General features: G+C 45.1%; 188 protein-coding genes, 3 tRNA genes and 3 pseudogenes (1 of these 194 cut by a window edge). 74 read left to right on the top strand and 120 right to left on the bottom strand.

The window, feature by feature from the left end; genetic code table 11:
* Both IE070_RS07735 and IE070_RS07730 read right to left on the bottom strand, forming a co-directional pair.
* Positions 1–144, bottom strand: the beginning of a protein-coding gene (locus tag IE070_RS07735) for a hypothetical protein (RefSeq protein WP_189482137.1). The gene continues 390 nt to the left of window position 1, outside the view; the window shows 144 of its 534 coding nt (coding positions 1–144); its start codon is at positions 142–144; its stop codon lies beyond the left edge, outside the window.
* 47 nt (positions 145–191) lie between these two features.
* Positions 192–812: a LysE family translocator gene (locus IE070_RS07730; RefSeq protein WP_189482135.1), complete on the bottom strand. Its 621-nt coding sequence runs from the start codon at positions 810–812 to the stop codon at positions 192–194.
* 142 nt (positions 813–954) lie between these two features.
* On the opposite strand from IE070_RS07730, the gene IE070_RS07725 reads away from it, so the two are divergent.
* Positions 955–1149: a DUF3185 family protein gene (locus tag IE070_RS07725; RefSeq protein ID WP_189482133.1), complete on the top strand. Its 195-nt coding sequence runs from the start codon at positions 955–957 to the stop codon at positions 1147–1149.
* 120 nt (positions 1150–1269) lie between these two features.
* On the opposite strand, the gene glnS is transcribed toward IE070_RS07725, so the two are convergent.
* Complete coding sequence (glnS, locus tag IE070_RS07720; RefSeq protein ID WP_189482131.1) at positions 1270–2934, bottom strand: glutamine--tRNA ligase; 1665 nt, start codon at positions 2932–2934, stop codon at positions 1270–1272.
* A gap of 375 nt (positions 2935–3309) precedes the next feature.
* On the opposite strand from glnS, the gene IE070_RS07715 reads away from it, so the two are divergent.
* Complete coding sequence (locus IE070_RS07715) at positions 3310–6294, top strand: TonB-dependent receptor domain-containing protein (RefSeq protein ID WP_189482129.1); 2985 nt, start codon at positions 3310–3312, stop codon at positions 6292–6294.
* 117 nt (positions 6295–6411) lie between these two features.
* The gene (locus IE070_RS07710; protein WP_189482127.1) at positions 6412–7200 is read left to right on the top strand and encodes a hypothetical protein; all 789 of its coding nucleotides are present in this window, start codon (positions 6412–6414) and stop codon (positions 7198–7200) included.
* 237 nt (positions 7201–7437) lie between these two features.
* On the opposite strand, the gene sucD is transcribed toward IE070_RS07710, so the two are convergent.
* From sucD to sdhC, 8 genes and pseudogenes are all read right to left on the bottom strand, one after another.
* Positions 7438–8310, bottom strand: a complete 873-nt coding sequence (gene sucD / locus IE070_RS07705) for a succinate--CoA ligase subunit alpha (RefSeq protein ID WP_189482125.1) — start codon at positions 8308–8310, stop codon at positions 7438–7440.
* A gap of 10 nt (positions 8311–8320) precedes the next feature.
* Complete coding sequence (gene sucC, locus IE070_RS07700) at positions 8321–9487, bottom strand: ADP-forming succinate--CoA ligase subunit beta (RefSeq protein ID WP_189482124.1); 1167 nt, start codon at positions 9485–9487, stop codon at positions 8321–8323.
* 182 nt (positions 9488–9669) lie between these two features.
* A pseudogene (gene odhB / locus IE070_RS07695) lies at positions 9670–10857 on the bottom strand (2-oxoglutarate dehydrogenase complex dihydrolipoyllysine-residue succinyltransferase); the annotation flags it as partial.
* 62 nt (positions 10858–10919) lie between these two features.
* Entirely contained in the window at positions 10920–13730 is a 2811-nt protein-coding gene (locus IE070_RS07690) for a 2-oxoglutarate dehydrogenase E1 component (protein ID WP_189482121.1), read from the bottom strand.
* Between the two features lie 100 nt (positions 13731–13830).
* The gene (locus tag IE070_RS07685; protein WP_189482119.1) at positions 13831–14547 is read right to left on the bottom strand and encodes a succinate dehydrogenase iron-sulfur subunit; all 717 of its coding nucleotides are present in this window, start codon (positions 14545–14547) and stop codon (positions 13831–13833) included.
* A gap of 12 nt (positions 14548–14559) precedes the next feature.
* Complete coding sequence (gene sdhA, locus IE070_RS07680; RefSeq protein ID WP_189482116.1) at positions 14560–16332, bottom strand: succinate dehydrogenase flavoprotein subunit; 1773 nt, start codon at positions 16330–16332, stop codon at positions 14560–14562.
* Entirely contained in the window at positions 16333–16680 is a 348-nt protein-coding gene (gene sdhD, locus IE070_RS07675) for a succinate dehydrogenase, hydrophobic membrane anchor protein (RefSeq protein WP_189482114.1), read from the bottom strand.
* Complete coding sequence (gene sdhC, locus IE070_RS07670) at positions 16671–17048, bottom strand: succinate dehydrogenase, cytochrome b556 subunit (protein WP_189482231.1); 378 nt, start codon at positions 17046–17048, stop codon at positions 16671–16673. The genes sdhD and sdhC overlap by 10 nt, the downstream gene beginning before the upstream one ends.
* 476 nt (positions 17049–17524) lie before the next feature.
* Between sdhC and gltA the strand changes: the two genes are divergently transcribed.
* The 3 genes from gltA (at position 17525) to IE070_RS07655 (ending at position 20645) form a co-directional block, all read left to right on the top strand.
* Positions 17525–18802, top strand: coding sequence for a citrate synthase (gene gltA / locus IE070_RS07665; RefSeq protein ID WP_189482112.1), 1278 nt, complete (start codon positions 17525–17527; stop codon positions 18800–18802).
* A 167-nt stretch (positions 18803–18969) separates the two neighbouring features.
* Positions 18970–20199 carry an aminotransferase class V-fold PLP-dependent enzyme gene (locus IE070_RS07660; RefSeq protein ID WP_189482110.1) on the top strand — a complete coding sequence of 410 codons (1230 nt, stop codon included), beginning with the start codon at positions 18970–18972 and terminating at the stop codon, positions 20197–20199.
* Complete coding sequence (locus IE070_RS07655; protein WP_229796977.1) at positions 20154–20645, top strand: SufE family protein; 492 nt, start codon at positions 20154–20156, stop codon at positions 20643–20645. The genes IE070_RS07660 and IE070_RS07655 overlap by 46 nt, the downstream gene beginning before the upstream one ends.
* 93 nt (positions 20646–20738) lie before the next feature.
* Here the strand turns inward: IE070_RS07655 and tcdA are convergent, their stop codons facing one another.
* From tcdA to IE070_RS07620, 7 genes are all read right to left on the bottom strand, one after another.
* Complete coding sequence (gene tcdA, locus IE070_RS07650) at positions 20739–21560, bottom strand: tRNA cyclic N6-threonylcarbamoyladenosine(37) synthase TcdA (protein ID WP_189482108.1); 822 nt, start codon at positions 21558–21560, stop codon at positions 20739–20741.
* Positions 21561–21590: 30 nt separating this feature from the next.
* Entirely contained in the window at positions 21591–22310 is a 720-nt protein-coding gene (locus IE070_RS07645) for a TIGR01621 family pseudouridine synthase (RefSeq protein WP_189482106.1), read from the bottom strand.
* Positions 22303–23055, bottom strand: a complete 753-nt coding sequence (gene kdsB, locus IE070_RS07640) for a 3-deoxy-manno-octulosonate cytidylyltransferase (protein ID WP_189482104.1) — start codon at positions 23053–23055, stop codon at positions 22303–22305. The genes IE070_RS07645 and kdsB overlap by 8 nt, the downstream gene beginning before the upstream one ends.
* Positions 23043–23240: a Trm112 family protein gene (locus IE070_RS07635; RefSeq protein WP_189482102.1), complete on the bottom strand. Its 198-nt coding sequence runs from the start codon at positions 23238–23240 to the stop codon at positions 23043–23045. Before IE070_RS07635 ends, kdsB begins: the two co-directional genes overlap by 13 nt.
* Positions 23230–24210 (bottom strand): tetraacyldisaccharide 4'-kinase, encoded by a 981-nt coding sequence (gene lpxK, locus IE070_RS07630; protein WP_229796976.1) that lies wholly within the window; start codon positions 24208–24210, stop codon positions 23230–23232. The genes IE070_RS07635 and lpxK overlap by 11 nt, the downstream gene beginning before the upstream one ends.
* Positions 24210–25961 carry a lipid A export permease/ATP-binding protein MsbA gene (gene msbA, locus IE070_RS07625; protein WP_189482100.1) on the bottom strand — a complete coding sequence of 584 codons (1752 nt, stop codon included), beginning with the start codon at positions 25959–25961 and terminating at the stop codon, positions 24210–24212. The genes lpxK and msbA overlap by 1 nt, the downstream gene beginning before the upstream one ends.
* A gap of 61 nt (positions 25962–26022) precedes the next feature.
* Positions 26023–28218: a ComEC/Rec2 family competence protein gene (locus IE070_RS07620; RefSeq protein ID WP_189482098.1), complete on the bottom strand. Its 2196-nt coding sequence runs from the start codon at positions 28216–28218 to the stop codon at positions 26023–26025.
* Positions 28219–28243: 25 nt separating this feature from the next.
* Between IE070_RS07620 and IE070_RS07615 the strand changes: the two genes are divergently transcribed.
* The gene (locus tag IE070_RS07615) at positions 28244–28786 is read left to right on the top strand and encodes a DUF2062 domain-containing protein (protein WP_189482096.1); all 543 of its coding nucleotides are present in this window, start codon (positions 28244–28246) and stop codon (positions 28784–28786) included.
* A 94-nt stretch (positions 28787–28880) separates the two neighbouring features.
* Here IE070_RS07615 and IE070_RS07610 read toward each other — a convergent pair whose 3' ends face one another.
* The 3 genes from IE070_RS07610 to IE070_RS07600 are packed head-to-tail and all read right to left on the bottom strand — an operon-like array spanning position 28881 to position 31988.
* Complete coding sequence (locus IE070_RS07610; RefSeq protein WP_189482094.1) at positions 28881–30119, bottom strand: lipoprotein-releasing ABC transporter permease subunit; 1239 nt, start codon at positions 30117–30119, stop codon at positions 28881–28883.
* The gene (gene lolD, locus IE070_RS07605; RefSeq protein ID WP_189482225.1) at positions 30116–30796 is read right to left on the bottom strand and encodes a lipoprotein-releasing ABC transporter ATP-binding protein LolD; all 681 of its coding nucleotides are present in this window, start codon (positions 30794–30796) and stop codon (positions 30116–30118) included. Before lolD ends, IE070_RS07610 begins: the two co-directional genes overlap by 4 nt.
* Positions 30789–31988: a lipoprotein-releasing ABC transporter permease subunit gene (locus IE070_RS07600; protein ID WP_189482092.1), complete on the bottom strand. Its 1200-nt coding sequence runs from the start codon at positions 31986–31988 to the stop codon at positions 30789–30791. The genes lolD and IE070_RS07600 overlap by 8 nt, the downstream gene beginning before the upstream one ends.
* A gap of 106 nt (positions 31989–32094) precedes the next feature.
* Between IE070_RS07600 and IE070_RS07595 the strand changes: the two genes are divergently transcribed.
* The 9 genes from IE070_RS07595 (at position 32095) to IE070_RS07555 (ending at position 42511) form a co-directional block, all read left to right on the top strand.
* Positions 32095–32673 carry a PilZ domain-containing protein gene (locus IE070_RS07595; RefSeq protein WP_189482090.1) on the top strand — a complete coding sequence of 193 codons (579 nt, stop codon included), beginning with the start codon at positions 32095–32097 and terminating at the stop codon, positions 32671–32673.
* Between the two features lie 56 nt (positions 32674–32729).
* The gene (gene mfd, locus IE070_RS07590) at positions 32730–36221 is read left to right on the top strand and encodes a transcription-repair coupling factor (protein WP_189482089.1); all 3492 of its coding nucleotides are present in this window, start codon (positions 32730–32732) and stop codon (positions 36219–36221) included.
* A complete protein-coding gene (locus tag IE070_RS07585) occupies positions 36218–37270 on the top strand; it encodes a CsiV family protein (protein ID WP_189482086.1) in 1053 nt (350 codons plus the stop codon). The genes mfd and IE070_RS07585 overlap by 4 nt, the downstream gene beginning before the upstream one ends.
* A 34-nt stretch (positions 37271–37304) precedes the next feature.
* Positions 37305–37811: a DUF3087 family protein gene (locus IE070_RS07580; protein ID WP_189482085.1), complete on the top strand. Its 507-nt coding sequence runs from the start codon at positions 37305–37307 to the stop codon at positions 37809–37811.
* Positions 37812–37833: 22 nt separating this feature from the next.
* Complete coding sequence (ylqF, locus tag IE070_RS07575; protein ID WP_189482083.1) at positions 37834–38769, top strand: ribosome biogenesis GTPase YlqF; 936 nt, start codon at positions 37834–37836, stop codon at positions 38767–38769.
* Positions 38770–38802: 33 nt separating this feature from the next.
* On the top strand, positions 38803–39315 hold the full coding sequence (locus IE070_RS07570; RefSeq protein ID WP_189482081.1) for a DUF1993 domain-containing protein: 513 nt from the start codon (positions 38803–38805) through the stop codon (positions 39313–39315).
* Positions 39316–39487: 172 nt separating this feature from the next.
* Positions 39488–39904, top strand: coding sequence for a BLUF domain-containing protein (locus tag IE070_RS07565; RefSeq protein ID WP_189482079.1), 417 nt, complete (start codon positions 39488–39490; stop codon positions 39902–39904).
* Positions 39905–40030: 126 nt separating this feature from the next.
* A complete protein-coding gene (rimO, locus tag IE070_RS07560; RefSeq protein ID WP_189482077.1) occupies positions 40031–41431 on the top strand; it encodes a 30S ribosomal protein S12 methylthiotransferase RimO in 1401 nt (466 codons plus the stop codon).
* A 258-nt stretch (positions 41432–41689) separates the two neighbouring features.
* Positions 41690–42511, top strand: coding sequence for an alpha/beta fold hydrolase (locus tag IE070_RS07555; RefSeq protein ID WP_189482075.1), 822 nt, complete (start codon positions 41690–41692; stop codon positions 42509–42511).
* 91 nt (positions 42512–42602) lie between these two features.
* On the opposite strand, the gene murI is transcribed toward IE070_RS07555, so the two are convergent.
* Positions 42603–43406: a glutamate racemase gene (murI, locus tag IE070_RS07550; RefSeq protein WP_189482073.1), complete on the bottom strand. Its 804-nt coding sequence runs from the start codon at positions 43404–43406 to the stop codon at positions 42603–42605.
* Positions 43407–43591: 185 nt separating this feature from the next.
* Here murI and fusA point away from each other — a divergent pair, with 185 nt between their 5' ends.
* The 5 genes from fusA to IE070_RS07525 all read left to right on the top strand — a co-directional run bounded on the left by fusA (position 43592) and on the right by IE070_RS07525 (position 51548).
* Positions 43592–45691, top strand: a complete 2100-nt coding sequence (fusA, locus tag IE070_RS07545; protein WP_189482071.1) for an elongation factor G — start codon at positions 43592–43594, stop codon at positions 45689–45691.
* Between the two features lie 141 nt (positions 45692–45832).
* Complete coding sequence (locus IE070_RS07540; protein WP_189482069.1) at positions 45833–47293, top strand: circularly permuted type 2 ATP-grasp protein; 1461 nt, start codon at positions 45833–45835, stop codon at positions 47291–47293.
* A 3-nt stretch (positions 47294–47296) separates the two neighbouring features.
* Positions 47297–48268, top strand: coding sequence for an alpha-E domain-containing protein (locus IE070_RS07535; protein WP_189482067.1), 972 nt, complete (start codon positions 47297–47299; stop codon positions 48266–48268).
* 23 nt (positions 48269–48291) lie between these two features.
* Positions 48292–50676 carry a circularly permuted type 2 ATP-grasp protein gene (locus IE070_RS07530; RefSeq protein WP_189482065.1) on the top strand — a complete coding sequence of 795 codons (2385 nt, stop codon included), beginning with the start codon at positions 48292–48294 and terminating at the stop codon, positions 50674–50676.
* Positions 50673–51548, top strand: coding sequence for a transglutaminase family protein (locus tag IE070_RS07525; protein WP_189482062.1), 876 nt, complete (start codon positions 50673–50675; stop codon positions 51546–51548). The genes IE070_RS07530 and IE070_RS07525 overlap by 4 nt, the downstream gene beginning before the upstream one ends.
* Before the next feature lie 154 nt (positions 51549–51702).
* On the opposite strand, the gene IE070_RS07520 is transcribed toward IE070_RS07525, so the two are convergent.
* The 3 genes from IE070_RS07520 to IE070_RS07510 all read right to left on the bottom strand — a co-directional run bounded on the left by IE070_RS07520 (position 51703) and on the right by IE070_RS07510 (position 55976).
* A complete protein-coding gene (locus IE070_RS07520; protein WP_189482060.1) occupies positions 51703–52491 on the bottom strand; it encodes a putative porin in 789 nt (262 codons plus the stop codon).
* 113 nt (positions 52492–52604) lie between these two features.
* Positions 52605–54614 carry an excinuclease ABC subunit UvrB gene (gene uvrB / locus IE070_RS07515; protein WP_189482058.1) on the bottom strand — a complete coding sequence of 670 codons (2010 nt, stop codon included), beginning with the start codon at positions 54612–54614 and terminating at the stop codon, positions 52605–52607.
* 12 nt (positions 54615–54626) lie between these two features.
* Positions 54627–55976 carry an MATE family efflux transporter gene (locus IE070_RS07510; RefSeq protein ID WP_229796975.1) on the bottom strand — a complete coding sequence of 450 codons (1350 nt, stop codon included), beginning with the start codon at positions 55974–55976 and terminating at the stop codon, positions 54627–54629.
* A 502-nt stretch (positions 55977–56478) separates the two neighbouring features.
* On the opposite strand from IE070_RS07510, the gene IE070_RS07505 reads away from it, so the two are divergent.
* The 12 genes from IE070_RS07505 to gloA all read left to right on the top strand — a co-directional run bounded on the left by IE070_RS07505 (position 56479) and on the right by gloA (position 65741).
* A tRNA-Asn gene (locus tag IE070_RS07505) sits at positions 56479–56555 on the top strand.
* 37 nt (positions 56556–56592) lie between these two features.
* A tRNA-Asn gene (locus tag IE070_RS07500) sits at positions 56593–56669 on the top strand.
* A gap of 22 nt (positions 56670–56691) precedes the next feature.
* Positions 56692–56768: transfer RNA gene (locus tag IE070_RS07495), tRNA-Asn, on the top strand.
* Between the two features lie 149 nt (positions 56769–56917).
* Entirely contained in the window at positions 56918–58843 is a 1926-nt protein-coding gene (locus IE070_RS07490) for an EAL domain-containing protein (protein ID WP_189482056.1), read from the top strand.
* A gap of 165 nt (positions 58844–59008) precedes the next feature.
* A complete protein-coding gene (rsxA, locus tag IE070_RS07485; protein ID WP_189482054.1) occupies positions 59009–59593 on the top strand; it encodes an electron transport complex subunit RsxA in 585 nt (194 codons plus the stop codon).
* The gene (gene rsxB / locus IE070_RS07480; RefSeq protein ID WP_189482052.1) at positions 59590–60141 is read left to right on the top strand and encodes an electron transport complex subunit RsxB; all 552 of its coding nucleotides are present in this window, start codon (positions 59590–59592) and stop codon (positions 60139–60141) included. Before rsxA ends, rsxB begins: the two co-directional genes overlap by 4 nt.
* A 3-nt stretch (positions 60142–60144) precedes the next feature.
* A complete protein-coding gene (rsxC, locus tag IE070_RS07475; protein WP_189482050.1) occupies positions 60145–62271 on the top strand; it encodes an electron transport complex subunit RsxC in 2127 nt (708 codons plus the stop codon).
* Positions 62268–63335, top strand: coding sequence for an electron transport complex subunit RsxD (gene rsxD / locus IE070_RS07470; protein ID WP_189482048.1), 1068 nt, complete (start codon positions 62268–62270; stop codon positions 63333–63335). The genes rsxC and rsxD overlap by 4 nt, the downstream gene beginning before the upstream one ends.
* Positions 63332–63961, top strand: a complete 630-nt coding sequence (rsxG, locus tag IE070_RS07465; RefSeq protein WP_189482046.1) for an electron transport complex subunit RsxG — start codon at positions 63332–63334, stop codon at positions 63959–63961. Before rsxD ends, rsxG begins: the two co-directional genes overlap by 4 nt.
* Positions 63958–64653 carry an electron transport complex subunit E gene (locus tag IE070_RS07460; RefSeq protein WP_189482044.1) on the top strand — a complete coding sequence of 232 codons (696 nt, stop codon included), beginning with the start codon at positions 63958–63960 and terminating at the stop codon, positions 64651–64653. The genes rsxG and IE070_RS07460 overlap by 4 nt, the downstream gene beginning before the upstream one ends.
* Before the next feature lie 13 nt (positions 64654–64666).
* Positions 64667–65338: an endonuclease III gene (gene nth, locus IE070_RS07455; protein WP_189482221.1), complete on the top strand. Its 672-nt coding sequence runs from the start codon at positions 64667–64669 to the stop codon at positions 65336–65338.
* 1 nt (position 65339) lies between these two features.
* On the top strand, positions 65340–65741 hold the full coding sequence (gene gloA, locus IE070_RS07450) for a lactoylglutathione lyase (RefSeq protein ID WP_189482042.1): 402 nt from the start codon (positions 65340–65342) through the stop codon (positions 65739–65741).
* A 106-nt stretch (positions 65742–65847) separates the two neighbouring features.
* Here gloA and IE070_RS07445 read toward each other — a convergent pair whose 3' ends face one another.
* From IE070_RS07445 to IE070_RS07420, 6 genes are all read right to left on the bottom strand, one after another.
* Positions 65848–66567 carry a substrate-binding periplasmic protein gene (locus tag IE070_RS07445; protein WP_229796974.1) on the bottom strand — a complete coding sequence of 240 codons (720 nt, stop codon included), beginning with the start codon at positions 66565–66567 and terminating at the stop codon, positions 65848–65850.
* A 251-nt stretch (positions 66568–66818) separates the two neighbouring features.
* Positions 66819–67709 (bottom strand): aspartoacylase, encoded by an 891-nt coding sequence (locus IE070_RS07440; protein WP_189482040.1) that lies wholly within the window; start codon positions 67707–67709, stop codon positions 66819–66821.
* A gap of 285 nt (positions 67710–67994) precedes the next feature.
* Complete coding sequence (locus tag IE070_RS07435; protein ID WP_189482038.1) at positions 67995–68201, bottom strand: bacterioferritin-associated ferredoxin; 207 nt, start codon at positions 68199–68201, stop codon at positions 67995–67997.
* Positions 68202–68274: 73 nt separating this feature from the next.
* On the bottom strand, positions 68275–69477 hold the full coding sequence (locus tag IE070_RS07430; protein WP_189482036.1) for an ABC transporter permease: 1203 nt from the start codon (positions 69475–69477) through the stop codon (positions 68275–68277).
* A complete protein-coding gene (locus tag IE070_RS07425) occupies positions 69477–70277 on the bottom strand; it encodes an ABC transporter ATP-binding protein (RefSeq protein ID WP_189482034.1) in 801 nt (266 codons plus the stop codon). Before IE070_RS07425 ends, IE070_RS07430 begins: the two co-directional genes overlap by 1 nt.
* A 41-nt stretch (positions 70278–70318) precedes the next feature.
* Complete coding sequence (locus IE070_RS07420; RefSeq protein WP_189482032.1) at positions 70319–71137, bottom strand: DUF3025 domain-containing protein; 819 nt, start codon at positions 71135–71137, stop codon at positions 70319–70321.
* A gap of 170 nt (positions 71138–71307) precedes the next feature.
* Here IE070_RS07420 and asnB point away from each other — a divergent pair, with 170 nt between their 5' ends.
* Positions 71308–72972, top strand: coding sequence for an asparagine synthase B (asnB, locus tag IE070_RS07415; RefSeq protein ID WP_189482030.1), 1665 nt, complete (start codon positions 71308–71310; stop codon positions 72970–72972).
* Between the two features lie 92 nt (positions 72973–73064).
* Here the strand turns inward: asnB and secF are convergent, their stop codons facing one another.
* From secF to IE070_RS07400, 3 genes are all read right to left on the bottom strand, one after another.
* Positions 73065–74003, bottom strand: coding sequence for a protein translocase subunit SecF (gene secF / locus IE070_RS07410; RefSeq protein WP_189482028.1), 939 nt, complete (start codon positions 74001–74003; stop codon positions 73065–73067).
* A 10-nt stretch (positions 74004–74013) separates the two neighbouring features.
* Positions 74014–75870 (bottom strand): protein translocase subunit SecD, encoded by a 1857-nt coding sequence (secD, locus tag IE070_RS07405; RefSeq protein WP_189482026.1) that lies wholly within the window; start codon positions 75868–75870, stop codon positions 74014–74016.
* 131 nt (positions 75871–76001) lie between these two features.
* Positions 76002–76319, bottom strand: a complete 318-nt coding sequence (locus IE070_RS07400) for a hypothetical protein (RefSeq protein WP_189482024.1) — start codon at positions 76317–76319, stop codon at positions 76002–76004.
* Between the two features lie 278 nt (positions 76320–76597).
* Between IE070_RS07400 and atcJ the strand changes: the two genes are divergently transcribed.
* The 5 genes from atcJ to IE070_RS07375 all read left to right on the top strand — a co-directional run bounded on the left by atcJ (position 76598) and on the right by IE070_RS07375 (position 80111).
* Positions 76598–76882: a cold adaptation protein ActJcold adaptation protein ActJ gene (gene atcJ / locus IE070_RS07395; protein WP_189482022.1), complete on the top strand. Its 285-nt coding sequence runs from the start codon at positions 76598–76600 to the stop codon at positions 76880–76882.
* A gap of 7 nt (positions 76883–76889) precedes the next feature.
* Positions 76890–77468, top strand: a complete 579-nt coding sequence (gene atcA, locus IE070_RS07390; RefSeq protein ID WP_189482020.1) for a cold adaptation protein AtcA — start codon at positions 76890–76892, stop codon at positions 77466–77468.
* 2 nt (positions 77469–77470) lie between these two features.
* Positions 77471–78235 (top strand): cold adaptation protein AtcB, encoded by a 765-nt coding sequence (gene atcB, locus IE070_RS07385; RefSeq protein WP_189482018.1) that lies wholly within the window; start codon positions 77471–77473, stop codon positions 78233–78235.
* A gap of 12 nt (positions 78236–78247) precedes the next feature.
* The gene (atcC, locus tag IE070_RS07380) at positions 78248–79144 is read left to right on the top strand and encodes a cold adaptation protein AtcC (protein ID WP_189482016.1); all 897 of its coding nucleotides are present in this window, start codon (positions 78248–78250) and stop codon (positions 79142–79144) included.
* A gap of 109 nt (positions 79145–79253) precedes the next feature.
* Complete coding sequence (locus tag IE070_RS07375; RefSeq protein WP_189482015.1) at positions 79254–80111, top strand: PA4780 family RIO1-like protein kinase; 858 nt, start codon at positions 79254–79256, stop codon at positions 80109–80111.
* A gap of 91 nt (positions 80112–80202) precedes the next feature.
* On the opposite strand, the gene IE070_RS07370 is transcribed toward IE070_RS07375, so the two are convergent.
* The 3 genes from IE070_RS07370 to IE070_RS07360 form a co-directional block, all read right to left on the bottom strand.
* Positions 80203–80517 (bottom strand): hypothetical protein, encoded by a 315-nt coding sequence (locus IE070_RS07370; RefSeq protein WP_229796973.1) that lies wholly within the window; start codon positions 80515–80517, stop codon positions 80203–80205.
* A gap of 73 nt (positions 80518–80590) precedes the next feature.
* Positions 80591–81760: a vWA domain-containing protein gene (locus tag IE070_RS07365; protein WP_189482012.1), complete on the bottom strand. Its 1170-nt coding sequence runs from the start codon at positions 81758–81760 to the stop codon at positions 80591–80593.
* Entirely contained in the window at positions 81761–82606 is an 846-nt protein-coding gene (locus tag IE070_RS07360) for an AAA family ATPase (protein WP_189482010.1), read from the bottom strand. It abuts the gene before it with no gap.
* Between the two features lie 113 nt (positions 82607–82719).
* Here IE070_RS07360 and cysK point away from each other — a divergent pair, with 113 nt between their 5' ends.
* Both cysK and IE070_RS07350 read left to right on the top strand, forming a co-directional pair.
* Positions 82720–83691: a cysteine synthase A gene (gene cysK / locus IE070_RS07355; protein ID WP_189482008.1), complete on the top strand. Its 972-nt coding sequence runs from the start codon at positions 82720–82722 to the stop codon at positions 83689–83691.
* A gap of 106 nt (positions 83692–83797) precedes the next feature.
* A complete protein-coding gene (locus IE070_RS07350; RefSeq protein WP_189482006.1) occupies positions 83798–84244 on the top strand; it encodes a hypothetical protein in 447 nt (148 codons plus the stop codon).
* 169 nt (positions 84245–84413) lie between these two features.
* On the opposite strand, the gene IE070_RS07345 is transcribed toward IE070_RS07350, so the two are convergent.
* Together IE070_RS07345 and ggt are read right to left on the bottom strand one after the other, a co-directional pair.
* On the bottom strand, positions 84414–85157 hold the full coding sequence (locus IE070_RS07345; RefSeq protein ID WP_189482004.1) for an enoyl-CoA hydratase-related protein: 744 nt from the start codon (positions 85155–85157) through the stop codon (positions 84414–84416).
* Positions 85158–85175: 18 nt separating this feature from the next.
* The gene (ggt, locus tag IE070_RS07340; protein WP_189482003.1) at positions 85176–86960 is read right to left on the bottom strand and encodes a gamma-glutamyltransferase; all 1785 of its coding nucleotides are present in this window, start codon (positions 86958–86960) and stop codon (positions 85176–85178) included.
* A gap of 69 nt (positions 86961–87029) precedes the next feature.
* On the opposite strand from ggt, the gene rrtA reads away from it, so the two are divergent.
* Positions 87030–87647, top strand: coding sequence for a rhombosortase (gene rrtA / locus IE070_RS07335; protein WP_189482000.1), 618 nt, complete (start codon positions 87030–87032; stop codon positions 87645–87647).
* Here the strand turns inward: rrtA and IE070_RS07330 are convergent.
* Genes IE070_RS07330 through IE070_RS07310 form a run of 5 tightly spaced genes read right to left on the bottom strand, consistent with a single transcriptional unit; the run spans position 87574 to position 92324 of the window.
* Entirely contained in the window at positions 87574–88341 is a 768-nt protein-coding gene (locus IE070_RS07330) for a YdcF family protein (protein WP_189481998.1), read from the bottom strand. The two genes, rrtA and IE070_RS07330, sit on opposite strands and share 74 nt — an antisense overlap.
* Positions 88325–89647 carry an O-antigen ligase family protein gene (locus IE070_RS07325; RefSeq protein ID WP_189481996.1) on the bottom strand — a complete coding sequence of 441 codons (1323 nt, stop codon included), beginning with the start codon at positions 89645–89647 and terminating at the stop codon, positions 88325–88327. The genes IE070_RS07330 and IE070_RS07325 overlap by 17 nt, the downstream gene beginning before the upstream one ends.
* Positions 89647–90540 carry a glycosyltransferase gene (locus IE070_RS07320; RefSeq protein ID WP_189481994.1) on the bottom strand — a complete coding sequence of 298 codons (894 nt, stop codon included), beginning with the start codon at positions 90538–90540 and terminating at the stop codon, positions 89647–89649. Before IE070_RS07320 ends, IE070_RS07325 begins: the two co-directional genes overlap by 1 nt.
* A gap of 10 nt (positions 90541–90550) precedes the next feature.
* The gene (locus tag IE070_RS07315) at positions 90551–91297 is read right to left on the bottom strand and encodes a WecB/TagA/CpsF family glycosyltransferase (RefSeq protein WP_189481992.1); all 747 of its coding nucleotides are present in this window, start codon (positions 91295–91297) and stop codon (positions 90551–90553) included.
* Entirely contained in the window at positions 91290–92324 is a 1035-nt protein-coding gene (locus IE070_RS07310; RefSeq protein WP_229796981.1) for a glycosyltransferase family 4 protein, read from the bottom strand. The genes IE070_RS07315 and IE070_RS07310 overlap by 8 nt, the downstream gene beginning before the upstream one ends.
* A gap of 206 nt (positions 92325–92530) precedes the next feature.
* Between IE070_RS07310 and wecA the strand changes: the two genes are divergently transcribed.
* From wecA to IE070_RS07295, 3 genes are read left to right on the top strand one after another with little or no spacing between them, the layout of a single operon-like run.
* Positions 92531–93592 (top strand): UDP-N-acetylglucosamine--undecaprenyl-phosphate N-acetylglucosaminephosphotransferase, encoded by a 1062-nt coding sequence (gene wecA, locus IE070_RS07305; RefSeq protein ID WP_189481990.1) that lies wholly within the window; start codon positions 92531–92533, stop codon positions 93590–93592.
* Positions 93589–94923: a flippase gene (locus IE070_RS07300; protein WP_189481988.1), complete on the top strand. Its 1335-nt coding sequence runs from the start codon at positions 93589–93591 to the stop codon at positions 94921–94923. Before wecA ends, IE070_RS07300 begins: the two co-directional genes overlap by 4 nt.
* A complete protein-coding gene (locus tag IE070_RS07295; RefSeq protein ID WP_189481986.1) occupies positions 94923–96086 on the top strand; it encodes a polysaccharide pyruvyl transferase family protein in 1164 nt (387 codons plus the stop codon). Before IE070_RS07300 ends, IE070_RS07295 begins: the two co-directional genes overlap by 1 nt.
* A gap of 92 nt (positions 96087–96178) precedes the next feature.
* Here IE070_RS07295 and IE070_RS07290 read toward each other — a convergent pair whose 3' ends face one another.
* The 9 genes from IE070_RS07290 to IE070_RS07250 all read right to left on the bottom strand — a co-directional run bounded on the left by IE070_RS07290 (position 96179) and on the right by IE070_RS07250 (position 105773).
* Positions 96179–96478, bottom strand: a complete 300-nt coding sequence (locus IE070_RS07290; RefSeq protein WP_189481985.1) for a DUF6482 family protein — start codon at positions 96476–96478, stop codon at positions 96179–96181.
* Positions 96479–96608: 130 nt separating this feature from the next.
* On the bottom strand, positions 96609–97052 hold the full coding sequence (locus IE070_RS07285; protein ID WP_229796972.1) for a nuclear transport factor 2 family protein: 444 nt from the start codon (positions 97050–97052) through the stop codon (positions 96609–96611).
* A gap of 181 nt (positions 97053–97233) precedes the next feature.
* Positions 97234–98289, bottom strand: a complete 1056-nt coding sequence (locus IE070_RS07280) for an RNA-guided endonuclease InsQ/TnpB family protein (protein WP_189481983.1) — start codon at positions 98287–98289, stop codon at positions 97234–97236.
* 173 nt (positions 98290–98462) lie between these two features.
* The gene (locus tag IE070_RS07275; protein ID WP_189482211.1) at positions 98463–99221 is read right to left on the bottom strand and encodes an SDR family oxidoreductase; all 759 of its coding nucleotides are present in this window, start codon (positions 99219–99221) and stop codon (positions 98463–98465) included.
* 208 nt (positions 99222–99429) lie between these two features.
* A complete protein-coding gene (gene mmsB / locus IE070_RS07270; protein WP_189481981.1) occupies positions 99430–100323 on the bottom strand; it encodes a 3-hydroxyisobutyrate dehydrogenase in 894 nt (297 codons plus the stop codon).
* 5 nt (positions 100324–100328) lie between these two features.
* Positions 100329–101477 (bottom strand): enoyl-CoA hydratase/isomerase family protein, encoded by a 1149-nt coding sequence (locus IE070_RS07265; protein ID WP_189481979.1) that lies wholly within the window; start codon positions 101475–101477, stop codon positions 100329–100331.
* A gap of 87 nt (positions 101478–101564) precedes the next feature.
* Positions 101565–102722, bottom strand: coding sequence for an acyl-CoA dehydrogenase family protein (locus IE070_RS07260; RefSeq protein ID WP_189481976.1), 1158 nt, complete (start codon positions 102720–102722; stop codon positions 101565–101567).
* 137 nt (positions 102723–102859) lie between these two features.
* On the bottom strand, positions 102860–104356 hold the full coding sequence (locus tag IE070_RS07255; RefSeq protein ID WP_189481974.1) for a CoA-acylating methylmalonate-semialdehyde dehydrogenase: 1497 nt from the start codon (positions 104354–104356) through the stop codon (positions 102860–102862).
* A gap of 232 nt (positions 104357–104588) precedes the next feature.
* Positions 104589–105773: an acetyl-CoA C-acyltransferase gene (locus IE070_RS07250; protein WP_189481971.1), complete on the bottom strand. Its 1185-nt coding sequence runs from the start codon at positions 105771–105773 to the stop codon at positions 104589–104591.
* 262 nt (positions 105774–106035) lie between these two features.
* Between IE070_RS07250 and IE070_RS07245 the strand changes: the two genes are divergently transcribed.
* From IE070_RS07245 to IE070_RS07205, 9 genes are all read left to right on the top strand, one after another.
* Positions 106036–106461 (top strand): MerR family transcriptional regulator, encoded by a 426-nt coding sequence (locus tag IE070_RS07245; RefSeq protein ID WP_189481969.1) that lies wholly within the window; start codon positions 106036–106038, stop codon positions 106459–106461.
* Positions 106462–106504: 43 nt separating this feature from the next.
* A complete protein-coding gene (locus IE070_RS07240) occupies positions 106505–107674 on the top strand; it encodes an isovaleryl-CoA dehydrogenase (RefSeq protein WP_189481967.1) in 1170 nt (389 codons plus the stop codon).
* 1 nt (position 107675) lies between these two features.
* Positions 107676–109283, top strand: coding sequence for a carboxyl transferase domain-containing protein (locus IE070_RS07235; protein WP_189481965.1), 1608 nt, complete (start codon positions 107676–107678; stop codon positions 109281–109283).
* Between the two features lie 1165 nt (positions 109284–110448).
* Positions 110449–111234: an enoyl-CoA hydratase/isomerase family protein gene (locus tag IE070_RS07230; protein WP_189481963.1), complete on the top strand. Its 786-nt coding sequence runs from the start codon at positions 110449–110451 to the stop codon at positions 111232–111234.
* Between the two features lie 147 nt (positions 111235–111381).
* Entirely contained in the window at positions 111382–113367 is a 1986-nt protein-coding gene (locus IE070_RS07225) for an acetyl/propionyl/methylcrotonyl-CoA carboxylase subunit alpha (RefSeq protein WP_189481960.1), read from the top strand.
* Complete coding sequence (locus IE070_RS07220) at positions 113364–114272, top strand: hydroxymethylglutaryl-CoA lyase (protein WP_189481957.1); 909 nt, start codon at positions 113364–113366, stop codon at positions 114270–114272. Before IE070_RS07225 ends, IE070_RS07220 begins: the two co-directional genes overlap by 4 nt.
* A 1241-nt stretch (positions 114273–115513) precedes the next feature.
* On the top strand, positions 115514–116215 hold the full coding sequence (locus IE070_RS07215) for a CoA transferase subunit A (protein WP_189481954.1): 702 nt from the start codon (positions 115514–115516) through the stop codon (positions 116213–116215).
* 10 nt (positions 116216–116225) lie between these two features.
* Entirely contained in the window at positions 116226–116885 is a 660-nt protein-coding gene (locus IE070_RS07210) for a CoA transferase subunit B (RefSeq protein WP_189481952.1), read from the top strand.
* A 173-nt stretch (positions 116886–117058) separates the two neighbouring features.
* Entirely contained in the window at positions 117059–118564 is a 1506-nt protein-coding gene (locus IE070_RS07205) for a leucyl aminopeptidase (protein ID WP_189481950.1), read from the top strand.
* A 56-nt stretch (positions 118565–118620) separates the two neighbouring features.
* Here IE070_RS07205 and IE070_RS07200 read toward each other — a convergent pair whose 3' ends face one another.
* Complete coding sequence (locus IE070_RS07200) at positions 118621–120144, bottom strand: alpha/beta fold hydrolase (RefSeq protein WP_189481948.1); 1524 nt, start codon at positions 120142–120144, stop codon at positions 118621–118623.
* Positions 120145–120211: 67 nt separating this feature from the next.
* Positions 120212–121090, bottom strand: coding sequence for an NAD(P)-dependent oxidoreductase (locus IE070_RS07195; protein ID WP_189481946.1), 879 nt, complete (start codon positions 121088–121090; stop codon positions 120212–120214).
* 83 nt (positions 121091–121173) lie between these two features.
* On the opposite strand from IE070_RS07195, the gene IE070_RS07190 reads away from it, so the two are divergent.
* Positions 121174–121653, top strand: a complete 480-nt coding sequence (locus IE070_RS07190; protein ID WP_189481944.1) for a glutathione peroxidase — start codon at positions 121174–121176, stop codon at positions 121651–121653.
* Between the two features lie 70 nt (positions 121654–121723).
* Complete coding sequence (locus IE070_RS07185) at positions 121724–122704, top strand: 2-hydroxyacid dehydrogenase (protein WP_189481942.1); 981 nt, start codon at positions 121724–121726, stop codon at positions 122702–122704.
* Between the two features lie 154 nt (positions 122705–122858).
* Here the strand turns inward: IE070_RS07185 and IE070_RS07180 are convergent, their stop codons facing one another.
* Positions 122859–123251, bottom strand: coding sequence for a DUF2750 domain-containing protein (locus IE070_RS07180; protein ID WP_189481941.1), 393 nt, complete (start codon positions 123249–123251; stop codon positions 122859–122861).
* A gap of 81 nt (positions 123252–123332) precedes the next feature.
* Positions 123333–123755: a YqaA family protein gene (locus IE070_RS07175; protein ID WP_189481939.1), complete on the bottom strand. Its 423-nt coding sequence runs from the start codon at positions 123753–123755 to the stop codon at positions 123333–123335.
* Between the two features lie 154 nt (positions 123756–123909).
* On the opposite strand from IE070_RS07175, the gene IE070_RS07170 reads away from it, so the two are divergent.
* Positions 123910–125454: a methyl-accepting chemotaxis protein gene (locus IE070_RS07170; protein ID WP_189481937.1), complete on the top strand. Its 1545-nt coding sequence runs from the start codon at positions 123910–123912 to the stop codon at positions 125452–125454.
* Position 125455: 1 nt separating this feature from the next.
* On the opposite strand, the gene rlmC is transcribed toward IE070_RS07170, so the two are convergent.
* From rlmC to IE070_RS07135, 7 genes are all read right to left on the bottom strand, one after another.
* Positions 125456–126625: a 23S rRNA (uracil(747)-C(5))-methyltransferase RlmC gene (rlmC, locus tag IE070_RS07165; RefSeq protein ID WP_189481935.1), complete on the bottom strand. Its 1170-nt coding sequence runs from the start codon at positions 126623–126625 to the stop codon at positions 125456–125458.
* A 6-nt stretch (positions 126626–126631) separates the two neighbouring features.
* Complete coding sequence (locus tag IE070_RS07160) at positions 126632–127894, bottom strand: alkaline phosphatase family protein (protein ID WP_189481933.1); 1263 nt, start codon at positions 127892–127894, stop codon at positions 126632–126634.
* Positions 127895–127996: 102 nt separating this feature from the next.
* A complete protein-coding gene (gene pbpC / locus IE070_RS07155; RefSeq protein ID WP_189481931.1) occupies positions 127997–130492 on the bottom strand; it encodes a penicillin-binding protein 1C in 2496 nt (831 codons plus the stop codon).
* 15 nt (positions 130493–130507) lie between these two features.
* Complete coding sequence (locus IE070_RS07150) at positions 130508–136366, bottom strand: alpha-2-macroglobulin family protein (RefSeq protein WP_189481929.1); 5859 nt, start codon at positions 136364–136366, stop codon at positions 130508–130510.
* 191 nt (positions 136367–136557) lie between these two features.
* On the bottom strand, positions 136558–138810 hold the full coding sequence (locus IE070_RS07145) for a YgiQ family radical SAM protein (RefSeq protein WP_189482209.1): 2253 nt from the start codon (positions 138808–138810) through the stop codon (positions 136558–136560).
* A gap of 128 nt (positions 138811–138938) precedes the next feature.
* Entirely contained in the window at positions 138939–139676 is a 738-nt protein-coding gene (locus tag IE070_RS07140) for an esterase/lipase family protein (protein WP_189481927.1), read from the bottom strand.
* A gap of 31 nt (positions 139677–139707) precedes the next feature.
* Entirely contained in the window at positions 139708–140625 is a 918-nt protein-coding gene (locus IE070_RS07135) for a matrixin family metalloprotease (protein WP_189481925.1), read from the bottom strand.
* A gap of 209 nt (positions 140626–140834) precedes the next feature.
* Here IE070_RS07135 and IE070_RS07130 point away from each other — a divergent pair, with 209 nt between their 5' ends.
* The 3 genes from IE070_RS07130 to IE070_RS07120 all read left to right on the top strand — a co-directional run bounded on the left by IE070_RS07130 (position 140835) and on the right by IE070_RS07120 (position 143733).
* The gene (locus IE070_RS07130) at positions 140835–141173 is read left to right on the top strand and encodes a YajD family HNH nuclease (RefSeq protein WP_189481923.1); all 339 of its coding nucleotides are present in this window, start codon (positions 140835–140837) and stop codon (positions 141171–141173) included.
* Positions 141174–141575: 402 nt separating this feature from the next.
* On the top strand, positions 141576–142640 hold the full coding sequence (locus IE070_RS07125) for a hypothetical protein (protein WP_189481921.1): 1065 nt from the start codon (positions 141576–141578) through the stop codon (positions 142638–142640).
* 37 nt (positions 142641–142677) lie between these two features.
* A complete protein-coding gene (locus IE070_RS07120; protein ID WP_189481919.1) occupies positions 142678–143733 on the top strand; it encodes a hypothetical protein in 1056 nt (351 codons plus the stop codon).
* 74 nt (positions 143734–143807) lie between these two features.
* Here the strand turns inward: IE070_RS07120 and IE070_RS07115 are convergent, their stop codons facing one another.
* Entirely contained in the window at positions 143808–144284 is a 477-nt protein-coding gene (locus tag IE070_RS07115; protein WP_189481917.1) for an NYN domain-containing protein, read from the bottom strand.
* Between the two features lie 165 nt (positions 144285–144449).
* On the opposite strand from IE070_RS07115, the gene IE070_RS07110 reads away from it, so the two are divergent.
* Both IE070_RS07110 and IE070_RS07105 read left to right on the top strand, forming a co-directional pair.
* Entirely contained in the window at positions 144450–145355 is a 906-nt protein-coding gene (locus IE070_RS07110; RefSeq protein ID WP_189481915.1) for a cation diffusion facilitator family transporter, read from the top strand.
* Positions 145356–145440: 85 nt separating this feature from the next.
* Positions 145441–146301, top strand: a complete 861-nt coding sequence (locus IE070_RS07105) for a bile acid:sodium symporter family protein (RefSeq protein ID WP_189481914.1) — start codon at positions 145441–145443, stop codon at positions 146299–146301.
* Here the strand turns inward: IE070_RS07105 and IE070_RS07100 are convergent.
* Together IE070_RS07100 and IE070_RS07095 are read right to left on the bottom strand one after the other, a co-directional pair.
* The gene (locus IE070_RS07100; protein WP_189481911.1) at positions 146281–146823 is read right to left on the bottom strand and encodes a hypothetical protein; all 543 of its coding nucleotides are present in this window, start codon (positions 146821–146823) and stop codon (positions 146281–146283) included. The genes IE070_RS07105 and IE070_RS07100 overlap by 21 nt on opposite strands.
* A 74-nt stretch (positions 146824–146897) precedes the next feature.
* On the bottom strand, positions 146898–147641 hold the full coding sequence (locus tag IE070_RS07095) for a helix-turn-helix domain-containing protein (protein ID WP_189481909.1): 744 nt from the start codon (positions 147639–147641) through the stop codon (positions 146898–146900).
* 188 nt (positions 147642–147829) lie between these two features.
* On the opposite strand from IE070_RS07095, the gene rhlP reads away from it, so the two are divergent.
* Positions 147830–148696, top strand: a complete 867-nt coding sequence (gene rhlP, locus IE070_RS07090) for a rhombotarget lipoprotein (protein WP_189481907.1) — start codon at positions 147830–147832, stop codon at positions 148694–148696.
* A gap of 6 nt (positions 148697–148702) precedes the next feature.
* On the opposite strand, the gene IE070_RS07085 is transcribed toward rhlP, so the two are convergent.
* The 6 genes from IE070_RS07085 to IE070_RS07060 form a co-directional block, all read right to left on the bottom strand.
* Entirely contained in the window at positions 148703–150190 is a 1488-nt protein-coding gene (locus tag IE070_RS07085) for a sensor histidine kinase (RefSeq protein WP_189481905.1), read from the bottom strand.
* Positions 150187–151002 carry an alpha/beta fold hydrolase gene (locus tag IE070_RS07080; RefSeq protein WP_189481903.1) on the bottom strand — a complete coding sequence of 272 codons (816 nt, stop codon included), beginning with the start codon at positions 151000–151002 and terminating at the stop codon, positions 150187–150189. Before IE070_RS07080 ends, IE070_RS07085 begins: the two co-directional genes overlap by 4 nt.
* 82 nt (positions 151003–151084) lie before the next feature.
* Positions 151085–151642, bottom strand: coding sequence for a TMEM165/GDT1 family protein (locus tag IE070_RS07075; RefSeq protein WP_189481901.1), 558 nt, complete (start codon positions 151640–151642; stop codon positions 151085–151087).
* Positions 151643–151963: 321 nt separating this feature from the next.
* Positions 151964–155047: an efflux RND transporter permease subunit gene (locus IE070_RS07070; RefSeq protein WP_189481899.1), complete on the bottom strand. Its 3084-nt coding sequence runs from the start codon at positions 155045–155047 to the stop codon at positions 151964–151966.
* Entirely contained in the window at positions 155047–158295 is a 3249-nt protein-coding gene (locus tag IE070_RS07065) for an efflux RND transporter permease subunit (protein WP_189481897.1), read from the bottom strand. Before IE070_RS07065 ends, IE070_RS07070 begins: the two co-directional genes overlap by 1 nt.
* 14 nt (positions 158296–158309) lie before the next feature.
* The gene (locus IE070_RS07060; protein ID WP_189481895.1) at positions 158310–159368 is read right to left on the bottom strand and encodes an efflux RND transporter periplasmic adaptor subunit; all 1059 of its coding nucleotides are present in this window, start codon (positions 159366–159368) and stop codon (positions 158310–158312) included.
* A gap of 329 nt (positions 159369–159697) precedes the next feature.
* Here IE070_RS07060 and IE070_RS07055 point away from each other — a divergent pair, with 329 nt between their 5' ends.
* The 3 genes from IE070_RS07055 to IE070_RS07045 all read left to right on the top strand — a co-directional run bounded on the left by IE070_RS07055 (position 159698) and on the right by IE070_RS07045 (position 162791).
* Complete coding sequence (locus tag IE070_RS07055; RefSeq protein WP_189481893.1) at positions 159698–161155, top strand: OmpP1/FadL family transporter; 1458 nt, start codon at positions 159698–159700, stop codon at positions 161153–161155.
* A 188-nt stretch (positions 161156–161343) separates the two neighbouring features.
* Positions 161344–162000 (top strand): DUF4136 domain-containing protein, encoded by a 657-nt coding sequence (locus tag IE070_RS07050; protein WP_229796971.1) that lies wholly within the window; start codon positions 161344–161346, stop codon positions 161998–162000.
* Between the two features lie 59 nt (positions 162001–162059).
* Entirely contained in the window at positions 162060–162791 is a 732-nt protein-coding gene (locus tag IE070_RS07045; protein WP_189481888.1) for a pseudouridine synthase, read from the top strand.
* Here the strand turns inward: IE070_RS07045 and IE070_RS07040 are convergent.
* Complete coding sequence (locus IE070_RS07040; RefSeq protein WP_189481887.1) at positions 162759–163934, bottom strand: MFS transporter; 1176 nt, start codon at positions 163932–163934, stop codon at positions 162759–162761. The genes IE070_RS07045 and IE070_RS07040 overlap by 33 nt on opposite strands.
* A gap of 371 nt (positions 163935–164305) precedes the next feature.
* On the opposite strand from IE070_RS07040, the gene IE070_RS07035 reads away from it, so the two are divergent.
* From IE070_RS07035 to IE070_RS07025, 3 genes are all read left to right on the top strand, one after another.
* Positions 164306–165382 carry an alkene reductase gene (locus IE070_RS07035; RefSeq protein WP_189481885.1) on the top strand — a complete coding sequence of 359 codons (1077 nt, stop codon included), beginning with the start codon at positions 164306–164308 and terminating at the stop codon, positions 165380–165382.
* A 36-nt stretch (positions 165383–165418) separates the two neighbouring features.
* Complete coding sequence (locus tag IE070_RS07030) at positions 165419–166855, top strand: MFS transporter (protein WP_229796970.1); 1437 nt, start codon at positions 165419–165421, stop codon at positions 166853–166855.
* Positions 166856–167105: 250 nt separating this feature from the next.
* The gene (locus tag IE070_RS07025; RefSeq protein WP_189481880.1) at positions 167106–167696 is read left to right on the top strand and encodes a DUF5610 domain-containing protein; all 591 of its coding nucleotides are present in this window, start codon (positions 167106–167108) and stop codon (positions 167694–167696) included.
* A 111-nt stretch (positions 167697–167807) separates the two neighbouring features.
* Here IE070_RS07025 and paeA read toward each other — a convergent pair whose 3' ends face one another.
* Positions 167808–169106: a polyamine export protein PaeA gene (gene paeA, locus IE070_RS07020; protein WP_189481878.1), complete on the bottom strand. Its 1299-nt coding sequence runs from the start codon at positions 169104–169106 to the stop codon at positions 167808–167810.
* Between the two features lie 160 nt (positions 169107–169266).
* Here paeA and IE070_RS07015 point away from each other — a divergent pair, with 160 nt between their 5' ends.
* Positions 169267–171339: a tetratricopeptide repeat-containing diguanylate cyclase gene (locus IE070_RS07015; protein WP_189481876.1), complete on the top strand. Its 2073-nt coding sequence runs from the start codon at positions 169267–169269 to the stop codon at positions 171337–171339.
* Positions 171340–171410: 71 nt separating this feature from the next.
* On the opposite strand, the gene IE070_RS07010 is transcribed toward IE070_RS07015, so the two are convergent.
* Positions 171411–173270 carry a sensor domain-containing phosphodiesterase gene (locus IE070_RS07010; protein ID WP_189481868.1) on the bottom strand — a complete coding sequence of 620 codons (1860 nt, stop codon included), beginning with the start codon at positions 173268–173270 and terminating at the stop codon, positions 171411–171413.
* A 184-nt stretch (positions 173271–173454) separates the two neighbouring features.
* On the opposite strand from IE070_RS07010, the gene IE070_RS07005 reads away from it, so the two are divergent.
* Positions 173455–175338, top strand: a complete 1884-nt coding sequence (locus IE070_RS07005; RefSeq protein WP_189481865.1) for a propionyl-CoA synthetase — start codon at positions 173455–173457, stop codon at positions 175336–175338.
* Positions 175339–175572: 234 nt separating this feature from the next.
* On the opposite strand, the gene IE070_RS07000 is transcribed toward IE070_RS07005, so the two are convergent.
* The 33 genes and pseudogenes from IE070_RS07000 to IE070_RS06845 form a co-directional block, all read right to left on the bottom strand.
* Positions 175573–175878 (bottom strand): DUF6170 family protein, encoded by a 306-nt coding sequence (locus IE070_RS07000; RefSeq protein WP_189481864.1) that lies wholly within the window; start codon positions 175876–175878, stop codon positions 175573–175575.
* A gap of 199 nt (positions 175879–176077) precedes the next feature.
* Positions 176078–178180, bottom strand: a complete 2103-nt coding sequence (locus tag IE070_RS06995) for a YjbH domain-containing protein (protein WP_189481862.1) — start codon at positions 178178–178180, stop codon at positions 176078–176080.
* Positions 178180–178953: a capsule biosynthesis GfcC family protein gene (locus IE070_RS06990; protein ID WP_189481860.1), complete on the bottom strand. Its 774-nt coding sequence runs from the start codon at positions 178951–178953 to the stop codon at positions 178180–178182. The genes IE070_RS06995 and IE070_RS06990 overlap by 1 nt, the downstream gene beginning before the upstream one ends.
* Entirely contained in the window at positions 178950–179654 is a 705-nt protein-coding gene (locus IE070_RS06985) for a YjbF family lipoprotein (RefSeq protein WP_189481858.1), read from the bottom strand. The genes IE070_RS06990 and IE070_RS06985 overlap by 4 nt, the downstream gene beginning before the upstream one ends.
* Positions 179655–179747: 93 nt before the next feature.
* Positions 179748–180161: a hypothetical protein gene (locus IE070_RS06980; protein ID WP_189481857.1), complete on the bottom strand. Its 414-nt coding sequence runs from the start codon at positions 180159–180161 to the stop codon at positions 179748–179750.
* Between the two features lie 122 nt (positions 180162–180283).
* Positions 180284–182269 (bottom strand): polysaccharide biosynthesis protein, encoded by a 1986-nt coding sequence (locus tag IE070_RS06975; protein WP_189482207.1) that lies wholly within the window; start codon positions 182267–182269, stop codon positions 180284–180286.
* A gap of 241 nt (positions 182270–182510) precedes the next feature.
* The gene (locus IE070_RS06970; protein WP_189481855.1) at positions 182511–183686 is read right to left on the bottom strand and encodes a nucleotide sugar dehydrogenase; all 1176 of its coding nucleotides are present in this window, start codon (positions 183684–183686) and stop codon (positions 182511–182513) included.
* 46 nt (positions 183687–183732) lie between these two features.
* Complete coding sequence (locus IE070_RS06965) at positions 183733–185172, bottom strand: MBL fold metallo-hydrolase (protein ID WP_189482205.1); 1440 nt, start codon at positions 185170–185172, stop codon at positions 183733–183735.
* Between the two features lie 16 nt (positions 185173–185188).
* A complete protein-coding gene (locus IE070_RS06960; RefSeq protein ID WP_189481852.1) occupies positions 185189–185743 on the bottom strand; it encodes a sugar transferase in 555 nt (184 codons plus the stop codon).
* Entirely contained in the window at positions 185737–186684 is a 948-nt protein-coding gene (locus IE070_RS06955; protein ID WP_189481850.1) for a UDP-glucose 4-epimerase family protein, read from the bottom strand. The genes IE070_RS06960 and IE070_RS06955 overlap by 7 nt, the downstream gene beginning before the upstream one ends.
* Complete coding sequence (locus IE070_RS06950) at positions 186674–187849, bottom strand: glycosyltransferase family 4 protein (RefSeq protein ID WP_229796969.1); 1176 nt, start codon at positions 187847–187849, stop codon at positions 186674–186676. Before IE070_RS06950 ends, IE070_RS06955 begins: the two co-directional genes overlap by 11 nt.
* Before the next feature lie 7 nt (positions 187850–187856).
* Positions 187857–189497, bottom strand: coding sequence for a heparinase II/III family protein (locus tag IE070_RS06945; protein ID WP_189481848.1), 1641 nt, complete (start codon positions 189495–189497; stop codon positions 187857–187859).
* 2 nt (positions 189498–189499) lie between these two features.
* Complete coding sequence (locus IE070_RS06940) at positions 189500–191632, bottom strand: bi-domain-containing oxidoreductase (protein WP_189481847.1); 2133 nt, start codon at positions 191630–191632, stop codon at positions 189500–189502.
* Between the two features lie 42 nt (positions 191633–191674).
* Positions 191675–192439: an AglZ/HisF2 family acetamidino modification protein gene (locus tag IE070_RS06935; protein WP_189481845.1), complete on the bottom strand. Its 765-nt coding sequence runs from the start codon at positions 192437–192439 to the stop codon at positions 191675–191677.
* 2 nt (positions 192440–192441) lie between these two features.
* The gene (hisH, locus tag IE070_RS06930; protein WP_189481843.1) at positions 192442–193056 is read right to left on the bottom strand and encodes an imidazole glycerol phosphate synthase subunit HisH; all 615 of its coding nucleotides are present in this window, start codon (positions 193054–193056) and stop codon (positions 192442–192444) included.
* Entirely contained in the window at positions 193053–194186 is a 1134-nt protein-coding gene (locus tag IE070_RS06925; protein ID WP_189481841.1) for an N-acetyl sugar amidotransferase, read from the bottom strand. Before IE070_RS06925 ends, hisH begins: the two co-directional genes overlap by 4 nt.
* A 13-nt stretch (positions 194187–194199) precedes the next feature.
* Positions 194200–195027, bottom strand: a complete 828-nt coding sequence (locus IE070_RS06920) for a glycosyltransferase family 2 protein (protein WP_189481839.1) — start codon at positions 195025–195027, stop codon at positions 194200–194202.
* A 107-nt stretch (positions 195028–195134) separates the two neighbouring features.
* Positions 195135–196391 carry an O-antigen ligase family protein gene (locus IE070_RS06915; RefSeq protein WP_189481837.1) on the bottom strand — a complete coding sequence of 419 codons (1257 nt, stop codon included), beginning with the start codon at positions 196389–196391 and terminating at the stop codon, positions 195135–195137.
* Between the two features lie 13 nt (positions 196392–196404).
* Positions 196405–197328 (bottom strand): WavQ, encoded by a 924-nt coding sequence (locus tag IE070_RS06910; protein WP_189481835.1) that lies wholly within the window; start codon positions 197326–197328, stop codon positions 196405–196407.
* Positions 197328–198842, bottom strand: a complete 1515-nt coding sequence (locus IE070_RS06905; protein WP_189481833.1) for a lipopolysaccharide biosynthesis protein — start codon at positions 198840–198842, stop codon at positions 197328–197330. Before IE070_RS06905 ends, IE070_RS06910 begins: the two co-directional genes overlap by 1 nt.
* A gap of 4 nt (positions 198843–198846) precedes the next feature.
* Positions 198847–199977, bottom strand: coding sequence for a dTDP-4-amino-4,6-dideoxygalactose transaminase (gene rffA / locus IE070_RS06900; RefSeq protein WP_189481831.1), 1131 nt, complete (start codon positions 199975–199977; stop codon positions 198847–198849).
* Positions 199974–200537 carry an acyltransferase gene (locus IE070_RS06895; protein ID WP_189481828.1) on the bottom strand — a complete coding sequence of 188 codons (564 nt, stop codon included), beginning with the start codon at positions 200535–200537 and terminating at the stop codon, positions 199974–199976. Before IE070_RS06895 ends, rffA begins: the two co-directional genes overlap by 4 nt.
* A 60-nt stretch (positions 200538–200597) precedes the next feature.
* Positions 200598–200780: a dTDP-4-dehydrorhamnose 3,5-epimerase family protein gene (locus IE070_RS16775; RefSeq protein WP_373296935.1), complete on the bottom strand. Its 183-nt coding sequence runs from the start codon at positions 200778–200780 to the stop codon at positions 200598–200600.
* A 32-nt stretch (positions 200781–200812) separates the two neighbouring features.
* Positions 200813–200938 (bottom strand): dTDP-4-dehydrorhamnose 3,5-epimerase family protein, encoded by a 126-nt coding sequence (locus IE070_RS16770; protein WP_373296934.1) that lies wholly within the window; start codon positions 200936–200938, stop codon positions 200813–200815.
* A 162-nt stretch (positions 200939–201100) separates the two neighbouring features.
* On the bottom strand, positions 201101–201466 hold the full coding sequence (locus IE070_RS06885; RefSeq protein ID WP_189481826.1) for a sugar nucleotide-binding protein: 366 nt from the start codon (positions 201464–201466) through the stop codon (positions 201101–201103).
* A gap of 101 nt (positions 201467–201567) precedes the next feature.
* Positions 201568–201831 (bottom strand): annotated as a pseudogene (locus IE070_RS06880) (GDP-mannose 4,6-dehydratase); the annotation flags it as partial.
* Positions 201828–203084, bottom strand: coding sequence for a UDP-N-acetyl-D-mannosamine dehydrogenase (gene wecC / locus IE070_RS06875; protein ID WP_189481824.1), 1257 nt, complete (start codon positions 203082–203084; stop codon positions 201828–201830). The pseudogene IE070_RS06880 and the gene wecC, both read right to left, overlap by 4 nt.
* 6 nt (positions 203085–203090) lie before the next feature.
* Positions 203091–204209: pseudogene (gene wecB / locus IE070_RS06870) on the bottom strand (non-hydrolyzing UDP-N-acetylglucosamine 2-epimerase).
* A 3-nt stretch (positions 204210–204212) separates the two neighbouring features.
* Positions 204213–205136 (bottom strand): Wzz/FepE/Etk N-terminal domain-containing protein, encoded by a 924-nt coding sequence (locus tag IE070_RS06865; protein WP_189481823.1) that lies wholly within the window; start codon positions 205134–205136, stop codon positions 204213–204215.
* A 49-nt stretch (positions 205137–205185) separates the two neighbouring features.
* Positions 205186–207948: an SLBB domain-containing protein gene (locus tag IE070_RS06860; protein ID WP_189481821.1), complete on the bottom strand. Its 2763-nt coding sequence runs from the start codon at positions 207946–207948 to the stop codon at positions 205186–205188.
* Between the two features lie 187 nt (positions 207949–208135).
* Positions 208136–208630, bottom strand: a complete 495-nt coding sequence (gene rfaH, locus IE070_RS06855; protein ID WP_189481819.1) for a transcription/translation regulatory transformer protein RfaH — start codon at positions 208628–208630, stop codon at positions 208136–208138.
* 99 nt (positions 208631–208729) lie between these two features.
* Positions 208730–210043: a capsule assembly Wzi family protein gene (locus IE070_RS06850; protein WP_189481816.1), complete on the bottom strand. Its 1314-nt coding sequence runs from the start codon at positions 210041–210043 to the stop codon at positions 208730–208732.
* A gap of 199 nt (positions 210044–210242) precedes the next feature.
* Positions 210243–212252 carry a capsule polysaccharide biogenesis protein gene (locus IE070_RS06845; protein ID WP_189481814.1) on the bottom strand — a complete coding sequence of 670 codons (2010 nt, stop codon included), beginning with the start codon at positions 212250–212252 and terminating at the stop codon, positions 210243–210245.
* Positions 212253–212364: 112 nt separating this feature from the next.
* On the opposite strand from IE070_RS06845, the gene IE070_RS06840 reads away from it, so the two are divergent.
* The 3 genes from IE070_RS06840 to IE070_RS06830 are packed head-to-tail and all read left to right on the top strand — an operon-like array spanning position 212365 to position 216511.
* Positions 212365–213399 (top strand): glycosyltransferase family protein, encoded by a 1035-nt coding sequence (locus IE070_RS06840; RefSeq protein ID WP_189481812.1) that lies wholly within the window; start codon positions 212365–212367, stop codon positions 213397–213399.
* Complete coding sequence (locus IE070_RS06835) at positions 213396–214337, top strand: glycosyltransferase family 29 protein (RefSeq protein WP_189481810.1); 942 nt, start codon at positions 213396–213398, stop codon at positions 214335–214337. The genes IE070_RS06840 and IE070_RS06835 overlap by 4 nt, the downstream gene beginning before the upstream one ends.
* On the top strand, positions 214334–216511 hold the full coding sequence (locus IE070_RS06830; protein WP_189481809.1) for a glycosyltransferase family 2 protein: 2178 nt from the start codon (positions 214334–214336) through the stop codon (positions 216509–216511). Before IE070_RS06835 ends, IE070_RS06830 begins: the two co-directional genes overlap by 4 nt.
* A 102-nt stretch (positions 216512–216613) precedes the next feature.
* Here IE070_RS06830 and IE070_RS06825 read toward each other — a convergent pair whose 3' ends face one another.
* The 11 genes from IE070_RS06825 to IE070_RS06775 all read right to left on the bottom strand — a co-directional run bounded on the left by IE070_RS06825 (position 216614) and on the right by IE070_RS06775 (position 230484).
* Positions 216614–217462 carry an SGNH/GDSL hydrolase family protein gene (locus tag IE070_RS06825; RefSeq protein WP_189481808.1) on the bottom strand — a complete coding sequence of 283 codons (849 nt, stop codon included), beginning with the start codon at positions 217460–217462 and terminating at the stop codon, positions 216614–216616.
* 80 nt (positions 217463–217542) lie between these two features.
* Positions 217543–218772 carry an alginate O-acetyltransferase AlgX-related protein gene (locus IE070_RS06820; protein ID WP_189481806.1) on the bottom strand — a complete coding sequence of 410 codons (1230 nt, stop codon included), beginning with the start codon at positions 218770–218772 and terminating at the stop codon, positions 217543–217545.
* Between the two features lie 15 nt (positions 218773–218787).
* Positions 218788–220218 (bottom strand): phosphomannomutase, encoded by a 1431-nt coding sequence (locus IE070_RS06815; protein WP_189481804.1) that lies wholly within the window; start codon positions 220216–220218, stop codon positions 218788–218790.
* Positions 220219–220305: 87 nt separating this feature from the next.
* Positions 220306–221709 carry a mannose-1-phosphate guanylyltransferase/mannose-6-phosphate isomerase gene (locus tag IE070_RS06810; protein WP_189481801.1) on the bottom strand — a complete coding sequence of 468 codons (1404 nt, stop codon included), beginning with the start codon at positions 221707–221709 and terminating at the stop codon, positions 220306–220308.
* Entirely contained in the window at positions 221706–222698 is a 993-nt protein-coding gene (locus IE070_RS06805) for a DHH family phosphoesterase (protein ID WP_189481799.1), read from the bottom strand. Before IE070_RS06805 ends, IE070_RS06810 begins: the two co-directional genes overlap by 4 nt.
* A gap of 29 nt (positions 222699–222727) precedes the next feature.
* Complete coding sequence (cysC, locus tag IE070_RS06800) at positions 222728–223336, bottom strand: adenylyl-sulfate kinase (RefSeq protein WP_189482201.1); 609 nt, start codon at positions 223334–223336, stop codon at positions 222728–222730.
* 16 nt (positions 223337–223352) lie between these two features.
* Entirely contained in the window at positions 223353–225080 is a 1728-nt protein-coding gene (locus IE070_RS06795) for an SLC13 family permease (protein ID WP_189481797.1), read from the bottom strand.
* A 3-nt stretch (positions 225081–225083) separates the two neighbouring features.
* Positions 225084–226493, bottom strand: a complete 1410-nt coding sequence (gene cysN, locus IE070_RS06790) for a sulfate adenylyltransferase subunit CysN (protein WP_189481795.1) — start codon at positions 226491–226493, stop codon at positions 225084–225086.
* On the bottom strand, positions 226493–227395 hold the full coding sequence (gene cysD / locus IE070_RS06785) for a sulfate adenylyltransferase subunit CysD (protein ID WP_189481792.1): 903 nt from the start codon (positions 227393–227395) through the stop codon (positions 226493–226495). Before cysD ends, cysN begins: the two co-directional genes overlap by 1 nt.
* Positions 227396–227720: 325 nt before the next feature.
* Positions 227721–229400 carry a hypothetical protein gene (locus tag IE070_RS16610; protein ID WP_229796967.1) on the bottom strand — a complete coding sequence of 560 codons (1680 nt, stop codon included), beginning with the start codon at positions 229398–229400 and terminating at the stop codon, positions 227721–227723.
* 334 nt (positions 229401–229734) lie between these two features.
* Positions 229735–230484, bottom strand: coding sequence for a hypothetical protein (locus IE070_RS06775; protein WP_189481788.1), 750 nt, complete (start codon positions 230482–230484; stop codon positions 229735–229737).
* Positions 230485–230686: the final 202 nt, after the last annotated feature.

The raw sequence follows: 230686 nt of genomic DNA, 5'->3' as shown, positions 1-230686 counted from the left end.
ATCAAAATAACAAGACACATCAGGGCGCGCAGGGGAATTGTGCCAAATATGGCGCATTTGAATATGATATCGTTGTTCATAGAGCCGCATAAAAATTCGCGCAGCTTCATGTTCAAGGAAAATCTTCTCATCATGCCCGTTCATCTTTGTACTCACCTAACCCTTGGTTTGCCCTCGGCCAAGAGGCGCGTTTACACCGCACTAAAATAATAGCGCCATAATTCGCGCACGACCGGCAGCACTGATAACAGAAGCAACAGCCCCATGGCGCCATTAAATATTCGCTGTGCCAATGGTCGGTTTAATATTTTCTTCAACATCGCGCCAAAAAGTAGCCACAATCCTACACAAGGAAATGCCACAACTAAAAAGGCCAACGTAATAGCAGATACTTCTAGCCAATAGATACCCGCAACCGTGGTAAACGCCGCCATAGCGCCAGAGGCCATCACCCACGCTTTTCCATTAACCCATTGGAACAATACCGCCTGCCAAAACGTGAGCGCTTTGCTTTTACCGGTAGCGATATGTTCAGGTTTAGCACTGGCAATTTTATAGGCTAAATAAATAAGGTATAACGTGCCTACCACCTTAATTAATTGATGAAGGTGGGGATAACGTTCAAAAACAACCCCAAAACCTAAGCCCACCACTAACACCATAAACGGGAAGCCTAAACAAATGCCTAACCAATGCGGTACGCTGGCTTTAATGCCATAATTTACACCAGAAGACATCATCATGATGTTATTTGGTCCTGGGGTAATGGTGGTCGAAAACGCAAAAAATATAACAGCCCAAAAAATGTCCATGTGCATTACCTTAAGTAACCCCTTTATTCAACGCAGATTCAGTTCTATGCGCTAATCTATGCTATACGTTAGACGCTGCATTTAACCTATCTGCAGCCATAGCGATTGCATGCTACAGCGTTTCAGCTTACAGGAGAATAATATGAATAAAATAATTGGATTAGCATTATTAGTCGCAGGCGCTATCTTGTTGTATTTTGGCTATAACGAATATCACTCAACCGCGTCGCAAGTCACAGAAATCGTCACTGGCAGCCCCACTAATAACGCCATATGGTTCTTAGTTGGCGGTGCTATTGCAGCCATTATCGGTATTGGTATGGTAGTGAAGAAATAAAAGGGTGTAATAAAATGAAAAACCGGGATCACTCCCGGTTTTTTGTGACGACATGTTGTATAGACTATCTCAAGCACGAAGCAGCACGTTGGCCATTAGCAACAACGTAATTCATGTAGCCTACTCGTCTTCTTTGCCCCACACATCGCGTAATCCTACGGTACGATTGAACACTAAGTTAGTCGCTGTAGAATCTTTATTATCCGCACAATAGTACCCTTCACGCTCAAATTGATAAGCCTGTTCAGCCACCGCGCGTTGTAATGAGGGTTCAGCAAAACCGTGCTTTACAATTAAAGAGTGTGGATTGATCGTCGCCATAAAATCCTCTTCAGCCGCAGGATTCGCTACGCTAAATAGACGATCATACACGCGAAACTCTGCCGGTAGCGCCTGTGTTTGCTCAACCCAATGAATAACACCGCGCACTTTACGACCATCAGCTGGGTTTTCACCTAACGTTTCGGGTAAATACGAGCATTTTAATTCAATAACCTGCCCCTGTTCATCTTTGATCACTTCATCGGCATGTATCACGTAGGCATTACGTAATCGAACATCGCCACCTAGCACTAAACGTTTATATTTTTTGTTGGCTTCTTCGCGGAAGTCAGCCCGATCAATATAAACAACACGACCAAAGGGTAACTGACGCTCGCCCATATCTTCTTTGGGATGATTTGGCGCAGATATCCATTCAATCGTTTCAGCAGGGTAATTGGTGATGGTCACTTTGATGGGATCTAATACCGCCATAGCGCGCGGTGCCGCAGAATCAAGATCTTCACGAATACAGGATTCGAGCGAACTCATTTCAATCATATTGTCTTGCTTCGTCACACCTATGCGCTTTGCAAACTCGCGAATCGCGGCTGGCGTGTAGCCTCTGCGACGTAAACCGGCAATAGTCGGCATACGTGGATCGTCCCAACCGCTGACCACCTTTTGCTCGACTAACGTTTGTAATTTGCGCTTACTCATTACCGCATATTCTAAATTCAAACGCGAAAATTCGATCTGCTGTGGATGGCAATCGATCGTAATATTGTCCAAGATCCAATCATACAAACGACGGTTATCTTGGAACTCTAAGGTACATAACGAGTGGGTAATGCCTTCTAAGGCATCAGAGATACAATGGGTAAAATCGTACATAGGATAAATGCACCACGCATCACCCGTTTGATGATGATGGGCAAATTTCACGCGGTAGATCACCGGATCGCGCATGCAGATAAAGCTTGATGACATGTCGATTTTGGCGCGCAGTGAACACTCGCCCTCTTTAAAGCCCCCTGCCCGCATTTTTTCAAATAACGCTAAGTTTTCTGCCGGTGTAGTATCACGGAAAGGACTGTGTTTACCCGGCTGCGTTAACGTACCGCGGTACTCGCGCATTTGCTCGGCATTTAAAAAACACACATAAGCTAACCCTTTATTGATTAGCTCTACAGCATAAGCATACAACTGCTCAAAATAATCTGACGAATAACGTACCGCGCCAGACCATTGGAAGCCTAACCAATTGACATCACGTTGAATCGATTCAACAAACTCAACATTTTCTTTTTCAGGATTTGTATCATCAAACCGCAGATTACATTGGCCTTGGTAATCATTAGCAATGCCAAAATTCAGACATATAGATTTAGCATGGCCAATATGCAAATACCCATTAGGCTCAGGAGGGAAACGTGTTTGCACACCAGTATGTTTACCACTGGCTAAATCGGCATCGATAATTTGCCGGATGAAATTTGTTGGGCGTGGCGTAACGTCCGACATAGTAATAAGTATCCTTTTAATAAATCAAAACGAGCAATATGCGGCATTATAACAGCAGAAGTTACGCTGACTATAGGCTGGCAGCAATGAATCCTAAGTTTTTGTTGCACACATAAAAACGTATTTTGGCTTATCTTCACTTCACTGTATGTCTAAACCTACACTCCATGATCGCTATCAAAAATACCCATTAAGTGCATAAAATGTTAAAAATTAATCATTATGATGAAATAGCTCAGCATTATATTCAAAAATAGGGGTAAAACGGGAATTAATGATTGAACTCCCTGAGAATTGGTTGTTATATGTACCTAAAGTGACAAAAAGATGTTTTTTCACTTTATAAAATACTAAAAAACACTCCAGGGGAACATTATGAAACACTCAACACGCTCACCACTTGCATTAGCAATTGGCGGCTTATTGGCTGGTTCTGTCTTTACCGTTATCGGCCAAGATACTAGCCAACAATCCGAGCAAACTGCAGAAAAAGCGCCAGAACGCATCTCTGTGCTTGGTTCACGTATTCGTACCGATGGTTTAGATCGCGCCTCACCGGTTGAAGTGCTTAGTGCCGATACGGCAATTAGTCAGGGCCTGAGTACACTTGGTGATTTACTCAGAAGCTCAACTGTTGCCGCGGGTTCAAATCAAATTACATCAGCAACATCCTCTGCTATTTCTGAAGGCGGTATAGGTGTTGAAACAGTTTCATTACGTGGTTTGGGAGCAAATCGTACACTCATACTTTTAAACGGACGCCGCATTGGCCCAGCCGGTACACGAGGTGCCGTATCTGCCTTCGATCTAAATATTATGCCGTTGGCAGCAGTAGATCGCGTTGAAATTCTGAAAGACGGTGCCTCATCACTTTACGGTTCAGACGCAGTCGCCGGTGTAGTGAACATTATCACCAAAAAAGGTGATGAAAGCGTCGTTAACGTCAATATTAGCCAGCCAACTAAAGAAGGTGGCGAAACGGTGCGATTAAGCGCCAGCTTCGGTCGTACTTTTGATCGCGGCTCGGTACGCGTTGTTGCCGACTATCGTAAAGACAGTGAATTAGCACGCGGTGATCGTAGATTTTTTGATTGTGCCGAAGCTTACTATTTTGATACCGCTAACGGTGCGCGTAAAGACGTCATTGATCCTCGCACTGGTTCATTCCATTGTAACGATTTACCCGCTGGGCATGTGTGGGTATACGATTATGCATATGCTGCTGAAGATGGTAGCACCAACGTGCCCAATGGCGGCGGTGCTTCGACGTTAATGCAATACGATTATGATGGCAGTTTATCACGTTTTTTACCGCCCTTTACGGCTGATGCGAATAACCCAGCCCATTTAAGAGTGCCTCAAGGCTGGTATCCCGTGAGCTATAGCAGAGAAAGCGCGGGATTAACTAATGCCAGTCACCCGTTCCAATCGCTGACAACATTAGTCCCCGAGCGTGATACTAAAACCGTTTTCGCTCAAGGTGATTACGCCTTAAATGATGCAGCAAGTTTATACGCCGAAGCCTTATTTAACCGTCGCGAGACGATCAGTAATGGCTACCGCCAATTCTGGAACTTATTTCATTACACTAACGACGGCGCAGGTGTCCTACCCAATAGTACATTAAGCCCAGGTTGGACTGGGGCACAGGGGCTAAGTTCTACCCCAATCACCGACCATGACCAAGATATAATCACCGTTGATTATCGTCGATTTGTCATTGGTGCTGAGGGATCTCTGGGGCAATGGAACTGGGATCTAAACTTCCAAAGTAGTCGCAGCGATGGCGATTACTTTAGTAAAGTGATTTTTAATGATTCTATTGCGTCACAACAATTTATTACAGAATCTTGCGTAGGATCGACAACAGCTGTTCGTAACGTGCCTTGTATTGATTTACCATGGTTAGATCCTAATTTCCTTAATGGCCAATTCTCACCTGAACAACGTGCGTTTTTATTTGGTGATGAAACGGGTAATACTATTTACAAGCAACAAACACTTGAAGCCGTGATCAGTGGTAACGTTTTTGAACTTCCCGCTGGAACCGTTGGTGCCGCATTCGGTGCGCAGCATCAACGAGACGAAATTTTGGACACCCCAGGCTCAGTAACCTTAGCACGTAATGCATGGGGAAGCTCATCGGCAGGTGTTACGGCAGGTAAATCGACTACTAAAGCCATTTTCAGTGAAATTCAACTCCCCATACTTCGCGATCTCACCCTAGTAGATCGTTTAGACTTAGAGTTATCTGCACGCTATACCGATGTTTCAACCTCTGGCAGTGATTCTACCTATAAAGTGGGCATTAACTGGGATCTGGGTGGTGGTTTACGAATTCGTGGATCGCAAGGAACGTCATTCCGTTCACCTGCACTTTACGAACTTTATCTTAATGATCAAGAATCATTTCCTCGGATTGCAGATCCTTGTGCGAACTGGGCGACAGCATTACAGAATGGCAGAATCACACAGTTAGTCGCGGATAACTGTGCAGCCGAAGGTATTGCACCAGACTTCAGACCGCCAGCAACCAGTAATAATGCTTTTGCCGGTGGCGGCTTAGGTGAATTAGTTGCCGAAACATCAACCGCAAGAACCGTTGGTTTTGTATATACACCTGAATGGACAAAATTCAGTATGAGTGCCGACTATTTTGATATTGAAATAGATGGTGAGGTAACGCAATTAACGGCAGGTCAAGTCGTTTCAGGTTGTTATAACTCCACTGAATTTAGCACTGAACCACTCTGTAATCTGTTCAATCGCGATAATTTAGGCCGAGTAGAAAATATCCGCTTAAACTTCCTGAATATTGCCACACAATATAATCGTGGTTTCGACTTAATTTTTAATTACGACATTGATACAAACTTTGGTACTTTCTTCGCCAACTACAATCACACTATTCAGATCGAAGCTGCACAGCAATTACTTGCTAGTAGCCCACGTGAAAATCGTGCAGGGTGGTTAGGTCGCCCCCGCCATGTTGGCAACTTAAATCTAGGGTGGACTCAAGGTGATTTAAGTATTAATTGGAGTACACGCTATGTGGGTGAATCCTCTTTACAAGATCGGTACCGCCAACTGAACGGTAAAGATACGATCACATACTGGGAAGAAGAAGTGGATATTCAACTGTCGACACCGAGTACGTTCTATCACTCACTATCTGGCACCTACGACTTCAAAAAATACGGCGTAACAGTCACAGCAGGTGTGTCTAATTTGTTTGATAAAGAACCACCGAAGTTAAGCAATGTGCCCAACTACACCAGTCGGATCGGGACATCGGCGTTTTATAGTCAGTACGATTTTATTGGCCGGAGAATGTTCCTTGATGTGACTTACTCATTTTAACGCCGTAATTTAACGCGTTATTTATGCTAAAATGCCGACAATGTTCGGCATTTTTTTTAGAATACCTGTCAGTGGCAATCTGTATAGGCCGCTTGAATCATTCAATTGAGGAACCGTATGGCACGGATTATTGCTAAGCCCGATACTTTGGATGCGCTTAACGCTAATTTTGAACAAAAACCGTTAAAACATAATGTATTTCTAAATTCCGTACCAAAATGCGGTACTCACTTAATCCGCAATATCTTTCGGATGTTTGTTCCCGTTTCACAGCATTACACCAAAAGTTTTATTCAACTACCTGAGCTGGAACAGCATCAACAAGCATTTAACCCACGGAATCCAGAACTTAGCTGGGGGCATCTAATCTTTAGTGATGTGTCAGCTATGGTATTGCATGAAACGCGTAAAATTATATTAGTCAGAGATCCTTACGACTGGGTTATTGCCCGCGCCCGCTTTTTTATGTCTGATAATTTTATTGGCAGCACAGATGTAATTCGTAGCGGCAGGATCACCGTTGAAGAATTGTTAAATCTGATGATATTCGGAATTTATGGCCTTGCCCCTACCCTCAAAGAAATTTACACGCACAACGCGGTTGCTTGGCTGGGTACAAACTGTAAATTAGTGCGCTTTGAAGAGCTGTTATTGCATGTAAAACAGCTTGATTCACCTGCAGCAGAGGTGTATTTCAACGATTTATTAGGCATTTTGGGGCATGAACCCTTACCAAATGATTGGCGTGAACGTGTGCGTATTGGTGCAGATCCGGCGCAATCAGGGACTTTTCGCGACAACTTATCTGGTATAGCCATGGACTTTCCCAAAGCACTACCCGAAAAACAAAAACAGATCGTAGATTATGCGGTACCCGGCTTACGAAAAATTCTGGGATATGAATAACATCATCTGATGTTCGCTTGATGTTCGCTTGATGTTCGCTTGATGTTCGCTTGATGTTCGCTTGATGTTCGCTTGATGTTCGCAGAGCAATTAAACAGCATTAGAGTAACATTAGCAGAGTCTCGGAATAGTGTTCCAGTAGCGTATAGATAATCTAGAGACAGTATTCTCATAAAATACGTAATGACGGCCATAAAAAAACCCGCTAACTAAGCGGGTTTTTTCATTTCTTAGATATTACCAACCGGTAATTTCTTTCAGGGCTTTACCGATATCGGCTAAGCTCTTCACAGTTTTAACGCCAGCATCTTCTAAAGCAGCGAATTTCTCATCAGCAGTACCTTTACCACCAGAGATAATCGCGCCAGCGTGACCCATACGCTTACCAGCAGGTGCAGTTACACCAGCGATGTAAGATACGACAGGCTTAGTCACGTGTTGCTTGATATAAGCAGCCGCTTCTTCTTCTGCAGAACCACCGATTTCACCGATCATCACGATGGCTTCAGTTTGTGGATCTTCCTGGAATAATTTCAGGATGTCGATGAAGTTAGAACCTGGGATTGGATCGCCACCAATACCCACACAAGTAGACTGGCCGAAACCGTAGTCAGTTGTTTGCTTAACGGCTTCATACGTCAGGGTGCCTGAACGTGACACGATACCCACTTTACCTGGTAAATGGATATGGCCTGGCATAATACCAATTTTACACTCGCCTGGCGTGATCACACCTGGGCAGTTAGGACCAATTAAGCGTACGCCTAATTCGTCACATTTAACTTTGGCATCTAGCATATCTAAGGTTGGGATACCTTCAGTGATACACACGATCAGTTTAATACCACCGTTAGCTGCTTCTAAGATAGAATCTTTACAGAACGCGGCTGGTACGTAGATAACTGATGCATCAGCACCCGTTGCAGCAACGGCTTCAGCTACCGTGTTAAACACTGGCAGACCTAAATGCGTTTGACCGCCTTTACCTGGCGTTACACCGCCAACCATCTTAGTACCGTAAGCAATAGCTTGCTCAGAGTGGAAAGTACCCTGGGCACCAGTGAAACCCTGACAAATTACTTTAGTGTCTTTGTTAATTAAAACGCTCATTGCTTACCCCTTATGCCTTGGCCGCTGCTGCAACGACTTGCTTGGCTGCGCCAGTCAGATCGGTATCAGCAATAATGTTCAGGCCGCTTTCTTGCAATACTTTTGCGCCCAGTTCAGCGTTGTTACCTTGTAAACGAACAACGACAGGTACTTTAACGCCAACTTCTTTCACTGCACCAATTACGCCTTCAGCAATCATATCGCAACGCACGATACCGCCGAAGATATTGATGAATACGGCTTTAACCGCAGTGTCAGACAGGATAATTTTGAAAGCTTCAACTACGCGCTCTTTCGTCGCGCCGCCGCCAACGTCTAGGAAGTTAGCAGGTTGACCACCGTGTAATTTCACGATGTCCATAGTACCCATCGCTAAACCGGCACCGTTAACCATACAACCGATGTCGCCACCTAAAGCAACATAGTTCAGTTCCCATGCAGCGGCATGCGCTTCACGTGGATCTTCTTGTGATGGATCTTGCATCGCTTTTAAATCTGGGTGACGGTATAAGGCATTACCATCGATCACTAACTTGGCATCCAAACAGTGCAGATCGCCAGCTGGTGTGATAACCAGTGGGTTAACTTCCAATAAGGCTAAATCTTTTTCCTGGAACAATTTTGCCAGGCCCATAAAGATTTTCACGAATTGGTTAACTTGCTTGCCTTCTAAGCCCAGCTTGAACGCTAATTCACGGCCTTGGAATGGCTGTGCGCCAACCAATGGATCGATAGCGGCTTTTAAAATTTTCTCTGGTGTTTCGTGGGCTACAGTTTCAATTTCCACGCCACCTTCAGTAGAGGCCATAAACACGATACGACGTGAAGAACGGTCTACAACGGCACCTAAATACAGCTCTTTAGCGATATCAGTGCAAGGCTCAACCAAAATACGGCTTACTGGCTGACCTTTTTCGTCTGTTTGATAAGTTACCAGGTTTTTACCCAGCCATTTTTCTGCGAAAGCGCGAATGTCTTCTTTGCTCTTAACCAGCTTCACACCGCCCGCTTTACCGCGGCCACCAGCGTGAACCTGCGCCTTAACAACAAACATGTCGCCGCCGATCTTATCAGCTGCTTCAACTGCTTCTTCCACAGTGGCTGCAGCGATGCCTTTAGATACAGGCAAACCATATTGGGCAAACAGTTGTTTACCCTGATACTCGTGCAAATTCATGGCTATTTTCCGTTCATTTGAAATTAAAGGCTGCAACAGAGTACAGCCATAGTTTTGATTGCTACGGGTATATCCTTTCAGATTGAAGCCCAGTAAAACTGTTCTTAAACTGACTTAGATATAACGTTACCAACCAGTGATATTTAGAAACGCCATAAATGGCGTTTCTAGTTTGCTAATGCTTAGATGTCTAACAGAATACGTGTTGGATCTTCCAGTAACTCTTTAATGGTTACTAGGAAACCAACAGACTCTTTACCGTCGATGATACGGTGATCATATGACAGTGCTAAGTACATCATTGGCAGAATTTCCATCTTGCCATCCACGACCATCACGCGATCTTGGATTTTGTGCATACCCAAAATGGCTGATTGTGGAGGATTGATAATAGGCGTAGACATCAGTGAACCAAAGACGCCACCGTTAGTGATCGTAAAGTTACCGCCGGTTAAATCATCCATAGACAATTTACCATCACGGCCTTTAATCGCCAGGTCTTTGATCGCTTTTTCAATTTCAGCCAAGTTCATCTTGTCACAATCACGCAGTACTGGTGTTACCAAGCCACGTGGTGTAGACACGGCGATACTGACATCAAAATAGTTGTGATAAACAATATCATCGCCATCAATAGCGGCGTTTACTTCTGGGAAGCGCTTCAAGGCTTCAGTTACCGCTTTCACGTAGAACGACATAAAGCCTAAACGGATGCCATGACGCTTCTCAAACACGTCTTGATACTGCTTGCGCAGATCCATAATTGGCTTCATGTTCACTTCGTTAAACGTAGTTAACATGGCAGTAGAGTTTTTCGCTTCCAACAAACGATTGGCGATAGTTTTACGTAAACGTGTCATAGGCACACGTTTCTGACTACGATCACCGGCTGCCACTACAGGTGCTGCAGCTGCAGGCGCAGCGGCTTTAGCGGGGGCACCAGCTAAGAATTTCTCGACATCTTCTTTGGTAACACGGCCATTTTTACCGCTACCTTTGATTTTGCTGGCATCTAAGCCTTTTTCAGCGATTAAACGACGCACTGATGGGCTTAACGCATCATCGCCTTCATCAGCTGCAGCAGCGGCCGGAGCGGCTTCTGCTTTTGGCGCCTCTGCTTTTGCAGCAGGTGCGCCACCAGCTTCCATCTTACCGATAACTTCTTCAGCGGTAACAGTCGCACCAGTGTCATGGATGATCTCGCCCATTACACCGTCAGCTTGTGCTACAACTTCAAGCACCACTTTATCCGTTTCAATATCTACTAATACCTGATCACGGCTAACAGCTTCACCGGTTTTAACGTGCCAGGTGGCAATGGTTGCATCTGCAACAGATTCTGGAAGTACGGGTACTTTAATTTCCACTTTTTCACCTATAACGGTTGGTCTATATCAGTTAACACCGCCTGCATAGGCAGGCGGGCAAAGAGTTATTTGATGCTTAACGCATCATTTACTAAAGCTTGCTGCTGTTTATTGTGCACAGATAAATAACCCACCGCAGGTGACGACGACGCATCACGACCGGCATAAGTTAATTTGGCACCATTTGGAATCGCAGCCCAGAAATGATGCTGGCTACAATACCAGGCACCCTGATTTTGTGGCTCTTCTTGACACCAAACAAAATCGGTAACATGTTGATAGTTTGCCAAAGCAGCAGCCATTTCATCATGTGGGAACGGATACAGCTGCTCTACCCGTACGATAGCCACATCTTTTTGTTCACGTTTACGACGCTCTTCCAGCAATTCGTAATACACTTTACCACTACAAAACACCACGCGTTTCACGTCGGCTGGATTGAGATCATCAATCTCACCGATGACGTTGTGATAAACGCCCGATGCCAGCTCTTCCAATGACGATGTGGCCAAAGGATGACGCAGCAATGATTTTGGTGACATTACAATTAATGGCCGGCGCATTGGGCGCACCATCTGCCGACGCAGCATATTAAATACCTGCGCAGGTGTCGTAGGCACACAAATTTGCATATTGTGATCAGCACATAATTGCAAGAACCGCTCTAGTCGTGCTGACGAGTGCTCAGGTCCCTGGCCTTCATAGCCATGAGGCAATAACAAGGTTAAGCCGCATAACCGACCCCACTTTTGCTCGCCAGAACTTAAGAACTGATCGATAACCACTTGGGCACCGTTGGCAAAGTCACCAAATTGGCCTTCCCAAATTACCATGGCACGAGGTTCAGCAGTGGCATAACCATATTCAAAGGCAAGTACGGCTTCTTCTGATAGCGCAGAATCGTATACTTGGAATGGGCCCTGATCTTCGCTGATATGCTCAAGCGGAATATAAGTACTGGCATCGGTTTGATTGTGCAATACCGCGTGACGATGGAAGAAAGTCCCGCGGCCAGAATCCTGACCAACGATACGAATGCGTGAACCTTCGCCAGCAATAGAGGCATAAGCTAAAATTTCAGCAAAACCCCAGTCGATTTTCTTCTCGCCTTTCAGCATTAAAGCGCGATCTTCGTAGACTTTGCCTACCTGACGTTGCAATACATGGCTTACTGGGATCTGAGTCGCTTTTTCACCTAATGCCACCAATTTATCAAGTGGCAAACTGGCATCATAAGCTGCATCCCAATCTTTACCGATATAAGGCGTCCAGTCGACAGAACTTGGCGCCATAGGCCGCCATTCTTCTACCACACAATCGCCTTGGTCTAGCGCATCACGATAGCCATCAACGAAGGCTTTAACTTCGTCAGCACTAACGACACCTTCTAAAATCAACTTTTCAGCATAGATTTCACGCGGTGTTGGATGCTTTTTAATTTTCTGGTACATCAACGGCTGAGTTGCATTCGGCTCATCCGCTTCGTTATGGCCATTACGACGGTAACAAACCAGATCGATAACCACATCGCGTTTAAAGGTATTACGGTAATCTACAGCCAGCTGCGCCACAAAAACTACGGCTTCAGGATCATCACCATTAACGTGGAAAATCGGTGCCTGCACCATCTTGGCAATATCAGTACAGTATGGTGTTGAACGGGTATCTTCTGGATTCGAGGTGGTAAAACCAACTTGGTTGTTAATCACGATCCGAACGGTACCGCCAACTTTAAATGCACGAGTTTGTGAAATATTAAAGGTTTCCGCTACTACGCCCTGGCCAGCAAACGCCGAGTCACCGTGAATAGTGATAGGCAATGCTAAAGATCCGTCGGTACAACCACGACGATCTAAGCGAGCACGGACTGAACCTAATACCACAGGATTAACAATTTCTAGGTGTGAAGGGTTAAAGGCTAATGCTAAGTGAACATTACCACCTTTCGTTTCAAAATCAGATGAGAAACCCATATGGTATTTCACATCACCGGCACCTACGACTTCGTATTTACCCGCAAATTCATCAAATAGCTTCGAGGGATTCTTACCCAAGACGTTAATTAAGGTATTTAAGCGGCCACGGTGTGCCATACCAATAACAGAATCTTTCGCACCCTGCTCACCGGCACGATGAATCATGGCTTTGAGCATCGGAACCATGGCATCGCCACCTTCCAAACCAAAGCGTTTAGCGCCAGGGAATTTTGAACTTAAATATTTTTCCAGGCCATCAGCAGCTACAAGGCCTTTGAGGATCTGCAGTTTGGTTGCTTTGTCATAACGTGGCTGAGACTGAACGCTTTCTAAACGCTGTTGAATCCAACGTTTTTCATCCGTTGACACGATATGCATATACTCAGCGCCGATAGAACCACAATACGTCCGCTCAAGCGCCTTATGCAATTCACCAAGTTTCATGGTTTCTTGACCACATGCCAGTGATCCAACATTGAACTCAGTATCGTAATCAGCTTCAGACAGATCGTGATATGACAACTCAAGATCCCTAACCCGTGGTTGTTTCCACAAGTTTAATGGATCTAAATTGGCGTGCTGGTGACCACGGAAGCGATAGGAGTTTATCAGTTGCAATACTTTAACCTGGCGGTTATCAGTACCCGAACCGGAGTTTACAACGACCACTTCGCGATGTTTGTTACGAGCCAGCTCAGCGAACTGTTGGCGCACATCACTGTGGCGGGTTTCAAGATCGACCCCATCGATTTTTGGTAACTTGGCGAAAAATTCACGCCATTCGTCACCAACACTGGTGGGCTCTGCTAAGTAGGATTCATAGAGTTCATCCACATAGGCCATGTTGCCACCGCCAAGATGTGAAGACTCCAACCACGCCTTCATTACACCTTCGTGCATTTAGTTTCCCTTATTTTTGAGCACCTGGAAAAATTAGCAAAAAAACTGCCATACCACCAAGGTATGGACAGTTTTCAATTAAATACTAAAAAAGGGCGCATTACAGCGCCCGGTTTAACAGCATTGATTTTATCTGACCAATTGCTTTCGTTGGGTTTAACCCCTTTGGACAAACATTCACGCAGTTCATAATGCCATGACAACGGAAAACACTAAAAGCATCATCTAAGTCGTTTAAACGTTGCTCAGTCGCGGTATCACGGCTGTCAGCCAGAAAACGGTAAGCATGCAATAAACCCGCTGGCCCAATAAACTTATCAGGATTCCACCAAAATGATGGGCAAGAGGTCGAACAACATGCACACAAGATACACTCGTACAGACCATCAAGCTTAGCGCGGTCTTCTGGAGACTGCAAATGCTCACCCGCAGGTGGCAAATCATCATTGATTAAATACGGCTTAACTTTTTCATATTGGGTGTAGAACTGGCTCATATCAATAACCAGATCGCGAATAACCGGCAATCCAGGTAACGGACGAATAACGAGCTTACCGCCTTTTAAACCTGCTGCGGATAATGGCGTAATACAGCCTAAGCCGTTTTTGCCATTGATGTTAAAGCCATCTGAACCACAGACCCCTTCCCGGCAACTGCGACGGAAAGACAACGAAGGATCTTGCTCTTTCAGCTTCAACAGCACGTCTAAGACCATCATGTCACGGCCTTCAGGATTATCTAACGTATAATCTTGCATCCGAGGCGTTTGATCAACATCTGGATTATAACGATAGACGGAGACAACTATTTTCTTCATCGCTAAGACCTCTTAGTAAGTACGCGCTTTAGGCGGGAAAGCATCACGGAAAGTCGGTTCCATATTCACTTTACGCTTAAATAACGATTCATCTTCTGGCGCATAGACGCTGTGACATAACCAGTTTTCATCATCGCGATCAGGGAAATCTGAGCGCGAATGTGCACCACGGCTTTCCATACGGAAATTTGCTGAGGCGGCTGTTGAATACGCAGTTTCCATAAGGTTATCCAGTTCTAAACACTCAATTCGCATAGTGTTAAAGTCTGAACTCTTATCGTCTAAACGAGCATACTTGATACGTTCACGAATTTCTTTTAACTGATCTAAGCCCTCTGCCATTGCTGCACCTTCACGGAATACCGAGAAGTTAAGCTGCATACACTGCTGCAGATCTTTCTTGATTTGTACCGGATCTTCACCTTGGCCCGCTTTAGAATTTTCCCAACGTAATGTGCGAGCTAACGCTGCATCTAAATCAGATTGTGATGCTGGACGTGCTTCACTGGTTGCAGCTAAGGCTTCGCCTAAATGCAAACCGGTTGCGCGACCAAAAACCACTAAGTCTAACAACGAGTTACCACCTAAACGGTTAGCACCGTGCACCGAAACACACGCAATCTCACCGCAGGCGAATAAACCGGCAACGACCGATTCTGAACCATCGGCTTTCGGATTAATGACTTGGCCGTGTACGTTGGTGGGAATACCACCCATCATGTAGTGACAGGTTGGGATAACCGGAATAGGTTCTTTTACAGGATCAACGTGCGCAAATGTCTTTGATAATTCGCATACACCTGGTAGGCGGCTTTCAAGAACTTCTGCACCTAAATGATCTAATTTTAACTTAATGTGTGGACCCCATGGACCATCACAACCACGACCTTCGCGAATTTCAGTCATCATGGCACGAGCAACAACGTCACGACCCGCTAAATCTTTGGCATTTGGCGCATAACGTTCCATGAAACGCTCGCCATTTTTATTCAATAAGTAACCGCCTTCACCACGGCAACCTTCAGTAACTAATGAACCTGCGCCTGCGATACCCGTAGGGTGGAATTGCCACATTTCCATATCTTGTAACGGCACACCGGCACGAAGCGCCATACCAACCCCATCGCCCGTATTAATATGCGCATTGGTGGTTGAAGCATAAATACGACCGGCGCCGCCTGTAGCAAGTACAGTGGCTTTTGACTTGAAGTAAACGATTTCACCGCTTTCAATATCAATAGCTGTACAACCTACTACCGCACCATCTTGGTTTTTAACTAAGTCTAAGGCGTACCACTCAGAAAACACCTGTGTACGATTCTTTACGTTTTGCTGATATAACAAATGCAATAAAGCGTGACCGGTACGGTCTGCTGCAGCTGCTGTGCGCGCCGCTTGCTCACCGCCAAAATTCTTAGATTGACCACCGAAAGGACGCTGATAAACCCGGCCATTTTCAAAACGTGAAAACGGCAAGCCCATGTTCTCTAACTCGGTAATCGCTTCAGGACCTGTTTTACACATATATTCAATAGCGTCTTGGTCACCGATATAGTCAGAACCTTTAACCGTATCAAACATGTGCCATTCCCAGTTATCTGGGTGGCTGTTGCCTAGTGCAACAGTAATACCGCCTTGCGCTGATACCGTGTGTGAGCGCGTCGGAAATACTTTTGATAATAAGGCACAGGTTAAACCTGATTGCGTGATCTGCAACGCAGCACGCATACCTGCACCACCAGCACCAATTACAATGGCGTCGAATTCTCTAACTGGAATATTCACTTAAGCACCCCACAACACAAATAAACCAACTGCCACATAACTGAAGGCAATTACGTACAGCACAAACTGTAAAACGCCACGTAATGTTGCGTTCTTGACGTAGTCAGTTAGCACCTGCCATAAACCAATACGCGTGTGGATGGCGATGGAGATCAGCGCTAACAAGGTAAACACCTTCATGAAAATATTGGCAAATAAACCTTGCCATACTTCAAAGGTGATTTCAGGGGTAAAAAGAAAGAAGCCTAAAATAAATAAACTGTAAAGTGCTAACACGATAGCGGAAGCACGCAGCGATACGTAATCCTGAACGCCATCGCGTTTCAGGCTTGCCTGATTTAAAACCATACCCAAACTCCTGCTAAAACGGCTAATACAATCCACAATCCAATCGTGATTTTGGCGCTAAGGTTACCCGAGCCAAGCTCTTCCCAATGCCCCATATCCATAATTAGATGGCGAACACCGCCAATCAGGTGATAAATAAGTACCGTGATAGTGCCCCAAGCGATAAATTTGGCTAAATGTGAATTTAGCAAGGACTTCACGTAGTCAAAACCTTCTGCGCTTTGCAATGACGTCGCCCATGCCCAGATCACAAATAGGAGAGCGAAAAACATTGCTACACCTGTAACCCGGTGCAGGATAGAGGCTTTGCCAGCCGCAGGTAGAGAGATTGTCGTTAGATCTAGATTTATTGGTCTTTGCTTTTTCACAGTGTCTTGCCTATCGATGCCCGTGTAGAGCGTAGTTGTCATTATTGTAGCTGGAAAAACAGCCACAACACGAAGCAGATATCTTCTGGCTATAGGTTTTGCCTGCGTGTTAGCAAGTTTAGCTGACAAAATAAAACGTATTTTGTTTGGAACTTTATTGCTAGCACACTGCGCATACGAATAGCTTGATTATATACTCTTTTCTACTAAAGCTGGTTCAGCAAAAAAGCTGCTGTTTGGTGAACTGTTTTTACGCCGCCAATAGTATATATTTCATGAAACGCTATTACAATTTTTGTTTGGTTTTAAACGGAAAATTCCGCAGATGGAAATTTACAGTATTTATTGCTGACAGCAATACGACTAGAGTCGAATACTTATTAATCCATTAGTCTTTAGAATTGACTTTCAGGTGTGGTTTGCGAGTAGAATAGCCCAAACCCCATATCCGATACTACAACAATAGGAGAAATCCAATGGCAGATAAAAAGGCCGTCGTGCAGATTGATGGTAAGACATTTGAATTACCCATCTATTCAGGCTCGGCAGGCACTGACGTAATCGATGTTCGTACTCTCGGTCAACAGGGCTACTTCACCTTCGACCCAGGTTTTATGTCAACGGGCTCCTGCGAATCTAAAATTACCTATATCGATGGTGACAATGGTGTTTTGCTGCATCGTGGCTATCCAATTGAGCAACTTGCTGAAAAATCTAATTATTTAGAAACTTGTTACTTACTTTTAGAAGGCGAATTACCGACTAAAGCACAGTACAATGAGTTTGTTAAAACCATTACGCGCCACACCATGGTGCATGAGAAGATTGCAGCATTTTTTCAAGGTTTCCGCGTTGATGCGCACCCAATGGCAATGCTGTGTGGTGTCGTAGGTGCAATGTCATCTTTTTACCATTCAGACTTAGACATCAATGATCCACAACAACGTACGCGTAGTGCGCATCGCTTAATTGCTAAGCTGCCAACCATCGCAGCCATGGCGTATAAGTACACAGTTGGTCAACCTTTCGTTTATCCTCGCAACGAATTAAGTTATTCAGAAAACTTTTTACATATGATGTTTTCTGTCCCAGCTGAAGATTATCAGGTCAGCCCAGTGTTGGCTAAAGCGATGGATCGGATTTTTATGTTACACGCCGATCATGAACAAAATGCCTCTACCTCAACCGTACGGTTGGCAGGCTCTTCTGGTGCGAATCCTTATGCATGTATTGCAGCAGGTATTGCATCATTGTGGGGCCCTGCGCACGGTGGCGCTAATGAAGCCTGTTTGAAAATGTTACAGCAAATTGGCTCAGTAGAACGCATTCCTGAGTTTGTTGCGCGTGCTAAAGATAAAAATGACACGTTCCGCTTAATGGGATTTGGTCATCGCGTGTACAAAAACTTTGACCCGCGCGCCAAAGTAATGCGTGAAACCTGTCATGAAGTGTTAAAAGAACTGAACATTAAAGATCCATTGTTAGACGTAGCTATGGAATTAGAGCGCATAGCGTTGTCTGATCCGTACTTTATTGAGAAGAAACTGTATCCAAACGTCGATTTCTACTCAGGTATTATTTTAAAAGCCATCGGCATTCCAACCAGCATGTTTACCGTCATTTTCGCGCTATCGCGGACAGTAGGTTGGATTTCGCACTGGGATGAAATGCTATCTGACAAAGGCCACAAAATTGGCCGTCCTCGCCAGTTGTATACTGGTTACACCGAGCGTGATTACGTAAGTAAAGATTAAACCTCGTGTTTTATTAAAAAGCGGCTCAAGCCGCTTTTTTTATGCTTAAGTGTTACATGAAATGGCATTTCATCTACGCTAACAGTCGAATTCCCTTTACCTTATCTCGCTTAATCCACTGAATCACGGCATAATACACGCCTTATTTTTCGCCGAATTGAGTTGTTATGTCAGATTTTAATGCCGCCGCTTTTCGTCAGCATTTCCCTTTTTTTACGGAGCAACCTGAGTGGATCTATCTGGATAATGCGGCCACGACACATAAGCCTGCGGCCGTATTAGACGCGGTAGGTCTTTTTTATCGTCAGCAAAACAGTAATGTCCATCGCGGCACTCATTTACTCAGCGAAACGGCAACTAATCTTTACGAAGATGCACGCACTTGTGTACAAAAATATCTAAATGCGGCCGAAAGCGCTGAGATCATTTTTACCAGTGGTACCACTGCAGCGCTGAATCAAATTGCTTACGGCTTAATGCACAGTGTATTAAAGGCCGGAGACCGCGTTGTAATTTCAGCGTTAGAGCATCATGCTAATATTGTGTCTTGGCAATTACATTGCCAACGTTTTGGCGTGATATTGGATGTGATCCCGCTGCAGGGAGATGCCGCATCCGGCTATCAACTGGATCTTAATGCTTATAACAAATTACTCTCACTCAATCCTAAAGTGGTGAGTTTAACGCAGGTTTCAAACGCGCTTGGTTGTATTTTACCATTAGAAAACATGCTGTTAGCAGCAAAAGCCTGTGGTGCAATAACCGTGGTGGATGGCGCTCAGGGTATTGCATGGCAAGTCCCTGATATGCAAACACTTGCTGCCGATTTTTACTGCTTCTCTGCACATAAGCTTTACGGTCCTACGGGGCTTGGCGTATTGTATGGTAAACGCGAGTGGCTAGAAAAACTAACCCCTCTGCTCGGGGGCGGTGAAATGATCGAACATGTGAGTTTTGCGCGCAGTCGTTTTAATCAACTACCCGCTAGATTAGAAGCCGGCACCCCCTCTATTGCAGCCGCGCTGGGCTTAGCTGCGGCTATCCGTTTTATTAGTACATTTGACGCTGAACAAATAAAGAGTTATAAAAGGCTGTTATTAAAGACTTTTCACGATGGAATACAGCACATACCGGGCATTAATTTGCTGTCAGCACAGCAAAATAACGCTGGTATTGTCACGTTAAACGTACAAGGTGAGCATCCTGCTGATTTAGCCTTATTGCTTAACGAACAACGTATTGCCGTGCGGGCTGGGCAACATTGTGCAATGCCTTTATTTGAGCTACTGGCGGTACCGGGTGCCGTAAGGTTTGCTTTTGCGCCTTATAATCAGTTAACTGAAGTAGAGCAATGCTTAAACGCATTGACTCAGGCAGTGGAGATCCTGGCATTATGACCATGGAACAACTCTTAACGGACACAGCAACAGCCTTAACGGCTATTCGGCAACAGGATTTGCCCGTTTTACAACAACCTTTGGATTGGCAATCAAAGTACCGCTTATTAATGCAGTTAGGCAAAAAACTGCCCAGCATTCCTGAAAAAATGCGTCAAAATGAATGGCTAGTCAAAGGGTGTGAAAGTCGAGCTTGGCTTCTGCATTATCATGACAGTGCTAATAATAAACACTATTTTTTACTGGATAGTGAAGCCCGCATCGTCAAAGGGTTATTAGCTATTATGCTGTCTTTTATTAATGGGTTAAGCCAACAGGAATTAAAACAGCTCGATTTACAACGGGCTTTTGATGCCTTAAATTTGAAACCATATTTAAGCCAATCGCGTAGCAATGGTTTAAACGCCATGATCATGCGAATTAAAGCCAATATAACGGGAAGCTAACGCCCCCCGTTATCTAGTTTGCCAGAATGTCTAACGTCTGTTTAAGTCGCACAGAGCCTCTTCTATATGTCGATTAGTGGTAACCGAACGCGATTAACTGTCGATCGGTTTGATAACAGTACGCTGTGCTTTAGCCTGTAGCTTAAACAAAATACGCGACACGGCAGCAAAACCAAAACTGGCGGTGACCACTGTAGTAGCACCAAAGCCGCCACTGCAATCTAAGCGCATTGCCGTTGCCTGATCGGCTAATACCGCTGGTTTTTGTTGGCACACACTGCCATCGGCTTGTGGATAACGCAATTGTTCGGTTGAAAACACGCAATCGACACCAAAGCGGCGCTTTGGATTACGGCTAAACTGATGATTACGTCGCAACATATTGCGCACCTTGGCAAGCAGTGGATCATTGAAAGCGAGCGTTAAATCAGCGAGTTGAATTTGGGTCGGATCAAGTTGTCCGCCCGCCCCCCCCGTAGTAATAAGCGGAACTTTATGCCGCTTGCACCACGCAATAAGTGCGACTTTAGCCTTCACAGAATCAATGGCATCCAACACATAATCAACATTATTTGCCAATAACGTGGACATATTATCGGCCGCGATAAAATCGGCAACCTGATTAACTTTACAATCAGGGTTAATCTGTAAAATACGTGCGGCCATCACCGCCACCTTGTCCTGCCCCACTGTATCGGTTAGGGCATGCAATTGCCGATTGATATTGCTTACGCACACATCATCGAGATCAATCAGCGTGATTTCGCCTATACCCGAACGTGCTAAGGCTTCAGCGGCCCAACTGCCTACACCACCAATACCAATGACAACAACATGCGACTGCTGAAAAGCAGCTAACGCGCCGGCCCCATACAAACGGCTGATCCCGGCAAAACGCGTATGAAAATCTGACATAAAATTCCTGCTTATTGTATTTAAGCTTATTTACTCATCACGAAGCGTGGTTAGGGATTCGGATAGCTTTGGAGCTGCGGGCCACGACACATCCCAAGGTGTGTACCATGTTTCAGGTAATTTCGCCGTCATTAAAGCAGCAAATTGCGCACCACTATCTGGTAACAAGGTAAATTGATAGGATTCTCCCTGATAGATAAAGGCTAAAGCAAAGGCATGTAAATACATACGATCTGCAGTCGAACCACCATAAAGCGTATCACCCAAAATGGCAGCAGCTTGGCTTTTTAACGCAACACGTAATTGATGCGTTTTCCCCGTATAGGGCCGCAATAAAAACGCGCGAAAAGGCCATTCCTGATACCCATGACTAACAAAATACGTCACCGCAGGGTGAGACTGCGTTGTAGTCAAACGCCACGCTCCCCGACGAGCGGGTTGCATATCTCCTTTGATCCATCCTTGTTTTTTCAGAGGTTTTTGCGTACTTAATGCAAGATAATATTTACTGATCTGGCGTGTGGTAAATAACTCCGTTAGGGCAGCCGCCGCTTTAGATGAGCGCGCGAGAATCAACAGCCCTGAGGTTAATTTGTCCAAGCGATGAATAGGATACAACTTTGTGGCTAATTGTTGCTCTGCTAACACCACCAGACCCGGCCCCGTTTCAGAATGAAAACTCAGCCCTGCAGGTTTATTTACCACCACAAAATCCGTGGTTTGGCTAATGATTTCTAGCGGTTTAAGCATGCTGCTGAGCAACTCGAATCGCACGTTCTAAATCGTCTGCGGTGTCCACGCCAACGGCGGGAGTTTCCAAGGCGGTCGCTACATGAATCGCCTCCCCTTGCCATAGCACACGCAGTTGTTCTAAGGCTTCAATCTGTTCGAGTGTAGAGCTTGGCCATTGCACATAATCTAAAATAAAACCGGCACGATAAGCGTATAACCCAATATGTCGACGATAATGCTGAGCAAACTCGCTGGTAAAGGCGCGATCCCGATCAAATGGAATTGTCGCTCGGCTAAAATACAAGGCATATCCCTGTTTATCGGTCACCACTTTCACCACGTTTGGATTATTAATATCAGCAAGCTCACCTAAGGGTACCGCTAAGGTCGCCATTCTTGCCTTTTGCTGAGAGGCTAAATTCGCGGCAACTTGCTGAATAATGGCTGGCGGAATAAAGGGCTCATCGCCTTGCACATTAACCACGATGGTATCAGGTGGTAGTTGTAATGTCGTGACGACTTCAGCTAAACGCTCTGTTCCGGAGTTATGCTGCGTGGAGGTTAACAATACCTCCCCACCAAAACGCCGCACCTCTGCCACAATACGCTCATCATCGGTAGCGACCACGATCCGCGCTGCGCCACTTTGTTCTGCTTGCCGATATACACGCTCAATCATGGTCAAGCCCGCGATATCGGCTAATGGCTTGCCCGGTAAACGACTGCTAGCAAAACGCGCCGGAATAACGACTATGAACGCCATTTTTCGCACTCGTCGCTGGTTAAGGCTGTCGCTTCATCGGCTAATAAGACCGGAATATTTTGGCTAATGCGATAGGCCAGTCTATCAGCGGTACAAATCAGTCTGTTCTGTTCTTTATCATACTTTAACTTACCCTTACATAAAGGGCAGGCCAATATATCCGTGAGTGCCGTATTAATGGCCATAATGACTCCGTAATAAGTTAAGTTTTGTCGTCAGTTTATCAATGATCTGCTGATCAGGCGCGGCTTCTACTGCCAAAAAATACCAACCTGGTTGCGCAAATGCGCGGCATTTTACCGCATCTTTTTCTGTCATTAATATTGGCGTGGTGATTCCAGCAAAATCGGCAGCACAAAAAGGATGATGATCGGCGAAAAAACGCTGTGCCGCGATCTGATAGCCTGCGGCTAAGACCGAACGCTCAAAGCGTTGTGGATTACCAATCCCAGCAATTAATGTTACCGCCTCCTGTGGCGTCAGCGCAGGTTGATCGGCTAACAACGCCATTGCGCCTGAGGCATGTATCTGCATACTACCATCAGCTAACGGATGAAATCCGCTGTTGGCGATAACCAAATCAACCTGTTGTAAACGAGAAGGCAACTCGCGTAACGGCCCAGCAGGTAACAAGCACCCATTACCTAAACCACGCTGGCCATCAATTAACACAATTTCCATATCACGCTGCAATGCGTAGTGCTGTAAGCCATCATCGGAAATAATGATATCCACTTTCGGATGTTTGGCAAGTAAGTGTTGGCCAGCCGCAATACGATTAGGGCTCACCACCACTGGGCACCCGCTGCGCTCTGCTAGTAACAAAGGCTCATCACCCACTTGCGCGGCACTATGCTGCGCCAAGACCAATTTTGGCTCGGCAAGCCTTACACCATAACCACGACTAATAATGCCTGGGGTAAATCCATGCTGTCGCAATTGCTGGCATAACCACAGTGTAAACGGCGTTTTACCCGTACCGCCAACTGAAATATTCCCGACCACAATCACCGGCACAGGTAAACGCGTTGATGCCTTTACCCCAATCTTAAATAACCAACGCCTAACGCGGGTAATACACCAAAACAGCGCACTTAATGGTAACAGTAAATAGCACCAGCCAGATTTGTTATACCAACCACGCTCTAATGGCATTATTTATCACTGCCAAATTGTAATTTATGCAGCGACGCATAAGCGCCACCTAATGCCAGCAACTCAGCATGGGTGCCTTGTTCTAATATACGTCCTTGATCCATCACTATAATGCTGTCGGCATTTTCGATAGTGGATAACCGATGCGCAATAACAATACTGGTGCGGCCTTTAAGCAGCACATCTAATGCCGCCTGAATTTTTCGCTCAGACTCGGTGTCGAGCGCCGACGTCGCTTCATCTAAAATCAGTACGGGTGCCTGTCGTAGTAACGCCCGCGCAATCGCAATTCGCTGACGTTGACCTCCAGATAAACTCACGCCATTTTCGCCAATTTGCGTATCTAAGCCCTCAGGCATCTTATTCGCAAATTCCATAACATGGGCTTTTTCTGCTACATCCAGTAACTGTTCGCGACTTACCGGCGTTGCCATGCCGTAACAAATGTTATTAGCAATGGTATCGTTAAATAACATCACATGCTGAGATACCACTGCAATTTGCTCTCGTAACGATGCCCGCGTATACGCTTGGATATTCTCACCATCGAGCAAAATTTGGCCTTGCTCTACCTCATAAAACCGCGGTAATAAACTCGAAATGGTGGTTTTGCCGCTACCAGAACGTCCCACTAACGCTACCGTTTTCCCCGCGGGAACTGCAAACGTAATCTCATTTAACACCCGTTGCTGATGACCCGGATAATGAAAACTGACATTGTTAAACGCAATATCGCCTTTCGCATGTTGTAACGCTTTGCTACCGGTTTCACGTTCAGCCGCTTCATCTAATACCTTAAAAATACTGGCTGCCGCCGCTAAGCCGCGCTGAAATTCACTGTTCACCGTAGTGAGTTGCTTTAATGGCTTAAGTAACATGACCATTGAGGTCACGATAGCGGAAAAAATACCTGCGGTTAGCGTGTCAAGCATTTCGGGTTGACTGGCCATATACACCACAAACGCCAGAGCAAAAGACGCGATTAATTGTATTACGCCAGAACTAATGGCCGACGTAGAATCCATTTTAACGCCTTGTAAGCGCGTTTGATTATTCACCTCGGCAAAGCGTGCGTCCTCGATTTGCTGACCACCAAAAGAGAGAATCACTTTATGACCGTTGAGCATCTGCTCTGACGCCGTAGTAACACCGCCCATGGCATGCTGGATTTTATGGCTTAATTGACGAAAGCGTTTAGACACAAAACTCACAATAACGGCAATAACGGGCGCAATCAGAAAAAATATCAGCGATAACTGCCAGCTGTACCAAAACATCACCACAATTAAGCCAATAACTAAGGCTCCGTCTCTTACCAATACAATTAACGCCTTGGTTAACGATTGTTTAATTTGCTCGGCATCGTAAGTAATTTTTGAAATCAATTCGCCCGTGGAATGTTTGTCATGAAAACTCACCGGCAAACGCATCATATGACCAAACAATTGCTGGCGCATATCTTTGACAATTTGATTTCCAACCCAACTAATACAGTAAGTTGCTGTAAAGTGAAAAATGCCTCGCAACACAAACATAATGATCACGATAAGGGGCGCCAACTTTAAAAAGTCAGTATCTTTTTCTTGAATACCACGATCTATAAAGGGCTGTACTGACGCAATAAAGGCCGCATCAATTGCAGAATACCCTACCATGCCTAAGATAGCTGCTACGAAACCAAGACGATAAGGCTTTAAATAAGAAAGCAAGCGGCGGTATACCGCAACCGAAGTTGAATGTTCTGTCTGCAAAGTAAAAACCTTTTTTATACATTATCTTGGCTATTCTAGCGTGTTGTTGCCAAGGTTTCAGCTATTCTGCAGGCTTTTCTAACCAGCGTAGATCAGATTGAGAACGTTCTGCTAGAATTTTAAACGATTTTTCGGTAAAGGTAAGTGTTATGGCCCCCTGCTGACCGGTATGATAAAGCGGCAAATTCAATAAATCGATACGTTGCTGCACAGCACGAAGCGGATACTGATGTGCTCCCTGCTGATTTGCGCTGAGCAACAGTGTCACGGGGGCTAAATGCGCTAACCAAGGCAATGAATTGGCACTGGCACGTCCATAATCCGCCAATAAATAAAAATCAGCCTGAAGATACGGATAAGACGCTAACAATTGCTGTTCACTCGTGCGTGTCAAACGACCTGGTAACAACACCTGCCATCCTGCAAAATCTGTACTTAGTACACAAGGATCGGCAGTAGCAAGCGGCCAATGTGTAAACGGTAATAGCGGGAAATCAGCTACAATTTGCTGACATGCATAACTGTTTTCCGTAATTGGGGTGGTGGTATAAAAACGTATGTCTGGATAGCGCCCAGATAATAGCGTTAAAGCCGGGAGCATATCGGGATCGACTTTAGGAATAATAACGGGGCCTAATGCGTGAATTCGCTGAACGCGTAATTGGGGTAAAAGATGATACCGCACAAGCTGTTCCAGTTGTGCAGGATTGGCATCCAGATACAGCCACGTATGGCCGGCCTGTTGCGCCAGCAAAACCGTACTTTGACCACTGTCTAATAAGATAATGCGCGATTGCACCTGTCGGGGAATATAAAACGCGATAATTAACGTTGCAAAGAGCATAAACGCAGGGGGCCCCGTTTGCCGCAGCGCGATATAGATTAAAACAGCCAGTGCCAACAATAAGACAACAGCATGATTCAATTCAGGCACTGTCCACCACACAGGTTGCTCAGCACTCCAAACCAACCAACGATACAGCGGGCGAAATAACATATCCGCTAATTGCCAGCCAAAATGCGCCAGCGGCAGTCCCACGAGACTCCAACACAAGGTAATCAACAATACCGGTATCGCAACTAAACTGCACCAAGTGACAAAGAGCAAATTAGACAACCAAGCCAGCATGCTGATACCACCAAAAAATGCAGCACCAATCAAAGACATTAATGACGTTAATACCAGATGAAAAAGACAAAAATAACGTAACTTTGCCCAGATCCCATTGGGCATTGCAGGTAACCACCACGCCAAAAAAATAATGATCCCCACGGCAAGTACCGAGAGCCAAAAGCTATAACTTAACGCCCAAAAAGGGTTTATTAGCAACAATACGGCCACCAATAGCTGCCATGCGTATCGTCCTTGTAAAGGCCGAAGTAACACTCTGCTCCCTAATACAAGCAATAATGCTGCGGCGGCTCTTAACGTTGGGATGGCAAAACCGGCCAACCACGCGTACAACAATGCCAGCACTAAGGCAGAACATAATTGCCATACCTCGCGCTGCGGCAATGCAGTTCGTGACAGTAAGATTTTACTTATTGCATAACCCCAACCAAACACTAAGCCAATATGTAATCCAGAAATCGTTAGAATGTGCCCAAGCCCACTGTGTTGTATCCCAAGCCATAAATCTGGACTAAACGCACGCTCACCTACCGTCAAAGCCATTAGCAAAGGCGCACTACTTAGGCCGTGTGTCCATCCTGCTAATTGGGAGATGATGCGCTGCCTCATTGGGGCAGCATGATGCAGTAATATCGAAGGCATATTTGGATCAACATAACCTTCTGCCAGCACCCCCTGCAGCAATGCCTGTGTTTCTCGTGATCGTTGGTGTGGATTACGGTGACCGGACACCGGGCGTAAGCGCAGAGCTAAGCGCCAATGCTGTCCTACTGCAGTAGCCGGTGCATCTCGCCAATGCACATGCAATTGATACCCCTGTGCTTCACCTTGCCGTATAATTAAATGCAGCAAAACAGCCTGTTCATCCAAGCGTCGTTGCGCTACAATTCGCACATCATAATATTGCTGTGTGCTAGCAAAAAGTGCAGTTTGAGCATGCTGGTAATGTTGTAGTTGTCCAAGCCAAATAAGTATAAAGACACTGACTCCGGCAATAAAATACTGTTTACAGAGAAAACTCAGTGCCACTGCACCCGCCGCGATCAGTAAAAAGAACGGTGGCAGCGCAGGTAACAACAACGACAACAGGCATCCCGCAATAACACCTGTACAAAATGTTTGCATATTATTATTTCGTTAATAGGTTGTAATGCCAAAGAAGACTATTAAGAAATATTTACCATCTCCACAAAAAATCAAGCAGATGCGTATATTAAATCTGTTTGGTACCTTGTTGCATGATGGTAATTTATGGCATTTAAATCGTCGTTCCGCGCGCGGTGCTTTTGCTGTAGGTCTGTTTTGGGCGTGGATGCCTCTGCCTTTTCAGATGGTTTTTTCGGCGTTAATGGCCGTTCCTTTTCGTGTCAATCTCCCGTTATCGGTAGCCCTAGTCTGGATCTCAAACCCGCTCACCATGCCGGTTATGTTTTATTTATGTTACTTAATCGGTACCGTTGTGCTAAAAGCGCCTCCCGAGCCATTTTTGTTTGAAGCAAGTTTTGAATGGTTATTTCACAGTATGAAAACCATTGGTAAACCGTTAATCACTGGGTGTTTGTTGATGGGTATAACGGCAAGTATCGTTGGGTATTTCGCCATAGATTGGTTATGGCGCTTGTCTATTCGCAAAGAAAAATTAGCGCGCTATATAAAATACAAGCAACGGCGCGCGCAATCTCCCCCTAAATGAATCTACCCCTTAACTAAGGGGAGAGTTAAAACAGTATCCGTAAAATCCGTAATAAAGGGTGATGTGCGATACAAATAATAGGTGTCAAACACCTTTAACGCTGGCCTAGTACTCGTGCAGGGTCCACCCGACTGGCTCTAAAGGCCGGATACAATGTTGATAACAAGCTCAAACCAAGCGCTAAGCCTACCGTGATAAACACATCTTGCCAGACTAAGCTAGAAGGCACAAAATCAATGAAATAGATGCTTGGATCCAATAAAGAACGGCCAAGTATCTGGGTAATAAACGCAAATATAGGTTCGATATAACGGGCTAATAGCACGCCGACAACCGCCCCGCCAAGTGTTCCTACTACACCATTTAACCAGCCTAGCAACATAAAGGTTTTAATCAACGCCGCCGGAGGCATGCCCATCGTCAACAAAATGGCAATATCGGATTCCTTTTCTCGAACGGCCATGACTAACGTTGCCACAATATTAAAACACGCTACGGCAATCACCAGCGCTAACACCAGATACAAAATAGCCCTGACCATTTGAATATCCTGATAAACGTGGCCTTGGGTGCGAAACCAATCGAGCATATAGACATAGTCTTCAGATTGTTGGCCTAACACTCTCGCCATGACCGGCGCGGCAAAAATGTCTTGGATCCGAAAGGCCAAGCCTTGCACTGAACCCGCAGGCATTTCCAAAAAACGCGCCAAAGCATCAATATCCAGCCACACTTGGCTGTAATCCATTTGACCACCCACGGCAATAATCGCAGAAACGGTTAAAACCCGCGTAGAATAACTGGCCAAGCTGCCATCATCAGTAAATCGCGGCAGCATAAGCTGAATTGTATCGCCGACCACAACATTAAGCGTCTCTGCAACGCCCGAGCCTAGCACCAACTGCTCCGAAGTGAGTTGTGCCACACTGCCACTTGTAACGAAGTTCGTAAAATCACTAAGTTGCCGCTCATAATCGAGGGCAATGCCCCTGATCTGAACGGCTTTTACCTCACTGCCTCGGCGTAACATGCCATTTGCTTTGATATAAGGGGCGGCGGCCGTTACCCCTTCAACCTTACCCAAGGTGTCCACTTTTGCTGGCCACCCCTGCAAGCGATGCTCCACCGCCTCAAGTTCAACATGGGGGATCACCGCTAATAAACGTTGTTTTAACGCCAGCTCAAAACCATTCATTACCGACAACGCTAAAATTAAAATCGCAACACCAAGCCCAATTCCCAGCGTTGACGATGCCGAGATAAAGCGGATAAATCCACTCGTATGCCGTGTAGAACGATAACGTCGTGCTAATTGCCAAACCAGTTTATTCATACCAAGGGCCCCAAATGCCCCTCTACCATGGCATATTGCTGATCTAAGCGCGCGGCCAGCACCCGATCATGCGTAACCACAACAAAACTGGTGGCCAATTCGCGATTAAGTTCACGCAACAATTGATAAATGGATTCCGCGGTATGAAGATCCAAGTTCCCTGTAGGTTCATCGGCTAACACGAGAGCGGGTTTTGTAACAAGCGCCCGCGCAATCGCCACACGTTGTCGCTCGCCACCACTTAATTCAGAGGGTTTATGGGTAAGCCTGTGCCCAAGCCCTACCCGCGTCAGCAATTCGGCGGCCTGTTGCTGCGCGTATTTGCCAGCAATGCCTCTAATCATCAAAGGCATAGCAACATTCTCAACGGCAGTAAAATCCATCAACAAATGATGAAACTGATAAATAAACCCTAATTTTTCATTTCGCAGCCGCGCCTTTGCAGCGTTTGATAAGCGGGATACCGCGTGTCCGGCAAGCGTCACATCGCCCTGATCAGGCGCATCCAAAGTCCCTAAAATATGTAATAAGGTGCTTTTGCCCGAACCTGAACTGCCAACAATAGCAATCATCTTGCCAGCCGCTACTGTCAAATTAACGTTTTTTAAAACCTCTGTGACATGTTGTCCATCACGATAGCTTTTACAGATTTGACGAGCTTCTAATACATTATTCATCACGCAATACTTCCGCAGGATTAATTTTCACCGCACGCCAGGCGGGATAAAGCACCGCAAGTAACGTGAGACTGATGGCAGAAACAAAAATACTGATAATTTGTGACACATCCATAACCACAGGCAATTGAATTCCCCCAGCCACCTGTAAGCCAAACAATGCAATAATATTATTGAGTTGCCAACTCGCCACGACACCAACAGCGACACCCAAAATGGCCCCAAAAACGCCATTCACTAACCCTTGAAAGGCAAAAACGCGAAACAAAGCGCCATCGGTCATACCTTGCGTTTTTAAAATGGCCACTTCAGCTTGTTTTTCTGTCACCATCATGACTAAAGCAGACACAATATTAAACGCGGCCACCGCGACAATTAATAATAACATTAGCCACATCATGGCTTTTTCCATCGCCACTGCTGCAAACAATTTTCCATGGCTTTGTCGCCAATCTTGAACCTGTGTAACGCTGGGATCAGCCGCCAATTCAGCCGCTAAAATTGGCGCTTGAAAAGGCTCGGCTAAACTCACACGCCAAGCCACTGTTCGTTCCTTTGCGGGCAGTAATCGGGCCAGATCCTGTTGTGCGGTAACCATAATTACCTGATCAATTTCAGAGCCCGTGTCAATAATCCCAGCAACGGTGAACAAACGCTGTCTGGGCATCCACCCCAATGGGCTGTAGCTGCCGCCTTGCGCCAGTAAAATACGGACTTGTTGTCCTACATGCACCTCAAGCTCTTCCGCTAACCCTCGTCCTAACATCACGGTAAAACGTTGCTCGCTTAGCGATTGCCAACGGCCTAAAATTAAGGATTGCTGTAAAAACTCAGGTAATGCCGCGGGATCTAAGCCTTGTAACATCACCGCAGTTAACTGACGTGACGACTGCACTAAAGCTTCGGTTTGCAGAAAAGGGGTAATATCTTGCACAACGCTATGTTGCCGTAATTTAGCCTGCCAAGGTTGATCGGCAGCGCTGCTTTGAACCACAAGATGCGGGACCACGCCTAAAATACGTTTTTTTAAGTCCGCTTCAAAGCCATTCATCACCGAGCTAACAATAGTCAGCGCCATCACGCCTAACAAAATGCCAGCCATAGAAAAAAGGGTGATAAATGAGATAAAGGCATTACCTTTACGGCTTTGGCTATAACGTAAGCCAATGAATAAACTGACTGGTAGCTGCATGTTAATTTTCAGGACTTTACCCAAGTTAGATGATAAATTAGCGCTAAAGTGGTGCCGATAATAGTGATTATTCAGCACAATAACAAGCGTCAGCCGGGGGTGAGCAATGCATTCTGAACTGGACGAGTTAGCCGCAGACTTTCAGCAGTATTTCAAAGTTGAGCACGCTATTGTCACAAACGTAGTCGCGAAAGACGGTAGCTTACCGACAGCTGCCGAATTTCTGGCCAGTATACCGGAACCCTTTTTGCTTGCCGGCAATGTAGGGCAATTAAATTTAAACGCCTTGCGTTCGTTACAACGCGTGGGAGATTTAGCCGAAGAGCTTGCTAATTACTTACAACATCAAGCCAAAAAACTCGATCTATTGCTACATTACGTGTTGCGTCAGCAAGATGCAGCTGAAAACCGCTTTGTAACCCTTAGCTATGGGGGAGCCGGCATGACCTTTCTTGCCAGTATCCCCTTTACTCCGCTGCAAGTTGTTGAGGTAAAATTATTTTTAGCTGACAATGCCGGCGCCGTATTTTGTTTTGGCCAAGTGTTAAGCTCGGAACCACATACTACGGGTTATTTAGTTAAGGTCGTATTTCGACAAATGAGAGAAGAAGATCGTGAATTACTGGTGCGTAGTAGTCTGCAACAACAAGCTCGACAACTGAAATTAAAAGCAGAGCAACGCTAAACCAGATCACGTCTTTCGCTGTAACAGGCTTTTTTGCATACGGATTTAAAATTTTGATGAGTGTTTTTCCAGTAATACCGCGTTTACAGGCATCTGACAATGGTCTTTACGATCAACAAGCTTGGGGACAATTAACAGGCGCTGCCTTACCGTTAGCGATTGCCAGTTATCTGGCTCAACAGCAAGGTGTCTCGGTGTTAATTGTGCAAGATACTCCCGCCGCCATGCGACTTGAACAAGAGCTGGCCGTGTTTATCGATCCACAGCAATGTCCTGTGCTAACGCTACCCGATTGGGAAACCTTACCTTATGATAGCTTTTCGCCACATCAAGACATTATTTCGCAGCGCCTAACCACCTTATATCAATTACCTCGGCTAAAAAAAGCCTTGGTGATTGTGCCGGTTAGCACACTGTTACTGAAAATCGCGGGCCGCGAACATTTGGAGCAACACAGTTTTATTGTGGCCGCTAAACAACAAACCGATCTTACCGCATTAAAGCAGCAACTTGCTGCTGTGGGCTATCGGCATGTAGACCAAGTGATGGAACACGGCGAGTTCTCCGTACGAGGCTCGTTACTCGACTTATATCCGATGGGCGCCACAGTGCCCTATCGTATTGATTTTTTTGATGACGAAGTCGATGCCATACGCACATTCGATCCTGATACGCAGCGTAGTCTTAACACCGTTCCGGAGATTGCGCTATTACCGGCACATGAGTTTCCTACAGACAAAGAGGCCATCGAACGCTTTCGGCTGCGATATCGTGAACGTTTTGCGGCGCGTAACGAAAAAGAATCCCTTTATCAGCAAGTCTCGCAAGGCATTTTACCCGCAGGCATAGAGTATTATTTACCCTTATTTGCGCTTAGTACCGCCACATTTTTTGATTACTTACCTGCGCATTGCCACATCATGATTTGCGGTGATATCGAACACAGTGCCGATCAATTCTGGAATGAACTGCGGCGCCGTTATCAGGATCGCGCTATTGATTTACTGCGACCAATTCTGCCACCGCAAGAATTATACTTGGCTACCGATGAACTCTTTGCCAAGCTAAAAAGCTATCCGAAACTAAAGTTAAGCCGCGCCAGTTTACCGGCAAAATCAGGCCAGCAGAATGCGCCAGTCGGTGAATTACCGAATATCAGCATCAACCATCAACTGAAAAACCCACTAGAATCGTTATTACAGTTTTTAACCACGCTAAAAACCCAGCAAGGCCGCGCATTATTCTTTGTGGAAAGCGAAGGTCGGCGTGAAAGTCTATTGCAACTATTGCATAAATCGGCCGTTCATTTACCACAAACCAGCAGTTTGTCGCACTTTCTACAGCAAGATGAAGACATTGCCGTGATGGTGGGTGCTCTAGATCAGGGCACCTTAATAACCACAACGCCCCCCTTGGCATTGATCAGTGAAAATGAGCTGTTTGGTCAAAAAATCAGTCAGCGCCGACGACGCAAACAAAGCCAGCAAGTATCCTCTGAAACGATTATTCGTAATCTTGCAGAGCTCAGTATCGGCCAGCCCATCGTGCATTTACAACATGGTATCGGCCGTTATCAAGGCCTTCAAGTGTTGGACGCTGCCGGCATTACCGCTGAATTTGTGACCATTGAATATGCCGGTAGCAGTAAACTTTATGTCCCTGTTTCGTCCTTACACTTATTAAGTCGTTATTCTGGCAGTGATGCCGATCACGCGCCGTTGCATAAACTCGGCAACGATACATGGGAAAAAGCACGACGCAAAGCCGCTGAAAAAGTACGGGATGTGGCCGCCGAGTTGCTAGATGTGTATGCGCAGCGTGCCGCGCATCAAGGCTATGCCTTTAAAATTGATGATGAACATTACGCAGCCTTTGCTGACAGCTTTCCTTTTGAAGAAACCCCCGATCAATTGGATGCAATCAACGCAGTATTACAGGATATGCAGCAACCGCAACCCATGGATCGCTTAGTGTGTGGCGATGTAGGTTTTGGAAAAACAGAAGTGGCAATGCGTGCCGCCTTTATCGCCGTTAACGATGGTAAACAAGTCGCTTTATTAGTTCCCACTACACTGCTTGCTCAGCAGCATTATGAAAACTTTAAAGATCGCTTTGCAAACTGGCCTGTTCGTGTTGAGGTGCTGTCACGATTTGTTAGTCCCAAAGCGCAAAAAGCGATATTAGAAGATGTCACAAACGGCAAAGTGGACATTTTGATTGGCACCCATAAGTTATTACAAGATGATATAAAACTTCACGATTTGGGGCTGCTTATCGTTGATGAAGAACACCGTTTTGGGGTGCGACAAAAAGAAAAAATCAAGGCGCTGCGCGCCAATATCGATATTTTAACGCTTACGGCTACGCCTATTCCACGGACACTCAATATGTCTATGTCAGGCATGCGTGATTTATCTATCATCGCTACCCCTCCTGCACGGCGATTAGCGGTAAAAACCTTTGTACGAGAATATGAACAAGGCTTATTACGTGAAGCCATCATGCGAGAGATATTACGTGGTGGCCAAGTGTATTTTTTACATAATGATGTGGCTACGATTGAAAAAATGGCCGCCGATTTACTAGAGCTGATCCCTGAAGCCAACATTGCCATCGCGCATGGCCAGCTACGTGAACGTGAGCTCGAACAGATCATGGCGGAATTTTATCATCAGCGCTATAACCTCTTACTCTGTTCCACCATTATTGAAACTGGCATTGATGTGCCCACGGCAAACACCATTATTATTAATCGCGCAGATAATTTTGGTTTAGCCCAGCTACATCAATTGCGAGGCCGAGTGGGCCGTTCGCATCACCAAGCGTATGCCTATTTACTAACCCCGCCGCCGAAACGATTAACCAAAGATGCGGCTAAACGGCTCGAGGCTATCGCCAGTTTAGAAGATCTGGGCGCGGGTTTTGCGTTAGCGACGCACGATTTAGAAATTCGTGGCGCAGGCGAACTGCTAGGGGATGAACAAAGCGGTCAAATAGAATCTGTTGGTTTTAGTTTATATATGGAAATGTTGGAAGAAGCCGTCCAAGCGTTAAAAGCAGGACGCGAACCCAGTTTAGACGCTATGCTGAGTCAACAAACAGAAATGGATTTAAAACTGCCGGCGTTATTCCCAGATGATTACATACCAGATGTGAACTTACGTTTATCGTTTTATAAAAAGCTGGCCAGTGCTAAAAATGAACTAGAACTAGACGAAGTTCAGGTCGAGTTAATTGATCGTTTTGGACTATTACCCGATGCCGCAAAAAATTTAGTGGCCATAGCGCAACTAAAACTGCATGCACAGCAACTTGGCATTAAACGGATTGAAGCCAACACTAAGGGCGGTGTGGTAGAATTCGCAGAGAAAACTCAGGTTAACCCAAGTTACATTATTTCGTTGATTCAAAAACAAGCGAAAATATTTAAACTTGAAGGTGGCCAGAAGCTGCGTTTTAACATCACGACAGGCGATCATAAAGAACGACTAGGCCTGATCACGCAGATGCTGGCCGACTTTGCTAAACATAAGGTAGGACATTCATGAAAGCTCGGCTTTTGCTCACCGGCTGTTTGTTATTTAATGCATTACAATTACAGGCTAATGAGCGTTGGTTTGAAATTGAAATGATCATTTTTGAACGCACACCCGATAGTCAATTGCAGGAGTATTTTCCTGAACAGGTCACGCCAATTCGTTTGGGGCGAAACATTGATTTGGTGAGTGCCCATCATAATCCGCCAATTTCTGCCTTGGTGCAAGGGCTGGAAACGTGTTCGCCTTCAGCGGTGACAACCGCAAGTAGCGGACTGTTTCCACGCAGCTGGAGCCTGCCGACCTCGATTATGTGCTTGCAAGAAACGCAGCCGTTAGCCTGGCAAAAGCCGAGTCTGTTTCCAGAGTATGTCCTTAACAAACAGGCGCCTTGGCCGGCAAGAATATTACCCAAACTCGCGGGTGATGGCAGCAATGCAATAGGCAACAACGCCTATTTAGCTGAAGAGACTGCGTTTACTTTAAATGAGGTAGCGGATCGATTGCGCCGGCAACGTCAAAACCAGGTGTTATTACATACTGTTTGGCGGCAAGCACCGGTAACGGAGCGTAGAGCGATCCCCAGTCGTTGGTTTGCCGGTGAAAACTTTACCGCACGTTTTGATTATTGGGGTCAAGTAAAACAACGCGACACGGCGCTATTGAATACAGCACCGCAAAATACCCCTAGCGAAGCCCCTATCGGATTGCTTGAACAAATTGAAAGCCGCCGCCAACAGTTAGCTGCGGGGGTTACCCTTGATCAACCCGCTACGGCCGCATCTGACGTGAGCGACAATAAAAACCTCGCCAATTTACCGAGTGAAGTTTGGCAATTAGATGGCCTATTTAAACTCCATTTAGATCATTATCTATTTGTTAATACTGATTTTAACTTACGTCGAGTTGAAGGTGGTACGCTGCAGAGTGTCAATATTAAGCAAAGCCGACGGGTAATAAGTGGCGAAATTCATTATTTAGATCACCCTAAACTGGGTATCGTATTACAAATCCGTCGCGTAAGTCCTAGCACCCAGCCCGCTGCAGACGTTGCTGAGTAACGCATGAACCTAAAACGAAAAACGGATTAGCAAGATGCAATTAATGTCTATTGATAAGGTGCAATATCGGCAACGGCTTAATCGCATTACGATCTGCAGTATTGCCGCCTTAATCGTGATCAGTTTAAGCAGCTCCAGCCTCCTTATTGCGCTATTATCTGATGGCCAAGGCTCACATTTTTGGCTTAATTTTTTTGGTGTGGTGATAGGTTGCATTGTCGTTGGCACTAGTCTTAAACGTTTGAAGACGCATGTTTTTTTTAAAGAAGTCGCTTACACTTGGGACTTAAAACACGAATTAAATTTAATTCAGCGCAAGCTCAGAGCTATTGAAGCCGCCGCGGCAAAAAACGATCCGGATGCCATACTCATTTTACTTTTTAGCTATCAAGCGTCACGACTGGTTTGGCAATTAGACGATAATACGTTAGTGATGTCTGAATTAAGCTTGGCACAAAACAAGCTGCAGCAACAAATAACTGCCTCAGGTCTCGATGTTAATGTTGCGAACTACCGACGTGAGTTACTCTCACGCTTTTAACTTATTGTTCCAAGGAAAATAGATGTCTATTAATTGGTTTCCGGGCCACATGCATAAAGCCCGTAAAGAAATCGCTGAGGTCATGCCACAAGTCGATATCATTATTGAAATGTTGGACGCGCGGATCCCCTTTTCCAGTGAAAACCCTCTGGTACCGCAACTGCGTAAAGATACGCCTTGTATTAAAGTGTTAAATAAAGCGGATTTAGCTGATCCGGCATTGACCGCGCGCTGGGTTGCTCACTTTGAGCAACAAGCAGGTGTAAAAGCCATTCCTATTAGCCAGCAACACCCCGAACAAATTCGGGCGTTGTTGCAGTTATGCAATGATATGTTACCTGAACGCAATCTCGAGATTCGGGCAGCACGCGCCATGATTATGGGCATCCCTAATGTGGGAAAATCGACCTTAATTAATACATTAGCGGGCCGAACAATTGCTAAAACCGGTAACGAAGCCGGTGTCACCAAAACCCAGCAACGGATCAAATTAGACAATAATGTAATTTTAACGGATACCCCTGGGTTTTTATGGCCAAAATTAAGCCCAACATCGTGCGCCTATCGCTTAGCGGTAACTGGCGCCATCAAAGATACCGTATTCGAATATGCTGATATCGCCTTATTTGCCGCCGATTATTTGCTCCAAGCTTATCCTGACGCGGTGATGCAACGTTTTAATTTAACCGAGCAACCAGAAAACGATATTGCCCTACTTGATGCCATTGGCGTTCGACGAGGCTGTATGCGTAAAGGTGGCGTCGTCGATTTAGAAAAAGCGGGCACCATCTTAATCACTGAGCTGCGTGCTGGGAATTTAGGACCAATCACCCTAGAAACACCCGAAATGGTTAGCCAAGAATTAATTGATGCTAAAGCAGAAGAAGCCGCAAAGTCTGCTGATAAAGCAGAACGCGAAGCAGAACGTAAGCGCAAAGCCCAACGAAAGTACCGCTAAATACCCGACACTCCAACCCAAGAGGTTTTTACCATGTTTTATGAATTAAGCGTTGTTCAAGCAACGAAAATGCTGCATAACCTGACGGCTATCTTAGCAAAAGGTGCACTGTTCGCGGAAAGTAAAAAAATTGAGATGAGCGTGTTGTTAAACGCACGGCTGGCACCCGATCAGTTTCCGCTATTACGGCAGGTGCAAATAGCCTGCGATACAGCAAAATTAGGGGCGGCACGCTTAACAGGCAAAGTAGATAGCGCACCAAAGCATGCGGATGATGAGCACACGTTAGCCGAGATACAACACCGTATCGCAGAGACAATCACCTACCTTGCTAGCTTTTCGGCTAGTGATTTTAACGACGCGGCAACTCAACGTATCTCTCAACCACGCTGGGAAGGTAAGTACTTAACAGGCGACGAATTTTTAATGCAACATGTGCTGCCTAATTTGTACTTTCACATCACTACCGCCTATGCCATTTTGCGTCACAATGGTGTTGACGTGGGTAAAAAAGATTATTTAGGTGCTATGCCTTACAAAGTATAAATTAAGCGATATGATAGGACACGCCTTTGTATTAACCACGTTAAAGCAGGGGTGTTCGCGCGGTCATTATCCGCCCTATATTTGAATGCACATGCTGTTTACTGCGCAGTAATCAGCATGATTCCTTCAATCTTGAGCACTGTAAGCACTGCGCAGCTAATCGAGAAACGTCATGAATAACAATAATTTACTACAGCTAACCTATATTAGCCGGATTGGCGAACATGTCACAGCAGCGCAAATTGAACAGATCCACCACCAAGCAGAAAAGAACAATGCCCGTTTACATATTACTGGTGTATTAGTGCTAACCGAAGATTACTTTATGCAATTACTAGAAGGTGAAATAACCGCCGTACAAACCCAATTTGCAAAAATTGCCAAGGATCCTAGGCATACGGATGTCCGCATTGTAAGTGAAAAGTCTGTTCTTACGCGCCAATTTCCTCATTGGCACATGGGCCTAACCCGCACGCTAGACCATCATGAGCATGCTGATCTTGCTGCTGTGATCAATTTATACGGTAAACAGCCGCATTTTTCACCACAACATGCCGATGCCATCAGCCTGTTATTTCGCTCACTTTAACTCCTCTTCCATAGCGTTTACCCCTAAATTCCCCCGCTTTTTGCGCTCACTACGCTGTATCTTTACCCGACTTCAGGTATAATCCGCGCCCTGTTTTTCCTGTTTACCTTATTACTGCAGGTCACTATGAGCGTTCAGACTTTCGATCCAAGCCAAACCACGACCTTGGATACCGCAGCCAAAACCCTTGCCGAGCGTGTCAGCACCGGCAGTAAAGGCAACACCATTGGCTTTGTGTCATTAGGGTGTCCTAAGAACCTGGTCGACTCAGAACGTATTCTTACTCAACTCAAAGCTGAAGGGTACAATATTGTGCCCACTTACGATGATGCTGAATTAGTCATCGTGAATACCTGCGGCTTTATTGACTCTGCCGTACAGGAATCACTTGAAACGATTGGCGAAGCCTTAGCCGAAAACGGCAAAGTTATCGTGACCGGGTGCTTAGGTGCGCGTGAAGATGAAATTCGCGAAGTGCATCCGAATGTTTTAGGGATCACTGGGCCACATAGCTATGAAAACGTACTAAAGCAAGTGCATGAGTTTGTACCTAAGCCAAAATATGATCCCTTTACGATGTTAGTCCCCGATCACGGCGTTAAATTAACACCAAAACATTATGCCTATTTAAAAATTTCTGAAGGGTGTAATCACCGCTGTACGTTTTGCATCATCCCATCAATGCGTGGTGATTTAGTGAGCCGTCCGGTTGGCGAGGTATTAGATGAAGCACAACGTTTAAAAAATGCAGGTGTCAAAGAGCTTTTAATTATTTCACAAGACACTAGTGCGTATGGTGTGGATGTAAAACACCGTACAGGCTTTTGGAATGGCCAACCTGTAAAAACCTCGATGCAATCGCTATGTGAAGCCTTGGGGGACATGGGTATTTGGGTACGTTTGCACTATGTTTACCCTTATCCACATGTTGATGACATTATTCCCCTTATGGCGCAAGGTAAAGTCCTTCCCTATTTAGATATTCCTTTTCAACATGCCAGCCCGCGCATTTTAAAACTGATGAAACGCCCCGGCCAAGCTGATCGTGTCTTAGAGCGCATTAAAAAATGGCGCGAAATCTGCCCCGAATTAACCATCCGCTCTACCTTTATTGTGGGCTTTCCGGGGGAAACCGAAGATGACTTCCAGATGTTACTGGACTGGCTGCAAGAAGCTCAATTAGATCGTGTAGGGTGTTTTAAATACAGCCCCGTTGATGGTGCCAAAGCCAATGAATTGGCAGATCCGGTGCCAGCGGATGTTATGGAAGATCGTTATCATCGTTTTATGCAAACGCAACAAGCGATAAGTTCGGCGCGTCTGCAGGCAAAAATTGGCAAAACCATTAAAGTGCTCATTGATGAAGTAGACGAAGAAGGCGCCATAGGCCGCAGCTTCGCGGATGCGCCAGAAATTGATGGCGCAGTTTACCTCAATGGTTTAACCAGCGTAAAACCGGGCGATCTTATTGACGCCGTGGTGGAAGAAGCCGATGAGTATGACTTATGGGCATCACACACCGAATAAACCCATCATCCTTGACGTGACAGCGGTGCTGGCTGCGCTCACTTGCCGCTTACCTGCACCTTCAATGATCTTGGGTATGTACCCGTCAAATTTCCCGTTTACGACACAGGCAGCTAGGGCTGCCTGTGTCGTTTAAGTCTCCGGCTTCGCCTCTGTGTGCCAGCGCACAGTCTTACCTTATAATGCTCGTTACTATCCTTGTTATCTGCCATTGCTAGCGATGCTAATTTGCTCACGCCAGCCACAAGGAATAAGACTATGCACTTTATCACCACCAACGATAATACCAAACTTTATGTAAAAGACTGGGGCCAAGGGCAACCTGTTATTTTAGTGCATGGCTGGCCACTGTCAGCCGACTCTTGGGATGAACACGCTATGGCCATTGCCGAAGCGGGTTTTCGGGCGATCAGCTACGACAGACGGGGTTTTGGTCGCTCGTCACAACCTTGGCAGGGTTATGACTATGACACGTTAAGTGACGATCTGGCAGCAGTTATCGAGTATGCCAATACAGAAAATGCCATCATTATTGGCTTTTCAATGGGCGGTGGCGAGGTTGCCCGTTATATGTCCCGCCATGCAGGAAAATCAGTCGTTAAAGCTGCGCTAATTGCTTCAGTGGTACCCTTTCGGTTAAAAACTGCAGATAACCCAAGTGGAACAGAGCAAGACGCTTTCGACAATACTGCTCGTGCTTTGAATAAAGATCGCGCCGCTTTTTTTACCGATTTCTTTAATACCTTTTTCGGTGTAGGCACCGCAGCTAAACCGGTAAGTAAGCAGCTATTAAAAAGCATGGCGGCGATAGCCATGCAGGGTAGCATCAAAGCTACGTTGGAATGCCTTAAGTCCTTTTCAACCACCGACTTTCGTGATGACTTGCCATATTTTAACGTGCCAACACTGATTATTCATGGCACCGAAGATAAAACCGTCCCCATCGATGCATCAGCTAGGTTAGCAGCAGAAGGCATCAACCACGCTACGCTAATCGAATACGCTGACGCCCCACATGGTCTGTTCGTTACTGATAAAGCTAAGCTGACCAAGGATATCCTGGCGTTTATTCACCAGTAATTACGCTGCTGGTGTGCCATCAACCTAGTGAAAATCAGTACTTGGAAAAAGGCTGCTGCAAATTAAAAACGTCATCAGTCTATTTTTGGCATTAAAGTGACAAAACAGGCTGCGCCGCTGGCCACAATTGCTGCAACTGCCGAGAAAACAACTCCACAGCACCGCTGGTATAAAACGTGTCTATTGTTGAATTGTTGGCTTTTGCAAGCAGATGCGAATGCATCAAGCGCCGCTGTAATTCGATTGCCACTGCATTTTCAGTGCGAATAATGGTGACATTGGGTCCGGCAATCTCACTGATCAGCGCGGCAACAAAGTTATAGTGAGTACAGCCTAAAACCAATGTGTCAGCACCTTGTTCAATTAACGGCGTGATGTAACGTGTCAGCGCATCGTGCATCTCAGGGCTTTGCAACGCCATCGCCTCAATTAACGGCACTAACTCTGGACATGGCTGTAATAGAACAGTCGCGTGCGAGGTAAATCGTTGCTGTAATGCTGAAAAAGCAGGATTTAATAAGGTTCTTGCGGTAGCCAAAACGCCCACAATGCCCGATCGCGAGGCGAGAACGGCCGGTTTTAAGCCAGGTTCAACACCAATAATAGGCACATTGAATTCTGATCTTAAGCGCGAAATCCCGGCCGTTGTTGCAGTATTACAGGCTACTACCACGGCTTTTACACCACACTTGAGCAAATGTGTTGTGATCGTTTGCATACGCCGGTAAATAGCGTCATCTTGCTTTGCACCATAGGGCGCAAACGCCGTGTCAGCCACGTAAATCAGCGATTCTTGCGGTAACTGCTGACGAATAGCTAACGCCACTGAAACGCCACCGATCCCTGAATCGAATATGCCTACTGGCGCATTTGCCGATAATACGTCTTGTGTCATGCCCTGCAGCCCACTTAAAACCGTTGCTTTGTAAAACGCTCTGACAGCTATAATAAAACATTGTCAGCCTGCTTTGACAGTGCACATAAAAAATTCGCCGCTTACTGATTTTTTTTTCGGGCAAATCAATTTAAAATCCTGTATATTGTCGCACTATTTTCAAACCCTAGCTTATAGAGACTACTATGTCAGCAGATTTATCCTTATACAGAAATATTGGTATCTTCGCGCACGTTGATGCCGGCAAAACCACCACTACCGAGCGTATCCTGAAACTGACCGGTAAAATCCATAGGTTAGGTGAAGTTCACGAAGGTGAATCAACCACTGACTTCATGGAACAAGAAGCTGAGCGTGGTATTACTATCCAGTCAGCAGCCGTAAGCTGTTTCTGGAAAGGTCACCGTTTCAACGTTATCGATACCCCGGGACACGTTGACTTCACGGTTGAAGTATACCGTTCATTAAAAGTATTAGACGGTGGTATCGGTGTTTTCTGTGGTTCTGGTGGTGTAGAGCCGCAATCAGAAACTAACTGGCGTTATGCTAACGATGCGAAAGTTTCGCGCTTAATCTTCGTTAACAAACTAGACCGTATTGGCGCTGATTTTATCCGTGTAACTGAACAGGTTAAGAAAGTTCTGGGCGCTCAGCCACTGATCATGGTTTTACCAATCGGTCGTGAAGATACTTTTGTTGGTGTAGTGGACCTGTTAACGCAAAAAGCTTATGTGTGGGATGAGACTGGCCAACCAGAAAACTACACAGTCACTGATATTCCTGCAGATATGGCTGATGATGTAGAAATGTATCGTCAACAAATGATCGAAACTGCGGTAGAGCAAGATGATGAATTATTGATGGCTTACATGGAAGGTGTAGAGCCTTCGATTGAAGATATCAAACGTTGTATCCGTAAAGGTACTCGTGATCTGGTGTTCTTCCCAACGTTCTGTGGTTCTGCCTTTAAAAACAAAGGTATGCAGTTAGTTCTGGATGCCGTAGTTGATTACTTACCGTCTCCAACTGAAGTTAATCCACAACCTTTAACCGATGAAGAAGGTAACGAAACCGGTCAGTTTGCTATCGTTTCTGCAGACGAGCCTTTCCGTGCCCTAGCGTTCAAAATCATGGATGACCGTTTCGGCGCCCTGACATTCGTGCGTATTTACTCTGGTGTATTGAACAAGGGTGACACCATCCTGAACTCATTCACCGGTAAAACTGAGCGTATCGGCCGTATGGTTGAGATGCATGCGAATGACCGTACAGACCTGACTACAGCTCAGGCAGGTGACATCATCGCTTTAGTCGGCATGAAGAACAACACGCAAACGGGCCACACCCTGTGTGATCCTAAGCATGTATGTACCTTAGAACCAATGGTATTCCCAGAGCCAGTAATCTCTATCTCTGTTACACCAAAAGATAAAGGTTCTGTTGAGAAAATGGGTATCGCTATCGGTAAAATGGTTGCAGAAGATCCAACGTTCCGTGTTGAAACTGACGTTGACTCAGGTGAAACCATCCTTAAGGGTATGGGTGAATTACACTTAGATATCAAAGTAGATATCTTAAAGCGTACTTACGGCGTTGAGTTAGTTGTTGGTCAACCACAGGTTGCTTACCGCGAAACGATTACCCGTGAAATCGAAGACAGCTACACCCACAAGAAACAATCTGGTGGTTCTGGTCAATACGGTAAAATCGATTACCGCATTCGTCCGGGCGAGCAAAACTCTGGCTTCAAGTTCGTTTCTACAGTTGTTGGTGGTAGCGTTCCAAAAGAGTTTATGCCTGCTATCGAAAAAGGTTTCGCGTCAATGATGTCAACCGGTACTTTGGCTGGCTTCCCAGTGTTAGACGTTGAAGTTGAAGTATTCGACGGTGGTTTCCACGCTGTTGACTCGTCAGCCATCGCGTTCGAAATCGCTGCGAAAGGTGCTTTCCGTCAATCTATTCCAAAGGCTGGCGCACAATTACTTGAGCCGATCATGAAAGTTGACGTGTTCACCCCAGAAGATCACGTAGGTGATGTTATCGGTGACTTAAACCGTCGTCGCGGCATGATCTCTGGTCAAGAAGCGGGCGTAACGGGCGTTCGTATCAAAGCTGACGTGCCACTATCAGAAATGTTCGGTTACATCTCTACTCTACGTACTATGACGTCAGGCCGTGGTCAGTTCTCTATGGAGTTCTCGCATTACTCACCGTGTCCGTCTAACGTATCTGAAGCAGTAATTCAGAAAGAAAAAGAAAAGAAAGCTGCTGCTGCTAAAAACTAAGCTGTAGTTGCTGTTAAAAAGCCCTGCCCGAGCAATCTGGCAGGGCTTTTTTATGCGCTTTTGGCATAACCTTTGCTCTGTCTCTACTTGTATTGCTTTAATAGCCTAATGCTATGTATTGGCTTACGCATGGAGTTGCCTATGAGCTTAGAGAATTTTACCGGTGGCCGCTATCCGCTTACGCCACATTGCTTCGATGAACTTGTTACAAATGCAGGTACGGTCAGACCCCCTGCCGGTGCAATAGCCCGTTTTATTGATAAACATGGCGCGCCAGAGCTTTTTAAACGCCAACAGCAATTAAATCAAACCATTAGCGATATGGGCGTGTGTTTTACCTTGTACTCTGAAGGGGCAAATATTGATCGTGCTTGGCCCTTAGATGTGATCCCTCGCACCATCCCCAGTTCAGAATGGCAACGCACTAGCGCAGGACTTAAACAACGACTCACCGCGCTGAATTTATTTATTGATGATCTCTATAATCAGCAAAAAATTCTTAAAGATGGCATCGTACCTGCCGACTTGGTCCTGCACTCTAAAAACTTTCTTGCACCATGTCAGGGCGTTTCGCCCCGTTATGGTGTCTGGGCCAATATTTGTGGTACCGATTTAGTGCGTGATGAGCATGGCACCTTTTTGGTGCTAGAGGACAATTTACGCGTCCCATCTGGCGTATCCTATATGCTAGAAAACCGCACGGTAATGAAACGCGTTTTTCCAGAATTATTTGCTGACTCTACCATAGTCCCTGTTGATGACTACCCTGCTCAGCTTTGGCAAATGCTGGCATCCTTATCGCCGCGCGGCGATGGTACACCACCTTGTATTGTCGTCCTCACTCCCGGCATTTATAACTCAGCCTATTTTGAGCATAGCTTTTTGGCGCAGCAAATGGGGGTTGAACTGGCCGAAAATCACGATTTTTTTGTAGAAGATGATCTCGTTTGGTTAAAAACACTGCGCGGCAAACGGCAAGTTGATGTGATTTATCGGCGTGTGGATGATATCTTTATCGATCCGCTGGCATTTCGAGCCGATTCGGTTTTGGGGATCCCGGGGTTAATCAACGTCTGGCGTAAAGGCAAGGTAGCGATTGCCAACGCACCGGGTTCTGGCGTCGCCGATGATAAAGTGATTTATGCCTTTGTGCCCAAAATCATTGAGTATTATCTTAGTGAACAACCACTCATACAGAATGTTGAAACCTATTTGTGCCAAGATCCGCTAGAGCAAAGCTATGTGCTGGCAAATTTAGATAAATTGGTGGTCAAACCCGCTAATGAATCAGGCGGCTACGGTATTATGATTGGCCCGCGTGCGACGCCGCTTGAGCGCGAACAGATGGCGGCGGCGATTAAAGCCAATCCCCGTAATTTTATTGCCCAGCCAACATTAAATTTATCAACTGCCCCCACACTTTGCGATACCGGTTTAGAGCCGCGGCACTTAGATTTAAGGCCCTTTATCTTACAAGGCGCGGAATTGTATTGTTCTACCGGAGGCTTAAGCCGTGTTGCATTGACACGTGGCTCTTTGGTCGTTAATTCCTCACAAGGGGGCGGTAGTAAAGATACCTGGATAATAAATGATGAGGGTTAAGCCATGCTAGCAAGATCAGGAGAAAATATATTCTGGTTAGGCCGCTATTTGGAGCGTTTAGATGATACCGCGAGGTTGGTAAATGCCACTAGCCATTTATTAATCGATAGCCATAAAGACACCGAATTCGGCTGGCCAGTGTTGTTAGATGTTATGGGATTGGACAGCAGCCACATCTTAATGGAGTACGGCCTAGATCCTAAAGATGCGTCGCAGTTAGCGCATATTGAACAGGCGGTAATGCAGCATTTGATCAGCAATGTAGAGAGTCCAATCTCCATTCGCACTGCTTGTAGCCAATTAAAATTTAATGCGCGCACAATCAGACAATTACTGCCGCGTGATATGTGGGAAGAATTAAATAAATTGGACAGTTTTGTACAACAGCAATGTCAGGCACTTAATGGCCGGCAGCAACGTTATCAATTAATGACTGAAATTAGTCGCCGCTGTCAAATGGTACTAGGCAGTGTTGACAGTGTGATGCTACGAGGCGACGCCTTTGATCTTTTTACGGTGGGCCGACATTTAGAGCGCGCTGATATGGTCACTCGGATCATGGATGTGATGGTATTACAAACCCTGCAGCCGAGTTTGTTAAAGCGCCCGCGTTTTCGCTGGATCTCCATTTTAAACGCCTTAGGCGGTGTAGAGTCTTATCATTATTACCTCGCGAATAATGCCACTGGTGCAGAAGCGGATGCCATCGATTATTTGTTAAGTTATGCAGACTTTCCGCGCTCAGTCAGTTATTGTTTAAACCGCGTAGCAGCATCGGCGAAAGGATTACCGGACAGCGCGGCCACGTTGCAGCATGTGCAACAATTACAGGCACTGATCAACCAACAGCCACTCACGGATTTAAGCACGGCACAGCTGCATGAACTGATCGATCAGATCCAAGCGGGGATAATCCACTTGCATCAGGTACTGGTAGGCGTAAGCCTGAGCGAACAGCAAGCTTTAACCGCCTAAAGATGTAATGGGCAGGAGACGACATGTTCACAGCAAACGGCACCCCCTTACCGTTATCGGTAACCGATTCGCCGTTGTTAACGCAATGGTTTGCTCGACAAGCCCCTTCACTGTTGGCGCATTGGTCAACTGAACTGCAACATCAATTGCGCGAAAATGGGGCGAGTGTTGAACGCTGGCATACGCCAACACGGCAACTCGATATTTTTCCATGGATCATTGATGAAGCGCAATGGCAGTGGCTGAGCAGTGGTATAAAGCAACGTCATCGTCTACTTGCGAAAATACTTGCCGACTTATATGGGCCACAACAGCTGCTTGCCCAAGGCATTATTCCTGTCGAATTGTTGTTCAATTGCCCTGATTTCTTACCTGAATGTCATGGCTTGCTGACAACACCCGAGCAATGGCTGCCCTTGTTGGCTACCGACATTGCCCCCTTAGCCGACGGTGGGTTTTGTGCCTTTGCGGATACCTGTAAAACCCCAGCAGGACTGGGGTTTGCGTTAGAACATCGACTTGCGTTAAAGCAGCACATACCTGAATTATCACAATGGCTACCTAAGCAACAATTAGCCGGCTTTTTTCGGCTGCTACAACACACTGTGCAAGGCAACGACAATAGCCTTACCGCAATATTGACGCATGGTACACGCGATGCGGCCTATTTTGAACACGCCTATTTAGCAAATTACTTAGACGTCGCCTTAGTCCAAGGTGCCGATCTTATGTACAGTGAACAGCGTATTTGGCTTAAAACACTCAGTGGCTTGAAACCGGTTGGAGCTCTGCTGCGTTATCTCGATGATCAACACACCGATCCGCTCGAACTCGAGCATGCTGCGGCAGGTATTGCCGGTTTACTGCAAAGTATTCGGCAGCAGCAAATTATGTGCGCTAATCCGCCGGGCGCAGCGTTACTTGATTCTGGGATCCTATTGCCATTTATGGAGGCAGCAGCCGAATTTTTACTAGATGCACCCTTAATATTACCCAGTGTTCCCGCATTTTGGGCACAGCAATCGGCAGTATTACCGCAAGTATTGGCCGCGCCAGATACGTTTTTTATGCATGATTTGAAAAGTGGTCAACAAGGCCGCGCCCAATGCGCATTGCTAGAGCAGTCCCCAGCAGATTATATTGTTCGTAAACAGCTCCCTTTATTACATCGACCTTGTTATAACCTGTATACCGGCTCGGTTATGTTAACTGGCACACTCCGGACGTTTAGTCTCTATCCTAGAAATGGAGAGCCGGTATTATTACCAGGCGCTTTTAGCCGTTTAGGCGAAGCCGATCACATACAATTACCGTTAATTGCGCAACTTAACCATACAGAACTCAGTAAAGATGTTTGGGTTCTCGGCAAAGATGCCATGCCTGCCGAATCATTATTACAAAGTCATTATGCTGCGCTTACCCTATCACGCGAGGCAGGCTTATTGCCTAGTCGGGTGGCAAATCATTTATTTTGGCTGGGCCGCTATAACGAGCGGCTTAATCTGTTAACCCGTGCACTGCGCGTAGCTTTGCCGCTGCTAAGCCATACCTTACCTGAACAGTACGAAACGCCATTACATTGTTTTATCGATTTTTGCCTTACCGCAAATGGTGGCGAGCCAGTGAGTCAGCAGCAGTCTGTTAGCGCAGCGTTAATACAATTATTTTCGCCAAGCCATCCGTTAAGTGTGATCGCACTGCTGAAAAATTTGGTTTATAACGCACAATCGGTGAGAGAATACTTTAGTGATGATGCTTGGTATTTGCTTGATAAATTGCAAGCCACCGTCTATCAATGGCCCGCAGAACCTGATCTGCAACAGCCCATGGCAATCATTCGTTTATTGGATGATGTGGTTATGCTGCAAACGGCGTTTTACGGCATGAACAACGAGACCATGAGTCGAACCCAAGCCTTACGCTTTATGGATATCGGCCAGCATTTAGAGCGCGCATGGCAAACTAGCTCGCTGTTAGAACGGGTATTTGTGCATACTCAACCTGATGCCAGTTTAATGGAAGCATTACTGCGAATGGCAGATACCTTAATGACCTATCGTCGGCGTTATCGCACTGCGCTTAATCCAGTAGCCATTATCGATTTATTGCTGCTCGACACCACCACACCGCGCTCAGTGGGGTATCAAATCGCTCGGCTACGCCGTCAAACAGCAGAATTACCTGATTTAACCACCGCGGATCGACAGCGTTTACCGGCATTAACTGAAAAATTAGCCAACTTAATCACGGAACTGAATGCACAGCAACTTATTACCTATCAACAACCTTCTGCTGAATTAGGTGCACATTTACAGCATATTCAACACTTATTACGGCAATTATCTGACGAGCTGTCATTGTGTTATTTTACTCATGCACACCTCAGTCGTCCTTGGTCCACCTCATGAAATATCAAATACGTCATCTAACCGAATATGTGTACCAGCAACCTGTGGCTAACAGTTATAATTTAGCCTGTTTAACACCACGATCGTTACCCTATCAAGACGTTACGTATACAGAATTGCAAATTTATCCGGCCACGGCACAGCGCAGCCACTACACAGATTATTTTGGCAATATCCGCCATTTTATTCACCTACAACCCCCGCATGAACAACTCAGTGTCATAAGCCATGCGAAGGTAACAGTAATGCCACGTGGCAATGCCGCCCGCTTAAGTAGTGGCTACACTATGCAGCAACTGGCTGATTACTTACAGCAAAGCAAAACAACAGAAGCTGTATATGCGCGCATGCTGTGCCAGCCCAGCCGGATGGTTCCCTGTACCGCAGAGACGGCAGCGCTATTACCCCCGCTGCAACGTCAAGGCCAAACAGTACTGCAATTAGCTGAGCAACTGACGCAGTATATCTATGAACATTTTATCTATACACCGGGTTTCAGTACTATTGTTACCCCACTCTCAGCCGTGTTAGCTCATCGACGGGGTGTTTGCCAAGACTTTGCACAATTGGCCATCAGTTGCCTTAGAGCGCATGGCATTCCAACACGCTACGTCAGTGGTTATTTAGAAACACAGCCAGCCCCCGGACAACCCCGTTTACAAGGCGCTGACGCCTCACATGCTTGGTTTTCGGTATTTGATCCGGCGTTGGGTTGGATTGATTTTGATCCGACAAATAACGTTCTACCTTGCCAACAGCATCTTACCATCGCGTTTGGCCGCGACTACGCGGATGTGGTGCCCTTAAAAGGCTTGGTGCAAGGTAATGGCGGGCATCAGCTACGCGTGGCTGTTGATGTGATCCCTGAGTAACCAAGTGCTATTACGTAAGCAGGGTAATAAGCATCGTAGTTGGGAACGGAAAGAGGATAACTTGCGGCAATAAAAAAGGGCCGCAAGGCGGCCCAACTTGGCAAAACAGCTTGGGAACAATCAACACCGGGAGTAAACCCGATAAAAAATGGGATTAAAAGCGGAAAGTTGCACCGACGTGATATAAATCATCACCGGTATCCACGCTATCAAAGGTTACACCAGCCTTTAAGGCTAAATTTGGCAATACATACCAGTTACCGCGCACCGTAAACGCATCCGCTTCAGGATCAAACAGACCTTTAGTGGTCCAATCGTACGCTAAACCCAGCGATACGTTCTGACCAAAATAATAATCTGCTGCCACACCAAAACGGCCTAACGAGGTTTCAGCAAGATCCATATAACTGGCTTCGACACTCATAAAGTCGCCATTGCCTAACGTCATCAGTTTTTTCGTGCTTACGCCGTATTGCGTAACGCTGCCTTCGCTATCAGGGCGTAAATGTTCAATATCTAAGGTCACTAACCACGTCGGATCGACGTAATACCCTAAACTGGTGGCTATGGCACGATCACGCGTGTTGTTAAATTCTGTCCACAGTAAGCTGGCATAAAAATTATGATTCACATCACGGTATTCACCGCCAACAGACCACGCACTTAAGCTCGATTCACCTAGTCCACCAAAATCAAACTGAGCATAATCGTATCCCACTAAAATACTGCTGCTACGGCTTAAAAAACCGGCTTCGGCTAACGGCATATTGTTCGCTGTGCTTACCGGGCTTAAATAAAACTGATGCGTTAACCCATAGTTTTTTAGTTCCGCATTAAGAATATCACCCCAACGGTAATCGAGATTGGTTTCATTCTGAAAACTGTTTGCCATCAACCCCGCAGAGCAGAGCGTTAATGCAGTAGCAAGTAAAGTACGTTTCATCTTGACCTCACAATAGTTAGTCGTTAGTGACTTAATTGAGCGCCATCTTAACGTCAGCAACTTAATGAAAACTGAACAGATCTATTCTGCAAGGTCAAAAATTAAGCAAACGATTAACTCAGTTCTAACAATAATTTCTTCAAACTTTGTACCTGGTCGCGCAGGGCCGCGGCTTGTTCAAATTCCAAATCACGCGCATGCTGCAACATTTTTTGCTCTAAGTGTTTTAGTTCTGCTTGCATTTGATAAGGCGTTCGCCCCTTCACTAAGCGTTGTTGCTCCGCTACTTGGCGGGCAATAGCCGGATTTTGTTGTGGCGTTTGCCCTAAATCCATCACATCAGCCACTTTCTTGCGGATCGCCTTGGGAGCAATGCCATGTAGTTGGTTAAAGGCCTGTTGCTTAGCGCGGCGACGATCAGTTTCATCGATAGCACGGCGCATGGAGTCGGTAATGCGATCAGCATACAAAATAGCGCGCCCCTCTAAGTTTCGCGCAGCCCGGCCTATGGTTTGGATCAATGAGCGTTCAGACCGTAAAAACCCCTCTTTATCGGCATCGAGTATGGCCACTAACGACACTTCCGGAATATCGAGACCTTCTCGCAGTAAATTAATCCCCACCAAAACATCAAACACACCAAGACGCAGATCCCGAATAATTTCCATACGTTCAACCGTATCAATATCGGAGTGTAAATAACGGACGCGGATTTGATGTTCGTGCAAGTATTCCGTTAAATCTTCTGCCATTTTTTTCGTTAACGTCGTTACCAGTACACGCTCCCCCTTTGCGGCGCGTAATATCGCTTCTGACATTAAATCGTCTACCTGACTGGTCACGGGCCGAATTTCAATTTCAGGATCGACCAACCCCGTCGGCCTGACCACTTGTTCTATTACTTCACCGGCTGAATGCGTTAATTCGTAAGCGGCGGGGGTAGCTGAAACATAGACACGTTGCGGCGCAATAATTTCAAACTCTTCAAACTTGAGTGGACGATTATCCAGCGCGGAAGGCAAACGAAAGCCATAATTAACCAAATTCTCTTTGCGAGAACGATCACCTTTGTACATGGCGCCAATTTGCGAAATAGTCACGTGTGATTCGTCAATAAACATCAAACCATCATCTGGGAAATACTCTAGCAACGTTGGCGGTGGTCCACCGGGATCTCGACCTGACAAATACCGAGAATAGTTTTCGATACCCGAGCAATACCCGAGCTCAATCATCATCTCAATATCAAATTGAGTACGCTGGGCTAAACGTTGCTCTTCTACTAATTTATTGGCAGCGAGCAGCTCACTGCGCCGTGCGGCCAGGTCTACCTTTATTTGCTCCACGGCAGATAAAATGGTTTCACGTGGGGTCACATAGTGCGTTTTAGGGTATACGGTGTAACGCGTCACGATTTTTTCAACGGCCCCTGTCAAGGGATCAAATAAGCTGATGCGTTCAATCTCTTCATCAAACAGCTCAATGCGCACCGCAATATCGTCAGATTCTGCCGGAAAAATATCAATCACTTCGCCACGAACACGATAGGTCGCACGTTCAAATGCCAAGTCATTGCGCGTATATTGCAATTCAGCTAAGCGGCGTAAAATAAAACGCTGATCAACAATATCGCCTTGCTTAAGGTGTAACAACATTTGCATGTACGATTGCGGATCGCCTAATCCATAAATGGCAGACACCGAGGCAATAATCACCACATCGCGCCTTTCCATTAACGCCTTGGTGGCCGATAACCGCATCTGTTCAATATGCTCATTTATAGAGGCATCTTTCTCAATAAAGGTATCCGTAGAAGGCACATAGGCTTCCGGTTGATAGTAATCGTAATAAGAGACAAAATATTCCACCGCGTTGTGTGGGAAAAAGGCCTTCATCTCACCGTATAACTGTGCTGCCAGCGTTTTATTGTGCGCCATAATTAATGTAGGCCGTCCTACGTTAGCAATCACATTTGCCATCGTGAAGGTTTTGCCCGAGCCCGTTACCCCAAGTAATGTTTGATGCGCTAACCCATTCGTTAGCCCTTCTACTATTTTTTTAATGGCTTCCGGTTGATCTCCGGCAGGTTGGTACTCTGAGACTAATTCAAACGCGCGTGACATAAAAACCTCAAGTTAAGCAAAACGCAAAAGCACCCGCTGATACCAAAAATACGCGGTGGCTGCGGTAAGAACATTCGCAATAATACAGCCAATAAACACACCAACAACGCCCAGTAATACGCCGCCAAGCCATGCTAAGGGCACATAACAAATAAATAAACGAAATACGCTCAGCACAACCGCTTTTGCTGGCAAATGTAGCGCATTAAAAGATGAGTTAGTTAAAATAATGATACCTTGCAATCCGTAAGCCAATGGCATGATCCAAATAAACCAGCGCAAATACGTGGCAACTTGCGGATTATCAGTAAACACCGCGGCAATTGGATAAGCTAATAGCGCCAATATGCCATAAAGCACAGCTTGCCAAATTAACACAAACCGACAGCACAGCTGATACGCATCGCGTACGCGAGCGAATTGGCCTGCACCGAAATTTTGGCTAATGACCGGAGGTAAGGTCATCGATAACGCTAAGATGACTAAACACGCCAAACTTTCAAGTCTTGCCCCAACGCCAAACGCGGCGACGGCTTCAGGCCCATATGTTGCCATTATTGCGGTTAATACAGCCATGGCAAGTGGTGTTAGCATATTAGCACCCGCTGCGGGTAAACCAATGTGTAAAATTTTACGGCTCACGGAGATAAAAAGGGTCCATGGCATTAGCCAGTGTGATATTAAGCCCCTCTTCACCTTTAACCAATACAGGATGAAAATAAACCCAGCTAACCAAGACACCACTGTAGCAATGGCCGCGCCAGTCATCCCCATTGCAGGTATGGGTCCTATTCCAAAAATTAAAATGGGATCTAATACGGCATTGACTACGCCACTACTGGCCATGACTAAACTGGGAATTTTAGTCTCACCCGCCGCCCGTAAAATGGCATTACCAATCATAGGCGTAACCAGCAGCATTGAACCTGCTAACCAGATCACCATATATTCACGGATATAACCCAAAATATCAGGCGTCGCGCCCAACAGTAAGAATATCGGATCTAATAGCCAATAACAGAGTAATGCTAAAAGCGAGACTAAGAGTACAGATAACCAGAGCGCCCCTAAACTATCATTGCGGGCATTGTCGGTTTGGCCAGAACCTAATGCCTTAGCAGTAACGGCAGAGGTACCAATACTCAGCCCTATTGCCAAACTAATTAGGGTAAAGGTAACGGGAAAAGTAAAACTGATGGCCGCTAATTGTTGCGTCCCCAACAGACTGATAAAAAACGTGTCCACTAAATTGAAACTCATTAACGTTAACATCCCTGCCATTACGGGCCAGGTTAGTCGTTTTAATAAGGGAGGCATGGCAGCCGTTAAGAGGGGATTGTCGGATATCGGTGCTGTACTCATAATGGCAACTGTTCTTAAAAGACAGCTTATTGTAGAGAAAAGCCAGACGCAGCACCATGCCTAGCCTTAAATAAGCTTTTACTGCATTTGGGCATTATCCCTTTAAAACAGTACACAAGCTCGCTTTCCAAGCGCTGGACGTGTTTTTTTTAATACAAAAAAGCTGCGCTGAACAACAAAAATCTTAAGTGTTTGATTTTAAAAGGTAAAATATTTTAATCAAAACCTATTGACCGAGAGCAAATGAAGCAGTGGCAAGGGTTAGCTGCATTCAGTAACCAGAAATCCACAGAGTTATCCACAGCTTCTGTGGGTAACTTTTTAAGGCAATAGCGGCACTTGTTGCTGGACAAATCCTGACGATTTATTCCACCGCAACTGGTTTAAAAATCCGCATTATGCTGAAACAATATGCAAGTAAGCTGTTAACGTAAAAATCCGTATGGCAAAGTGTTGACAGGTCGATTGGCTGGCATTAGTATTGCGCCCCGTTGAATGCTGTTCCCTAGTAGCTCAGTTGGTTAGAGCGGCGGACTGTTAATCCGTAGGTCACTGGTTCGAGTCCAGTCTGGGGAGCCAACAGCCAATTCGACATATAGTTAAAAAGCACCACCCTTCCCTAGTAGCTCAGTTGGTTAGAGCGGCGGACTGTTAATCCGTAGGTCACTGGTTCGAGTCCAGTCTGGGGAGCCAATTTTTTTCACCATATTTTTGTTCCCTAGTAGCTCAGTTGGTTAGAGCGGCGGACTGTTAATCCGTAGGTCACTGGTTCGAGTCCAGTCTGGGGAGCCACTTCAAATCATTACTTTCTCGTCCTGCCCAAATCAATTATCGTTAATTATTTATTTTTAACGTTTTTTTTGCTTTAATATGCAAAGCTAATCGCAGGACAATAGGCTTGACTATCGTCCAGGGACCGATAACTTTGGTAATCTAAATCCATGAAGAATTTCCGCACTTTACTTACGGCTCAATTGGTAACTGCCCTACTTTTAATTTGCTGTTTAGTGATTGCATTTCTTTTTAGTGGCAAAACGCTGTTAATCCAGCAAGAGCAGCACACCAAAACAATTATTGAACAGATCATTGCCACCCATGTTACGCCCGATGGTAAATCACTTAGTCGCCAACTAGAGCGCAGCTTTACCTTAAAAAGTTTGCAAGTAAGCCGTTTAGATGGCACCGTCTTGTTTGAACAAAACAGCACATCACACACTACGCCGTTTATCCAAACGTTGCTGCAATGGGTAGGATACACTCCACGACGCGTAAAGTTACAAGAACCTGTACAAGAGCTCTTGATAAGTTATGAGCTTGATCAAAGCGCGCTTTTAGCCACCTTACAAAGCCTACTGTTTTACTTGCTATTGCTGCCACTCTTATTCTGTGGCTTGCCCCTCGTGTTTGCTAAAAACAGCCTTCAAAAACAATACCGTGAGATCGCTCAAGCCGTAAATGAAATTATTTATGGCTTTTTAAGCCAAAGCTCTCCGGCAAAACCCAATATTAGCCAATTGCCTACTGAGTTAGCCGAAATTGGTATTGCCTTAAATAAACTGGCGCAACACACGCAGCAACAGCACACCAAAATGACTGCTGAGGCACAAAAAATAGCGGAGGAAGCTTATAAGGATCAGGTTACCGGTTTAGCCAATCGTAATCGTCTAGTTCAACTTTATGAAGAACAGATCCATGCTGCTACCGACACAGAATTCGGTATTTTTGGGATTACTCGTTGCACTGAGCTACAGAGCATAAATCAATCACGTGGATATCACGAAGGCGATCAGTATATTAAAGAAGTATCTGACATACTCAAGCGCGTTTCGGCTACCTATAAAAATAGTCAATTATTCCGGCTTAATGCCTCTGACTTTGGCATTTTATTACCTAAAGTTACCCCTAAAGAAGCAGAAAATTTTGCCTCGCAATTACAAAGCCGCTTTAACGAGTTTCAAAAACTGTCAGAACTGGATTCTGTTGCTTATACCGGTTTAGTGGGTTATGAAAATGGTAAAGCCTTAGGTGAATTATTAGCCACCGCAGATACATCGATTAGCTTAGCCCAAACCAAGCAACCAAATGCTTGGCACGTGCAAAAAGACACAAATGATCTTGAAAATGCGACAAATGGTTTTGGAAATCAGAATTGGCGAAATGTGATTGAAGACGTGCTCACGCACAATCGCTTGAGTCTGTTTTTACAAACCATCCAACCTTCGGGCCGTGCATCAAAAGCTTACTCTGAAATTCTTGTAAGATTTAAAAATCCCGCAGATGAACTTCTGCCTACGGCCTCTTTTTTAGCTATGGCTGAAAAATTAGATAAAATTATCGAAATCGATCGTTTGATCGTTGAAACCACATTAACAACGATTAAAAACCGCAGTATGTACGATCAGTATTTTGGTATTAACTTATCACCGCGCAGTGTGCATGATGATCAGTTTGTGATTTGGTTGGAGCGTCGCTTGTTAAAAGATGCCAATATTGCGAGCAAGCTGGTATTTGAAGTAAGTGAATTTGGCTTGCAACAAAATCTAAAAACCAGCAAACGATTTATTGATATGTTGCATCGTTCCGGCGCCCGAATTACCGTTGAAAAATTCGGCGTTGGGATCACCTCATTCAAGTTCTTCCGCGATCTTAAACCTGATTTTGTAAAAATGGATGGTAGCTACACGCGTCACATTGATGATGACAAAAATAATCAGTATTTTATGCGGTTAATGATTGATCTCGCACACCGTTTAGGCGTGGGTGTTTTTGCAGAGAGTGTTGAAACACAAGAAGAAAAACATATGCTTGAATCATTATTTATTGATGGGACACAAGGCTTTTATATCGGAAAACCGCAAGTGATGTAACAAACCAATCGCTGTCTGCATACGTATATTAGACGTTAAAATGTGCAACTGGCAGCAAATTGATACTTTAGGGCTGTTGCTTTGCAAAAGCCCTTTATTTTGTCCGGTTGTAACCCTGTTGCCAAGGCTGCATAATATAAGCCTCGAATGGCGAAAATTAAGTATATGACTGAATTTCTTCTGTTGCTGATAAGCACGGTTCTCGTGAATAATTTTGTCCTGGTCAAATTTCTTGGCCTGTGCCCTTTTATGGGCGTTTCTGGCAAATTAGAAACCGCTATTGGTATGTCGATGGCGACAACCTTTGTACTCACTTTAGCATCAATTTGTAGCTATTTAGTCGACAGCTATTTGTTGGCACCACTCGATTTACTGTATCTACGCACGCTAAGCTTTATTTTGGTCATTGCCGTGGTTGTTCAGTTTACTGAAATGGTTGTGCACAAAACTAGCCCAAGTCTTTATCGGTTACTCGGTATCTTTTTACCCCTTATTACCACGAATTGCGCTGTGTTAGGGGTCGCTTTACTAAACGTAAATGCACGACATAATTTTATTAATTCCGCGCTATATGGATTTGGCGCTGCAGTAGGCTTTTCTTTAGTGCTGATTTTGTTTGCCGCAACACGGGAGCGCCTGGCTGCGGCCGATGTTCCTACACCATTTAAAGGTGCCGCTATCGCGATGATTACTGCAGGATTGATGTCATTGGCATTTATGGGATTTAGTGGTCTGGTGAGAACGGTATGACATTAATGACTGCATTATTAGCGCTGGGGATCTTGGCGCTGTTGTTTGGTGCTTTACTAGGCTACTCCGCAATCCGCTTTAAGGTTGAGAGCGATCCACTCGTTGAGCAAATTGACGATATTTTGCCACAAACCCAATGTGGTCAATGTGGTTATCCTGGCTGCCGACCCTATGCCGAAGCTATCGCTAATGGCGATGAGATTAACAAATGCCCTCCAGGTGGTGAAGCTACCATCAAAAAGCTGGCTGAGTTAATGGGGGTTGAAGCCAAACCACTAAACGCTGCGCAAGAGCCTTCGATTAAGCGTGTGGCGTTTATCCGTGAAGATGAGTGCATTGGTTGCACTAAATGCATTCAAGCTTGCCCGGTCGACGCTATTTTAGGGGCGTCTAAATTGATGCACACGGTCATTGCCGATGAATGTACTGGGTGTGATCTATGTGTAGAGCCCTGTCCGGTAGATTGTATTGATATGATTCCTGTTCCTGTTACGGCGGAACGCTGGAAATGGGATTTACAAGCAATTCCCGTTAAATTGGTGGAGTAACCCGTGCCCAGTTTATTTCAACAAATTCAAGCAGGCACCCTATGGGATTTTCATGGTGGTATCCATCCACCAGTGCGTAAATCCATTACGAGCCGAAAACCTATAGGGTTAATGCCATTACCCAGCCGATTGTACGTGCCGTTTCGGCAGCACATCGGCGTATCTGGGCAAATTTTGGTAACGCAGGGTCAATATGTGTTAAAGGGCCAAGCACTTACCTCCGCTGATAATGCAATGACCGTACCGGTGCATTCACCTACATCCGGTACAATTTTAGCCATCACCGAACACACTAGCCCTCATCCTTCGGCATTGCCTGAAAAGGTGTTTGTAATTGAACCTGACGGCTTAGAGCAGTGGCGTCCACGGCAGCCCCTAAACATTGCCACGGCTGATCAGCAAATGATCCTAGAACGCATTCAAGACAGCGGTATTGCAGGTATGGGCGGCGCTGGGTTCCCCACGCATATTAAAGCGGGAATGCAACAACCGGTAGATTATTTGATCGTCAATGCTGTTGAATGTGAGCCTTACATTAGTGCTGATGACGCCCTGATGCAAGAAGCCCCTACAACGATTGTCAAAGGTATCGATATCCTGTGTAAGTTGCTTAACCCTAAAGCGGTATTAATCGGCATTGAAGAAGATAAGCCTATTGCTATTGCAGCGTTAAAAGCAGCCTGTAGTCAACGTGAGCATTATTTTGTCCGGCCGGTACCGGTAAAATATCCTTCGGGCGGTGAAAAACAGCTTATTCAATTACTCACTAATAAAGAAGTACCGGCGGGTCGCCGACCTGCCGACATCGGTATTGTGATGCATAATGTGGGCACGTTATTTGCTGTTGCCCAAGCGGTATTGGATGATCATCCTCTGATTTCACGGATTGTTACCGTAACAGGTGAAACCTTACTTAATCCGCAGAATGTCCATGCCTTGTTGGGTACACCGGTAGCTGATTTATTAAGTTTTTGCGGCTTTCAAGCAGAACCACAACAAAAAGTGATTATGGGTGGCCCCATGATGGGATTTACCTTACCGGATCTCAGTGTACCGGTGGTAAAAACGACGAACTGCATTTTAGCACCTTCGGCACAAGAATTACCTGATGCTGGCCCTGAGTTAGATTGTATTCGCTGTGGCGCTTGTGCAGATGCCTGCCCTGCAACGTTATTACCACAACAGTTATTGTGGTATAGCAAAGCAAAAGATCACGACAAGCTTAAAGAATACCACTTATCTGACTGTATCGAATGTGGCGCTTGTGCTTATGTTTGTCCAAGTGAGATCCCTTTAGTGCAATATTACCGTATTGCCAAAGCCGAGATCCGTGAGCAACAACGTGAAACCTTAAAGGCTGAGCAGGCCAAAGCGCGCTTTGAAGCAAGAAACGCCCGTTTAGAGGCAGAAAAACAAGCACGATTGGCGCGAAATCAGCAACTTGCCGCAGAGCGCCAGCAAAACCAACAACAGACAGGTGCCAAAGATGCGGTTGCCGAGGCTCTGGCACGCATTAAGGCAAAACAGGCTGAGTCGATAGCAGAAACGTCTCATGATGCGATTGTGGCAGAACGCGAATTGAAAAAACAACAAGCACGCGAATATCAAGCGCAAAAAGCGCTGAAAGCCGCGACTGAACAGATTGGCGAAGTCGATGCAGCACCCACACCGGTAAGTGAAGATCCACGTCAAGCCGCGGTTGCCGCCGCCATAGCGCGTGCCAAAGCTAAAAAAGCCGCGACTGAACAGGTTGGCGAAGCCGCTACAGCACCCACACCGGTAAGTGAAGATCCACGTCAGGCCGCGGTTGCCGCCGCGATAGCCCGTGCCAAAGCTAAAAAAGCCGCGACTGAACAGGTTGGCGAAGCCGATACAGCACCCACACCGGTAAGTGAAGATCCACGTCAAGCCGCGGTTGCCGCCGCCATAGCCCGTGCCAAAGCTAAAAAAGCTGCGACAGAACATGCCAGCGAACAACTAGCGCAACAAGAGCACGACGTGCCGATAAGTCACTCTGACACAGCACCCGCACCTGCCAACGAAGATCCACGCCAGGCCGCGGTTGCCGCCGCGATAGCCCGAGCCAAAGCCCGTAAAGCAGCAGTTAAGTCAGAAGGTGAAGAGGGATGAGTTTTAAAATTGCCAGTTCACCTCATCATCATAATCGCCGCAGTACGTCATCCATTATGCAATGGGTTGCCCTTGCCTGCCTGCCGGGTATAGCAGTTCAGGCGGTTTTTTTTGGTTATGGGGTGTTAGTCCAGCTACTATTAGCGATTATCACAGCTTGGCTAGCTGAAGCGGTTATCTTAATCATCCGGCGCAAAGCTGTGTTACCGCGATTAACTGATCATAGCGCCTTAGTTACCGCTTTATTGCTCGCTGTGTCTATCCCGCCCTACGCGCCTTGGTGGGTCATTGTGATTGGCACCGCCTTTGCCATTATTTTTGTAAAACAACTTTATGGCGGCTTAGGTAACAATCTGTTTAATCCTGCCATGGCCGCGTATGTGCTGTTGTTAATTTCATTTCCAGTACAAATGACTCAATGGTTGGCACCATTGCCACTGCAAGCGGTGACGCTAAGCCCCTTGGATGCGTTTTGCGCCGTATTTACGCAGTTTAGCTGTGGTGGTTTTAGTATTGCCCAATTGCAACAAGGGATAGACGGGATCACCGTGGCAACGCCGCTTGATATGGTAAGAACAGATTTAGCGCAAGGCTATACCCTTACAGAAAGTTATACTAAACCCGTGTTTCAGGGTATTGCAGGTGTGGGATGGTTTTGGGTTAATCTGGCTTATCTAGCGGGTGGTTTATTGCTTATTCAGCAAAAGATCATTAGTTGGCGCATTCCTGCCGCCTTACTTTTTGGCTTATTTACGCTCAGTGCTTTAGGTTGGTTAGCCGCTTCAGATGCGAATCCGAGTCCTGTATTTCATTTGTTTAGTGGCGCCACCATGTTAGCGGCATTTTTTATCGCTACCGATCCAGTATCGGCATCCACCACCGATCGCGGCCGACTCTATTACGGCGTACTTATTGGTGTCTTGGTGTATGTTATACGTACTTTTGGTGGCTATCCAGATGCCGTTGCCTTTGCAGTGCTACTTGCCAACATGTGTGTACCTCTGATTGATTATTACACACGCCCTCGCACCTATGGCCACAAAGCGAAAGGTAGCCTTAAATGATTCAACATATTAGTAAAAATGCCTTGGCGCTTGCGCTTGTGGCGATTGTCTGTGTCTTAGTCTTGGGCAGTTTAGATTTACTGACTAAACCTAAAATTGCTGAACAGCGCTTATTAAGTCAGTTAGCTATTTTACAAGAGGTATTGCCTGATGCTACCGACTCTCGGGCGCTATTAGCCGATTGTACCCAAGTAGATGCCCCTGAACAGTTGGGCCGTTCTGGACAAAAGGTTTATCGCTGGCGTCAAGATAATGCGCTGTTAGCCTATTTATTAGAGACCACGGCCCCAGATGGATACAGTGGTAACATCGATTTGTTAGTTGCGGTGAGCCCAAACGGCACCGTGTTAGGCAGCCGTGTGGTTAGTCATCAAGAAACGCCAGGCTTAGGTGATAAAATTGAGCGTAGACGAAGTGATTGGATAACGCTGTTTAGCGGTAAATCGGCTACCCCTGCTGATGCTACTCGCTGGGCAGTAAGTAAAGATGGCGGAGAGTTTGATCAATTTACTGGGGCAACGATAACGCCACGCGCTGTCGTCAATGCCATTTATCGGGCGGCGCTGTATGTGCAAACACATCCTGAGCTCGCCTTGTTACCTGCGAACTGTGAGATAACACCATGAGCACAGTAAAAGAATTAAGCTTACAAGGACTTTGGAAAAACAACCCTGGTTTAGTACAGCTTTTAGGATTATGCCCCCTGCTAGGCGTAACCAATACCCTTACTAATGCCATAGGATTAGGCTTGGCGACTTTGTTGGTCTTAGTCGGTTCTAATGTGGTAGTGTCATTGGTACGTACCCAGGTTCCAAATGAAATTCGCATCCCGATCTTTGTGATGATTATTGCCACCTTTGTTACGGTCATCCAATTATTAATGAATGCCTACACCTTTGGCCTTTATCAATCTCTAGGGATATTTTTGCCATTAATTGTTACCAACTGCGCCATTATTGGTCGAGCCGAAGCCTATGCCTCCAAAAACCCTGTGCTACCCTCAGCAATTGACGGTTTTATGATGGGTGTCGGCTTTTTACTCGTATTGTTGGTGTTAGGCGCTATGCGTGAAATTCTCGGCCAAGGTACTTTATTTGATGGCGCAGATTTACTGTTAGGAACTTGGGCCAGTGCGCTGCGTATTGAAGTCTTTCACAGCGATAACCATTTTTTACTGGCGATGCTGCCACCCGGTGCCTTTATCGGGATGGGGTTGTTGATTGCATTAAAGAATAGCATTGATCAACGGCAAGCCCGAAAACTGGCGGTTACGAAAGGGACGATTACTCGAGCCCGAGTGACCGGTACAGCGCAATAAAAAGGCTGGCATGATGAATAAGCAAAAACGCTATGAACTATTAAGCCGCTTAAGAGCGGCAAACCCAAATCCCACTACTGAACTCGAATACAGTTCCCCTTTTGAACTCTTAATTGCAGTCTTGCTATCAGCACAAGCCACAGACGTTGGGGTTAACAAAGCCACGCGTAAATTATTCCCCGTTGCCAGAACCCCTCAAGCCATGCTTGATTTAGGGGTGGATGGCGTTAAAGAGTATGTGAAAACCATAGGGCTGTTTAATACCAAGGCAGAAAACGTGATCAAAACCTGCCGCATTTTAGTGGAGCAACATGGCGGTAATGTACCCGAAAACCGTGAAGCCCTAGAAGCCCTGCCCGGTGTTGGCCGTAAAACAGCTAATGTTGTACTGAATACCGCGTTTAAATGGCCAACAATCGCTGTAGATACGCATATCTTCCGCGTATCTAACCGCACGAAATTGGCTATGGGAAAAAATGTAGATGACGTGGAACAAAAGCTTTTAAAAGTTGTACCCGCTGAATTTAAACTGGATGTTCATCATTGGCTTATTTTACATGGTCGCTATACCTGCGTGGCGCGCACCCCTCGCTGCGGGAGTTGTATTATTGCCGATCTGTGTGAATATTCCCCACCAAAAACGTCCACCAAAAGAAAAGTAAACGCAAAACAGACTAGGAGCTAGCATGCGCATATTACATACAATGTTACGAGTAGGTAATTTAGAAAAATCTATCGCTTTCTATACCGACGTTCTGGGCATGAAATTGCTGCGGCAGTCTGAAAATGCAGAATACAAATATACCCTTGCCTTTGTAGGCTATGGTGATGAACGTGAACATGCCGTATTGGAGCTAACCTATAATTGGGGTACAGAACAGTACGACTTAGGTAATGCTTTTGGTCATATTGCCTTAGAGGTAGACAATGTGTATGAGGCTTGTGACAAAATTCGAGCCAAAGGCGGAGTGATCAGCCGCGAACCGGGTCCGGTTAAAGGAGGAACCACTGAAATCGCGTTTGTTCGGGATCCAGATAACTATGCGATAGAACTGATACAGAAAAAAGCGAATTACGATACGCTATAACAAAAGCTATTGAACTGTTAAGTCAGATGCTACGCCATCACTATATTCTTAAACATAGTAGGAATACGGTATAGCAGTCGCTAAACAATCGATGAATTTGCTGGCGCTAGTCGTCAGCAAATTGTTCGAGTTTGCGAATTTCCTCTTCAGAGAAAACCGTCTGGTAAATATGCCGTAAGGTACCGTCTTGGTACAGTGTCTCTAAGTTGTGTTGCCAATGGGCAATTTCTTCTGAGGTAAAATCTAACGAAAACGCCAAGTATAACGTCACTTCACTAATCGCATGTAACGGCACCAAATTTAGTGCGGCCTCACTATACACCTCACCATGCCGATACAGATTTAACGGTGTCACATCTGCACGGCCACGTTTTAGCATACCGATACAATCGCCAGCGCGCGTCACCAACACTAAATTAGCCCCCTCTTTAAACCCCATAGCCTGCAAAGCGGGAATGTACGATGCTCCTCGGTAACCACAAGCAATCGTAGTATCACTTAAAGTACTTAGATTAACGCCCTGCAGTGATAAAGGCCCATATAAATGCATATTATAGTGTTTGACTGGGCCAACCCATTGGAATAATGCTTCACGCTCCGGTGTGCGCACGGTTTCAAACAGAACGCTTCTCGGTGTTTGCTGCGCGCGCAAGAAGGCTCTAGCCCAAGGGAGAAGATAGTACACAGCTTGCTGATCCATTCGTGCAACAAGCGCTTGCACCAATTGTACAGTTGGCCCTACCGCATTACCCGTTTCATCTAAATAGATCCCGGGTAAGCTGTGCTCGGTTAAAAAAACAATGGGGGACGCGCAATCCGACGTCAAGCATCTGCTTGATACTGACTCAGACGGCGACACTAAAGTGCGCTGTGCTAAGGCGCTCGTTGCTGAGCATAAGCAAAACATGCTTAGGCTCAATAGCACTAGGCTTTGTCGGGAAATAATGTGCCAAGTACGTAACATCGTAAACATCCTGTAATCACATCCTGTCATAGCGTCTTTTGGCTTATGCCTCAACATCAACAACATTGCTAGCATCAGACATCAGCGTGTTAACCTCGTTCACGCAATCTCCCTTAAGGTAACGTGATTAACACTTTTTCGTTAAGCGACATCGCAAGGTTATTATCGTAATACGCGGCTTCATTAATAAAGGTGGGATACACTACCGTATCACCATCATAAGGTATTTCTGAACCATCAAAGAGCGTAAAAATCGGATCGCCAGGGTAGATGGGCTGATAATCGCGATCTTGCACATTTTTATGCACCATACCAATACGCTCGCCTTGTGCATTCATTGGCAACTTAATACTATGCAAATAACGAAAGGCTTCCGTTTCTTTCGGTAATACCGGTAAAGTACCGTTATTATAATGCTCAACGAAATCTAAGATATGCTGCGTCATGCGATGCATTAATTCTAAGACATCTTGGCGTAATACCGATTGCGGTTGCGGGCCAACCTCTACCAGCACGCCATAGCGACCTAGTGTACACATTAAGGCATGATCTTCGGCGGCAAAATGATCTTCATCACGCGAAATGATGGCCTCAGGCATCATCATTTTCACATAAGCAGCCATTTGATTATAAAAAGGGCCGCTTTGGGTAAGAATAAGACAAGCGCCCATATTGCTGGTGGTATTATGTAGATCAATGAGCAAATCGGTGCGGGCATTGCCTTTAGGTCCTAACTGCGCGTTTAACACTTTCGCGCGGCTTTGTTCGTAATTGCTCAAGGCGAGATTGGCTAAATCACAATTTTTAAATTGACGATTCAGATCGCTATGCAAATAGCGCTTATTGGCATAATGCGCTTCCGGATTTGCCCAAACAGATTCTGTCGTGAAACTGGCGCGCTTTACCTGCTCTGGTTGAGCGAGATATTGACGAACTAAATAAATCCCTGAAAACTCATTCCCATGAACGCCGCCAACAATAGCAACCTGCTTGATCTGATCCATATGACTCCCGTAAATTTTATTTAATACTTTAAATGCCCACTGCAGTGCGTCAAAACACGCACGCCACATGTAATAGATTAAGAGAACCTGCCTAGCACGTTTAACTTGCTTATACGTGAATTAGACTATATGCATGCCCACCTTAAATGAAAGCATTATGGCTGGAATTTAACAGAATGAGAATGAAAAAAGCCGGATGGAAAAGATTAACATAAGCAGAAGCATTAAACGTTATGGCTCTACACCCACGAAGACTAACTAGACTGATGTAAACCTACGAACGACTTATGCCGCAGGCTTAGCCAGTTTATCGATAAGCTGATGCTGTTTAACTAATTCGTTATGCAGAATTTGTGACGCCTGACACACACATTTGCCACATTGACTACCCACACCTAAACGGGCTTTTAAATCGCGAATAGAGTCAGCCCCCTCAGCAATGGCTTGTTTAATGGCTTTATCAGATACGGCTTTACAAATACACACGAACATAGCGCGGCCTCTCATAAGAATACCGCGCTATGATAATATTACTGCGAATCGTTATCAATAAGTTTTATAAAAATTATCTGAAAAGTACTTTTTCTTGTTGAAACCAATGCACACAAAAGGCAATCAATGCAGCGGCTAACGCGACAGTTGCACCAAAAATAAGCGCAATCATACTGCCTTCTGCCGTACCTTTAATCAGCTCTTTAATGGCTAACGCCACATTCATTACCGGTATAAGCGCCGTTTTAGTGGTAAGTTCAACGCCCGGCATCATGGCTGCGGCTAATGGCACAAACATCAGAATCGTTAACGGACTCATGTAATTTTGTGCTTCTTTAAAGGTTTTAGCATAAATCGATATCGCCAATAACAATGAGGCAAAAATGGCCGAGGTAGGTACAATCATCAAAAAGATCATTAACAATTCAGGCGCTGATATTGCCCCCATCGCCTCTTGCACCACGGCAAACCCGGCAAAGGAGCCAATCACCGCCCCCCAAATACCAAAACTCGCCACAGTAATTAATGCTCCCGCTAACCCCGTACTTAACACGGTTAAAAACTTACCAAGCACAATGGCAGAACGACTAACAGGACAAATTAGTAAGGTTTCTAAGGTTCCCCGCTCTTTTTCCCCCGCCCCCATGTCAATAGCAGGATAAGAAGCCCCCAATAAACACAAAGGGATCAAGATATAGGCAATTAGGGCGCCAAATTTCTCACCCAGATTTTCGCGTTTCGCCGCCGTATCCACTTTGTCTACCGACACAGGCTTTAAAATTGCCGTTAATTTTAAGGGATCCACACCCAACGCACTTAAGGATTGACGCTGTAATTGCCCCGTATAATTGTCCAACAGCTCATTAAAATATCGCGACATAAAATCTAATTGGCTAGATTGATTATAAATAAGCTGCCATTTGCTTTGTTCAACCCGTTGCTGTGTCGCGGTAAAATCAGCAGGGATCACTACCGCAACAGCAAACTCTCCCGCTCTAATGGCGTTAATCAGATCGTCTGGTGCGGTCAGTGTTGTCTCTACTTTTTTAAAGTTTTTGTGATAAAACAACGCTTCAGCAAATTCGGGGGCTTGTTCACCATTAACAATCACATATTTATGTTCTTCTTGCATGGCTTTTGCTGTCGTAGAAGACAACACCAATCCCATAATGCCGAAAATGACCGGAAAAATGAAAATAGGCAATAAAATGACAAAAATCAGCGTTTTACGATCACGCATTAATTCAGTTAATTCTTTTAAATACACTTGCCACATTATTCGGCTCCTTGCTCAATAGGTTGTTGCTGTAGCACGGCTAAAAACGCCTCGCGTAAATCACCTGTAATCGATAACGCTGAAAATTCAGCTAAACTGCCTGCAAACGCACTGATGCCTTTATCGATCACGACCACTTTGTCGCATAAGCTGGCCACTTCATCCAAATGATGCGTTGAAAAAATAACGGGTGTCCCCACTATTTTTAGGCCTTTTATAAAATCCAGCACGGTTTGTACTGTCATGATATCTAACCCAGTGGTGGGCTCATCCAAAATCACCACCTTGGGCGAATGCACAACGGCGCGCGCAATGGCTGTTTTTTGCTTCATCCCCGTAGACATGTTGTCTGCGCGACGATTGGCAAAATCATGCATGTTAAGCATGGTGAATAATTCGTCTATCCGCTGTTTTAATACAGCCTCTTTCATACCGTGCAAACGCCCGAAATAGGCAATATTTTCGTAAGCCGTTAACTTGCCATACAATCCCGTATCAGCAGATAAGAAACCAATTTGTTTGCGGGCTTTAACCGGCTCTTTTAATACATCAACCCCATTAATAAATACCGAGCCCGCATCAGGCTTTAAGGCAGTAGATAGCATACGTAATGTGGTGGTTTTGCCTGCACCGTTGGGCCCCAGCAAACCGAGTACTTCACCTGGACCACATTCAAAGCTCACATCTCTCACCGACATAAACTGTTTGTTGCTATAACGTATATCTTGCTTCTCAGTATCAGACAACTTGTTGTTTTTGCTTAGCGAAAAGGACTTCTCAAGGTGTTTTATTTCTATCATTTGGCTATCCTGCTCTCTCGACGCGATGATAACAACCTTAACTAAGGCTGTCTTAAGGGGCGAAAATACTCCGTATTACGGTAAAACATTTGCTCGGTGTTGTCGGCATACCAATGGGGAATGCCCAACAACGGCAAAGGTGTTAACTGTCGATTATCAAGCAGTAAGCTGCTGTTAGCAATTTGCTTGGATAACTTTTCATCCAAAAAAGTGTAACTATCTGTTAAAGACCATTGACTAAAACCTGCGGGAACCTCAATAAACCAGCATTTAGCCGTTAATCCTAAAAAAGGCTTAGTGGCCATCTCGTAAATGGCGTGCCCAAATACAAAGGGCCGAATACTGTGCCACCAATCGGCTCGGGCATCCCAAAAACTCTCAGTCCATTGCTGCGCAATTAACAGGCTTTGCTGCGGTTTTGCCGCGGGCTCAATCGCGATGATCACGCCACATTCGTCAAGCAAGGTTAATTTATTACGGATCTTACTGCGCTGCTTCACACCATACTGTGCGATCTCAGCCATGTGTAAGGAATTTAGTAAGGCTTTGGTTTTTGGAAACAAACACCAAATTAATGCGCCAAACATATCATGCCAATTTTCTGAACGTGTTGGGATGCGCTGCGTCTCGAAAATAAACGTCTCATAATAGCGGCCATCTGCACTCAGTTCATCGTTGTCTACAAACTGAAACGGCATGGCTTGGCGCCAGCTATTCAGTAATAAGACAGAAGGCCATTGCGAGCATTCTGCCAAGGGAAAGCGTTGGCATAGATCAGCAAAAATAGGATTATTTACCAAGCATGCTATTGACCAGCTAGCCGGTGGCATAAAGCGATTTGGGGAATTAGATTGTGTCATAAGTGTGTGTTATTTCATCTACTCGGGCGTTTTTATACGAATTAAGGCAAAAAGCCAAAAAAGCGCTTGCAATTTTAGTCAAGCATGGCAAATTCAAACAGTACGTTTAAAACGTATAGACGTACATACTGCCAAAACTTATTCTATTAATTTGATTATCAGAGGTTATCATGTGTTCGATATTTGGGGTGCTTGACATCAAACAAGATGTTAAAGCGTTGCGCCAACAGGCGCTGCAGTTATCTAAGTTATTACGTCATCGTGGTCCAGATTGGTCTGGCATTTGGAATGACGACAATGCCATATTGGTGCACGAGCGCCTAGCCATTGTAGATACTGAAAATGGCGCCCAACCCCTCATTAATGATAATCGAAATCACATTCTGGCAGTGAATGGTGAGATCTACAATCATAAACCACTCGAAAAAAATCTCGCCACACCTTATCCGTTTAAAACTAAATCGGATTGCGAGGTGATATTACCGCTGTATCTAGAGCATGGTGCTGACTTTATCGATCAACTGCATGGCATGTTCGCCTTTATTTTGTACGATGCCGAACAGCAACGCTATTTAATTGCCCGCGATCATATGGGAATTATTCCACTGTATTATGGTTATGATGAACATGGTCAATTGTTTGTAGCCTCAGAGCTAAAAGCCTTAGTCCCTGTTTGTAAACAAATCAAAGAGTTTCCACCAGGCCATTATTTCGACAGTAAAATTGGCGAACTGCGTAAATACTATCAGCGCGATTGGCAAAGCTTTGATGCCGTTAAAGATAACCCCGCGAGTGAAGCAGAGTTAAAAGCCGCGCTAGAGCACAGTGTAAAAACGCACCTGATGTCAGATGTGCCTTATGGCGTACTGTTATCCGGTGGCTTAGATTCGTCACTCATCTCTGCGATTGCCCAACAATTTGCCAAACGCCGCATTGAAGATGATGGCCAAAGCGAAGCTTGGTGGCCGCGGTTACACTCTTTCGCAGTCGGTTTACCCGGCTCACCGGATTTAATTGCGGCACAAAAGGTGGCTGATGCGATTGGCACTGTGCACCATACAGTGCACTTTAGTGTGCAAGAAGCCTTAGATGCCTTGCGTGACGTGGTTTATCACTTAGAAACCTATGATGTCACCACTATCCGTGCTTCTACGCCCATGTATTTAATGGCGCGTAAAATAAAAGCAATGGGCATTAAAATGGTGCTCTCAGGCGAAGGCTCTGATGAAATCTTTGGCGGTTATTTGTATTTCCACAAAGCGCCTAACGCCAAAGAGTTTCATGAAGAAACTTTACGTAAGCTAGATCGCTTACATATGTTTGACTGTAATCGTGCCAACAAAGCCATGTCAGCGTGGGGTATCGAAGCCCGCGTGCCCTTTTTAGATAAAGAATTTATGGATGTGGCGATGCGCTTAAACCCACAAGCAAAAATGTGTGGTGGCGGCAAAATGGAAAAGCACATTTTACGGCATGCTTTTGAAGGCGTATTACCAGATGAAATTTTGTGGCGGCAAAAAGAACAATTCTCTGATGGCGTTGGTTACAACTGGATTGATAGCTTAAAAGCACACGCGGCCAAAGAGATTACTGATCAGCAAATGGCAACAGCCAGCTTCCGCTTCCCGGTGAATACACCCGATAGTAAAGAAGCCTATTATTATCGGGTGATCTTTGAAGAACACTTCCCGCATGCTGGTGCCATTGCTTGCGTACCTGGGGGCAAGTCAGTCGCGTGTTCAACACCAGAGGCGTTGGCGTGGGATGCTAAGATGGCCGAGATGACTGATCCTTCTGGCCGCGCAGTGCGAGATATTCATAGCCAAGGGTATTAATTCGCCTTGCAGACAAGAGTATAGACGGATTTAGATGGTAGAGATAAAGATGCCGGCTGTTGCCGGCATCTTTATTTAAGTGCGTTTTGCTATTATGGCGTAATATCTACACTGTCAGCTTCCACCACTACGGGTAATAAGTCGGCACGATTTAAACCCAGTAATACCGCAATACCGCTAGCAACATACACGGAAGAATAGGTCCCCACGGCGATACCAAACAACAGTGCCGTAGCAAAACCATGAATTAACGCCCCGCCTAAGAAAAATAGCACCACTAACACCAATATCGTGGTTAACGATGTAATCACCGTTCGGTTCAAAGTTGATGTGATCGCCATATTAATCGTCTCATCGACAGAGCTATCGCGTAGTTTTCGAAAACTCTCACGAATGCGATCAAACACGACGATGGTATCGTTAATAGAGTAACCGATTAACGCCAATATTGCGGCCAACACGGTTAAATCAAATTCGATCTGCAATAACGAAAACAGCCCCAAGGTTAAGATCACATCATGTCCCAATGCTAATACGGCACCTACAGATAAGCGCCATTCAAACCGCATGGCAACATAGGCTAAAATACCCAACAAGGCGACTAACAGCGCTAAGCCGCCATCTTGTTTTAATTCCTCGCCTACACTCGGCCCGACAAATTCTACTCGGCGCATTGATACACTCTGTGCGAATTCGGTTTTTAAGGCGTTAACGACCGTATTACCAATCTCCGCTTGTGCCACCCCTTCACGTAATGGGATCCGGATCATGACATCTTGGCTACTGCCAAAAAACTGTACTACCGCATCAGGAAAACCAACCACACTCAACTTGTCACGGACATGATTTAAATTGGCCGCCGCAGTGAAATTCACTTCAATAACGGTGCCACCCGTAAAATCTAATCCCCAATTTAACCCCTTCGTGGCGATTAAACCTAAACATAACACCACCAAAAGCGCAGAGAAAATCACGGCAACATATTTAAACCGCATAAAACTGACCGCTTGCCTAAACGCAAATAATTGCATAACAAACTCCTTACAACGGAAGTGACTGCACACGGCGGCCACCCCAAAGCAAATTAACGACTAAACGCGTGCCAATCACTGCAGTAAAAATCGAGGTTAAAATTCCCAATGCCAACGTTATCGCAAACCCTTTAATGGGCCCTGTCCCCACCCCAAACAAAATCAACGCCACCAACAAAGTCGTGATATTAGAGTCGGCAATCGTGGCAAAAGCCCGATCATAGCCCTGATGGATAGCCTGCTGTATCGAGCGCCCTTCCGCTAGCTCCTCGCGTATTCGCTCAAAAATTAACACATTCGCGTCAACCGCCATGCCAACCGTTAAGACAATACCCGCCATTCCGGGTAAGGTGAGTGTGGCCCCAGGTAACATCGACATTAAACCAATTAACAGCACCACATTAGCCAATAGCGCCACATTCGCAACGACACCAAATCCTTTGTAATACACCGCCATAAACACTAATACGGCCACCATCCCCCATAAAATGGCTTGCATCCCTAACTGGATATTTTCTTGGCCTAAACTTGGGCCAATTGTCCGCTCTTCAATAATTTGGATTGGCGCAATCAACGCACCAGCGCGTAATAAACTGGCCAAATTTTGTGCTTCTGCTGGCGAGCTTAATCCCGTAATTTGAAAACTACGTCCGCCTAACCGGCTTTGAATGGTCGCGTCATTAATCACTTCCTGTTGCTTAATTAAAATAGGGGTACCTGCTGCGTCACGTTCTTGACTAGGCTGATATTCGATAAATACCGATGCCATACGCCGACCTACTGCATCTTTGGTTCCAGCAGATAATAAATTACTGCCTGGGGCATCCAGCATAATGGTCACTTGTGGCATCCCGGTATCGTCATAACCCGCCGTCGCGCCGGTAATATGATCACCGGTCAACATAATGCGCTTTTCTAACAATAATGGCCGACCATCGCGGGTTTGATATAAGGACGCACCGGCAGGCAGTTGTCCAGCAAGTGCCGCAGCTAAATCGCTTTGCGTATCCACCAGCCTAAATTCTAGCGATGCAGTAGCCCCTAAAATTTCTTTCGCTTGTGCGGTATCTTGAACGCCCGGCAATTGCACAATAATGCGGTCTGCCCCTTGACGCTGTACTAAGGGCTCCGCCACACCAATACCATTAATTCGATTGCGTAAAATGGTGATATTTTGCGCAAGTGCATATTCACGGATCTCTTTTTGGCGCTGTTCTGAGAAACGTAATTGCAGAATTTTGCCATCGCGGCTTTGACTAAATTCGAAGCCCGCATCGGTTTTTTTCAATACGGCCTCTACGGCTGCGGCATCACTTGCCTCGCGCAAGGTAATCGTGATCTGTTGCGCCTTAAGATCGGTTTGCACACTGCGATAGCGAATATCAGCTTGCCGCAAATCCACGCGCACCAACGCCGTTAAATCATTCAGATTTTTCTCCAGCGCCGCTTGCATATCTACCGCCAGTAAAAAATGCACCCCGCCACGCAAATCAAGACCCAGTTTCATGGGCGTTGCACCGATTCGCGTCAACCATTCAGGGGTTGCCGGTGCCAAATTTAGTGCAGTGATATAATTACTGCCCAACGCCGCCATCACCTGCTCCCGTGCCTGCAATTGGGCTTCGGTATCCGCAAAGCGAAGTAATAACTCGCCATTTTGTAATGATGATGATTTTATCGCTATCCCTTCCGACGCCAAGGAACTTAACAGCTGACGATGGGTATTCTCTGCGACAAGACCACCACGGGTAGCACTGATATTTAGGGCCGGATCGGCTGGATACAAATTAGGTAATGCATATAATAACGTAAGCAACAGCATGCCGATAACCACGACATAACGCCACCAAGGGTTTTGGTTTAACATAGCATCCTCACAGGCCACAGCCATCTGTGGGCTGTAGCGACTTAATCACGTTTTAATAAGATTGGCGAAACCTGACGTTTTGGTGTAAACCGCACACATCAGAATGCCTTAGGCAATAAGCCCGAACGTATTTAGTAGGTTAGTGAGTATGGGGGGGCGCGTGCTTGCCAAGCACCATAAAAGACAGGTGCTGTAAAATGGGGAATAAAACTTGAAACGGGTAAAATGAAGCCATTGCCCCATCCCCTTTCAACTGCGATTAGCGCTGCTGAGTGTGGATCGTCTTTCTCATTTGGTTGACCAAGCAAATGTTGCTGCAAAGCCGGTTGTACGGCTTGTAATTGATTTTCAGCCTGTGGCGATACCTGAGCAGCGTGCACCACAAAGGGTTGCGGTGTACACAATAAGCTTAGATAAAATAGTATTGCTAACCCGCTAAACCAGCGCATAACACCTCAAGCACACGTCTTAATCGCTTCGCTGAACACGAGCATAGTGAATTTCAACACCGAGTCCATGCGAAGTAATTGCTTCAGAGTGTATTTTAGGACAAGTCAGAGCAATTACTTTTACTATAATGGTGCTTCGTGCTCTTTTTGACAAGGCCTATTTAAATACAGAAGATTTGTTGCGAGCGCTGCCAAGCCTTGTTCAGATCTGCTATTATCAGCGGGTTTTTATAAATGCATTCCGTTATTTTATAACCCGGGTTTACAGGGATCACAGCATGATTAATCATTTTAGGGTTCTTGGTGTAAAATCCAATGCCAGTGATGATGAAATTAAAAAAGCCTATCGGCGCTTAGCCAATAAATATCACCCCGACAAATTACATGGTTTATCTGAAGATGAACGTGATCAGGCGGCAAATCAGCTACAACGCGTTAAAACCGCCTATGACGTACTGAACGATCCGAAGCAGCGCGCGGCTTTTTTAAAAGATTTTAATAACGTTATTGTGACCGATCCCGCCGCCGCGATGCGCGAGCTGTGGGATGAATTTTATGCATGAGGCCAGTATGGCAACAAAATTAAACCTTACACGTATACGTGCCCTTCACACCGATGCACGTGACAATATTGATTCCTACAGCGATCCAGAAAATCCAAAAGCGCTAGAACGGTTTACCAGTAAAATGAAAGCCGTGTTATTAAGTGCACCAGATATGTTGGAGTCTGTACCAGAATATTTACCTATGGCCCTTTTTGGTCAGGTTAAATTTCCACCAGGCAGCGGCGCCAAATGGAATCAATGGCTTAGTACTGGCAAACAGCCCAGCTGGGATGAGTTTAAAGTGGCGGTAGCCTTCAATAATGCCGATTTACCGCTGGTTAAAGCGGTGCGAGCCTATTCTGAAGATAGGCTTATCGAGGCGTGCGCTGCACTTTATTTACTCACCTTAGATAAGGCAATGCCTACACAAAAAACTGGCCATGCCGACAGTGATCACGATATTGACGACGACAACATAGATGACGACAACATAGACAGCGCAGCTGACTATGAAGAGCGCGATCACTATGACGATGAAGACGCTGATGATGAAGAAGGCTACGACGATCAATATGATGAAATTCGCTTTAACCAGGAGAACTAACAGTGAGTACTGATTTAATTGCGATTGCCGCCGCTGAGATTAAAGAGCTGGCCTTAGTCGAACCAAAACAAGCTAGCAAACGCTTTGAAATCATTGCTAATACGATGAGCGATGAGCAATTAGGCGAAGTGATTGAACAAATTGATATCGTCACATTGACGCAAATGAACAGTCAGCACGATTTATCATTTCCCTCAATCATTTCAGAATTAATGACGCCAGAAAAAATTCGTGACATCGTCTGTCAACAGCCGCTGTATTGGGAAGAGAAAATCAAAAACAATGCGGAAGAATTAAAACAGCATACCTTTGATTTTTTAACCTATCTTATTCGCACACAAGAGAGTGAAGAAAAACAAGCAGAAATACTGGAGTGTATTGCCGACGATCCTGCAGGTTTGTTTTATTTATCTATCCCTTTTATTGAAATTTATCGTGGTGAAATTCTTGAGTACGAAAATTACTGGGAAGACAAACTGTACGAAGACGAAGAACATTTAGAAGAGGCCGAAAGCTATACCGAGCGGCAATTAACAGAAGATGCACACAATATTGGATATGACGATCCAAAAAGTTTGTTAGCCCTTATCCGACAGCTTACCCCCGGTGTGGAAACCGCCATAAAAGCCCTGATCCGCAATGAAAAATCGGGCTGGGAAGGCATTATCAGTAAATTTGCGACCGAATTGGTGATGCAAGCAAAAGAGAAAAATCAGGTCGACGATGAGTTTGCTGAAGTTGACGATATGTTTAGTTTTTTAGATTAAGGGACAGCACTAATGCAGTTAATGGTTCGTGATAACCACTCTGGTCCCTTTTTAACAAAAGTGATTTATCAAGCACAAGCTGACGACGCGCTCAGTGCCGACCAATTACACCAAATTAAAAGCAAAGCGGTGCTAATGAGCCTGAAGTTTGCGGATAAGTTTTATAACAAATATAAAATGCATTTACTGGAGCATGCAGCACACGATGTGATTGGCATTGTCAGTTTAGGCTTAATGGCCTTAAGTGATCGCGATCAACATAAAGCGTTACAACTGCTGCTCGCGCCAGAAGGCTTAGTAAAACCCTTTCAAAAAGGCTGGCAAATGTTAGCCAGCGTAAGCCGTAAAACGTCGGGCAAACCGTCCTTGTTTGGGGAAGTTGATGAGCAACTCTTGGCGCAAATATCTAGCCCGCCAGCAGCCGAAGAGTGGCCAGGCTGGCAAGCTTATCAACAAGCCTTGACCGAGCACTATCGTTTACAGGCGATGCAATTATTGCGACAACAGTTTTATCAGCGCCAGGTGTTTGACGAGTTTGAGCATTTTAGCCTTGAAGAAGTGTTGGCTGAAATTGTCCTCTATCGCGCTCTCACCGGAGGTGATAAAGTTAAACAAGATTTAAAAAACCGTTTGCGTAACCTAACGTTAGCTGAACATTGGTTAACGGAGACCTACTTAACATTGCAAACAGAAGCGGTGTTAAGTGAACTGCCAACGGAGAACGCAACCACAATACGGGCAGATTTAGGCCAGCATTTTATTCCGGCGCTATTGCGCACGTTGTTTTTTTGCCGTGAATACCAGCAATTACAACAGACCGACGCATCACCTGAAAAACTCGATGCATTTGAACATAAACACGGTTTGCATAGCCCGCTGCTTGGCTGGCCGCATTACCTCGAACTATAGCAACAGCTCAGTCCTCAGAGGCAACTCCGGTATCCACTCTGGTACCGGTCTGATCAGCTGAACGTATAAAGGTTTACTTTAGGTATTACATGAAAAGTATAGGTGTGGAATGAAAACGCCAAAACGGCTGCAACCCCTTATTGACGAAGGATTAGTGGATGAAGTACTCAGACCATTAATGAGTGGTAAAGAAGCCGCGGTCTATGTGGTACGCTGCGGTGAAGCTATTCGCTGTGCAAAAGTCTATAAAGAAGCCAGTCAGCGTAGTTTTAAAAAGGCCGTGCAATATCAAGAAGGACGGAAAGTGCGGAGTTCTCGCCGCGCCAGAGCCATGGAGAAAGGATCAAGCTTTGGACGCGAACAAGCTGAAGAAAGTTGGCAAAACGCCGAAGTAGACGCCTTGTATAAGCTGTCGGATGCCGGTGTCAGGGTTCCCACTCCGTTCGGTTGCTACGATGGTGTCTTACTCATGGAGCTTATTGTGGACGAAGATGGCGATGTTGCTCCACGCTTAAATGATATTCAACTTACGGCTGAACAAGCGCGCCGCGATCATAAAACGATGATGCAAGATGTGCTTCGTATGTTAGGTGTTGGCTTAGTGCATGGCGATTTATCAGAATTTAATGTACTGCAAGATCAGCATGGCCCGGTGATAATCGATCTGCCACAAGCCGTTGATGCCGCAGCTAACAATAACGCACAATGGATGCTTACCCGTGATGTTGAAAATATCACACAATATTATGCGCAATTTGCACCTGAGCTGGCGAGCAGCCACTATGCAAAGGAAATCTGGGCCTTATTTGAAGCGGGTAATCTTAATCCTGAGACTGAACTAACTGGCACCTTTGTTGAAGAAGAACATGAGGTAGACGTGAACGCAGTGCTGGATGAAATTAATGCAGCCTTTACCGAAATGCAGGATCGTAAAGCGCGCCAGCAAGCCGAAAACGACGAGGACTAAAACCGAGTTTACTTGCAGCGCTTAACACTGTAGCCAAATCGGTGGCAAGCGCTTTTCAGGAGAACCAGTCACCTTACGCCTTAACGCAACCTTACTGACGATAACGCTTTAAATACCAGAACGACAGCGGGATCTCCAATACCAGATAGGTTAACAAGGTAAACCAGAACCAGTTAAAGTGAAAACTCAAAAGCTCAAACGCGTAATCTGAACCCCAAAATTTCACTCCAACAATCAGTAAAGCGATTGCCGTTGTTAACACATCAAAGAGTGCCACCTTCTGCAAGTTAGCACCGGCAACCCGTGGGTAAAACCAGAAGTAAGCCAGCACGAGCAAGGTAGCATTTAGTAAAATCACCGCTAACTCAGGTTCTATCATCGCGTACATCTCTATCCATTCTTTCATTAACCCCTTAGCAAAACATCAGCAATGGATCGGTCTAGTGCTAAAGTTCGATCTGGGCATTGGATCTCCCCTCTTAACTGGTTAGCGTTTTAATAGCGCTACTCAGGCCGTCCAACGTCAGTGGATACATGCGCTTTTGCATAATCTGCTGAATAATACTGATGGAGTGATAATGTGACCACCACTGCTGAGGCTGTGGGTTTAACCAGACGGCTTTGGGGAACTGCGCTAATAAGCGTTCTAGCCACACCCGGCCAGGTTCCTTATTCCAGTGTTCTACACTACCACCGGGGTAATCAATCTCATAAGGCCCCATCGTAGCATCACCCACAAAAATCAGCTTATAGTCACTGCCATAGGTATGCAAAACCTCATTTAGTGCCGTTTGCTCGGTATAGCGGCGTTGATTGTTGCGCCAAACGCCTTCATAAACACAATTATGAAAATAGAAAAATTCCAGATGCTTAAATTCGGTTTTAACCGCTGCAAAAAGTTGTTGGCATAATGCGATATGATCATCCATTGAGCCGCCCACATCAAAAAACATCAACACTTTTATTGCATTATGCCGCTCCGGTACAAAGCGCAAATCCAAGTAGCCTTGCTCAGATGTCGCCTGAATAGTGCCGCTTAAATCCAGCTCCGTGGCGGCACCAGTGCGAGCAAAACGCCTTAATTGCCGAAGTGCCAGCTTGATACTGCGATTATTCAGCTCACTGGTGTTATCTAAATCTTTAAACTCACGCTTATCCCATACTTTGACGGCTTGACGCGCACCGCTACCCTGCTGACCGATTCGCACCCCTTCGGGATTAAATCCATAGGCACCAAAAGGCGAGGTGCCCCCCGTCCCCACCCATTTATTGCCACCCGCATGACGCTTTTGCTGTTCAGCTAAACGTTCGCGTAGTTGTTGCAACAGCGCGTCTAAACTGCCAAGTCCTTTTAGCGCCGCTTTATCTTGCTCAGATAACTTCCGGATAATATCTGGAATAAGCCACTCATCGGGAATGCGGCTGGCCAAATCTATCTCGGCAACACCGGCAAAATAGTCAGCAAAAGCCCGATCAAATTTATCATACTGGCTCTCGTCCTTGACTAAGATCAAACGCGATAAATGATAAAATGCCTCGGTATCAGCAAACACCACGTGTTGCTGTAACGCGTTAATAAGATCCAGTAACTCCGTAATACTGCTTTTTAAGCCGTATTTTCGCAGCGTAAAAAAGAATTCAACCAGCATTTAGCGCCCTTGCCGCTTAGCCAAAAAAGCTAACTTTTCAACGAGCTGCACATCTTGCTCATTTTTTAGCAAGGCGCCAAACATCGGCATCAAACCGCCTTTTTGTTGCTGTTGTTGTAACACCTCACTGGGGATCTGCTCGGCTAACAACAACTTAAGCCAATCTAGTAATTCAGAGGTAGAGGGCTTCTTTTTTAACCCTGGTAAGTCACGCAGTTCAAAGAATACCTCTAATGCCGTACTTAGCAGCTGCTGGCGAATGTGGGGAAAATGCACTTCAACAATCTGTCTTAACACCTCTGCATCTGGAAAACGGATATAGTGAAAGAAGCAGCGGCGTAAAAACGCATCGGGCAATTCCTTTTCATTGTTAGAGGTGATAATAACAATAGGCCGCTCGACCGCAATAATTTGCTCGCCGGTTTCATGAACATAAAAACGCATCTGATCTAGCTCATGCAATAAATCATTCGGAAACTCAATATCCGCTTTATCAATTTCGTCTATCAATAACACAGGGCGGCGTTCTGCCGTAAAAGCTTGCCAGAGTTTGCCAGGCTTGATGTAATTTGCGATATTCTGTACCCGCTCGCTGCCTAATTGACTATCGCGCAAGCGTGAAACGGCATCATACTCATACAACCCCTGTTGCGCTTTAGTTGTCGATTTAATATGCCACTGAATCAGATCGGTATTCAAACTATGCGCTAACTCTTCCGCCAGCCGAGTTTTACCTGTCCCCGGCTCCCCCTTAATCAATAACGGCTTTTGCAAGGTTACCGCGGCATTGACAGCCAAAGCCAGCTCAGCAGACACGATGTAATTGTTGGTACTTTGAAACGCCATGCTAAATCCTTAGACAAACATAAAAAAGCTATAACTTATAGCCAAATACTACTTCATTTTTTTACGCAGGTGCGTATGCTTATAACCAATATTATCTCATTTTGGAGTTTTTTATGGCTAATGTCTATGCAGATAACACCTTATCAATCGGCCGTACCCCTCTGGTAAAATTAAACCGGGTGGTAAAAGGGGCGAACGTTTATGCCAAAATTGAAGCACGCAATCCAAGCTTTAGTGTTAAATGCCGTTTAGGCGCGGCGTTAATCTGGGATGCCGAAAAACGCGGCACTCTGACCGCAGACAAAGAAATTGTTGAGCCAACCTCAGGCAATACCGGTATTGCGTTAGCCTTTGTCGCGGCCAGTCGCGGTTATAAATTAACGCTGACCATGCCCGCGACGATGAGTTTAGAGCGCCGTAAACTGTTAAAAGCACTTGGGGCAAACTTAGTGCTCACCGAAGGCCCTAAGGGCATGAAGGGTGCTATCGAAAAAGCCAAAGAAATTCAGGCATCTAACCCAGAGAAATACCTCATCTTAGGTCAGTTCGATAATCCAGCTAACCCACAAATTCACTTTGAAACGACTGGCCCAGAGATTTGGAATGATTTAGACGGTCAAGTTGATGTGTTTGTGGCAGGCGTTGGTACCGGCGGCACTATCACCGGCGTTAGCCGCTTTATTAAGCATGAAAAACAACATCCGTTAGTCAGCGTTGCGGTTGAACCTAGCGAATCACCTGTGATTTCTCAAGTTAAAGCGGGTCAAGACATTAAGCCTGGTCCACACAAAATTCAAGGTATTGGCGCCGGCTTTATTCCCGGTGTACTCGACGTGGCTTTGGTAGATCGTGTAGAACAAGTTAGCAGCGATGATGCTATTGCTATGGCACACCGTTTGATGAAAGAAGAAGGCATATTAGCAGGTATTTCGTCTGGTGCAGCCGTTGTTGCTGCTGCCAGATTAGCGGAATTACCCGAATTTGCGGGTAAAAATATTGTGGTCATTTTGGCCAGCGCCGCAGAACGTTACCTCACCAGCCCGCTGTTCACTAGCGTGTTTACAGAACAAGAATTAGAAGCCTAAGCCGGTTATTTACCCTAAAAAGGCTGCTTTTAGCAGCCTTTTTCTTTACAGCAGGTCTAAAACCGCCCACAATTATTAGTAATTATTCTACGATCAAGAATTACTAATGCCATTATTAAAACTCATACCGCTTTTTTTGTTGTTTCTAATCAGCGCCTGCGACAATAATTCGCAAGTGAATGCCCAATTCGGCACGCCCGAAAACATTGCGGGTGAGTTCTTTCATGCCATTTATAATGAAAAAGATCTTAGCAAAGCTAAAAGCATGAGCACCCCGGAGTTTGCGAGTTTACTGAGCTCTTATGGTACGGCCCGCCAAGCGGGTCGTATTTTATTTAACATGAATTTTGATAAAGTCACGGTCAACGTTAATCGCAGCGGGCGCAATTTACGCGAACAGTATGATAATGAAGCGAGAATACAATTAATGCTTGATGGCGAGTTTGATAACAAACGGATCCAAGAAACGCGCACAGTAGTGTTGGTAAAACACCGTACTTCATGGCGGGTAAAAGAAGTTGAAGCCGATAAATTTAGCTCTTCCATTCGTTAAACAGGTAAACCGCGGTTTTAAACTGGGTTTACCTGCTACTGATCGCCACCTTATTATTTTATCTAAATTGCGTCATCTACATTGCGTCATCTAGATTACGTGAGCTAAGCGGCTAAACATCGCGCCAAGCCGCTTATCATAACCCTACTGACACACCTAATCCTGGCAGCTAGCGTTTACTAAAAAAGGCCTTAAGCTGCTGCTGGCAGTGATCACTTTGCAGCAACTGCTGAAAATCGACTAATTCATCAGCGATCACCTGTTTTACCTGCTGGCGCTGCGGGGCCTTTAATAAGGCTTTACTGCGCTGGACCGCATCAGAGGGCAAAGCGGCCAGCTGCTGCGCTTTTTTCGCGGCATAAGGCAACAAATTTTCTGCTGAAAGCACCTCATTGACCAAACCAAATTGGTGTGCCTGCTCTGTTGTAAATGGTTCGGCTAATAACAAATATTGTGCTGCGCGTTGATAACCGGCAATGTGTGGCAATAACAAACTTGAACCCGCCTCTGGACATAGACCAAGCAAAGTAAACGGCATTTGAAACCGGCAGGCTGGCGCCGCATACACAAGATCACAATGTAATAATACCGTGGTACCAATACCTATGGCTAATCCTGCCACCGCAGCCACAATGGGTTTTGGAAATGCGGCAATAGTGTATAAAAACCGTACTACCGGATGGGCGGCATTCAACTCCCCCGCCGAGAGAAAATCGGCTAAATCGTTACCACTGGTAAAACAGGCCGTTGAACCCTGTAGTAACACAACGTTAATCTGAGGATCGCTTTGCGCCTGTTCAAGGGCCAAGGTTAATTCACGGTACATGGCTAAATTTAAGGCGTTTTTTTTGTCTGGTCGATGCAAACTAAGGGTTAATACCCCATGCTGAACCGAACGGATAATCTCTTGCATATTGACTGACCTACTCGTTTAAAACCCACTGACTTTGCCTTCACGCCGCGGATCCGCTGCGCCCTCTAACAGGCTCTCTTTTACTTCAATAGCATGTAAACCGCTATTTAGATCTTGTACCCTCACGTCATATCCCATCGCAGATAATGCGGCTTGCAGTTCAATTAAATCGGTGCCAGCCTCTAAGGCTAAATAATCATTACGATGGGTATGCCGTGGTAAATTCAACGCCTGCTGTACATCCATTTGCCAATCCAGTACAGCGACTAAACTTAACGCAACATAGTTAATGATACGACTACCGCCAGGTGAACCTATAACCAGTTTTAGCTGCTTGTCAGCGTCAAATACCATAATCGGTGCCATGGAGCTGCGAGGCCGCTTGCCACCCTCAACACGGTTGGCTACCCATAGATCGCCTTCACGAGGTGTTAAGCTAAAGTCTGTTAATTGATTATTTAATAAAAAACCATTTACCATCAAGCCTGAGCCAAACACATTTTCAATACTGGTTGTCATACTTACGGCATTGCCTGCTGCATCAACTATCGATAAATGACTGGTATTAGGAAACTCAATTGCAGGGGCTGCGGCTAGAGGTTTAGCGCCCTGCGGTAACCCTGCCGAATGAGTTTGATCCTTAACGCTAATCAGTGCGGCACGTTGTTGTAAATAATCCGCATCAAGCAAACCTGCTACCGGCACCGTGCTAAACGCAGGATCAGCTACATAATGATCTCTATCGGCAAAGGCTAAACGTGCCGCTTGGCTGAATAAATGGACTGTTTCTGCACTACGTGGCGTCATTTCAGCTAATGGAAAATGCGCTAGGATCCCCATCATTTGCAATACAGCGATCCCTCCAGAGCTCGGTGGTGCCATTCCACAAATATGATACACCCGATACGGAATACAAATGGCTTCACGCTCGTAGGCCCGATACGTCGCTAAATCGGTGAGCGACAAGGTGCCTGGATTAATCGCCGCCTGTTGCACTGCTTGTACCATCGCTTGGGCATTCGCACCTTCATAAAATGCACTCACACCTTCTGCCGCAATACGCCGCAAGAGCGCGGCATAATCAGGGTTTTTCAGCACCTTACCCGCTGCTAAAGCTTCGCCAGCTGGGTAAAAAAACGCTTTAGCCGGTGATAATTGCGTTAATCCTTGATTCCAGCGCATTGCCAGCTGCTTTGCGGTACGCTCACTCACTGGAAAACCTTGCTCGGCGAGCTGGATGGCTTCGCTAAACAAATCGGCCCAAGGCAGGTTGCCATAACGCTGATGTGCATCTGCCAAAGCGCGTAATACCCCCGGCACGCCTACCGACTTACCGCCAACATATGCCTCGCGCCAACTCATCACCTGGCCGTTATCAGCAAATAAATAGGGGCCCGCCGCGGCAGGCGCGGTTTCTCGACCATCAAAGGTGGTTAACTCTTGCTTATCTGCCTGCCAATGCAGAATAAAGGCTCCGCCACCGATCCCTGAGCTTTGCGGCTCTACCAAACCTAACACCAATTGCGTTGTAATAGCCGCATCAATCGCACTGCCCCCTGCTTGCAAAATACGTTGGCCAGCGTCAGACGCTAACGTATGGGCCGCCGCTACCATAGCCTTGGGATACCGCGTCAATTGTTGCGTTTGTAAGCCTGTTGCCGCTTCAGGCTCGCGAGTTTCTTGTGCAATCGGCGTAACGGGTGTTGCCGCCTGCAACGGACTCACGACGATAAAAGGTAGCGATAAGGTCGCTAGTAAGAGATAACGTGCAGAATAGCCAGAAACGTGAAGATATCTTTTCATTGTGAAGACTTTCCTTATAATAGCGCCTTAACACCCTAACCAGTTACAACCATAAGATCAACCGGCGCTATGCTCAGTGTATCAATAAAACCGTATTTACCTTATCTGTGTTTGGCGGGTTTAGCTGGGCTGCTGTATTTGAGTCCCGCGTTTATCCAAACTACGTTGGAATATGATCGTACTGCCTTAGCGCAAGGACAAATATGGCGCGTCATCAGCGGACATTTAATCCATAGTAATTTTTATCATCTGTTAATGAATCTGATCGGACTGATATTAATTATGCTCATTTATGCTCCGCTTAGCCAACGGCTTGCCTTAGGCTGGCAATGGGTATTACTCAGTCTCAGCACCAGTGCCAGTTTATGGCTATTCTCCGACGATATCAGTGTCTATGTTGGCATGTCAGGTGTATTACATGGCATCCTTTGCTTTGGCGCCATTCTGGATTTACGACAGGGTTTTCGCACGGGTTATCTTATTTTAGCGGGCGTCGCGGTAAAACTTATTGTCGAACAGGTTAACGGCCCAGACTCTGCGCTAGCAGCACAAATTGCGGCGAATGTCGCCATCGATGCACACCTTTATGGCGCACTCGGTGGCATGATATTGGCTATGGTGTGTTTTTATCAGACACCACGCCCGTTAAACGTGCACCGCCAAACCGATAAACCGCATAACTCATAAACTCTGCAGTTAACTTACTGTAAAAATCTAAGTTCGTAAGATTAATCGTAAACAAGCAGTTTAACGTACAATTCACTGGCCGAAACGTTTGGGTGCTTACCGCGCCCACTGTCGCCGTAAAATGATGCTGTGCTAGCAATTTACTCACTCGCCAACTGTGAAAATCACTGGTAATAAAACGATAATAGCGCGTTTTATCTAAGCGTTGCGCCAAGCTGGCAAATTCTTGGTAGGTGTTATCACCGGCATCAAAGCAATCGATCACCGTTTGCTCACTGCGCTGACGCAAATAATCCAGATAAGGTTGGCAATACCGTGTCGTGATCAACACGGCAGCAGGGGCGTTAGGGTGCTTGGATAACTCGCTGACTAATACATTCAGACGGGCCGATGCGCAGGCAGGTAATTGCGCTGCCGAACCACCACACCCCAAAACAACATAGAGGGCAGGCATATCAGTAGAAATCGCGCCCTCTTGTGGCATAGCCAAGATTGACATTGGCTGCTCGCTGAGCTTTTGTGTGTTCTGACTATACCAATGCCGCACCTGATTGGCTAAAAACGTATTTCCTACCAAATAATAAAACAGTAATAAAAACCATAGCCCCTTTTTTTTGTAGCATATACACGCTAACAGCAAACCATAAAACAACAGATTATGCGGATACAAAAAGGGTTCAAGCAGGTCTTTCATCTGTGACGTCCTTTGTTACAAGCTTAACGGGAACCATCACAGATAGCCTGTAAGCATGGTGCGCCACAACGGCGCCATTAATCAGCGCCCATGGCAACCAAAGCATGCCAGACGTTAACACGTGGCCAGCAAATAATGAAACCAGTAACAACAAGGTGTTAAGCAACAATACAGGTGCAGCAACCGGGGTAAAAGCCAAGCGGCTTAGCACGGTTAATAGCAAACGCCAAAAGGTTAATACGTAAAGCAACACGCCGGCTAGACCATAGAACAATAAAAAGTCGAAGAGATCGATTTCAATAAAGTATTTTTTTAATAACCATTGCACGCCACCCTGTCCCACACCAAACAGCTGCAACCACTCTGGATAATACTCGGCTACCGCCGTAAAGTTACGTTGTAAATAATAATCGCGAGACGACAAAATAATGCCAGCAATACCGCGTTGTTGATAAGCAAACTGTAATTTATCGTAAATACCCACCCACTGTAATAAGGCCGTCAGGTTCATTAATACACCAAACACCAAAGCCACGCCACAGCCCAAAAGTAGCATACAGGCACGCCAGTGCCGACGATAAAAATGGCGAGGGGTAAGTAATAGCGGAACCAAGACAATTAATAACAAGGTGCCAAATAATCCGGTTTTTGTCAGCATTAATCCTGCCATCGTCAAGGACGTAAAACTTACCAAGGGATAACACCAACGTTTACACTGCCACGTTAAAGTTAAGAGCCAACAGGTTAATACCAACAACAATGCAGATAGCTCATTCGTTGAGATAAAAAACCCTTTTATGCCCAAAAATCGCTGTGCCACTTCATCCATCGGCTGATAGGCGGTACCGCCAAAACCGGCCAACCCAAAAAGCACATTCACAACAAGAACCATATAACTGGCAAGCACAAACCGATTTACCCAGCGGATATACGCTTCAGGATCTTGCATGGCGCGCGCTGAAAAAAAAGCAAGCGCTAACAAAAAAGCCCCAGCTTTAGCCACCAATTGCACATCCTGCCAAGGCAATGGCAAATCGCTCGTTAGGCTTACATACACCGGGCCAAGCAGCATCAAGGCCATTAGGCCCAGCGGCGCATAAAATGCTCGTCGACAATCTGGCCAACCCAGTATGACAATACCGATCAGTAGTATCCCTTTTACTGCCGCAGCTAGCCCAAAACTGCTACCAAAGGTGTACCATAATACCCCATTTAACCAATCGAGCAGGATCACGCAAAAGGCCAACACCAGAAAGGCTTGCTCTGCCTTGGCACGGTTTACCCATGTTGAAATAGGAATCATCATTATTTTTTAAATAATCCACGCACGCCTTTACTAAACAATCGGATCCGCAGCTGACTTAACCCTGCCAATTTGTGCTTTACGTAATAGCGCCATTTTAACGTGACTAAGCCATACCGACATGCGCTTAAAAAAGCGTTTAAACTCAATGGCTGTTGTTGCATCGTCAGTCGATAAAACATTTGATTTTGTAAATTACGCTCACTCATCAATGGCCGGTGTTTAGCCACAAACTGCTGATGTGCATCCATCCGTTTTGGGGAGTTGGTAATTCGCCCAAGCTCGTGCCCAACATTCACTTTGTAACTGGCCTCAGCAATACGCAGCGCAGGACCAAACGCAGCAACCACCCTAACCCACATATCATAATCCTGAAACGCAGCCAAGTCGGTATCAAAGCCCGCTAATTGCAACATCCGCTCACGTTTTACCAAAGCTTGATTAGACAGGGTATGCAAATCAAGTAATTCCGATAAACTTACGGCCCGCTCTTGCGCAAATAAGGTTTTCTTTACCGAACCATAATCCCAAATATAGGCAGAGCACACACAACTGTACTTGTCATCATAGGCAGCAAAGAGCTGACTTAAACGTTGCGGTAAAAACTCATCATCGTCGTCAATCCCCGTTACAAATTCGCCTTTAGCCACGGTAATGGCACGATTGCGGGCAGCACAAGCACCTTGCCCGGTTTCCTGGCGTAGAATTGTCACGCGATTATCAGCACCATAACGCGCGGTTAAAACGGCTTGGGTATCATCTTTAGACGCATCATCAACTACGATCAACTCAAGATTGGGATAATCTTGAGCAAGTACTGAATCAATAGCACGGCAGGCCATTTGTGCCCGATTATACGTAGGCATGTAAACACTAATTAACGGGTATTGCGACATGCGACGCTCCTTAAATTTTGCCCGTCAGATACCACCACAGGTATCTCACTAGCCGTAACTGCCGACCGATTCGACTGGGCTGTAACACTAAACGGTAGGCCCATTCTAAATTCAACTTACACCATAGTTCAGGTGCCCGTTTTACATTGCCCGTAAACACATCATAAGTACCGCCTACGCCCATGTAAAAGCAATCTGGATGCTGCGCTTGTATGCGTTTAATCAATAACTCTTGCTTGGGTGAGCCCATGGCAACACTGACGAACCGAGCGCCACTGTGTTTAATGGCTGCGATCAGCGCAGCTTCATCTTTAAAGTAGCCATCTGTCGCCCCAACCACGGGCGTACCTTGAGCAACCAATTTAGCCTGAGTTTGCGCTAACACCTCGGGTTTGGCACCCACTAAATAAACGGGCACCTGATACGTTGCAGCACGCAACATCAACGCCTGCCATAATTCACAGCCTGGGATACGCTGAACTTTACGATCAAGCCGCTTGCGCATCACCTTGACCACGCCTATACCATCAGCATAACGAATATCCGCTTGGCGGATCACCTCTAGAATGGCCGGGGTTTCCATCGCAGTGAGTATTTTCTCTGGATTGATGGCAATAGCCGAACCCGCAAATACGCTGCCATCCTCTTTTAAAATAAACGCGAGCAATTGTGTCATATCATCGAAAGCCGACACCTGTACCGGACCAATGGTCACTTCGGGTATCGCTGCTAAAGGAGAATTGGGTAAATTAACCATGAAAAAGATCCTGATAAAGTTGGCGCAACGTAGTGGCCACCTTGGGTAATAACACGGGTTCAGCCTGCCGACGGCAAGCCTGTTGCATTAGCTGATAATCCTCAACAGGTAATGCCAATATCTGCTGAATAGCCTGAGTAAACTGCGCAATTAAAACGGATTCGTCCTGTTGCGATGCGACACGATAGCCCGTAACGTTTGAAAATACTTGAGCACGCGCGCCATCGGTATCTGTTGCTACAACAGGTGTATAACACGCCATGGCTTCAGCCATCACTAACCCAAAAGACTCGTTACGCGATAAATTAATAAAACATCGACTGCGTTGATACCATTCTTGCAAAGCTTGAGTAGATTGCGCGCCCACCAACGTTAAACCAGGGTACTGCTTAGCGGCTTCTTGTAAGGTCGCTAACCAGGGCCCGGTTCCCGCCACGACAATCCGGTACGGTGCTAACGTTGGAAGCATGGTGATTAAACGATCCATCCCTTTATTTTTGTCCAAGGTGCCTACGTACAAAATATCAACATCTTTTTCACTGAAGGCGCGTGGTGTGCAGGTGGCAAACTGTCCCTGAATGCCGGCTGACAGGATCTGCTGCTTAGCGGGTGCGAAAAATAACTGCTGGCGTAAGCTTTCACTGGTAAACACCCACGCCTGTACCTGCTTTGCACACCATTGGTACAATTGACTCGGCGGTTGATAATGGTAAATGTCACTGCCATGGCAGGTGACCACAATTTTAACCTGCCGATGACGCAAGGCGCGGTATAATAACGCCAGCCATATTGTAGGGTAAAAAAAATGCACATGAATAATGTCGTAACGTTGGCGACGCAGCACAAACCGCCAAAAAAAATCCAAGAAAAACACGGGATACTTTAAAAGTCTGTTCAGCAAAGAGTCACCATGCCAACGCATATAATGGTAATCAGCAGCTTGCCCTTGACCCTGTAATTCAGTCACTTGGTTTGCCACAAACTGCCCTTGAAAAGGTGCTGAAGGTTTAGGCCCCATATTGGTCACTATTAGCAAAGCGGGATTTTCCTTGGCCACGTTAACGCGCTACTCCGATAAAAAGGCAATATAATGCCTAAAAAGATAATATTTAGAAACTATTAGCCTTAGCTAGTCGTTTATTTTGTTACTTAGCATTATCATTACAGCAAGTTTCAGCTGACGCTTAGCTGAATAAACGCCACTTGGGCAAAACTGATAAAAATGAATTCGTTATGACATCTCAACTGTTTTTAATTGTCTCTGCATTTGGCTTTTGCTTACTCGCTATTTTAGCGTTTTATCCGTTATCGCAACGGGTGGGATTAGTCGATATCCCAAAAGGCCGTAAACAACATCAAGGCGCCATTCCGTTAATAGGCGGATTATCGGTATTCAGTGGCTTGGCGGTGTCCTTAGCTTTCTTTGCCCCCGATGCCCTTCATCCAACTTATTATCTGTTATTGGCTGGAGCAATTGTCATCCTGGGCGCTTTTGATGATTATCTCGATCTTAGCGTGAAATTACGTTTGGCGATACAGCTAAGTGTGGGCTTAGGTATGGTCTATGCCTTAGATCTGCATCTGGCCAGCTTAGGTAATTTGTTTGGTTTTGGCGAAGTCACTTTAGGGGTATTAGGGATCCCGGTGACCCTAATTGCAGTGATTGCCGCCATTAATGCGTTTAATATGACTGACGGTATTGATGGCTTAGCAGGCATGCTCAGTTTGGTCAGTTTTGTAGCTATTGCTGGATTTATGCTGCTATGGGGGCAACCGGAACAAGCCCTTTTACCGATGACATTGATTTGTGCATTACTGCCTTATCTGGCGTTTAACTTGCATTTGGTCCCGGGTAAAAAGATTTTTATGGGCGACGCCGGCAGTATGTTAATTGGCTTATCGGTGATTTGGTTACTGATCATTGGCACACAAAGTGAAACCTCCAGTTTTCGCCCAGTTACTGCATTATGGTTAATTGCTATCCCCCTAATGGATATGGTTGCCATCATGCTACGAAGGATTTTAAAGGGACAATCCCCTTTTCAAGCAGACCGCGAACATTTGCATCATATTTCGCTTCGCTTAGGCCTAGATCCCCGTGAATCGCTGACATTAATTACCGCACTGGCGTGTATTTTTGCCTGTATTGGCGTTATTGGTGAATACTTGATGATCCCCGATGTGGTGATGTTACTGCTGTTTGTTATGGTATTCGCGGGTTACATTTTTTTACTGCAAAATATTTGGCGCATTTTATCGCAGATACGACGTCGCATGCTGCGGAGTCCAAAATGAATTTTATCAAGAAACTGCTGATGGCCCGCGCCTCGGCCATGCTGGGTGATAAACTCGTTAAGCTCGCTTCAGGGGCAGTACTGACCATCTTTGTAGCACGCATGCTCGGGGCCAGTGAGCTGGGGATCTTTTCGATTGTGATGGCATGGAGCGCGTTTTTAGTGCCTATAACCAGCATGGGCTTAAACAATTTAGTCGTTAAACAAATGACCAAATTGCCCAGTGGCCAAGAGGCCATGACAATGCTCTATACCGCTGTCAGTATTCGCTTAGGATTAGGCTTGCTTGGCGGCGGCGTGATGCTTGGCTTATTTTATCTGCTAAACCCGCAACTGTTTACCGGGCATCTTAGTTATGCCATTCCCTTGTTATTTATATTACAAGCCTTTTTTGGCTTTTTACTGTTTGAGTTTTATTTAAACTATCAAGGTACATTTCGAAGCCCAGCCTACGTTAAATCGATTATTTCCTTACTGAGCTTTGCAATGAAGTTGTGGCTATTGTACCAAGGCTTCGGTATTGCCAGTCTTTTGCTGATCACCGGCATTGAGTTTTTTATTGTCGGTATGGCGCAATATCTACTGTATCGTCGCAAGCATCAACCTTACAAAGACGAAACACAGCTTTGGCCTGCCTATCATCCCCGTTATTTTAACTGGCAACATGCGAAACAATTACTTAAGCGCTCTTCTTGGCTTTGGCTGTCGGGTATTGTTTCTGTTATCTATTTAAAAATTGATATTGTGATGCTGGGTAGCATGGCAGGAACCGAGCAAGCCGGTATTTATGCCGCAGCCAGTCGATTATCTGAGCTTTGGTATGTGTTTCCAGCCACCCTTGCCGTACGCTATTATCCCGATATGTTAAAAGCCTATGAAAAAAGCTGGAACGGTTATCTGCTCAAACTACGCCGCTTTGCCCTGCTGTTTTTTAGTGCTGCCTTGGCTATTGCGGTGATCATGACGCTAACGGCAGAATGGATTGTTTTATTACTGTTTGGGGACGCCTTTAACGATGCCGTTACGGTGCTGCGGATCCATATTTGGGCTGGCTGCTTTATTTTTATCCGTTATTTAATCGGCCAACATTTAGTGATCACCGAACAAGAGCCGCTCTCTCTGCTTAGCCACGGTATGGGCGCGTTAATTAATGTCTTGCTTAATCTCTGGTGGATCCCACAATATGGTATTGTTGGTGCGGCTTGGGCAACCTTAATTTCATACGCTTATGCTTCCTTTTTCTTCTTGTTTTTTGCCAAAACAACGCGCAGCCATTTATGGCAATTGCTTAAGGTAAAAAAATCGGCAACGACACATAACGGAAACCTATAATGACCAAACCTTATTTTGTAGAAATTAAAGGCGTACAATTTCGCAACAAAGGCGCTTATTTAATGTTACTCGCGTGCTTGCAAGGTCTCAAAGCCAAAAGTCAGCCTTTTGAACTGGTTTTATCACCCGGACCAAACCTGCCCTATCCAGAACGCGCACGCCATGGTGCTTGGCAAAAATTGGCTTTTCGTCGCAAAGGGATTGATGCAACAGGGCTATTGGGCAAACTGCCAGCATCGCTTCGCAACCTCTTTAAACGCTATGGGATGGTAACCGAGCGCGATATCGATCTGGTTCTGGAAGCCAGCGGTTTTGCTTATGGCGATCAATGGCCCCTGACTTTTTTGCAAAATACGGCGAAAGAAGTCGTTCGTTTTGGTAAAGCAGGTAAACCCTTTATTTTTATGCCACAAGCTTTTGGGCCTTTTACGTCTAAAGCCAGTCAAGCGGCGATGCGCGATATTATTAACCATGCTCGACTTATTTTTGTCAGAGATCCGGTATCGCTGCGCCATTTACAAAGCTGTGTAGACGTATTACCAGAACATGTGATTTTAACCCCCGACTTTACTGTGGGGCTAAGCCCAGTGGCTAACGCGGAAGTCCCATCACTCGACATGCCTTTTGCTGCTTTGATACCAAATTCTAAAGTCGTATCAAAGTACAATCATGCGAATGCAGAGGCCATGCGGCAACAATATGTTACTGCTTTTGCTGCGGCCGCCGATTACCTGACGGTATTGGGGATCCAACCCGTACTGGTGAATCATGAAGGCAAAGAAGATGCCGAGCTCTGTGCTGAAATTGCCGCGCTTTCACCTTGTGGTCTGGTGCAAATTGAAGATCCGCTTGCCGTAAAAGCCTTTATTGGCAAAGCTGAGTTGGCGGTCAGTTCGCGCTTCCACGGCGCAGTAAATGCTCTGAGTCAGGGAGTCCCTTGTATCGCGACCAGTTGGAGCCATAAGTATCACGCTATGATGAGTGACTTTGGGATGGGTGAGTATTGTGTAGAAGACTTATCGGAAGACACCTTACTGGCCGCGTTGGCAAATTTACTTGAGCAACAAACCGAATTAACGGCTGAAGTAAAAACGCGAGCTACACGTTTAAAACAACAAAACAAACTGATGTGGCAACGGTTGTATCACAGCATAGGCTGGTAATTTATAAAACGGCACGTGCAATTCGAGCACGTGCCATCAAACTCACAAAATTTGTTTATCCTGCCTTAAACACTCGTTGCTGATAACGTCGGCTAGTTAAAACAAATAGGCAATTTCAGGGTGTTATCTGTTTTTTCGGGGCCACCACACATCTCGTCATACGCTGATTGGTGAACTAACCACGCGTTTCTAACTGTGCAATCGCTTAATGATTGCTTCACTTGTTCAACACTGTGGAAATGCTGTGGCTGATTGCTGTCGTTGACGATAAACCCTTTACGGCCATCAAAATCAGCTTCAACGAGATATAATCCCATTTCGTACGAATGCACCGTAAGCTCGTCAATACGAACATCTTGATGATTTAAATGGGCAAGGCGGTGATGTGGCATAGTGCTACTCCAACATTATACAATTAATAAAGCTGGGAAAAGCCCAGTGGCTTACTACGATAATTGTGATGTAATTTGCTACGTTTTATTTTCGTTAAGCGATCTGTTATCTGAGCTGTTTAATTTCATATTACTCTGCCAAACGCGTCGCTTGCCAGTTAACCGCTTGCCATTTACCCTTCCGTTTAATAAAAGTACCGCTGTTTAGAAAACGTAACGTCTCGCTTGCAGATTGGCCTACTAAAGTAAACGCAACAACGGCCGTATCGCCATAGAGCATGATTTGCAGATCGTCACTGTGATAACGCATACTGATTTCTTCTGGCGCTAACTCACCACGCCCATTCACACTTGCCATCAGTTCCGCTTTTCCAAAACGCTTTCCTGCTGAACTGGTGTAAATTAATTCGTCGGCCCAATAGTTGTTGTGAACAACCGGATCATTTCGTGTGGCGCCGTCTAAAAACTCGGCGAGCGCTGCGGTAAGCTCGGCTTTGTCATCTGCAACTACCTGACCAGACCATCCTAAACCGCACACTAATAACAGTAACGTTAACATTTTCCAACGTATCATTTTTATTCTCCGTTTATGCTTTTTTCAGATAGATGCCTTTTTAAAAGCTCACTGTATCGAGGCTAGCGTTTCTATTCTCAGGTTCGTATTCTTGCGCTTATATCCTTGCGTTTTTTACGCGATTTTTTTTAGTACTTAAGTTTTAGGTTTAATAAACCCTAAATTTGACATCCTCCCCGTCCTAAAGGACGGGGATTCCTCCTGCGAGACGCTGATGCCCCAGCGCGAGAATGTTCTTTGCGGCGTTAATGTCGCGGTCATGATGAGTACCGCAGTCATGACAAGTCCATTCTCTTATTCCAAGTCCTGGTCTACCTTTCAGACTGCTGTGGCGTGAGCCACAGCGCGAACAGGATTGGGTAGTATAGGCTTCGTTGATGCTCTGATAGACAATACCTGCGTGAGCGCATTTATATGCCAGCATAGTCCTCAGCAAGCCCCATCCTGCATCTAAAACCGATTTTGCCATCTTGGTTTTAGTGAGTTTAGTGCTTGATACATCACCTATGAATATGGCCGCATTTTCATTCACGAGCTTACGGCTGTATTTATGTAATTTATCTTTGCGGCGGTTTTTTATTTTCGCGTGTATCGCCTTTACACGGCGTTTCTTGCTGGCGCGTTGCGCCAGTCCTAATTTAGCTTCCAACGTGCGGTAGTCACGGCTAGGGACACTTACACCGTTAGAGTCGGTAGCAGTAGCCTTACAGCCTAAGTCGATACCGACACTGGCAGTACCCGTTGATTGCGTTGTGTCAACTTCAACGACAACATTGAAATACCAGCGGCCTCTGGTATCTTCGGAGAAGGCGGCGGATTTAAACGTATAGCCAGAAAGTCCGTAGCTATCCCATACCTTATAATATTGCCTGTTAAAATAGACTTGACCGCTTTTGAAGCAGGCAGCGCCAGATTTAATGGGGATCCAGCCTAGCGAGCGTTTAGTACCATCAGACTTGCGCCAGCGAAGCTTAGCTTTCTTAAATTGCTTTCGGCGTGTCACGTACTCTTTAGAGACTTCCTGAACGGTTTGGCTATGCAAGCCTAAGTCTTTAGCGCAACCGTTAGTATATTTCTGAATGTCGAAGTCGGATAGAAAGCGGCCATGCTCACGAATATTCCGCGCACTTAATTCATTGACATAATTCCATACAAAGTTCACCTGCCGTGCTTGCGCTGACAGGGCTTTAGCGTGCTTATCACGCACACGAACTTGGAGTGTTTTGGTCGCTTTCATACTGTTAATTTATACAGCATTATTGCTGTTGTCAATCTTATGCCGCTTCGCGTCATGCGCTATCCATCCCCGCCCTAAAAGGACGGGGCATTACGCGCAGTTTTGGTAATAAGAAATCCGTACAAAAAAATCAGCACCAAAAACCAGCATCAACAACGTGATGCCGCTAGCACCTAAAACGCAATACCACCATCAATCTCGACCACTCTACCCGTAAAGAAATCGTTTTCAAAAATATACTTTGCAGTATGCGCTATTTCAGCAGCTTCGCCTAAACGACCCACTGGCTTCATTTTCTCCAAGCGCTCGCGTGCTTCCGGTTTCATCGCATCAGTCATAGCGGTACGAATCACCCCTGGAGCAATCGCGCCCACGCGAATGCCATAACGTCCTAACTCACGTGCCCAAGTTACCGTCATCGCGACTACACCCGCCTTCGACGCCGCATAGTTCGTTTGGCCCATGTTACCGGCGCGGGCAACGCTAGACATATTGATAATAACGCCCTTACGTCCCTGTTTAACCATCAGCGCAGCGGCTTCGCGGCCACAGAGGAACACGCCAGTTAAATTCACATCAATCACCGATTGAAATTGCTGCAATGGCATCTTCGCAACCAATTCGCCGTCTTTCACCTTTAATAACAAACCATCACGCAAAATACCGGCATTATTAATTAAGCCATCAATACCGGTAAAATCGCTATCGATCTGCGCAAAAGTGGCTTCAACCTGCGCTTCATCCGCCACATTCGCCACATAGGTATGTACCTTAGTCAGTACCGCTAACTCAGTGGCCGCCGCCGCTAATTGTTCATTATTCATATCAATCAGCGCCAATTGCGCGCCTTCGGCTGCACACATCCGCGCCATTTCCAGACCTAAGCCTTGAGCACCGCCGGTAATAACTATGGTTTTATCTTTTAAGTTCATAATATTTTTCACTTAATCCTAATATCGACAAACACTTAATGCATTCGTAACTGTCGACGAGTAATAATTTAAGCGCACTCGGTGTCAGCGAGGAGGCGTATGTACTTTTTTCTGAGACGGCCATGGATGGCCGTAGTGGAGCCCCAGAGATGGTTCACGGCGTGTCTCAGAAAAAATGTACGGAGCCTCAACGCGATTCGAAGAAAAATTACCCTACACTCTTATCAAAGGCATTAAAAATACTGGAAAAATCCAGCTTTCCATTGCCAGCACGCTGATGTGACACATACATATTCCGCGCTAACGCACCCAAAGGTGTGCTACTCCCGCTCTGCAATGCCGCCTCTAGCGCTAACCCTAAATCTTTCACCATCAAGTCCACCATAAAGCCCCCCTGATAGCCATTTGACGAAGGCACATTGGGCAATACATCTGGACACGGATTATACAATTCTAAAGTCCAGTTACGGCCAGAACTCTTCAGCATAATATCAGACAGCACCTTTGGATCTAGGCCGTTATCGATGCCCATTTGCAACGCTTCCGACGTTCCAACCATAAGGATACTTAACAGCATATTGTTACAAATCTTCGCCACTTGGCCTGCACCCATGGCACCTGCGTGAAACAGGTTCTTACCCATATGCGCCAGCACGGTTTTCGCGCGCTCAAAATCCTGCTCGCTGCCGCCAACAATAAAGGTTAAGGTGCCTGCTTTAGCGCCACCAACGCCACCTGAAACAGGTGCATCAATAAAAGCAATACCCTGCTGCGCGAGAGCGTCGCCCAATTTACGCGCACTTTGCGCATCAATAGTAGAGCAATCAATAACCAGCGCATCTTTGTTGATCTGATTCACAATACCTTGTTCCCCAAGGTATAAGCCCAATACATGCTTTGCCGCAGGCAGCATTGAAAGTATAAACTCGGCACCGTTTACGGCATCGGCAGCAGAACTTGCAACCACTGCGCCTTCCGCTTTCAGCTGTGACAAAGCTGCTACCGATAAATCAAAAACCGTTACATCATGCCCGGCTTTAATTAAATTGATGGCCATAGGGCCACCCATATTTCCTAGTCCAATAAAGGCGACTTTTGCCATGGTATTTATCCTTTTAACTTACCCAGATCACTAAGTGGATGTTGTGCGGCAGACCAAGGTGAATAAAACAGCTCATCGATAATGTGAACAGGCACGGTGTTAACGTCTGGATATAACCATTTAGGGAGCAAATCCTTATCAATAAGTAACGCTCTTACCCCTTCTTGAAATTCCCCCAGCTTCGCACACTGCACACTTAATCCCAGTTCTAAACGAAAGCTATCAGCCAGAATTTTCGTTTGCCCCAATTGCAACAAACGGTAAACAATATGTGCCGTTATCGGGCTACCATAACGTAGCGATTCTTTGGCTTTAAGCAGCCATTTATCCTCGCCAGGTATGGCATATATCGCCTCTATTACAGCAGGCAAATTGGGCTTTAGAGCAATATCAGTGATAGCTTCTTGATGCACTCTAATTTGACTGAGCGGCATTTGGGTGCGACACCCTTGCTCTTGCTGACGTAACACGTCTGATAACTTCTGATGATTTAACGCAACAGTATCGCCCCATTTCACCTGAAGCAGTTTATCGACGACTTGTGCTTTTTGTTCATGACAAATAAAGACATCTGCCAATCCAATAAAACGCGCATCTGCGGCGTTAATTGAGGCACCCGTTAACCCTAAAAACAAACCGCATCCTGCTGGCATACGATTTAAAAACCAACTGGCACCAACATCAGGATATAAACCGATAGCCATTTCCGGCATCGCAATGCGACTGGAAGTCGTAACCACACGGTGAGAAGCGCCGGCCATCAAACCAAGCCCGCCCCCCATCACTATCCCGTTGCCCCACACCAGCACCGGTTTATCAAACGTATGTATCAGATAATCAAGCCGATATTCTTTTGTGAAAAAGGTTTCAACATACGGCTGAAACGTATTGGGCTGATCTTTCATCGCCTGATAAAGATCACGAATATCCCCACCCGCACAAAAAGCGCGATCGCCCGCGCCTAGTAATAACACCATCACGATGGCGTTATCCTGCTTCCAGGCTTGCAATTGCGGTAGCAGCAATTCCACCATGGGCAAACTTAGGGCATTGAGTGACTTTTCGGAGTTTAGCGTGGCAATGGCAATTTTTTTACCATTGGCTGCGGTAAGTTCTTCAAACAGCACCACCGCAGTTGTAGATGTTTCAAGCATAGGGTTTCCTTATAATTTACTGCTAACTCAAGCAGCACTTAGCAGCGGCAAAGACGCTGCTAAGTTTAACCTTGCTTTGTGACAAACTTACAGAATTTCGCCAGCAGCCGCATCCAATAAGCGACGACCAATGATCAAACGCATGATCTCGTTAGTCCCTTCCAAAATCTGATGCACTCGTACATCACGGAAGTGCCGCTCCAGCGGATATTCTTTAATATAACCATAGCCACCGTGCAATTGTAATGCCTGATCACACACAGTAAATCCGACGTCCGTGGCAAAACGTTTTGCCATTGCACAATAAGCCGTCGCTTCAGGATCATCGTTATCTAATTTAAACGCCGCTAATCGCACCAACTGCCTGGCGGCCACTAACTCAGTTGCCATATCGGCGAGTTTAAATTGTAAGGCTTGAAACGCCGCCAGCGGCTTACCAAACTGCTGCCGCTCAAGCATATAGTTACGCGCCGTATTCAATGCTTGCTGCGCAGTACCAATCGAACAAGTAGCAATATTAATGCGACCGCCATCTAAGCCTTTCATGGCAAAACTAAAGCCCTGCCCCTCGTTACCCAGTAACGCACTGGCAGGAATACGCACATCTTCAAAAGTCACTAAACGGGTTGGTTGCGCATTCCAGCCCATTTTTTCTTCTGCTTTACCGTAGATAACGCCAGCAGTATCAGCGGGAACTACAAAGGCAGAGATGCCCTTTGGTCCGGCTTCCCCAGTGCGAGCCATCACCACCAGCACTTCTGTGGCGCCTGCACCTGAAATAAACATTTTGGAGCCGTTTAACACATAATAGTCACCGTCTTTACGCGCACTGGTGCGTAAACTGGCTGCATCCGAGCCTGAGCCTGGTTCAGTTAAGCAATAAGAGGCCAACTGCTCACCGCTTACCAGCGAAGGTAACCAGGTGTTTTTTACTGTCTCGGTGGCGTAACTGGCAATCATCCAGGTAGCCATATTATGAATGGTCAACATGGCCGTTGTCGCCGTGCATCCCATGGCTAAATATTCAAATATGATGGATGAATCTAAACGAGACAAGCCTAAACCACCAGCCTCTTCCGGGGTATATAACGAACAAAAGCCGAGTTCACCCGCCTTTTGTATCACCTCTTTCGGAAAATAATGCTCACGATCCCAGCGGGCAGCATGGGGAGCGAGTTCTTGCTCTGCAAATTGGCGCGCCACATCGACAAAGGCTTGTTGATCTTCAGTGAGATTAAAATTCATGCTCAGATTTCCTATACTACCTTTATGAAAACAACCAGTAGGCAATTTATCACTAGCAAAACGGGCGACGACAAAGCTGCAAATTTTTAGGAGTTTGTCTTTACTTTCGCCGCCGCCACGCCTGCCCCTGTCACCGGTTAACGCAAATTGATTGACATGTTCGGGCCTGAAACCGCGATATCATCATCAAACCAACGTGCTGTAATGGTTTTTGTTTCAGTATAAAAACGCACCGCTTGCTTACCATAAGCATGCTGATCACCGTAGAAAGACCCTTTCCAACCGGTAAATGAGAAGAATGGCAGGGGGACTGGGATAGGTACATTAATCCCGACCTGACCCACTTCCACATTATGCTGGTACTTGCGTGCTGCGGCGCCGCTAGCGGTAAAGATAGCCGTACCATTACCAAAGGGGCTGGCATTAACCAGCTCAATGGCTTCTTGCAATGAGTTAACTGTCATGGTGTTAAGTACAGGACCAAAGATTTCTTGTTTGTAAATTTCCATCTCGGTGGTGACATTGCTAAAGACCGTTGGACCCACCCAGTTACCTTTTGGATAACCTTCGACCTCACAGCTTGAGCCATCTAACAAACAGGTCGCGCCTTCTTTTTTGCCCTGATCGATGAGCGACATTACCCTTGCTTTGGCTTGCGGGCTAATTTGCGGGCCATAAGCTGCATTGGGATTACTGTAATGACCAGGTCCAACTTTACCAATGGCCGCAGCCACTTCTGGGATCCACTCAGCAGCGCTGCCGACAAAGACCGCGACTGAAATGGCCATGCAGCGCTGACCCGCTGCACCCACTGACGCGCCAACTAACGCATTGATAACCTGCTGTTTATTGGCATCAGGCATAATAACCATATGGTTTTTCGCGCCAGCAAACGCTTGAACGCGTTTTAAATTATCGGTACCTGTTTTGTAGATGTATTGACCCACATTGACCGAGCCGACAAACGAAATGGCTTTAATATCGGGGTGATGTAAAATAGCGTCAACTTGTTCTTTCGCGCCATGGACTACTTGCAACACCCCTTTTGGCGCACCTGCTTGCACAAACAGCTCAGCCAATTTGTTCACCGTCATCGGATCTTGCTCAGACGGTTTTAAAATAAAGGTATTACCACAGGCAATCGCCAGCGGGAACATCCACAGTGGGATCATGGCTGGGAAGTTAAACGGTGTAATACCGGCACACACGCCTAGCGGTTGAATATAGCTATAGGTGTCGATACTGCGTGCCACGTTTTCAACGGTCTCACCCATCATCAATGAAGGAATGTTGGCAGCTTGTTCTACCACTTCGATACCACGCCAAACATCGCCTTTAGCGTCTTCGACGGTTTTACCAAGCTCTTCACAAATTATGGCAGCAATATCTGCCTGATGATCTTTGAGTAATTGTGCGTAACGCATCATTAAACGCGCACGCTCAGACACTGGCACTTCCTTCCACGTTTGAAAGGCCGCTTTAGCAGAAGCGATAGCCTGTTGCATCTCGGCAGCCGTCGCGCAAGGTACCTGAGCAATAATTTCTTGCGTCGCTGGATTGGTTACGGGGATAAGTTTGTCACTGTTTGAATGAACAAATTCACCATCGATAAAAAGTTTAACCTGTTGAGTCATGAATGTATCTCGTTAGCTATGTGAGTTTAAACGGTTAGCCGGCCCTTAATAATTATTGTGGTAAGGCCGGCGCCGTTACCTGTCCCTCTTGTCCTGATAACACGGTATGCAGAACTAAAGGTTTGCCCCGTCTTTGCGGGTTCTATCACGCGGCGCTTCTCCCCAACCGCTTAGTGTTTAACGTGGAACGCTAATATGTTTTTTAAAAACGTCTAAATAGCCAACTGGCGTGTTAAATAACTTCTACTGCCAGGGCAACGGCTTCGCCACCCCCAATACACAATGACGCCACACCGGTTTTTAGGCCGCGCTGGCGTAAGGCATGGATAAGTGTCACTAAAATACGCGCTCCAGAGGCACCAATAGGATGGCCTAAAGCACAGGCTCCGCCATTAACATTCACTTTCTGAGCATCTAGCCCAAGTTCATTAATGGCAAGCATGGTCACCATGGCAAAGGCTTCATTGATTTCCCATAAATCAACATCATCTTTTTGCCAGCCTGCTTTAGCCAACACCTTTTGCATAGCACCAACTGGTGCAACTGTGAATAACGCAGGCTCCATCGAATGGGTAGCATGCGCCACGATCCGTACTAAAGGCGTTAACCCTTGCGCTTTAGCATCGGCTTCTCGCATTAACACTAACGCTGCCGCACCGTCAGAAATAGAACTTGAATTGGCCGCAGTGATAGTACCGTCTTTGGCGAACGCTGGACGTAAGCTTGGAATTTTCTCAGGTTTAGCATTACCAGGCTGTTCATCAACACTGAACGTAACGTCACCTTTGCGCGTTTGAAAGGTCACCGGGGCAATTTCAGCAACAAAAGCACCACTGCTAATAGCCTGCTGCGCACGGGTTAATGAGGTCAACGCATAGGCGTCCATTTGCTCACGAGTGATGTTTTTATCGTTAGCAGTATCTTGAGCAAAACAGCCCATCGCCTTACCGTCGTAAGCATTTTCTAAGCCATCAAGCATCATATGATCTTTGATTTGACCATGCCCCATCCGATAACCACTACGGGCTTTATCGAGTAAATACGGGGCATTACTCATAGATTCCATTCCCCCCGCAACAACAACATCGGCACTACCAACTTGCAATAAATCCGTTGCCAGCATGACGGCTTTAAGACCTGAACCACATACTTTATTAATGGTTGTAGCGCCCGCACTAAGGGGTAAACCGGCTTTTAATGTGGCTTGGCGCGCAGGCGCTTGCCCTAAACCAGCGGGTAACACATTACCCATGATCACTTCATTTATGTGTTCTGGCGCGATACCTGCTGCGGCTACAGCCGCACGGATCGCTGTCGCACCCAACACGGTAGCATCAACATCAGCTAAGCCACCTACAAAGCCGCCCATGGCAGTACGTTTTGCTGCAACAATCACAACGGCATTTTGCTGATTCATTTTTTGCTCCCACATCGACATCTGGATTAATGCGAAAGAGACTACACCAAATTTACGTTTACGCCAACGTCAACATGCTACCACTATGGTAGTAGACTCGAAAAAAATTGCGCCCTTTTTACAAATTTAGCCGCTTTACTTGGCATGTTATCTTTACAAAACACACTTGCATCAGGCGGCAACCCTTGAAAACACCAGACCCCTGCTTTACCTTTACGTAAACTTCACTTATAGTTGCCAGCATTCAGTTGGAAGGCATGCCATGAAAGAAAAAGACGATAAAACCTACAGCATTAGCGAACTTTCGCGCGAATTTGATATCACCACGCGCAGCATTCGATTTTATGAAGATCAAGGCTTGCTAACACCACAGCGTAATGGTCAAACACGCATTTACAGTAAGCGTGATCGTGTAAGACTTAAACTTATTTTACGTGGAAAACGCTTAGGATTCAGTCTGGCGGAAACCGGTCAACTGTTCGAACTTTACGATGCAGATAAAAGTAGCGTTACCCAGCTTAGTACCATGCTTAAATTAATCGAGTTGAAAAAAGGTGAACTTCATCAGCAACTTGACGATATCAAAGTGGTATTAATGGAACTGGTAACTGTTGAAAAACGCTGCAGAGAGACGCTAAACGAAGCGCAACAACTCAAGAGCGCTACCTCAGCCTCTTCTTCCACATAATAAAAACACATTTGATTATCAACAACCAAGTAACGGGGTAAGTATGATTAGTACATATAAAGGTCTGAATTTCGACTTAGGTGAAACCGTCGATATGATCCGCGAGCAAGTTAACGCTTTTGCTCGCGAAGAAATTGCCCCGCGGGCCGCGCAAATCGATCATGATAACGCCTTCCCGAATGATTTATGGCGCAAATTTGGCGATCTTGGCCTGCTCGGTATTACCGTTGATGAAAAGTATGGCGGTTCAGGTTTAGGCTATTTAGAACATGTTATCGCGATGGAAGAAATTAGCCGAGCTTCGGCATCAGTCGCCTTATCTTATGGTGCCCACTCTAACTTGTGTGTTAACCAAATTTTCCGCAACGGCACTGAAGCCCAAAAACAAAAGTATTTACCTAAATTATGTTCAGGCGAGCATATTGGTGCCTTGGCGATGAGCGAACCTAATGCCGGTTCAGATGTGGTGAGCATGAAACTGCGCGCCGAAAAACAAGGCGATAAGTACATCCTTAACGGCAATAAAATGTGGATCACCAATGGTCCAGATGCCCATACCTATGTGATTTACGCAAAAACCGATGTTAATGCAGGCTCAAAAGGTATTACTGCTTTTATTGTGGAGCGGGGTTTTAAGGGCTTTTCGCAAGCACAAAAACTCGACAAGCTAGGCATGCGCGGCTCAAATACCTGTGAGTTGGTATTTGAAGACTGTGAAGTGCCAGAAGAAAACGTGCTGGGTCAAGTTGGCCGTGGCGTTCAAGTATTGATGAGCGGTTTAGATTATGAGCGCGTGGTATTAGCCGCTGGCCCACTGGGTATTATGCAAGCCTGTATGGATGTGGTGGTACCTTATATTCACGATCGTAAGCAATTTGGCCAATCTATTGGCGAGTTCCAACTGGTACAAGGCAAAGTAGCCGATATGTATACCCGGATGAACGCGGCACGCTCTTATGTGTATATGGTGGCGAAATCGTGCGATCGTGGGGAAACCACCCGTAAAGATGCCGCTGGCGTAATTTTGTATGCGGCCGAGCTGGCTACCCAAATGGCGCTGGATGCGATTCAATTATTAGGTGGCAATGGCTATATCAACGAATACCCTACCGGTCGTTTATTACGCGATGCCAAGCTGTACGAAATTGGCGCGGGCACTTCAGAAATTCGTCGTATGCTGATTGGCCGCGAGCTGTTTATCGAGTCGAATTAACATGACTAAACTTAACAGCAAGGTGAATCCTCGCAGCGAGGAGTTTCAAAAAAATGCCGCCGCTATGCAGGCGGTGGTGGATGATCTGAACAGCAAAGTACAGCAAATTAAACTGGGCGGCGGCGAAAGCTTGATCGCCCGCCACGTTTCGCGTGGTAAGTTGTTCGCGCGCGATCGGGTGCAAAAACTGCTTGATCCGGGCTCACCCTTTTTAGAAATTGGCCAGTTTGCCGCTTGGCAATGCTATGAAGATTACGTGCCTGCAGCCGGCGTAGTCGCTGGTATTGGCCGTGTTAATGGCGTGGAGTGCATGATCGTCGCTAACGATGCCACGGTAAAAGGCGGTACTTACTATCCGCTTACTGTGAAAAAGCATTTACGCGCCCAAGAAATTGCTGAGCGCTGCCACCTACCCTGTATTTATTTAGTGGATTCTGGCGGCGCGAACCTACAACGGCAAGATGATGTCTTCCCCGATAAGCTGCACTTTGGCCGCATCTTCTTTAATCAGGCCAATATGTCAGCCAAAGGCATTCCACAAATCGCCGCGGTAATGGGCTTGTGTACTGCGGGCGGTGCTTATGTGCCAGCCATGGCCGACGAGAGTATTATCGTCAAAGATCAAGGCACCATTTTCTTAGCCGGCCCACCGTTGGTAAAAGCCGCCACTGGTGAAGAAGTGTCTGCCGAAGAGTTGGGCGGCGCTGATGTGCATTGCAAAATCTCTGGTGTAGCCGATCACTATGCCTTAAACGATGAGCACGCCTTACAACTGGCGCGTAATGCCGTTTCACGCTTAAACCGCCCTGTACCAGCTCAGCTGCATGTTAAGCCAACTGAAGAGCCTTTGTACGACGCCAAAGAGTTATACGGCATTGTCGGCACCGACTTACGTAAACCTTTCGATGTAAAAGAAGTGATCGCGCGTATTGTCGATGGCTCAGATTTTGACGAGTTTAAACAATATTACGGCGCTACCTTGGTCTGTGGTTTTGCGCGCATCTTCGGCTATCCAGTGGGCATTGTCGCCAATAATGGGATCTTATTCTCTGAATCGGCACAAAAAGGCGCGCATTTTATTGAACTCTGTGCTCAGCGCAAAATCCCGTTGTTGTTCTTACAAAATATCACTGGCTTTATGGTCGGCAAAAAGTACGAAGCCGAGGGTATTGCCAAGCACGGTGCCAAGATGGTGATGGCAGTAAGCTGCGCCAAGGTACCGAAGTTTACGGTATTAATTGGCGGCAGCTATGGTGCAGGTAACTACGGCATGTGCGGCCGTGCTTATGATCCCACCATGATGTGGATGTGGCCGAATGCGCGCATTTCCGTGATGGGCGGCGAGCAAGCGGCTGGCGTAATGGCGCAGGTTACGAAAGATGGTTTAGCACGTAAGGGTGAAACTTTGTCGGCAGAGGCTGAAAAGGCGTTAAAGCAGCCGATTATTGAGCAGTATGAGCAGCAGGGGCATCCGTATTACGCCAGTGCGCGGCTGTGGGATGATGGCATTATTGATCCGGCACAAACACGGATGACGGTAGGCTTGGCGCTTGCAGCAGCATTAAACGCGCCGATTGAAGAGAGTCGTTTTGGTGTGTTTAGGATGTAGTTTTTAGCTATCGGATGCGTCAATCTTGAACTTGCTTCATTTGAAGTAAATGCAGATTTGAGATTGATGCAGCGCATTTTAATTGGGTGCAATTTAAAATCGGTAGCTTTTAATAGATCATTGTAACCGAAACGCTAGGCTGCTTGCGCTTCTATGAGTGAGATTGAATCGAAACGCCAGGCTGCTTGCGCTTCTATGAGTGAGATTGAATCGAAACGCCAGGCTGCTTGAAGCCGATATTGCACACAAAGACGCCTTGAACCCTTCCATGGGGGCTCCTGTCCGGCATCCATGCCGGACACGCTTTGTTTAGCAATATCGGCTCGCTGCCTTGCTGCATAAGTGTTATTTACTAACTCGCGGCAAGTTCAATATCAGATAATTGCTGTAGTTTTGTGGCGCACTCTGGGATGCACGACAATCGAACGAGGTGGTAAACGCATAGTACACTTTGACCGAGGGCGTGTTTTTCATGGATGAAAAACAGACAAATTCGTCGGGAACGAATTTGAACAGCGCTTGCGCTGGCCCGAAGGGCAAACTTCAGGAAGAAGTTTGTAACCGCACATGGATGGGTTCACGGCGTCCCTCGGCAAAGTTGTACGGCGCGTTTAGCCGCCGGATGCATATGATCTTAGGCTGACTGGGTTAGCTTGCTTCTATGGGCAAGTTGAAACCGAAACGCTAGGCTGCTTGCAGCCGATAACGCACACCAGGCCGCCGTGAATCCTTCCATGGACGCTTGAACTTTCGCATCCGTGCGAAAGACGCCTGGTTTAGCATTATCGACTCGCTGCCTAGCTGCATAGGTGTTATTTACTAGCTCGTTGTATGCTCTATACCAGAGTCTTACCGCAGGCTAGAGGTGCACTTAGGTATGCACAAGAATCGAACGAGGTGGTAAACGCATAGTAAACTTTGCTCGGGGACCTGTTTGGCATGGATGCCAAACAAGAGCGTACAGGGACGTATCCACAGCGTTCCCCGACAAAGTTGTACGGCGCGTTTAGCCGCCGGATGCAACGATCTGAAATCTGCTTACCCTAAACGAATAGCAGATTTTAGTTCGCTGCAAGGCCCTTGACTGGGCAGTAATTTTCTTAACCGGGTGCACCAGACTTAGAGCAATACAATAGAATTTGGCATAAACGGAGCGACATCAACCATGACTCTACAGTATACCGAAATAACCATAGACCCCCGCGGTGTCGCCAGTTTAGTGTTAAACCGCCCTGAAGTGCACAACGCCTTTGACGATCTAATGATCGCCGAGCTTATCGCCCAGCTTGACAGCCTCGCTGCCGACAACCAAGTCAAAGTGTTAGTACTAAAATCCAACGGCAAAAACTTCTCCGCCGGTGCCGATCTCAACTGGATGCGCTCGATGGCGAAAAAAGACTATCAGCAAAACCTTGAGGATGCCGCCGAACTCGCTAGCCTGATGCACAAACTGGATACCTTCCCCAAACCTACGCTAGTGCTGGTGCAGGGCGCCGCCTTTGGTGGTGCTGTAGGTTTAGTCGCGTGCTGTGATATCGCCCTTGCTGAGGAAAATGCTAGCTTTTGTTTGAGCGAAGTCAAAATAGGCTTAATCCCAGCCGTGATCAGCCCCTATGTCATGCGCGCTTTAGGCGAGCGGCAATCGCGCCGTTATTTTTTAACCGCCGAACGCTTTAACGCCACCACCGCTGCAACCTTAGGCTTAGTGCATCAAGTGGTTAGCAACGATACCCTTGAAAACCAAGCTGAGCCGCTGGTGCAAGCACTACTGCAAAATAGCCCAGCCGCGGTCAGTGCCGCTAAAAACTTATTGCAGCAGATTTACAATAAAAACATCAACAACGAGGTTATTGCGCACACCACGCAAGCCATTGCAGAAATTCGTGTATCAGCAGAAGGCCAGGAAGGGCTTAGCGCCTTTTTAGAAAAACGAAAACCAAACTGGTTATAAACCCAACGCATGGCAATTGTCGCTAAGCTGCAGCCAGGTCAAGCGTGCAGGTTTTACTCAAGCAGATACGCAAACTTATTATAACTCTACCGGCAAACTCGTATGCCAAGTGCAGCGAAACCGGTCAAATCAGCAGGATAAGAAAGTATGTTCCGTAAAATACTTATTGCTAACCGCGGCGAGATCGCTTGTCGGGTAATAGAAACCGCTCATAAGTTAGGCATTCGCTGCGTGGCCGTTTATTCCGAGGCCGATGCCAATGCCCGTCATGTTCGCATGGCAGATGAAGCCTTTTTACTGGGCCCGGCAGCCAGCAAAGATTCTTACCTGCGAGCGGATAAAATTCTGGCCATCGCCAAACAAAGTGGTGCCGAAGCGGTTCACCCAGGATACGGTTTTTTATCTGAAAACGAAGACTTTGCCAGTGCCTGCGCCGAAGCCGGTGTAGTGTTTATCGGTCCACCGGTCGCGGCTATTGCAGCGATGGGTTCTAAAAGCGCGGCCAAGAAAATTATGCACGATGCCGGTGTTCCTTTAGTTCCGGGTTATCATGGTGATGATCAAACCGACGCGGTATTAAAAGCCGAGTCGGCAAAAATTGGCTATCCGCAGTTGTTAAAAGCGGCCTATGGCGGTGGTGGTAAAGGCATGCGCGTAGTTTGGCAAGCTGATGAGTTTGATGCTGCCCTCGCCAGCGCCCGTCGTGAAGCAAAAGCCGGTTTTGGTAATGATAAAATGCTACTAGAGCGTTATCTCACTAAACCCCGCCATATCGAGATTCAGGTTTTTGCTGACAATCATGGTAATGCGGTGTATTTAGCCGAGCGCGATTGTTCCATTCAGCGCCGTCATCAAAAAGTCATTGAAGAAGCCCCTGCGCCGGGCTTTAGCCCAGCACAGCGTCAGGCGATGGGTGAAGCCGCGGTTAAAGCCGCTAAAGCGATTGATTATCGGGGTGCCGGTACCGTTGAGTTTTTATTTGATGAAGACGGCTCTTTCTATTTTATGGAAATGAATACCCGTTTACAGGTAGAGCACCCGGTTACTGAAATGATCACCGGTCAGGATTTAGTGCAATGGCAATTGCTGGTAGCAGCCGGCGAGCCATTACCGCTTACCCAAGAGCACGTAAAACTCACGGGCCATGCTATTGAAGTAAGGGTCTATGCCGAAGATCCAAATAATGACTTTTTACCGGCTACGGGCAAACTGACCTATTTGCGCCAACCCGAAGCCAACCGTCACGTGCGGGTAGATACCGGCGTGGTTGAGCACGATGAAGTAACGCCCTATTACGATCCGATGATTGCTAAATTAATTGTCTGGGATGAAAACCGTGATCGTGCCATTAGCCGCATGTTACATGCCTTAGATGATTACCGCATTGCCGGTGTGACCACTAACCTTGGATTTCTTTCAAGTTTAGTTGGCCATCCAGCATTTGCCGCCGCAGAACTTGATACCAATTTTATCAATAAGCATCAGCAGAGCTTGTTTGCACCGGCACACAGTCAGGAAAATCAGGCACTGATATTAGCGGCACTGTATATTGTTGCCAAGAAGCAAACCCAGCAGCTTGGCGCAATCGCCAGCAGTCCTTGGCAGTCTCAGCAAGGCTGGCGACTGAACGAAACACCAGAGCTTAGTCTGGATTTACAAGTAGCAGAAACCAAGCACACCTTAATTCTTGAACAACAGCAACAGCAGATTAATGTTGTGCTGGCAGACCAACAATTCGATTGTCAAGTTAGCCTCGCAAACGATGCGTTAAGCGCAGTAATAGCCGGACATCGGATAGAGGTGCGGGTCAGCCAGTATCAAGACACCATTAGCATTTTTATTAAACATCAGCGCTATGACATTGTGTATCAAACCGACGTCGCCACCGTGGTTGACGGGGCAGAGAGCGCTGGTAGTCTTACCGCGCCGATGAATGGCACCATCGTCGCCGTGTTTTGCAGCGAAAACCAACACGTAACAGCCGGTGAAACACTGGTTATTATGGAAGCGATGAAAATGGAATACGCCATAAAAGCACCAAAAGACGGTGTGGTAAAAGCGGTATTCTATGCACCGGGCGATTTAGTGAAAGACGGCGCGGAGCTGGTTGATTTAAGCGTGGAGGAAGCATGAGTTTTCCATCTAGCGTGCGCATTGTCGAAGTAGGCCCGCGTGACGGCCTGCAAAACGAGCAAGCGGTAAGCTGCGCTGCCAAAATCGCGCTTATCGATATGCTCACGGCTGCTGGCCATCAATATATTGAAGCCGGTGCCTTTGTATCCCCCAAGTGGGTGCCGCAAATGGCCGATTCTGCCGAGGTTTTTGCCGGCATTCGCCGTGGCAATGCGGTAACGTATGCCGCCCTTACCCCAAATTTAAAAGGCTACGAAGCGGCCAAAGCCGCTGGTGCTAATGAAGTCGCCATTTTTGGTGCTGCCTCGGAAGCTTTTAGCCAAAAAAATATTAATTGCTCCGTAGCAGAGAGCTTGGAACGCTTTGCCCCTGTGATTGCGGCAGCGCAAGCAGATGGCATAAAAGTGCGTGGCTATGTCTCTTGTGTAGTCGGCTGCCCCTATCAAGGCGAGGTTGCCCCTGCTGATGTTGCTAAGGTAGCCAAGGCTCTGTTAGAGATGGGCTGTTATGAGATTTCGCTTGGCGATACTATCGGTGTCGGCACAGCGAAAACGGTTAATTTGATGCTTGATGCGGTGCTAGCAGAAGTCCCTCTAGATAAGCTGGCAGTGCATTTTCATGATACTTATGGTCAGGCGTTAACAAATATTTATGTGGCGCTAAGTCGTGGTATTGCTGTTGTGGACAGTGCCGTCGCAGGTTTGGGCGGCTGTCCTTATGCTGCCGGGGCGTCAGGGAATGTGGCTACTGAGGATGTGGTGTATTTGCTAGACGGGCTTGGCATTGCACACGGCTTAGATTTAACGGCGCTAGCAAAAGCGGGGGCATTTGTCTGTCAGCAGCTTGGGAAGCCGTCTAGTTCTAAAGTAGGATTGGCGATACAGGCGAAGTGCAGTCAAACTTGACCAACTGCAGATTTGAGATCGGCGCAACGCCCTTAACTGGGTAGTAATTTAAAACAGAGGCTTCTAAGGGATTGCCTAAATCGAAACGCCAGGCTGCTTGCAGCCGATATTGCACACAAAGACGCCGTGAACCCTTCCATGGGGGCTCCTGTCCGGCATCCATGCCGGACACGCTTTGTTTAGCAATATCGACTCGCTGCCTGGCTGTATAGAAGTATTTAAGTAAATTGCTAAATAGTTCTGTAAAAAGTGATGTGTTATTTCGTAGCTACTTCTGGATGTAACACGAAAACATAACGAGGTGGTAAACGCATAGTACACTTTGACCGAGGGCGTGTTTTTCATGGATGAAAAACAGGAGCCCCCATGGATGGGTTCACGGCGTCCCTCGGCAAAGTTGTACGGCGCGTTTAGCCGCCGGATGCACCCGACTTTAAGCTGCTGAACTTGAAGTAACTTCAGCGTAAAGATAGGCGCAACCCTCTTAACTGGGTAGTAATTTAAAACAGAGGCTTCTAAGGGATCGCCTAAATCGAAACGCCAGGCTGCTTGCAGCCGATATTGCACACAAAGACGCCGTGAACCCTTCCATGGGGGCTCCTCTTTCGCATCCATGCGAAAGACGCTTTGTTTAGCATTATCGACTCGCTGCCTAGCTGCATAAGTGTTATTTACTGACTCACAGTTAGCTTCTGTGAGTGAGATTGAATCGAAACGCTAGGCTGCTTGCAGTCGATAACGCACACCAGGCCGCCGTGAATCCATCCATGGAGGGTTACAAACTTCATCCATGAAGTTTGCCCTGCGGGCCAGCTAAAGCTGTTCAAATTTGCTCCTGGCAAATTTGTAAACTTTCGCATCCATGCGAAAGACGCCTGGTTTAGCATTATCGACTCGCTGCCTAGCTGAATAAGTTTTATTTACTAGCTCGCGGCAAGTTCAATACCAAAGCTTTGCTGCAGTCTAGTGGTGCATTTTGGGATGTACGGTAATCGAACGAGGTGGTAAACGCATAGTACACTTTGCTCGGGGACCTGTTTGGCATGGATGCCAAACAAGAGCGTACATGGACGTATCCACAGCGTGCCCCGACAAAGTTGTACGGCGCGTTTAGCCACCGGATGCAACGATCTAGAATCTGCGTAACTTTAAATAACCGCAGCGTAAAGATAGGCGCAACGCCCATAGCTGGGTAAGAATTTTCTCGTAAACTAGCGACAAAAAACGACAGAGGACAAAAAATGGCAGGGTTTAATAAAGTCGTACACAGCTACGAAGACGCCATGGCCGGGCTAACAGACGGCATGACCGTTATTGCCGGAGGCTTTGGTTTATGTGGCATCCCCGAGGGGTTAATTGCCCAAATTAAAACAATGGGCACCAAAGATCTTACCGTTGTCTCAAATAACTGCGGTGTTGACGGTTTTGGCTTAGGGATCTTACTTGAAGATCGCCAAATCAAAAAAATGATCGCGTCCTATGTTGGTGAAAATGCCCTGTTCGAAAAGCAACTTCTTAGTGGCGAGCTGGAAGTTGAACTGACCCCACAAGGCACCTTAGCGGAAAAAATGCGTGCTGGCGGTGCCGGTATCCCGGCCTTTTTTACCGCCACAGGCTACGGTACGCCAGTAGCAGAGGGTAAAGAAACGCGCGAAATCAATGGCCGCAACTACGTATTAGAACCCGCCATAACCGGTGATTTTGCTATCGTACGTGCGTGGAAAGCCGATCGTTACGGCAATTTAGTATTCCGGCACACCTCAATGAACTTTAACCCGATGGCCGCCACTGCAGGCAAAATTACCGTGGCTGAAGTTGAAGAAATTGTTGAACCAGGCGAGCTGGAACCCTCACAAATTCATACCCCAGGTATTTATGTGCAACGTGTGATCAAAGGCAATTTTGAAAAACGCATTGAACGCCGTATGGTTCGGCAAGGTTAAGGAGGCAACTATGGCTTTATCACGTGAACAAGTTGCCATGCGTGTGGCACAAGAACTACAAGACGGTTACTACGTTAATCTAGGCATTGGTATTCCTACTCTGGTCGCAAACTATGTGCCTGCTGGCATTGAAGTGATGCTGCAATCTGAGAACGGTTTATTGGGTATGGGTCCCTACCCAACTGAAGCTGAAATTGACGCTGATATGATTAATGCTGGTAAAGAAACCGTTACCGCCATCAAAGGCGCGGCGATTTTTAGCTCAGCCGAAAGCTTTGCCATGATCCGCGGTGGTCATGTTGATTTAACCGTATTGGGTGCTTTTGAAGTAGACCAAAACGGCAATATTGCCAGCTGGATGATCCCTGGCAAGCTGGTTAAAGGGATGGGCGGTGCCATGGATTTAGTGGCCGGTGCACAGAATATTATTGTCACCATGACGCACGCTGATAAATACGGCAGTAGCAAACTACTGGAAAACTGTACTCTGCCATTAACAGGCGTGGGCTGTGTGAAAAAGATCGTTACTGATCTCGCCGTGTTAGAAGTACGAAATGGCGCCTTCCATTTACTTGAACGCGCCCCAGGTATTTCAGTTGAGGAAATACAGCAAAAAACCGCAGGTAAACTCGTTATATCAGGTGATATTCCAGAAATGCAGTTTAACTAAGGCTCAGTGAGTTAATAAGGCGCCGTAATGGCGCCTTATTTATTGCAGCAGCTTAAATAGGAATTATCTGATATTTAACCCAAAATACGCGATAGACAACACGCTCTGTTATTGTATAACACCATAATTTTCGTCAGTATTAGCAAAGAATTTTCTCTTGAGGAGTGTTGTCCATGTTTCGTTTAAGTAGTATCGCCGCTTTACTGCTGGCCAGTTCTGCAGCAGTTGCAGATAACTTTACCATTACGGCAAGTTCTAGCGTAGCGCAGGCCGCAGATACCCTAGTGTTATTAGTGAGCCCAGAGCAACTCAATGCCAACCCACAATTAGACGCCATCAGCAAACAAGAAAACTTTAAAGCGGGTCACGGCAATACACTAACATGGTTGGCTCCAGCTGCACCTTACAGCCAATATCAACGCGTTCTGTTACTAGGTACCGGCGATACAAGCAAACTCACGCCCTACCAAGCCAGCTTACTTGGCGCCACAGCTGCCAGAAGCCTGAAAGGCTCTGCCGCACGCAGCATCCAGTTAGATGCGTCTTTAATTACCACACCCTTTAGTCAAGCCGAATTACTGGCTCAACTGAGTCATGGCGTCGATTTAGCAAGCTATACATTTACACGCTATCACAGCGATAAAAAAACCGAGACCGTACGCAATCTGCATTTACTGGCGAATCAAACGCCTGAAACAGAACAGCGCATAGCACAGCTTACTGCCCTAAGCGAGGGCGTTAAATTGGCGCGCGATCTAACCAACGAACCTGGCAATGCCATTTATCCAGAAACCTTTGCTCAGCAAGCGCTAGAATTACGCAAACTCGGTGCAAAAGTCACCATAATGGATGAAAAAGCCCTAGAAAAAGCCGGATTAGGCGCGCTCTTAGCCGTTGGCCGTGGCAGTGCCAGAGCACCACGCATGGTTATAGTGCAATGGGAAGGCAGCAAACAAGCGCCTTTAGCGATTGTTGGTAAAGGCGTTACCTTTGATACGGGCGGCTACAACTTAAAAACACAAGCTGACTCGATTGTCAGAATGACCAGCGATATGGCGGGTGCTGCAGCTGTTCTGGGTACCATGCACGCGTTAGCCAAACAAAAAGCACCGGTCAATGTTGTTGGCGTTATGCCTCTGGCCGAGAATATGATTTCAGATCGCGCTTATTTACCGGGTGATGTCATTAAGGCCGGGAATGGCAAAACTATCGAGATCATCAATACCGATGCCGAAGGACGCTTACTGCTGGCCGACGCCCTCTGGTATGCCGAACAAAATTTTAAACCTCGCGCGATAGTCGATATTGCGACCTTAACCGGTGCCAAAGTAGGTGCAGTAGGCAGCTATTATGCAGGTTTGTTTGGTAAGAATGATGAATTGTTAGCACAATTGAATAAAGCGGGTGAAAACGTACAAGAAAAACTGTGGCGTTTACCCATGAGCGACGAAATGTTGCCTGAGTTAAAAAGTCGGATCGCTGATTTACGCAACACCGGCAGCAGCACCGGCGCCTCTACCGCTGCATTGTTTTTACAGCAATTTGTTACGGATACGCCCTTTGCACACATCGATATTGCGGGTAATGCATTAAGCAGTGGTAACCGTGGTTTACACACTGAAGGCGGTACTGGCTTTGGAGTACGCTTGCTAACAGAGTGGGCTCTATCAGCTGAGTAATACAGCATTATCCATAATGATTAACGTGCTAAACCGCAACAATGCGGTTTAGCACGTCACTCAAATTCACAGGTTGCCGGCGCCTTGTTCAATAATGGCGCTTTTAAAAACGCCGCAACATCTTCTTTTACACAGGCTAACTGACCATATACGCCATGCGCTAAAGGATACACTCTAAGTTGTGCCTGGCTAAAATAAGGTAATTGCTTCTGCACATCACTTAACGGCGTGACGGTGTCTAAGGCACCTTGTAAGAATAACGTGGGAATAGCCGTGTTGATCTGTGCAATCATCTGGGCATTGGGCTCAACCGCACCCAATGCATGGCAAATAGCAGCTGGCCACGTATAGGTATACAGCGCCCCTTCACGTAAAAACCCTGTTAAACCTGCTTCTATCGCAGCAGTTAGTTTAATATGATCAACAAAAGGCACTTCGTCATAGCACAAATGGCTAATCATAGTGATTCCAGAGTAATTTTGAACTTTTACCATCGCCACATAATTATCGATATAGCGATACAACGTGGACACATCACTCTGCTCTAGCTCAGTGATAATAGCGGGAATGTCTCGATATATGTCGTGGCCATACACCGCATAAAACAGGATACTGGCAAAGGTTTGGCCATTTAACGTCACTGGCAAGGGGCTCCCTAAAAAGCCGCTGGGAAATGACAACGTTATAGGATCAGCATCAAGTTGCGACACAAGCTGCAGTAACCTGGCAGTCACATTCTCAAGCGGATCAGTGCACTTAGGATCAATATCACAATAGTTTTCTAACTGTACAAAGGCACTTAAAAATCGCGCTGCAGGATCATCAAGGTTTTTTAATGCTGGAAACGCTGGGCTATCCAAAATAAGGGTATCCACATGCTCGGCATAAGTGTTGGCAAATAACAACGCATAGACCGCGCCATAAGACACCCCAAATAAGCTCCACGTTGCTACATCAAGTTCTTCTTGTAGTAATTTGAGATCGTGAATCACCGACAAACTTTGGTATGCTGCAACATCAAGTCCTTGTTGTTGCAGCCCCTCAATACAGGCGATATATAATTCGGTTTCTTTCTCAATAAACTGAGTCATCGACTGGGGATCTTTGAGTTGCGCCAACGTATGCCGGGTTGCCGCAGGACAATTCAACCGAGGATAGGCCATCCCCGTACCTCGCGGATCCATCAGAAATAAATCACGCCCTTGGCTAAGCACTGACTGTTCAAAGTCGCGCCAGATATAATCTAACACATACTGGTTATGCAACCACATAGCCGCGCCTGGGCCGCCCGCGCCTAAATGTAGCACAGGCGGCTGCGTTGCTATTTCGGAGGGTGCTGTCTCTGAAAAAGCGTGAAACTGAATCACTGGAAAGGATATGTTCCTCGTACCCCGCTGATGGTTTTCGGGTACCCACATTTTGTAACAACTCACCGCGGGCCAATCGTCCTCAACACTAAACCAACAGGGTTGAGATACTAACCCTTGCCGGTTATCGATGACGTCATTAGAAGAGCTAGCAGGCGATAATGGCCAAAAAACATACCCAACCCAAAGTGCCAGAGCACTAGTCGCCAGCATTAAGAAAACGAATCCTTTTCTAACCATTACCTATCATCCTATTCTAGGGTACACATTTTAAAAAACACTAGCGAGTTAGGCGCTTAATTAAGCTTGAGGTATCCCAACGATTACCGCCCATCTGCTGCACTTCAGCATAAAACTGATCAACCAAGGCCGTTAATGGCAACGCACTACCGTTCTTACGCGCTTCGTTCAAGGCTATCGATAAATCCTTACGCATCCAATCAACCGCAAAGCCAAAATCAAATTTACCATCTAACATGCTTAACGAGCGATTTTGCATCTGCCAAGAGGACGCTGCACCTTGAGAAATAACCTCAACCACGGCTGCACCGTCTAATCCTGCATTTTTAGCAAAATTAAGGGCCTCTGCTAAACCTTGAACTACGCCTGCAATACAAATTTGATTAACCATTTTTGCCAATTGACCCGACCCTGCCGGCCCCAGAAACTTTACACAGCGGGCATAACTTTGGATGGCCGCCTCTGCTTGCGCAAATACCTCAGGCTCCCCCCCTACCATAACGGTTAACACGCCTTTTTCGGCACCCGCTTGCCCGCCCGAGACGGGTGCATCTAAAAAGCCCACACCTTGGCGTGCACACGCTTGCGCAAGCTCACGTGCCAGCTCAGCCGATGCAGTCGTATGATCCACCAAAATACTTCCCGGATGCAATTGTGCCAAAACGCCAGTCTCACCATACACGACCGAGCGCACATCATCATCGTTACCTACACACATAAAAACGATACTGGCATCTTGTACCGCGGCAGCAGGTGTATCCGCCGCAGCGCCACCATACTGGGAGACCCATTGTGCCGCTTTGGCTTTAGTACGGTTATAGACGGTAACGTGAAACCCTTTTTGCTGTAAAAAACCGGCCATAGGGAACCCCATGACGCCCAATCCCAAAAACGCAATCTGTGTAAGTTGATTTGACATAAAAATGACTTAAAAATGTGACATAGTGGTAAGCTAGCTTACAAAGTTATCAAGCCATTGAAAAGCCATTAAAAGGAATAAGCATGACAACACTTTATGATTTCACGGTTGCCGACAATCAGGGACAGCCACTGGCACTCAGTCAATTTCGTGGCAAGGTGGTGTTAATTGTTAATACTGCCAGTAAATGTGGCTTTACGCCTCAATACAAAGAACTTGAAGCGCTACATAAACAGTACCATGACAAAGGCCTGGTGATATTGGCGTTTCCGTGTAACCAATTTGGTGGGCAAGAACCCGGTTCCAATGCAGAAATAAGCCAATTTTGTGAAATAAACTATGGCGTAACCTTCCCGCTGATGGGTAAGTTGAATGTTAATGGCCCAGAAGCCGCACCGGTCTTCGAATACCTAAAAGATAACGCCCGCGGCTTATTGAAAAGCCGTGCGATAAAATGGAACTTTACGAAGTTTTTGGTTAACAAGGAAGGGCTGGTGGTAAAGCGTTACGCGCCTCGCACTAAACCTGCTAGCATCGCTCAAGCGATCGACGAATTGCTATAACTTTGATCTGGCGCTAATGCTGCAGCTATAAAACCCGCTACACTCACCCTATCCAGCTGGGAGAATACCGATGAAAGTTGCCGTTTTTAGCGCCAAAAAATATGATCAAGAGGCTTTTAGCCAATGGGCCGATACCAATTTAAAATTTGTTTACTTTGAATCCCGACTCAACCTTGAAAGCGTGAAGCTGGCACAAGGGTGCCACGCTATTTGTGCCTTTGTGAATGACGATTTATCAGCCCCAGTGTTAACACAATTGTCAGCAATAGGCATTGAAATGATTGCGCTACGCTGTGCAGGTTTTAATAATGTGGATTTAACTGCGGCCAAAGAATTAAGCATTCGAGTGGCTCGCGTCCCTGCTTATTCGCCCGAGGCTGTTGCTGAGCATACGCTTGCGATGATGCTCACACTTAATCGCAAATTGCATAAAGCATATAATCGGGTGCGAGATGATAACTTTTCGCTAGAGGGCTTATTAGGCTTTAATATGCATGGCAAAACCGTTGGCCTTATCGGCACCGGGCGAATTGGCTTAGCCACCGCCCGCATTATCAAGGGTTTTGGCTGCAAACTACTGTGCTACGACGTGCAAGAACAGCCGGAATTGGCAGGCCACTACACCAGCTTATCGCAGCTCTATGAACAAAGCGATATTCTAAGCTTGCACTGCCCACTCACGCCGCAAACGCATCATATGATCAACGCAAACAGCTTAGCGCAAATGAAAGACGGTGTTATGTTGATCAATACCAGTCGTGGTGCCCTAATTGATACCAAAGCCGTTATAAACAGTTTGAAAAGTCGTAAAATTGGTTATCTTGGTTTAGATGTGTATGAGCAGGAAGCTGATATATTCTTTGAAAATTTATCTGAGCAGATGATTGATGATGACGTATTTAAGCGTCTACTTACCTTCCCTAATGTGTTGATCACTGGCCATCAGGCGTTTTTTACCAAAGAAGCCATGCAACAAATCAGTCAAATCACCAGTGATAACTTAGTGAGTTATGCCAGCGGCCAACTAAATGGCAATGAGCTTACCCACTAAAGTTTTTCTGGTTCAAAGGTGCTTTCAAAGCAAGTCTCAAAGAGACTTGCAAAGCCTTGTTTCCATAAAAAACGGCAGTTAATACTGCCGTTTTTTACGTTTATTTTTTACGTATATTTTTTAGGTATACATGCGGTTAAGCGTTTAACGCGTGTTAGGCATCATCACTTAATTCGCCAACCAGCGTTTCCGCGAGTTCGTCAGGTGCCACTACCACACCCGGACCATCAGCATCAGGCAGCACGGCAATACTTAACTCATCACCATTTAAGCCTTCAGTCCATTTGTTTAACCAGGTATCTAAATCGACCGCTTGCGCTTTACAGTTTTCCCACTCACCTTCGATCCATTGCTGCGCCAATTCGGCATGCGGCCATACAGGGATACAACGCTCGTCTTCAGCACTCACCAACACAAAACCTTCGTCGTCGGTTAAAATCCAGATCTCTTGTAAATCAGCCACAGCTTGAACAAAGTATTCGTAACGTTGTTCTGCATCTAACGCCACAATACGTGCTAATTCTTCAGCAGATAATTTGTATTCCATAAGTTAGTCCCATCTTGTCGATATTTTTGACAATGATGACGCATCTGCTGCCATAATGCTATCGCAAATAGTGAAACCCGCTTAAAAAAACGATATCGCCAACAAAATCAAAATCCCATAGCGCAATGCTTTCCCCAGCGCCACGAGTAACAAAAAAATAGGGAAAGGGACTTTTAAAACACCGGCGATCATCGTTAAAGGATCGCCTATAACCGGTAACCATGAGAGTAAAAGACTCCATCGCCCGTAGCGTAAAAATAGACGTTCAGCCCGGACTAACTGCGGTTCAGAGATGGGGAACCAACGTTTGTGTTGAAAACGCCGCAATTGCTTACCCAACCACCAATTAACACAAGATCCCAGCGTATTCCCAGTGGTAGCAACCAGCCAAAGTAAAAACGGTTGATAGCCCTGTTGTAATAAGGCCAATAACAACAATTCTGATGAAGCTGGAAATAGCGTTGCCGCAATAAACCCAGTTATAAATAACGAAAAATAAGCCACAACTACCTTATCCTACACTCTGCTACGCAAAGGATAACATCGGTGAAATTAATCTGCCCTTAATTAACGCAGATTGACCAACAAAATGATAAAAATGCTCTATAATCAAACGCAAATGCGTATTTAAAAATAATAATGACCCGCCGGAGCTGTTATGACTGCCACGTTATCCCGTCATATGCTGTTTTTAACGATACTTCTCTTAGTTCAGTTACTGTGTTTTTGGTTGGTCAGCGCTCTACTCGGTATCACCTTAAGCATCTTGCTCACTGCGGGATATTTATTTCTGCAACGCCCTGCCGCCGATGCCGGTATGTCAGATGCACCCGCGCAATTGACGACCCAAGCAGCGTTTGACACGATAACCCAAGCCACCTCCAAAATGGCCATTGGCGCAGCTGAAGTGTCATTTTTTATTGATGGGTTAATCAAAGATATCCGCCATAGTAGCGAAGGTAGCTTACAAATCGGTAACGCTACCACCGACTTAACCAGCACCAGTAGCCAACTTAACCACAACTTGCAAACGATTAACCAAACCATTCATCAAGCTGCGTCAGCAACCCAGCAGGCCGACACGAATTTGCAATCTGGTGTGAAAAAAATTCAACAACTGGCAAGTGCAGTGAGCCATGCCGCATCTGAATTAGAGGCATTACGTGGCAATGCAGATAAGATCCAGCATATTACTGAAGTCATCAATAATGTCGCCGATCAAACCAATTTATTGGCGCTGAATGCCGCCATTGAAGCCGCTCGCGCAGGTGAACAAGGACGAGGATTCGCTGTTGTTGCCGAAGAAGTGAGAGCCTTAGCAGGAAAAACCGCCGGTGCCACAAAAGATATTGCTGGCATGCTTGGTGATATTCGCAAACAAAGTGAGCATACAGCTGTGTTAATGCAGCAATTAGAACAGGCTAGCCAGCTGGTACAACAAGAGCTACAACAGGTTGCAGCAGGTGTAAATCACATAAGCCAAGAAATTAATCAATCTACCGGTGCGTTAAGCCAAATTGAGCAGCTAAGTGAAGGACTCGAGCATACCAGTGCACAAATCACTAGTTCGATTCAAAGCATCACCCAAGCACTGCATGCAATTGAACATAAGGGACAAAATATTGCCAGCCAAGCGATAGAAGTGTCGGTGGAAACCGAAACGATTTATCGTGAGCTAAGTCAGCAAAAAATTGATGCATTTTATCAACCCATCTTACTTGAAGCCCAACAGGCTGCGCAGGCTATTGGTCAATTATTAAGTGACGCCATCAGTAGCGGTAAACTCAGTCGTGACAAGGTATTCAGCGATAAATATCAGCCCATCGCCAATACCAATCCGCAAAAGTTTAGCACTCCTTACGACAGTTTTACCGATCAGCAGTTTCCAAGTATTCAAGAGCCTATTTTACAACGCCAACCTAAAGTGTTGTATGCCGGCGCCGTTGATCGCAAAGGATACTTCCCTACTCACAATCGCAAGTTTTGCCAGCCCCTAACCGGTAATTATGAAAAAGATTTACTACAAAACCGGACTAAACGCATTTTTAATGATCGCACGGGCAGTCGTTGTGGCAGTAATACCGAAGCGATGTTACTGCAAACCTATAAACGGGATACCGGTGAGATCATGCATGATTTATCGGTACCCATTTTTGTTGATGGTAAACATTGGGGCGGCTTTAGAATTGGCTTTAAACGCTAGGCTATCTGGCTTTACGCTCAAGTAATAACAACACTTCAGCATGGCTGCTGTGTGCAAATAAATCGAACAGCTGGACTTTATGCAGCTGATAGTCTGGTAAATCGACCAAATCACGCGCGAGTGTTTGCGGATTGCAACTGGAGTAAAAGATCCAGCGTGGCGCTAAACGGGTGATATCTTGGCACAACTGAGCGCCTAAACCGCGGCGAGGAGGATTAACCATCAGTAAGTCAGGCGCGTCCTTTGCTGCCATCGCAAAGGTAGCCGAATCGAGCGCCTGAAAACTCACCCGCCGTAAACCTAAGTCTTGTGCTGCCTGCTGCGCACTTGCGATAGCAGCTGGCGCAATTTCGATGCCGATTAACTCGGGTTCTTCACCGGTTTGGCGCTGCAAAGCACTGCTAAGATGAAGTCCAAAACCACCTACCCCACAAAATAAATCCCAAATACGCTGTAACTTCGCACCCTGTGCCTGTAATTGCTCAGCCCACTGCATTGCGGTGGCATACAAACTGGCAGCGATCTCGGGATTGGTTTGAAAAAAACTTTGCGGCGTTAAATACAGCGGCACATGATTAAGCCGTTCACGTAAACGTGTTTCAGGCGTAAGTATCCACTCTTCTGTGCCTTCTAACACTGCCGCATGCTGGGGTTGTAAATTAATACTGACCACGTCAAGCGCAGGTAATTGCGCACGTAACGTGGGCAAATGTTTTTGAATGACAGCTATATGGTTTTTCGAGCGCAGCACAAAGCGCAACATCAAACGGCCGGTGTGCCAACTTTCATTTAATAAAATAAACTTTAATTCCCCTTCACGTTTAGCGACCTGGTAAGGCACTAACGCCGCGAGTTGAATAAAGCGTTTTATAACCGTAAAAGCGTTAGCAAAACTGGCTGGATACAGTGGGCAATCCGCCAGATCAACAGCATCTCCCTGCGGATTAACAATCCCTAAAACGGGATCTTCATAACTCCCCAACACCACCATTTTTGCTTTATAGCGAAACGCTTGCTCACGACTCGCGACAGCCGGTAGCGCCTCAAAAGGTTGATGCGCCGCTAATAAGGTGATGAGTTGCTGTTGTTTTAACGCGAGTTGGCTAGCATAAGGTTTATCTAACCATTGGCAAGATCGGCACCGATCTGCCGCATAATGAGCACAAAACATCTATGCTTAGTCCTGCGCCAACATCAATGGCAGCGCGGCTTTATCACCATCGTTTTGCGCAGCGGTCACCCCGATAACAGCCGCCATCACATTATAAATATCCACCATGCTTAAACGTGCAACACGCGTCTGTTGTTGAAAGGCGGGACCGTAAGCAATCAACATCCCTTGCATATCCTGTTCAGTATTGTCATAACCATGGCTGCCACGCGCCTGTAAAAACGAGGGATCGGCTTTTAAATTGGGCAGTAAACTTTTGCGCACAAAAATCCACGGCTGCTCCGCCAATAGCATAATGGGGGCAATACGTTCGTGCTGCTGATGATGAAAACGCGCCGGAAGATCTGTTTTGCGGTACAAACGCATTTGCTCAGCATTCATGCGTTGCGCGATCTGTTCATACACACGTGCTTCTTCCCCAGTTTTTGGAAAAATGCTGATAATTTCCCGCGAAAAACGCACATTTTGCGCTAAGCTCGCATCGAATAATTCATCTGCAATAATGTACTTGCGTTGATCAACCTCCGCCATACCATGATCAGAGCTCACTAAAATATTCACCTGAGACAGTTGATCACGCGCACGCAATGTCTCAAATAAGAAACGGACTTCTGCATCTACTGCCGCCAATGCCTCACGCACTTGCGTCGACTTGGGTCCGAAATTATGCCCTGCGCTGTCCACATCGCTAAAATACAATGTAATCACGCGCGGCCTTTCTGCCAGTGGCATGGCTAACCAGGCTAATACCTGCTCAGTACGTTGCCGATTTGGCGTTTCATGTACATAAGGAAACCAATAACTTGGCCGTGTCCCTTTGATTTCGGCTTCTGAGCCGGGGAAAAAATACGTGGCGGCTTTTACACCTTGCAATTCTGCCGTCACCCAAATGGGTTCACCTTGCCACCAAAAACCGTCGGCAACTTGATCGCTCATCCGCATTGAGAATTGACGTTTTGTAAGAGGATCATACATCGAGTTATCGACGATGCCGTGCTTTTCTGGGTGCAGCCCCGTCACCAGTGAATAATGATTTGGAAAGGTTTTACTTGGAAACACCGGCTCTAAAGCTTCTACATGCACACCGGCTGCGGCTAACTCTGCCAGCATAGGAGCGTGATGCAAGGTTAAATAATCATGACGCAAGCCATCAATTGAAATGATAATTAAACTTTGTTCGGCCCGTGTAACCGACGCGTTAGGTTGAGGTTTGGAGACACCACTACAAGCAACCAACCAAATACTCAGAAAAATAACAAGGACTTTCATGCGGTTCTTATCTCTATACTGTTATCTGCATGCCGCAGCTAAAAAACTAAGCATAACAGTGTACTGGTTTTTGTTGACCGCTTCATGACATTCTAACCAGTTTTACTGCACGTTGAGCGTAATTTTGCTCACTCCCCCTAAATCATCTTGCACACTCAGTTGGTAACTGCCACGGAGGGCTGGCCAAAAGAGTGTTTCACCTGGGCTTACTGCGCCTAGAAAACGCTGATCGGCAAACCAATACCCTTGCTTAGCCGCACCATCAAAACGCGCTTGTAACGCTAACGGCTGACCAGTAATGGGTAAATACGTTAAATGCGGCTGTGGCGAGACAATTTGCGGGGGTTGCGCTTGTGTTTGACTGCGCACTTCACACTCTTCAGCAAAGGCTGGTGGTTGCCGTAAACGGATACCTGCCTGCTGATATAAGGCAGCAATATCTGATGGCCAAAACTCAAACACGTCTAATGCTGTTTTAGGCGGTTGATGCACGCAGGCACGCAAGCCATTTTCAGTCAAAATCGGCACCGGCCGATGTACATCCGACACCGCAACGGGTGAGATCCCAGGGATCACCCAACCCAATTCGGTTTCAGGACAAAACTGATTCGGCAATTGATAGCTCTGTCGGCACAAAGCAACTTGCTTTAAGTTCAGTTGTTCACTTTTGGTAAATAAGCGTTGGTTTGCGTGCTGTTGTTCCCCTAGCAGGGGTAATAATGAAAAAAATAACGGGGCGGCGGCATTACGACCAATTAAATTAGGGTTACTGCTGCCATCAAAATTCCCAAGCCATACGGCTAGCACATAATCGCCATATAAACCCAGCGTCCAAGCATCGCGATAAGCATAGGACGTGCCTGTTTTCCAAGCTACTTGGGGCGTCGTCGTTAGCGCAGCAAACCGTTCATGCTGTAACGCGGGTTGTGTCGCTAACATCTGCAACGTTAAAAAAGCGGCCTCGGGTAACAGCCCCTGAAAAGCAACAGCACTGAGGCCATCAGCCTGCGGGTTACCCTTTCCGGCGCTTTCAGGCGTTACATTACGTTTGGTTGCTGTAGTTTTGATCTGCAATCTGTCAACTGGCAATGTATTAGTTGGCACTGCATCAGCTCGGTTTGCTAGCCACTGCAAAGGCTGATAAACCCCTTGATTACCTAACATCGCATACAGTGTGACTAACTGCTGCATCGATATCTCCATGCCCCCGAGCGCTAGCGCTAAGCCATAAAAATCTGCGGCTTGCGGTAGCGGTACGTTGTTGGCATTAAGCCATTGGTAAAAATCGGGGTGTTGCAATTGTGCTTGTAACGTCACCGCCGGTACATTCCGGCTTTGCACTAACGCCTCAGTCGCGCTAATGGGTCCACGAAAACGCCGATCAAAATTCTCTGGGCTGAAGAGACCAAAACGCTGCGGTAAATCTTTAAGCAGTGTTTTGGGATGAATAACACCTTGTTGCAACGCCAGCGCAAACACGAAAGGTTTTAATGCTGAACCGGGAGAGCGTGGCGCCGCTGTGCCATCCACTTGGCCGGCAATAGTGCCATTGAAAAAATCAGCTGAGCCCAAGTACGTTTTTATTTGCATGCTGGGCCGATGTACGATCAATACACTGGCATTATTGATCCCCAAGCGTTGTTGCTGCTTTAAGTAAGCCTGCAGTTGTTGGCTCACTTGCTGTTGTAAATGCCAATCTAAACTGCTGTAAATCGGCCCACTGGGTTGCTGCCGTGCCAAGGCTTGCACAAAATGAGGAGCGACAAAGGGTAAATCACGCCGGCCTTGAAAAGTTAATGGCAGAGCAAGCCGCTTAAGTTCATTACGTGTGGTTGGATACATCGCTTGCCACGCCTGCAATAGCCTTAATCTAGCCAGCTGCAACTGTTGTTGTCCGCTGCTGCGTTCGGGATTACGTTGCAACGGGTTTTGCGGGATCACGGCCAGTGCCAAGGCCTCGGCGGTACTTAACTCGGCGGCCGCTTTACCAAAGTAGATCAGGCTGGCTGCGCCTACACTTTCGATATTGGCACCGTAAGGCGCATAATTTAAATAACCTTCTAAAATCTCTGCTTTGCTTAAGTGCCGCTCTAAATACAGCGCCAGCATAATTTGCTGTATCTTGCCAACGAGATGTTGAGTGTTCAACCTATAGTGCATGCGCGCCAATTGCATACTCAAGGTCGACGCACCTTGGCGTCGCCCCCCTTTTATCACGCCTTGCCAAAATGCTCGGCCAAATGCGGCAGGATCAAAGCCAATATGCTGGTAAAAGCGTCGATCTTCATATAATAGCGTCGCCTGTTGCACTGCCGGTGCCATATCACTTAGCGACAATCGCAAGCGATAACGCTCATCAGCTGCTGGACGCAACGCCAATAGCTCACCGCCCTGTGCAAAAACCGCTTGGCTCCCCATATAATCGCGATAAAGATCCGGCTTTGGCGTTACCCAGGGTAAGGCTACAGCGCCAAGGATGATGATCAAAAACAATATTAACAGCGCTAAAAGCAAACCGCGCAGTGTGCGACGTCGCGATATTCCTTTAAGCGATATTCCCTTCAGCGATAATCCCTTGAGCGTTACTCCTTTTAGCATGAGTGCCACTCTAGATTAGGGTTGGCTGGCCGCTGTAGGCGCTTGATATGCGCCAACGCTTAGGGTGCCTGCAGCTGTTTGTGCCCGAATACGACTATCGTACATCGCCTCTGCTGACGCCACCGGCACGGTAAACGCGCCCGCAGCACTAACGCGTACTTGATAGCTTAGCTCCGTCATTTGTGGCGCAAAGCTGCCGTACCACACTATGCGATCTTCACGAATATCTAAATAATCGGCCTGCCAAACGTTGCTTTGTCGAGGAACTGAGCTGCGAACCACTTCAAAGCCGGCTGGCAATAAGTCAGTTACCACCACATTAGGTATTGTTTCTTTGCCCAAACTGCGGATCCTAAGCCGTACGGTCAATACCTGTCCTTGGCGAATCGTGGTCACTTTATTACCTTCGTTATCTAAATAATCCCGTACTAACTCCAATCCATCTGCAACAGACTTAGTGGGTAACGTTGTGGCGTAGCCGTGTTCAGATAGCGCATAAAACAGCGGGTAATCCGCCTTTATGGCCAATTGTTTAATGTCATCGCTACTTTGAGCGCTGGCATACGGCACATTATCCATAAGAGCTAACGCCTGACCATCTGCCAATAACTGCGGTAAGGCTTGCGCCGACGCTGTCGTTACCTTAGCGTAAGCCGATAACGCCAAAATACTGTAGGCTGCAGCTTGTGTATGATAATCGCCAGCAAACAGCGGTGCGAGCTGCGCCAAAATTTGTGCGCTAGTAAGCTGTTTTGCCCGCTCTGGAAAATGCCGTGCTAACAGATACAAATATTGGCTATCTAAATTAAACTGCGATTGGAACTGGCTACTAGCAAACGGCTGCACATTTTGGCTAGCCGGTTGATAATTGCGTTCTAATTGCGATACCTGACCCGGCCGATAGTTTCTGATCAAACTTTCTGCCAATGCCGGTTGTTGCAATAATTGATAGCTGGCCGCCATATAAACCGCTGTACTGTCAGATTGCCAGCGGTTTTCATGTTGTTGCTCTAATCGCTCATGTAAGCTGGTGAGGGCATTACTCACTTGCTCGCCTTTTACACTTAACAAATAAATCGCCTGCGCCCGTAACCTTGCTTGGTATAAATTAGCGCCATTTAACCGACTAAGGCTGCGTAAATAATTTAAGGCGCGATCAAGTAGGTAATGCGGCACCGCAAAGCCTTGTTGCTCTGCTTCAATTAAAAACTGGATCACATACACCGAGGGAAATTCAGCACTGTAAGATTGCCCTGGCCAAAATGCAAAACCGCCATCGCTTTGTTGCCGCTCAGATAACGCCTGCAGCACCTTAGCAAATCTTTCGTTTAACTGCGGCCATTGCGCCTGAAAATGTGGCTGCTGCACCAATGGGATCCATGGGAAAACCTGACTGACCATTTGCTCGGTACAGCCATGTGGATAGGTATCCAAATAATGGCTTAATCTATCAACTAATAATAATGGGCTGCTGCCTGCAGTTAACTGTCGCTCAGCAAGAACCGGTAATAGTGGCGTGGTCGCTAAATTTTGCTGGCCACGCGCACTGTGGCCAAAGGTAAGCTGGCGCAAATAGGGCACCGCTGGGCGAATACTAACACCAAGCTCGCGCGTGGCACTTTCTTGTCCATCAGCTGTCGCCACAGTAAAGCGCACACGGGCTTCACCCAGCGTGGCTGCGTCTTGCAAGGCGCCCGCTTTTAGACGCATTCGCAAGGCCTGTTCGCTACCCTCTGCCACAGTGATCTGCTGGCTTGATGCCGACAGTAACCTTAATCCTTCACTCACGGTGGTTGTCAGGGTTAATGCTAAGGCATCACCAGAGCCTTGCAGCAGATTAGTCACCGACAAACTGATGTCAAATTCATCCTCTGGCGCTACCACCGTCAACACATCTGGCTGCAACACAAAAGGACCTCGTACCCGAATATCTTGACTAGTCGCCCCCAATGCGTGTTCTGATACCGCTACCGCCATTAGTTTTACTGCGCCGGTAAAGGTGTCTGGCAACCGCGCTTGGTGCACGGTGCCTGTGCTATCGGTTTTTACCACCCCCAGCCAGAACACGCCGGGCTGATCGACGCGTCGGGCAAACGGATTGAGGTTAGCATCCATTCTTGAACCTGTAACCATGATACGCTCTCGATCGCCGCCGATCCCCGCCCGTAGCCGCTGTAAAGCACTAAACTCTGGCAAGACTAAATCGAGCATTTGCATACTGCGCACCTGTAGCGCCCGCTTTTGTAAAAAGAAGCCTAAAGGATCCGGTAAGTCATAATCGGCTACCTGCAAGATCCCCACATCTACGCCATACAGCAGCACATCCGCAGGCTGGTTGCTATTTAACGAAATTGAAAATTCTTTACCGGGTCGCACCAGCTCGGGCGCGGTTAAAGTGAGACGTAATTCACGATCGGTGCGGGCAATATTAAACGGCTGCACGGCATAACTCAGCGGGCTGAGTAATAACTCTGGCGCACCGGCAGCACGGACAAAACTGACGTTTAAATAAGCATTCCCCTGCAATCCCGGCGGCACTTGAATGCGCTGCACACTGTGGCTACTGTCAGCTTTAAACCAACTGAAGGCTTCCACTTTATCGGTTTCAATCGTAATTAAACCGCTACCAAGGTAAGGCGCGGTGACACTAAACTCTAGCCACTCGCCTACTTGATAATCGGTTTTACTCAGTGTTAATTGTAATTGGGCATTTTGCTCCAGTTTTGCCGTTACATTAGCGGCACCCACCACGGTATACTCCGTTTGACTAAGCAGCTCGCCAGAATTATTGAACAACTGCAGCTGATATTCGCCCGGCTCAGCCGTATTAAGGGTGTAACTAACACCCTGCTCTGGTATGGCAAACGGCTGTTCACTTAAGACTTTTTGCTGCAGCACAGTTTGATACTGCAAACTGCCATCAGCTTGCTTTACTAAACTGGATAAGGGCGTTTTTTGCACCAATTTAAAAGTAAGTTCCGTTTGAGCTTGCAAGGCCAACTGCTGATCAACTGCCACAAAATGCAATTGCCGAGCTTGGGCTTGCTGTAAAAATCCCAAATCACCATCAGCCTTTACCCCAACCAGAATTGGACTGGCGGCAAGCAAAGTGGCACGGCCATGTTGCACAGCACGACCACCAGCGCCATCAAACCCATCTATGTACAGCTGCAAACGCCATTGTCCACCACTAAAGCGTTGTAATGGCAGGCTAAAATTTACCTGCCCTGCACTGTCCGTTTGTTGCTCTGGTAACGTTTCGCGCTGACGAACCACACTATCATCGTTTTTTAAACCAAAGCGATATTCGGGATACTGCTCAAATTCAAAGGCACTGGGGATCAGCTCATAGCGTGCAGTAACGCGGCGTTGCTGCGCCGCACTGCCAAATAAGTTATCTAATTGCACCTCCAATGCCAACGCCTCTGGCAACAACCAGCCTGTAGCCTGTTGATTAAAGGTACTGCTAATTTTTAAGGTATCCGGTAAAAACTCTTCTACCGAAAAATGCATATCGCCCAAATGCTGCTGAGTACGCCCCTGCGCATCCAATAGCTGTATAGCTGCCCAATATTCACCTGTGTCGCTGTACTGCGCAGTGTTTAAACTAAAGGTTTGTAAGCCACGTGGCGATAAGGTAAATTTTTGTTGTTGTACCGTATTCCCTCGGGGGCCATTTACCGTAAGTTGTAACGACAGGTTTGCCGCGTTAACAGGATCTAAATCGCTGCGGCGAATAATACTGGCCAGATGAACTTGCTCGCCAGGTCGATAAATACCGCGATCACTAAACAGAAAAGCTTTTAGCTGATCAGGCTGCGACGATTGATATTCCCCTTCAATTGCAAAACGGGAAAAGTCTAGCTGACGGCTATAGCGATCATAGGGAATAAAGGTGCTATCTGTTTGGCCATTTTGCTTAGCGCTAACTAAATACACCACTGGTTGCTGTGCGCCTTGCAAGCCTTGCGTCACACCCAGTTGCGCCTGCCCCTGTGCATCCGTTGTGGCGCTTAATACCGGCAAGCCATTGCGTCCTAAAAGCTGCACCTCTGCGCCAGCCACCGGCTCACCGCTCAGTAGCGACATAACAAACACTCGCTGACTGCTGTCATTTTGGTGTTTTACCATTAAGCCCAAATCGGTGACTAACACCAAGCGTTTGTCTAACACATCGCCACGCCATTGCGGATGTTCACGATTATGCTGATAAAGCTCAACAAAGTAGACGCCCATCCCTGCACGCTGTAAATGGGGCTGCAAATCAAAGCTTAAAAATTGATTGCGTTGCGGTTCACGAATATTGGCACTTAGCACGTGCTCCGTTACCTCGGCTACATTTTCAGGCCCAAAGCTATAATTGTAAAAAAAGGGATTACTGACATCGCCGCCACTTTGGCTAATTAAATGGTTTACATGTTGCGGTAACACTTTAGCAAGCCGAACTTTTAGTTGCGGAACCCCACGGCTAATTAATTGCAGTTTTTGTTCGCCCGACAACAACAATACAGCCCCCTCACCGCCAATTTTTGCTTCTCTGGGGTACTCTGGTAGCGTTAACACACTTTGGAAGGGTTTCGTTAATTGGTACTGATCTAAACCAGACAAGCCTGCAGTAACGACTATAGCCACTTGCCGGTTAACCGGTAAATCGAGTGATACAGCAAAATCTTGCGCATGTTCAAATGCCCCAGGTGCCAATTCATAAGTAAGGTTTTCAGCACGCTGTAACAAGGCGGCAGTGAGTTCCGCAGCAGACCAACTTTGTTTATTCGGTTTTGGTGGCAACAAATACACACTAAGGTGCTTAGCTAACTCGGTATAACGTACCCGCTCCGTCAAACTTAATTGTAATACTTGCTCAGGTTCATCTTGCGCATTTCTCACCAGTTGAATTTGCGCAGTAACGACCTGTAACACCGTGGCGCCATCGGGAATACGCAGTGTTTGCTCTTGCATCGTTTGCATTTTACCCGCGCCCACTGCAGCAGTGACCCCACCAGCCAATTGCAAAGTCAAAAACTGCTCTTGCTCGGGTAAGCTTATGGCATCACTTTGCAGATACCATACGCGATCTTGCTCAGCCGCTTGTAAGGTATAAGACAGCATTTGGGGAGTATCGCCAGCCCGCGCGCCACTCTTAGGTAAACGCAGCGTTGTGGCGGCACGAACACTTTGCTCGGTAACAGCATGACTAAACGCCAGCGTCGCTAATACTTTTCGCACCGGCAATTGCTCAGGATCCTGATACAAACGCAGATCTTGCAGTTGTGCTGTTAATTCAGCACTGCTAAATTGCCAGCTGCGCTCAGCCAAAGATAACCCATCAGCAAACCACGCTTTGGGTAAATTTACCTGATAAGTTTGCCCCGCTGGCCAAGCAGTTTCTGGCACGAATTGCAGCGTATTATCATCCAGCCATTGCCAAAATCCAGCAATGGCTGGCTTAAGTGTATCACCTGCAGGCAGCTTTTCTCCCACTAACGCCAACTTAGCAGCGCTTAAGGCGGACGTGGGTTGGGTGGGCAAGTGCGGTCCTGGCAACATGCGTGAGGGATCTTGGCTATCGCCTTCAAACATGTCTTTCTGTGGCTGATAAAAACGCAAGATTAAGGGTGTGGGCTGTTCTTTGCCATCGCGATATTCACCCAAAACCGGTGCCGTAAGGTCCGCATAAACTTTGGGAGCGGCCGGTAAATGCCGATAATACTGCACGGCCCAAAAGCTCGCTGCAACCAGCAGCACTACCGCAACGGCTTTTACCAAAAATGCTACAGGTTTAGCTCGGGCAGAAAGCGCAAGGGCAGCAAGCCAGGCTGGCGCCGACCAGCTAAATTCACCAAAAACACGCGAGAGAAAAGACGGAGCAGACATAACCTTTCCTTGTTTATGCGAAGCAAAATGAGGGCAAACTAGCCTAAGTATAGCGGTAAAACATTAATAACTGATGAACTTCTTCATCTTAACTTATCAACACGACAATAGGTGCTAAAGTCGTGTTGATAAGGCGTGTGGATAACTTTACCAAGTCAATCACTGGGTGAAACGCAATGGAGCAAGTGCCACTATCGTGGCTTGCTTGCACCTCCCTTCGCTCCTGCTTTTTTGCTTGCAGGTTGCGAGTGGCTTCCTTGCGTCGATACGGCTTTGGTCGCTGGTTTTGCTTTGCTATAAGGTTTGGTCGCTTTAGCCGCAGGATTTAATCCAGTATGCCGAGTGAGCGCAGGTTTTCCGCCTCGCTGCGGTTTTTGTTGCAGCTCATCTTTCGTTTCAGGTGGCACCAAACAGTCTTTACCACGACCAATAAGGTGCGACATATTTAACCGAATCAACGCTTCGCGGATCATCGGCCACCCCTTTGGATCGTGATAACGCAAAATCGCTTTGTGTAATCGGCGTTGCCGCTCGCCTTTAGGAACCGCTACCACTTCCGTGTTCGCTTTATTGATATTTTTCAGCGAATTCATTTCAGTATGGTAAATGGTAGTCGCATTCGCCATCGGGCTTGGGTAAAAATTCTGAACTTGATCCAATCTAAAATCCCGCGCTTTTAGCCATAACGCTAAATTCACCATATCGAGATCTGTGGTGCCTGGGTGTGAAGCAATAAAATACGGGATCAAATACTGTTCTTTACCCGCCTCTTTACTAAAGCGGTCAAACATTTCTTTAAATTTGTCGTACGCTCCCATACCAGGCTTCATCATCTTAGATAATGGCCCGTTTTCGGTATGCTCTGGCGCAATTTTTAAATAACCACCCACATGATGCTGCACCAGCTCACGCACGTAATTCGGATCTTCTACTGCCAAGTCGTAACGAACCCCAGAGGCAATCAATACTTTCTTGATCCCCGGTAAATTACGCGCCTCACGATACAGCTCAACCGTAGGGCTTTGATCAGTATCCATATGTTCACAAATGGTTGGATAAACGCAGGATGGCCGCCGACAGGTTTGCTCGGCTTTCGGGTTTTTACAATTTAAGCGATACATGTTGGCCGTTGGGCCACCTAAATCAGAGATAACGCCGGTAAAACCCGGTACTTTGTCGCGAATGTCTTGGATTTCGCGCATAATAGATTCTTTCGAGCGGCTTTGAATAATACGTCCTTCATGCTCGGTAATAGAACAGAACGAACAGCCACCAAAACAACCACGCATAATATTGACCGACGTTTTAATCATCTCATACGCAGGAATTTTTTCTTTGCCATACACCGGATGCGGTACCCGCTGATAGGGTAAACCAAACACTAAATCCATCTCTTCGGTGCTCAGGGGAAATGCCGGGGGATTCACCCAAATATGGCGATCACCATGGCGCTGCATAATGGCGCGAGCACAGCCTGGATTCGTTTCCTGATGTAAAATGCGTGACGCATGGGCATATAAAGGTTTATTGACGCTCACTTGCTCAAAGGCTGGTAGTTTAACGTAGGTTTGTTCCCACGGTTTTTGCCGCGCAGGTTGGACCAATATAGGTTTAGCTTCCACTTCAACCGGTTTGGTTAAATCGATACCGGCTTTGGCAAATTCTGAGTAGCTACTGCAGCCCATATCATCGGCGCCATAAGGATTTGGAATAGGATCAATCTTACCAATTTTATCCAGTGCAGTAGAATCGACGCCACGCCAGCCGGGTAAGGCTTCTTTACGAATGACCGCCGTACCGCGCACATCTTGAATATCACTCACCGGCACACCACTGGCAAGCCGATAGGCCACTTCAATTAATGGTCGCTCGGCGTTACCGTAAATTAGGATGTCGGCCTTGGCATCGAAAATGACTGAACGACGTACCTTTTCAGACCAATAATCATAGTGGGCAATGCGGCGTAAACTGGCTTCGATACCGCCGATAATGACCGGAACATCTTTAAATGCTTCTTTACAACGCTGGGTATATACCGTTACTGCGCGATCAGGCCGTTTGCCACCAATATCACCGGCGGTATAGGCATCATCGTGGCGCAGTTTTTTATCGGCAGTATAGCGGTTAATCATCGAGTCCATATTTCCGGCAGACACGCCAAAAAATAGGTTCGGCTTGCCCAAACGCATAAAGTCGTCTTTGCTATGCCAATCGGGTTGGCAAATAAGACCAACCCGATAACCTTGGGCTTCTAGCATACGGCCCACTACCGCCATACCAAAGCTAGGGTGATCCACATAAGCATCACCTACAACCAAAATCACATCACAACTGTCCCAGCCTAGCTCGTCCATTTCTTTGCGGGACATGGGTAAAAACGGCGCTGTACCAAAACATTCTGCCCAATACTTAGGATAAGAAAATAAATCACGATCAGGCGCCATCCGAGCTACAGGAGCAGATTTGCGAGAAGAAGACGTAGCAGAAATGGACATAATTTAAACACCTAAGTGGAACATGGGCGCGCATTATACAAGGTGTCGTGGGGAAAGGCGAATAACGCGGTTAATAATCACAGCGCGCTTTGCGCCGGGCAATCAAACTGCTTAGCCTCTTCCCCAAAGAAGCGGCCGTTTTGCAAAAAATAAAGCGTTTGTTTAATACCCGCTTGGCGTTTCATCAAATACGGATGCGACACCGCTATTGAGACGTGTGCGCACATCCCATTAACGTAGGTATTTGCCACTGAGACCTTACCATCATCGGGGTTAGGCAGCATGGTAGATAGCATAAGATTGATTGAGCGGGTGCCGGCAATGACGCCCAATTCAAAATCAACCTCAGGCAGTTGTCTGGGGATGTCTGTCTTACTGGTTCCTAATTGCATACCTGCTGGGCCGTTAAAGGCCTCAAAACCTGGGATATCTTTGAGGGTATCAACAACCTCGCTGCCCTGGTTCGGTGGCCCCAACATGACCACTCTCCCTAAGACAGCAATACGATGATCTTTCAAATAATCGCGTAACAAAATACCGCCCATAGAATGGGTAACAAAGTGAATACGCTCACTGTTGTTTGCCTCGCACTTCGCTAAGGCAGGTGGAATTGCCATAGCTGAAAGCGTCTCGACAGGATAGTTGCGCGACGGATAATCAACATTAACCGTATAATAACCTGCATTATCTAGCGCCTGTTGCATAGTTTCCATTGCCGCAGCACTGCGAGCTAAACCGTGTAATAACACCACACAATCAGAACCGAAACTGCTAAAAGATATCAGGAGTAAAACCACTTGCAGTATTATTCTCATAGCGTATCTCAAAAATATCGATAAAAGCGGCTTAAAATCCACACTGCTGCTTAAGCGCGATAATATCTGCATCTGTTAAACCCGTTTGCCGTGGATTAAGTGAATAGTGCATCAACGCAGCGCTGTTATCAGTATGCCCCAACCCCATAGCATGACCAAACTCGTGCGCTATCGTCAGTTGTAAAGCAGCTAGGGTAGTAAAAGCAAAAATAGTCATGCTTCGCTTACCGTTAGTGATCTCCATTAAACCGACCTCAGCCGCGATGGGCGCTGACTGATTTTGTAGTAAGGCATTACGATCGTTCAGGGTGTCATTCAGATAGAGGTATTCCCGCTCTAATTGCATCTGCTGCGCGTTTAATTGCTCAGCTTGTTGTTGCAGCTGCTGTTGACGCTGTGCTAACTGCCGCTGTTTCTGCTCTAATTCAGAAACGTTTTGTAATTTGGCTCTCGACGCTTGTTGTTGAAAATTAGCAATATCAGCAGTAAATTGCTGGCTTTGTTGGTTAAACTCATGTTGTCGCTGCTGCAACAACTCGCTCTGCTGCGCCAGCGCATCAGCTCGGCGTTCAATGTTAGTGTCATAGCGCTGAATATTTCGGAGTAGTAAAGCTTGCTGCAGCACCCTTTGCTGGCGCTCATCATAACGAAAATTTATTGGAAAACCGTTAACGCTGTCATAACGAAACACATCTATGCCAATAGCTTTATTCCACTGAGCAGCGGCATTAGCTGCCGCTTGTTCAGCTTGTTCTGCGGTTAATGCAAAAGCCGAATCCAATTGGCCAATTCGCCAGAGCACAGGCGTTTGACAAAGTTGCTGCTGCATCCTTTGTTCTGCCGATTCTTTTAGTACGTAGGCTACAGGCCGCTTAGCAACAAATGATAACGACAGTAGCTGATAACTTACCAGTAAAAGTGCCGCAATCGAGAGCAGTCTAACAATCATGATTACCCCCATGGCCGATGAAAATGAGTAACACTTTAATGAAAGGCGCCGAGGTGCATACCTTTACACCAAAATTCTCAGAAAAAACCAACAAAAGCATCGTTTAAACTTGATCGTTTCTTGAATATATTCTTATTAAATTGTTAGTATCAGCCAAACCTTCTAAGTGCAATATACCATGTTAAATAACATAGTTAATCAGGACCATCATGAACAAAACTAGCAGCGGTGCCCAAGCCTATCAACAACAGGAACAAGGTTACCGTGATAAAGCATTAAAAATGTATCCATGGGTGTGTGGCCGCTGCGCTAGGGAGTTTGTGCACTCTAATTTACGCGAACTCACTGTACACCACATCGATCATAATCACAGCAACAACCCTGCCGATGGCAGTAATTGGGAATTATTATGCATTTATTGCCACGACAATGAGCATAATAAATTTCATGAATTTGTACTTTATGGCGGTACAACCGAACAAAAAGTTGCACCCGCTACCCATAATCCCTTTGCCGATTTAAAAGCGTTACTCAACAAAACCAAATAACCTTTATCATGCTCTCCCCCGTGGCAATCCCCCTAACTTAGGCCTAACTGAGTTGGAGTAACACGGGAAATTTAGGAAAACGGTAGGCGGATAAAAAATAATAAAAATAGTTCGAGCTAATACTTTAAACAATGTCTTACCACAGCACTTATGCCAGCGTAAACGCGAAAAGCTCATAGACACCCCATTTACCTATTATGTGGTTACAGATTTAAACAACAGCGGGCTAAAACAGCATAATCATATGCTTTTTCCACAGCCTGCATCTGTTGCAAAATTATCAGGTTAGTTTATTTTTTATTTGCCGCAATTACGTGGCGTTGAATGCTATGGGTAGGCCTGTTAATTGTGTAAGGCTTCGCCCTGTACATTAGAAAAATAATAAGTTAACGAGGTTTTGCCATGAAAATTTTACGTCGGCTGTGTGGCGCAGCATTTATATCCGCACTTTTAAGTGTTACTGCACACGCTGCGGTGGGTGGTTACCCCGTGGTGTTAGTGCATGGTTTCCAACCCGATAATCTTGCTAGCCGCCCTAACGCTAGCCAAGTTACCCAAAATGGCGCGGCGTATTGGAGTGAGTTTTGGGGGACCCGCGCAGAGGTCAGAATTGATTGGCCATCACACGAGCGTATTACTGGGCAAATTGCTACCCAATACGTTTGGCCAAAACTGCGTCAAATGTCGATTAATAATACCTGTAATCCTGGCTGTGTATTTGTCACCCACTCTACCGGCGATTTAGTGACTCGCTATATTTTAGACAACCAAGCACTGTGGTTACAAAACGCTGGATTACGCCCATTAAATATTGTAGCAACCTTTGATTTTGCTGGAGCAGGTGGCGGCTCCGAGCTAGCAGATTTAGCGGTAAATGTTGCCACAGGTGGTGGCCTTTTTGACCGGACGTTACAATTAGCCTTATCGTTATGGCTGGGGCAACTACCCAATGCCAACAACGTAGGGGTATTAAATGATTTACGGGTAAACACCGCTCGGCAGCTCGCGGCCTTCCCTGACAGTCGGGTACCGCGGTTACGTTTTGTCGGCGCAGGCTCAGACTTTTTAGGCGCTACGGGTGCATTTTTACCTGGCACTGATGATGGCGTAGTCGCCAGTCACTCAAGTTGCGGTGCGTCTCGAGCAAGCAGCTTTGATAGCTGTGCGACTAATGTGGCCTTTGATGGTAAACTAGTCAGCCAAAGCAGCGGCGTTACATCCTTTATGCCTTTGCATTTTCCCATGCTGATGAGCGAGGCATACAGCCATAATCAGGTTATTGGTCAACAACGCCAAGGTAATATCACCGTCGCCAGAAACAGCGCTCGCTACACTGATCAAAAACTATTAAGTTTTAGCAGTTATGACGAAACGCGTGGTTGGTTATTCTTTGCCTCACGTTATCGTGTTGTCAGCGGTTCCGAACGACAAGCCATGTCTCCGCTGGTTTTTCAAGCAGCAAATTAGGACACCGATCATTAATGAACATTAATGTGCCATACCAATGAAAAAACGCTTGGGCGGCTTAGCCGTGTTAATCATCGTTGTGCTGTTAATACTGTGGCGATTAACGAGTAATACGCCGCCCATCCCAACAGGTAATGCATTGCCTCAGGTTGCGCCGACATCTCAAGCTGCACAACCTGAGGTATCTGGCGCAGCTGCACCGGCACAGTTGAACATTACTGAAAATATCGAAGCGCCTATGGCTGAGCAATTTGCCCAGATCGCCCAAGCTTATGCCGAAGAGCTTCGTTATCCGCCCTATTCTCGACCGTTATCGGCAGCCGACCATCACTTGCTTACCCCCAATGAGTATGCTGTGCAAACTATCCCTTTAGAAGGCGGTGCCAGTGCCGCCATTGTGTTAACCCAATACCGTTTTATTTATCCCGACGAAATACCTACCGCACTTTTGCTGACGGGGATCCAAGCCAGTGAGGTTGTTCTGTCTTTGTTTGCAGAAAATACTGGCGAGCTATTAACTGAAATCCCCATGGAAGCTGACACCGAGGGTTATCAGGTAACAGTGGCTGCCAATACTACTTGGCAGGGTCCCTTAAAACTTGCCATTCGTTTTACTGCAAACGGCCAGCAGCAACAATTACATACTGGCATTGAGTATCAACAACCGACAGCCAAAATTGTTGGGGTAAATGACGGCTTTGCTGAAGGTTCAGATTTAGTGATCCCTGTGCAACTCGACGTTAGTAAAGCCGGGCATTATCGCTTACGTGCTAATTTATTTAGCGAACAAGGCGAGCCTATTGCACACCTTGTGGCCACAACCTACTTAAATACTGGCAACGCAACCCTGCCCTTACGCGCCTTTAAGGCAGTATTAGCCGGTCACGAAGGTCCTTATCGGCTTAACACCTTTGTGTTAGAACGACGCTCAGGATCACCAGGCGAGCTAAGTTTGTTTGGGAGCAGTGAGCAGGCAGAATACCCCGTGGAATTTTATGGCCTAAACCAGTTATCGGATGCGCCCTGGCAACCCGATGAACAAGAATTATTGCGTTTGCAATTTTTGAATGAATTGGCACCCACTAAGCCCTAGCAACCACAACCAGCAACCAGCAACCAGCAACCAGCAACCAGCAACCAAAATTATAATGTCATAGTGTCAACGTGCTATAACAATAATCGCGAATCTATCGGCACAAAACGGCTTGCTGCCTTAACTAAGGCCTGAGCCGTTAACCCCTCTACCCCATAGACTTCCACTTGAGTATGAAACTGCTGTACTAATTTATTGCACAATAAATCGAAATCGCCATCGCCCGACGCCAGCACCAAAATGTCGCTATGCTGACCGTATTCAATGGCATCTAAGGTGATCCCGACATCCCAATCACCTTTCGCTGAGCCATCAGCCCGCTGAATAAAAGGCTTAAGTTTTACCTCAAAACCAATAGCACGCAGAATGTTTTGGAACTGTCGCTGCTTTTCATCACCCCGATCAATGGCATACGCAATGGCTTTTACTACCGTGCGCCCTGCCGTAGCTTGACGCCAAAAGGCGTTATAATCAAAATTGCGTTGAAACGCTTCACGGCTGGTATAGTAAATATTTTGTACATCGACCAAAATGGTCACGTTGTTTGTCATCGTGAAGTACTAGCCTATTCGTAACGAGGGTAATGTACGTTTTACCGTAAATATCGACGGTTTGCGAAACAAATATCCAATGCGTATTGCCCAACTGTTATTATTTCACTCTGTTAACGTTTAAAGCACTACACTTCAGTTATCAAACTCGTTTAGGCTCTCATTATGCGCACCTTGCGTCCCCGAGAATTATTAGTCGTGTCTCTATGTGCCGGTTTGTTCACTATGGCCTTAAAAACCTTAGCGTGGTATTTAACAGGCTCCGTAGGGTTTTTATCAGATGCTATGGAGTCTGCCGTAAATGTGGCTGGTGCAGGCTTTGCATTGTGGATGGTCAGTATTGCTCAGCGCCCCGCAGATCTGTCACATCCTTTTGGCCACAGTAAGGCCGAATATTTTTCCGCAGCCTTTGAGGGCGGGATGATTTTAGTTGCCGCTATAGCCATTTTTATTACCGCATTCGAGCGTTTACTCAATCCACAACCTATTGCGGCCTTAGGTGTCGGCACACTACTCAGCGCTATCGCGAGCTTAATAAATTTATGTGTAGGAATACTACTAGTGCGCGCAGGTAAGCACTATAAATCGCCAGCATTAGCAGGTGATGGACAACATTTGCTAACCGATGTCTGGACCACCGCAGGGGTTATTATTGGGGTAGGTTTAGCGGCAATAAGCGGACTTAACTGGCTAGACGCAGCCGTTGCCATGCTAGTGGCGCTGCATATTTTACGTGAAGCAGGCCACATTTTGGTCAGTGCCATCAATGGACTGATGGACAAAGCCTTACCCAAAGAACAAAACGATCAGCTACAGCAAACATTGGATGCGTTATGCACTCAACATACGCAGACGCTGCCTGACACAATAACGCCCTGTGCTGCACCGCCTATCACTTTTTGTCAATTACGAACGCGAGGTGCAGCAACACAAGCCTTTGCACACGTTAATCTACAGGTACCGGGTACGTGGTCAGTTACCCAAGCACATCAATTAGCTGATATCGCCGAGCAGCAGGCCGCGACATTGGGGATTCAACTTATCGTGCATATCGAACCGGCGTGCATGTAACCGGCAAAACTTTCAGTACTTTGCCGCTTGCCCTGAGTAGAACAACAAGGTAGCGTAAGCTATTCCCCAGAAATATGAATTAGATATGTTTGCAAGCTTAACCCAAATTGGTCTGCCGCTGGCTTTAATACTTATTATGATTGGCGTGGGCATGAGCCTACAAGTGCAGCATTTTAAGCATGTGCTGCGGGCACCGAAAGCCTTTATCATCGGTACACTCGCACAGTTGGTATTACTGCCAATTATCGCGTTGCTCGTTATAAGCCTGTTTGGCATACAAGCAGAATTAGCCGTTGGGCTCTTTATTTTAGCGCTGTGCCCGGGCGGTACAACCTCAAACTTGTATAGCTATTTAAGCAAAGCGGACGTAGGTCTCTCCATATCACTTACCGCCATGTTAGGGTTAATTACCCCGTTCACACTGCCCTTTTTGGCCGCATGGGCCATCCATTTTTATCTTGGGGAGAATAGCCAGCTTGCGTTACCGCTGATACGCACTTGGTTAACCTTAATGATTGTTAGCGTTTTTCCCGTGCTCTTGGGTATGGCGATTCACGCCAAATGGCCCGCATTTGCTAAACGCGCGCAGCCCATGATCAGTCGTTTTTCTGTAATCGTATTAGTATTACTTATTATCAGTATTGCGGCAGATCTAGGGAGTGATTTCTGGCATTACATGGTATTAAGCGGTCCCGCAGCCTTAACACTTAACGTGGTTACCATGTTCGCAGGCTATGCACTAGGACGATACGTGCTGCATAACGAGCAGCAAGCACGCACCATTTGTTTAGAAGTCGGGTTACAAAACGGCACCTTAGCACTGCTGATCACGACAGGTATTTTACAAAACAGTGCCATGTCTATTGCCCCGAGCAGCTACAGTGTTTTAATGTTTTTTACTGCCAGTTTATTTACGTGGTGGGTATTAAAACGCCAAACCAGGTAAACCTGTCGCTAAATTAATAAAACGCTGTTGATACTGTTGCAAAGCGCGTTTATCGGCATCGGTTAAACAGGGACCAATGACGCCGCGCATTTGATTGGTTTGAGCAATCTTCTGCTCAGCCAGTTTGCGCTGTGTCTCTGGTAAAAAAGGCAAACTTTGCTCCGTCATCGCTAATACTGGCTGCATAGACTGTAACACCGGCCACGCACCTTTAGCGGTTAATTCAATAAAAAGCGCAGGGGTAAGTTGATGCTTGGTCAGTACCTGATCAACTTGCGCTAAATAGCCTTTGCCCTGCTCTTTGGCACGTAATTCGCTGGCATGTAACGCCCAATCACAATGCTTGGCCAGGCGCAAATACTTAAGACTACTGGGATCATCTTGCTCAATACGCGCCAGCTCAGGCAATGCAGCTTCATAACGCGTAATATTTTGCTCTGTTATCACCGTAGAAGCATGGGCAATTGAACCAAGTACACCACTAAACCAAAGAATTGCCGCAATACCGAATGAATTACGCATAATAAACCTCATAAATTAATGTCATACATGTTTTATACCCATCAGGCTTAACCACAGCTGAAACATGGACTAGGCTAGGAGGCATCCGCGCGCAAAAAGGTTTTAAATACGCCAAATCGCCAATTACGCATAGCTAAAACAGTTGATACCCCAAAACGATCCGCCAGCGGTAATCCACTGTCGTGCTGAACCAATTCGTTAAACTCTCTGGCTAATCGCCGTAATTTGCCCTGAAATACCTGATTACTGGCACGCGACAACATACCATTTAATACCAGCATACTCTCATCTTGCTCTGTGAACCGATGATTAAAAAACTCAGCGGCTAATTGTTGCTGAAAAAAACGCTGAATCGGCCCATTATCTCGCCAACTAAAATTTGCTGCTATACGCAGCTTAATACGATTATTCGGCTGTAACTCAATCAAATGTAATCGATCCAACTTAATCAATTTTTGTAAACATTCGCTTGGCGTAAAGCGATACCATGTTACCAAATCATTTATCGTCCAATGGTTAAGCACCGATACCGCCACAAGTAAAAGCCCGAGATCTGCGGTAAGCTCCAATTCCTGCTGCTCGGTAAGCTCACTAATTTGTCTTTGAGACTGTTGCAGCAGTTGCAATAAATCCACAAAATCTAAATGCAATAGCTGACAAATGTGCTCTAAGCGCTGCAACGTAAATTGCTGCAGCGAAAACATGCGTTTTACACTGGCTTCACTGATGGCCAAGTGCTCCGCAACCTGTGCATAGGTTATTCCTTGCTGCTTTAACGCCTGCTTTAACGTTAAAACCAGCGCCGCGCTTTGTGACATCTTCGCCTCTTGTCATTTCGAAAGAAAAAGTATCAAAAATTAATACCAACAGCACTCATCAATGCTACTTAGATTATAAAGGTAGCAAAATAAGAAACTTAACGCTAGCTTAATGGCTGAAGTCGTCAATCATGTCAGCGCTATCTGTTGTCATATAACAACATCATCGCCACTACAGGAGCTAAAAAATGCCGCAAATGTTCAAACATCTCATTACCACACTCACCCTTTGCGTGTGTTTAGTGGGTTGCGCCAGCCAACAATCGGGCAGTCGCAGCAGTGTGGTCGAGTACCTATATCCCAATACTGCTGACGTACACATTGTACAAAGCATTCCAGAACTCACCTTACCGATCCGATTGGGTATCGCTTTTGTCCCCTCGGAACGTAGCTATCAAAAGGGACAACATCCTTTTGCACTTAGCGCACAACAGGGTTCGCTATTAGATGAAACTGCTAAACTAGCTATGCTGGAAAACATGGCCCAGCATTTTAAAACGCAGCCTTATATCGGTAATATTCAGATTATTCCTAGCAACTACTTAAGACCACAAGGTAGTTTTACCAATTTAGATCAGCTACAAGCGCTGTTTGGGATTGATGTCGTTGCATTAATCTCATTTGATCAAATGCAATTTAGTCATGAATCTAAAGCGGCATTAAGCTACTGGACATTGATTGGCGCCTATTTCGTATCAGGACAGAAAAACGATACCAGTACCTTAATGGATACCGCTGTTTATGACATCAAAAGCCGTAAGCTGCTGTTTCGTGCTCCTGGGATAAGTCACATTAAAGGGCGTTCTACGCCAATAAATTTAGCAGAAGAGCTGCGTCAAGATAGCCAACAAGGCTTCCATGCAGCCAGCCAGCATATGATCAGCCAATTAACACAAGAATTGGACACCTTTACCACGCGATTAAAAACGCAACCTAACGATATCAAAGTGGTAAAAAGCAGCCAGTACCGTGGCGGAGGAAGCGTTAGCTGGGGAGTGATTGGTTGCCTACTGCTGCTTGGTGTTTATCGTTACAGCCGAAACAAAAAATGCTGAAATTAATTAACCCCGTAAGCAACTAAACCAAAAAATTGCGCCATGAGGCTGTGCTGATTGATAACCAATTTCGCCGCCCATGGCATTAACTAATCCCTTACATATCGCCAGCCCCAAACCTGAACCTTCGTATTCGCGATTACTGGCATTGTTTTCTTGTGTAAATTGCGTAAACAATCGAGATTCAAACTCGGGTTTTACGCCACATCCCTGATCTTCAATTCGTAGCACCACGCAACTCGCATAGGCGGTAGCCTGCACATTCACAGTCGAATTCACAGGCGAAAATTTAATGGCATTAGACAATAAATTTACAAGCACTCGGTGAAACTTATCTGGATCCGTACACACCGAGGGAACATGCTCAGGCATTAACACGTTCAAGGTTATCTGTTTAAGCTTACTCGCCTGCGTCTGTTCATTAACAGCTCTCTCAATTAATTGCTCAAGGGCGCAGCTTTGTAGATTTATCGTAACATTACCACTCGTAATATCGCCTAAATCCAGTAAATCGTTCACCAAACGCTTCAATCGCTGGCTATTAATCACAGACAGATCGACTAATCTTTTGGCTTTTTCCTCTAACACGTTTTCATAGCGATGACTTAACAAGGTTAAACTGGCCAATATCGCAGTTAAAGGGGTACGAAATTCATGGCTAATGGTGGCTACAAAATCGTTTTGTAAACGTTCTAATTGCTTACGTTTTGAAATATCAGTGGCTAACAGCAATATTTGCTTGGGAGATGCATTAGATTCTCCCGGCACTGGACGAAATTGCAATAACACATCGATAATCGCACCAGACTGTTGGGCTAGCGTCGATTCAAATTCAAGTACCGACTCCATCGCGGTGGGCATAGTGTAAATGGCGTTAAGATAGTATTTTATTCGTAATAGCCCAGCATGAGTCTCTTGATGATTACAAAATAACATCTCAATGTTTTGTCCAACCAACTCATTGTACGGATAACCGAGTAATTTCCCCGCGCCAAGATTGGTGAATTGAATAACCCCCATTTGATCTAATGTCATGATGGCAATGTCTTGTGCTGCATCAAGAATATTTTGTAAGCGCTGCTTTAAGACACTAACCTCTTGAGCATACTGTAAACTTTGTTGGCGCGCGTTTAACAGCTCTTGCTCAAAACTGGCACGTTGATACGCGGGTAACAATACCCATCGATAGCAAGATTCACCAGAATATACCCCTGCCGCCACATTCACCAGAATCGGTATTGAAGTACCCAATTTACTTTTAATATTAAGGTAATACTCTCTCACTTGGCCTTCTTTTCGTAACATTGGCCAAAGATGTGTTTGCAAAAAAATTTTTGCCGCAGGCGGGAATAACTGCTCAATTGCAGTAGGAAGCGTTACTTGCTCTGGCAAAAACTCTATCCTAGCCAGAGCATTCATAAAAACTATTTTGCCAAAGGCATCAGTAATAATTAATGAGCAAGGCAACGCCGATAATTCATCGGTGATACTCACAGAATATCCCGTTCCTTTAAATAATCTTGTATTGCAGTGATCACTAATCCTGGGTGACTCATGTGAGCCGCATGTCCAGCAACATCGAGGATCTTAAGCTGGCTATGTTTAAGTTGTTTATGTAAAAATTCGCCCACAGCCACAGATGCCAAAACATCATCTTGGTGTTGTAAAATCAGGCTAGGGACGGTTACTTTTGCAAAATCATCACGGTTATCGGCGAAAAATGTGGCTCTGGCAAAATGCTGCGCAATAACCGGATCTGTTGAACAAAAACTGTTCGATAACTCCCCAGCAATCTCTGGATTATTATCAGGTCCAGCCACAACAGGTGCCAAATATTCTGCCCACCCAACATAATTCTGATTCATTAAGGCAAGCAAACCTTCTAAATCATCTTTGTCAAATCCCCCGCTATAATGAGGTGGATCGTTTAGAAAACAGGGCGAAGCACCCAAGAAAATCATCTCACGAAATAAATTTGGACGCGCTACGGCAGCGAGCGCCCCAATACTGCAACTTACAGAGTGCCCAACAAAGATAACATCGCGTTCAAGCCCTAAGGCATCGCAAATCTCGATTACATCCTGAGCATAACCTTGAAGATTCGCGTAACGTTCAAATTGATAACAACGAAGATCGGATTGTCCACTGCCGACATAATCAAATAAAATTTGATAAGTATTTCCAATAAAAGCAGATGCTACCGAATCCCACATAGATTGATTACAACCAAAACCATGTGCAAAAAGCAGTACTGGATCAGAGGGTTTACCCAAAACTCTAACATTATTTCGCTGCAACACTGACATATAAACACCTTAAGTACGGCAAATACCCCAACACGCTTTGTTTAATAACATTAGCATACTCTTTACCTGATTTTTCACACTACTACATTAAAATTGTGAATATCCCCAAAACCATAAAAACTATACATGCTGTGCGACGCGCCCAATCCAACGAAATTTTTTGTAGTAACCAACTGCCCGCGAATACAACAGGGACATTGGCAGCCAACATACCTAGTGTGGTGCCCCAAATAACCATCCAAATAGCATTGTCAAAGGTTGCCGCTAAAATCACTGTCGCCACTTGGGTTTTATCACCAATCTCCGCCAGAAAAAACAAAACGCAGCTTGCTACAAAAGCGCCGTATTTTAATACCGCGTTGTCCTCGCTATCGTCTTTATCGGGGATCAATAACCACAAACCTACTGCAATAAATGAACCGCCCAATAACCAAGGTCCCCATGTGGTGGGAATAAACTGCGAAATCCATACGCCAAGCCAGGCCGATGCCGCATGATTAAGTAGCGTAGCCACTAAAATACCTGAAATAATCGCTGTTTTGTTACGAAAACGTGCCGCTAAAAAAAGTGACAGTAATTGCGTTTTATCGCCAATTTCAGCAATAGCAACGGCAGTAAATGAAGAGAAAAGCGCGTCCATAAAATCCTATCTGTAGCGGGAGTATAAACAAAAGACACAACACCAACTCCCGCTATGGGCTGGTACTGTGTCTTAAGTCTCATCGCACAAACAAGGTTAACTTTGTTTGCTGCTTACACCATGTGCATGGGGCACAAGTATGTTGATATAAGCGCCTGGCGGCCGATTACTCCCTTAGGACGATAAGATCATACGCATTTACTTTACAAAATACAACATGGCACTTAAGAATGTTCTTAAGCTAAGCGCTAACGCCAACAACCAGTCAGCATTAGCACTCATATCAGCCGTTGAACAAAACAAGATCCCTCATTGATATTATTAACGTCTCACAAGCAATCGTCGCTGCCAACGGCTACTGCGCTGAAACAGCCGACGCGTCGCTTGGCGTAAGGTAACCAAGCCATAATAATTTAGAGGAACAAGCAGTAAACTGGTTAATGTAGAAAAAACTAACCCGCCAATAATCGCAATCGCCATAGGCGCATAACTTGGGCCATTCCCGCCAATAGCGGTGCCTCCCAACGCTAATGGAATTAGTCCAAGCACGGTGGTCGAAACGGTCATTAATATCGGTTTTAAACGTGCAGCCGATGCGCTAATAATCAGATTTTTAAGCGGCATCTCTGGAAATAACATGCGATCTTGATTAATACGATCAACCAACACAATACCGTTATTTACCACAATACCCATTAACACCAACATACCAATCATGCCCATCACACCTAAGCTGGTGCCGGTAAACCAAAAGGTCCAAAACACGCCCACAAACGAGAACAATAAACTGGCAATCACAGCATTAGGCATTAATAAGGATTCAAACAATGCGGCCATCACAATATAAATCATGGCAAGTGCCAGCAGCATGTTCACAATCATCACTTGTTGCTCTTCGTTCTGTCGATTAAAGCCCCCCTGATAAGACCAACGATAGCCCTCAGGCAATTGCACCTGTTGCATTAATTTATCAATCTCAGCACGCGCTTGTTCAATGGTGACATCTTTAGCTAAAGCTAATTGCAGTGCTACGCCCGTCTCACGATTAAAGCGTCGAATAGACTGTAATCGCGGAACGACATTTAAATCGGCCACCTGCGACAAAGGAATATTTACGCCTCTGACAACCGCCACCGGTAAATCGGCCAACTCGACCAAAGATTGACCAATCCGCTCATCGTAAATTAATCGGATCAATAACTCACCCTGCTCAGCGCTACGAAAGGTCCGTAAATTTACCCCACGTAACGCTAATGCCGTGCTTTGGGCAATCTGTTCAGCCGCCAAACCTAGCCGCTCCAACTCAGGCCGTTTTAAATGAATTTGGATCTCTTGCTGACCGCGTGAAAGATCCGAGGTCACTTCCGCTAACGTGGGTAACTGTGATAATGCGGGCTGTAATTCATTAGCTAACTGCATCAATCGCTCGGTAGAGTGGCCAAATAAATTCACGCGCAGCGCATTATTACGATTACCAAAGCCAAAACCTGGCCGAGAGCGCACCAAAGCTGGCCATTCGCTTCGAATACGTTCTTTTAAATCAGCTAAAGGAATGGGTAACTCTTCCTGCAGCATCAACGTAGATTGTGCCTGCCCCGCCCGATAATAACTGTATACCGACTCAATAAAGAAGCGCTCTTGATTGGCATAAAGAAATGCCTCCATCGCTGTTACTTCCGCCCGAACCTCTTCTAAACTGTAGTTACCTTGCACGTTATAATTAATAAAAATGCGGCTGGAATCTTCTTGATCTTCTCCGCCACTACCCACCTTAGAAAAAGGTAACGCCGTACTTAATAACACCACGATTGCTAAAAATGTCGCGGTTTTAGGCCAATACATCACCTTGGTTAACCCACGCCGATAGACACGCTCTAACCAGGTTTCTTGCACTTCAGAGACCGCTTGCACAGTTAGCTTGGTTGTTAATAAAGGGATCAGTGTTAGTGCCAGCAACAGCGAAATCGCCAAGCATAAACAAATCGCAATGGCGACATGCTCTAAAAAGATGGTCAATTGCATTTTTTCACCAATAATATTTGGCAAAAATACAATGGCAGTAGTGGCCGTGCCCGCTAACACCGCTAATCCTACGCGCTTAACGCCACGCTCTGTGGCTGCACGCACATCGCCCCCGGCAGCGCGCTCTCGAAAAATACTTTCAGTAACCACTACCGCATTATCAACCAACATGCCGATGGCTAACATTAAACCCATCATGCTGAGGATATTTAAACTGTACCCCATAAAATACATGGCCCCGAGCGCCACAATAATGGCCGCAGGCACCGAGAGCACCACAATTAACGTGGTCGTAAGATGGCGTAAAAACAGATAGAGCACCACAAAAGAGAGCAAGGCACCAACCGCTCCGGCTTGCAGTAAATCACTTAAAGATTTGGTCACATTATCGGCTAAGTCGTCCATCACATATAAACTGATGCCATTAAACGCCGGATTTTTATCCGCCGCGGTAACCACTTGCATCGCGGCAGAGGCAACCTCCACTAAATTGGCACCCGACTCTTTAAATACATTCATCCCCACGGCATAGGTTTGATCAAGATGCCGACCATCCAGACGCTTCGGTAACTCCAGCTCAATGCTCGCCACATCGCGTAATTGCAATCCTGGCCTTACCGGTAAGGCAGCAATTTCCGCCAGTTCCTGGTATTCCCCAAGCGGTTTTACCAAAATACTTTGCTCGCTGTTGCGAAGCTCACCCGCACTGAGCGCAAAATTGCTACCACGTAATTGTGTTAATAATGCGGCGGGATCAATTTGTAAGGCGCGCATCTTATCTGGATCTAAGCGAACAATGACCTGACGTTTTTCTACCCCGTACAGCTCTACCTTAGAAATACCAGGAATACGTTCTAAAGGGCGCTTAATTTGTTGTTCTAACAAATCATACGCCATGGCTAAATCGCGCTCGGATGAAATGCGTAACTGAAAGATCGGCATATCACTGGTATTAAATTGAAACAACAATACGCGCTCAACATCTGTGGGGAGTAAATGCCGAACACTGTCTAAGCGTTCTCTCACCTCCAAACTTTTGCTGCTAATATTTTCACTCCAGCGAAACTCTAACGAAATATCAGCGCTATTTTCATTAGCGTAACTGTTAAGCTCTTTGATGCCACTGACAGTTGCCAGAGCCTCTTCAAGCGGCCGGGTAATTAAACGCTCGACTTCTGCGGGGCTCGCATTCGGATAAGGCACACTGACATACAACTCTGGAATATCAATACCTGGAAACATTTCAAGGGGTAATAGCCGGCTAGCCAAACCGCCAAACAGAATGAGTGAAATAAACAGCATGCAAATTGTCACCGGCCGACTTAGCGCCAGCCGCGTTAACCACAGGGGTTTAGTAGAATCTGAGGGGGGTTGTTGTGACATTATGCCTCCTCCACCTTAGATACCGTCCGTTCAGATTGCAAACTGTACAATACCGGAATAAAAACCAAGGTTAACAAGGTCGCAATGCCCAAGCCAAAGATCACCGTTATTGCCATGGGGGCACGAATTTCACTCCCCTCGCCAGTTCCCAGCGCCAACGGCAATAAGCCTAAAACCGTGGTTAACGTGGTCATTAGGACCGGACGCAATCGACTTTGGCCAGCGAGAATAATCGCCTCGACCATCAAGACACCCTCTGCCCGCAGCTGATTAATACGATCAATTAATACAATGGCGTTATTCACCACAATCCCCGCCAGCATAATCAAGCCAATAAAAACAATAACGGATAGTCTCGTATCCGTGAGCCATAAGCCTAAAATGGCGCCAGCACCGGCCAACGGTACCGTAAACAGAATTAATAAGGGTTGCAGTAAATTTTCAAACTGTGATGCCATCACCAGATACACCAAGAAAATCGCTAACAACAACGCAAAAATTAATGAGCTATAGGCTTTTTCCATTTCTTCACTCTGGCCCATAACCGCGGCTTGCTGACCAGGCGCCATCACCACTTGCTGCAATACGCTTTCAGCCGCAAGGGTGGCTTGCTCTAAGTCACCATAGGCTAAATTAGCACTGACAATTGCAACCCGTTGTTGGCCAACACGCGTTATTTCACTGGGCCCCATTTCGCGACGAATATCCGCCACCGCACTTAAGGGCAACGGCTCGCTAGCACCTGGATTAATGATCAGTTCGGCTAACTGTAATTCGTATTGACGATATTGCTCATCCAAGCGCACGCGAATATCAATTTTACGATCATTTAACGAATACTGTCCGGCCACCTCGCCACCAATGTAGGTCGCAACCCGACGCGCCACCTGTTGCGCCGTCATGCCTAATTGCGCTAAACGGGCGTGATCAAAATACAAGGTAATTTCAGGCTGGCCAGGTCGCAAACTCGACTTTATATCGGTAAAACGTCCCTCTTGTGTTAACAAACCGATAATGCGCTCTGACGTATCAGCCAATTGCACTAAATCGTAGCCACTGATCTCAATTTCTAAGGGATTACTAAAACTGAATAACTGAGGCCGATCAAAACGGCTAGTCACACCTGGCATTGCCACAAACTGCTGACGTAATTGCTCTTGCACTAAGGCTTCATCTTCAACCAGCGCATCGTCTTTCATCACCACATGTAAACGCCCCCAGTGGCTCCCCCCAATGGCCGGATCCACCGTCATTTGTGCACCGGTTCCTGCTAAACCATAGCTACGTGCCACTGCAGGATAGGTTTTAACCTGCTCTGCAAGCTGCTTCAAAACGATATCGGTTTGTTCTATCGCCGAACCTACCGGTAATTGAATATCCACATAAAACTCGCCTTGGCTCAATTGTGGGATCACATCGGCGCCTAAGCGCGGCAATAAACTAAAACACGCTGCAGCCAAACTTAAGGTGATCACAAAGGTTAAGGTTTTTGCTGCCAACGCCAGACGCAGTAAACGTAAATAAGCATGCTCAGCCATCCTTAATGTGGCTTGTACAGCAAGTACCGCAGGGCGTAATATCCAATAAAGCAGTTTGCCTATGCCTTTATATAACAGCCCACCCAGCACAGTAATACTAACGAGCAGTAAATAGGCAAAACGCCCTACTAAGCGAAAGGGTAACAAAGGCCAGTGGAACCAGCGAGTGGGTCGCAGTGACGGCAAGGAGTCTGGGCTATTGTCAGACATTGGCGTGCTAGCATCGGATGTAGCCGCGCCACGGCTACGTGCCGCCATGGTGGGAATAAGCGTTAACGCCACCACCAACGACACCAATAATGCAAACGTTACTGTCAGTGCTTGATCACGAAATAATTGGCCAGCTATCCCTTCTACAAAAACGAGCGGAAAAAATACCGCTACGGTGGTTAACGTCGAGGCGGTGATCGCCATCGCCACTTCACCAGCCCCTTTCATCGCGGCTTCTTTGGCCCCTAGGCCCTGTTCCTTGTAGCGCGCAATATTCTCCAGCACCACAATGGCATTATCCACTAACAATCCTACCGCTAAGGCTATCCCGCCCAAGCTCATCATATTCAGTGTAATATTCTGACCGTACATCAGATTAAAGGTAGCAATAACAGATAACGGGATCGACACAGAAATAATGACCGTCGCCCACACATTCCGTAAAAATAAATACAGCACGAGCATAGCCAAGATCCCGCCCACAATACCGGCGCTTTTTACATCATCAATGGCTTGTTTAATAAATTGAGATTGATCGTACAACACATCTAACTGATAGCCCGAAGGTAACATTTCACGTAACTCGGGTAAGCGCGCGAGCAAGGCTTCAGCAACTTTTACCGAATTCGCATCGCCTTCTTTATAAATAGCCAGTTCAATCGCCTGATTACCATTGATATAACTGATACTTTGCCGATCAGCAAAAGCATCTCGAACAGTGGCCACATCTTTTAGGCGAATTTGACTATTGCCCACCGTGGTTAAATACAGGTTCTCAATTTCCGACAATTCGGCAAACTGATTAATGGTTCGAACCAAATAATCATAAGCAGGCGTATCCAAACGGCCACCCGCTAAATTAATATTTTCAGCTTTTAAGCGTTGGCTGATCAAACTGATATCCAGCTGCAATTGGCTTAGCTTTTGCGGATCAACCAAGACTTGAATTTCTTGCATTAACCCGCCATCAGGTCGCACTGCGGCAATACCGGAAAAGGATTCTAAACGGCGACGAAAATCCTCTTCCGCAAAGGTGCGCATAGCCACCAAATCGGCCTGCGTCATATTGGGTTTGGAAAGCGATAAACGTACTACAGGATCTAAATTCGGGTTAAACCTTAGCAGCAACGGCTTTTCAACATCTAGCGGTAAAAATAACACATCCAGTTTTTCGCGCACCTCTAGCAATGCCAGATCCATATCGGTGCCCCAATCAAACTCCAGCACCACATCAGAGCGCCCAGCACGCGAAACGGAAGTTACTTTGCGAGCGCCTTTAACAATCCCTAAGGCCTCTTCAACCGGTTTGCTAACTAATTGCTCAACTTCGGCAGGGGCCGCGCCCAAATAAGTCGTTCTTACCGTTAAACTGGGATAGGACAAATCGGGCAATAAATTAACTGCTAAGCGCCCTACCGACACCATGCCAAATAACAGCACTGCAAGTGTAAACATCCACACCGTAACCGGGCGGGCTACAGCCGTATTCACTAATTTCATGGTCAACGTCCTTGTTAGAATGCGCGTTCAGAAACAACGTTTACTAAGCTTTGCTCTTTTAACGCTGCATGCCCAGCGACCACGACTTGCTCATCTAACGCCACACCGTCCAAAATTTCGATAACGTTATCTGCGGTATAGCCCAAGGTAATTTGCCGACGCACAACACGATTATCTTTATCTAATACCAACACACCTGGCATATTATCTAAGGTAATTAAGGCACGTTTAGGTACTAATAATGCGGCGTCACGCGTATCAAACTTAATTTCAACCTGGCTAAACATGCCAGCTTTAAGCTGTTTTGCGGTGTTATCAATTAACAGCGTAGTACGCACGGTACCAGACGCCGCATCAACCACGGGCGCAACACGGCTAACTTCGGCTGACACATCGGGCACACCGGCAAAACTGAGTACGGCTTTTTGCCCGGCTTTAGCTTGCAGCATTTGCTGCTCAGGTAAATGCACCACGGCTTCTAATTGCGTTTCACTTACTAAATGAAACAACGATTGCGGCGTTAGCTGACTCACGAGTTGCCCTGTTTTCGCATAACGACGCGCTACTACACCACTTATGGGAGCGCGAATTTCGGTTTCCCGTAAATTCAGTTCCATTAACGCTACAGACGCCTCCATGGCAGCCACTTGCCACTTTAATTTTTCATAAACATCAGTGCTAACCAGTTTACGTTGATGCATTTCTGTCATTCGCGTTAACTCGGAACTTAAACGGCCCAACTCGGCCCGCTCACGCGCTAATTGATGGCGTTGGCGTTCATTTTCCAATACCGCAAGTAATTGACCGGCTTGCACCTGATCACCTTCTTCCACCAAAATCCGCTCAACGATACCACTGGTTTTGGCCATCACTTCAGCTTCAGCCCGCGCGGCTAAGGTGGTATTGGTTCGATAACTGCTGCTAATTGCACCGGTTTTCGCACGTGATACTTCAACGGGTATCGCCACTTCAGCGGCAGGCGTTGTGGTGATGGTGCTTTGTGCTTTGTTGCAACCGGTTAACACTAAGGTACTGCTTAATAACACAACGGCTAATGGCAAAAACGTGTTCATTGTAGATATTCCTTTATTCTTGATTGTGAGAATAACCAAGCTTTGCAGTCACTATGCCAAAAATTTTTCAAACTTAATATCAATTACTTAGCTTTAAATTGTTACAAACTGCAACAAAGGAAAAACTAATAAATAGTGAAATAAACTAAGTTTTAGTCTAAAGCTTTGCGTCGTGCTCTGTCAGTGAATTATCTCAATAATCTATGACCATTAAACATGCCGATTTACCATCACACGGTTAACAAATCAGCACACTCAACTTAGAGCCTATACTCTAATTATCAATCGCTTTATACTGCGCGCTTTGTTTCAACATGGGTACACCTTTTATGCTTAAGAAAACGCCTTTAGCGGTAGCAATCACGCTGCTGCTAAGCCTGCAAGCGCATGCCGAAGGCTACAAATTATTAGAACAATCCGTGAGCAGTATGGGGAATGCCTATGCGGGTCGTGGCGCACAAGTGACTGATGCAACTTTAGTTTATTCAAACCCCGCAGCGATTACGCAGTTAACGGGAGAACATTTCTCTGGCGGCCTTAACCTTATCCATGCCCGCACACGCTATAACGATGTCAATGCGGTAAGTGCCGCTGGCCGCCCCGTTGCAGGCAGAGATCAAGGAAAGGCGTTACTAACTGAAGTGGTGCCTTTTGCTTTTTATACCCAACAATTAACCGATGATCTTAGCTGGGGCTTGGGATTTTATGTACCGTATGGGCTGTCATCTGATTATCAAGCCGATTGGGCAGGCCGTTATTTTGCCGACGAAACTGCCGTTAAAGTGTTAAGCCTGCAGCCTGCGGTTGGCTATAAACTGAATGAATGGTTATCGGTGGGCGCAGGCATCAGCCTTAACCGCGCCGAGGGCATTTTATCTAAATTTAAAGACCATAATGGGCTGTGCGAGCTAGGTACAGGCATTAATTCGCTCGTAGGGCGTGATGTATACAATGCCGCCTACTGCGATAGCCATTATGAAGTTTCAGGCCATGATATAAATGTGGGATATACGCTTGGGATCCATGCGCAACCTTTGCGCGGTACCCGCTTAGCCTTAGTTTATCACTCTGCTGTACGTTATAACTTAAAGGGGGATTCCGTGATCACCAATACCCCCATTACGGCGGCTACAGCAGGCAACACGCCCGGTTTAATCTCAATCGCGCCAACCTTACCCTTGCTTGATACGGCTACAGGCAGACTTGCCTCACGCGATCGTTTGGTTGAGAAAAGCCAATTAGCGCTAACAACCCCAGCGACCCTGACGTTGAGTGCCGACCAAGACATAAATCACGTATTGTCAGTCCAAGCCAGCCTCGTGTGGACCGGTTGGCATAAATTTCAGAGTATCGACATTATCAGTAACGATACCACCCCCGCCATTTCCACAAGCACCAGTGTGGCATTGGGTGGCGCCGGTTACATAGGCTATATTCCCCAGTTTTGGCATGATACCTGGTCAGCCTCATTCGGCGTAACCTATATTTATAAACCTGGCTTAACGCTACGCACGGGTATTGCTTATGATGAGAACCCAATAAGCACACGGCATAAAACCGCCCGCATCCCCACCTCTGATCGAGTATGGTTAACAGCGGGACTCACCCACAGGTTATCAGCAAATAGCAGCTTAGATATGGCGTATGGCTATATGTTTATGGACGATGTCAGCATTAACGAAGCCGAATACGGTGTGGCCAACAATCGACTTAATTTGGCGAATGTTCAGGCGACCTATGCCAACACGGCACATGTTATCGCGATACAATATAATCGGACATTTTAAGCAACCTCAGCCTGCGTTCAGCTTACGCTAAGTATTTTTAGCGTAAGCTTTTCGAGCATAAAATGTATGAACCTAAAAGCGTAGGTAGGCGTAAAAAAGTAAGGTAAACTTATACCATATGACGTAAAAAGTATGCAGTAACGGTTTTTTATCCGAGGTGTCTCATGTTCACGGTAAAGCACATAAAAATGTTCACTCTGCTGTCTGCGGCGTTGCTGTTAACCACCGCCTGTGCCAGCAATAAAAAAGCCAACATCGATTATGATAGCAGCGTAAATTTTGGCCAATATCAAACCTTTGCGTTTTATCAAGCGCCAGCTTCTCTTGAAACCACTGCGGCAGCTCCCTCTACGGCCGCAACAACGGCTGAAAATGCGGCAACTGATTCATCAGCTACAGCAGCAACTGATGCAGCAAAACCGACTTACGATCCATTACTTGAACAGCATTTCAAAACCGCCATTACGCGCGAAATGACCGCATTAGGGTATCGCTTTGATGAGCAAGCACCGCAATTACTGGTTAACTACAGTACCGTGGTGGAAAACCGTGAAGATGTCAGAACGTCGCCCATAGTGGTAAGTGCAGGCTATGGTATTTTTAGCCGTAACAGCGCCCTAAGTATTGGTTTACCGGTATATGGCGGCGTAGAAACTACCCGTTATAAAGTGGGTACCGTCATGATTGAAGTCATTGATGCCCAAGCCAATCGTGTCGTGTGGCAAGGTATTTTGGAGGGGCGCTTAACACGCTCCGCCATGCAAAACCCAGCGCAATCCATCAATCAGTCGGTTGCACAAATCTATCAGCGTTATCCAACACGCTTATCTGCTACAAGCAACTAATGATCAAGCACGTTATGATGCGCGAAGATTAACGCGCATCATTTTTAAGTAACTGAACAATGACAACATCGTTACGGCTAGCCAAAGTTATCGCCCAAAGTGGCCTTTGTTCACGCAAAGCAGCCGATCGACTGATTAGCAGCGGACTCGTCACCGTGAATGGTATAGTGGCACAACATCATCATACATTGTTAGCCACTGATAACATCGCCATAGATGGAACCGAACTTGCCGCAGCGCCTGCCAAGCAATATTGGCTTTATCACAAACCGGTGGGCGTCGATTGCAATAATCGTTTGGCCGATCCGGCGAGTATTGCGCAGTTACTCACTACCCTACCCGTACGGTTGTTTGCCGTAGGACGATTAGACAAAGACTCACGCGGCTTGCTACTGCTTACCAACGACGGTGATGTTGCGCAGCGCTTGCTTCATCCTGATCATGCGCATCAAAAATGCTATCGCGTTACTGTAGATAAACCGATCGATAACAATGCAAGTGTAGCCTTTAGCCAAGGGATCCGCTGGCAAGTTGGCCCACATCAGTACGTTGCAAAACCGTGTATCGCACGCCAAATCAGCAGCAACCAACTAGACATCACGCTAACTGAAGGCCAACATCGGCAAATACGCTACATGTGCCGCGCCTTAGGTTATAAAGTCTTAGATCTCTGTCGTGTCGCCATTGGCAATCTCAGCCTTGGCGAGCTTGCAGCAGGCGCCTGTCGGCAACTTACCGATGCCGAATTAACCGCACTGTTAACGGTGCAACCACCAGAGCCTACAACATAGCAGCAATGTGATCACGTACATGATCACGGATCCTGTAATAACACCAGGCCACGTTGCCCATTGCCAAAAGGGTTGTAAATACAGACCGCCCACACTGGCGCCTAAATAATAAAACACCAAATATAATGCGCTAGCACTGGCTTTGGCTCGAGTGGCATGCTGACTTACCCAACTGCTGGCTAAAGAATGGCACAGAAAAAAGCCAAACGAACTAACAAAAAAGCCGATGACAATACTCGTTAATCCTGATGCTAAGGTGATACACGAGCCCAGCATCATCACCACAATACCCAAGGCCATACCGCCGGGTGCGGTTATTTTATGGGCGATTCGTGCTGAAAGCGCCGATCCCACAGTGCCGGTTAAATAGGTTACAAACAATAAGCCAATTAAGGTACTGCTTAAATTAAAAGGCGCATCTGCTAACACAAAGCTGATATAGGTATATTGGTTTAAAAAAACTAAAAAATTTAAGCCACCTATCAAGTACGTTAACAACAACAATGGCTGTCGTAAATGAAAGGCATTATCGATAAAGGCTTGCTTTAGCCGAAACGGCTTAGCGTCAAATTGTTTAGCGACCGGTAAAAACCGCCATATAAAATAGCAACTTAATAAACTAAGCACCGTCATGGGCCAAAATACCCATTGCCAGTGTCCCATATCGGCTAAACCCCCGGCCAATAATCGCCCCGAAATACCGCCCAGCGAGTTAGCACTAATATAATACCCCACAGCAGCCACCAACGCAGGCTTGCTGTACTCTTCGCCCATCCATGCGATAGCAATAGCCGGTAAGCCACCTAAAAATATCCCCTGCACCGCTCGCCAAAACACTAAACTGCTAAAGCTATCGACCTGAGTGAGCATAAAGGTACTGCATGTCATTCCCACTAGGGTAAACAATAACAGGCTTTTACGGCCCCACGCATCAGAGAGCGACGCATATACCAATAACGATAAGCCCAAGCACAAGGTACCAATGGTATAACTGGTACTGACCGCCAAAGGTGACAGGCCAAACGCTTGGCTTAACTCGGGCAACAACGGCTGCATTAAGTGTAAATTTGCAAATACCGCTACCGCGGCTAAACATAGCGCAAAAACACTTCGATAAAATGCCGTCGATTTATACTCAATCACAACCTAAACCTAAAAACCTAACCTTGCCATAGTGTACCTGAAAAGCTTGCCGCTGTGGCAGCGTCTGCGCTTGACGACAGAAAACAAGCATGTATTTTGCCCCCAACGCCTTGATAAAGCTCAGTCATAATTGGCTGATAGATGTTTAACACCTATACATTTTCTGCCCAGCAGCATTTCATCAACGGTAATAGGGTTATAACGTTTTAACGAAAAAATCGAATAATCTGTTTTAGTTAATGCACTGGTGATTTTTGGCTCCCGCCCACATAGTAAGTTAAGTCTAAAACCATGCGACACATCAGCCGATCATTATCACTAAACGAGGATAAGGCTGCGTGTCTGTCTAAACCGTTTCAGCAAGGAGTATTATGAATACCGTATTTACCCCCATTAAACTGGGTTCAGTGCAACTTAAAAATCGCATTATTATGGCGCCACTAACTCGCTGTCGTGCCACAGAAGAGCATTACGCCACCGCATTAATGGCTGAACATTATGCACAGCGTGCTAGCGCCGGTTTGTTAATCGCCGAAGCAACCATGATCAGTGAAGGTAATTCGGCATTTTACCGCGAGCCTGGTATTTACTCAGCAGCACATGCCGAGGCTTGGCGGCAGGTCACTCAAGCCGTTCATGCTAAAGATGGCAAAATATTCCTGCAAATATGGCATGGTGGCCGTGCTTGTCATCCCGTATTAAACCAAGGCAAAGTGCCCGTATCCTCAAGCGGTCAAGCCATTAACGATTACACCCACACGCCTGAAGGGAAAAAAAACTACACGGCACCCCGCGTACTTCGCACCGACGAAATTGCTGATATTGTCGCGGAATTTCGGCAAGCCGCTATTTATGCCAAGCTAGCCGGTTTTGATGGCGTGGAAGTGCATGGCGCGAACGGTTATTTAATTGATCAATTTTTACGCGATGGTATTAACCAACGTGATGATCGCTATGGCGGCAGCATGGAAAACCGCGCCCGCTTTTTAATGGAAGTCCTGGCGGCAGTAACTGCAGTATGGGGCAGTGATAAAGTAGGCTTACGCCTATCGCCGCTGAACAGTTTTAACAGCGCCAAAGACAGTAATCCGCTGGCCTTGATCCGTTACTTGGCGCAAACACTCAGCCCGTTAAACTTGGCATACTTGCATTTAATGCGCGCCGATTTTGCTGGCGTGCAGTTTGGCGATGTAGTGAGCGAAGCCCGCGCGCATTATCAAGGCAATTTAATCACCAATATGGGTTACGATGTAGCAGAAGCTAATGCCGTAATTGGCAAAAGCCAAGCTGATGCCGTCGCGTTTGGCAGTGCCTTTATTGCCAACCCTGATCTAGTGGCTCGCTTGCAACATGGCTTGCCTTTAGCGCAACCCGACGTTGCCACCTTCTATACCCACGATGCCAAAGGCTATACCGATTATCCAACCTATTCGGCACACACGGCATAATATGTAAGAGACAGCACGCTGACACATCAGCGTGCTGTGTTGCAGTATAGCGATAGCTCGGGTACAGTTGCTGCGGAACAACCTCGCCGTTCGGCAACTTATAACGAGAAAAACGCTATTATGTCAGAAGCATCTTTGCGGGCTTTGCCCCCTCCCACGCCACTCTATCGTTGGCTGATTTTGGTTTTTGTCAGCCTGGCCATGTTTGGTAACTACTATATTTACGATTCACTGTGGCCCATTGTTGATTTACTGCGCGAACAACGCGGCTTTAGTTATCAACAAATTGGCTGGCTCTCAAGCGCCTATAATGGCGCAGCACTCTTAGTGCTGTTAGCCGGCGGCTATTTAATTGATCGCTGGGGCACAAAGCGCGCCATTACCTTGTTTGCGGTAATTTGCTTGTTTGCGGCCGTAGTAACGGCTTGGAGCCCCTCGTTTGAAGTGATGCTCGCTGGGCGCTTTATGCTGGGTTTAGGCGCAGAGCCGTTAATCGTAGCGGCAACTACCGTGTTGGCAAAGTGGTTTAAAGGTAAAGAACTCAGTTTTGCCTTCGGGATTAATTTATCCATAGCACGTTTGGGCTCCACCTCAGCGGATTGGTCAACCGGTTTTGCCAGCCCACTGTATGCCAATTGGCAAGATCCCTTATGGTTAGCCACTGCCGTTGCCGGTATTTCTGTTACTGCTGCTATTTTATATTGGATTTTAGAACGTCGGGCAGAAAGCCATTACAGCCTAGGCGCTGCCGAACAAACCGAGAAACTGGAATTTAAAAACCTTTACAGCTTTAGCCCATCATATTGGTATGTTGTCGCGCTGTGCGTGGTGTTTTATGCCACCGTGTTTCCGTTTCGTAGCTTCGCTATCGATTATTTCCAGCAAGCACATGGCTTAGATCGCGCTGCAGCCGGTATCTTAAGCAGTATCTTACCGTTCGCTGCTATTATCGCTACCCCCTTATTTGGTTTATGGGTTGACCGCGTCGGCAAACGGGCGTTGTTTATGGCCGCAGGCTCATTGGTATTGTTACCGTTATTTTTAATCGTAACCTATGCACCCGCTGGCCCAGCGGTTTCACTGACTATCCCCTTTGTTGGCAGTGCGGTGGTGCCGTTAACCCTGTTGTTAGTTATCACTGTACTGGGAATTGTGTTTTCGCTTATCCCAGCGGTAATGTGGCCTTCCGTTGCCTATATTGTCAATGGCAGTCGTTTGGGTTCAGCTTATGCATTAATGACGTTCTGCCAACAATTTGGTTGGATCATTGTGCCGCTAACCATTGGTTACTTAAATGATAAGTTTGCAGCAGGCCCTGAGAATATTGATGGTTACACCCCAGGTATGTGGGTTTATACGGCACTGGCCTCATTAGGCTTATACTTTTCCTATAAGCTTTGGCGTACTGAGCAAGGCCCAAATAGCCATGGTTTAGACACCATTACCACTAAATCGGCGGCATTACAGAAATAACGCTTTTCGCGCGCTGACACTGCGCTGCTGCTGAGCTTGCTCTGAGCTTGTACTGAGCTGGTAAAGAGCTAGTGCCATGCTTATGCCACACGTCACCGCATAAGCACAAACCCAAAAACGCCTGATGGTATACCCATTCAGGCGTTTTTCTTATTTTGGCAATGTATTTTGATTATTTTAGAAAAACGGCTAAAGTTTAGCCAATCACGGCCGTTAACCTGACAAGGCCCAAAGTAACAGGAGTGCCGTCATGTCCAGTATCACCAAATCTGAAGTCTCGCTTAATGTTAATCGCAACCCAGCGGAAAAAGCGGAAAACACGCCGTTTAAAGCCAGCAAACAAGAGCAAAATAGGGCTATTCTACAAGCCAGTGAAAAAGTAGCGTTGCAAAGTGGCAATAACTCACTCAGTTTATTGTATAAAACAGCGTTAGAAGGCATTAATAAAGAATTAGAACCCACCCTTGGCAAAAACGCGGCGCAAAAAGTCTATGACTCTGGCATTGATACCTCACCAGAAGCCACCGCAGAACGTATCGTTGGTTTTGCCACCAGTTTATTTGCCATTTACCAAAAGCAAAAACCCACTAGCGATTCGCCCGAAGACCAAGAAAAGCAACTTACCGACTTTATGGCTGTGATCGGCAAAGGTATTAACCAAGGCTTTGATGATGCTAAGGGGATCTTAACCGGCTTAAAAGTGTTTGAAGGCGATGTCGAAACGGGCGTCGCGAAAACCTACGACTTAGTGATGCAAGGCTTGCAGGCGTTTAGAGAAAATCTGTTAGCGGCCTTAAAGCCAGCAGCAGATTCAAATAACCCTGCTGCACAAAATAGCTGAAGCAATAGCTATTATTGCAACAAACTAAGACGAACCCAAACAAATTGCGTCAATGAATACAGCAATAGGTTAGCGTGAATTTACAACGCAAGTAATACGCTAACCTGTTCGTTACTCAGTATGGATCTGTTCTATCCGCGTGACTAACAGCTGATCTATTTTATAGCTGTCGATGTCCACTACTTCAAACTTGTAGCCACCATGCAGCACAAAATCGGTACGTTTGGGGATTTTGCGCAAGGTATACATCATAAAGCCGGCGATGGTCTCGTAGTTTTCTGAATTTGGAAAACCATCAATATCCAATACCCGCATCACATCAGCTAAGGGCGTTAAACCTTCTACCAACCAAGAGCTGCTGTCTCGCGCAACAATTTGATCTTCCTCTGAGCTAACCAACTCGCCCATCACAATGCTCATTACATCTTTAAGCGTAATGATCCCCACCACCATAGCGTACTCATTTAAAATAATCGCAAAGTCGATACCAGCCGATTTAAAGTGCTCTAACACCTCATATAACGACAACGTATCCGGAATAATTAATGGCGAGCGTACAATGCCATCTTTCTTTAACGAAATAGGCTGATCGTGTAATACCTGCATTAAAATATCGCGGGTATCAACATAGCCCACCACATTGTCCAGGACCCCATCACAAACTAAAAACTTAGCATGCGGGTGTTCCGCAATTTTCGATTTAATGTTGTCTTGCGTTTCTTCTTTGGTAAAAAAGATTAAACTCTCGCGCGCCGTCATAGCCGAGGTAACCGTGCGCGATTCCATATCAAACACGTTTTCTAATAATTGATGTTCATGTTCTTGTAAAATACCAGCCTGCGCCCCTGCATCCATCATCGCCATAATATCATCTGGCGTAATATCATCTTTGCGCATAGTGGGTACATTAAATAAACTAAAGAACAAATTGGCTAACCCATTAAATAACCATACAAAGGGTTTTAACACCAAAATTAAGAACAACATGGGAGAGACAATACGAATGGCGATCTGTTCAGGTGAAATCATCGCCAATCGTTTTGGCATTAAATCGGCGAATAAAATAAATAACGAGGTAACAAAAAACACAGAGAGCGTAAAGGCGGCGGGCTGCACCCAACTTGCATCACTGATTAGCGCCAGCAATACGGCAAAATAAGGGGTAAACGCCGATTCACCCAAAATACCGCCCAATATCGCCACCGCATTTAAGCCTATTTGTACTACGGTGAAAAAATTGCCCGGATGTTCTTGTAATTGAAGCACTTTTTCAGCGCGTATATCTCCCTCAGTGGCTAATAAGCGCAAACGCATTTTGCGCGACGCCGCCAAAGAAATCTCAGAAATAGAAAAAAAGGCACTGGCCGCAACCAGTATAAACATAATAAGTAGGTATTCAAAAGCCGTCATAATGTATCCGTTAGCGAAATGTCGCATCTCATCAGCATCGCGCCGATACAAATAATTATACCTGATTTATAAGTAAATTTTTTGAAAAAGTAGACTTATTAAGCAATCTTGGTTACAACTATACATGTTAATAGCTATTAGGATTGGTTTTAGAAAAATAATGACAATAACCAAGTATCTTGCTGCGCTTTTATTCTCATTTTCCCTGTTGCTCTTACCCTCGGTAACGGCGCAAGAAACTGTACTTGGCGACACGCTGACAGCGGGTTCGGCTGCCCTGCGCGATGCCAAATTAGAACAAGATTTAGATGACTATCTAAGCTTAACCTTGGTAGATCCTGAACAAGCCAGTACCAAACTGCAACAGATCATTTCGGCGTTGCCCGAGAAAAACGCACTAGATCAAATGCAAGAGTCTGCGGTAAGGGCCTTAACCTATCAATTATTCGCCTATCTTTATCAACCTAATCCTACTGGCGTAGATGAAGTGTTAGCGACACTTAATGATATAAAAAATACCACGCAATCAGCCAATGCCTTCGTTGAAATTATGGCAGCTGAATTAGAAGTACTCACTTTTCGAAATGACAATACTCAAGCTTATATTAATGCGGAAATTCTCGCAGGTCTTGTCGCCGATGTTGAAAATCCACGCGTAAAATACTGGGTTAACGCCCTACTCGCGCTAGTGTTCAGACGCGATACCCAATATGAAAAATCGTTAAAACATTATGAATTAGCGCTAGATGCACTTAGCGGCACCAATGACAGCCGCACCCTAGTGCGCAGTACGTCGTTACGACGTCAAATTGCCATTGTCCATACCGAGTTAAAAGATTGGGCGCGAGCTCGCAGCATCTTAGAAGAGGTGTATAGCGATATTAAGCGTTATAACGCAGAACACCTGCTACCCGATTTATATTTATCCCTTGGCTTTGTTGTTGCAGGCCAAAAAGATTATGCCGCAGCAGAAGAAATAAATTTAAAAGGCTTAGCCGGTGCTAAAGTACAAAAGCAGCAAACCTTAGTACTCACCTTTATGAACAACCTTGGCTCGGTGTATATCGAACAACAAAACTATCCTGCGGCCATGAACATATTGCAAGAAGCCTTAACCGAAGCCATTGCCTTAAATGATCAAGAGAGCGTAAACCTCATTGGTTTTAATATTGGCTACTTAGATGTACTGACAGGACAAGCCGAAGCGGGTTTAACCAAAATGCATAGCGCTTTTGCATATTATCAACAGCGCAATGATAAAATTGAGATTGAAGGTTTACTTGGCTGGTTTGCCAAAGCCTATAAAGCCCTTAACGACTATCCCAAGCTCGCCGAAACCTTAGAATGGCAAATGCAGTTACGTGAAGAAATTGCCGCTGCTGCCAGTGAAAAAATCACACGCGATCTGTTAGCACGCTATGAATTAAAATCACAAACGCAACAAATCACCATTTTGCAGCAGCAGAACGAATTGCAGAATGAATTAATCAAAAACAAGCAACTGCAGCAAACCATAACCTTATTGTTCGGTTTAATTATGCTGTTTGCTGCCTTTATGCTGATTAACTTATACCGCAAAGTTCGAAAAACCAATCGCCGTTTAAAAGAAGTGAATAAACAACTCGAATTTCAATCACTGCGCGATCCGCTTACCGGGTTACTTAATCGTCGCGCCTTGCAAGATCATATGGCAAAACGCCATGCTGCTAGCGATCCGACCCCTTGCAGCTTATTGTTACTGGACATCGATTTTTTCAAACAGATCAACGACAATTTCGGCCATGCGGCTGGCGATGCAGTACTGATAGAAATTAGCCGCCGCTTAGCAACGCTAGTATCGGATAAAGAATTACTGATCCGCTGGGGCGGCGAAGAATTTTTAATGCTGCTAAACCGTCCTGAGCAACGTGATATTGATCAATTGTGTCAAAGCCTGTTAAAAGAGGTCAGTCAATTGGCGGTGACTTACGAAGGCCGCGATATCAACGTTACAATTAGCGGAGGCTTTATCAACCTGCCCTTTGCTAAGGTGCCAGAAAGCCAGTTTAATTGGGAAAAGGTACTGCAAGTCGCGGATATGGCATTGTATTTAAGTAAGGTGAATGGCCGAAACCAAATTCATTTAATCGATGGGTTAAATGTACCCTTTGCTGTTGCAGAGCCACATTTGCAATCGGATCTCAATGGCGCAGTTCGTGAAAATATGGTGAAGTCACACACCATTAATGGCTAGCTAAAAATAACTATTTAAGAACGGCTAACTAAGAAATAACTAGTTAAGAACGGCTATTGAAGAACGGCTAGTTAGGGTGCTAAAAAAGCACCACTCACTTTAGCGACATAGGCTTCAAATTCGTTTAAAGGTAAGGGTTTCGAAAAGTAGTATCCCTGATAATGATAACAGCCCATATGCAACAAGGTTTTCAGCTGCTCTACCGATTCTACGCCTTCGGCCATTACCTCTAACCCCAAGGTTTGGCCTAATAAAATAATCATCCGCGCGATGGCCTGATCATTCTCATCTGTGAGTAAATCTGCAACAAAACTACGATCAACTTTCAATTGATACAATGGCAAACGTTTTAAATACACCAGCGAAGAATACCCAGTACCAAAGTCATCTAAAGCAAAACGGATCCCTTTGGCCTGCAACACCTGCATAATGGTGACGACATTATCAAAATCTTCTACCAGCATACTTTCGGTTAATTCCAGCTTTAATACCGACGGATCAATATTGGTCTGCTGCAAAATATCCAGAACACGCTCTGAAAAATTACGTTGTTTTAATTGCTTAGCGCTAATATTAACCGATAACTCTAAACGGGCAGCGCCAGGAGAGTGCTGCCAAATAGCCAATTGTTTGCAAGCATGTAGCAGCACATACTCGCCAATTTCTACAATCAGCCCAGTTTCTTCAGCAAACTTAATAAAGGCATCTGGCCCCAGTAATCCGTGCTCAGGATGACGCCAGCGTAATAACACTTCAGCCCCTAACACTAAACCAGGATGCACCAACTGCGGTTGATAAAATAATTCAAATTGGTTTTCGTTTAGCGCCCGACGCAATTCATGCGCTAAAATCAAACGCCGATCTGCTTGATGTTGCAGTTCCATATCGAAAAAACTTAACGCATCGCCGCCCGCTTGCTTCACTTGATACATGGCCAAATCGGCTTGTGTGATCAGCGCATTGGTGTCTTGCTGCCCGCCAATAAATAAGGTGCAACCAATGCTGATGGTATTTTTGGCACGGATCGCTGTTAAGTTTGGACAATCCAAAATAGCATGCTGAAAACGCGCCGCAATGTCTGTTACAGCTTGCACCGCTTTGCAGCGTTCTGACGTAAACATTTCGCTTAGCACTAAAAATTCATCGGCACTAAAGCGCCCTATGGTATCGCCTTGCGGTAATACCGATTGCAACGCTTGGCCAATCAGTTTTAATACTTCATCGCCTTTGCTAAAACCCAAACTATCGTTTAGCGTTTTAAAATCATCCACATCAATAAACAGCAATGCCACATAAAACTGATTACGATTGCTTTGCAATTGGGCTTGCTGGATCCGATCTAACATTAAATGCCGATTGGCCAAACCGGTTACCGGATCGTAAAACGCCAAACTTTCGGCTTTAACTTCTGCCTGCTTACGTAATAAGGCCCCACAAATATTGCCTGCAATTAACGTTAACCCAGCGATCTCTGCATCAGGCCATTGTTGAATCTTCGACACCATATCAATACCAAACATGCCAATTAAGCGCGAGTTACTGCGCAATGGGATCATCAACAACGATTTAATCCCTTGGCTCGCTAATAATTGATACTCGTGCGACGCATGGTTTAACGCTGCAACATCGGTAATTACCGTACTGTTACCAACTTGCCAAGTGGCAAACCAATGCCCTAATTCTGCCGACGATAAATTTTGTAAATTCGCTTGTTGTGGCGGCACCCCAGCAGCACACCACTCGTGCGTGTTACTGGCGGTGGCTAAATCGGGGCTAAAGAGAAAGATATAACTACGATCAGAACAATAAAAGGTCCCAATGCGCGCTAAGGCGTCGTTGATAACGGCATCAACCTCACTGGCAGCACACATGGCAAAATCGGCAGAGATGGCCGCAACCAGTTGAAAAAATGCGACGCTATCATCTTGCATGCTGCTCAATGTACTACCCCTGCTTCACACGTTATATCAAAGTGTACTTGCTAATGCCCAATTGCGCTAGTTAAGCCCTTGAATGAATTGCGCACTTTTACACATTAGCCTTAAGTCTAGTTTTATTTCGGTGTAAATTCTGTACAGTGCAGGCATAACCATAACGTCCTTAAGGATTATCGACATGTCTTACCTACAAGAATATCAGGCGTCTGTAGACGATAGCGCCACGTTTTGGGCTAACAAAGCCGCTAAATTAGCTTGGTATAAAAAACCTACCGCCATCATCAGCCAGCAAAATGGATTTTATCAATGGTTTAGCGATGGCGAACTTAACACAAGCTATCTTGCATTAGACTACCATATCGAACAAGGCCGTGGTGAACAAACTGCCCTGATCTATGACTCGCCCGTAACACAAACAAAACGGCGATACAGCTATACTGAACTGCGTGACGAAGTGGCTAAATTTGCCGGTGTGTTAAAAGCTCAAGGCGTAAATAAAGGCGATCGGGTTGTTATTTATATGCCAATGATCCCCGAAGCAGCCATTGCCATGCTAGCCAGTGCCCGTTTAGGCGCAGTTCACTCTGTGGTGTTTGGTGGCTTTGCCCCGCATGAGCTGGCCGTGAGAATCGACGATGCTACACCTAAAGTGGTGGTTAGCGCTTCCTGTGGCATCGAAGTCAATCGTGTCATCAGCTACAAACCGCTTTTAGACAGCGCCATTGAAAAAGCACAACATAAGCCAGACAGCTGCATTATTTTTCAGCGTCCACAACATCAGGCAACTATGCTGGCCGATCGCGATATCGACTGGCACACGGCGATGCAAGATGCAACACCCGCTGAGCCGGTGCCAGTAAAGAGTACCGATCCGCTGTATATCCTTTACACCTCAGGCACCACCGGCAAACCCAAAGGGGTAGTACGTGATAATGGCGGCCATGCGGTTGCCCTGCATTACAGTATGCAAGCAATCTACAATATTAAGCCTGGTGAAGTGTTTTGGGCCGCATCCGACGTCGGCTGGGTGGTTGGCCACTCTTACATCGTTTACGGCCCGCTATTAGCCGGAGCAACCTCTATTCTGTATGAAGGCAAGCCTATTTTTACGCCTGATGCTGGGGCGTTTTGGCGAGTGTGTGCTGAATACGGGGTTAAAGCCATTTTTGCCGCGCCCACGGCCTTTCGGGCCATTCGTAAAGAAGATCCCCACGCCGATTTAATGAAACAGTATGATCTGTCTAAACTGGATACCATTTTTATGGCGGGCGAACGTTTAGATCCGCCAACCTATCACTGGGCGTGCGAGGTATCAGGTAAACCGGTAATTGATCACTGGTGGCAAACCGAAACCGGCTGGGCCATTTGCGCCAATTTAGCCGGTGTTGAATTATTACCGGCCAAACCGGGTTCTGCCACCCGGCCAGTGCCTGGCTATCATGTGCAAATTCTTGATGAAAATGGCCAGCCTCTGGGGGCAAACCAACAAGGGAATATTGCCATTAAGCTGCCTTTACCGCCAGGCTGCTTAAGCACTATTTGGGGCAACGCCGAGCGCTATACTTCGGGGTATCTAAATCAATTTCCAGGCTATTACAGCAGTGGGGATGGCGGCTATCTTGATGAAGATGGCTATCTATTTGTGATGGGCCGCACGGATGACGTTATTAACGTTGCAGGGCATCGCTTATCTACTGGGGAAATGGAAGAGATCATCGCTTCGCACCCCGCCGTAGCAGAATGCTGTGTTATCGGTTTACCCGACGAGCTAAAAGGCCAGCAACCCGTCGGCTTTGTGCTACTTAAAAACGGTATAACCACCGACGCAAGCATCATTCAAAACGAATTAGTGGCATTGGTCAGGCAAGAAATTGGCGCAGTCGCCTGCTTTAAGCGCGCGCTGGTCGTCCCTCGCCTGCCCAAAACGCGCTCGGGCAAAATTTTGCGCAAACTGCTACGGCAAATCGGTGAAGGAGAAAACTATCAAATCCCCTCAACCATCGACGATCCGGCTTGCTTACCCGAACTTGAGCAATTGATGAAGCAGCACGGCTTAGCCTAGCCCAATCAAGCTTATCCGGATAACTTATCGACATAACTTATCCACATGAATTATCACACGACTCTGGAACCTTACTGGAGTCGTGTAGACAAGTCGCATGACTATGTCGTGCGGCTAAGTCGTATGGCTAAGTCGTCTGTTCAAGTCGCGTGCATACGTAGTGTAAATATGTTAAGTAAATTATGTACTTGACGCTACGCTTGATGAGTCGATATAAGTGAAACGCAACAAAGGTTATTGTTGTTCAGGAAACTGCTGTCGACGTATTTTAGCGAACTGATCACGGCATAAAAAGAAAGTAATAGGCCGCGTAATTAACGGATACGCCACAATCAATACTAGCGCATAGCCAACAATAGCCCAGCCCTCGGCGCGCGCAACCATTATAAATAACACCGACAAAATAGCTAACTTCAACACATTTAACGAAATTTTCACTGGAACAGCCAACTTATCAGCGGCCATTCGTACCACCTGCATGCGCTGTGAAAAATTTAAGCCCTGAAGCTCTGGAATACTTTGGCTATTAAAATAAATCATTTAAACCACCCTACTACATAAAGCTTTTGTAAACACACAAACCAGAGTTGTGTAGCTAACCTATCGTTCGTACCAAACTTATGCGGTAAAACATCTAAATACACTGTTTTATGCATAACGTAAGCGCTGCACATTGTGTAAAGCAATACGCAATGTGTAGCGCTTAGGATTAGTGCCTCGCTGAATAATCAGCTAGCCCTTAGTCATAGAACGGAGAACGGCTCTCGGTTGCATCAATCAACTTGATTGGGCGATTCAGCGGTTGACCTCCATCACGACCAATTGGTACCCATGGTAATCGACCACGACCTTTCGCCGGCTTCAACGAGAATAAATCGAACGGAATCGAGATATAGAAGCCTTTAGTAAAGCTACCCTCGCCATAATCCGCTGCCGATGCATCGGTAATGGCTGCATAGGCACCTACAATCATGCCACTATCAAAACGCTTAGCAAAATCAAAATTCACGCCAATATCCTTGGCCAAAAAGCGGCCGATATTAAAGGTTAGGCGTGTATCTGGCAAAAACTCAGGCTGCCAATATACGTTCACATGGCCCGTCAGCACATTGTAATCGAAGAAGCTAAAATCATCCTCAAATGAACGTTGTTTCACATAGTTTAGGTCAAAACCAACGGCAAAATTGCTATCCACTGGGCGGTATAACACTTCAGTACCAATACCACCAAACATGGTTTCTAAATACCCACCATACGCCTGTGCAAAAAACGATGGTGCAATTTCGTCTTGCCAACTGCCATATAAGTTTTCAACACCAAGCTTACTGCGAGTTACATATTCACGCACAAACGTACGCACACGGGGTAACGTCGAATCTAACGCATCCACTTTAAAGTTAAACTCATCAAAGTTTTCTAATAAGGTCAATTTCGCCGTTGAGTTAATGCTGAAGTTATTATTAAAGCGATAGCCTGCACCTAAATATAACCCGCCCTGATACATAAAGAAGGTTTCAGGATTTCCAAACGACTGTACCCAAAACGTTTCTGCACCAGTATAAAACCCTTTTGCATCCGGTATATCCATCAGCGTCATCGCCTCTGGATCTGGCTGCTGCCGAACATAGGTTGAACGTATATCAGGCTGTAATACTTCATGATTTGCCGCAGCAACAAAATCGTCTACGTTAATCACTTTCTCAACCATCGGTAAAGTACCGCGGTACTCCACGACACGCACAGTTTTAATATTAGCCGGTAAGTGTGCAATTATTGATCTGGCTGTGCGCTCGGTGGCTTCTTCGTCATCACGGTAACTGATGGCGCGCCCATGCACGATAAATTGATCATCCATCAAACGAATAGCACTGGGGACAAAACCAGCGTTGAAGTACAAATCACGCACCACATTATTAAAATCCATACCGCTATTTTGTGGTTGCCTCTCCGCAGAAACGGGGATCTGTGCCGGTTTAATCTGCGGCTGCACAATAGTATGCATATTAAACTTATAATGCATACCAAAACCCAAAGTATTACCGCGTTGATAATTTAAATCGAAGGTAAGATTATTAAGCTGGTACACCGCACCAATATTCCAGCGACTATCTTGCGGTAAATCACCGGCCTTATCTCGTGAATAATTATTCCCTTCATACTCTAGTTTTAGACTAAGAGGTTGCCAAGGTGTTTGATAGGCTATCCCACCAAACAACGACGCAGGTCCTTTAAAAAACTTTTTATATTCAATTTTACCGCCGCCTTGGCTAAAGCCACCCGGACGATTACAGAAACTGTCGCCGATCTCACAAAACGGATTTTGCGTATTACCGGCGGTACCCAAGTAACCCCACCCCATGCCAAGGTGAAAATCAAAATCGCCTAAACGCTTACTAAAGGTAACAAACTCACTTTCAAATAAACCCGTACCACCAAAATCACGCAAGCCTACGGCCACTTCAGGTAAATATTGGCTCTCTTGCCAAAGACGAAGTTTTACATCTAAGCCTTTATCTTTTAGCGTTTGATCACCACTAAATCCCGGAGAGTCACTGTATAGTTGAGTTCTAACATCGGTATAACGCGCAGTTGTCTCTAGCCAAGGAAATAATTGAATGCTGACCGTCCAAAAACGATACTCTTCATTGTCAGTATAATTAAACGAGATATCACCATAATCGGCCATACGCGCTGTAGGGGTTTGTAATAAACCCACCCCACCATGAATAGCTTGAGAAGCGCCTGACCTAGGCAACTGCCACGTTGTTGCCTCTTGTGCAGCCGCTGGCATACAGAGCAACGCTAACGTTGAAAGCTTAAAAAAAGGCATTTTCTTTAACATCAATAAACCCTATTTACCACTAGCGCTAACAACAGCCTATTTAGCTCTGCTAACTTAGAAGAGAACACCCCTGTTGCAAAAGGCACAAATATGACAGACCCTGGCATCACCTCTACGTGACCGGCGTTCCAGTTTTGCTTTCCTGCCTCAACAATTTTGCCATCAGGTTGAATAATATAAACTTTTGAACGATCTGCATTATCAAGTAAATGTGACGCTAACGGATAATCTTGAATAGACAAAACAGCTTGATGACGCAGTATTGTTGTTGCCGTTACTGCCCCCATCAATAAAACATAATCGGGTCGTGCTTCAATATTTAGGATGTAGTGACCAGGCTCAAGCCGGGGATTAAATTGGGGATTAGCACGAGCCAGATCATAATCAACTGGTATTGCAATACGCTGTGCTATTCGCCAACTGGCAACATATTTTGCGAAATCGACAAAAATTGCACGCTCTTTAGCATTCGTCTCCAACGCCAGCTGTTGCAAAAACGTAATTACCTGCACTTGCTCAGCTGTTTTAACTGGCGTGGTATCAGTATCGGATCCAGTTGTTGGAGCTTGCGTGTTGACTCTAAACACTCTACTTGCTGGCCAATACCACTCTGACGTTAGCGCTACTGGCGCCAAAACCTCAGCCAAACGAGGCGCTTGCTCATAAGAAAAATCTTGCTTGTTTATTGTCAACTGTACCGCTGACCAAGCTGAACTTGAACCTAATAACAGAGATAACAGAATGCCCTTTAGCCCTAATACTGTTCGTTTCATATTGCATCTCCCGCAATTTGCACACCAGACTGCTGTAATTGCCGTGCTATTTCACTTATAAAAATAATTTCATAGGCTGGCGTGCCCGGGGCTAATTGCTGTTGGCTTTGTAAAAGCTTACCTGAAGTTTCGTCGTACCAAAAAATATTTTGCCAAGCGCCATCAAATCGTAAATAGGCCGTAGGATTATCATAACGTAAGGTTTCAATGACTTTTTTAGCATTGATTTGCTGACCGAAAAAGGTAAGCGTTTCATTTGCTTGCTCAGTAAAAGTAGAGGTAACGGTATAACCAAATTCGCCGGCAGACCAATCTAACTGGCGTGTCCACTCACTATTATCAAAGCGCTTTGCTTTAATGGGATCGGCAGTCCGGTTACTGGTGTGTAGCAAATCGTTCGGTAAACCAAGGCTACGCACAATTCGGCCCTGCTCAGTAACAAGGACGATATTGTTAGCAGATGTCCATTTAAACTGCGCTTGTTCAATAAATAAGAGGCCCATCACCGCACGCGGCTGATCGCCCAATCTAACATAAAGATAATCGGGATTAGGGGCAGTTAATTCAGAAAAAGGTAGTGCGGCACCTGTTGCAGGGGTAAAAGCCAGCTCAAACATTTCAGCATAGGTTCTGTATGTTCCTGCACAGCCAGTTAATAAAGCAACTAAACACAATAGAAAAAGATTTTTAGAAAAAATCATAAATGCAGCAGATCCTTGTTCATAACACAGATCGTGTAACCAACGAATCAAAAAAAAACCGCCTATTAAAGGCGGTTTTCGTAAAAAATCACATTAAACGCGCGTAACGATAGCTGGGTAAGTAATAACAACTGGCACAGTGATAGTGCTTGTTGCTGTGCCCGTTCCTGTTACAGTAACGGTTGAGCTAGTTGTAGTACATACACCGGCCACAGGAGCAGCATCACCCGTCTTACACACCAAAGTAAACTGCGGTGGAGTAGTTGTTGTTACTGTACCTGGTGGCGTTATTGGCGGCGTAGTAGGTAATACACCTTCTGCTTGCGCATTAGAAATAATGGCCGCAGCAACAGCAACAGTTACACCAATAGCAGCAGCACCAGCAATACCAAATGCAGTTAAATTCGCTGCACCAGTTCCTGCAGAACCCATAGTAGTTGCATCTTCTTGAGCATTAACACCCATTGTCATGCTTAAAGCTAAAGCAGCGATAGCAAGTTTCTTCATACATCGTCCCTCATTAAATTAAACCCGTTTGGGTGTTATAGTAACTCATTAAACTTATGTTAGCAATTTACTTTGCTCATATTAGCATCAGAAATTCAGCACAAAAAACAAGCAAAATATCGCTAAGCAATTTGCTGTTTACCTTCAACACTTTTCAATACTGATGTCAAATGGCGGGCATTTTCTACACTAGAAAGTGCCGTCATCTGTGCTTTGGTTTCAACGGCACACGCCGCATTCACTACTAAATCACTGGTCGCGCAGCTGTAATTAAACTGTGTTGGTGCTGAGCGAATGAGCTCGATAATTTCTTCTACTGCAAAACGCTCACAGCAATCATCTAATCTATTCAGTAAATGATGCATTTGTGGCCAATCTAAATAGGCTTCATCAGCAGCCATTATTCGCGGATGTCCTGTAGCGCGAACATTGTCACCTACCAGTAATTCCTCGTACAATTTCTCACCAGGACGAAGACCGGTAAAAAGAATTTCAATATCGCCATCAGGATGTTGTTCGTCTTTAATTTCTAACCCCATTAAATGCACCATGCGTTTCGCAAGTTCGGCAATTTTAACTGGCTCACCCATATCCAAAACAAACACATCGCCACCTTTGCCCATTGCACCAGCTTGAATGACTAGCTGTGCCGCTTCAGGAATGGTCATAAAATAGCGAATAATATCTTTGTGTGTAACCGTAATAGGCCCGCCATTACGAATTTGCTCACGAAATAGGGGAACAACCGATCCAGAAGAGCCCAAAACATTACCAAACCGCACCATACAAAAACGTGTACGTGATTGCCTGTCAGCTAACGATTGCAAAACCAGCTCGGCCAGACGTTTCGATGCCCCCATCACATTGGTTGGGCGAACCGCTTTATCTGTAGAAATTAACACGAAGGTTTCAACACCCGCTTTTATTGCAGCATCAGCGGTATACCAAGTGCCAAAAACATTATTACGTACACCTTCAGCTACATTATACTCAACCAAAGGTACGTGTTTATAAGCCGCTGCATGATACACCGTTTTAATTGAGAAAGAGCGCATTACGGACTCTAACCGGTTAGAACGTTGCACTGAGCCCATCACAGGCACAATTTGTGTCTCTAGATTGAAATCGCGAACGTGTGCAGAAAGTTCTTGTTCAATCGCGTACAAAGCAAACTCACTAAGCTCAAATAACACAAGAACATTGGGTTTGCATTGCAATATTTGCCGGCAAAGTTCAGAACCAATAGATCCCCCAGCACCAGTCACCATAACGGCTTTACCCGCAATGTTCGCGTTCATTAGTTCAGCACGAGGGGCAACGGGATCTCTGCCAAGTAAATCCTCAATTTTTACATCTTGCAACTCATCGATTCGCATACTGCCATTAACTAAATCACTCATACCTGGAATTGACAATACCGGAATAGGCAAGTCTTCAAGCTTTTCAAGTACTTCTCGACGACGCGCACGGGTAGCAGATGGCATAGCAAGTAGCACACGACCGACTTGTTTGCTTTTAATAATTGAACCAATTTGATCAGGCGATCCAACAGTAATGCCCAAGATAGTTGAGCGCTGTAAAGTTAAATCATCGTCTACAAACATAACGGGGTGATACTGCTCCCCGTTCATCAAAGCTTGAGCAAGTTGCCGGCCTGAAGAACCCGCGCCATAGATTAGCACAGGTACTTTCGAGGTGTTGTTGCCTTGGGTCAGCAGCATACGTGCTAATAAACGCAAACCGCCAGACGTTACCAATGCAATAAGAGAATAGACGATAATTAGATTGGTTTTTTCATGCACATCAAACAATACGAACAAACCACTGAGCAAAGCGGCACTGGAACAAATACCAATAAGAACGGCACCTAGCGCATGCTGGCCTATATAGCGAATAACAGCGCGATATAACCCCAAACGAACAAAAATATACAGAGTAACAGGCAAGGTAATCAAAAACGCAGCTGTTATCTCCGATACAGATGAACGCTCACCGTTTTGCGTTAAGACAAACGCCACTACAACAGACAGAACTAAGAAGATAATATCGAGCAAAACTGAAATTAATCGTTTATAAGCTCTAGGTAACTCAAGCAACCATGCAACCATCATGCACTCCATTTTCCATCGATTAAACCTCGATGAGATGTATCTAAACAAGTCAAGTATAGCACTGAATCAAATTAATCGCGACAATAGCCACTCTCACCAAAAGAGTCAACAAACAACATTGATTAACCCAACATAATACAGCTTAAATTAACCCAAACTTAACAGCTCAGCGGAGCTTATCGAGTTTATTACACTCACCTCAACCAGGCCGCCTAAAAACGCTTACTAACCCAATCGGTTAATCACTACCAAACAAATCACGGGTATATACTTTATCTTCTACATCCGCTAACGCATCGGTGCGACGATTAGCAATAATCACATCTGATAATTGTTTAAATTCGTTTAAATCGGTAATCACACGGCTATTGAAAAACAGTGACTCTTTAAGTTCAGGTTCGAACACGATTACTTCGACACCTTTGGCTTTAATACGCTTCATAATGCCCTGAATGGCCGAAGCACGGAAGTTATCTGAACCCGATTTCATCACCAAACGATAAACGCCTACAATCTTCGGTTGGCGTTTAATAATCGCTTCAGCAATATAGTCTTTACGAGTGCGATTCGCTTCAACAATAGCCTGAATAATATTATTCGGAACATCTTTATAATTCGCTAACAGCTGTTTTGTATCTTTAGGTAAGCAATAACCGCCATAACCAAAGCTGGGATTATTGTAATGATTACCAATACGCGGATCTAAGCCAACCCCTTCGATAATTTGACGAGAATTAAGACCATGGCTCTCAGCATAACTGTCCAATTCATTAAAGTAAGCAACTCGCAGTGCCAAATAGGTATTCGAAAACAATTTTATCGCTTCAGCTTCAGTGCTATCCGTAAAAAGTACCGGCACATCTTGCTTAATCGCCCCCGCTTGCAACAACGCCGCAAACTGTTTTGCACGTTCACTTTGCTCGCCGACTATGATTCGCGAGGGGTACAAATTATCGTATAAGGCACGCCCCTCACGAAGAAACTCAGGCGAGAAAATAAGATTATGCATCCCAAACTTTTCGCAAGCTGATTTCGTAAAGCCAACAGGAACGGTAGATTTAATCACCATTACAGCATTGGGGTTGATACTGAGTACTGTTTTGATAACCGCTTCTACACTGCTTGTATTAAAATAATTGGTAACAGGATCATAATCTGTTGGTGTAGAAATTATCACAAAATCAGCATGGGTATAGGCTTCTTCTGCACTTAACGTCGCAGTAAAGTGTAAAGGCTTATTAGCTAAAAAATCGCTGATCTCTTTATCTTCGATTGGCGAGCGTTTGTCATTCAGTAATGCAACTTTCGCAGGTACGATATCAACCGCCACTACCGTATTATGTTGTGCTAATAACATCGCATTTGATAAACCAACATACCCCGTACCGGCTACCGCAATTTTTAAACCCGACATGACATTCCTCGTTTATTAACCTTGGCCTGTTAAGGCTTACATCAAACTATAACTTACTAACGTGATTGGCAATTTTTGCTTCAATACCCTGCTGTGCCAACGCCAGCTGTAAAGCCAACTTAGCGGGCTCATCACCATGCACAATTACCACCTGAGAGGGCACACGTTTACCTTTACTTGCGAAGGCAATTAAGCCTTTTTTATCAGCATGGGCTGAATAACCACTTAATGTTATCACTTCTGCATGAATATCAATACGCTGATTATCAATGGTGACATACCCTTTTTGTGGGCCAAAACGTTGTATAGCCGCACCAAGGGTACCTCGCGCTTGATAGCCTACAAAAACCACTTGATGGATAGCATACCCTAACAACGCTTTTAAATAATTGACCACTCTCCCGCCCTCACACATGCCGCTAGCCGCTATAACGATAGCCGGTTTACCCGTACTCGCTAATAGGTTTACTGCAGCCAGATGCTCTGCATGGCTATCAATGGTATGCAATTGAGTAAAATCAAGCGGATGCCGACCTGCCGCTAAGCGATGTCGAGCCTCATTATCCCAACATGCACTTAATTGACTATAAGCAACATTAAATTTTGCTGCTAGCGGTGAATCGACAATTACCGTTAACGCATCCCAACGTAAATGCTGGTGAATATGCTGCCCTTTTAATTTAAAAATAAGGCTTTCAATTTCGTACAACAATTCTTGGGTACGACCAATACTAAAGGCTGGAAATAATACCGTGCCATTATCTTGGAGTGCATGCAGCAACACTTGCTCTAAGCGCGCCAAGCGCTCTCGTCGATGGCTATGCAATTTATCACCATAGGTACTTTCAAGCACAATCACATCGGCAGCATAAGGCGGCTTTGGTGCCACTAACAAAGGCGAATACGGTGCTCCTAAATCGCCAGAAAAAACTGTAATAAAAGATTTACCGTTGAGCTTATGCTTAATCTCAACATAGGCAGACCCTAAAATATGTCCCGCTTTTTGCAATCTAAACTGCCCCGCGGGCTTACCTTGATAGTCTGGTAAGCGATACCATGTTTTAAACGCACATGGCACAATTTGCTTTGTTACAGTTCGGATAAACCCTTGAATAAGGGCTTCATCACGCGTTACGCCAACTTTAAGGGCATCTTCTAGCACTAGCGGTAATAAGTGAGCAGAGGCCTCAGTGCAATAAATTGGCCCAGTAAAACCTGCAGCTAACAAATAAGGAATGCGCCCAACATGATCAATATGAACATGGGTAACAATCAACGCTTGTATTTGTTCAATGGGAAAACGGATAGGCAGAAAAGACGCAGAGCCATTACCTTGTTCATCACCCTGAAACAAACCACAATCAATTAAAATACTGTAATCGACTGCAAGCTGATACTCATGACAAGAACCGGTTACCCCATCCACCGCACCGTGATGCAGAATAACAGGCGGTGTTGCAAAAAAATGCGTAGGGCGTGTCCTCAACGTTTTCCTAATCAGACTATTTTTTAATTCTGTCGCCACTCCCCTTTCCTGCAACCGTTTGCACAATATATTTAAAGTAGTTGGCTAACGTTAAATTTTCCAACATTTTTGCATCCGTTTGAGCCAGTAACACTGGAGTCGACATATCAATTTCGTTTACTTGCGCTAAGCCCGTAATTCCTGGGCGCGCCTTTAAAACCCCCCGTTGCTCACGTTCTGCAATCAGTTCCTCTTGATTAAACAAACACGGTCGTGGCCCAACCAAGCTCATATCACCGCATAATACATTCCAAAGCTGTGGCAATTCATCAAGCTTGGTTTTACGCAAAAAACCACCAAAAGGTGTAATAGCACTCGCACTGGCCAAATGACTGGCAACTGAGGCGGTATCTTTTTTCATTGTTCGAAATTTGACTAACGTGAAAGCCTTTTTATTACGTCCCACTCTAACTTGCCTAAAAATAGGCGAACCTGTTTCAAATAAACCAATAATCGTCAAAATAACTAACACGGGAAAACCAAAAAGTAACCCGAAAAAAGCAAATACAATATCCAACAACCGAATTAACATAAATCCTCTTTTACAAAACAACGACGAATACCCTCTTCCATTGAGATGGGGGGGCTCCAGTTTAAAGTTTCTTTTGTGTGGGTGATATCGACTTGTAAATTTCCACACAGTCTATCTACTACCGCTTGCTTACCAATTAATTTACCCGCGAACTTAAGCCAACTTACGGGGACTGGTAACAATCGCGGTGTTTTACCAGCAGCACGAGTCATCATTTGTAGCAACTCAGTCGTTGAAACATCATGATCGTCACTGACCAAAAAAGTCTGATTTGCTGCTTTAGGGTGATCAATACAGGTAATAATTAAATCGACCAAATTATCAAGTGCGACCAAACTACGTTTGTTATTGATAGCACCAAGAGGTAATGGTAAATTTTTTTTAGCCAGATTCATCATTGCAGCAAAGTTGGCTTTAACACTCGGTCCATAGACAAGTGGCGGTCGAATGATGACTACTTCCATCATAGATTCTGCAGCTAATTGTCTAAGAGCTACTTCAGCTTGCGCTTTTGATATCCCATAATCATCACTGGCATGGGATTGATCAATCATGCTGAACTTTTTATTACATGCTGTGCTCTCACCATTAACCTTGATACTACTTATGAATACGAAACGTTTAACACCTGCTTGAGCCGCCTGTTTGGCTAAATTTAATGTACCTGCCACATTAACTGCCAGGTACTCCTCAAGAGGATTGCTGGCAGTGTCAGCCATTACATGTACACGGGCTGCCGCATGAACGACAACATCAACATTTTTTAAAACCGTTGAATAATCGGTTAAAGGACAAATTTCTGCTTGATAAAATCGACCTCTGGGGATGCAGGGATCACGCCTACTCAGCAAACGGAGTTCTTTTGTAATCAGCTTCGTCGCTAAAGTCCCGCCAACAAAGCCAGTAGCGCCAGTAATCAGAAGCGTTTTTTCATGCTTCATGTTTTACAACACTCACTATATCTCTGGCCATTTCAGCCATAATTTTCTTACGCGAAAATTTATTAATAAAATCTAACCTTGGCGTTTCACCTAACGCCAAGCTATCAAAGCATATGAATGCGCCATGATCATCACCTGGATAAAACACCGCACTGTTAATGACTTCCTCTGCAAGAAATTTCTCGGCATAACCCGCTACCCCCGCCCACACTGGTTTTCCTAAAGCAGCATACTCAAATATTTTTGAAGGTAATACTTTTCTGAAAGCAGGATAGTCATTCAAATGTAAAAATAATACATCGGCATTTTGATATTCGCGGATTAATTCACTGCGACTTACCGGAGGTAATAGCTCAACATTACTTAATCCATTTAACTTTTGTAACAGTAACGGCTTTCGTCCACCATCACCAATGACCCTGAAGATAGCTTTTCCTTCTAATCGTTTGGCTAATGCAGGCAATATAGTATGTAATCCTTGCCCTTCCCCCATATTGCCGGCATATAGTACGGTTATAATATCATGTACTTTAACCGCTTTTTTTATTTGCGGCGCCACTGCAATGAACTCATCATCTATGCCATTAGTAAACCAACGATATTCAATATTAGGATAACGAGTATGAAAATATTCTTTAAAACCTTTTGAAACTAAATTAATTCGCTTTGCTTTACTAAAAGCATAATACTCAAAAAAGGAAAAAACTGGCTTCACTAGCCAAGTTATTTTAGCGGGCAAGACATCTTTAATAGTATCTACAAAGATATCTCTAATATCCAAATATAATGGTAGATTTTTAGAAGAGGCTATTTTTGCACCTAAAAGTGCCGTAAACAAACGTGAAGAAGTAGCAAAAACCACATCGTAATTTTTGTCTCGTGTTAGTTTAAGTGCTTGACGGTAAAACGCTGTGAACGCTTTTATTTGATCTAACATACCGCTTCTATGCGATGGTAGAGCAATTCGATGAATTTCAACGTTTTCTTTAATTTCATGTTGTGGTGCCGAAGCAGAAAAAGAAGCATAACGATTTGGCAATGTAGTTATAACGTCTATTCCAACGCCGGCATGTTGCTTTAACTGTTCAACCAAAGCTGTACATCGGAAAGAGCCTGCACACAAATCTGGCTCGTAATAAAAAGAGAGTACTAGAACTTTCAACATCGACTTCCTAAATAATAGAAAAGATAATTTTTACTTCATCTGCCCTAAAGTCAGCAATTATCTTGTTGGACATGATTGTTTCACCAAACCCAGGATGCCAAGTTGAAGGCAATATTTGGAGTGGCACATTACTACTCACTTTCAATACCTTCCCACACAAAAGCGTGAGACTTAACTCACAAGGAGCTATTTGTGTCACTTTGATATTTGGATGCAAATGCCAATACATATGAGCGTTGTTAAAACGTCCTTGCAGTCGATCAATAACAGATAAACTTTTGGTCATTACTGTAACTTGACGAGTATGATTCACTTTACCGTTAAGTCTTTTATAGCCATCATGAGACGCGATAAGTGTCACATTATCCTTATCAAGATTGGAATGTAAAAGTTTAGCATATGCACGGCGAGCGACTCGAAAACCACTCCATACCTCGGAGGAATCAGCATCATCCACTACAACAGTATTATGCGCAGCCGTCTTTCGTTGCCGTAATCTCTCTTCACTTATTCCGTAAATTGAAGTACCCGAGTTCACAAGCACACGATTTAACTCAACTGACCATTCTAAGCTAAGAGTGTCAGCATGGGCATGGCCGGGTAAATAATCAGGGCCTACAGCAGCATGATCTAAGAGTAGCGTATGTTCAGGCATCGAAACCCGACTATAACCAGAAACAGGTAGTGTAACCAGCAAAGGTAAAGGCATCGTCTCGAACTCAAGCCCTAAAATGGTAGCATAATTGAATAATTGTTCAGGCGTGGCTGCAATCCCCATTGTGCTATCATTAAAAAAACTGACCTCACCATCTGGGTGGCGCATTATTCTGAGCCAATTAAGCGCTTTAATTGCAACATTTCGCCACCACGGCAATTTTGCAGCTAACTCAGACCGACCAGTCAGCTCAGCCAGATTAATTAAATCCAATAAATCCCACAATAAAATGCCGTGGTACATCGGAGATAGTTCAAAATGTCCACCGTCTTCTAAAAACTGTTCAGGAATTTCCCGCTCAAGAATTTTTAATCCCAGTTTAAGGTATTTAGACGCTGAATCCCCCTGCAAAAAACAACCAACAAACACCAAAGCTTTAGCATTAGCGAATAAATGATTACCTAAAATATGGTATTCAAGCTGCTTACTAAGTGCATTCGCCTGCACTTCAATACTGCATATAATGTCAGGTATATTAAGTCCAGCTCTGTTATACCACTTAATCCAATTGACTAATCTTAACGATAAAGGATAAGCCTCCCAGCCATTACCAAATACGGCTGGGTTTTCAGCTATCCACCGTTTGACTAGTTCCAACTGAATGCTAAAACGCGCCTTACTGTCTTGAGCATTTAAATCGTCAAAATAGTGTAAGTTATACAGCCAAAGCTTTTCGAAAGCTTGATTGTTCCAATCCTTTGCTGAGTTAACAACTCCTTTCAGATTAAGGAAACACACCTCGTTATTTCCAAGGAAAGAAGGTTTAATGACTTCAGGACCACTCCACTCCCAGTCAGCAGGTTTAGAAACGTTAACCGTTACGTTAATTTTTCGAAGTGGTTTCGCCTTGTAGTAGATCCTGTAAGCGATCTGTTCAAAACGTAGTGGCTTAATTGTATGGTAAAGCCGCTGAAATTTGGATAACAGTGACATTCTCAATCCTGCTGAATTCGAAGTTGTTCAGCTATTTCAATCGACACTCTGGCTACTTCAAAAACTTCTTCCACAGGTATTGGGCAAGCTTTACCCTGATTAATTGCTGTTAAAAAAGCCTGACAACAGGCTTGCTGCCCCTTATCTTGACGCCATAAATTCATCTTCGAAAAACCGGGCCATCCAAAGCCTTTCAGTTTAAGAAAATTGTCTAATTGTAGAACTCGGCCAGCAGTAAACACCTCAACTCGCTCTTTGGGGAAACTTGATGAACCATTTGCAAAGTAATGAATAGTGCCAAAAGACCCATCAGCAAATCCCAAAATAATAGCCGCTTTATCTTCTGTAATCGCCTGATGAGGATTATCACCCATACGACGAGCCTGAATAGAAATGATCTCTGATCCAGCCAGATAACGCATTAAATCTATAAAGTGGCAAGCTTCGCCGATAATACGACCACCACCAACAAGGTTATCCTGCGTCCAGTGATCTTTAGGAATGGCACCAGCATTCATGGTCATAATAAATGATTTTGGTTCATTGACAGTATTTAGCAATGATTTCATTTTTTGAATATGTGGCGAAAATCGTCTATTGAAACCTAGCATCAATAACTGCTTACCGCCTGTCTGGCTATATGCAGCTTCAACTTTCGCCAGTTCGTCTATGGTTAACGCTAACGGTTTCTCTACAAAAACATGCTTACCGTTTAGCAAAGCTTGCTCAGTAAAATAAGCATGACTGTTATGCTGTGTAACAATAACAGCAGTATTGATTTCAGCACATTCAAGAAGTGCTTTTGTATCAGTAGAGGCATTGGCAAAACCAGACTTTTCACCATGAATAACACTGTTGATACCACCAGAGGTGCTAATAGTATGCAATTGAGCACCAGCAGCTTTAAATGCAGGGATAAGTACCCGAGAAGCGTAGTTTCCAGCACCTATAAAGCCTAAGGTTGGCAAATTACCGTCAAATGTAGTTTGCAATAAGCTAACAGAACGGATGTGTCTTTGTTTAAATTCACCAGGGTACTTTAATAAAATACCAAGAGCGGTTTTATCGTCGGTTAAAACCGCATAAGCCTCTGTTGCATTTTCAAATATAAATCGATGCGTAATCAAAGCTTCAACATTAAGGGCGCCTGCAGACATCATATCAAGCACCGCCTCAAAATTACGTTGCTCCGTCCAACGTACAAAAGGCAGAGGATAATCTAAACCTCTTTGCTCATAATCAGGCTCATAGCGGCCAGGGCCGTATGAACAGGACACTTGAAATATTAGCTCTTTTTCATAAAAATCAGCCCTGTTCAATTCAAGACCGGTTACACCAACTAATACAATTCGGCCACGTTTGCGGCTCATTCTGGCTGCTTGCGTCACAGGATCATTTGACTTAGTGGAAGCAGTTATAATAACTGCATCAACACCATGACCTCGGCTAAATGCCATACCCGCTGCGACAGGATCTTCGCCAGCACCAGGATTACAAATTTCCGCACCAAATTGTCTGGCGAGTTCAAGTTTCCGTTGATCAAAATCAATAGCTAATACTCGACATCCCTGAGCGCGGAGCAGTTGAACTGTTAATAAACCTATTAAACCTACACCAGTAACAACAACTGCCTCACCCAAGGTCGGCTGAACCAGCCTGATACCTTGCAAACCAATGCTAGCTACAACCGTAAAAGCGGCTGCTTCATCACTAACATTATCGGGTATTTTTGCGCATAAGTTTTTAGCTACTCTTGCAACATCAGCATGAGGACCGTTAGAAACAACCCTATCGCCTGGTTTAAACTGCTCAGCGCCCTTGCCTACAGCTTCGACAATGCCTACATTACAGTACCCCAGAGGCAAAGGCTGCCCCAATTTAGAACGAACAGCATCAATAGTGGTTAACAGACCGTCCGTCTGGACTTTTTCGAGCACCATTTTAACTTTTTCAGGCTGTTGTCTGGCTTTATCAATCATCGACGCTTTGCCAAAATCAACCAACATGCGCTCTGTGCCAGCAGAGATCAGGCTGCAGGTAGTATTAATCAGTAGATGCCCGGATGTAACCGAAGGAGAAGGGGCTTGTACTACAGTAGTAGCACCTTTAGCGAGATCTTGGAGAATTTGCTTCATTATTAAGCCTTTAAAAATTCTATTCTAACAATCACGAGAGCACTAGCGCTGATTGAGCAATTTTTTGTCTTCTACAGAGGGGTAATTAATTAATACTGCTCGGTAAGTACCTTTAAAAACGAATAAGCTACCTGCGGCAACACCTATAACTTTATGTTCATCAATAACAGCCTTGATATCATTTAAAGAACCGGCCCCACCAAGTACCGTAAGAGGAATATCAATCGCAGACCTGATTAACCGAATTAATTTATGGTCATAGCCAGCCATTTTGCCATCATTGTCAATTGAGTTAACAACAATCTCACCTGCACCGAATTGTTGAGCTTGTTTTGCTAATTCAACCACATCACCTTTTATTTTTTTGGTACCGTTCAGAATATAGCAATCATAACCACCAAAAAGGGTTTTCTTAACATCCAGCACAACCACAACACTTTGCCTGCCGATAGCTTGGGAAATTTCAGTTATTATCTCAGGAGTTTCCAGCGCGCAAGAGCTAAGCGCAACTTTTTCAACACCTAAATTACTTATTCTTACCGCTTGTTCAACCGTTTTAATTCCACCACCATAACAGAAAGGCATACGGCATTCGGACGCAAGATTCTCTATCATTTTGTAATCTGGCTCGCGGTTTTCTCTGGATGCATCGATATCTAAAACGACAAGCTCATCAACCAGTTTTTCATTAAAAATTTTAACGGCGTTTATGGGATCACCAACATATTTAGGATCTTTAAAATTAACAGTTTTTACTAAGCCTTTATTCTTAACCAGTAAGCATGGAATAATTCTTGACCGCAGCATAATTATAAGTTCGCAAAATTTTTCAGGAGGGTAACGCCATTTAATAAACTCTTTTCAGGATGAAACTGAAAACCGTAAATATTCTCTTTGTGCACAGCACATGAAAACTCACCTGCATACTCTGCAACAGCAAGAATATCGTTAGTATTGTCCGCACTAAAATAGTAAGAATGTAAAAAATAGAAGCCCTGCTCATAATCAATGCCGGCAAAAACTTCCATATCTTTTTTAGGGCGAACCTGATTCCAACCCATATGAGGGATCGTCGGCTTATGGCTTAGCTTTGTAATGTCAATTTTACGAACGGTGCCATCAACCCAACCTAGACCGGCCAAGATGCCTTCCTCACTGGAATTAGCCATTATTTGCATGCCAACACACACACCTAAAACAGGCACTTTTTGGTTAAGCACCATATCGTCGAGTACTTCACGCATACCAGATCCGTTTAACAGCTGCATGGCATAATCAAACGCCCCGACTCCGGGTAAAATCAGTTTATCAACAGCCTGTATTTCAGCAGCACTTTTAACGGCCTTAAAGGGAATGTTCAGTTGCTTGTAAATATTTGCAAAAGCACTAATATTGCCAAGACCATAGTCAACTATGCCAATCAACGCTTGCCCCCTTTTTCCAAACCCAGGGTGCGCATAACCTTGGCACCAATGTCATAAATGCTCTGCTGGTTCTTATAGTCACGAAAGGTTTTATTCGGTGCATCCATATAGCCCTGTAACTCAGCAACACTAATACCAAGCTTAGTTGCTATATACTCAAACTCATGTGCTATTTGCTCTTCGTCATAAGCTGGCTGTTTAAGTTTCTCAAGCGCTTCTTCACGAGTCATTTGTCCGGTAAGAATTAAACTCGAATATTGAACTTTACGGGTGTCGTAACCAAATTTCTTTGGCAACCAATAGCCTTCGTAAAATTTAGTAAACCGTGATTCAAAATGCTTTTGGGCGTACCGCTGGTAGCCAAAATTATCAACCAGAAACTGCGTAGCATCTTCTTTGTGATAAGGCATGTAATCTAACGGCCGTATTAATTTTATACCTCTGATATAAGGCAAAAACACCTTATGCCATAAAATATTAGTCACCGGATAATTCTTTAATGGGATAGTACCAAACTTTTTATGTATATCAACTAACTGAGTAGCGTCAGACTGGTAGTACATCCACTCAAGTGGGTTACGTACACATTCCGTTGAGTAATTTCCACCGGTAAGGATATAGTTAACTTTGTACTTAGAAGCAAATTTATACATGGTTGCAAAAAAAGAGTGATCTTGCGGACTGTCAATGTGCGAAACACCTGATTTAATAAATGCAAGCTGCAAATCTTTCATTTCTTCCCAGTCAATAACTTCTGTATATAAATCAAGCCCTAGCTTATCAACAATTTTCTCGATGTTATTAACAGCAGTTTGAGAATTCCAGCCAGCATCCACGTGAAACACCAACGGCCTTAACCCAAGCTTTTCTTTTGCAAGGTAGGTTAGGTAAGAGCTATCAATACCGCCACTCATGCCAATGATACAGTCGAAATCTTTGCCTTTGCCTTCAGCCCTAATTTTATCGGCTATGGCCATTATATTACTATAGCCAACTTCGTCGGTGTGCCATTTTGGTTTAATGTCTTTGTCGAATGTCAGACAGTGATCACACACCCCATGCGCATCGAACACGATTTTAGAGTCTGTTGTGTCCATTACACAACGTGTACAAACTTGGAAATCACGCATTAATAACTATCCTTTATGGCCAAACTTTTACATATTTGCGGTATTCTTTGTGCGCTTGGCGAGAATATTGCCACTTCAACTTGCCAGGGATCATACCCGTAGATGCATGGCAGTAATGAGTTACCGAAATTCGAGGCTCATAGTACGTTTTAAAGCCCTTTTGCTCAAGTTGCTTTGATAAAAAGAACTCTTCATACATCAAGAATGTAGGGGCCCAAAGCTCATCAAAATGGTCAAAAAATTTCGGTGTTAAAATATAACACGCACCATAACCTTGATGTATCTCTTGAGCTACTGCATGTTGTTGTTCGTCTTTTCTGTCAGTAAAACGATGAGTAATTTTAGCAAGTCGAACTATAAGACCCGCAAGCCAATAGCTAGAATGATAAAGGTCATAAACAAATTCACGTTTCTTGCTAATACCTGAAATGACATGCGGGTTTTGCGGAGTTCCATCAAGCATGCGAATATCAGGAGAAACAACAGGATATTTGTCAAAAACAGAACTACAAACATCTAATTGCTTGTCAAAGTCGTCTGGAAAAATTAAATCATTATTGCCAACTACCATGTAGGAAATTTCAGAGTTTTCTTTTTTGGCTATACGAATACCTATATTAAGCCCTTCAAAGTAACCATGATTCTTATCATTAAAAATCGCTGTTACCCAATGTTTATGCTTTGATTGAAGAGATACCAATTTTTCCTTTTCTTCATCAACGCTGGAATTATCGACAACATAGACCTTGGTAACACCAGACAAACTTGATAATGAATCAAGCATTTTTTCTGTGTAAGTTGTATTATTAAAGTTAGTAACAACAAAAACTATTAGACACACTATTGACACCTTAGGATAAAATAAAAAATTCAAAAACCGAATCAAACTAAGAAAAAAAAGCAGTTCAGCATAATTTTCATAAAAAATAATAAGGAGATAATTAAATTTTAAGATTTAAATCGCAATCCCTCACGCACCGCATTCTCTTCATTGCGAATATTAAGTGCAACTCGCAACAAATAAGCAAGAAGAGCTAAAACTTTTACATCAAAAAAGAAATCCAAACTAAATGATGTAATAAAACCTGCAACAAAAACGAAGGTTACAATCTTTGAAACATCTGAAATTTTGGAAAAAACAATCAAATTTTTAAAGATGTAAAACATCAAAAAAAACAAAGCTAAAACTCCAAAAAAACCATACATTACAAAAATGTAAACATAATCGTTATCAAAACTTTTATTGTAAATGTCTAAGTTATCTAGAAATGAGCGACCTGCTCCAAATAGTATTAAGAAAAAGTTCGAGTTTATAACGGCACTAATTTGGGCATTCCATATATCTACCCTCGCACTCATCGAAGAGACTTGAAGACCTAATTCGGTTAGCCTTTTTAAATCATAAAAAGTGTTAATCAAAACATCCCAGAACACAAACGCAAAACAAAATAAAGCAAAAAATACAATCGACATCATGAATACGTAAGTAAATTTTTTAGTGATGATAACCAAAAAGAAAAAGATAAACATTAAAATCAATAAAACTAATATAGCCGTCTTAGATTGAGCAAGCGCAACAATTGAGAAAGATAGAAGTATTCCGATATAGCTAGATACAGTTCTATTTGAGTAATTAGCTCTTATAATAAAAAAGGCAAAACTAAAGACTGCTAACACACCATGCTGGCCTGGTCCAGGCGAAAGACCCAATGCCCTTACGCTACTTAGTGAAAAAGAAAACTCGCTATGTGATTTACTGTTATAAAGATCTGAAACAAATAGCGTAAAATAATTGCTGAAATGAGTAAATTGCATCAAAGAAATAGTAAAATCGATTGCCAAGTATAGAATTAGTAAATTATGAAAGTACTTAAAGGTTTTATCGTTTACAGATAAAAAAACAACCAAAAAACAAAAAACTTTAACCATCTCTTTAATATCAGACAAGCTGTCAAAATAAATTGCTTTAGCTAGAGAAAAAGAAAGGTAAAAAAGAAATATATATGTAAAAAAAAGAGCAGGCACCTTAGCATAAAACCTAGAACCAAAAAAAACAAAAGGCATTAACATGACAAAAACGATGGAATAAAAAACACCAAAACTCGCAGCGGGTGCAAATAGAATAACAAGCAAAGGGATACGCATCAAAAACGATTTAATATCAAAAAATTTTTTTGGGTATTGATTAAAGGAAAAGTTAGACATTAAATAGTCACTATTAAATTTTAACTAAACCAAAATAATCAATACTCTCTTTCGCAAAAGCATTAACTGAATCAGAAACTTTATTTATCTCATTCTGTATATGAGGAAGTACTAAATTTTTAGTGTCATCTGCCCATTTTATTTTTTCGAATCCATAAGCTAAACCATGACGATCATCTTGATTAGGATACCAAGATACTTCTGAAACACCTTCATCACCAATTACTATAGACTTAGATCCACAAAGAACCGCAAATATAGAATATGCTGTATATGTGTCATAACTAACAAAGAACTCTACTTTCTTAAATATTTTTGAAACTTCTTCATGTGAAAGATTATCTATCAAAATATCACCTGAATGATCTTTAATAAAGGCCTTTCCTTTACCTTTCCGTATGCAGTATGCATAACCGCTTCTATTTTTAGACGCATTTGATAAATTATAATACTCCAAAGGATAGTGAATGACTTTGAGCTCGTTTGGTGAAGTACAAGAACCAGGAAAACTAAAATCCTTTATAGCGGAATTAAATTTAAAAATTAATTCGCCAGAACTAAAATAAAAACGTTTTTCATGAAAACCAGGTTGATGTAATAGCCATCTAACAACATTTTTTGCTCTTAGAGGATTACCAAATACAACTTCAGGATAGACAACAATAAAATCATCCAAATTATCAATAGAACCCTTATAAACAGGAGTTTTAAAATTACTATTTGTTTTGAAACCTTTAATAGAAGTGAAAACAGACCATTTTAAAAAATTGAAAACATTTTTAAAGAAATTAAATCTGTTAATCTCATAGGTATATGCATAAGGAAACAAATATGAGCTATAACCCAGCTCATTTAAAACGTGACATAGTTTATGTAAAACCACTACGCCACCGCTTTTTTCATCATATGATGGTGTAAAAATTAAAAATTTAGCCATTAAAACTTCACCCCTACAGCGCCAGTTTTTGAGCTTGAAAATCTCGAAATGTAAATACAAACATAATAAAAAACTAAAATATATAACAATAAAAATAAAATAAACTGATGAGTTAAATATTCCCCTCTTAGAAAGAGATTAACAACATGAAGACAAAGCGTAGAAGAAATAAAAACAAAAACTGGGAGAAAAAACATCTTCAACTGAGGTTTCTTGAAATATTTTTTTAGAGTAATTAATCCCCAAAAAATAAAAAACACAAGAGAAGACATAAGACTAAATATTGCACATACCTCCGCTCCATATTTAACCGCAGCAACTATACTGCCAGGAATAGTTATAAGACTGTAGATTAAATAAGCAAAAAACTGTCGATTTAGACGATTTATTGAGTAATAAAATAGAAATATAAAATTTGAAAATGATTGTATAACTGCTGAAAGCACTAGCCATTTCAGGTACATGTTAACGTTTTCTGTCAAGGTGATATCTCCAAGCCAAAAACTTAATATATACTTCCCAAAATAAAAATACATTGGAGTAAATAGCGCAAAAAACAAAACAAAAATTGTAAAAAACTTAACTATAAGTCGTGAATAACTTGAAAAATCACCAGAGCTGTAGAGACTTGTCAGCCTTGGCATTAAAAATTGATTAAGAGGCATGATTACTAAATTAACACTTAATGCAACCTGAGCTGCAATTTGATAGTAGCTAAATGTTTCTAAAGAAACATATTTAGATAATATCAGCTTATCTATTTGAGACGCTACTGTCCATATTATAGTTAAGCCAGATAGATGCAGACAGTTCTTGATGAAGCTTGATAGCTGATATTCGTTTTTATCGAAATTTATTTTTGCTTTTTCATCATAAAAAGATATTATTTTTATTATCCGTTTTGAGTATAAAAGACCCAAAAAATACATAACTATACAATCGATAAAACAAAAAAAAGCAACTACTGCTAAATACACATCTACATTTGCTTCGTAAACTTTCAATATATAATAAGGTATAATATATTGGCATGAAGTTATTACCACTTGCCAAACTGATAACTGGACTTGCTTCTCAAACCCCACAAGTTTGCTAGTTAAGTATCCTTTTAAAAAGGTTAAGGACAAAATTATACCTATGATAATTAAACTTTGGTTCATTAAGTTTAATGACAAGTCGGCTTCAAACCAATAAAATGTAAGATAGTCAGCACCAATAAAAAAAAGTAAAAAAATAAAAACAGATACCCCTAGAATGAATAGGAAAATCTTTAACCATAAATTTAATGCAGCTGTAAACTCTTCAATATTAGTCTTGCTAATTGATAAAACTCTTACCATGCCCCCGCTCATACCTGCATCAAGCAGGCCTAAAAAGGACATCATCAACAACATGAAAGACACTAGACCATATTGCTGAATACCCACTTCAGCGATTATCAACGGGATAAATACAAGAGGAAGCACAGCTTTTAGAATCTGTGCTGTATATAGTGACGATAACTTTAATAACAAAAAACTATTCCTCAGTATAAAACTGGTTGATTAAACTCACTATATAATCTACATCTTCAAATTTAAGTTCATAAAATAGAGGCAACCTAACTAATCTATCGCTATACTTTTCACAATTCAATAATGGCTCCCCTGAATATTCTCCTTCAAAATATGGACTCTTGTGTAAAGATATATAGTGAAAAACTGCTGACACTTTATTATCTTTCAAAAATGCAATCAATCTAGAACGCTCATCTAGATTCCTACATACCATATAAAACATGTGCGCATTGTTAGTAGCATAATCTGGAATTACAGGTAACAAAATTTTATTTGACAATTCTAAGGTACTTAGCTTTTGGTAATATCGAATCCATAATTCTTTTCTCCTAGTCTGAATTAATTCGATATTCTCCAACTGAGCAAACAGATACGCCGCTATTATATCTGATGGTAAAAAAGAAGAACCAATGTCAACCCAACCATATTTATCTACTTCACCACGAAAGAAAGATGTGCGATTGGTTCCTTTCTCTCTTATTATTTCGGCTCTTCTTACATATTGGTCTTTATTAATAGTAAGTAAACCACCCTCACCAGCGATTATGTTTTTCGTTTCATGGAACGAAAAAGCTCCAAAGTCACCAATCGAACCTAACCGCTTATCTTTATAATAGGAATCAATTGCTTGAGCTGCATCCTCTACTACAAATAAACTATTTTTCGATGCGATACTCATAATTTTATCCATATCACAAGCTACACCAGCGTAATGCACAACAACTATTGCTTTTGTTTTAGATGTAATAAGCTTTTCAATATGATTAGGATCTATATTTGGATTATCACTACAGCTGTCTGCAAAAATAATTTTTGCACCTCTTAATACAAACGCATTTACTGTAGATACGAAAGTATATGAAGGGGCAATTACCTCGTCACCCGGTTTTATGTCAATTAGTATTGCAGCCATTTCTAAGGCGTCTGTACAAGATGTTGTTAAAAGGGCTTTTTTAAAACCCTGCTCATTTTCAAAGAATTTATGACATAACTTTGTATACTTTCCATCACCAGATATTTTCCCAGATGCAACTGAGTCTGTAATGTACCTAATTTCGTTATTAACAAGTAGTGGTTTATTAAAAGGAATCATTTTTTTAAATCCGATAGAAATTCTTTTTCCAAAGCCAGAAGATTTTTGCTTCTTTCTGACCTTCTTATTGCTGGTGTTCCGAAATATATTCCCCAGCTATTTGTTGATTTTATAACTAAAGACATTGCTCCAATAGAGCATCCCTCGTCGATTGTAACACCTGGGAACACGACCGCATTTGTACCAATAACAACATGCTTATTTATAATTACTCTAGCAAATTTTTCATGTTTAAACTTCTTAGGAATATTCGAATTGACTAAAGACTTGCCTGAATAATCATCGCTTTGAGAAAATACTTTTACGCCATAGGCTAATGTTACAAAATCCGACATAATAATTCCGGGCTCCCCACCCGCGACTAAGCACATTGGTGTAATGTGACAGTATTTCCCTATTTCTACAAAGCCTGAGACAACACAGAAATCATCAATACGTGACTCATCGCCAATACTTATTTTCTCAGGATTGTAAATGGAAGCTTTATCACTTATTTTTACACCACGACCAAGGAATCGGAACCCCATTTTCTCCATTTCATTTTGACTTAAATATGCCACAAAGACACCTCTAAATATGGTTTTATCATCATAAAATTTATAGCTAAAAATTTGAATTAATTAATCTTTTTCGTTTACGCTTATATTTGCTAGGTTCGGCCATTCAATGTTTGGAGAAGATGATTTCCAATCAAGATAACATTCAGACTCTTTGTTATAATGACCGGTAGTTTTACAATAGAATTTTGTGTTGTCTTTGAGAGCTAGAAATCCATGAAAAAACTCTTCTGGTATCCACTGCACCTTTTATTATAGGCTGATAACTATACAGCCAATTAACTACCGTAATTCTCAGTTTTTTTTCGAATATCAACTGCTAGATCAAACACACTGCCAGCTTTAGCAGGAACCTTTTTATCCTGTGCAAATGGTGATATTTGATAGAACAGCACCCTTAACACAACGCGATGTTAAAGCGATTAGTTATATTGTACAAACTCTCGGCGAGCTATTTGCTCACATAAACCTTCATGATTCCATAAACCAGCCACGTTCATCACCATATATAACAGGTTCGATAATTTTTACTTCCGGTATCGCTGTATCAATAACTTTCATCATCTTCACTTATATAAAGTAAGGTTTTCAAATGTCTTAGCCCAATCAGAAGGCTTAATGGCAAACAGTTTAGTAATTTTATCGCAATTAAGCATTGAGTATTTTGGACGCTTTGCAGGCGTTGGATAATCTGCAGTTGTAATCGCCTTAATATCAGGAATTTTAACTAAAAGTTTTAAACGATCTGCATGGTTGAATATCGCAACCGCAAATTGATGCCAACTGACAAAAGGCGTGCCACTGAAATGGTAGATGCCCCACCTTGTCTCTTCAGTGGTTTTAATCCGAGCACAAATACTGATTATGGCATCAGCTATATCACCAGCATATTTAGGGCCACTAGCTAGTACGATTCCTTTAAACTCTGCCATGTTAAGCTCCCTGCCCTCATTGTTCTAATTGGTAACTACCATCAAATACCGCTTGCCACCACTCTTTGTTATCTAAATACCATTGTACGGTTTTACGTAAAGCGGTCGACATGGCTTTCTGCCGCTAAATGCATTAACGCATCAGGCTGATGTTTCTCAAACAGAGCTGCCATGGCCGCAGCATCACAAATATCAGCCTGTTCAAATGCATAGCGATTACTGTCAGCAATGCTAGCTACTGATTTCAGATTGCCGGCATATGTTAGCTTATCAACATTAACAACACTATTTGCAGTCTCATTGATAATATGACGCACCACAGCAGAGCCAATAAAACCGGCACCGCCGGTTACCAGAAACTTCATAACCAAATCCCCTTTGTATCTACTATTATGCCCTGCTGCGGCTTTTGTTGTTTGAATGGTTTGTGATCAACCAATAACAAATGAATATCAGATTCTGAATAAGCCTGTTCTCTTGATACTAAAGTCTGCTGAGCTAATTTTGCTGGCAGATGCTCAATATTTGGCTCTATCAAAACTACCGGCCCTGCATGCAGTGCGATAATCTGTTCTGCAATAAACATTGAAGGGCTTTCCCGTAAGTCATCAATATCAGGCTTAAACGCTAACCCATAACAAGCAATGGATACATCTTTAGCCGTTTTTCCAGGGTTTGCTTGAAGAAAATCCGCAATAGCAATTTTTACTTTATCGATAACCCATAGTGGTTTGCTATCGTTGACTTCGCGAGTAGTACGAATAAGTCTTGCTTGTTCGGGTGTTTTGCTAACAATAAACCATGGGTCAACAGCAATACAGTGGCCCCCTACGCCAGGCCCAGGCTGAAGAATGTTCACCCGCGGGTGACGATTAGCCAATTTAATAAGTTCCCACACATTTATATCGAGCTTATCGCAAATCATGGATAATTCATTGGCAAAAGCTATATTGACATCCCGGAAGCTGTTTTCGGTAAGCTTTGCCATCTCCGCTGTGCGTGCATTGGTTATCACGCACTCGCCTTGTACAAAGGTTTTGTATAAAGCCACCGATGCAGCTGAGCACTTCTCAGTCATACCGCCAATTACCCTATCATTCTCAATCAACTCACGCATTACATGGCCGGGTAAAACACGTTCGGGGCAATGGGCAATGCGAATATCGGAATTTTCATCATGAGTTTGCGGAAAAGTAAGATCAGGTCTTGCTGCTGCTAGCCAAGCTGCCATTTGCTCAGTGGCACCCACTGGTGAGGTGGACTCTAAAATAACCAAATTACCTTTGGCTAATACCGGTGCTATCGCTTTACTGGCCGACTCAATGTAGCTTAAATCTGGCTCGTGGTTATCACCTTTAAATGGTGTAGGCACTGCAACAATAAAAGCATCTGCGGCTTGTGGTACCGTAGTCGCTTTTAAATAACCCTCATTTACTGCGGCGTGCACTACTATATCTAAATCTGGCTCTACAATATGAATTTTGCCCTGATTAATGACATCAACAGCTTTTTGGTTTACATCCACGCCTATTACTTTGATTTTTCTTGAGGCAAAAACAGCTGCTGTGGGCAAACCTATGTACCCTAACCCTATAACGGATAAAGAAGAAAATTTCATGTATTACTAACCTTGAATAAGCTTATCGAGAATGCGTTGACAGGCTTTGCCGTCACCATAAGGATTGTGAGCGCGGCTCATGCTGTTATATGCAGTATCATAAGTAAACAAATTGATTACTTCATTGGTGATTTTTTCAATGCCAGTAGCTACTAACTTTACCGTTCCTGCAATAACCGCTTCTGACTGTTCGGAGGTATCACGCATTACTAATACCGGTTTGCCAAGTGACGGCGCTTCTTCTTGAATACCGCCAGAATCTGTCAGAATAATATGTGCGCGAGTCATCAAGTATACAAAAGGCAAATAGTCTTGCGGCTCAATTAAAAATATATTGCCTAAGCCTGCTAACAGGCGATTTACCGGCTCTTGGACATTAGGATTTAAATGCACCGGATAGACGATTTGGCTATCCGGAAATTTAATCGCAATTCGCCGCAATGCTTCACATATACGCTCAAAACCGCCGCCGAATCTCTCGCGACGATGACCAGTTACCAGTACCATTTTTTTGCTGCTATCTAAAAAGGAGTAACGGCTGACTAGTGATGACGCAAGCTCAGTATTCTGTTCTATTATCTGTTTTACCAGCAGCAAGGCATCAATAACGGTATTACCGGTAACGCTGATACTGGCAACATTAACATTTTCAGCCAGTAAGTTTTGCTGAGAAGTTGCGGTAGGAGCAAAATGAAAACTGGCTAAGGCACCAGTTAGTTTACGATTACCTTCTTCTGGCCAAGGGCTGTAAATATTGCCAGTGCGCAAAACCGCTTCTACATGTCCTACTTTTATTTGCTGATAATAAGCGGCTCAAGACGCCGCCAGTGTAGTGGCTGTATCACCATGCACCAGAACCACATCTGGCTTAAACTCAGCCAGTACCGGTTGCAAGCCTTTAAGAATATTATTGGTGGTATCAGTAAGGGTTTGGCCGGCTTTCATGATATTTAAATCATAGTCCGGCGTTATTTCAAATAATGCCAATACCTGATCTAACATTTCACGATGCTGCGCAGTAACACAAACCTTAGCATCGAAACGGCTATCAGTTGCCAGTGCATGTACTAGTGGCGCCATTTTAATAGCTTCTGGCCGGGTACCAAATGCAGTTAATACTTTCATTAACTAATTCTTTTTAGGGAAATAACGAACTAATACAACTAATGCTGACAACATAGCGCCAAGCAATATCGCCAATACCACAATTAAGGCTCTGGCCGGCTTTGCCTTATTCTCTGAGACAACTGCAGGATCAATAGTTTTAAATACATATTCATCACGAACATTAGCCAACATAACCGTTTTCGTTTGCTCTTCAATTAATGAAAACAGCATACTGCGCACATCTGCTATATTAGTTTGAGAAATTTGAGTGTTTAAATAAGCAATGCTGCGCTCGGCCTCTGTTAGCTCCCGCTCGCGCATTTCGTCGTTAATAGCCGTTACCAGTTTGTCAGCCCAAGCTTTGGCTAAATAAGGTGAGAAATGTTCAACACTAAGCTTTACCATACCTGAGGTTTTATCCTGGTCTACGGAAAAGAGCTTTCTAAACTCATCAAAGGTTTCGAGATTGCTTGGCTTGGGTTGAAATGGCACTTTTACTTTGCGCACCCACTGCTCACTGCTTTCATTGTAAATTTTCGGGTCCCACAGCAGTTGGTCCGTTGTTCTGTCCCAACCCTCTGCTGCCATTATCGGTAAATACAAATCATTCTGCTCGATAAAACGGCTGATAAAATCTCGCGATTTTAATATCTCTAATGCCAAACCCGTTTTATCTCCCCCTCCCATGCCCCCTAGATTTACGCCAGCTAGTGCAGCTAACCCACCTAGTTGACCAGGAATTTTTAAACCCGACTCTTCTGAAACCGGTGCTAGCGTCACTTCACTTTTATAAATGTTGGGTAAGCTAAGCGCATAAAAAACAGCCGCAACACTGAACAACAGTGTTGTTACAATAATAATCCATTTACCCTGCCATAACGCTTTAAAAAGCTCTCGCAAATCAATTTCGTCGTCAGCCAGCGGCGTGTGTTGTTGTTCTGTCATAACATTCCTACAGTGCCTTGTTGGTAATCAGCAAGGCATAAATCGTTATTTAAAATGAGTTCAGTGCAGCAATGGCAACGGCGGTTTGATAAAAAATCTGCGTTACTTGTGCCCACATACTTAAGCCATCTTTGTATTCGGTATCCAATGGCATAATAATGGTGTCACCAGGCTTTAACTCATCACTTGACGCACTAAACCAGCGGCTTTGATTTGGGATCATTACCGAGCCATCGGCACGAATAACAAATACTCGCTTATCATCAGCGCGTTTACGTGCTCCGCCCGCTAAAGCTAAATAATCATTCACATTTAAACCGGTGCGGAAGCGATGTGAACCAGGGTGTTGTACCTCGCCCATAATCGTTACTGAGGTTTGGTTACGTGGGATAAATAAGCTATCTTGATGCTCTACTTCAATATCGTAATCTGCTTTCCCCAGCGCAATTTGCTCAAGATCCACCACCATGCGCCCAACAGGCTCTAGTGTTTGCAGCTCATTAAGCAATGCCAAGGGTGATCCACCAGTTGCAACTTGTAGCGTGTTTTGTGACGTAAGTGCACGGCTAGCCACATCAGACTTTAGCTGTTCTAATAACTTAGCAGCTTGCTCAGCCTCACGATTTTTAATGGCTTCACGGGTAAATACTGCACCATAGGGATATGCGTCTGAAGTAAAGCCACCTGCACGTTTAATGACATCTGATAATTTTTCGCCCTTTAATACTTGATAAGCGCCTGGAAAACGAACTTCGCCACGAATATTCACTAGGCGTACTTGAGACCAATCTGGCGTAGTAAACACATTTACGCGATCACGACTGGCCAAGGTTACATCTTGTTGCTCGCCACTTAAAATAGCACCTAAATCAATATTAATATTTTGTTGTTCAACACCATTGCGTTCAACTTGCTGCGCCAAAAAGCGGCTTAGTTCCGCGCGGGGTAAATACGCCGAACTATTCAAGCCTGCCGCAGCTTCAATTAGCATGGCCACATTGCCGTTAACGGGTAAGGGATATTCACCTGGTACTTTTACGTCGCCACTCACCGATACAATAGGAATAACGCGGCGGTCGGTACTTTGCTTGCTTAACGTTTGTAATAAGGGATACAACAATTCACGACGTGTAAAATGCTTAGACAACGCCAGATATTCTGGATTGACATACAGTTGTTGCAGCATATTCGCCACAAAACTTTCAATTAAAGCTGGCTCAGTTAACGCATTATCTTCAAATCTATATTGGGTGCTGGCAATTAACGCACTACTGCTTTCTATTTGTTTAAAGAAGGTTGCCGTAATATCACCCGACAGTAATGCATTTTCAGTAAAGTGGGTTAATTTGGTCTGTACCGCTTTACGTATAAAACTGTTTAGCTTCTCACGTTCAAATGCTTGATTGACCTCGTGAAACACCAATACGATATCTTGAGGTTGTAGCGTAAGCGGACTAAAGTCAACCGATTGACTAGTATCGACAGCATCCAATAAGTTAAATTGCATTACCTCAACATCACCGCGATTATTAATGCGGCGCACCACTAAAGCATAATCGGTATCTGTGCTGTTTAATAAATCTGACCACACATTGCCGAGTAAATGATGTAACTGCATGCCCGTTTTCCAAGCATAACTACCAGGGCGAGATACCGCACCAACGATGGTTACTTGATCGCGAACGCGCTGCGAGAGTAATGGCACTACCAGCTTATCACCTGAACGTAGTGCAAAGTTTTGCGCACTGGTTTCGTTTAAATTTAAGTTTACTAATTCACGTCCATTTGGGCCTGAACGTTGCAAAGACACCGCATTCACATGCGCTGACGCTTGCAAACCGCCAGCCATCGTTAATAATTGTCCTAAGGTTTCACCTTGCGCCAATTCATAATACGCAGGGCGACGAACTTCACCTTCTATGGCAACCACCGCACCAGCAGGCGCAACAAACACAACATCACCGTGCTGCAGCGTAATATCGTTTGCGTTATTTCCTTTTAACAGCAAATCGTATAAATCGAATCGCGCAGTTACTTTACCATTACGGGTGACTCGAATGTCGCGCAAGCTACCAATATCAGAAACCCCACCAGACACAAATAACGCCTGCGTGACAGAGGTCAACGCCGATACCGCATACATCCCTGGATTAGCCGCTTCCCCTGCTACAAACACATTAATAGTGCGAAGCTTTCCCATGGTTACCGCAGCTTGCAAGCCAATGTTTGCTTCGCTGATCCGATTACGAATTAAGCTACTGGCTTCGGTGAACGTTAACCCCACTACATTCACAGGCCCTAAATCAGGCAGGTTCACACTGCCCTCGCGGTTCACCACAAGCTCATAATTATCGCTTTGTTTACCATATAATTGCAGCAACAAAGTATCGTCTGGCCCAAGTCGATAATTATCGGGTACCGGCGCGTTACTTACCGGCGCAAAGGTACTGATTTGCGCATCAAATAAATTCTCACCAAAACGGCGCAGCTTCGCTGGCTCATCAGATAACGGTGTTTTACGTTTATCCTCAAGATCCGCCAAGGCTTGCATAAGTAGCATATCGTTACTATTTGCTGCAGGTTGCAGTTTATCTACACTGTTGCTTTGTAAACGGTTAGCTGAACTGCCACCCGTGATACTCGACAAATCCACTCCATATTGTTTTGCTAACGCTTCTTGTTGGGCTTTGGGTAAGCGCTGAAACTGCTCTATTTGCGCGGCAGTGGGCTGTTGAGCAAAGGCACTGGCTGCCATCATGAGTGCGGCCGTGCTGACCAGCAATTTACGAAAAAAACGTGTAGACAAACTCATTAACTTGCTTCCGTTTTGAGATTTATGCTGAATAATTAGCCAGCTTCCAGACACGCTACCGCCCATGAGTTAGGCGCCCCAATGCTGGAAATATGGCTCAAGGCAAGGGAGTATAACGCAAAACGCCCTGCCGACCTGTTGTATTTCTATCGCGGCAAAAATTCTTAACAACTTTTGCCACGTAACGTTAATTTGCTCTGCTTAAAACGGTGTTTTCAACACTTAACTGTAGTGATTGACCTAAAAATTTAAGCAAAATAATACTTCTATGCTCGCCATCTGCCATCTCAAACACACCATTTAAATGCGCAAATGGGCCCGCTAAAATGGCTAAGGTGTCACCCTTTTTAAATAGCTGTGTTGCAGGAACTTGCTCTAAAGCCAATTGGTTATGTCGTAATGTGGTAATAAGCGAATCGGGTACCTTAGCCAGTTCATTACCAAATTTTACTAAACCCGCTACGCCACGCGTACTGCGAATAGTCGATAAATTTGGCACTGACGGAAACTTCACAAACACATAACGGGGAAAGAGTGGCTCAGTGTGGATAATGGCTTTACCCGCACGATTTTTTCGGGCATAAAAAACAGGAGAAAAGGTTTCAAAACCTTGATTCTGTAGATGCGCTTGGGCACGTGCTTCTTCACGCGCTTTACTGTAAATTACCAACCAACTGTCCATAGTCGTCACTCTCCTAACTCGCTGCGCGGATGGTATTGTGATAATAGCACCGCGTCAAGAAATTCACGGTGAACTGGATGGAATTTAACAAAAAAAACACTACCAACGCCATTCCCAGGTAGCGCCTGCGCGGTGGGTAAATTCCGTTTGGTTGCTAAGCACATTGTCGCCGTGCTGCAGTCTATAATCTAAACTTAACAACCCACCCAAAACAGGTAGCTGAATACCAGAGTGAAGCGAGATGGGATCCGATAGATAAGATGTTTCCTCGACCAGTTGAATCACTTTATCACTGTCATCTACAAGTGAAATCTTGGCATATGCCGCGTGCCCTTGCGGCATGTAAGCTTTAATACCCAAAGTGATCATGCGCTTAGGTTGTGCTAAGGCTTCATTTGGTTGCAAACTCAACCAATATTGGTATTTTTCTGGGATATGCTGTAATTCAGCAAAGGCGTTTAGTAACAATGACTCATGACCAAAATGCCATTGCGCGCCCAACAACCAGCCCTGACTAATCTCGCCTGTGCGCTGTGACGATAACTCAGAATACAACGACCAATCACCTTGTCGCCATTGCACATCAATACCCACCGTTGTGCTATCTGCCACCGTGTAACGTTCAAACAACGCAGGAATGCTTGCTAATTGCTCAGGATAAGGGCGTAATCTTACTAGTGAGCCACCAATTTCTAACGAGGGTATCGGTCGAAAATTCGCCCGTGCTGCACCATAACGTGCGTGCCGTAATACCGCCGTACCGGCATACTCCCCAATTTGCACATTTACATGTATTGGACCAAGCCAGCTTACCGCATTACCTAGTAACTCATTGGCATTTAATCGGCTTACTTGCACGCTTTTGGCTGGCCTGCTTTGGTTATCAAACAAAAAACTTTGATGCTGTGCTGGCCCCCACCACTGTGGCACAACCCCCGCCATTAACACCCAATTCCCCAATGTATAGGCACTGTAACTGCCATCCCAATGTGTCTTATTGTCAGTATACAAATTGCTGTCGTAGGCTTTATCACGAAACTGTTTAAAAACGCCAGCCGACCAATTATGTCCTTTAAGCTCGGTGCCAAGCGATACTTTAGCTTGCTCTTGATACGCATTGCCACCATCAGACAAACCAAAGGGATCAGTACTGCCACTCAGCGCTAATGACGTCATCGTCTCTTGCTGCGCAAAACGGGCTGCTGTTAACAAGCGGGTATAGGCTAAAAGTTGAGTATCGTTAAGTGAAGAGGTATCAATACGGGCAAGATCTTGCAACAAAGGTCGCCACATTAAGGGAAAGGTATTTACCGCGGTGCGGATTTGTCCAGCATCCGCCAATAACTGAATACTACTACGCAAATACTGATCGTCAGTATTCACCCAAGGCGCAGCTTTTAGCGGCGCGGTCATAAACAAAGATGCAGAAGCTAAAACTAAAATAATGTTACAACGCATTATAAACCCGCGACATCCTGTTCATAAAATTCACCCAAGTATGCTAGCAGAGCCGCCCTCGACAAACAAGTGCAGACTTATCCACACAGCTACGGCAATGTACCGGAGTCGACACCGGAGTTGTTTGGATAAGTCGCGTGAGATGGGGATGCGGTTAAGTGCGATAGCATTGTTGTAGTTTACGAAGTAAAGTTCGCCACAGAGGTGTCGTTGTAGGTTGTTTTCGACGCAATAAGGCTAATTCGCGGATCACTTGCTCAGGCGTGGTGTAATACCCCGTTAGACGGCTAATATAAGTTGGATACCGAATAAGCGTAGCGGCAATCAGCTCCTCCACTCTGCGACTCACGCCACGGCGTAAAGGAGGATACACATCGGTGGTCAAGCCCCAGCCTGCATAAAAAGGCTGCCCATAGCACGTGACAGCTTTACCGCGTAACAAGGCTTCAAAACCGGCCAGCGAGGTTAACGTGTGTACCTCATCAACGTGTGCCAACATATGCGCCATATCCTGATCGGTCACCAATTCATCGTAATCGGCTTGTGGTTTTGCGTCGGCTTCTCCTGCTATCCGTAACCCCGCTAACACATCAGGATGGGGTTTATAAACAATATATGCCTCTGGATTAGCCGCTTTAACCGCACGCAATAACTGTAAATTCGTTTTTAACACCGGCGATCCTAAACGAATAGAGGCATCCGACTCAACTTGACCAGGAACTAAAATAACCCGCTTGGCTTCAGGCCGCAGCCAACTGCCTTTACCCACGTTGTATTTTGTAACATGTTGCGACACCAATACGGTTTGCAAATTGCGCGCGCGTGCCAGTTCATTATCCGTAAAGCGGGCGTTTAGCAATAACTGCTCTAAGCCAGAAGGCTGGGTAGCATCATAATACATACCAATACAATCAAATACCCAAGATGATGGGCGAATCATATCTGCACCAAGCCCCACTGAGCGAATAAAGCCATCCTCTACCCTAACCGTTTGCTCTCGCGTAATGGCAGTGCCCCACTTTAACTCCCAGGCTAACTCAGGAATACGATGGCTATCTTGTACCATGTGCAAGGTGCTGCCTTGCACAAATCGACGCAGTACTGGCCGTTTCCAGCGTGAAGGCTTTACTGCATATAACTGCGCAGGCAAACGCTCACGCTGGCTTCGCTGCAATGCCATCCACCCGAGTAACTCTTCTACTTCACAACGTTCAACACGTTCTGGATGAATATAGCGCGGGTATCGTACTAGCGCGGCATACACCAATTGAGTAAGTGAAACGGAACTGCGGCGCTCCGGCGCAGTAAGCGCATCATGCGTTAAGCCCCATCCAGCATAAAATGGCATGCCAAAGGTAAAAACGGGTTTTTGCCACAATAACGCTTCAAAGCCCATCTGCGACGTCACACAAAATACCGCCTCCGCTTTTTCTAGCAACGCGGGCGCATGAATATCCGCGGTTAAAACGGTTATGCGCGGATGCTGTAATTGTTCAGGTTTAAAATAGCCCTGTTTTTTCCCCGTAAACACATCAGGATGCGTTTTTACCACCACCCTAAGCGAACTGTCGTAGTTAAGGGCGCTGTCTAACATCCGTTGAAAACTGTTTGCATCCGCTTGGCCAAAACCAATAGCCGCATCACCAAAGGTTTGATCTATCACTAATACAAACGGCATATCGGGAACGGCATGCTCACGGCTGTGGTTATATTTTGAAACTCTACTTTGTTGCCAAAGCGCTATAAGTTGCTCAGCCCGATGTACTTGCGTGCTATCCAGTGGCGCTGTAATTAATTGCTCTAATCGTGATGGCCGTGTGGCATCGTAATAAATCCCCACATCATCCACGACCACAGACATCGGTGGGCTTGATAAGCCTAATTCGACAGAGCGTAAAAAACCGTCTTCTACCCGCCAAATGGGTAAACCTAAGCGTGCTGCAACACGCTCAGCTTTGTACGCAGAAGGCTTTCTCCCCCACGCTAATACGGCTTGAGTATTTTCAGGTACGCGAGGACACAACGCAGGTGCAAATTGCCTTAACCAGTAGGGTGAATAATAAATTGGCGCTTGAAGCAATGTGTCTAAAGCAGGTAATCGCGATAACGCTGGCGAAACACATAACAAGGGAGCAGCTGTTACTTGCGACGAAAAAGTATCCAAAATAACCTTCAAAGCCTAATTAATCTGCATTAATTTCCTATTATGACAAGAACATTGTTATTTTGCAGGCACTTTGTTTACAATTCATAGGAATTCATTAGCAGGAATACCGTTGAAACCCTTATCTATTGCCTTTGTGGCCAACACTAAAAATCCAAGGTTATTTAGAAGCGATCCTGCGTTTATTTATCGCTGCGAAAACTTAGCACTGGCATTACACGATGCGGGGCATCATGTTGAACTGCTGCACATAAGCAAGCTTAATTGTACAAAGCCCTACGATATTATTGTGCTGCACCGGCCCAAGCAGCAGCTATTTTTAGCCTGGCGTTTAGCATGGCTTAAGCGGCGTGGTTGCCGAATTATTGCCGATTTTGATGATCTGGTGTTTTTACCCGAGTTCGCTAACGTGAGCCCCGGTGTAGTTAATGGTGTGGTAAGCTTGGCACAAACGCAAAAAAACTTTGCCACACATCAAAAAGCGTTGCGCTACTGCGATGCCTTTACTGTATCGGTTAACCCACTCCAAGAAAAGCTGCAGCACCTAATGCCGCACAAACCCATTTTATGTTTACCCAATGCGGTACATCAAAGCTGGTACGCTGTTCCTGAGGCGCCTGATAGAACGGCTGTAAAACGCCTCACGTATTTTCCGGGCACGCGCAGCCACGATAAAGACTTTGCTACTATCCAGCCAGTACTTGAACAACTCCTGCACGAAGAGCCTGATTTACAACTGCATATAACGGGTGTACTGAATGCCACCATTACCTGCCGCAATTCACAGCTGGTACGTCACCCCAAACAACCTTTTGCAGGCTACGCACATCATGTTGCCAAGAGCTGGCTTAACTTAGCCCCGCTAGAGCTCACAGAGTTTAACCAGCATAAATCGGCACTTAAAACCATTGAAGCAGCTTGGTTTAATGCACCAACACTGGCAACCCCTATTCCCGATATGCAACGTTTACAGAATGCTGGGGCGTTGTTAATGCACAATTCAGATAACTGGTATCACACTGTGAAACAATTACTGGATCAGCAACATTATGCGCAAACCAGCCGTCAATTACGCCAGCGTATCGAGCAGCAAGGCACTATAAGCGAGTTTGCCAGACACTTTTTGGAATTTACCCAAACACTATGACGCAACACCAAGCCTTTTTAACCCGCCCTCATTATCGGCTTTACACCTGTGTAAACGCTGATCTGCAGGCGTTAAGGCAGCAAGCGAGAGGCTATCGTCAGGCGGGGTATTATAACATTGCCACGTTATGGGTTTTTCGCCAATGTTGGCGTATTAGTGGTGCGTACGACGATTATATTCATTATCTAGTCTTTCGGCGTGATCTTGGCTATCCTTTGACCGCACTACAACATCAGCGGCTGCAGCGCTGGCCGCGAACCTTATGGCAGAAGTTGTTGTGGCCACTGCGCCAGCGGCACGCAAATCGATTACGCCGCCGTTTACTTAACCCCGCAAACACTGCGCAAAAAGAATTAGTACAACGGTTTCAACACTTTTTACAACAACACACGCATGCGCAAATTGTGGGGAACAGCGCCAACTTGCTGCATCAAGATCACGGCAACGCTATTGATCAAGCGCCCGTTGTTGTAAGGTTTAATCGTTGTTTTAGTGATGCGACCAACGTAAGCGATACCGGACAAAAAACCGATATTTGGGTGTGCGCGCCCGATTTTAAGCATCCAGCAATTGTCAGCCAATGGTGTATACTTACCGGTCCGGACATGTTGGGATGGTTACCACATCCGCCACACACTCTTAGCGCGCAGGCAAATGTATTGTCTGTGCCACTTAGTGTATGGCGTAAATTGGTTAGCACACTTGGCGCCCCCCCTAGCGCAGGTGTGTTGGTGCTAGCCTGGTTAGCCCAATTAGCCCCCAATGCTCCGCGTTTTGTGCTGGGATTTAACCATACCAACACTGGCGAACAATATCATATTGCTGATCCAACGCATCAGGCCGTGACAAGGCACAATTGGACAGCAGAAACACAACTGTTAAGACAATGGCAACGTCTAAACGTTATTACAGTAGGTACCAAGGAAACTGCTAATTGACCACATTAACGCCAGCATTCAGCTTTTCTCTTAAAAATAAATTGTGGCAAACCGAGCTTCAGCACAAATTTGATTTAAAAATAAAAAGCATAAATCCAATGCCTACTGGATGGTATCGGGTTACGGTTAAAGCAAAAAACAAAGCCGCCTTGAAGTTTATTCAAGATAGCGGCAATTTTTATTTGCATCAAAACCATAACACCTTAAGTGCAAGTCTTATTAAAGAAGCCGATGACAAATTAGCTTTAGTTTTTTTACGTCACAATCCATTACGCTCATTAACGTTACACTGGCACAAGTTAAGCAGTGGCGAGCAAGCTCCATCCTTTAGCATCAAAGTAAAACATATCTCGGTAGCCAGTGCGTGGTATTACATGTTGTCGCAGGTATCTCGCAAACAGGCCGCTGAAGGCGGAAGCCGCACTTATATCTATCGCATTAGCCGAGCGCGCAGTAAACGCGCAGGTGTAGAAGTGGCACTATCAAAGCTGGTTAAAGAGTATCACCCGCAATTATCTTATCAGCTAATTAGTTGCGAGCCTTACAGCTATTGGCGGCAACACAAGGAGCCCGCTTTACTGCAAGCAGAGCGTTGCCGGTGTGATACGCCCTCTGTGCAATTTCATATTATTTTGCGGGCAAAAGATAATCTCAATGCCTTAAAACAAACGCTTGCCAGCTTAAGTACACAAAGCTACCCACTTTGGCAGGTTAGCCTGGCGGAACTCGCATTAGTTTCACCGGTTGATACCGAAGCATTGTTACAGCAGGATAACCGGCTATTTCGTGCCGAAAATGCCCACATTGCTGGCACCGATTACCTACTGTTTTTGCAGGAAGGTGATGCACTCACACCTGATTCACTCGCCATTATGGCCAACACGTTACAACAAACAGGCGCACCTTTACTGTACACTGATCACGACTTGTTAAACGACGAAGGTATTCGCGTCGCACCACGCTTTAAACCTACGTGGAGTCCTGACTTTTTAATGCACCATAATTACATTGGCATGGCATTTACTGTGCAAGCCGCCTTGTTGCACGAAGAAATGACACAGCCAAAATGGCAATTACAGCATCATTATTTGCTGTTATTGAGTGCCATTAAACATATCAAACCCACTGCACGAGCCGAGAATATCGTGCATATTCCGTTGGTGTTAATGCATCAAGCGCAAAAAAACTTAAAGCGCGGATACACCCCTTCAATGCTCGCTAAATTACATCACTTATTTTTTGATTTATCACAACAAAATAACGAGCCATTGCTTAAGATCACCAAAGGCAAAGCCGACAATCTGTTTCATTTACACTATGCCATCCCTAAGCCGTGGCCTTTAGTCAGCTTAATTATTCCCACGCGAGACGCATTAGATCTCACACGCACCTGCGTAAACAGCATTTTATTGCAAACCCAATATCCCCATTACGAAATTATCATTATTGATAATCAAAGCAGTGATCCTGAGACCTTAAAATGGTTTGAGCAAATTGCTGAAAATGAAAAAGTGCGTGTTCTAAAATACAACAAGCCCTTTAATTACTCAGCCATTAATAACTTTGGGGTGAGTCAGGCAAAGGGCAGTGTTATTGGCTTAGTCAATAACGACACCGAGGTGATTAATAAGCAATGGCTTACTGAAATGTTACAACATGCCTGTAGGCCAGAAATTGGTTGTGTGGGCGCTAAACTCTATTACTTTGACGATACCATCCAGCATGGTGGCGTGATCTTGGGATTATGGGGCTTGGCAGGCCATGCTCATAAAAACTATCTCAAATACGAACGCGGTCATCAATCTCGTTTGCAAGCTGTACATAACTTATCGGCAGTAACCGCTGCTTGCTTGCTCGTGCGTAAAAGCGTATTCGAGGAAGTGGGTGGTTTAGAAGAATACCACTTAACCGTAGCCTTTAACGATGTCGACTTTTGTTTAAAAGTACAACAAGCTGGTTACCGCAACCTCTTTACCCCTTACGCAGAACTGTATCATTACGAATCTAAGAGCCGTGGTAAAGAAGACACCCCAGAGAAAAAAGCGCGTGAGCAAGGTGAAATAAGCTACATGCAACAAAAATGGCCTGAAAACATCGCCAAAGATCCTTTTTACAACCCCAATTTAACGCGGCTGCGAGAAGATTTCAGTATCAACATCGACGACGCCATTTAACCCACACCACTTATTCACACAACTCCAGTACGGTTCCGGAGTTGTGTGAATATATGCGTTTGGTACCGGAGTTGGAATCGGTTTGTGTGGGTAAGTGGGGGGTTAGTTTAGGCAGCCTTTGGCTGGATCGGTTAAGACGGTAAGTAAACGTTCATACAAAATGGTGTGGCCAGCATCGTTTACATGCACCCCATCACCAGCATTAAACTGAGACGATAGATTGCCCGCGTTGTCGACTAAGGGCTCATACACCTTCACCAAACAGGCTTTTATGCGTTCATCCAATAACGTGTCAAGTTGCAACAACTGTTGCTGTCTTGCGGGTGCAATATTACGCGGCTGTGCGCCCATTACCACCGTTACAACTTCTTCTTGCGCCAATAACTCACGCATCAAAAGTAAATTATATGCACTCTCTTCGGCAGAATAGCCCAGCGCAGCATCATTACTTGGGAAGGATACAATGACCAAATCAGGCGCAAAGGATAACGCTTTGTCAATATTGTGATTCACATCTGGTTGCGGTCGCGCCGTATTCACCTCACAACGGCTCGCCAAGCCTTGATAGGTCATATACCCACCACGCGCAATATTAATTACTTCAATGCCCTGACCTTTCGCGTATTCAGTTAAACGCCCCGCCCAACTATTGGCATAACTACTGGCGCCAGCACCAAATGCCGAAGACGATCCCATTACTACCCAACGCTGATGTTTTGACACCGAATACGGCGGCGTAAAACCGGTTAATTGTTGGTTCCACTGGCCACAGTTTACAAAATTATTTTGTAATAATGCCGGCAAAGGCGCAACCGGTGGTGGTGGCGGTGGTGGCGGTGGCGGTGCCGGGGGTGCTGGCGGCGGTTGACTTACCGCCGGTGCTTCACTATCGCTCCCCCCTGAACAGCCCACCAGCAACACTATTGCTACCACACTGAGTAAATAACGCATGAAACACCTTATAAGTAAGCTAAAATATAAATACTCTACACGACTGTTTAGATCAACTATCGCTGTAAAACTATATGCTTTCAATAACTAAGCTTAACTTTTATCACTTCCTCAAGATCATAATTAGCAATTGGCGCCCTGATTACATACCTTGCATTACTTTGACATACAAGATAATCAGGTAACAACTTAGCTAATATAGTTGAATCAATATTACCAGCAGTGTGCATTAATGTGATTTTACTGAACACTCTACTTAGATAATCTAGCATTGAATAACTTGAAGAAGCACCAAAGATAACAAGATGGCCTTTAATAGGTGCATCTTCATTTTCCAAAATCATTGTGCGACCAAAATTAGCTAGGTTATTGTCAAAAACTAAAAACTTTCTATAAGAAAAAGATTTTAATATTTTTTCTTTTGAAAAAATTGCTGGAAAAACTTTGTTTCCTAAATCACCAACGACATCAACTTCACGATACTCATCATCTTCAAACAAGCTTTCAACGTTAATTGAAATGCCCAAAGATTCAACAAGTGCAATAGAAGCAAGCATTGCACCATAAGGAGACCAATGAGTATCTGTAAGCCTATAACTACGTTCTTTAGCAAGTTTAAGAATTTTATCGGGATAACAAATATTAATTGTTTTTGGTGCTAGCTTTAGCACTTGCTCTATTGGAGTAATGTTAGCCTTTTTAAAGGGATAAAATTTCTCATAAACGAATTCTTTTGACGGCGCAATTAACAATGCATGTTTGCAATTAAGTTTATCTGTTATGTCTAGCAAATCCTGCATAAATTTAAACCAGGATGCTTTGGACTTGCTATCCAGTAGTAACTTTCCTGTAAATTGTTCTACACTCTTATTCGTGTCGTTGTCTAAAAAGAGCCAGCCATTTTGTCCTGAAATTACTTTAAAGGGACCATCAATGCTACCCAAAACTAATGGGTATAACTCACCATTGCTTTTAACGCCTAACTCAAAATTTTGAGCATGTAATTTATATTGAAAGCGAAAACCGCAGTTAAGCTGTGGATGTTTATTAAAATCTTGTTTTAAAATTGCTTTGATAACATCGGGTCTTGAATGATTTAAGTCCCAGAATTCTACTTCTGTTCCCTGCTTAATATAAACTTGGGCTTGGCAAGGAAAATCGAATAAAACCCAGCCTTGGAAAATGATGCCTGAGTTCATTAAGTCATCAGAAGAATAACTTTTACTCACAACAGGATAATCAAGCCACCAACGACAAACTGATCCTCGTCGCTGCTCATATTTACTAATATTTATAGTGTAATCAGACACACTAAACCCTTGAATTTAATTACTAATATTATCAAAAAAGCTTTTTTTAACATTAGACAAAGCCAGATTAACTAGTTTTATTGCCATTAACTCGTTTTTAGATTCGGCATAACAACGTAGTTCAGGGGCATTACCTGAAGGCCGTAAATGAATAATGTCGTTATTCTCAAGCGTTATACGAAGCCCATCCGTTGTATCTATATTGTTTATACCTACAGCCAATCCCAGATCAACAATAAATGCGTCCGGCGATTCGCTAATCCGCGCAATAAACGCCTTACTCCAACTAACGGGGACTTCTTGTAATCTATCGCTCGCCGTTACCCGTTTAGGCAAGGCATCAACCAATGCAGACAAAGGCCGCTCACCCGCCAATGCCAATAACGCTAATACTGGTAATAGCGCATCTCGCGTGGGCAAGGCTTTTAGTTCATTGTTATTGAGTAAAATATCTGAGCCTAATAAAAATCCACCATTGGCTTCAAAGCCAGCTACACGTGTGTACGCCAGCAAATCAGCAAAGGCCGCAATAACATAAGGCGAGCCTATTTTGGTTCTTAACACCTTATCAAACACACCACTGTGTTCTATCGCCGTATTACAGCTTACAGGCACCGCCAGCGCATCAATACCTAAAGCCTGAGCACATAACAAACCAACAATATCACCGCGTAACCAATTTCCCTGTTCGTCAGCAATTAATGGCCGATCGCCATCGCCATCGGTAGAAAAAATTGCATCAAACGCATATTCCTTAGCCCAAAGCAGCCCTTTATCAATATCGGCTTGTGTTACGGCTTCAGTGTCTATCGGCACAAAAACATCAGAACGCTCAAGCCGGGTTACTTTAGCGCCCAACGCCTCAAAAACTCTATAATAAAGCTCGCGCCCAGCACTAGAATGTTCATAGATCCCAATGTGCTTACCCGCTAACAGCTTTGGCGCATAAACGTTTAAATATCTGTCGATATAACCCTGTGTTGCGGTGGGATCCACAGCAGGTAAAGTAGCCTTAAAGGCTAATAACGGCTCTATCACAGTTAAAATAGCAACTTCATCCGCTTTGCTTATTTCACCATCGGGCCGATAAAACTTAATGCCATTACGATCAAACGGAATATGACTCCCGGTAATCATTATCGCCGGTATCTTATCTTGCATGGCCTGATAGGCCAGCGCAGGTGTGGGTAGCACACCATAATATTCTGCTTTAATACCCATGGCGTGCAACAACCCTATACACGCTGCGGCCATAGCAGGGCTACTGGGTCGGTTATCAATACCTATTGCTACCGCAGAAAAGGTAAAGTCTTGCTGCATGGTACGCACAAAACTTTGCGTAAAGGCAGCACAAACGTTATCGGTAAAATCTGTTACCAATCCCCGCGCGCCACTGGTGCCAAATGCCACGTGGCTATTCGCTAACACTGAGTTGAGGGTTGTCATTATTTCGGTATTCCTTGTCACAAAATTAAGGGCAGTTATCACTGCCCTTACACATTACATGATCACGTTTTATTATGGCAGTAAGCTTTATGCTCGGCCATACCGGTCAGAAAAACGGACAATATCGTCTTCGCCTAAATACGAGCCCGATTGCACCTCAATCAATTCAAGTGGAATTTTGCCAGGGTTTTCCAGCGCATGAATGGCGCCTAACGGAATATAAATTGACTGATTTTCACTCAACAAGGTGTCTTTACCATCAACGGTAACGTTTGCCGTACCCGATACCACTATCCAGTGCTCGGCACGATGATGGTGCATTTGAATAGACAGTTTTTCACCCGGTTTAACCGTAATGCGTTTTACTTGATAGCGCTGACCATTATCAATAGAGTCATATTTGCCCCAAGGCCGGTAAACTTCACGATGAATTTTATGTTCAGTTCGCCCTGCGGCTTTTAATTGCTGAACAATGGCTTTTACATCTTGAACCTTGTCACGCGCAGCCACTAACACAGCATCTTTAGTTTGAATGACAACCGTATTTTCTAGCCCTACTGTGGCCACTAAACTTGTTTCAGCAAAAATATAATTGTTGTGACTGTTCGAGCTTAATACATCACCTTGATGCACGTTACCATGTGCATCTTTTGCGCTAATGTCCCACAACGACGACCAAGCACCAACATCATTCCAACCCGCATCCAATGGAACCACAATGGCTGATGCTGTTTTCTCCATAACCGCATAATCAATAGAATCATCTGGGCAGGCTAAAAAGGCGTCTTTGTTAACACGAATAAAATCTAAGTCGGGATCAACTTCCGCCATGGCGCGCTCACACGCAGCGAAAATATCAGGCCGATGTTGCTTAAGCTCTGTTAAGTACACGCTGGCTTTAAACATAAACATACCGCTATTCCAGTAGTATTCACCGCTCTGGATATACTGTGATGCAATAGTCTGGTTAGGTTTCTCTACAAATTGTGCAACCGCAAAGCCAACACCCCTGGCATTGCCCCGTTTAATGTAGCCGTACCCCGTTTCTGGCGCGGAAGCAACAATACCAAATGTCACTAAATTGTCTTCTGTTGCAAATAACGCAGCCTGTTCTACTGCCGCCCTAAAAGCAGCAGTATTCGTAATTACATGATCAGCAGCAAGTACTAAAAGTAAGGGATCAGTCCCTTTTTTGATTGCTGTCATTGCAGCCAAGGCGATGGCCGGGGCGGTGTTACGGCCAACAGGCTCTAATATAATATTATGATCTAATTGGCTAATTTGGCGCAGTTGTTCTGCAGCGATAAAGCGATGTTCTTCGTTACAAATAACTAAAGGTGCAACAGCATCAATCCCCGCTAAACGCGCAACGGTTGCTTGCAACATAGTTTGCTGACCATCAAGCTTTAAAAACTGCTTTGGCATTAAATCACGCGATAAAGGCCATAAACGGCTACCGGTTCCACCGGCCATAATAACGGGTAAAATCATAAGAGCTCCCTGCATGAGTTAAAATAAAACTCACTAACTGTATTTAAGAAATAAGATAAACTTGATGAAGGAAAATTATTTATACCCGCGGCACCCTCACGGCCTCCCCCAGTCACGAACTGCCCACAAACCTCTGCGGCACCAAAAGGATTTTCTTTCGGTGCGCGCAAACTGATGGTTAAGCTACCATCTTGATTAGTCGTCGCAATAACAATCGCTTTGCGGCGGTTTTCAGCTGCCAAAATATTGCCTAGCGTACCGCTGATCCGTCGTGCCCAAGGCTCATCAGCAAGATGTACCGCTAATACCGTATCATCATTCAATAAAGGACTGGCATGTCTTGCTTGTGCCAGATCAGAATTATAACCCTTTTCTAACTGAGCATAGGGAGATAACGGATCATCTACTACCGCAAACGGTGATTCATACTGCATTAGTAAACGATATAGTTCAGCCGGTGGAAAAAAGAGATCTGCTTCATGCGCGCCGTAACCATTATAGTTAACTAACACACCGAGCGATTTAAGCTTGTCTTGCTCCAGCGCACTTAAGCCCCATTGTGCTGCCAATGCCTCAGCCGAGCTATCAAGCCCATCACCAAAAGCAGCAGCAATGGCCCAAAGTACCTGCGCTCCGTTAAGATGTTGATTCATTAATAAAGCAGTACATACTGCAGGCGATGTATCAATCAGTGTAGTTAAATGGGCATGCTCAAACAGCGTTTTGGCCTGGTGGTGATCACAGTAAAAAATCTTACTTCCCGCCTCAAGCAGAGTCTTAACATCGTACACATTCTTATCAAAAGAAATATCCAGCACAGTCACTAATACCCCCGCAGCTTGCGCTGGGCTAACGTGTTTAACGAGGCTGATATCACGTTTTACACCTGTTATAAGCCGCTGTTCAGCGGGCACTACCGGGTAACATTTGCGAAGCTGCACTAAGGATAAAATACCATCCGCATCGCCATTAAAAACATCAATCACCATATTTACTAATCCATTACGTTAGCTTTTAGCTAGTCCTGTTCTAACGGGGCAATAAACTGCATACGTTCTAAATACGCCACTACCTCTGCAGCCGTCGCTTCAATACTCTGTGCTGCCGTTCTTAAATGTAGCTCCGGCGCAACCGGCGCCTCATAGGGCGAACTAATCCCAGTAAAGTGCTTTATCTCACCCTTTCTGGCTTTTTGATACAGCCCCTTAGGGTCGCGCTTCTCGCACTCTTCCAGCGGCGTATCCACAAACACTTCGATAAACGTTGACCCGATTAATGCGCGCGCCTGGGCTCTATCTGCCATAAAGGGCGAGATAAACGCCGTACCCACAATTAAACCTGCATCCAACATCAGTTTACTCACCTCACTGATGCGCCGGATATTCTCAATGCGCGACACCTCATCAAACCCCAAATCCCGGTTAAGGCCATGGCGCACATTATCCCCATCCAGTATCGTGGTATGACAGCCCCGCTCGAACAACAACCGGTCTACCGCATTCGCTATCGTTGATTTACCCGAGCCACTTAGCCCCGTGTACCAAAGCACACAAGCATGATGCCCGTGTTGCGCGCGTCGCTCGTTGCTTGATACCGCCGCATTATGCCAAACTATGTTACTGCTTATCACGTCATAAAACCTGTTAAAACGGAAAAACCCGTGGAATAAGCATTAAGCTTACCACAATATACGTCAGCGCAACCGGCGCACCCACCAGCAAAAAGTGTTTTAAACGGTAATCGCCGGCGTTAAACACCATCAAATTCGTCTGATACCCATAGGGCGTGATAAAACTCGCCGATGCGGCAAAGGCCACCGCCATTACCATCGGCATTTCATTTACCCCCATGCCCTGTGCGAGGTTATACGCTATAGGAAACATCAGCGCCGCAGCCGCATTGTTGGTAATAATCTCGGTCAGCACATAGGTTAACAAAAACACCCCCACCAGCGTAAACAGCGCCGGCTGACCACTGAGTGCTGATTGCGCAAAGCCACTGATAACCTGCGACAAGCCCGTATGTGTCATCGCCGTAGCCACACACAGTGCACTGGTAACCACCAGCCATATCTCTACCGGAAAGCGGCGTTTGATTTCATTCACCGTTAAACACTGCGTAAACATCAGCACGGCCAGCAAATACATCGACCCGGTCAGCAAGCTTACTGGCGTGAAGACACTGACGCCAATCATTACTACAAAGCCCCACCACGTCAGCTTCTCCCGCCAGCCACTTAGGGTACTCTCAGTTTTAATCCCTGATAACACATAAAAGTTCTTAGATAAGTTATGCCGACTAGCAAAGTCTGGCCCCGTGGCCAGCAATAAAAAATCGCCGGCTTTAAGCTCCAGCTCACCGAGCTTACCACTGACCCGCCCACCTTCACGGCGCACCGCTACCACCGCTGCATCAAAACGCGCCCGAAAGCCACTGCTCTTTAAGGTTTTTCCAATCAGCACCGATTCTTCTTTAATAATTACTTCCGTCAGCGTCTGAGTTTTTAACCCATTTTCATCGGCAAATAAGGTTAAGCCCTCAAACTGCTTGAGTACCGACACCTTATGCACATTACCGCTAAACAGTAATTTGTCACCTGCCTCTAGCACATCGTAACGCGCCACCGGGCGAATAAGCTGCTCACCACGGATAATTTCCGCTAAAAAGAGCTCATCCAGATGCCGAAGGCCCGCCGCCTCTACCGATTTACCCACTAAAGGTGAATTCGCCGATAGCTCTGCCTCCACCAGATAGGCGGTAAGGGCCTCTTGTCTTGGCATGTCATCCGGCAAAAAGCGACTCATCAGCAGCAATACTCCACCACAGCACAAGGTTACGCCCAACCCAATCAAGGTAAAGTCAAAGAAGTTAAACCCGGGCTTGCCCTGCTCGGTTAACATCGAATGCACAATAAGATTGGTCGAGGTGCCAATTAAGGTTAAGGTGCCACCAAAAATAGCCGCATAAGAGAGCGGGATAAGCAGCTTACCCGGTGGCACCTTTTTATTGGCACGCACTGCGTTCAGCATCGCCGCCACCACGGCCGTGTTATTCAGCACCGACGAGGCCAGCGCTGAAAAACTGATGGTCCTAAACACCGAGCCATTAATGGAAGTGGTAAATAAAAACCGCGACACCCGCCTAAGCAAACTGGTTTTCTCCAGCGCATAAGATATCAACACCAACAGCACCAGCGTCATCAAGCCAGGATTGGCCGCATTTCGTAGGATATCGCTGCTGCTAACAAACCCCAATGCAAGCATCACCAGCAACATCAAGGCAAACACCGAGGCGGCATGCTGCTGAAAGCGAATTAAGCCCACCAGCAGCAATGCCAGCAGGCCAACCAGGCCTGCGGCTTCCAAGCTCATCCGTTAACCCTTATTTGATAACTGCGGAAAGTGTTTACGTAACAGTAAAATCAGCTCCAGCTCAAAGTCACTTAGCCCGGCAATGGCCGGCTCGTCTTTCGGCGTTTCACTAAGCAGCGCGGCCTCAATCATCCCCGCGCCTAACGTTAAGTTGCTTAAGCGGTCGATAATAATAAAGGCACCGGTTTGCTTATTCTTACTGTACGCATCAAAGGCCATCGGCTCGGTCAGTTTCACATCCACCAGACCAATTTCGTTCATCGCCAGCACTTCCGCACTTTTCTCGGCCAGGGTATTCACATCAATGCGGTGATGCAACTTTTCAATCTCACCCGAGGTGGTTTTGCAGGCAAACTTAATGTAGTACTGCCGCTCTGGCTTCATCGCATTTTCATGCATCCAAATCAGCCTGGCCCGTAAGCGCGATGACACATGCGGTAGCGCATCTTTTTTCACCAACATATTACCGCGACTAATATCCACTTCATCATTGAGTGTTAGCGTTACCGCCTGCCCGGCATAGGCTGTAGGCAGCATACCATCAAAAGTAACAATCTCTTTAACCGTGGAGACTGTGCCAGATGGCAATACCCGCACTGCATCACCTACCGCAACACTGCCCGAGGCGACTGTACCCTGAAAACCACGAAAATCAGAGTTCGGCCGGCTCACCAGTTGTACTGGGAAACGGAAATCTTCATTGGCAATGGCACTGATGTCGATGTTTTCTAAATACTGCATCAGCGTTGAACCACGGAACCAACTCAATTTCTCGCTGGTATTGACCACATTATCGCCGTCGAGCGCTGAAATAGGCACAAAGCGGATATCTGGGATATCCAAAGCGCCCGCCAGTTTCAGATAGTCTTCTTGGATTTCCTTGTAGCGGCTTTGCGAATAGTCGACCAAATCCATTTTGTTAATCGCCACAATGACATGCTTAATGCCCAACAAGGAGCAAATAAAGCTATGCCGCCGAGTCTGCGTTTGCACGCCCCGGCGAGCATCAATCAAAATAATCGCTAAATCGCAGGTTGAGGCACCGGTGGCCATATTACGAGTGTACTGCTCATGACCTGGCGTATCAGCAATGATAAACTTTCGCTTATCGGTTGAAAAATAACGATACGCCACATCAATAGTAATGCCCTGCTCGCGCTCAGATTGCAAGCCATCGACCAGCAGCGCCAAATCGATTTTATTACCTTGAGTACCAACTTTTTTACTATCCTCGGTAATCGCCGCAAGCTGGTCTTCAAAAATCATTTTGCTGTCATGTAGCAAGCGACCAATCAGAGTGCTTTTACCATCGTCGACACTGCCGCAAGTGATAAAACGCAGCAACTGTTTATTTTCATGCTGCTTTAAATAGGCAAGGATATCATGTTCAATTAATTCTGATGCGTGACTCATTAGAAGTACCCCTCCATTTTTTTCTTCTCCATCGAGCCACTGCTATCGTGGTCAATAACCCTGCCCTGCCGCTCTGACGTTTTGGTTAACAGCATTTCCTGAATAATATCTGGCAATGTGGCAGCAGACGATTCTACTGCGCCGGTTAACGGATAACAGCCAAGCGTTCTGAAACGGACTTGCTTCATTTGTGGCACTTCACCGTCTTTGAGCGGCATCCGTTCGTCATCGACCATAATCAAGGTGCCATCACGTTCGACCACCGGCCGCGCTTTGGCAAAGTACAGCTGCGGGATGTCGATGTTCTCAAGATAAATGTATTGCCAGATATCCAGCTCAGTCCAGTTAGACAGCGGAAACACGCGAATACTTTCGCCTTTATCAACGCGACCGTTGTAGATATTCCACAGCTCCGGACGCTGATTCTTTGGATCCCAGCGGTGATTACGATCGCGAAACGAATAGACTCGCTCTTTGGCACGGGATTTTTCTTCATCGCGTCGTGCACCACCAAAAGCAGCATCAAACTTATATTTATCCAGCGCCTGTTTTAAGCTCTGGGTTTTCATAATATCGGTATGCTTAGCACTGCCATGACTAAAAGGCCCAACATTCATCGCTAAGCCATCCGGGTTAATATGCACCAACAGCTCAAAATCATGCTCTTTTGCCATCCGATCGCGAAAAGCAATCATCTCTTTAAATTTCCAGGTGGTATCGACATGCAACAACGGAAACGGAATTTTGCCGGGATAAAACGCTTTACGGGCTAAGTGCAGTAAGACCGACGAGTCTTTACCCACCGAATACAACATGACAGGACTCTCGAACTCCGCGACCACTTCACGGAAAATCTGGATCGACTCATTTTCGAGGGCTTTTAAGTGCGTAAGACTTTCCATCAAAACATCCTTTTGTTTATATAGTATGATGATATTACCCTAACAAAGAATTTATTTAAACTGGCGATTACTCTAGGGGCTTAGACGAGGTCAAAGCAAGAATAATAAACACTGCCTGAGGGAGCCCCACAAATTTGCAACACATATTATCTGCTGTAAGCCTATTTGATTTGCGTCCCGCAGCATTAATTTATCCAGTGCAATATTTGCTTTAGGCCTTGATAGTAAACGTGCCACCAAATATGATTTTTCAATTCACTTTAAAGCAGAAATGTTAATCCAACACTTTACGCCAATGCGCCTCAACTCGACCAAGCAAATCGTACTAAGCGATGGCTAAATCGACTAGTTGAAAGTTTATTGTTAACTCTCCGAAACGACTTTCATGATTGAGATGATCCCTAATCAACTCAATATCAGTTAGTCTATCAAACGCCGGATCCTGCTTCAGAAGTAATTGTTGCCGCATTCTGATTACATTGGGATCATCTTTATCAACTCCACTATCGTTAATTAAGTTCAATGCGCTTTGAATATCACCAGCTTCATAAAGCGCATTACAATAGGCCAATAAAGTATTTTTATTATCGGCGTCTAGCAAATATGCTTTTTCAAAGTTGCTCATGACTGCTGCGAGGCCTGAGTATTTCTGCTTAAATTTTGCCAGCGCAATATGAAAAAAAGCATTGTTCAATTGTTTGCTTAGCGCTTTTTCATAAACAAATCTCGCTAAATCAACCTTAATTAACAAATCAAAAAAATCAGCAAGTTGGACATAACTAGCTGCATGTTCTGGTTTAATAACAATAGCGTGCTCGTAAGATTTTATTGCAAGTTCAAAAAAGTTAGCGCGTTTAAGAACTGCACCTAAAACAGCTAAAACGTTAAAATGACAATAGAATTTATTAATCACTTGCTGTACAAAACCACCCAAATCGTGTTCATCAAACTGCTTAAACACATCGCCGTGTTGGTTAAAATAGCTACTTAACTCTGCCAGTTTTTCAATAGCTAAAAAAGAATCCAGGGTAATTTCAACGCGTCGTTCAGGTTTTGCTGAGGGTAACGCAGCACTACTCACTAAAAATGCACCCTGGCATTGTCGTAAATTCTTTAAAAACACTGCGCTTGGGGCAACCGGGGCTACATAATTTGGTGTTTCGCTATCACTTCTTACATCACATTTTGTTAATAGCTGCGCCCATAGCTCATAGAGTTCAGTGACTAAGTTATTAATTAAAATATCTCTAACGGAAGTCGACGCTTGGTCTTGAAAAAGTGAGGCTTCAAATGGCGAAGGCGTCGCCTCTTGCAAATTAATTTGCGTTCGATAACTTAGCAAGCTCAAAACATCCTGATTTTGCACTAAACCGCGCTGGGTTATAACGGTACATCGCGCAGGAAATTTTGCAATAAACGACATAAAGCGTTTGTTATAGCTCAACCACAAACGGGCAGCGAGTGAGGGCTGTTGCCAAAAGCCTAAACCATATTGCTCAAGCCGCGAACCAACCTGGTAGGCGACTTCACGACTATGACGGTTTAAAAGAAATTTAACGCAACCTGACCAATACCTTAAAATAAAAAAATGACCGTTTTCTTGTAGTACTTCTGCCCATTGCTCCAAGAGCAACACTATTCTTGGATCTTTAACACACCAACTAGCACTTAACTCATTTCGATGGACGATATACTGCTCAAGAAAGCGTTCGTTAAGAGCAGCACCCGGCATTTCGACATCATCATGAAACTGCCAGTTTGTGCCGGCACGCCGTAGCGCGTTATCGTGTATATGCACACAGCCTAGATCTTCCAAATAGCCCTTTGTATTAAATATGTGGCCCGGTATTAAACATGACCCCATCGATAAACCTGCGTCATACAACCAGTTGACAAGTGCCGAAGTAGCACTGCGATGGAAGCCAGTGAGAATAGGTGATTTTATAATTTTTATACGCCAATGAATAAGTGCAGCCTCAATTAGATTTTGAGCTTCATTAAACACTAAGTACATAACAACTGTAGTATTGTAACCAATATAACTTTTTATTGTTCAGTTACCGCAAAGGCGGTGGCAAAGAACACCAAATAATTTCACATGTTACTTTTCGGTTGCTTAGTAAAGGAACATAATTTCTATCTCAGCTGGCGATCCGCCTCGAGGGACGCTGAGAAACTCATATCGCTCTGTAACAAAGCTGACACAGAATATTGAACACCCTCGACGCTTATATAAATTCAAAAAGTAATCTCTAAAAGTAAAGTTCTAAGCTATTTAAAATAAAGAAGTAAAAAATTAAAAATTTTTTACTTTAAATATGTGATTCATAGATGTAAAACTATAGCAAATTAAGACAGGTGCTCAATAAACGTCTAATATATAACTCTCTCATAAAAAGACTATCTAACAAATGATGATCTTTTTTTGATGGAATAAATTCTAACCTACATACCCCCAATACATTAGGACATTTAATTACATCATTAATGTCAAAATATTTGTAACGATTTTTTACAGCTCCATTTAAAACTTCATTAAAATACATGTGATTCCTGTATCTTTCCAAATTTGATGGATAAGTTGCGGCCAAGTCATCATGATGCTTCAGTTTCAATTCACTATCTTCTATATTTTCATTAATTATTCGGCTAGTGTACTCAACTGCTTTTTCTCTCGAACTTGTCAAAACTGATATATTAATACCCTTAAAACAAATCGACGAATCAGGCATACCAAACTCATTTTGTATATTTTCAACTGAGTTTAAGTACGCTGCTATTAGCATTGAAACATAATCAAAAATATTTAAATCTTCTTTTTTAACTACTTTTCTGTAGAAAAAACCGAGCTCAATATCTACTTGACCTAGAGCAAAGCAAATAAAATCTGGCTTAAAAGAAATCAATTCTTTAATAAAAAAATCACGCGAATTTAAAGTGCTCGATCTTTTACCAAAACCAAGTATAGTTGAACCAGGAATAGATAAAACTTTAATATTAACACCGCGAAAAGATTCATTAATTTGTTTCAACTCATTATTTAGAGAGAAATACATAGAATGGCTATCACCCAAAATCAATACTTTCATAGCAAACTCCTTGATTTAATTAAATTTAAAACCAACATGATCCAAATATTTTTAAAAAAAAGTACTTCTTGAGCGCTAAAAGGATGTTTTTTATATTGGAGACTTAGATATCTCTGAGCTAATGTTAGCCTTCAGGGTGGACTTCCCAGACTTTGCTAGACACATTTAACAGTTACAATGTAACTTAAATTAGAGGTGTTTA

Origin of the sequence: Alishewanella tabrizica, from assembly GCF_014652375.1 — a bacterium.
Classification (GTDB): domain Bacteria; phylum Pseudomonadota; class Gammaproteobacteria; order Enterobacterales; family Alteromonadaceae; genus Alishewanella; species Alishewanella tabrizica.
This window is presented reverse-complemented; position numbering and strand designations above follow the sequence as displayed.

Excerpts from the sequence above, each read along its gene's own strand:
- IE070_RS07730 (WP_189482135.1), bottom strand. The coding sequence starts at position 812 with ATGGACATTTTTTGGGCTGTTATATTTTTTGCGTTTTCGACCACCATT.
- IE070_RS07725 (WP_189482133.1), top strand. The coding sequence starts at position 955 with ATGAATAAAATAATTGGATTAGCATTATTAGTCGCAGGCGCTATCTTG.
- glnS (WP_189482131.1), bottom strand. The coding sequence starts at position 2,934 with ATGTCGGACGTTACGCCACGCCCAACAAATTTCATCCGGCAAATTATC.
- IE070_RS07715 (WP_189482129.1), top strand. The coding sequence starts at position 3,310 with ATGAAACACTCAACACGCTCACCACTTGCATTAGCAATTGGCGGCTTA.
- IE070_RS07710 (WP_189482127.1), top strand. The coding sequence starts at position 6,412 with ATGGCACGGATTATTGCTAAGCCCGATACTTTGGATGCGCTTAACGCT.
- sucD (WP_189482125.1), bottom strand. The coding sequence starts at position 8,310 with ATGAGCGTTTTAATTAACAAAGACACTAAAGTAATTTGTCAGGGTTTC.
- sucC (WP_189482124.1), bottom strand. The coding sequence starts at position 9,487 with ATGAATTTGCACGAGTATCAGGGTAAACAACTGTTTGCCCAATATGGT.
- IE070_RS07690 (WP_189482121.1), bottom strand. The coding sequence starts at position 13,730 with ATGCACGAAGGTGTAATGAAGGCGTGGTTGGAGTCTTCACATCTTGGC.
- IE070_RS07685 (WP_189482119.1), bottom strand. The coding sequence starts at position 14,547 with ATGAAGAAAATAGTTGTCTCCGTCTATCGTTATAATCCAGATGTTGAT.
- sdhD (WP_189482114.1), bottom strand. The coding sequence starts at position 16,680 with ATGGTTTTAAATCAGGCAAGCCTGAAACGCGATGGCGTTCAGGATTAC.
- gltA (WP_189482112.1), top strand. The coding sequence starts at position 17,525 with ATGGCAGATAAAAAGGCCGTCGTGCAGATTGATGGTAAGACATTTGAA.
- IE070_RS07660 (WP_189482110.1), top strand. The coding sequence starts at position 18,970 with ATGTCAGATTTTAATGCCGCCGCTTTTCGTCAGCATTTCCCTTTTTTT.
- IE070_RS07655 (WP_229796977.1), top strand. The coding sequence starts at position 20,154 with ATGCTTAAACGCATTGACTCAGGCAGTGGAGATCCTGGCATTATGACC.
- tcdA (WP_189482108.1), bottom strand. The coding sequence starts at position 21,560 with ATGTCAGATTTTCATACGCGTTTTGCCGGGATCAGCCGTTTGTATGGG.
- IE070_RS07645 (WP_189482106.1), bottom strand. The coding sequence starts at position 22,310 with ATGCTTAAACCGCTAGAAATCATTAGCCAAACCACGGATTTTGTGGTG.
- kdsB (WP_189482104.1), bottom strand. The coding sequence starts at position 23,055 with ATGGCGTTCATAGTCGTTATTCCGGCGCGTTTTGCTAGCAGTCGTTTA.
- IE070_RS07635 (WP_189482102.1), bottom strand. The coding sequence starts at position 23,240 with ATGGCCATTAATACGGCACTCACGGATATATTGGCCTGCCCTTTATGT.
- lpxK (WP_229796976.1), bottom strand. The coding sequence starts at position 24,210 with ATGCCATTAGAGCGTGGTTGGTATAACAAATCTGGCTGGTGCTATTTA.
- IE070_RS07620 (WP_189482098.1), bottom strand. The coding sequence starts at position 28,218 with ATGCAAACATTTTGTACAGGTGTTATTGCGGGATGCCTGTTGTCGTTG.
- IE070_RS07615 (WP_189482096.1), top strand. The coding sequence starts at position 28,244 with ATGCCAAAGAAGACTATTAAGAAATATTTACCATCTCCACAAAAAATC.
- IE070_RS07610 (WP_189482094.1), bottom strand. The coding sequence starts at position 30,119 with ATGAATAAACTGGTTTGGCAATTAGCACGACGTTATCGTTCTACACGG.
- lolD (WP_189482225.1), bottom strand. The coding sequence starts at position 30,796 with ATGAATAATGTATTAGAAGCTCGTCAAATCTGTAAAAGCTATCGTGAT.
- IE070_RS07600 (WP_189482092.1), bottom strand. The coding sequence starts at position 31,988 with ATGCAGCTACCAGTCAGTTTATTCATTGGCTTACGTTATAGCCAAAGC.
- IE070_RS07595 (WP_189482090.1), top strand. The coding sequence starts at position 32,095 with ATGCATTCTGAACTGGACGAGTTAGCCGCAGACTTTCAGCAGTATTTC.
- mfd (WP_189482089.1), top strand. The coding sequence starts at position 32,730 with ATGAGTGTTTTTCCAGTAATACCGCGTTTACAGGCATCTGACAATGGT.
- IE070_RS07585 (WP_189482086.1), top strand. The coding sequence starts at position 36,218 with ATGAAAGCTCGGCTTTTGCTCACCGGCTGTTTGTTATTTAATGCATTA.
- IE070_RS07580 (WP_189482085.1), top strand. The coding sequence starts at position 37,305 with ATGCAATTAATGTCTATTGATAAGGTGCAATATCGGCAACGGCTTAAT.
- ylqF (WP_189482083.1), top strand. The coding sequence starts at position 37,834 with ATGTCTATTAATTGGTTTCCGGGCCACATGCATAAAGCCCGTAAAGAA.
- IE070_RS07570 (WP_189482081.1), top strand. The coding sequence starts at position 38,803 with ATGTTTTATGAATTAAGCGTTGTTCAAGCAACGAAAATGCTGCATAAC.
- IE070_RS07565 (WP_189482079.1), top strand. The coding sequence starts at position 39,488 with ATGAATAACAATAATTTACTACAGCTAACCTATATTAGCCGGATTGGC.
- rimO (WP_189482077.1), top strand. The coding sequence starts at position 40,031 with ATGAGCGTTCAGACTTTCGATCCAAGCCAAACCACGACCTTGGATACC.
- IE070_RS07555 (WP_189482075.1), top strand. The coding sequence starts at position 41,690 with ATGCACTTTATCACCACCAACGATAATACCAAACTTTATGTAAAAGAC.
- murI (WP_189482073.1), bottom strand. The coding sequence starts at position 43,406 with ATGACACAAGACGTATTATCGGCAAATGCGCCAGTAGGCATATTCGAT.
- fusA (WP_189482071.1), top strand. The coding sequence starts at position 43,592 with ATGTCAGCAGATTTATCCTTATACAGAAATATTGGTATCTTCGCGCAC.
- IE070_RS07540 (WP_189482069.1), top strand. The coding sequence starts at position 45,833 with ATGAGCTTAGAGAATTTTACCGGTGGCCGCTATCCGCTTACGCCACAT.
- IE070_RS07535 (WP_189482067.1), top strand. The coding sequence starts at position 47,297 with ATGCTAGCAAGATCAGGAGAAAATATATTCTGGTTAGGCCGCTATTTG.
- IE070_RS07530 (WP_189482065.1), top strand. The coding sequence starts at position 48,292 with ATGTTCACAGCAAACGGCACCCCCTTACCGTTATCGGTAACCGATTCG.
- IE070_RS07525 (WP_189482062.1), top strand. The coding sequence starts at position 50,673 with ATGAAATATCAAATACGTCATCTAACCGAATATGTGTACCAGCAACCT.
- IE070_RS07520 (WP_189482060.1), bottom strand. The coding sequence starts at position 52,491 with ATGAAACGTACTTTACTTGCTACTGCATTAACGCTCTGCTCTGCGGGG.
- uvrB (WP_189482058.1), bottom strand. The coding sequence starts at position 54,614 with ATGTCACGCGCGTTTGAATTAGTCTCAGAGTACCAACCTGCCGGAGAT.
- IE070_RS07510 (WP_229796975.1), bottom strand. The coding sequence starts at position 55,976 with ATGAGTACAGCACCGATATCCGACAATCCCCTCTTAACGGCTGCCATG.
- IE070_RS07490 (WP_189482056.1), top strand. The coding sequence starts at position 56,918 with ATGAAGAATTTCCGCACTTTACTTACGGCTCAATTGGTAACTGCCCTA.
- rsxA (WP_189482054.1), top strand. The coding sequence starts at position 59,009 with ATGACTGAATTTCTTCTGTTGCTGATAAGCACGGTTCTCGTGAATAAT.
- rsxB (WP_189482052.1), top strand. The coding sequence starts at position 59,590 with ATGACATTAATGACTGCATTATTAGCGCTGGGGATCTTGGCGCTGTTG.
- rsxD (WP_189482048.1), top strand. The coding sequence starts at position 62,268 with ATGAGTTTTAAAATTGCCAGTTCACCTCATCATCATAATCGCCGCAGT.
- rsxG (WP_189482046.1), top strand. The coding sequence starts at position 63,332 with ATGATTCAACATATTAGTAAAAATGCCTTGGCGCTTGCGCTTGTGGCG.
- IE070_RS07460 (WP_189482044.1), top strand. The coding sequence starts at position 63,958 with ATGAGCACAGTAAAAGAATTAAGCTTACAAGGACTTTGGAAAAACAAC.
- nth (WP_189482221.1), top strand. The coding sequence starts at position 64,667 with ATGAATAAGCAAAAACGCTATGAACTATTAAGCCGCTTAAGAGCGGCA.
- gloA (WP_189482042.1), top strand. The coding sequence starts at position 65,340 with ATGCGCATATTACATACAATGTTACGAGTAGGTAATTTAGAAAAATCT.
- IE070_RS07440 (WP_189482040.1), bottom strand. The coding sequence starts at position 67,709 with ATGGATCAGATCAAGCAGGTTGCTATTGTTGGCGGCGTTCATGGGAAT.
- IE070_RS07435 (WP_189482038.1), bottom strand. The coding sequence starts at position 68,201 with ATGTTCGTGTGTATTTGTAAAGCCGTATCTGATAAAGCCATTAAACAA.
- IE070_RS07430 (WP_189482036.1), bottom strand. The coding sequence starts at position 69,477 with ATGTGGCAAGTGTATTTAAAAGAATTAACTGAATTAATGCGTGATCGT.
- IE070_RS07425 (WP_189482034.1), bottom strand. The coding sequence starts at position 70,277 with ATGATAGAAATAAAACACCTTGAGAAGTCCTTTTCGCTAAGCAAAAAC.
- IE070_RS07420 (WP_189482032.1), bottom strand. The coding sequence starts at position 71,137 with ATGACACAATCTAATTCCCCAAATCGCTTTATGCCACCGGCTAGCTGG.
- asnB (WP_189482030.1), top strand. The coding sequence starts at position 71,308 with ATGTGTTCGATATTTGGGGTGCTTGACATCAAACAAGATGTTAAAGCG.
- secF (WP_189482028.1), bottom strand. The coding sequence starts at position 74,003 with ATGCAATTATTTGCGTTTAGGCAAGCGGTCAGTTTTATGCGGTTTAAA.
- secD (WP_189482026.1), bottom strand. The coding sequence starts at position 75,870 with ATGTTAAACCAAAACCCTTGGTGGCGTTATGTCGTGGTTATCGGCATG.
- IE070_RS07400 (WP_189482024.1), bottom strand. The coding sequence starts at position 76,319 with ATGCGCTGGTTTAGCGGGTTAGCAATACTATTTTATCTAAGCTTATTG.
- atcJ (WP_189482022.1), top strand. The coding sequence starts at position 76,598 with ATGATTAATCATTTTAGGGTTCTTGGTGTAAAATCCAATGCCAGTGAT.
- atcA (WP_189482020.1), top strand. The coding sequence starts at position 76,890 with ATGGCAACAAAATTAAACCTTACACGTATACGTGCCCTTCACACCGAT.
- atcC (WP_189482016.1), top strand. The coding sequence starts at position 78,248 with ATGCAGTTAATGGTTCGTGATAACCACTCTGGTCCCTTTTTAACAAAA.
- IE070_RS07375 (WP_189482015.1), top strand. The coding sequence starts at position 79,254 with ATGAAAACGCCAAAACGGCTGCAACCCCTTATTGACGAAGGATTAGTG.
- IE070_RS07370 (WP_229796973.1), bottom strand. The coding sequence starts at position 80,517 with ATGAAAGAATGGATAGAGATGTACGCGATGATAGAACCTGAGTTAGCG.
- IE070_RS07365 (WP_189482012.1), bottom strand. The coding sequence starts at position 81,760 with ATGCTGGTTGAATTCTTTTTTACGCTGCGAAAATACGGCTTAAAAAGC.
- IE070_RS07360 (WP_189482010.1), bottom strand. The coding sequence starts at position 82,606 with ATGGCGTTTCAAAGTACCAACAATTACATCGTGTCTGCTGAGCTGGCT.
- cysK (WP_189482008.1), top strand. The coding sequence starts at position 82,720 with ATGGCTAATGTCTATGCAGATAACACCTTATCAATCGGCCGTACCCCT.
- IE070_RS07350 (WP_189482006.1), top strand. The coding sequence starts at position 83,798 with ATGCCATTATTAAAACTCATACCGCTTTTTTTGTTGTTTCTAATCAGC.
- IE070_RS07345 (WP_189482004.1), bottom strand. The coding sequence starts at position 85,157 with ATGCAAGAGATTATCCGTTCGGTTCAGCATGGGGTATTAACCCTTAGT.
- ggt (WP_189482003.1), bottom strand. The coding sequence starts at position 86,960 with ATGAAAAGATATCTTCACGTTTCTGGCTATTCTGCACGTTATCTCTTA.
- rrtA (WP_189482000.1), top strand. The coding sequence starts at position 87,030 with ATGCTCAGTGTATCAATAAAACCGTATTTACCTTATCTGTGTTTGGCG.
- IE070_RS07330 (WP_189481998.1), bottom strand. The coding sequence starts at position 88,341 with ATGAAAGACCTGCTTGAACCCTTTTTGTATCCGCATAATCTGTTGTTT.
- IE070_RS07325 (WP_189481996.1), bottom strand. The coding sequence starts at position 89,647 with ATGATGATTCCTATTTCAACATGGGTAAACCGTGCCAAGGCAGAGCAA.
- IE070_RS07320 (WP_189481994.1), bottom strand. The coding sequence starts at position 90,540 with ATGTCGCAATACCCGTTAATTAGTGTTTACATGCCTACGTATAATCGG.
- IE070_RS07315 (WP_189481992.1), bottom strand. The coding sequence starts at position 91,297 with ATGGTTAATTTACCCAATTCTCCTTTAGCAGCGATACCCGAAGTGACC.
- wecA (WP_189481990.1), top strand. The coding sequence starts at position 92,531 with ATGACATCTCAACTGTTTTTAATTGTCTCTGCATTTGGCTTTTGCTTA.
- IE070_RS07300 (WP_189481988.1), top strand. The coding sequence starts at position 93,589 with ATGAATTTTATCAAGAAACTGCTGATGGCCCGCGCCTCGGCCATGCTG.
- IE070_RS07295 (WP_189481986.1), top strand. The coding sequence starts at position 94,923 with ATGACCAAACCTTATTTTGTAGAAATTAAAGGCGTACAATTTCGCAAC.
- IE070_RS07290 (WP_189481985.1), bottom strand. The coding sequence starts at position 96,478 with ATGCCACATCACCGCCTTGCCCATTTAAATCATCAAGATGTTCGTATT.
- IE070_RS07285 (WP_229796972.1), bottom strand. The coding sequence starts at position 97,052 with ATGATACGTTGGAAAATGTTAACGTTACTGTTATTAGTGTGCGGTTTA.
- IE070_RS07280 (WP_189481983.1), bottom strand. The coding sequence starts at position 98,289 with ATGAAAGCGACCAAAACACTCCAAGTTCGTGTGCGTGATAAGCACGCT.
- IE070_RS07275 (WP_189482211.1), bottom strand. The coding sequence starts at position 99,221 with ATGAACTTAAAAGATAAAACCATAGTTATTACCGGCGGTGCTCAAGGC.
- mmsB (WP_189481981.1), bottom strand. The coding sequence starts at position 100,323 with ATGGCAAAAGTCGCCTTTATTGGACTAGGAAATATGGGTGGCCCTATG.
- IE070_RS07265 (WP_189481979.1), bottom strand. The coding sequence starts at position 101,477 with ATGCTTGAAACATCTACAACTGCGGTGGTGCTGTTTGAAGAACTTACC.
- IE070_RS07260 (WP_189481976.1), bottom strand. The coding sequence starts at position 102,722 with ATGAATTTTAATCTCACTGAAGATCAACAAGCCTTTGTCGATGTGGCG.
- IE070_RS07255 (WP_189481974.1), bottom strand. The coding sequence starts at position 104,356 with ATGACTCAACAGGTTAAACTTTTTATCGATGGTGAATTTGTTCATTCA.
- IE070_RS07250 (WP_189481971.1), bottom strand. The coding sequence starts at position 105,773 with ATGAATCAGCAAAATGCCGTTGTGATTGTTGCAGCAAAACGTACTGCC.
- IE070_RS07245 (WP_189481969.1), top strand. The coding sequence starts at position 106,036 with ATGAAAGAAAAAGACGATAAAACCTACAGCATTAGCGAACTTTCGCGC.
- IE070_RS07240 (WP_189481967.1), top strand. The coding sequence starts at position 106,505 with ATGATTAGTACATATAAAGGTCTGAATTTCGACTTAGGTGAAACCGTC.
- IE070_RS07235 (WP_189481965.1), top strand. The coding sequence starts at position 107,676 with ATGACTAAACTTAACAGCAAGGTGAATCCTCGCAGCGAGGAGTTTCAA.
- IE070_RS07230 (WP_189481963.1), top strand. The coding sequence starts at position 110,449 with ATGACTCTACAGTATACCGAAATAACCATAGACCCCCGCGGTGTCGCC.
- IE070_RS07225 (WP_189481960.1), top strand. The coding sequence starts at position 111,382 with ATGTTCCGTAAAATACTTATTGCTAACCGCGGCGAGATCGCTTGTCGG.
- IE070_RS07220 (WP_189481957.1), top strand. The coding sequence starts at position 113,364 with ATGAGTTTTCCATCTAGCGTGCGCATTGTCGAAGTAGGCCCGCGTGAC.
- IE070_RS07215 (WP_189481954.1), top strand. The coding sequence starts at position 115,514 with ATGGCAGGGTTTAATAAAGTCGTACACAGCTACGAAGACGCCATGGCC.
- IE070_RS07210 (WP_189481952.1), top strand. The coding sequence starts at position 116,226 with ATGGCTTTATCACGTGAACAAGTTGCCATGCGTGTGGCACAAGAACTA.
- IE070_RS07205 (WP_189481950.1), top strand. The coding sequence starts at position 117,059 with ATGTTTCGTTTAAGTAGTATCGCCGCTTTACTGCTGGCCAGTTCTGCA.
- IE070_RS07200 (WP_189481948.1), bottom strand. The coding sequence starts at position 120,144 with ATGCTGGCGACTAGTGCTCTGGCACTTTGGGTTGGGTATGTTTTTTGG.
- IE070_RS07195 (WP_189481946.1), bottom strand. The coding sequence starts at position 121,090 with ATGTCAAATCAACTTACACAGATTGCGTTTTTGGGATTGGGCGTCATG.
- IE070_RS07190 (WP_189481944.1), top strand. The coding sequence starts at position 121,174 with ATGACAACACTTTATGATTTCACGGTTGCCGACAATCAGGGACAGCCA.
- IE070_RS07185 (WP_189481942.1), top strand. The coding sequence starts at position 121,724 with ATGAAAGTTGCCGTTTTTAGCGCCAAAAAATATGATCAAGAGGCTTTT.
- IE070_RS07180 (WP_189481941.1), bottom strand. The coding sequence starts at position 123,251 with ATGGAATACAAATTATCTGCTGAAGAATTAGCACGTATTGTGGCGTTA.
- IE070_RS07170 (WP_189481937.1), top strand. The coding sequence starts at position 123,910 with ATGACTGCCACGTTATCCCGTCATATGCTGTTTTTAACGATACTTCTC.
- rlmC (WP_189481935.1), bottom strand. The coding sequence starts at position 126,625 with ATGTTTTGTGCTCATTATGCGGCAGATCGGTGCCGATCTTGCCAATGG.
- IE070_RS07160 (WP_189481933.1), bottom strand. The coding sequence starts at position 127,894 with ATGAAAGTCCTTGTTATTTTTCTGAGTATTTGGTTGGTTGCTTGTAGT.
- pbpC (WP_189481931.1), bottom strand. The coding sequence starts at position 130,492 with ATGCTAAAAGGAGTAACGCTCAAGGGATTATCGCTGAAGGGAATATCG.
- IE070_RS07150 (WP_189481929.1), bottom strand. The coding sequence starts at position 136,366 with ATGTCTGCTCCGTCTTTTCTCTCGCGTGTTTTTGGTGAATTTAGCTGG.
- IE070_RS07145 (WP_189482209.1), bottom strand. The coding sequence starts at position 138,810 with ATGGCGCCTGATCGTGATTTATTTTCTTATCCTAAGTATTGGGCAGAA.
- IE070_RS07140 (WP_189481927.1), bottom strand. The coding sequence starts at position 139,676 with ATGAGAATAATACTGCAAGTGGTTTTACTCCTGATATCTTTTAGCAGT.
- IE070_RS07135 (WP_189481925.1), bottom strand. The coding sequence starts at position 140,625 with ATGATTGTTAGACTGCTCTCGATTGCGGCACTTTTACTGGTAAGTTAT.
- IE070_RS07130 (WP_189481923.1), top strand. The coding sequence starts at position 140,835 with ATGAACAAAACTAGCAGCGGTGCCCAAGCCTATCAACAACAGGAACAA.
- IE070_RS07125 (WP_189481921.1), top strand. The coding sequence starts at position 141,576 with ATGAAAATTTTACGTCGGCTGTGTGGCGCAGCATTTATATCCGCACTT.
- IE070_RS07120 (WP_189481919.1), top strand. The coding sequence starts at position 142,678 with ATGAAAAAACGCTTGGGCGGCTTAGCCGTGTTAATCATCGTTGTGCTG.
- IE070_RS07115 (WP_189481917.1), bottom strand. The coding sequence starts at position 144,284 with ATGACAAACAACGTGACCATTTTGGTCGATGTACAAAATATTTACTAT.
- IE070_RS07110 (WP_189481915.1), top strand. The coding sequence starts at position 144,450 with ATGCGCACCTTGCGTCCCCGAGAATTATTAGTCGTGTCTCTATGTGCC.
- IE070_RS07105 (WP_189481914.1), top strand. The coding sequence starts at position 145,441 with ATGTTTGCAAGCTTAACCCAAATTGGTCTGCCGCTGGCTTTAATACTT.
- IE070_RS07100 (WP_189481911.1), bottom strand. The coding sequence starts at position 146,823 with ATGCGTAATTCATTCGGTATTGCGGCAATTCTTTGGTTTAGTGGTGTA.
- IE070_RS07095 (WP_189481909.1), bottom strand. The coding sequence starts at position 147,641 with ATGTCACAAAGCGCGGCGCTGGTTTTAACGTTAAAGCAGGCGTTAAAG.
- rhlP (WP_189481907.1), top strand. The coding sequence starts at position 147,830 with ATGCCGCAAATGTTCAAACATCTCATTACCACACTCACCCTTTGCGTG.
- IE070_RS07080 (WP_189481903.1), bottom strand. The coding sequence starts at position 151,002 with ATGTCAGTGTTGCAGCGAAATAATGTTAGAGTTTTGGGTAAACCCTCT.
- IE070_RS07075 (WP_189481901.1), bottom strand. The coding sequence starts at position 151,642 with ATGGACGCGCTTTTCTCTTCATTTACTGCCGTTGCTATTGCTGAAATT.
- IE070_RS07070 (WP_189481899.1), bottom strand. The coding sequence starts at position 155,047 with ATGTCACAACAACCCCCCTCAGATTCTACTAAACCCCTGTGGTTAACG.
- IE070_RS07065 (WP_189481897.1), bottom strand. The coding sequence starts at position 158,295 with ATGAAATTAGTGAATACGGCTGTAGCCCGCCCGGTTACGGTGTGGATG.
- IE070_RS07060 (WP_189481895.1), bottom strand. The coding sequence starts at position 159,368 with ATGAACACGTTTTTGCCATTAGCCGTTGTGTTATTAAGCAGTACCTTA.
- IE070_RS07055 (WP_189481893.1), top strand. The coding sequence starts at position 159,698 with ATGCTTAAGAAAACGCCTTTAGCGGTAGCAATCACGCTGCTGCTAAGC.
- IE070_RS07050 (WP_229796971.1), top strand. The coding sequence starts at position 161,344 with ATGTTCACTCTGCTGTCTGCGGCGTTGCTGTTAACCACCGCCTGTGCC.
- IE070_RS07045 (WP_189481888.1), top strand. The coding sequence starts at position 162,060 with ATGACAACATCGTTACGGCTAGCCAAAGTTATCGCCCAAAGTGGCCTT.
- IE070_RS07035 (WP_189481885.1), top strand. The coding sequence starts at position 164,306 with ATGAATACCGTATTTACCCCCATTAAACTGGGTTCAGTGCAACTTAAA.
- IE070_RS07025 (WP_189481880.1), top strand. The coding sequence starts at position 167,106 with ATGTCCAGTATCACCAAATCTGAAGTCTCGCTTAATGTTAATCGCAAC.
- paeA (WP_189481878.1), bottom strand. The coding sequence starts at position 169,106 with ATGACGGCTTTTGAATACCTACTTATTATGTTTATACTGGTTGCGGCC.
- IE070_RS07015 (WP_189481876.1), top strand. The coding sequence starts at position 169,267 with ATGACAATAACCAAGTATCTTGCTGCGCTTTTATTCTCATTTTCCCTG.
- IE070_RS07010 (WP_189481868.1), bottom strand. The coding sequence starts at position 173,270 with ATGCAAGATGATAGCGTCGCATTTTTTCAACTGGTTGCGGCCATCTCT.
- IE070_RS07005 (WP_189481865.1), top strand. The coding sequence starts at position 173,455 with ATGTCTTACCTACAAGAATATCAGGCGTCTGTAGACGATAGCGCCACG.
- IE070_RS07000 (WP_189481864.1), bottom strand. The coding sequence starts at position 175,878 with ATGATTTATTTTAATAGCCAAAGTATTCCAGAGCTTCAGGGCTTAAAT.
- IE070_RS06995 (WP_189481862.1), bottom strand. The coding sequence starts at position 178,180 with ATGTTAAAGAAAATGCCTTTTTTTAAGCTTTCAACGTTAGCGTTGCTC.
- IE070_RS06990 (WP_189481860.1), bottom strand. The coding sequence starts at position 178,953 with ATGAAACGAACAGTATTAGGGCTAAAGGGCATTCTGTTATCTCTGTTA.
- IE070_RS06985 (WP_189481858.1), bottom strand. The coding sequence starts at position 179,654 with ATGATTTTTTCTAAAAATCTTTTTCTATTGTGTTTAGTTGCTTTATTA.
- IE070_RS06980 (WP_189481857.1), bottom strand. The coding sequence starts at position 180,161 with ATGAAGAAACTTGCTATCGCTGCTTTAGCTTTAAGCATGACAATGGGT.
- IE070_RS06975 (WP_189482207.1), bottom strand. The coding sequence starts at position 182,269 with ATGGTTGCATGGTTGCTTGAGTTACCTAGAGCTTATAAACGATTAATT.
- IE070_RS06970 (WP_189481855.1), bottom strand. The coding sequence starts at position 183,686 with ATGTCGGGTTTAAAAATTGCGGTAGCCGGTACGGGGTATGTTGGTTTA.
- IE070_RS06960 (WP_189481852.1), bottom strand. The coding sequence starts at position 185,743 with ATGTTAATTCGGTTGTTGGATATTGTATTTGCTTTTTTCGGGTTACTT.
- IE070_RS06955 (WP_189481850.1), bottom strand. The coding sequence starts at position 186,684 with ATGAAGCATGAAAAAACGCTTCTGATTACTGGCGCTACTGGCTTTGTT.
- IE070_RS06950 (WP_229796969.1), bottom strand. The coding sequence starts at position 187,849 with ATGTTGAAAGTTCTAGTACTCTCTTTTTATTACGAGCCAGATTTGTGT.
- IE070_RS06945 (WP_189481848.1), bottom strand. The coding sequence starts at position 189,497 with ATGTCACTGTTATCCAAATTTCAGCGGCTTTACCATACAATTAAGCCA.
- IE070_RS06940 (WP_189481847.1), bottom strand. The coding sequence starts at position 191,632 with ATGAAGCAAATTCTCCAAGATCTCGCTAAAGGTGCTACTACTGTAGTA.
- IE070_RS06935 (WP_189481845.1), bottom strand. The coding sequence starts at position 192,439 with ATGCTGCGGTCAAGAATTATTCCATGCTTACTGGTTAAGAATAAAGGC.
- IE070_RS06925 (WP_189481841.1), bottom strand. The coding sequence starts at position 194,186 with ATGCGTGATTTCCAAGTTTGTACACGTTGTGTAATGGACACAACAGAC.
- IE070_RS06915 (WP_189481837.1), bottom strand. The coding sequence starts at position 196,391 with ATGTCTAACTTTTCCTTTAATCAATACCCAAAAAAATTTTTTGATATT.
- IE070_RS06910 (WP_189481835.1), bottom strand. The coding sequence starts at position 197,328 with ATGGCTAAATTTTTAATTTTTACACCATCATATGATGAAAAAAGCGGT.
- rffA (WP_189481831.1), bottom strand. The coding sequence starts at position 199,977 with ATGATTCCTTTTAATAAACCACTACTTGTTAATAACGAAATTAGGTAC.
- IE070_RS06885 (WP_189481826.1), bottom strand. The coding sequence starts at position 201,466 with ATGGCAGAGTTTAAAGGAATCGTACTAGCTAGTGGCCCTAAATATGCT.
- wecC (WP_189481824.1), bottom strand. The coding sequence starts at position 203,084 with ATGAAATTTTCTTCTTTATCCGTTATAGGGTTAGGGTACATAGGTTTG.
- IE070_RS06865 (WP_189481823.1), bottom strand. The coding sequence starts at position 205,136 with ATGACAGAACAACAACACACGCCGCTGGCTGACGACGAAATTGATTTG.
- IE070_RS06860 (WP_189481821.1), bottom strand. The coding sequence starts at position 207,948 with ATGAGTTTGTCTACACGTTTTTTTCGTAAATTGCTGGTCAGCACGGCC.
- rfaH (WP_189481819.1), bottom strand. The coding sequence starts at position 208,630 with ATGGACAGTTGGTTGGTAATTTACAGTAAAGCGCGTGAAGAAGCACGT.
- IE070_RS06850 (WP_189481816.1), bottom strand. The coding sequence starts at position 210,043 with ATGACCGCGCCGCTAAAAGCTGCGCCTTGGGTGAATACTGACGATCAG.
- IE070_RS06835 (WP_189481810.1), top strand. The coding sequence starts at position 213,396 with ATGACGCAACACCAAGCCTTTTTAACCCGCCCTCATTATCGGCTTTAC.
- IE070_RS06825 (WP_189481808.1), bottom strand. The coding sequence starts at position 217,462 with ATGCGTTATTTACTCAGTGTGGTAGCAATAGTGTTGCTGGTGGGCTGT.
- IE070_RS06815 (WP_189481804.1), bottom strand. The coding sequence starts at position 220,218 with ATGACAACCCTCAACTCAGTGTTAGCGAATAGCCACGTGGCATTTGGC.
- IE070_RS06810 (WP_189481801.1), bottom strand. The coding sequence starts at position 221,709 with ATGATTTTACCCGTTATTATGGCCGGTGGAACCGGTAGCCGTTTATGG.
- IE070_RS06805 (WP_189481799.1), bottom strand. The coding sequence starts at position 222,698 with ATGGTGATTGATGTTTTTAATGGCGATGCGGATGGTATTTTATCCTTA.
- IE070_RS06795 (WP_189481797.1), bottom strand. The coding sequence starts at position 225,080 with ATGAGCTTGGAAGCCGCAGGCCTGGTTGGCCTGCTGGCATTGCTGCTG.
- cysN (WP_189481795.1), bottom strand. The coding sequence starts at position 226,493 with ATGAGTCACGCATCAGAATTAATTGAACATGATATCCTTGCCTATTTA.
- cysD (WP_189481792.1), bottom strand. The coding sequence starts at position 227,395 with ATGGAAAGTCTTACGCACTTAAAAGCCCTCGAAAATGAGTCGATCCAG.
- IE070_RS06775 (WP_189481788.1), bottom strand. The coding sequence starts at position 230,484 with ATGAAAGTATTGATTTTGGGTGATAGCCATTCTATGTATTTCTCTCTA.